The sequence below is a fragment of the Methylobacterium sp. TK31 genome (assembly GCF_055361545.1).
This window is the reverse complement of the sequence record NZ_CM143964.1, coordinates 515,128-742,855: the sequence shown is the minus strand read 5'-3', so window position 1 is coordinate 742,855 and position 227,728 is coordinate 515,128. Positions and strand designations below refer to the sequence as shown.

Below are 227,728 nucleotides of genomic sequence, written 5' to 3'. Positions count from 1 at the left end.
GTGCGCTACTGCGGGTTAGCGCTAGTAGGCTTCGAGGTTGCTTTCTATCCACAGAACAATGCCGAGGCTATAGCCGAAGAAATCGCAAAATCCGCACGAGAAGCTATTGTCGATTGACGTGATAAAATCAGTAAAAATCTGACAGCAAACAAATTAGAAAAATTAGAAATTCAGTTCTTCTGTATACCTCTGCCATCCGCACAGGGTTTCAGGGATGCGTTTCTTGAAGCGATGGGATTGAAGAGATGACTCTCAAAGATCTCCAGACATGGCTTGTCGCCGAAGGAGTGCACGATGACTTGAACAAAATTATACGACTAACGGTCCGGTCTGAACTCGACAATCTTACGCCGGAGGCCGAACCCGCGTTAGCAGACAGTATAGATTGGCAGCGCCTAGTGCTCGCGGGAAGCATCCTTGCTCGATCGGAAACAAGGGAAGATCAAGAATTTGCTTTTCGGATTGCGGTTGCCACGATCGTTTTCGGTGGCGACATTCTTATTAAAGACGCAGGGGCGATCCTGCTCGGAAAATTGTCTAACTTTCGAGCTGTTTCACTGGCGATCGATCGGGGACTCGTGGCAGATGATCTCGACGAAAGGTTGGGGATCGCGCTCCGCCTAGAAGCCCAGAGGCGCGAAATGGACCGCTCAGTCCTTATCGAGACCACTGGTGCATGGATAGAGGTCAACGACTTTCAGCAGCGTTTTTGGACGAATGCTTCGCGGACCCAATGGCTGTCGGCCTCGGCACCGACGGCTTCGGGGAAAACATATCTGGTCTTACAATGGCTTCAAGATCAAATCAGTTCTTCTAATGCAACAGTTGCCGGTTATCTCGCTCCAACTCGAGCATTAGTCTCGGAAATAGAGACAACATTTAGTAAAATTATTGACAGAAATAAAAATATTGAAGTATCTTCTTTGCCTTTACGCGGCAAATATGACTCTGCCCGCATCGGCGGTCGTCGACTATTATTGGTACTTACTCAAGAAAGAATACATCTTCTCGCGAACGTGTTGGGTGATTCCTTTCTGATTGACCTTCTTATTGTGGATGAGGCACATAAGATCGGCGACAATGGCAGGGGAATGATTTTGCAAGACGCTATTGAGAGAGCGTCACGCATAAATCCTAACCTTAAGATAGTATTCCTTAGCCCCGCAACTCAAAATCCAGAAAAGCTTCTGGCTGATGCTCCGTCCGGAGTAAAGACTGTTGCAGTGAATAGCGACGCCCCCATCGTTTTACAAAATCTTCTGCTCGCTCGGCAAGTTCCTGGAAAACCAAAGCGATGGTCATTAGAAATTAGACAAGCCGAAAAAAACATTCCGATTGGAACTTTGGAGCTTCCAAGTACTCCCGCGAGCTTCATCAAACGCTTGGCTTTTATTGCCGCTGCCGCAGGCGAACGTGGCGGCACACTCATTTATGCAAATGGTGCCGCCGATTCGGAGGACATTGCTGCTCTTATTTGTCAACTCCGGCCAAAATCCGATCCGAAATCTGTCGATCCTGAACTTGCGGCTTTGGCTGAACTTGCTCGCAAAGGAGTACACCCAAAGTTTCGCTTAGCTTCTATAGTCGAGCAAGGTGTAGCCTTTCATTTCGGCAATATGCCGTCGCTACTCCGTCTTGAGATCGAACGACTCTTCCGATCGGGGAAGATTAAATTTCTAGTCTGCACATCAACTCTGGTCGAGGGCGTCAACTTGTCGTGCCGGACGATCGTCGTACGTGGTCCGCGTAAGGGTAAGGGAAACCCGATGGAGCCACACGACTTTTGGAATTTGGCGGGCCGAGCCGGTCGATGGGGTGACGAGTTTCAGGGAAACATAATTTGTATTGATCCACACGATAGATCTGCGTGGCCCAACGGAGTTCCGGTTCGCTCAAAATATCCAATTAAGCGAGAAAGCGACGCGGTGCTTGAGCTTGGCGATGGGCTAATCGATTATTTGGCCAAACGTGGTAATCAATCACTCGCTGACTTAAAAGGTGGTGAGGAGTTTGAGCAGGTCGGCGCTTATTTGCTAACGTCCCATATGCGACTAGGATCAATTTCTCAAGCGAATCTTGCAAAACGTCACGACCCCGTCTTCATAGCTAAGCTCGATCATTTGCTTCGCACGCTTGCAGAAAAACTAGATATTACAGTCGACTTAGCTGCCCGGCATCCGGGCGTCAGCCCGGTTGGAATGCAGCACCTACTACAGGCGTTTCGGGCCTATGAGCGCGAGCCAGAGAATTTGATTCCGGCAGATGTTGCCAGTGACGATAGCTATGATCGCTTCGTAACTATAATGCACCGAATAAATTCAAATATTTATCCCGTATTCGAGCCTGAGACACGAATAAATCTATATGCCTTGATTGTCTTCCGGTGGCTCAAAGGACAATCTCTTGCCGAAATAATTCGTAGGAATATCGAGTGGCACGAGCAGGTAAAGCGATCTTTTGAGTTGCCGACGCTGATTCGGGAAACGATGGCGTTGATTGAGCAAATTGCGCGTTTCAAGGCACCGAAGTACCTATCCGCCTATATGGACGTTTTGCATCTGCATTTTAAAAATATTGGCCGAGAGGATTTGATTGAGTATGGACTGGATATAGGGACTCAGCTAGAGTTTGGCGTATCCTCTCGGACACTTATATCGCTGATGGAGCTCGGTTTATCTCGTATGAGTGCCGTCGCGTTATACGAAAAAATTTCCTATGACGATCTTAGTCAAGAAGAATGTGTTGATTGGATTAACGAGCGTATAGATCAGTTTGATGATATGGGTATTCCTAAAGTAATCATACGCGAACTGCGGAAGGTGTTGCTTTTAATTGAGGCTGCCGGACAGGCAGGCGGTAATTGATGATATCGAAGAGAGATTAAAAATGGGCGCAAAAATTCCCGTAACGCTAGGTCCTGAGCATTTTGAAAAAAAGGGAGATGCAATTGCATTTCTAAATGCAATGCTTAACCGCTATGACGTTGGGGACCGTGTTAGTGCATCCGATGCTGTTATTCTTGAGGCCGCTTTAGCCCGGCATCCAGAAGCGAAAGATAGGATTGGCAGCGGTATAAAAGATTTCAGTGTACGTAGTGCAGAATTTGGAACTAAGTGTTTTTGGGTTAATAGAACAGATGGAAGTACAGTAAAATTTTTACATAAGGCGATTTAGAACTGGCACGGCGATTAGTAAGTATGACTGAAATATCACTCATTGCTCTCCGGGCGATGTCCCGCTCTACTTAGTATATCGTTTAAACATTTTATTTTAAATCAAAAGTGCAATATATCTTTCACAAATTTCATTGTTGATGGCGATTTGTCTAGATCCGTTTCTTTCTATTTATGCCATCTAAACTGATGATATTTTCGCTGGTCATAACACAATGCGAACAAGCATGATTGCCGGGCACATGTCCGAAAACCGTTATAGGCATCGGGAACCCTAACCCGGTCGTCCGGTCTCGGCGAGGCGCTTCATCACCGCTTCGGGGCTGGCATAGGCTTCCTGCAGGGTCGCGCTCCAGTAGCGCAGGGCGTCGAGGGTGATCGCCTCGCCGGTGACGGCGCAGCGCACGAAGCTGCCGGGCTTGATCACCCGCATGGTGCCGTCGCCGTACTCCACCACCGCCTCGCCGGAGGCGCCGCGCTCGAACCGTCCCAACATCTGTCCGCCTTCCGGTTTCGGTGTCCCTTCGCCCCGTCTTAGGAGGCCGGCGGCGCGCTGTCGATGCGCGGGCCCCCGGCGGGGGCGCCGGTGCGGCCGGGCCCTCGACAGGTCCGCCACTTGGTGCCTAAGTCGCGGGATGCCGTGCCGTGTCCCGCCCCGATGACCCCGGACCTGTCCCGCCTGTTCGAGGCCGCCCTGGCGGCGCAGGGGCGCGCCTACGCCCCCTATTCGCGCTTCCCCGTCGGGGCGGCGCTCCGCGACGAATCGGGGGTCGTCCATGCCGGCTGCAACGTCGAGAACGCCGCCTATCCGGTGGGCACCTGCGCCGAGGCCGGCGCCATCGCCGCCATGGTGGCGGCCGGCGGGCGCCGGATCGCCGCGATGCTGGTGCTCGGCCCGGGGCCCGGCCTCGTGACCCCCTGCGGCGCCTGCCGCCAGCGCATCCGCGAATTCGCCGGACCGGAGGTCGCGGTCCACGTCGCCGATGCCGCCGCGATCCGCGGGGTCTTCACCGTCGCGGCCCTGCTGCCCGATTCCTTCGGACCGGACAATTTGGTCCCCGACCCGCCGGTGCCCCATGCGTGAACCGGAGCCGGGGGTCCAGGCCGCCGCCGGCCAGCTGCGCGCGCAGGGGTTCGGCGGACCCTTCGCCTGCGCCCTCGTCACCGGGACCGGACTGGGCGGAATCCTGCGCGACCTCGACGCGACCCTCTCGGTATCCTACGCGCAGATTCCGGGGTTTCCGGCCCCGCGCGTGAGCGGTCACGGCGGCCGCCTCCACGCCGGAACCCTGGCGGGGCGCCGGGTCCTGGTCTTCGAGGGCCGCGCCCACGCCTACGAGACCGGGAACGCCGCGGCGATGCGGGTGCCGCTCGGCGTCGCGCAAGTCCTTGGGGCGGAAGCGCTTCTCCTCACCAACGCCGCCGGCTCCCTGCGGCCCTCGGTCGGTCCCGGCAGCCTCGTGGCGCTCACCGACCACCTCAACCTCTCCGGCCTCAACCCCCTGATCGGCGAGGCGAGCGAGGCCCGCTTCGTGCCCATGGTCGGGGCCTACGACGCCGGCCTGCGCGCCCATCTCCTTGAGGCATCACGCGAATCCGGGATCCCCCTGCACCAGGGCATCTACGCCTGGTTCTCCGGGCCGAGCTTCGAGACCCCCGCCGAGATCCGCATGGCCGGCCATCTCGGCGCCGACCTCGTCGGCATGTCGACGGTCCCCGAGGTCATCCTCGCCCGCTTCTACGGCCTGCCCGTCGCCGCCCTGTCGGTGGTGACCAATCTCGGCGCCGGCATCGGCGACGGCGATCCCCATCACGACGAGACCAAGGCCGCCGCGGCCCGGGCCGGCGACGATCTCGCCCGCCTCGTCGCCGCCTTCGTCGCCCGCCTGCCCGCGAGTGCCCCCCGATGACCGACGACGCCTCCCTCGCCCGGCGGGCCCTGCCCCTGCTCGACCTCACCGACCTCGGCGATGCCTGCTCGGAGGGCGCCATCGACCAGCTCTGCCGCGACGCCCGGGCGAGCGCGGTCGCCGCGGTCTGCGTCTGGCCGCACTACGTGAGCCGCGCCGTCCGCCTTCTCGCCGGCTCGCCCGTCCGCGTCGCCACCGTCATCAATTTCCCCGCCGGGGGCGACGATATCGAGCGCGCGGTGGAGGATACGACCGAGGCGCTCGCCGACGGCGCCCACGAGATCGACCTCGTCCTGCCCTACCGCAGCTTCCTCGCCGGCGAGACCGGCACGGCGCGGGCCATGGTCGCCGCCGTCCGCGAGGTCTGCGACGGCGGCCGTCTTCTGAAGGTCATCCTGGAGACCGGCACGCTGGCGACCCCGGAGGCGATCACCGCCGCGAGCCGCCTCGCCCTCGAGGCCGGGGCGGATTTCCTCAAGACCTCCACGGGCAAGAGCCCGGTCTCCGCCACCCCGGAGGCCGCCGAGGCGATGCTCCGCGCCATACGGGAGCACGGCGCGGGGCATCCCGTCGGTCTGAAGGTCTCGGGCGGCCTGCGCAGCGTCGCCGATGCCGGAACCTACCTCGCCCTCGCGGACCGGATCATGGGCCCGGACTGGGTCTCGCCCCGGACCTTCCGCCTGGGAGCCAGCAGCCTGCACGCGGCCCTGGTCGCGGCGTCCGGCCCGGTCGCCCCATGAGGCTCCCGCAGGAACTCATCCGCACCAAGCGCGACGGTGGCGAAATCCCTCCGGACGCGATCGCAACGTTCGTCACCGGCCTCACCGATGGCCGGGTCACCGAGGGCCAAGCCGCCGCTTTCGCCATGGCGGTGTATTTCCGAGGCTTGTCCCGGTCGGAGCGCGTGGCACTGACGCGGGCGATGACCGAATCCGGCACCGTCCTGCACTGGGATCTGCCCGGACCCGTCCTCGACAAGCACTCGTCGGGCGGTGTGGGCGATGCGGTCAGCCTCGCCCTCGCACCCATGGTCGCGGCGTGTGGCGGCTACGTTCCGATGATCTCGGGGCGCGGTCTCGGGCATACCGGCGGAACCCTCGACAAGCTTGCGAGTATCCCAGGCTACGACGCGATGCCGGGTCTCGACCGGTTCCGGCGCGTCACCGCCGAGGTGGGCTGCGCCATCATCGGGCAGACCGCCGACCTGGCTCCGGCCGATCGGCGCCTCTACGCCATCCGCGACGTGACGGGGACCGTCGAGTCCCTCGACCTCATCACCGCCTCCATCCTGTCGAAGAAGCTCGCTGCCGGCCTCGACGGCCTCGTGATGGACGTGAAGACCGGCTCGGGCGCCTTCATGGCCGAACATGCGGAGGCTCGAGGTCTCGCGCACAGCATCGTCGAGGTGGCGGGCGGCGCGGGATTGCGCACGGTGGCGCTGATCACCGACATGGACTCGCCCCTCGCCTCGGCCGCCGGCAATGCCCTGGAGGTCGCCTACACCCTCGACTACCTGACCGGGCGTACCCGCGAGCCGGCTTTCCATGCGGTGACGCTGGCGCTCGCCGCCGAAATGTTGGTCGTCGGCGGCCTCAGTCCCGACGTCGCCGACGCCTCCGTCCGATTGGAGGCGGCACTGGAGTCGGGACGCGCGACCGAGATCTTCGCCCGCATGGTCGCCGGGCTCGGAGGGCCTGTCGATCTCGTGGAGCGGACGAGCCATTACCTGCCGGCGGCGCCGGTCGTCCGCACCGTTCCGTCCGAGGCGGACGGCTTTGTCGCTTCCGTTGCGACGCGGGACCTCGGGATCGCAGTGATCGGCCTCGGTGGCGGGCGGACCCGCCCCCAGGACGATATCGATCCGTGTGTCGGTCTTACCGGATTGCCACGCGTGGGCGCCAACCTCACGCGAGGGCAGCCGCTGGCGACGATCCATGCCCATGACACGGCTGCGGCCGACCGGGCCGAAGCCGCTGTGCGATCGGCCTACCGCATCGCCCCGACGCCGCCCGAGCCGAGACCCGCGATCCTCGAGCGGATCGCGGGATAGGCCGGCTCCGATTTCACGACGGGGCGACGAAGGCCGGGGACGAGCCAATCAGTAATCGTAGCGGCCGTGACCGCGGTGATGATGATGGTGGTGATGCCGCTCCCAGCCGCGGTGATGATCCCAGCCATGGCGGCGGTGCCCCCAGCCGTGATGGCGGCCATGGTGGCCATAGCCGCGGTCGTGATGGTGATGCCGGTGATGGCCCCAGTCGCCGTGACCTCCCCAGTACTGCGCGGTCGTGATCGTGCTCTGCGGATCACCATGAAGGGGTGCGGCCAAGGGGGCGGCTCCAGCGGTCGTCGCGGCCGCAGCAACGCCGCCGGCGATAGCCATCGCACCGAGCAGGGCTCGCAGTGCTCGCGCAGGGCTCGTGCGTGAAGTGGTCATCGATCAGATCTCCTGTCCCGGATGCCGTGGCGGGTCATGCCCGTTGCATCAGGGATAGGAGAGGGGCACTGAACGCGATCTGAGATCGCCCTTCAGGTCGCGTTCGGAAAGCGTCCCGACTTCAGGGCCGTCGGTAGACCCAGACCCGCGCCGGCGGCAGATTGAGCCAGACCCGGTTTGAACGACTGGCCGTGTAGGTGCCGGCATCACAGCGGGCCGGTATCGGCGGAACCACCGCATAGGTGAACTGTACGAACGGCGCGCTCGGATGCATCATCTCGTGAGCAGCGTTCAGCAGGTCGAGGCGTTGTTCCAGGGGCTTCGTGAACAGCGGCAGGCTCGAGACCATGGCGGCCGCCTTCTCGGTCAGGCGTGTGCCGAAGGTCTCACGGATATTATAGGCGTCACCCCGCAAGATAGTGGCGCGCGGAAAGCGCTTCTGCAGCAGCTTGCAGAAGTCGGGATTGTACTCGACCAGGATCAGCCGCTCCTGCTCTACCCCGCGTCGGATCAAGGCCTCGGTGACGGGGCCGGTGCCCGGGCCGAGTTCGATCACGGGGCCGCTCACGCGCGGATCGACGTAGGATGCCATCGTGCGAGCAAGCATCTTGCCCGAGGGCGTCACCGCTCCGGTGACGAGCGGTCGTTCGAACCACGAACGCAGGAATCGCGCCTCGTCCTCCAGCGGGTCCCGCCGGGTACGATCGGCACCGGAAGCGAGGTCGGCTTTTGCGCTGGAGCGGCGTAGCGGCGGCAAGACCCTATGTCCTCAGATCACGGGTTGGGAGGGAAAGGCTAGACGACGAAGCTCTCCGGCAGTCAAGCTTGCACCCTGCGAACTCCGCTTGGCGCGCACAATGATCTTCAAGGCGGTGCCAGCCCGCCACATGCGATAACCGTGGCCGACGGATTTTGATCCGGAGGGTATTGCAAGTCTAGGTCCTGGCGGCTCCGCCGAGCCCATCGAAGAAGTCCTTGACCTTCGAGAAGAAGCCCGCACTCTCCGGATGGTTCTCGTCGGAAGCCGACTGGTCGAACTCCTGAAGCAGTTCGCGCTGGCGCTTGGACAGGTTCTGCGGGGTCTCGACAAAAACCTGGATGTAGAGGTCGCCGACATCCCGTGAACGAAGCACCGGCATGCCCTTGCCTTTGATGCGGAACTGCTTCGCCGTCTGGGTCCCGGCGGGGATGCGGACCTGGGTCTGCGAGCCGTCGATGACCGGGACGGTGATCTCGCCGGAAAGCGCCGCGGTCACCATGGAGATCGGCACGCGGCAGAACAGATCGGCCCCATCGCGCTGGAAGAACTCGTGCGGCTTAATGGAGAGGAAGACGTAAAGGTCGCCCGCCGGGCCACCGCGCAGCCCCGTCTCGCCCTCACCTGCAAGGCGGATGCGCAGGCCATCGTCGACACCGGCCGGCACGTTGATCGAAAGGGTGCGCTCGCGCGTCACCCGGCCTGCGCCGCTGCAGGCGCTACAAGGATCGTCGATCACCTCACCGCGACCGTGACAGTTCGGGCAGGTGCGTTCGATGGCGAAGAAGCCTTGTGCCGCGCGCACACGGCCATAGCCGCCGCAGGTCTGGCAAGGACGCGGCTTCGAGCCGGTCTTGGCGCCGGACCCCGAGCAGACCTCGCAGGTGACCGATGTGGCCATCTTGATGGTCTCGGCCTTTCCGCTGAAGGCCTCCTCCAGCGAGATCTCGAGATTGTAGCGCAGATCGGCGCCGCGCTCGCGCGTCGGGCCCCCGCGTGCACCGCCGCGCCCGGCACCAGCGGCGCCGGCCCGGCCGTCTCCGAAGAAGTTGTCGAAGATATCCGACATGAAGTCGCCGAACTCGTTACCGAATCCGGGACCCCCGCTGCCACCTTGCTGAAAGGCGGCATGACCGAAGCGGTCATAGGCGGCACGCTTCTGTCCGTCGGAGAGGCACTGATAGGCCTCGTTGATTTCCTTGAACTTGAGCTCCGCCTCCGCATTTCCCGGATTACGGTCGGGATGATAGGTCATGGCGAGCTTGCGGAAGGCGACTTTCATCTCGCCGTCGGACGCGGTCTTGGAGACGCCCAGGATCTCGTAATAGTCCCGCTTCGACATTCCCGTCCTCAAAGTCCCCCGGCGCGTCGATCCAACGAGATCGCGCCGTCCTCGTCATACGCGGAGGTCTTGAAACCCACTCCGCGCCAGTCGTAGCGCCAGCCGGACATGGCACGGGGCCGGATCGCTCCGGCCCCGTCCTCAGATGCAGGCGTTATGCCCGCTTCTTCTGGTCCTTGTCATCGACTTCCTGGAAGTCGGCGTCGATGACATCGTCCTTCTTCGCTTCGCCGGCGCCGGCCTCGGCCCCTGCCTCACCGGCCTGATTGGCCGCGTACATCGCTTCGCCGAGTTTCATCGAGGCCTGCATCACGTCGGTGGTGCGCGCCTTGATGACCTCCACATCGTCCCCCTCGAGGGCGGTGCGAAGAGCGGTGATGGCGGTCTCGATGGCACCCTTGTCATCGGCCGAGACCTTGTCGCCATACTCCTTCACCGACTTCTCGGTGGCGTGGATCAGGCTCTCACCCTGGTTCTTCACCTCGACGAGTTCACGGCGCTTCTTGTCCGCCTCGGCATTCGCCTCGGCGTCCTTGACCATCCGCTCAATGTCGGCATCCGATAGGCCGCCGGAGGCCTGAATTCGGATCTGATGCTCTTTGTTCGTCGCCTTGTCCTTGGCCGTGACGTTTACGATGCCGTTCGCGTCGATGTCGAAGGTCACCTCGATCTGCGGCATGCCGCGCGGGGCCGGCGGAATGCCCATCAGGTCGAATTGGCCGAGCAGCTTGTTGTCGGCCGCCATCTCGCGCTCACCCTGGAAGACCCGGATGGTGACCGCGTTCTGATTGTCCTCTGCCGTCGAGAAGGTCTGGGACTTCTTCGTCGGGATCGTGGTGTTGCGGTCGATCAGGCGCGTGAATACGCCACCGAGCGTCTCGATGCCGAGCGACAGCGGGGTGACGTCGAGGAGCAGCACGTCCTTCACGTCGCCCTGGAGCACGCCGGCCTGGACCGCGGCGCCGATCGCCACGACCTCATCCGGGTTGACGCCCTTGTGGGGCTCCTTGCCGAAGAAGGACTTCACGACTTCCTGGATCTTCGGCATGCGGATCATGCCGCCGACCAGCACCACCTCGTCGATCTCGGAAGCCGAGACGCCGGCATCCTTGAGCGCCTTGCGGCAGGGCTCGATCGTGCGTTGGACGAGATCGTCGACGAGCGACTCGAACTTGGCGCGGCTGAGCTTCAGCGCGAGGTGCTTCGGGCCCGTGGCATCGGCCGTGATGTAGGGTAGGTTGATCTCGGTCTGCGTCGCCGAGGACAGCTCGATCTTGGCCTTCTCCGCGGCCTCCTTCAGGCGCTGCAGAGCAAGCTTGTCCTTCGTCAGGTCAATACCCTGCTCGCGCTTGAACTCGCTCGTCAGGTACTCGACCACGCGGTTGTCGAAGTCCTCACCGCCGAGGAAGGTGTCGCCATTGGTGGACTTCACCTCGAACACGCCATCGCCGATCTCGAGGATCGAGACGTCGAAGGTTCCGCCGCCAAGGTCGTAGACCGCGATGGTGCCGGCCTTCTTCTTATCGAGGCCGTAGGCGAGTGCTGCAGCAGTCGGCTCGTTGATGATACGCAGCACCTCGAGACCGGCGATCTTGCCGGCGTCCTTGGTTGCCTGACGCTGGGCGTCGTTGAAGTAGGCGGGCACCGTGATGACGGCCTGCGTCACCGGCTGGCCGAGATGCGCCTCCGCGGTCTCCTTCATCTTTTGCAGGGTGAATGCGGAGATCTGCGAGGGAGAGTACTTCTTGCCGTCCGCCTCGACCCAGGCGTCGCCGTTGTCGCCGCGAACGATCTTGTAGGGCACGAGGCCCTTGTCCTTCTGCGTCATCGGGTCGTCATAGGTGCGACCGACGAGACGCTTGATCGCGAAGAACGTGCGCTCGGGATTCGTCACCGCCTGGCGCTTGGCCGGCTGGCCGACGAGGCGCTCGCCCTCGTCGGTGAATGCGACGATGGACGGCGTGGTACGCGCGCCCTCCGAATTCTCGACGACCTTGGGCTGCGTGCCTTCCATGACGGCCACGCAGGAATTGGTGGTGCCGAGGTCGATACCGATTACCTTACCCATGGTGGGATCCCTCTGTTGTCGTTTGGTCAAGCAGACCGCCGAGCCCCGAAGCAGCTCGGCCCATGGCTGTGCAAAACTGATTGTGTGAGAACGGGTTTGGGCACCGGTTCGCACCCCGGAACGGTGCAGAGCCGGGTCTTAATCCCGCGTCTCGGCCGATATAAGAAGGGTGTCGCGACGCCGCAAGGCGAAGCACTCCGACGAGATGCATCGGAACCTCTCGGACCGCGTTATCCCCTTCATCGTCCTCGCGTTCGGGCGGTCGTCGGGCCCCTGGAGGCTGCGGCAGCCTTGAGTGGCCACCGAGACTTGATGGACGATAACCTCTGTCGCCGCTGTGGCGAGCTGGTTCGCGCATGGTAAGTGGTGTGTGAACGTGCTTGGCTGCGCATCTCGCCGCCTTCACGGAAATAGGCCTGAAAGTTTCGATGCGTCTGACCCGCGTACTCCTTCTCCTGCCGGTACTGGCATCGATCCCCCATCCGGCCTGTGCGCAGTCGTTCTTCGAAGAACTGTTCGGAATCGGGCGTGCGGCCAAGCCTCCCGTACCGCCGCGCGGCGTCCCGACGGCGCCGTCCGCACCGGTACCGGGCGCGCCGGGTGAGGCCGCCCCGCCATCGACCGTCGAGGCACCCAGAGCACCCCCTGTGCCGCGCCAACCCGTCGTCCTGAAAGCGCCGTCCGAGGACAATGTGATGGGGCAGGAATTGCAGCTGAACGGACTCAACGGCAGTCTGAAGCTGGAGCGTGCGGGCGCCGGCACCACCGCCCGTGTCGTACTGCCGGGCAACAAGATTTCCCAGCCGGTCGAAACCTGCAAGGTCCCGCTGAACGGCGGATCGCCGGTGGCCCTTTCGTCCGAGGGGCGCCCCGAGGGCGTCGGACGGTTCGAGGTCTCCGGGGGCGAATGTCCCCTGCGCTTCGACGTGTTGGACGGGGCCGTACTGGTCCAATCGCTCTCTGGCCCGGTCTGCACCTTCGCGGCAGCGGATTGCGCAACGACACCGACCGGCCTCTGGGGGCCGGCCGCTGCGACCCTCATCCCCAGGGCCGGAGAGTTCGAGGGCGCACGTGGTGGTGCCGACCGCGCGGTGCGCGAGAACTACAAGCTGATGAGCCAGCGCCTGCGTGGTCCTGAACTGCGCCCCGTCGTGACAGAGCAGGCGGCGTTCTCATCGGACCGTGAGCAGATGTGCCGAACCTATGCCCGCGAAGGTGCTCACGGATTCTGCAACCTGCGCTTCACCGAGGCGCGGGCCCTGGCCCTGGCCACTCGCCTCGGTGTGAATACCAGCACTGCGGCGCCGAGCGCTTCGGCGGCTCCGCCGCGCCCGCGTCGCAAGCCGCCGGTCGAGGGCATGAACCCGGATACGGGTGGCCCACCCTTCGCCGATCAGTAGCGGCGAATGCTCAGCCGTGGCCGGCGCTGACGGAGAGCATCGCCAGGTCGATGCCGTTGTTGCGCAGCGTGCGCTCGTATTTGGCATCGAGGGCCGTGTGGAAGATCATGTCCGGGTCGGCCGGACAGACCAGCCAGCCATTGGCCAGGATCTCGTTCTCGAGCTGCCCCGCTTGCCAGCCGGCGTAGCCCAGGGCCAGGACGGCGCTGGCTGGACCGTCGCCGGCCGCGATCGCCCGCAGAATGTCCACCGTCGCCGTGAGGCAGATCCCGTCATCAATCATCAGCGTGGACTGGTCGATGTGGAAATCGTCGGTGTGGAGCACGAAGCCGCGCTTGGCATCCACCGGTCCCCCCATCAGCACCGGCATGTGACCGACCCGTTCGCGCAGCCGGATCGCGTCGGTCTCGCTGGCGATATCGAGCTGGATCAACAGGTCCGGCATGTTCAGGTCGGAAACGGCCTTGTTGAGGATGATCCCCATCGCACCGTCGGCGGAGTGCGCGCAGAGGTAGATCACCGACCGGGCGAAGCGCGAATCCGTCAGGCCGGGCATCGCCACGAGGAACTGACCGTCGAGATAGGCGGGGTCGCCCGAGCGGGCCTGAGAAGTCTGCATCGCCGCATGCTACGCGGGCCGGCGACATTGTCCAGGGTACGGCGTGTCGTTCGAGGGATATCCAACTTGTGCGCGGAGGTTGGAAACTCGACAGGCAAACCCCTCCGAGCTAGACGGTTTTCCGCGGTCCGGGCTGGTTTGACGGCCGGGCGTGATCACGTGGCAGCGCCCAGGGGTCCGACGGTTCGGATGCCCCGGCGATCTTCAGGAGACGATGGATGACCATCCAGGTTGGCGACCACCTCCCCCAGGTCACGTTCCGTGTGAGCGGGGCGGACGGCCCGGAAGCCAAGACTACCGATGACCTCTTCAAGGGACGCCGCGTCGTTCTCGTTGGAGTTCCCGGCGCCTTCACCCCGAGCTGCCACCGCAATCACCTGCCCGGCTTCGTCGAGAAGCAGGCCGAGATCAAGGCGCATGGCGTCGATGCCATCGCGGTGACGTCGGTGAACGACGTGTTCGTGCTCGATGCCTGGCAGAAGGCGAGCGGCGCCGAGGGTATCGAGTTCCTTGCCGACGGCAATGCCGAGTTCGCAAAGGCTGTCGGCCTGGATATGGACGGAGCCGGCTTCGGCCTGGGCACCCGGTCGAAGCGCTATGCCATGCTCGTCGAGGACGGGGTCGTACGCGTTCTCAACGTGGAGGACTCGCCGGCCAAGACAGAGCTCTCCGGCGCGGAGGCGCTCCTCAAGGTCCTCTGACGGATGCCGCCGGCGGATGCGGCGCATCCGTCGGCTATCGGCAAGAGAGGACCCGGGACGCCCATCGTGTTTCGGGGCGAATGCCGGTGAAATCCGTGCTTAGGGAGAGCGTTCCGACGGAGCCCAGCCATAATCCCGCGCATCAGTCGCGGTGCGATGGAAGGTCAGCCGACGATCGTATTCGAGCGGGTCCTTCGGCTGGACCAGAGCGCCGGCCGGCACGTTGAGCCAGTCCACGAGGCGGGTCAGCATGAAGCGCAGGGCCGCACCCCGGCACAGGATCGGCAGCGCCGCGATCTCCGCCGGGATGAGCGGGCGCACCGCCTCGTAGCCAGCAATCAGAGCCGCGCCCATGTCGCGGTGGAAGGTGCCATCGGCCTCGAAGCACCAGGCGTTGATGCAGATCGCCAGATCGTAGGCGAAGGCGTCGGTGCAGGCGAAGTAGAAGTCGATCAGGCCCGACAACTCGTCGCCAATGAAGAACACGTTGTCGGTGAAGAGGTCGGCGTGGATCACGCCGGACGGCAGGCCCGATGGCCAGGAACGCTGCAAGACGGCGAGGTCGCCCAGAACGCGGCTGGAGAGGCCTGGTGAGACAGTGTCAGCCTGGGGCTCGGCGAGCCGGAAAAGCGGCTCCCAAGCCTCGACCGACAGATTATTGGCTCGTTGCATGCCGAAATCGGCGCCGGCGGCATGCAGTCCGGCGAGGGCACGGCCAAGGGCGCGACAGTGATCCAGGCCAGGCCGCTTCACCGAAACGCCGTCGAGGAAGGTGACGATCACCGCGGGCCGGCCACAGAGTTCCCCGAGCGCCACCCCCGCGCGGTCCCGGATCGGCTGCGGGCAGGCCAACCCCCGCGCAGCGAGATGTTCCATCAGGTTGAGGAAGAACGGGAGGTCGTCGGCCCTGACCCGCTTCTCGTAGAGGGTGAGAATGAAGGAACCGCCGGTGGTGTGCAGATAGAAGTTTGTGTTCTCCACGCCCTCGGCGATGCCCTTGTAGGAGAGCAGCGTGCCGATCTCGTAAGCGGAGAGAAAGGCGGTCAGCGCCGCGTCAGAGACCTCGGTGTAGACAGCCACGTCGCGTTCGCTTGAGTTCTCTGGGACGAAATGGAGAGGGGCGCCGAACGGCGCCCCTGCTGACGGCTGATATTCAGAGGTGGTGGAGGCCTATTCGGCGGCTTCGCTGCGGAGTTCCCGCGGCAGCGGGAAGGACATGTCCTCGACCACTGTCGAGACCGTATCCACCGTCACGGTGTAGCGGGCGGCGAAGGCGTCGATGATTTCCTCCACCAACACTTCCGGAGCGGATGCACCGGCCGTGAGGCCGAGCTTCCGGATACCCTCGAAGGCGGGCCAGTCGATCTCCTCGGCGCGGAGCACAAGGCGTGTGATCGGGCATCCGACGCGCTCGGCGACCTCGCGCAAGCGCTGCGAGTTCGAGGAGTTCGAGGAGCCGACCACGATGACCGCATCGACCAGCGGTGCCACCTGCTTCACCGCTTCCTGGCGGTTGGTGGTGGCATAGCAGATGTCGTCCTTGTGCGGACCGGTGATGGTCGGGAACTTCTTCTTCAGTGCCTCGACGATGTGGTGGGTGTCGTCCACCGACAGGGTCGTCTGCGTCACCCAGGCGAGGTTGTCCCGATTCTCAGGCTCGAGGGCGGCGATCTGCTCCAGATCTTCCACCAAAGTAATGGACCCCTTGGGCAACTGGCCCATAGTCCCGACAACTTCGGGATGACCGGAATGGCCGACGAGCAGCACGTGGCGGCCGCGCTTGTGATGGATCTCTGCCTCGCGGTGGACCTTCGTCACCAGTGGGCAGGTGGCGTCGATGGTGGTGAGGCCGCGGGAATCCGCGTTGTGCGGCACCGTCTTGGCAACACCGTGTGCCGAGAAGATCACCGGCGCGGAGCCGTCCGGAACTTCGTCGAGTTCGCGCACGAACACGGCGCCCTTCCGCTTCAGGCTCTCGACCACGTACTTATTGTGGACGATCTCGTGGCGGACGTAGACCGGGGGTCCGTAGATGGCGAGCGCCCGTTCCACTACGTCGATCGCCCGCACGACGCCGGCACAGAATCCGCGCGGTGCGCAGAGCAGAATTTCCAGGGGCGGCTTGGCCGCATCACCGGGGGCGGGGGATATCGTCAGATTCGCGTCGCTCATGATAGCCGGGATGTGGCGAGGCGGGGACGCCCCTGTCAACCTGTCATAGCGGAAAACTCCTGCCCGGGCACCTGTGGTCCCGCAAAACCGGGCTCACGTGGCATGCACACCCCGAAACGTGCGCAGACGAACGGTTTCAGGCCGCTTGAACGGGCCGCGCCGCTGCACAATCCTCCAGGACAGCCTGAAGCATGGGGATCATGCGCGGATCGGTGCATTGGGCGACGTTGAAGCGCAGGAAGCTGTTGCCGAGCGACGACTGACTGAAGGCGCCGCCCGGGGCGAGCACGAGCCCGCGTGCCAGGGCACGCCTCGCGACATCCGCCGAATCGAGGCTATCGGGCAAACGCATCCATAGTAAGAACCCGCCCGACGGTTCCAGCCATGCCGTCAGTCCACATCCCTCAAGCCGGCGCAGGGCCGGCGCCATGGCGCGTCCCAACTTCTCCCGGACGTCCGCGAGGTGCCGGCGGTAGGTCCCGTCGGTCAGGAGGCCGTGCATCAGGCTCGCCGACAGGTGGCTGTTGCCCAGGCTCATGGCGAGCTTGAGATCGACAAGCGGCTCCACCCAATCCTCACGCAACGCGATGAACCCGCAGCGGATCGCCGCCGAGAGCGTCTTCGAGAAGCTTCCGATCTGGATCACGCGCTCCAGCCCGTCGAACCCTGCGAGCCGCGGGGACGGATCACCCTCGAAATCCCCGAAGATGTCATCCTCGATGATGAGGGTGTCATGCGCCTCGGCGAGCTTCAGGATGCGGTGTGCGATCGTCGGCGCCAGTGTCGAGCCTGTCGGGTTCTGGAGCGCGGAATTGATGACGTAGAACCGGGGCCGATGCTCGGCGAGTTGCGTGGCAAGGGCGGTGAGGTCGGGTCCGGTCGGTGTCATCGGCACCCCGACGATCCGTGCCCGCTGCGCTCGAAGCAAGCCATGATAATTGAAGTAGCAGGGGTCATCCACCAGCACCGTGTCGCCCGGTTCGATGAGGAACCGGACGAGGAGGTCGAGGGCCTGCGTCGCGGAATCGACCAGTACGATCTGGTCGGCGCCGGCCTCGACACCCTTCTCCGCCAGGCGTCGGGCGATCTGCGCACGCAATGGCGGAAAGCCGAGAGGTTGGTCATGTGAGACGAGGTTCGCCTCCGAGCCGCGGGCGAGCTGGCGCAGGCCGCGCCGGATCGCCTCGTCCGGCATCCAGGACGGCGGCAGCCAGCCCGAGCCGGGCATCACGAGATCCGGGCCGGCCTGCATGGATTGCCGGGTGATCCAGAGGGGATCCACCGCCCGGTCGAGCTGCGGACCCACCGTCTTCAGGCAGAGCGGTCGCGTCTTGCCTGCCACGTAGAAGCCGGAGCCGCGCCGCGCAACGATGGCGCCTTCGGCCCCAAGCCGATCGTAGGCTTCCACCACGGTAGATTTCGACACGCCCATGGCTTCCGCGAAGGCCCGGACGGACGGCAGGCGCGCGCCCGGCATGAGCTGGCGGCTGGCGATGCGCTTCGTGATCGCCGCCGCCACGGTCTCGACCAGGGTGGGTGCGCACGACAAGGAGGGCTTCATCTGTACTGCTCTTCGTACCGGACAATTCAATTCAACCGTACTGGATTGTCTCTGTCGCGAACAGCTCTCGTCACCCATTCTTCCGGCATCGACACGCGCTTCGAGGAAGGATGCGCATCATGGACTGGAGCACCACTCCCACCGCCACACCCGCCGCCGGCAACGCCCGGGGCGCCATTGCGTCGGCGAAGGCGCGGCTGTCGGGGGTGCTCGCGGCCGCTGCCGCCGCCGTGTCGCGTGCCGCGATCAACCGCCGGGTCGTTCGCCGATTGTCGGTGATGTCGGACCGCGAGCTCCGGGATATCGGCCTCGTTCGCCAGGACGTGCTCGACTCCGAGATCCTGCTCCTGGACGGCGATGCGTCGAACTTCCTGATAGATCGCCGGAACGAGCGCCGGGCGGCCCGGCGCGTCCCGCGCGGGCGATGGCCGTCGCGGCGCGAGTGAGGCAGATCCCCGAAGGTTTGATCGGGTGCCGATGCGCACGACGGAGGGGCTCCCCGAGGCATTTGCGGGAGCTTCTCCCTCAGCCTGGACGTGACGGCCGGACTCCTGCTGGTTAAGACGGAGGCCTCTGGCACTCTATGGATCGCTCCACACGGGGTCGGCCATCGCCGTCTTGGATATTGATCCAACCTCGGATTCTCATGGCAAGCGCCGCGACCCACGTCAGCTTTCTGCCCCCCGTGCTGACGTTCCTGTCGGCGGCGGTGATCGGTGTGCCGATTTTTCGCCTCATCGGCCAGAGTGCGGTGCTTGGTTACCTCGTGGCCGGGGTGGTGATCGGGCCATTCGGTTTCTCCCTGATCGCAGAGCCCGAAACGGCGGCGAGCGTCGCCGAACTCGGCGTCGTGCTGCTGCTCTTCATCGTCGGCCTCGAGCTCCAGATTTCCCGCCTCGTTTCGATGCGGCGGGACATTTTCGGCCTCGGCACCGCGCAGCTGATCGTCTGCTCGGTGGCCCTGGCGGGTGTCGGCATCCTCATGGGCGCCAAGCCCTCGGCGAGCCTCGTCATCGGCATCGCGCTGGCGCTCTCGGCCACCGCCGTTGCCCTCCAGTTGCTGGAGGAGCGTGGCGACATGGGAACGCCCTATGGCGGGCGGGCCTTCGCCGTCCTCCTGTTTCAGGACATCTCCGTGGTCGCCATCCTGGCCCTGATGCCCCTGGCCGCCTCGTCCGGCACGGGCGGCGGCGACGGCTGGCTCCTCTCGGCCCTGCAATCCACCGGCACGGTGGGTGCCGCGATCCTCGCCGTCGTCCTGGTCGGGCGCTACGGACTCAATCCGTTCTTCGGCCTCCTGGCGGCCAGCGGTGCGCGCGAAGTCATGACCGCAGCCGCGCTCCTCGTGGTGCTCGGCACCGCGATGCTGATGGAGCATGTCGGGCTGTCGATGGCGATGGGCGCGTTCCTGGCGGGCGTTCTGCTGGCCGAATCCAACTTCCGTCACCAGCTCGAGGCCGATATCGAGCCATTCCGCGGCATGCTGCTCGGACTGTTCTTCATGAGCGTGGGGATGTCCATCGACGGCGGCCTGCTGAAGGCCGAGTGGCCGACCCTCCTCGGGGCGACGGCTGGCGCGATCCTGCTCAAAGTCGCCCTCGTCGCCGGCCTGTTCCGTCTGTTCGGCTCACCCTGGCTCGACGCCGTACGGGGCGGGGCCATCCTGGCACCGGCCGGCGAATTCGCCTTCGTGCTGTTGCCGGCGGGGGGCGAGCTCGGCCTGGTCGATTCCGCGAGCACCCGCTTTGCCGTGGCCCTCGCGGCCTTGACCATGCTGGTCGGCCCCGTGGCGGCCAAGGCCCTCGATGCCGTGCTCGCGAGGCGTCCCGAAGGACCCGAAGCGATGCCGGAGGCCATCGAAAGTACCGAGGCCCGTGTCCTCGTCATCGGCTTCGGCCGCTTCGGACAGATCCTCACCCAGGTGCTGCTCGCCGAGGGCATCAGCGTCACGGTGATCGACAAGGACGTGGAGCAGATCCGCAGCGCCGCACGCTTCGGTTTCCGAATTTACTACGGCGATGGCACTCGCCTCGACGTGCTGCGCGCCGCCGGGATCGGCCGGGCCGAACTCGTCTGCGTCTGCGTCGACGACAACGAGGCCGCACTGAAGATCGTCGACATCGTGCATGAGGAATTCGCGAGCGTGCGCACCTATGTGCGAGCCTATGATCGCATGCACGCCGTCGAGCTGATGAACCGGGACGTGGATTATCAGCTGCGCGAAACGGTGGAATCCGCCCTCGCCTTCGGTCGCGCGACCCTGGAGGGGCTCGGCCTCAGCGCCGAAGCGGCGGCGGCCACTGCCGAGGACGTGCGCAAGCGCGACGTCGCACGCCTCGTGTTGCAGCAGGCGGGCGCCCTGCCGGACGCGATGACATGGGCCCGCGGCCTGAACGAGATCAAGCCGGAACCCCTGACGGAGCCGAAGCGGCCTTCACGTGCCCTCAACGCCGAGACCCGCGATATCATCGGATCACAGAGGCGGGAGGCGGCGACCCGCACCCTGGAGACCCACGAGGCCCAGCCGGAGCAACCGCAGGATGCCCGTACGGATGCCTGAGGCGACATCCGGTTCGGCGCGGTTCGTCGAGGGGTCTATCCTGCGCCATGTGGTGACGATGAGTGCCACCGGCTCGATCGGGCTGATGGCGATCTTCGTCGTCGATTTTCTGTCGCTGCTCTACGTCTCCAAGCTCGGCGATCCGACGCTGACGGCGGCCGTGGGCTTTGCCACCATCATTCAGTTCTTCGCCATCGCCATCAATATCGGCTTGATGATCGCGGCCGGTGCTCTGGTCTCGCGGGCGATCGGGGCCGGCGACGCGGAAGGCGCGCGCCGCCTCGCAACCTCGGGCACGATTCAGGGCATCATCGTCTCCGGCCTCCTCGTTGTAGCAATGCTACCGTTCCTGCCGACCTTGCTCAGGTGGATCGGCGCGGATGCCGAGACGCTGCCGGTGGCGACCCGCTTCCTCTGGATCACCCTGCCGTCGAACCTGCTGATGGGCCCGGGCATGATGTTCTCGGGGCTGCTTCGCGCGGTCGGAGCCGCCCGCCAGGCCATGTACGTCACCCTCGGCGGCGCCATCGTCACAGCCGGCCTTGACCCTCTGCTGATCTTCGGCGCCGGCCTCGGCGTCGACGGGGCGGCCATCACCACCTGCTTCGCACGAGCCACCTTCGCCGTGATCGGTCTGTGGGGCGTTCGCCAGCACCGGTTGCTCACTCGTCCAAGACTTGCGGACGTCATCGCCGACGCGCCCATTGTCATGCGGATCGCCCTGCCGGCGGTGCTGACGAACCTCGCGCCTTCCATCGCGAGTGCATTCATCGCCCATGCCCTCGCGCAGTTCGGCGCCGTGGCGGTAGCCGGCAACGTGGTGGTCGACCGCCTCACCCCCGTGGCCTTCGGTGGTCTCTTCGCCATGTCGGGCTCGATCGGGCCGATCCTCGGCCAGAATTGGGGAGCGGCCCGCTTCGATCGGATGCGCGGCGTCCTGCGGGACGGGACACTCATCACCGCGGTCTATGTGCTCGTCGTCTGGGCAGCCCTGATCCTGGGCGCCGGTCCCCTCACCCGCCTCTTTGCGCTCGAAGGCGTCGCGGCGGACCTGTTCGGCTTCTTCTGCCTCGTCAGCGGCGGCGTCTGGTTCTTCACGGGGCTGCTGTTCCTGGCCAACGCCGCATTCAACAATCTCGGCTTCCCGTTCTACTCCACGGCCCTGAACTGGGGGCGCGCCACCCTCGGGACCGTGCCGCCGGCCCTGATCGGCGCGCAGGTCTACGGCCCGAAAGGCGTCATCGCCGGTGTCGGCCTTGGCTCCGTCCTGTTCGGCTTGGCCGGGATCGCCCTCGCTTTCCGGACCGTGGTCACCCTCGAGCGGCGTGCCGGCGTCGCCGCCCGGGAAGCGGATCCCGTCGAGGCACCCAATCCCGGCACGGATGCCACCCGTGCCGCTGCACCGGCACAATCCGGCGCTCTGATCTGAGAACTGCCCACGCGGGCACTCGTGGACCTTGCTTCAGGATCACGCCGAGTCCGTTCCCTGGATGGTGTCCGGGCGACACTTGCGAAGACGTCCTGCGTGAATCCACCGATCTCCAGCATCCGCCTCCACGGCGTTGCAAAGATGGTCGGTGATCGTCGAGACCATTGCCGCCGGCTCCGTGACCTCGTGCTTGGCGACCGGACCGATCTGCCGGTTGGGGTCCGCGGGGGGCTGTGGCCGCCGCCATACGGCTCCCGCTCATCAGACCAGAGGTCGAGGAAGAGATTGCCTCCATCGCGTACCGAGCTGCCGAGGTTCGCGTAGCCCTCGCTCTACCGCAGCGGCACCGGAAGCAGGCTGGTGCTGATCAGCATCCAAAAGTCGAATAAAACCATGCGCGGGACGACAGAGGTCCTACCGCCCGTGAGACAGGCGATAGCCTCAGCAATGCGGTTCGTAGGGCTCACGCGCTGCACATCCTGCGCTTGTCGTTACCGCGGCGCTTGGATGCTGCGTGCAAGGTCCGATGGAGACTTTGCAGTTGCGCTGGTCGATAGGTCGGACGTATCCGAGTGGTGCCGTACGGGGGCGGACGCCCGCGATACGGTTGACCTTGCATGGCGTTTCGGATGAGGCGGTGACAGCCGCGGCCGAACGGAGCCGTGGACGGAGCCCCTGCGTCGATGTCCTCTCCTCCCTGGGTCCTGTGCGACACCAGCGCCATTCCCGGTAGCCCCGCGCGTCTGAACCTCCTCAAGCAGGGGGACGCCTACTCGATCCAGGTCGGGAGCGCGGAACTGATGACGAATCTCGATCGTCGCTCGGAGCAGGCGCTGGCGACCATCGCCTGCGAACGCCTCGAGGGCCGCCTAGCGCCGCGTATCCTCATCGGCGGCTTGGGCATGGGCTTCACGCTGCGTGCCGCCCTTGGCGCACTCGGGCCGGACGCGAAGGTCGTCGTCGCCGAACTCATCCCGGCCGTGGTGGCGTGGGCGCGCGGCCCCCTCGCCCACCTCTTCGGCGACAGTCTGGACGACCCCCGGGTCGAGATCGCCGAGACGGACGTCAATCGGCTGATCCAGTCGGGACCCGAGCAGTTCGACGCTATCCTGCTCGACGTTGACAACGGCCCTTCGGGCATGACCCGGCGGGAAAACGACCGCCTCTACGATGCCTGGGGCCTCAAGCGCGCGCATTACGCACTGCGCAGCGGCGGCCTCCTCGCGGTCTGGTCCGGCAAGCCCGACCGACGTTTCAAGGCGCGCCTGCGCCTATACGGCTTTGCGGTCGAGGAGTTCCGCATCCATGCCAATGGCGGCTCCGACGGTCCGCGCCACGTCCTCTGGATGGCGACGCGACCCGCACGACCGCTGCGGTTCGCATCGCTGGAGCGCAAGGCCTGACGCAGGCGGCGACGACCTCGGGTCTTCGTTCAGTAGCTGTAATTGCGGCGCCCGGGACCCTGGACCTGACCGTACCCGGCGCCGCGCGGCTCGACGCGCGAGCCGTAGTCGATCTCGCGCTGCCGCTTGGCCTGACGGTTCGCCAGATAACGGCCGCCGAGGCAACCTGCGACCGCACCGACCACTCCCCGCTCGGCGAGGTAATGTCCCGCGATCCCGCCGATGATGGCGCCCTTGATGCACCCCTTGGCCTCGGCCGCACCGACGCTGCCGAAGGTGAGGAGGGCGAGGGCCGACGCTGTCGCAATGATTCGCATGTTCGATCTCCGGGCTGATGCGTCGAGGAAACCGTCCCGCCACCGACCCGTTCCGGCGGTGGGTGAAGGATCCGGCAATTTTCCGATGCGATTCACGCCGAGGCTCGCCTGGCCCGGAAACTGTGTTCTTAATCCATCGGCGTCGTCATTTTCCGGGTTTGTGTCTCATCCGCAGCAGGCAGGACAAGCGCGGCCGTGTCTAAGGTGAGGAACAGGGTCCGCCACTCATCGCGTCGAGGGCCGCAACGGGATTTCGCCTGATGCTTTCGGGGTGCGTGCGTCCGGTCGTGGCCATCATCGGTATCGTCGGGGCACTGTCCTCAACCATCGCCGACGCCGTCGAGAAGGACGATCCGGCCGCCGGCAAGCCGAGACTCCAGGCGTCGAGGGATGGACGATCCATCCCGGCGCGCGAGGGTGCTTCGGCGAAGAAGGATCAGGCGGGCGGCCGGGACTCCAGGACGGATAGGGCGTCGAAAGACGACAAGGCAGGCGGGGACGACGGCAAGTCCAAGGATGTCGACACCGAGCATCTCTTCGGCTTCACGGAAGGTGCGGATGCGGGCGAGAAGGGCGAGCAGGAAGCCGTCGTCGATACGATCTCGCGCCTCGGCAAGCGACTCTCCGGGCCGGGTAAGGGATATTACCGCGTCCTCGACACCAAGCTCGGCTATCAGTTCGATCCGATCGATCGCCTGAGCATCGAGTTCGGTGCGTTCGGCACCTTTCGTCAGGTCCGCAACATCGTCGATCTCGACGACAAGTCCTACGGCACGTTCGATGGGGTCTCCGTCGAGGTGAAGTACCAGTTCCTGAAGGGCGACAAGGATCAGCCGCTCGGGCTCGCCCTCGAACTCCGGCCGCGCTTCACCCGCGTGCTGCCGATCGAGGGGAATGGTGCCGACATCTTCGACATGGAGACCGTGCTCCAACTCGATCTGCAGCTCGTGCCGGACAAGCTCTGGTATGGCAGCAACGTCAGCTTCGAGCCGGCGGCCGGTCGCCAGCGCGGCCCGGACGCACCGGGTTACCGTTCATCGACCTTCCTCTGGTCGAACGCCCTGATCGCCCGGGTCGGGGAAAGCACCTATCTCGGGCCGGAGGTCCGCTACCTGCGGGGCTACGACGGTACGTTCCTCAACGCGCTGGAGAGCGAGGCCCTGTTCGTCGGCCCCGCCCTGCACCACCGCTTCACCGAGAAGATCTGGCTGACGGTGGCGTATGCGGGACAGGTCTGGGGCCGCGATGCCGACCCCACCCTGGCTGGCCGTGCCCTCGGCCTGAACCAGTTCGAGCGGCACAACGTGCGGGTCAAGTTCGGCATGGAGTTCTGAGCGCCGGCGCGGGGCGTCCGAGGCCTCAGTTCGGCAGGTGCATCTGTTTCCGCAGGCTCTTGTCGAAGAGGTGGGCGGGGGCGAAGCGCCGGAGCAGGCTGATCTGGCGCGCGACCTTGCCGGCGGTGTAGCGGCGGCGCGGGAGGGAGGCCTCGGCGGCGGCGAGCACGGTATCGGCCACGATCTCCGGAGCATCGGCGGTGGCCATGGCCTCGCGCATCGTCCGTTCGGCACCGGCCCTTGCCTCGCCGTAGAGGCTTAGCTGAGCATCGGGAGCCTGCAGGTTCTGGTCGAAGGCCGTGCGCGTATAGGCCGGCTCGACCAGGACGACGCGGATGCCGTGGCCGCGGACCTCATGGTCGAGCGATTCCGAATACCCTTCCACGGCATGCTTGCTGGCCGCATAGAGCGCCATGTAGGGCGCCGGAATCAGACCGAGCACGGAGCTGATATTGACGATGCGGCCGCTCTTCTGGGCGCGCATCGTCGGAAGCACTGCGCGGATGGCACGGATCAGGCCGTACAGGTTCACGTCGAACAGGTCCTGCGCCTGGGCGATGGTGGATTCCTCGGCCCCGCCGCTGATGCCGAAGCCGGCATTGTTGACGAGGAGGTCGATGCGGCCGGTCTCGTCGAGCACGGTCTTGACCATGGCGGCGACGGAGGCGTCGTCGGTGATATCGCAGGTCAGCAGGGTGCCGGCATCACCGAGGACATCGCTGCTGCGGCGGCTCGTCCCGAAGACGCGGTAGCCGGCCTTGTGAAGGGCCCGCACGGTGGCGAGACCGATGCCGGAGGAGGCACCGGTGACGATGGCGGTTTTGCGAATGGCTCGATTCATGACGGTCTCCCAGCGGGTCCGATCCGCCGGCCCCTCCCGTTTTAGATGACGTATATAATCTAAAACGACAAGCGGAAGCGGGTGCCGTGGCACACCCGCGCCGCCCCGATCAGAGCGGCAGGAACGGTTTTCCGTTTCGCAACGCGCGCGAGGGTCGTGTCGACGTCACGAGGGTTTCGTCGAGCACGCGCGCCACGTGACGCGCGTCGAGGCCGAGGCCGTCATGGATCTGATGGCGGCAGCTCGTCCCGTCCGCCACGACGAGATCGTCGGGGCCCGCCATGCGCAGGGCCGGGAACAGCGACAGCTCGGCCATGGCCAGGGACACGTCGATGGTCTCGGCGCCGTAGCCGAAGGCGCCGGCCATGCCGCAGCAGCTCGACTCGATCGGGCGGACGTCGAGGCCGGGCACCGCGCGCAGGACCGTCTCGACGGCGCCCATGGCCGCGAAGGCCTTCTGGTGGCAGTGGCCGTGGAGATGGGCGACCCGGCCGCCCTGGTTGGCGAACGGCAGGTCGATCCGCCCGGCCTTGAGGTCGGCCGCCAGCAACTCCTCGAACAGGACGCTCGCGCGCCCGAGTTCGATTGCCTCCGGCCCGGGCAGGAGCGAGGCGAACTCGTCCCGGAAGGTCAGGAGGCAGGAGGGCTCGAGGCCGACGACCCGGGCGCCGGCCCGGACGAAGGGCAGCAGCGCGGTCAGCGTCCGCCGGGCCTCGGCCCGGGCCCGGTCGGTCTGCCCGGAGGCGAGGTAGGTGCGCCCGCAGCAGAGGGGGCGGCGGCCGCGCAGGGGGAAGACCCGGTGCAGGCGGTAGCCGGCCGCGATGAGCACCCGCTCGGCCGCCTCCAGGTTCTCGCGCTCGAAGGCCCGGTTGAAGGTGTCGCCGAACAGGACGACGTCGCGAAAGTCGCCGGACACGTCGGCCGGATGGGCGGGCTCCCCGGATTCGCGCCAGGGCCGGCGCCATTTCGGCAGGGTCCGGCGGGCCGAGAGGCCGACCCAGCGCTCGGAGAGCCGGGCCAGGGCCGGCAGGCGGTCGCGCAGGTTGAGGAGGGGCGCCAGCCGCGCCGCCGTGGCGGCGTAGAGCGGGAGCGCCGCCACCAGCCGCTCCTTCAGGGGCAGGCCGTGCCGGGCGTGGTAATGGTGCAGGAATTCGATCTTCATCTTGGCCATGTCGACACCGGTGGGGCATTCCCGCCGGCAGGCCTTGCACGAGACGCAGAGGTCCAGGGTCCGCTTCATCTCGGGACTGGTGAAGGCGTCCGGCCCGAGCTGGCCCGAGATGGCGAGCCGCAGGGAATTGGCCCGGCCCCGGGTGAGATGCTGCTCGTCCTTGGTGACGCGGTAGGACGGGCACATGGCGCCGCCGGCGAGCTTCCGGCAGGTGCCGTTGCTGTTGCACATCTCGACGGCCGGGCCGAACCCGCCCCAGTCCGACCAGTCGAGGGCTGTGGTGCCGGGCTGCGTCACCGCGTAGCCCGGCTGGAAGCGCATCAGCGTGCGGTCGTCCATGCGCAGGGGGCGGACGATCTTGCCGGGGTTCAGGCGGTTGTCCGGGTCGAAGCCGTCCTTGACCGTCTCGAAGGCGCGGGTGAGCCGGGCCCCGAACATCGGCTCGATGTATTCGGACCGCGAGATGCCGTCGCCGTGCTCGCCCGAATAGGAGCCCTTGAAGCGGCGCACGGCGGCGCTGGCCTCCTCGGCGATGGCCCGCATCTTGGCGACGTCGCCGCCCTGCTTCATGTCGAGGATCGGGCGCACGTGCAGGCAGCCCACCGAGGCGTGGGCGTACCAGGTGCCCCGGGTCCCGTGCCGGGTGAAGACCTCGGTGACTGTGTCGGTGTAATCGGCCAGATGCTCCAGGGGCACCGCGCAATCCTCGATGAAGGAGACCGGCTTGGCGTCGCCCTTCATGGACATCATGATGTTGAGGCAGGCCTCGCGCACCTCCCAGACCGATTTCTGGCGGACGGGCTCGGGCACCTCCACCACGGCGTTCCGGAAGCCGTGGTCGCTCATGCAGGCGTCGAGGCGCCTGAGATCGGCGAGCAGCGCGTCCCGATCGTCGCCGGCGAATTCCACCAGCAGCAGGCAGTTCGGCGTGCCGCGGGTGATGTCGGCGAGCGTGGTGCGGAACAGCGGGATGTCGGCGCCGAGGACCAGGACGTTGTTGTCGACGAGTTCCACCGCCACCGGGTCGAGATCGACCAGCGCCTTCGTGGTCTCCATGGCCGAGCGGAAGGACGGGAAGTGGCAGACGCCCATAACCCGGTGGGCGGGCAGGCGCGACAGCTTCAGGGTGACGCCGGTGGTGGCCGCCAGGGTGCCCTCGGAGCCAACGAGGAGATGGGCGAGGTTCGGCCGGGGCTCGATCAGGGCGTCGAGGTTGTAGCCGCCGACCCGGCGCTGCACCTGCGGGTAGCGCGCCAGGATCTCGTCGCGCTCCGCCTCGGCCAGCGCCCGCATCGCCGCGGCGAGGCGCTCGGCCCGGTCGGAGCCGGTCACGCCGGTGCTGTCGTTGCCGGTCAGGCCGAAGCCGAAGGGGGTGCCGTCGGGAAACAGCGCCTCCATCGCCAGGACGTTGTCGCTCATCTTGCCGAAGCGCAGCGAGCGGGCGCCGCAGGAATTGTTGCCGGCCATGCCGCCGATGGTGCAGCGGGTGGCGGTGGAGGGCTCGACCGGGAAGAACCAGCCGTCCGCCTTCACCCGGGTGTTGAGGCGCTCCAGCACCATGCCGGGCTCGACCGTGACGGTGCCGCCCTCGGGGTCGTAGGCGGTGATGCCGTTGAAGTGGCGCGAGCAGTCGACCGCGAGCCCGTGCCCGATGGGCTGGCCGTTCTGCGAGGTGCCGCCGCCGCGCAGGATGACGGGCACGTCGTGCTCGGCCGCGATCTTCAGAGTCGCGGCGATGTCGGCGGCCGAGCGCGGCAGCACCACGCCGGCCGGCACGATCTGGTAGATCGAGGCGTCGGTGGCGTAGCGTCCGCGGGTGAAGGGATCGAAGCGGGCCTCGCCCTGCAGGGCCTCTGCGAGGCGGCGGGCGAGGCCGGCGTTCTGGCGGGTGGCCGCGCGGGGCGTGGGGGTGGCCTCGCGGGGCGTAGGGTTGGCCTCGCGGGGCGTGGTCGATGGCTCAGCCGTGGCGGTCATGCTTCATCGTCCTCGCGTGGCGGATGGCCATCCGGGCCGGAATGCCGGTGTGCGGCGGGCCGGATGGGGTGGCGGCCGGGGCCGCCGAAGCTAAGATACGGTGATATTTTGAATGCAAATGGGCTTGCAAGATGATCGACCTGTTCAGCGACACCCAGACGCAGCCCACGGCGGGGATGCGGGAGGCCATGGCGCGGGCCGAGGTGGGGGATGAGCAGTCGGATTCGGACCCGACGACCCTCGCGCTCTGCGCGCGGGTGGCCGACCTGCTCGGCCAGGAGGCCGGCGTGTTCATGCCCTCCGGCACGATGTGCAACCTGGTGGCGATCCTGGTCCAGACCCGGCCCGGGGACGAGATCATCGTCGACGACCAGTCCCACATCTACAACACCGAGGCCGCAGGCTCGGCCGCCATCGGCGGCATCTCCGTGGCGGCCCTGAGGACGCCGGCGGGGGTCTACACGCCGGAGGCCTTCGAGGCCGCGATCCGCCCGCCGGCCCGCACGGCGCCGCGCTCGGCCCTGGTCTCGATCGAGCAGACCACGAGCTTCTCCGGCGGATCGGTCTGGGCGCTCCCGGACATGCGGCGCATCCGCGACATCGCCCAGGCGCGCGGCCTGCGGGCGCATATCGACGGGGCCCGGCTCCTCAACGCGGTGGCGGCCACCGGCATCGCCGCGCGGGACTACGCCGAGGGCTTCGACAGCGCCTGGATCGACCTCAGCAAGGGGCTCGGCTGCCCGGTCGGCGCCGTCCTGTGCGGGCACCAGGACTTCATCACCGAGGCCTGGCGCTGGAAGTACCGCCTCGGCGGGGCCATGCGCCAGTCCGGCATCCTGGCGGCGGCCGGCCTCTACGCCCTCGATCACCACATCGACCAGCTCGCCCGCGACAACGCCCACGCGGCCCTGCTGCGCGACCGGATCGCGGGCGCGCCCGGCCTCGCCATCGAGGCCGGCGCCGCGCAGTCCAACATCCTGTGCTTCTCGGTGGAGCCCCTCGGGGTGACGGCCGCCGCCTTCGCCAAGGCCTGCCTCGCGCACGACGTCCGGGTCCGGGCGATCGGTGCGCATCAGATCCGCGCCACGACCCATCTCGAGGTGGACGAAGCCGGCATCCTGCGGGCGGCCGCGGTGATCCGCGCCGAGGCCGAGCGCCTGTCGGCGAGCGCCAGCTGATCCGCCTCGCGGCCGGTCCGCGCGGGAGCCAGCGCCGCCATCAGGCCTCGGCCGCCACGCTCTCCCGCACGGCGGCGGCCCGGCGCTTGTTGCGCAGGTGGCGGAACAGGATGTCGCTGAGCTCCGGGCCGGCCCGGCGGCGCAGGGCATCGAGGATCTCCTCGTGTTCGCGCATGGCCTCGCCCCAGCGGTCGCGGTCCTTGTCGAGGTTGGCCGCGTAGCGCACCCGGCGCAGGCGCCCGGCGAAGTTCGCGTAGGTCGTCCGCAGGGGCTCGTTGTCGGCGGCCTCCACGATGCGGTCGTGGATCGCCTGGTTGCCGGTGAAATAGCCGTGCAGGTCGCGCCGCAGGTAGGCGGCGTACATCGTGTGGTGCAGGCGCTCGATCTCGGCGAAGGCCGCCTCGGTGATCTTCTCGCAGGCGAGCCGGCCGGCCAGGGCCTCGAGCCCGCCCATCACGTCGAACAGCGCCACCATCTCGTCGGCGCCGAGCTGGCGGACCCGGGCGCCGCGGTTCGGCAGCAACTCGATCAGCCCCTCGGAGGCCAGCACCTTGAGCGCCTCGCGCAAGGGGGTGCGCGAGATCCCGAAGCGCTCGCAGAGCAGGCGCTCCGGCACGCGGGCGCCGGGGGCGAGGTTGCCCTCGACGACGTAGTCGCGCAGCTGCGCCAGCAGGGTCCCGTGCAGAGACGCGGCCGCCGCGCCCGAGACCCGGGGCTGGGACGCGACCTCCGGGTCGATCGCGGTATCCGGGGCGGGGTCGAGCATCATCGTTCCAGAATTATCAGCGGTTATGGCTGGGGTCGAGGGCGATCGCGAGCAAAATAATGCTTGTGTCACGCAAAAATGAATGCAAATTTTTGGTCGACCAAATCAGATGCGGACCGTATCGACCACAATCCGGTCCCGCTCGCGATCCGACGCCGCGGTGCCGCCCACGTTCCGCAACCCGTCAGCACCGTCTGGCGTACCCGAAAGCCTGCGAGGCCCCCGATGACCACACGGACCGGACGCCACTTCCTGCATATTCCGGGCCCGAGCCCAGTGCCCGAGCGCGTCCTGCGCGCCATGGACATGCCGGTGATCGACCATCGCGGCCCCGACTTCGCCAAGCTCGGGCGGGCGGTGCTGGAGGGCGCCCAGGCCGTGTTCCAGACCCGCGCGCCGGTGATCCTCTATCCCGGCTCGGGCACGGGGGCCTGGGAGGCCGCCATCGTCAACACGCTCTCGGCCGGCGATCGGGTGCTGATGTTCGAGACCGGCCACTTCGCCACCCTGTGGCGCCAGATGGCGGCGCGCTGGGGCATCGAGGTCGAGTTCGTGCCGGGCGACTGGCGCCGGGGCGTTGATCCGGCCAAGGTCGAGGCGATCCTGGCCGAGGACCGCTCCAAGTCGATCAAGGCCGTGATGGTGGTCCACAACGAGACCTCCACCGGTGCCACCAGCCGCATCGCCGAGATCCGCAAGGCCATCGACCGGGCCAACCACCCGGCCCTGTTCCTCGTGGACACCATCTCGGGCCTCGGCTCGGCCGAGTACGCCCACGATGCCTGGGGCGTCGACGTCTCGGTGAGCTGCTCGCAGAAGGGCCTGATGCTGCCCCCGGGCCTCGGCCTTGTCGCCCTCTCGGACAAGGCGCTCGCCGCCACCAGGACCGCCACCCTGCCGCGCTCCTACTGGGACTGGCAGGAGATGCTGAAGCCGAACGCGGCGGGCTACTTCCCCTACACGCCGGCCACCAACCTCCTCTACGGCCTGCGCGAGGCCATCGCCATCCTGATGGAGGAGGGCCTGCCCCAGGTCTTCGCCCGTCACCAGCGCCTCGCCGCCGCCACCCGCGCCGCCGTGGAGGCCTGGGGCCTGGAGGTGCTGTGCCAGGAGCCGTCGGAATACTCGCCGGTGCTCACCGCCGTGGTGATGCCGGAGGGCCACGATGCCGACGCCCTGCGCACCCTGATCCTGGAGAAGTACGACCTCTCCCTCGGCACCGGCCTCGCGAAGGTCGCCGGCAAGGTCTTCCGCATCGGTCACCTCGGCGAGACCAACGACCTCACCTTGATGGCCGCCCTGTCCGGCGTCGAGATGGGCCTGAAGGCCGGCGGCGTGCCCCACACCCGCGGCGGCGTGCTGGCCGCGATGGACGCGCTCCGCTCCGGGTTGGACGATTGAGCGAATTCCTCCGGCAGATCCGAGGGATCGGGGTCTGACAGGCCGTCATCCCGGGGCGCCGAAGGCGAGCCCGGGATCCAGATCCGCCGACGGTGCCGGACGCGATGAGACCTGCGGTTCGGGATCCCGGGCTCCGCTGCGCGGCCCCGGGATGACGGAGCGCCAAAGGCGAACACGTTGGAGAAGCGAAGACCCGACGCCCTCGTTACACCCACCCCCGCGTGACCCCCAGAACAACCGGCGCTCAGACCGGACGGGGTGGCGCGTTCAACCGGAGGAAACCCCGATGACGCCAGCCAAGAGACGCGTCTCCGCGTCGAACATGGTGCTGTTCCTGCTCTGCCTGATGTACTTCGTCACCTATCTCGACCGGGTGAACATCGCGACGGCGGGCGGCGAGATCATGAAGGATCTCGGCATGTCGAACACCCAGTTCGGCCTGATCCTGTCCGCCTTCGCCTATCCCTACGCCATCTTCCAGGTCATCGGCGGCTCGGTCGGCGACAAGTTCGGCGCCCGGCGCACGCTCCTGGTCTGCGGCCTGATCTGGGCCTCGGCCACCATCCTCACCGGCCTCGTCGGCGGGCTGGTCAGCCTGTTCCTCGCCCGCGTGCTGCTCGGCTTCGGCGAGGGGGCGACCTTCCCCACCGCCACCCGCGCCATGCAGAACTGGACGGCGCCGGGCAAGCGCGGCTTCGCGCAGGGCATCACCCACGCCTTCGCCCGGCTCGGCAACGCGGTGGCGCCGCCCATCGTGGCCTTCCTGATCTACCAGTTCGGCTGGCGCCTCGGCTTCGTCATCCTGGGCGTGGCGAGCTTCGCCTGGGTCATCGTCTGGTACCTGTATTTCCGCGACGACCCGAAGGACCATCCGGCGATCACCCCGGAGGAGCTCGCCGTCCTGCCGCAGGCGAGCAAGGTCGGGGGCAAGCAGTCCGTGCCCTGGGGCCGCCTCACCCGGCGCATGCTGCCGGTGACGCTGACCTATTTCTGCTACGGCTGGACCCTGTGGCTGTTCCTCGGCTGGCTGCCGAGCTTCTTCAAGCTGAATTACGGCCTCGACCTGAAGAACTCGGCCCTGTTCGCCTCGGGCGTGTTCTTCGCCGGCGTCGTCGGCGACACCCTCGGGGGCGTCTTCAGCGACCGCATCCTGAAGAAGACCGGCAACCTGAAGCTCGCGCGCCTGAGCGTCATCGTGGTCGGCTTCCTCGGGGCGGCGGCGAGCCTGACGGGCGTGTTCTTCACCCGCGACCTGACCCTGGTGGCGCTGCTGCTCAGCTCGGGCTTCTTCTTCGCCGAGCTGGTCATCGGCCCGATCTGGTCGGTGCCGATGGACATCGCGCCGAAATACTCGGGCACGGCCTCGGGCCTGATGAACACCGGCTCGGCGGTGGCGGCGATCATCTCGCCGATCGTCTTCGGCATGATCGTGGATGCCACGGGCAGCTGGACCCTGCCCTTCGTCGGCTCGATCGGCCTCTGCCTGCTCGGCGTCGGCCTCGCCTTCACCATGCACCCCGAGCGCCCCTTCGTGGAGGAGACCGAGGTGCCGCTCGGGCGGGCCGTGCCGGCGGAATAGCGCTGGTTCTCACCCTCCCCCCTTCGCGGGGGAGGGTGGTCGCGGAGCGACAGGGAGAGGGGGCGACCTTTCCGGACGGCGCGCTCCCCTCTCCCGACCCGCTTTCGCGGGCTACCCTCCCCCGCAGAGGGGGGAGGGAGAAGGCCTTTTACGTCAGACACACAGGACCTGAGCACGATGGACGAACCCGTGCACGACACCCCCCATCCCGGTTCCCGTCCCCTCCCCCTGGCGGGCCTGCGCGTCCTCGACGTGACGCAGGTGATGGCGGGGCCGGTCTGCAGCATGCTGCTGGCCGATCTCGGGGCGGACGTGATCAAGATCGAGCCGCCCGGCACCGGGGACCAGACCCGGGGCGCCATGGGGTTCAAGATGAAGGGGCCCGACAGCATGGGCTTCCTCAACATGAACCGGAACAAGCGCAGCCTCGCCCTCAACCTGAAGAGCCCGGCCGGGCGCGACCTCCTCCTCGACATGGCCGAGACCGCCGACATCGTGGTCGAGAACTACCGCCCCGGCGTGATGGCCCGGCTCGGCCTCGGCTACGAGGCGATGCGGGCGCGCAACCGCGGCCTGATCTACGCCAGCATCTCGGGCTTCGGCCAGACCGGCCCCTGGGCCAAGCGCCCGGGCTACGACCTGATGGCCCAGGCCATGTCCGGCGTGATGAGCGTCACCGGCCATCCCGGCGGGCCGCCGGTGAAGGCCGGCGTGCCCGTGGCCGATATCGGCTGCGCGCTCTTCGCCGTCTACGGCATCCTCAGCGCCTATATCGGCCGGCAGACCAGCGGCGAGGGCCAGTATGTCGACGCGTCGCTGTTCGATTCGGCCCTGGCCTTCTCGATCTGGGACACGAGCGAATACTGGGGCACGGGGCGGATTCCGGAGCCCCTGGGCACGGCCAACCGCATGAGCGCGCCCTACCAGGCCGTGCGGGCGGCGGACGGCTACTTCGTGATGGGGGCGACGAACCAGAAGCTCTGGCGCCTGCTCTGCGACGTGCTCGGCCGCGAGGATCTCCTGGCCGACGAGCGCTTCCGCGACATCGCCGGGCGGCTCGCCCATCGCGAGGCCCTGATCGCCGAGCTGGAGACCAGTTTCGCCACCAAGGACGCCGAGACCTGGGTCACGGATCTCCTCGCCGCCGGCATCCCGGCGGGGCGCATGAACACCTATCCGGAGGCCTTCGAGAGCGAGCACGGCCGCCACCGGGAGATGCGCATCGAGGTGCCCCATCCCATCGAGGGCAGCGTGCCGAACATCGGCTTCCCGGTGAAGCTCTCGGGCACGCCCGCCCGGGTGCGCCGGCACGCGCCGCTGCTCGGCGAGCACGCCGGCGAGATCCTGGAGGAGCTCGGCCTCTCGGAGGCGGCGGTGGAGCGCCTGCGTGCCGAGGGGGCCTTCGCCGCATGAGCGCCCCGATCGACGACGGCGCCGTGCGCTACCGCGTCGCGGACGGCGTCGCCCACCTGACCTTCGACCGCCCAGCCGCCCGCAACGCGCTCACCTTCGCGATGTACGATGCGCTGGCGGAGAGCCTGGCGCGGATCGAGGCCGACCCGTCCGTGCGCGTCGCTGTGCTGCGAGGCGCCGGCGGCAAGGCCTTCGTGGCTGGCACCGACATCGAGCAGTTCGTCGGCTTCACGGGCGCGGACGGCGTCGCCTACGAGGCCCGCATCGAGGGCTACGTCGCCGGGCTGGAGCGGTGCCGCGTGCCGACCGTGGCGGTGATCGAGGGCTGGGCGGTGGGCGGCGGCCTCGCCATCGCCAATGCCTGCGACATCCGGGTGGCGGAGGCCGGCGCCCGCTTCGGCGTGCCCATCGCCCGCACCCTGGGCAACTGCCTCTCGCCGGCCAACCTGCGCCGGCTGACCGCGACCCTGGGCCAGAGCCTCGTCGCCCGGATGCTGCTGCTCGCCGAGATGCCGAACGCCGAGACCCTGGCGCCGCTCGGCTACCTCGCCGCCGTGGTCGAGCCCGGCCGGCTCGACGCCGAGGTGGCGGCGATCTGCGAGCGGCTCCTCGGGCACGCGCCGGTGACCATGCGGGTCACCCGCGCGATGCTGCGCCGCCTGGAGCTGGACCCCCGGGCCGAGGCGACGGACCTCATCGCGGAATGCTATGGCAGCCGGGACTTCGCGGCCGGCGTCGAGGCCTTCCTGGCCAAGCAGCCCGCCGCCTGGACCGGTACCTGAGTCGAGACACCGCATGACCCTCTACGCCCTCGGCCCCGATCGGCCGCAGCTCGCCGATGCGGACAGCGTCTGGATCGCGCCCGGCGCGCATGTGATCGGACGAGTCCATCTCGGCCGCGACGTCTCGATCTGGTTCGGCGCCGTGCTGCGCGGCGACAACGACGAGATCCGGATCGGCGACCGCACCAACATCCAGGACGGGGCCGTGCTGCACGCCGATCCCGGCTTTCCGCTGCATCTCGGCGACGATGTCACCGTCGGGCACCGGGCCATCGTGCACGGCTGCACCATCGGGGCCGGAACCCTGGTGGGCATGGGCGCCACCATCCTCAACGGCGCCCGCATCGGCCGCAACTGCCTGATCGGCGCCAATGCCCTGGTCACCGAGGGCAAGGCGTTTCCCGACGGCAGCCTCATCGTCGGCGCCCCCGCCAAGGCCGTCCGCGCCCTCGACGCGGAGACGGCCGCGCGGCTCGCGCAGACCGCCGGCAACTACGTCGCCAACGGCCGCCGCTTCCGCCGGGACCTGCGCGCCCTCGATTGAGCCGTGCCTCCGGTCCAGCGGGCCGGGCGCCCGGCTCGGAACGCGTTCTCGAACCTTATCAGATGAGGCGCGCCGCGCGCCGGATGTCCCGGTGCCTCTGTCAATCGTGCGCATGCGGTCCGGCGCAAAGACAAGTATCCACGGCGATCATGGCATGTTGACCGCCCGCGAATATTGCTTAACGTGCCGTTCGACAGGCACTACGCCGGATCGGCATGCGAGGGATGTGTCGCGACCATGCTTGTCGGAATGCCATTCTTGCGGGTTTTCGACAGGATGGGCTACGGCGGGCTCGTGCTCTCGACGAGCGGCCACGTGCTGGCGATGAACGACAGCGCCCGGCGCATCTTCCAGACCATGTTCTGCCTCAGCCGCTCGGAGGTCGAGGTCGACGTCCTGAACGGTCTTGGGCGCGGCATCGTCAAGCGGCTGCTCGGGCAGGGCCAGGCCCGCTTCCAGCTCGACAGCGAGCACTGGATCCTGGTCGAGCGCACCGAGCAGCGCCCGCTGATCATGAATTCCGTCCCGTTCCCCGGCGACGGCGAGGACGGACCGCACTCGGTGCTGCTCTTGATCGACCTCGACGCGACGCCGGCCCTGAACTGCGGCGCCCTGGAGCAGGTCTTCGGACTGACGCCGACGGAGGCGAAGCTCGCCACGCTGATGGCGAAGGGCGCGACCCTGATGGAGGCGGCCGCGCTCCAGGGCGTCCGCGTCGCCACCGTGCGGGCCCAGCTCCGCGCCATCTTCACCAAGACGCACACCCACCGGCAGGCCGAACTGGTGATGCTGGTCTCCCGGCTCTCGACCCTGAGCTGAAGAAGCCCGAATCGGCCGGATGGATCCTCCGAGGCGGCTCTGCAATTCCCGGTCCTAGTGCTCGCTCCCCGTGCGATCTAAAATATTCGATTGCCCTGCAATTCCAGTATTTTGTATTCAGACTAAAATGTAGAAGCACACAAGAAATCAATAGAAGCCGGTAATCCTACGAATATTGATGGAACGTAATTCAAATGAGGGATGACGGCTCTCTGGATTGGACGATCATCGAGCCGTCGCAAGGACGACGGGAGGAAACGATGAAACATTCAGTTCCTGTACTCGTATTGGCCGGCCTGTCCCTGACCCTCATGGCCGCCGGCCCCGCTTCGGCCGCCTCGAAACACCAGCGTCCCCCGGCGAAGTACACCGCCCTGAACGCCGAGCAGACGACGCCCACCGTGCCGGTCGAGTCCACCGCCGCGCGCACGGATTTCGGGGGCGACGGCACCGAGATCGCGATCCGCCTGCAGGACGACCATCACGGCGACGGAAACCTCTGACATCGCACGGCCCGGTCGGGCCGAAACGCCGCCGTCACGGAGGCCTGCGCCCGGGCGATCGGGTGCGGGCCTCTGCGCGCGGCCGTTCCTGCGCGCCGGAGACGTCCCGCATCGTCCCCGCCGGCGGTTTACATCCGGGCAGGCTTCCGGGACCATGGCGGCGTGTTCGGTCACCGGGACCTTCGGGCCCGGCCCGGACGCGCGGGAGGCCCCTGCGCGGATGCGGGATCGACGCGCCGACGCACGCCTCCGCCCTCGAGTCCACGGAGGCGGTCGCTCGGCGGCCGGATCAGCCATGCGCCGCAACCGCCACGCCAAGATCGTCGCCACCGTCGGCCCGGCCTCGTCGACGCCGGAGATGCTGCACCGCCTGTTCCTGGCCGGTGTCGACACCTTCCGTCTCAACTTCAGCCACGGCACCCAGGACGATCACGCCCGGGTCCACGGGGCGATTCGCTCCCTGGAGCGCGAGACCGGTCGGCCGATCGGCATCCTGCAGGACCTGCAGGGGCCGAAGATCCGCCTCGGCACCCTGGCGGGCGGGCGGCTCGACGTCGCGCCCGGCGAGACGCTCCGCTTCGTTCTCGAGGGCGCCGAGGGCGACCGGAACGCCATCCCCCTGCCCCATCGCGAGATCTTCCTGGCGGTGGCCCCGGGGCAGGACCTGCTCATCGACGACGGACGGGTGCGCGTGCGGGTCACCGGTCTGACCGGCGACAGCCTGGAGGCCGAGGTGATCACCGGCGGGACGCTCTCGAACCGCAAGGGCGTGAACCTGCCCGGCACTCTCCTCGACCTCTCGCCGCTCACGGCGAAGGATCGGGCCGACCTCGCCTTCGGGCTCGAACTCGGGGTGGACTGGGTCGCGCTCTCCTTCGTGCAGAAGCCGGGCGACCTGATCGAGGCCCGGGCCCTGATCGGCGACCGGGCCGGGCTGATGACCAAGGTCGAGAAGCCCCAGGCCCTGGAGCGCATCGACGACATCATCCGGCTCTCCGACGCCGTGATGGTGGCGCGCGGCGACCTCGGGGTCGAGATCCCGCACGAGGACGTGCCCGGGCGCCAGAAGGAACTGATCCGTGCGTGCCGGCTGGCGGTCAAGCCGGTCATCGTGGCCACCCAGATGCTCGACTCGATGGTCTCGGCCCCGACCCCGACGCGGGCGGAGGCCTCGGACGTGGCGACCGCGATCTACGATGGGGCGGACGCGGTGATGCTGTCGGCGGAATCGGCCACGGGGCAGTACCCGGTCGAGGCGGTGGCGATGATGGCGCGCATCATCCACAGCACCGAGACGCACAAGCTCTATCGCTCGCTGATCACCGCCACCGATCCGGGCGAGGAGGAGACGCCGCCCCACGCGGTCGCCAGCGCCACCGCCGCCCTCGCCGACGCGGTGGAGGCGGCCGCCATCGTGGCCTACACCCTGAGCGGCACCACCGCGGCCCGGATCGCCCGGCGCCGGCCGCAGGTGCCGATCCTGGCGCTGACCCCGGATCTCGCGACCTCGCGCCGGCTGTGCCTGCTCTGGGGGGCGCACAGCCTGCGGGCCGACGAGGTCTCCTCCTACGAGGCGATGGTGGAGAACGCCCTCGCCCATGCGGTCGAGGAAGGCTTCGCCCTGCCCCATGCCCGCGTGGTGATCGCCGCCGGCATCCCCTTCGCCGTTGCCGGCACCACCAACAACATCCGGGTCGCGCAGGTCCCGGCGCGCTGAGTTCGGGCCGGCGAGGCGAGGGTGGGTGCGGCTGCGCAGCCGGGATGGTCGAGACGGCGACGCAACTGGTCGGACCAGGGTGACAACCTTGCCTTGTTCTTGACGGGTCCGATCACTAACCTGTGTTTTCTCGGTACAGTCCTGGGAATGTCTGGGGACGGGCTGGCTATTTAGCGATGCTTTAAGGTCGCGGCTTCTACGCCTTTCCGGGCGTGGACGGCGCCGTCGCGCCGTTCGCCCGGGGCGGAGGCCAACGCATCCCCGTCCGCCCGACATTCCCCCGACCCCTCCCACCTGGACGATGACCGTGACGATCAGAACCGCCGGCGCCTTCGCGGCCCTGTCCCTTGCTACGCTCGCGCCGGCCCTGGCCGCACCCCGGGAGGTCGGCGTCGTCGCCAGGGTCGACCGCCAGGCCGTGGCCCTGCAGGCCGGACAGTCCCGCGATATGGCTCCCCAGGGCCCGGTCTTCTTCAAGGACACGATCCGTACCGGCGCCGAGTCCCGGCTCGAGGCGAAGCTCGCGGACGACACCGTCCTGACCCTGGGTGAGAACGGCAAGCTCACGGTGGACGAGTTCGTCTACAAGCCCGGCGCCGAGGGCGGAAAGCTCGCGCTCTCGGTGGCGCGCGGCGCCTTCCTCTTCGTCGGCGGCAAGATCGAGGGCCCGACCGGCGGCAACGTCGCGATCAAGACCGCCGTCGGCACCCTCGGGGTGCGCGGGACGACGGTCTGGGGCGGCGCCATCGACGGCGGCTACGGCGTGCTCGTCCTCGACGGCGAGGTGGTGCTGCGGACGAAGCGCGGCAGCGTGCTAATGCGCAAGGGCCAGGGCACCATGGTGTATGGCGGCCGGGCGCCCGAGGCGGCCGCGCCCTGGCCGGAGGACCGGACCAAGCGGGCCGTGGCGACGATCACGATCAGCGAGCAGGCCCGCTTCGTCCCGACCCTGGGGCGTTGAGGCCCGGCGCCGCCCCGGCCGGACCGGTGGGCTTCCGGGCGCCGTTCCGGTAGCGTCCGGTTCCGCCCGGGCGGCCGTGAAGGTCCCGGTTCGCCCGATTTCTGGAGTTCGCCCCGGTGCAGGCCCTCGACACGCCCGTCCCCCTGGCGACGCTGGCCGCCCTGATGGTCGCGATGGCGGCCAAGCACTACCTGATCGACTTCGTCGCGCAGACCGACTGGATGGCCCGCGGCAAGGAGCGGGTCACCGGCTGGGCCGCACCGCTCGCCGTCCATGCCGGTACGCACGCCCTCGGCACCCTGGCGATCGCCCTGCTCTACCGGCCGGCCCTGTGGTGGCTCGCGCTCCTCGACTTCGCGGTCCACGGCCTGATCGACCGGGCCAAGACCCTGGTCGCCCACCGCACGCGCTTCCCGATGACCGATCCGCGCTTCTGGTGGCTGATGGGCTTCGACCAGTTCCTGCATCAGGTCACCAACATCGCCCTGGTGGTGCTGCTGGTCCTCGGCTGAACCCTCGGACCCGCTTCCCCGAGGGCCTTCAGGCCGCCATGCTGACCGAGCGCTCCCCGGCGCGGATGCGGCGGGCATGCAGCGCCAGGATCGGATCGTGCGGGTCGGCCTCGTGCAGCCGCAGCAGGGCTTCGGCGCCCCCCGCCTCCCCGCGCACCAGGCGGCCGAAGGCCTCGCGATAGGCGTCCGGCGCCTCGGCACCCGCCCTGACCGGCTCGAACACCTCGACGCCCACCGACTTGCCCTTCAGCATCAGGGTCCCGATCGGACGGAAGCCGACGCCGGCGACCTGGTCGCAGGTGGCGCGGGCGATGCAGATCCGGGTGCCCAGAGCCTTGTTGGCGGATTCGAGCCGGGCGGCCGTGTTGATGGCGTCGCCGTGGGCCGTGTAGTCGAAGCGCCGGGTGCCGCCGAAATTCCCGACCACGGCCCGCCCGGTATTGATGCCGATGCGGGTCGCGCCGAAGGGCACGCCCCCGGCGCGCTGATCCTGCCGGAACGCCTCCGCGAAGGCGTCGAGGGCGAGCGCGCAGGCGACCGCCCGCTCGGCATGGTCGGGTTGGTCGAGGGGCGCGTTGAACATCACGTGCACCGCGTCGCCGACGATCTTGTCGACGGTGCCGCCATGGGCCATCGCGATGGAGCACATTCCGTCGAGATAGGCGTTGAGCAGGGCGACCAGGGCCTCGGCGCCCGAGGCCTCGGTCATCGCCGTGAAGCCCTCGAGATCGGTGAACAGGAAGGTCATCTCGCGGCTCTCGCCGCCGAGCTTGAGCCGGCCGGGATCGCTCGCCAGCACCGCCACGAGGTCCGGCGAGAGGTAGTGCGTGAAGGCCGCGCGCAGGCGCTGGGCCGAGCGCTCCGACCCGGCGTAGCGGACGAGGCTGCCGCCCGCATGCGCCACGAGAAGGCCGAGGGTCGGCAGGGTCGGGTCGAGCAGCAGGCCGCCCCGGGCGAACAGCGCCACGGCGGCGAAGGCCGGCACGGGCGCCAGGAAAACGATGCCGAGACCGGCGCTGCGCAGGCGGGCGAAGCCGCAGGCCAGGGCGGCGGCGAGCCCCAGCAGCAGCGCCGCCACCACCTCGGCGCCGAGCGCCCAGGCCGGCCGGATCAGCGCGTGCCCGGCGAGCGCCTGGTCGAGGCCCATGGCGTGCAGGTTCACCCCGGGCTCGAACGCGGTCATGGGCGTCGGACGCAGGTCCGAGAGGCCGAGGGCGCTGGTGCCGACGAAGACCGCCCGGCCCTGGATCGCGCCGCGCAGGCCGGCGCGTCGCTCGGGGTCGAGCAACTCCCAGGCGGGGATCGTGGGCGTCGAGCGCGCGGTCGGAAAGTGCAGGGCGAGGGCGCCGGTGGCGTCGACGGCGAGGTCGACCGCGCCGACGCGGATCGTGTAGCCCGTGAGGGTCGCGCCGTCGCGCTCGGCCCGCACCTTGAAGGTCTCCTCGTCCTGCATCACCCGCAGGGCGTCGAGGGCCAGCGACGGCACCAGGCGGTCGCCGACCACGGCGAGGAGCTGCAGGCGCCGGTTGATCTCGTCGCTGCCCGCCGAGACGCTGAAGCCACCGTGGCCGGCGGCCGCCGCGTCGAGGATGGGCAAGTTGGGAACGGCGCCCGGGTAGTACGGGGCCGTGAGCCGGGGATCACCGTCGATCGTCGCGAATCCCGCGCTCCGCGGGAGGGGCGCCGCGCCGGGTTCGGCGGTGGGCACGAAGCCGGCCACGACCCGGCCGCGGGCGAAGACCGCCGCCAGGATGGCATCGTGATCCGGCAACGGCTCGCGGGACCCGGCCGCGCGAAAGCCGAAGCGCCGCTCCCAGTCGGGCACCAGCAGGGCCGGCGAGGTGCGGTCGGGCTCGGCGAAGACCATGTCGAGGGCGATCACGCCGGCGTCGAGATCCTGCAGCGCCGCGACGAGATCCGCCACCACGTGGCGCGGCCAGGGCCACTGGCCGTGCCGCCTCAGGCTCTCCTCGTCGATGTCGACGACCCGGACCACGTCGCCCTTTGGGGTCCGGGGGCTCAGCCGCTGGAAGCTGTCGAAGGTGGCCTGGCGCAGGCGTTCGAACGGCGCCGGGGCCTCGGCGCGCAGGCCGAGCAGCGCCAGCACCAGGGCAAGGCCCGCGCCCACCGGGACGAGGCGTCGTGACAGGGACATTCGGGGACCGGGCTCCGGACGGGGCGTCTTCCGGGACAGTCTCGCGCCGGCGTGCTGAGATCCCGTTAAGGATAGGATGCGGAGCGCGCGGGAACGCGTCCGCTGTTCGCCAGCCCTTAACCGATCGCGGCCACGGTCCGGCCCGGGCCAGCCCTGTGCCCAGCCTGGAACCTTCCGTGCCGAGTTCCCAAGCGCCGAGCCTCGACCATGTCCACCTGCCGGCGGGCGCACGCCTGTTCTCGGCCGGCGATCTGGGCGACGCCGCCTACCTGATCGTCAGCGGCCGGCTGGAGGTCGTCATCGAGCGCCCGGACGGCGACCTCATCCTGGCGCATCGCGGCCCCGGCGAGATCGTCGGCGAGATGGCGATCCTCGACCACCAGCCGCGCTCGGCCGCGGTCCGCGCCCTGGAGGACAGCGAACTCGTCGTCATCACCGAGGAGCAGCTCTCGCACCGGATCGCCCAGACCGACCCGATCCTGCGCATGTGCCTCGGCGTGGTGCTCGCCCGCTACCGCCAGACCGTGACGATCCTCGAGCAGATGAAGGGCGCCGCGCCCCATCCCGTCCTCGGCGCCGATGCGCCTCCCTCCGAGACCTTTGCGGCGGCCCTGGGCGCCCTGTCGCTGGAGCGCGAGATCCGCGCCGGCCTGCGCAACGGCGAGTTCGAGCTGTTCTTCCAGCCCATCGTGCGGCTGTCGTCGCGGCGGCTCGCCGGCTTCGAGGCCCTGATGCGCTGGCGCCACCCGACCCGCGGGCTGGTGCCCCCGATCGAGTTCATCCCGGCGGCCGAGGCGTCGGGGCTCATCGTCGAGCTCACGGCGCACGCCTTCGACGAGGTCGGGCGCGTCTTCCCGGACCTGCTGCTCGCCGCCCAGCAGAATGCCGGCGCGCTGGACGGCCCCCTGTTCATGACCGTGAACGTCTCGGGGCGCGACCTCGCCGGCGCCTCCTTCCCGGAGATGATCGCCGATTTCCTCGCCCGCACCGAGATCGCCCCCGCCAGCCTCAAGATCGAGGTGACGGAGAGCATGCTGATGGACGATCCCGAGCGCGCCGCCGCCGCCCTGACCCAGTGCCGCAATGCGGGCCTCGGGATCGCGATCGACGATTTCGGGACGGGCTATTCCTCGCTGAGCTACCTCAGCACCCTGCCGGTGACGACGCTGAAGATCGACCGCGCCTTCGTGCGGACGCTTCTCGCCGACCAGACCAGCCGAGGCATCGTGCAGACCATCCTGCGCCTGGCCGACGACCTCGCCGTCACCGTGGTGGCCGAGGGCATCGAGCAGGCGGCCGAGGCCGATCTCCTGGCCGGGATGGGCTGCGCCTTCGGCCAGGGCTTCCATTTCGGGCGCCCGGCGCCCCTGGCCGAGGCGCTCCGGGCCATCCGCGACTGGCCGGAGGCGGAGCCGCCGCCCGCCGGCCTCCGGCTGATCGCCTGACCGGCACCGCGTCCTGAACGCGGCCGCCGCCCGGCGCGTGATCAGCCGAAGAGGATCATCGCCTTCGACACGGTGCTCCAGATGCCCCAGGCGATGGGCAGGCCGACCGCGACCCAGGCCAGCACCGCGAGGGGCGTGACGCCGCCGCGGCCGATGCCGTGGTCGCCGGACCGCCCCGCCACCGCCCCGCCGCCGCCCTTGGCCGTGGCGGCGAGTTCGGCGTCGCTCATGAACCAGCGCGCCGCCAGCGGACGCACGAGGAGGTTGGCGACGAAGCCCGCCGCCAGGAAGCCCGCCAGGATGTACATCGTGCGGGTGTAGAGCGCCGCCCCCTGGATGCCGGCATCGACCTGGGCCTGGCGGATCGCCGTCACCACGAAGGGGCCGACCACGCCGGCCGTCGACCAGGCGGTGAGGAGCCGCCCGTGGATGGCGCCGACGAACTGCGTGCCGAAGATGTCGGCGAGGTAGGCCGGGATCGTGGCGAAGCCGCCGCCATACATTGACAGGATCACGCAGAAGAACGTCACGAACAGGGCCTTCGAGCCGATCGAGGCCGCCCAGGGCGCGCCCGCATAGAGCAGGCATCCCAGCGCGAAGAAGGTCGCGTAGGTGACCTTGCGGCCGATCTTGTCCGACATCGAGGCCCAGAAGAAGCGCCCGAGGATGTTGAACAGCGACAGGAGGCCGACGAACCCAGCCGCCACCGCCGCGATCTGGGTCTTCTGTCCGGCATCGAGCTGCCCGAAGCCGAGGCCCGGCTGGCCGATCAGCGCGCCGCCGAAGATCTCCTGCAGCATCGGCGAGGCCAGGGCGAGCACGCCGATGCCGGCCGAGACGTTGAGGCAGAGCACCGCCCAGAGCAGCCAGAACTGCGGGGTCCGGTGGGCCCGGTCGAGATGGACATGGCCCGAGGTGATCATCGCGCTCTTGGCCGCCGGCGCGGACCAGCCCTCCGGCTGCCAGCCGGAAGGCGGCACGCGGTAGCCGAAGCCGCCGCAAAGCATCGCCACGATGTAGAGCCCGCCCATCACCGCGAGGGTCTGCCAGACGCCGGCGGAATCGGGGGTCTTGAAGGTGTTGATCAGCAGGGTGGCGAGGGGCGACCCGATCATGGCGCCGCCGCCGAAGCCCATGATGGCCATGCCGGTGGCCATGCCGCGGCGATCGGGAAACCACTTCACCAGGGTCGAGACCGGCGAGATGTAGCCGAGGCCCAGGCCGATGCCGCCGATGAGGCCCATGCCGAGCCAGATCAGCCAGAGCTGGTGGACGTAGACGCCGAGCGCCCCGATCAGGAAGCCGCCGCCCCAGCACAGGGCCGCCGCGAGGCCGGCCTTGCGCGGCCCGGCCCGTTCAAGCCAGCCGCCGAACACCGCCGCCGAGAGGCCGAGCATCACGATGCCGATGGAGAAGACGATGACGAGGTCGCTGACCCGCCAATCGCAGGTCGTGGTGAACAGCGCCGTGGCGATGCTCATGTCCGGGCAGGCCGCCGGCGCCGGCTGGCCGACGCTCAGCGCCCGGGACAGGGGCAGCCAGAACACCGACAGACCGTAGGACATGCCGATGCAGAGGTGGATGGCGAGGGCCGCGGGCGGCACCAGCCACCTGTTGAAGCCCGGTTTGGCCACGATCGCTTCGCGGGAGAGCCACCCTGGCACGCGTGCGTCCAGCAAGGACACGTCGGATGCGCGAACGTTCATCTTAAGGCTCTGCTCCCCGGATACGCCGCCGCTCGGCTATTTTTTGGGGACTAAAGCATGCGCGAAAACGTGACGCCATGCTGTGCGAGCCTGTTCGTCGAACGAATTGCTTGCTCTGTCAGCGCGGCGCAGCGGGACCCGGCACGCTGACCGCGATCCCATCTTGCTGTGCAGGGCATTTCCGCGCTGCCTGCCGGGTCGCGGCTCGGCGATGGTTCGCGCTGCCGAGATCGGCCGACGCGAACGCGCGCGGTGCGATGGACGTCCATCCCTGCGCGGCCGCATTCATCCCTGCGCGGCCGCATTCAACGCTGCGCGGCCGCATGGCGACCTGTCGGCGCGGTCTGCGACGGCCGGCGGGTGGGGTGTCGCCTCAGCCGGCGGGTCTCGCCGGCGATGCCCCGCGTCCCAGTCTCGGAAGCAGCCGCACGTATACGAGTTCGCTGGCCAGCTCGATCAGCGTCTGCGTGACGATCACGGCCGGCAGCAGGGGGACGCCGCCCGGAACCGCGAAGGCCAGCGGCAGGACGACGAGCGAGTTCCGGGTCGCGGCGCTGAAGGCGAGGCTTCGGCCGGCGGCCGCATCGAGGCCGAACAGGCGTCCGGTTCCCCAGCCGAGGAGCGGCGCCGCGACGGCGTAGGCCGCGTAGACCGGGACGACCCGCAGGGCCGCGTCCAGGGCCGGGCCGAGCTGCGGCAGCACCGCCGCGATCACCACGGACAGGACCAGGGCCGTCGCCGGGACCGGCAGGAGGCCGAGCAGGGCCGCGGCGCGGCGACCGGCCGGCACCCGTCCGCCCCAGACCTGCACGAGACCGGCCGCCGCAAGCGGCAGGGCGATCAGCCAGACGAAGGCATCGACGAACGGCCCAACCTGCACGAACCGCGCCGCCTCCGCCCCGAGGAAGGCGGTCAGGTAGACCGGCAACAGCGCCATCTGCGCCAGGAGGAGCAGCGGGGTCGCAGCCAGCAGGATCCGGGCGTCGGCGCGGCCGAGATGCGCGAAGGTCACCACGTAGTCGATACAGGGCGTCAGCAGCACCATCAGCACGCCGAGGCGCAGCATGGGGTCGGCGGGGAGCCATGGGACGAGGCCGGCGACCAGCAGCGGGACCGCGAGAAAGTTGACGGCCATGAGCGCGGCCAGGAACCGGGCGCGGGTGAAGGCGCCCGCCAGGTCCCGCAGGGGCACCTGCAGGAAGGTGACGAACAGCATCAACGCCAGGGCCGGATTGATCGCCGCCTCCAGCGCGGCGGTACCCGGCACCGTGAGCGCCGCGACGACGGCGGCGCCGATGGCGGCGAAGTAGATCCCGATCTGGCGGCTCTCCAGCCGGTCCCTCAGGGGGCCGATGCGGTCGGTTCGGACACGGTCCTCGGGGCCGGCGGGCATCAGGCCCCGGCCGCTGCGGCCTCGCGCCGGAACACCAACGCGAGGTTGTTCGCCGGCAGGCTCAGGCGGGCGTCGAGGCGCAGGCCGTGCTGTGCCGCGGTCTCCACGACGGTCTCGAGGTCGCGCACGCCCCAGCGCGGGTCCCGCGCCCGCAGGTCCTGGTCGAAGGCGGCGTTGCTCTCCGCCGTATGCCGCCCGCCCTCGCGGAAGGCGCCGTAGAGGAACAGGATTCCGCCCGGCGGGAGCGTGCGGCCGGCACCGGCCATCAAGCCTTCGGTGGCGGACCACGGGGCGATGTGGACCATGTTGATGCATAGGATGGCCTCGGCGCCCGGGATCGGCCAGGGCGCCGTGGCGGCGTCGAGGGCGAGGGGCGGCCGCAGGTTGGCGAGGCCCGCGGCCTCGGCATGGGCCGCGATGCTGCGGCGATAGGCCGGCTCGGGATCGCTCGGCTGGAAGGTCAGGGCCGGAAACGCGGCGGCGAAATGCACGGCGTGCTCGCCCGTCCCGCTGGCAATCTCCAGGACCGTGCCGGTCTCGGGCAGCACGTCCCGCAGCACCGCGAGGATCGCCGCCCGGTTGCGCGCCGCCGCCGGCGCGACCAGCGCGTCCCGCCCTGCTTCCCAGTCCTTCATGGTCCGTCCGATCCTGTCGCGCCGCGGCGACCGTCATTCCAAATTCGCATCGCCGGCGCAAACGGGCGCGCACGGCTGTTGCATCTCGACGCCGGAGGCATCAAACACCACCCAGATTTTCGGGCCGTTCGGCTTGCCACCCTCCGGGTGCAGCGAGGCGAAGCGCCGGCATCCATCGCCGCCGTCCGTGATCATCACAGCTCTAAGGACAACGCTATGAAGACGCGCGCCGCGGTCGCGTGGGAGGCCAAGAAGCCTCTCACCATCGAGACCATCGACATCGAGGGACCCAAGGCCGGCGAGGTCCTCGTCGAGCTGATGGCCACCGGCATCTGCCACACCGACGCCTATACCCTGTCGGGCCTGGATTCCGAGGGCAAGTTTCCGGCGATCCTCGGCCACGAGGGCGCGGGCATCGTGCGCGAGGTCGGCGCCGGCGTGACCGCGCTGAAGCCCGGCGACCACGTCATCCCGCTCTACACCCCCGAATGCCGCAACTGTAAGTCCTGCCTGTCGCAGCGCACGAACCTCTGCACCGCCATCCGGGCGACGCAGGGCCAGGGCGTGATGCCGGACGGCACCTCGCGCTTCTCCTGCGTCTCCACCGGCGGCAGCCCGGGCGGGTCCAACACCCTGTTCCACTATATGGGCTGCTCGACCTTCTCGAACTTCACGGTGCTGCCGGCGATCGCGCTGGCCAAGATCCGGGAAGACGCCCCCTTCGACAAGATCTGCTACATCGGCTGCGGCGTCACCACCGGCATCGGCGCGGTGATCTACACCGCCAAGGTCTGGCCCGGCGCCAACGTCGTGGTGTTCGGCCTCGGCGGCATCGGACTCAACGTGCTCCAGGCCGCCCGGATGGTCGGTGCCGACAAGATCATCGGCGTCGACATCAACCCGGACAAGCAGGAGATGGCCCGCAAGTTCGGGATGACCCACTTCATCAATCCGAAGGAGGTCGGCAACGATCACGTCGTCCAGGCGATCCTCGACGTGACCGGCGGCGGCGCGGACTTCTCCTTCGACTGCACCGGCAACGTCAACGTGATGCGCCAGGCCCTCGAGTGCTGCCACCGCGGCTGGGGCGAGTCGATCGTCATCGGCGTGGCCGAGGCCGGCAAGGAGATCGCCACCCGTCCGTTCCAGCTCGTCACCGGCCGCGTCTGGAAGGGCTCGGCCTTCGGCGGGGCCCGCGGCCGCACCGACGTGCCCAAGATCGTCGACTGGTACATGGAGGGCAAGATCAACATCGACGACCTGATCACCCACACCATGCCGCTCGAAGAGATCAACCACGGCTTCGACCTCATGCACGAGGGCAAGTCGATCCGCTCGGTGGTGGTCTACTGATCCGATCGGGACAGATCGTGTCCGGTCCCTCCCCCCTTTGCGGGGGAGGGTACCTGCGGAGCAGGCGGGAGAGGGGGCGACCTCTCCGGAACCGGTGCTCCCCTCACCCGACCCGCTGACGCGGGCCACCCTCTCCCGCAGAGGAGAGAGGGAGGGGCGCGAACCGACCATTCTTTCAGTGGCCCGACATCGCACCCTTTCCCAGCCCCGGAACGGGACTTTGAGCCCCCAGCAGGAGAGCAGCTTCATGGAAACCATCTCGAAGGCCCGCGCCCATGGCGGCACGCAGGGCGTCTACAAGCACGATGCGCAGACCACGGGCTGCCCGATGACCTTCGCGGTGTTCGTGCCGCCGCAGGCCGAACACGGCCCGGTGCCGGTGCTGTGGTATCTCTCCGGCCTCACCTGCACCCATGCCAACGTCATGGACAAGGGCGAGTACCGCAAGGCGGCGGCCGAGCACGGCGTCATCATCGTGGCGCCCGATACCAGCCCGCGCGGCCCCGGCATCCCGGACGAGGAGGGCAACTGGCAGTTCGGCTCCGGCGCCGGGTTCTACCTCGACGCCACCCAGGCGCCCTACGCCACGAACTACCGGATGTGGAGCTACGTGACCGAGGAGCTGCCCGCCCTCGTCGCCAAGGAATTCCCCGCCGACATGTCCCGCCAGGGCATCTTCGGCCACTCGATGGGCGGCCACGGCGCGCTCACCATCGCCCTCACCTACCCCGAGCGCTTCAAGTCCTGCTCGGCCTTCGCGCCGATCGCCCAGCCCTCCACCGCCGGCTGGTCGAAGCCCGCCTTCGAGAAGTATCTCGGCCCGGATGCGAGCGCCTGGCGCGCCCACGACGCCACCGCGCTGATCGCGGACGGCCACCGCTTCTCCGAGTTCCTGGTCGATCAGGGCACTGCCGACAGCTTCCTCGACGACGGCCTGCGTCCGTGGCTCCTGGAAGAGGCCTGCAAGACCGCCGGCATTCCCCTGACCCTCAACATGCGCGAGGGCTACGACCACTCGTACTACTTCATCTCGACCTTCATGGCCGACCACATCGCCTGGGCGGCCGCGCGCCTGAAGTAGGCCCCCTCACCCGGCGGCGGCGACCAGACGGTCGAGCCGCATCCGGGTGATCTGGGCGATCTCGTCGAGGGCGGCCCGCTCCTCCTCGGCGGGGGTCCGCTGCAGGCGCTCTTCGAAGATCCTCAGGATCTCGGCCCGCGCCCGGCCGCGGACCGCGATGATGAAGGGAAAGCCGAAGCGCCGGCGATAGGCGGCGTTCAGGCGGTCGAAGGCCTCCGCGTCGGCGGGCGGCATGTGATCGAGCCCGGCGCTGCCCTGCTCGCTGGCCGAATCCGCCGTCATGCTGCGGGCCCGCGCCTCCGGGCCGGCGAGCTCCGGATGGCCGTTGAGGAAGGCGATGCGGGTCTCGGCCGGCGCCGCCCGCACGGCCCGCATCATGGCCGCGTGGAGGTCATCGACGCCGGCGAAGGGCCCGTGCGCATGGGCGCGCTCGGCGACCCAGGCGGCGTGTTCGAACACCCCCCCGAACCGCACGACGAAGGCCGCGGCGTCCAGCCGGTTGACGGCGGCGAGATCGACTTTTCCGGACTCGGCCATCGCCGTCAGCTGCCGCGATAGGTGGCGCAGGTGCCCGGCGCGCACAGCATCGGCACGTGGTAGTGCTGCGCGGCGTCGAAGACCGCGAAGCGCACCACCGGATTGTCGACGAAGATGTCGGCCTCGGTCACGCCGGGCTTGGCCTTCAGGTAGGCGTCGATGTGGAATTCCAGTTGGTATTGCCCGACCTTGGCCTCCGGCCCGGGCAGGATCGGCGCGTCGGTGCGTCCGTCCGCATTGGTGACGACGCTCTTCACGAGGCGCCAGGCGCCGCCCTCCATCACGGAGAAGTCGATGCGCACGCCCGGCGCCGGGCGCCCGCGATCCGCGTCGAGGACGTGTGTGGTGATGCCGGCCATGATGTGTCGGGCTCCGCGAAGTATCGTGTCTCGGGCAGGTCTGCGGGCGCGTCAGCTGCCGCGGTAGTAGGAATAGCCCCAGGGCGTGAACAGCACCGGCAGGTGGTAGCGCTGTCCGGCGTCCCGGATCACGAAGCGGACTGGCACCAGGCTGAGGAAGTTCGGCTGCGGCAGGGCCACGCCGAACGTCGCGAAATACGCCTCGAAATGCATCAGCAACTCGTATTGGCCGACCTTCAGGGCCTCGTCGACGAGGAGCGGCTCGGCCGGCCGGCCGTTGGCGGCGGTCGTCACGGTCTTGATCGGCCGGTAGGCGTCGCCCTCGCGGATCGCGAGGTCGCAGACCATGCCGGCGCCGGGGGTGCCGTGGAAGTTGTCGATGGCGTGCAGGGTCAGGCGCGGGCCGAGGCCGGCCTGGGATTTCGGCGCCGTCGCAAGGGCGCTCGGCGGGGTCGGGCCGGCCTGCGCCAGGGCGCCGGTGGCGGCGACGGCGCCGAGGCCGGCCCCGACGAGGCTGCGGCGCGTAAGGGCCGGTCGATCCATGGGGTGTCCTTCTCGAGCGGTGCGGGGTTCGGATTCAGGCGGGTTCGTGCGCGGCGCGCGCCGCGGCCCGGCGGCTCAGGGCCGCGGGTTCCGGCGGGACGAAGGCGAGGATGAGGAGAAGCGTCGCGACCTCGAAGCCGGCGACGATCCAGAGGCCGGTGGCGGCCGAGCCGGTCTGTTCGCGCAGGGCGCCCATCACCGCGGGCGCGCCGAAGCCGGCCAGATTTGCTACCGAGTTGATCAGCGCGATGCCGGCCGCGGCGGCCGATCCGGCCAGGAAGCGGCCGGGGATCTGCCAGAAGACCGGGATCGCGCTCATGGTGCCGACGATTGCCACCGTGAGGGCGACGACCGACAGCACCGGGCTGACCGGCACGAGCAGGCCGAGGAGCGCGATCGCCACGGCACCGACGAGGGCCGGCACGCCGCAATGGAGGCGCGCCTCGCCCGAGCGGTCGGAATGGCGGCCGTTGAGGATCATCCCGGCCGCGCCGCAGAGATAGGCGCCGGACATGATCCAGCCGATGGTGAGCGGATCGGTGTAGCCCGCCTCGCGGACCACGCTCGGCCCGAAGAAGGTCAGGGCCGAGTTCGCCGTGATGATGCAGAAGAAGATCGCGATGCACTGCCAGACCCGCACGTCGCGTAAGGAGGCCAGGATGCGGTGCTCGCGCGGGCCGAGCGCCGCCGCGTCGCGGGCGAGGTCCGCCACCACCAGGGCGCGCTGCTCCGGCGTCAGCCATGCGGCCTTCTCCGGCCGGTCGGTCAGGTAGACCAGCGTGACGATGCCGGCGAGGATCGACGGGATGCCTTCCAGGAGGAAGACCCATTGCCAGCCGGACCAGCCGTTCACGCCGTCGAGTCCGGTCATGATCGCGCCGGCGAGCGGGCCGCCGATCACCCCGGCGATGGCGGAGGCCGACATGAACAGGCCGAACACCTTGGCGCGCCGCTCGGTGGGGTACCAGTAGGTCAGGAACAGGATCACGCCCGGATAGAAACCGGCCTCGAACACGCCGAGCAGGAAGCGCAGGAGGTAGAACAGGCCGGCGGTGGTGACGAACATCATCGCCACGCAGCACAGGCCCCACAGCAGGGTGATGCGCGCGATGGTCTTGCGGGCGCCGATCCGTTCGAGGAGCAGGTTGCTCGGCACCTCGCAGAGAAAGTAGCCGATGAAGAAGATCCCGGCGCCGATGCCGTAGACGGTCTCGCTGAACTTCAGGTCGGCGAGCATCTGCAGCTTGGCGAAGCCGATGTTCACCCGGTCGATCCAGGACAGGATCCAGAGGAACATCAGGAACGGCAGCAGCCGCCAGGTGATCCGGCGATAGGTCTGGTCGAGGCCGGCCGGCGAGGGCTGTTCGGGCGCCATCAGGGGTTCCGCGCACCCGGCGATTCGCACCGGGGTCCTGCACTAAAATGATGCAAGTCGGAGGCCATGGCTACGCTCGCGGCATTCGCCGCCACGGGGATCCTGGGGGCGGGCCGATCCTCCGCGCCGGGGATGCGCCGGGGCGGGTACCATTCCGCAACCCGCTCCGGGTAGACGGGGGCGTCGCCCTCCCCCCAGGTCCCGCTCCATGCGCCACCCATCCGCCCCCGGTCCCGTGTTCCCCGGCTGCGCCGCGTGACCGCGACGGTGGTCCTCGCCCTCGTCCCGATCGCGCTGCTGATCGGCCTCGGCGTGGCGCTGCGCCACCGGGGGCTCGTCGACCGGGCGTTCTGGCCCCAGGCGGAGCGTCTCGGCTACTACGTGCTGCTGCCGGCCCTGTTCATCCACGGTCTCGCCACCGCCCGCCTCGACGGGGTGCCGGTCTTCGCGCTGGCGGGCGTCCTCGTGGCCTCGACCCTCGTGGTGGCCCTGACGCTGCTCGCGATCCGGCCGCGGCTCGGCCTCGACGGTGCGGCCTTCACCTCGGTCTTCCAGGGCGGCGTGCGCTTCAACAACTACGTCGGCGTCTCGGCGGCGGCCGGGCTGTTCGGCGCGCAGGGCATCGCCCTCGCGGCGGTCGCCAACGCGGCGATCGTCCCCACCGTCAACATCCTGTGCGTGCTCGTCTTCGCCCGCTTCGGATCGGGCGGCCGGCTCGCGCCGCGGGCGATCCTGCGCCAGCTCGTCCTGAACCCCCTCGTCGTCGCCTGTGCCCTCGGCATCGCCCTGCAGGCCACGGGCCTGGGCCTGCCGCCGGGCCTGGAACCGACACTGAAGGCGCTGGGACAGGCCTCCCTGCCCCTCGGGCTCCTCTGCGTCGGCGCCGCCCTCGATCCCGGCACCGTGCGGACCTGGCTGCGACCGGTCCTGGTCGCCTCGGCCGCGAAGTTCGTGCTGATGCCGGCGGTGACGATCCTGGCCTGCCGCGCCGCCGGCCTGCACGGGCCGGCCGCCGCCACCGCCCTGCTGTTCCAATCGCTGCCGACGGCCTCCTCGTCCTACATCATGGCCCGGCAGCTCGGGGGCGACGCGCCGCTGATGGCCGGCATCCTCGCCCTGCAGACCGTGCTCGCCGGCCTCGCCATCCCCCTGGTCATGCTGATCCTTGAGGGCTTCACCGCCTGAGCCCGTCAGGCGGCGTAGCGGGCCAGTGCCAGGTCGGAATGGTCGATGTCGGGGGCGCGGCCGGACATCAGGTCGGCCAGCATCCGCCCGGAGCCGCAGGCCATCGTCCAGCCCAGGGTGCCGTGACCCGTATTGGTGTAGAGGTTGGCGTAGCGGGTCGCACCCACGATCGGCGTGCCGTCCGGCGTCATCGGGCGCAGGCCCGTCCAGAACCTGGCCGCCGCGAGGTCGCCGCCCTCCGGAAAGAGGTCTCGGACGCAGCGTTCCAGGGTCGCCCGGCGCGGCGCGCGCAGGGCATCGCTGAAGCCCGCGAGTTCCGCGGTGCCGCCGACCCGGATCCGGTCGCCGAGTCGCGTGAGAGCCACCTTGAAGGTCTCGTCCATGACGGTGGAGACCGGCGCGGCGTCGGGGTTGGTCACCGGCAGGGTCAGCGAGTAGCCCTTCACCGGGTAGATCGGCAGGCGCAGCCCGAGCGGGTGGAGCAGGGCCGCCGTGTAGGACCCCATGGCGGCGACGTAGGCATCCGCTCGCAGCGTTTCGGAGCCGCAGACCACGCCCGTGACCGTTTCGCCGGTAGCCTCCAGCCCGTCGATCCGCGTGCCGTAGCGGAAGCGGACGCCCAGTCCCCCGCAAAGCTCCGCGAGGCGCTGCGTGAACAGGTGCGCGTCCCCGGTCTCGTCACCGGTCAGGCGAAGGCCGCCGACGATCTTGTCCCGCACGGCGGCCAGCGCCGGCTCGGTCGCGATGCACCCGGCCGGGTCCAGAACCGCGTAGGCGACCCCGTAGGTGTCGAGGACGCGGGTGTCGTCGCCGACATGGTCGAGCTGCTTCTGCGTGCGGAAGAGCTGCAGCGTGCCGCGGGTCCGGTGGTCGTAGGCGATGCCGGTCTCGGTACGCAGGTCGCGCAGGACGTCGCGGCTGTATTCGGCCAGGCGGACCATGCGGCCCTTGTTGCGGATGTAGGCCTCCTCCGTGCAGTTCGCGAGCATGCGTGCGAGCCAGCCGTAGAAGCGCGGCTCGACGGTCGGCCACAGCACCAGGGGCCGGTGGCGCATCATCAGCCATTTCATCGCCTTGATGGGGATGCCCGGTGCCGCCCAGGGCGCCGAGTAGCCGGGCGAGACCTGGCCCGCATTGGCGAAGCTGGTCTCCATGCCGGCGGCGGGCTGCCGATCGACCACCGTGACGGCGTGCCCGGCCTTGGCCAGGTAATAGGCCGTGGTGACACCGACCACGCCGCTTCCGAGAACCAGGACCCGCATCGCACGTCTCCCCCGAGGTCCGAGACCCCAAGCATGGGCGGGGCCAGGAGGCGCCGGCCTCCGATCGTCCCGCCCTCCCGAGCGCAGAGACACCGGATCCTGCGAGCGGTGCCGCGAAATCCTTGCAGATCCTGCGATGCGTATGCCATTCTGCGCACGATCCTGCGACGAATGACACGGTCGTTGCGCCGTGCGAGGGAGACCGTATCCTGCCGCCGGACGAGATCGATGCCGCCATCATCCGGGTCCTGCGCGAGGATGCGCGGATTCCCAATGCCGCCCTGGCCGAACGGGTCGGGCTCTCGGCGTCGGCCTGTCTGCGCCGGCTGCGGCTGCTCGAACGCAACGGCACCATCCGGGGCTACACCGTGCTCCTCGACGGGCCCGGCTCGGCCGGCCTCGTGGTGATGACCCGGATCTCCCTGGAGCGGCAGACCGAGGATTGCCTGAACCGGTTCGAGGCGGCCGTGCGGCGCTGCCCCGACATCCAGGACTGCTACCTGATGACGGGAGATTCGGACTACCTCCTGAAGATCCGCGTCGCCGACATGGCGGAATACGAGCGGTTGCACCGTTCGGTGCTCTCCAGGCTGCCCGGCGTCGCCCGCATCCAGTCGAGCTTCACCATCCGCAGCGTCGTCGGACGATGATTCCGTCCGGAAAGCGACGGCCCTGCACGGTCCGGCCCTCGCCGATCCCCGCCGGAACCCTAGTTGGCTAACGAAGCGGTACGAGGCCGGGGTCCGGAATGCTGGGTTGGTTCAAGGCGTTGATGCCGCGCGAGGATCGTTTCTTCGACCTCTTCGAGCGGCACTCGCGCACCCTGGTCGCCGGGGCCGAGGCGCTGCAGGGTGTTCTCCAGGGCGGCGACGCCGTCCCGCGCTACTGCCAGCAGGTGATGGAGCGCGAGCACGAGGCGGATGCGATCACCGCCGAGGTGCTGCTCGCCGTGCGCCGCAGCTTCATCACCCCGTTCGATCGCGGCGACATCAAGGACCTGATCCAGTCGATGGACGACGCCATCGACCAGATGAACAAGACGGTGAAGACCATCGCCCTGTACGAGGTCCGCAGCTTCGAACCCCTGATGCGGGAGATGGGCGGCACCGTGATCGAGGCGGCCCGGCTCACGGCCGAGACCATCCCGCTCCTCACCGCCATCGGCACCCATGCGGGGCGGATCAACGGGCTGACCGAGCAGATCACCCGGGTCGAGGGCCTCTCGGACGAGATGCAGGAGCGGGGCCTCAAGACGCTCTATCAGGCCCATCGCAAGGACGGCGGCGATGGCGACACGATGGCCTACCTCATCGGCGCCGAGATCTACGGCCATCTCGAGGACGTGGTCGACCGCTTCGAGGACGTCGCCAACGAGATCAGCGGCATCGTGATCGAGAACGTGTAGGCGCGCCGATGACCGAGGCCACCGCGCTCGCCCTGCCCGCCCTCGCCGGCCTGATCGCCGTCGCGCTGTTCTTCGATTTCCTCAACGGCCTGCACGACGCGGCCAATTCCATCGCCACCATCGTCTCGACGCGCGTGCTGCGGCCGCAATACGCCGTGCTGTGGGCGGCGTTCTTCAACTTCATCGCCTTCCTGTTCTTCGGCCTGCACGTGGCCGAGACCCTCGGCACCGGCATCGTCGATGCCGGCATCATCGACCCGCGGGTGATCTTCAGCGCGCTGATGGGGGCGATCGTCTGGAACATCGTGACCTGGATTTTCGGCATCCCGTCGAGCAGTTCGCACGCCCTCGTGGGCGGCCTGATCGGGGCGGGCGTCGCCAAGGCGGGCTTCAGCGCGGTGGTCTGGAGCGGGCTGACCAAGACCGCCGCCGCCATCGTGCTGTCGCCGCTGCTCGGCTTCCTCCTCGCCCTCCTCCTGGTGCTGATCGTCTCCTGGCTCTGCGTGCGCGCGACGCCCTTCGCGGTCGACCGGCGATTCCGCGTCCTGCAGTTCGTCTCGGCCTCGCTCTACTCCCTCGGGCACGGCGGCAACGACGCGCAGAAGACCATGGGGATCATCGCGGTGCTGCTCTACTCGCAGGGCCATCTCGGCGCCTCGTTCCACGTTCCGCTCTGGGTGGTGATCTCCTGCCAGTCGGCGATGGCGCTGGGCACGCTGCTCGGCGGCTGGCGGATCGTGCACACGATGGGGTCGAGGATCACGCGGCTGAACCCGATGCAGGGGTTCTGCGCCGAGACCGGCGGTGCGATCACGCTCTTCACCGCGACCTGGCTCGGCATCCCGGTCTCGACCACCCACACCATCACGGGCGCGATCATCGGCGTCGGCGCGGCGCGGCGGACCTCGGCGGTGCGCTGGGGCGTTGCCGGCAACATCGTGGTCGCCTGGATTCTGACCCTGCCCGCGGCCGCCCTGATCGCGGCCGCCTGCTACGCGCTGGCCGCGCTCCTCGGGTGAGGCCGTGGCGCGCCCCCTCGCCCGTCCCGGACCGGAGGTGACCGACGGATGCTGAGCAACATCGAGATCGTCTGGCGCCTGCTCCTGGCCGCGATCCTGAGTGGGTTGATCGGGGTCGAGCGCGAACGCCTGCTCTGGGCCGCCGGGATGCGGACGCACATGCTGGTGGGTGTCGGGGCCTGCCTGATCATGATCGTCTCGGCCTTCGGCTTCGCCGACGTGCTCGGCACGCACAACGTCACCCTCGATCCCTCGCGCATGGCCGCCCAGGTCGTCTCCGGCATCGGCTTTCTCGGGGCGGGAACGATCCTGCTGCGCGGCGAGGTGGTGAAGGGGCTCACCACCGCCGCCAGCCTCTGGGCGGTCGCCGCAATCGGCCTGGCGGTCGGCGGCGGCCTCTACGTGGCGGGCATCGCCACCACGGTGATCCTGCTCGTGATCCTCGCCGGCATGAAGCCGCTGCAGGAACGCTACCACGACCGGATGCATATCGGGCCGCTGCGGGTGGTGTCCGAGGCCGGCTGCCTCTCCATCGATATCCTGCAGGCGGTCTCCGGCGTGCGCGCGTCGCGCATCCGGCAATTCGTGACACGGCGGGCGGATGATCCGAAGTTGGATGAAACGTTGATCACCTTCGTGCGGCTGTCACGGCGCTCGGTGGAAGACGTCGCACAGAAACTTCGCGCTCATCCCGGAGTCATTCGCGTTGAAGATCTGCCGAATCGACGCTAGCTGTGCAGGATGGCGCGCGGGTGCCGACCGCCGGACCGGAATCTTGGGTCGATAAGACAGCCATTGTTGTCTCATGAGTGTGGGATCGGAACCGTGGTCGCCGGCTCCGGCCGGGCTTCGAGCCGGTGCAGCGACGCCGGACGCGGCTTTCGGCGCGGGGCGATCGGGGAGAGTGGGATCGTGAGAGGGACGCGCATGGGGGCCGACGAAGCCCAGACCGGTGAGGTCCAGCGGATGCCGGTCCGCCCTTGAGCCGTCGGAGCGCAGCCTCGACGCCCGCCCCGGAGGACAAGCGCAAGCGGGTAAAAAGCCACGTGTTCCTGGTGGCGGTGAAGCAGCGGCGCGAGGCCCTGCGGGTCTTCGCCGTGCTGTCCTCCTCCCAGGAGGAGGCCCTGGCGATCGTGAATGCCTCGAGCGCCGAGGGCGCCGCGGTGGAGGCGGCGGGCCGCCTCTCGAAGAAACTGGCACGGCCCCTGAAGCTGATGCCCGAGGTTCCGCACCCGATCTGAGGGCCCGGGGGCCTAGCGCGGCCCGCAGACGGCGCGGTCGGTGTAGAGCACGACGTCGCCCTGCTTCGGGTTGTTGACGGAGAACGGCTCGATGCTCTCGCGGGGCAGGAAGCCGCGCCCGAGCTCACGGTCGAAGAAGTCGTGGCCGATCTCGACGTAGCAGCGGTCGAGGATCGCGGTGTAGCGCAGGGAGGTCTGGACCGCGGCCGCGCCGCCCTGGGCACCGTAGGCCGAGCAGTAGCCCGACAGGTCGAGGCTGCCGGGGCCGGAAAGCCGGATCGCGCGCGAGGCGCCCGGGCGCACCAGGAAGGACGGGCCGCCCTGCTGCGAGCCGACCAGCGTCAGGGGGGAGCGGTTGTAGACGTGTCGAATGCAGTCGGCGCTCGCCGCGCCGACGCCCGCGACCAGCGCCGCGACGGGAAGCGCCACCCGGCCGAGCCACCGAAATCCGTTTCGCATCACGCACCTTTGCCCAGACGATTTTGCCGCGACGATCGTCTTCGAGGCGTCTTGCCCCGAGACCCATCAGATGAGCTAGGGCGGCCCCTCCTCCCGGCGAGGCCATCCGGGGTCTCGACCCACGGCGTCGGAGTGCGGAGACGGACCGTGACGCCGCCGATCTTCGACCGTGCCGCGGGTTGTTCGCCGCGTCCGCCCCTCGATTTGTCCGCTCTTCGCCAGATCTATCCGCGTCCTCCGAGCGTCGCCGGATCGGCGATCCCCGGCGGCGATGCGGCCCGCGAGGTGTCGGCGCGCACATGTCGACCGGTGCCGTCCGAGACTGGAAAAATTCCAGGGAGCACCGGAGCGGTTCCGGCGTTTCCGTCGAGCGCCCCTCGCAGGAGACCGGCGTACGTCCGGACGGAACCGACGCGGTTCCGTGTCGCGCCTCGGACCAAGTTCGCCCGCTCACGCGTTCTCCTGGCCTGCGACGCATCCGGGCGCCCGTCCGCCGGCAGCCGCCTTCCGCAACAGGTTCAGAGATCGCCATGCCAAGTTTCGGAGAGAACGAATTGAGTCGACGTGACGTCATGGCCGGTGCGACGGCCTGTGCGGCGCTCGCCGCAGTGCCGGCGCGGGCCGAAGGCCGGCCCGAAGCGACCGGCCCCGAGAAGCCCGTGCTGGCGAAGGTGTCGCTGACAGTGAACGGCCAGCGCCGCGAGCTCGAGCTCGACACCCGCACCAGCTTGCTCGATGCCGCCCGCGAGCACCTCCAGCTGACCGGCTCGAAGAAGGGCTGCGACCACGGCCAGTGTGGCGCCTGTACGATGATCGTCGACGGGCGGCGGATCAATTCCTGCCTGACCCTGGCGGTGATGCATCAGGGGTCGGAGATCACCACCATCGAGGGGCTCGGTCAGCCCGACGCGCTGCACCCGATGCAGGCCGCCTTCATCAAGCATGACGGCTACCAGTGCGGCTACTGCACGCCCGGTCAGATCTGCTCCGGCGTCGCCGTGCTCGCCGAGATCAAGGCCGGCATCCCAAGCCACGTCACCGCCGATCTGAACGCGCCGATGCAGGTCACGGACGCCGAGATCCGCGAGCGCATGAGCGGCAATATCTGCCGCTGCGGCGCCTATTCCAACATCGTCGAGGCAATGACCGAAGTCGCCGGGAGGCCCGCATGAAATCCTTCACCTACGAGCGCCCGACTTCGCCCGCCGAAGCCGCCGCCGCCGTTTCCCGCAATCCGAACGCCAAGTTCATTGCCGGCGGCACCAACCTCCTCGACCTGATGAAGCTTCAGATCGAGACGCCCACCCACCTCGTGGACGTCAACGGACTCGGGCTCGACACGATCGAAGCCACGCAGGAAGGCGGCCTGCGGGTCGGGGCCCTCGTGCGCAACACCGATCTCGCGGCCGATGCCCGGGTGCGCAAGGACTACGGCGTGCTCTCCCGCGCCCTGCTCGCGGGGGCGTCCGGTCAGCTGCGCAACAAGGCCACCACCGCCGGCAATCTTTTGCAGCGCACCCGTTGCCCGTACTTCTACGACACGGCCCAGGCCTGCAATAAGCGTCAGCCCGGCTCCGGCTGCTCGGCCCTCGACGGCGTCTCGCGCCAACTCGCCGTGATCGGGGCCAGCGAAGCCTGTATCGCCACCCATCCGGGCGACATGGCGGTGGCTATGCGCGTACTCGACGCCACCGTCGAGACCGTCGACGCCAAGGGGTCCAAGCGCAAGATCCCGATCGCCGACTTCCACCGCCTGCCGGGCGACCGGCCGGAGGTCGACACCACGCTCGCGCCGGGCGAGTTGATCACGGCGGTGACGCTGCCGAAGCCGCTGGGCGGCGCGCACATCTACCGCAAGGTCCGTGACCGGGCCTCCTACGCCTATGCCCTGGTCTCGGTGGCGGCGGTGGTGCAGCCGGACGGTAGCGGCCGGGCGGCCTTCGGCGGCGTGGCGCACAAGCCCTGGCGGGTCGAGGCGGCGGAGGGCGAGATGGCCCGGGGCGCCAAGGCGGTGACCGCCCAGGCCTTCGCCGGCGCCAAGCCGACCCACGACAACGCCTACAAGCTGACGCTGGCCGAGCGCACGCTCGGCGCTGCGCTGAACGAAGCGAGGGCCTGAGCCATGAAGTTCGACACCCCCGCGGGCCAAAACCCGATTGACCAGCTCAAGGTCGTCGGCAAGGCCACCGATCGGATTGACGGCAAGTTTAAGACCACGGGAACGGCGCCCTACGCCTACGAGCGCCACGACGTCGTGGCGAACCAGGCCTACGGCTACGTACTCGGCGCCGGCATCGCCAAGGGCCGCATCCGCGCCATCGACACGAAGGCCGCCAAGGCGTCGCCCGGCGTCGTCGCCATCGTCACCACCCTGGACATGCCGGCCTTGGGCCTCGGCCGGATGAACGCCGCGAACCTCTTCGGAGGCCCTCAGGTCCAGCACTACCATCAGGCCATCGCCGTCGTGGTAGCGGAAACCTTCGAGCAGGCCCGCGCCGCCGCGTTCCTGGTCAAGGTCGATTATGCCCGGGAGCCCGGCCAGTTCGACCTCGAGGCCGTCGCCTCGTCCGCCAAGCCGGTGCCCGGCGACAGCGGCGAGGGCAGCGGTGGCGGCGGCGAGGATCGAACCGGCGACTTCGAGGGCGCCTTCGCGTCGGCCCCCGTCAAGTTCGACGAGACCTACACGACCCCCGACGAGAGCCACGCGATGATGGAGCCGCACGCGACCATCGCCGCCTGGGAGGGCGACAAGCTCACCCTCTGGACCTCGAACCAGATGATCGCCTGGACCAAGGGCAGCATCGCCAAGATCCTCGACATTCCGGAGGCGTCGATCCGCGTCGACTCGCCCTATATCGGCGGCGGCTTCGGGGGAAAGCTGTTCGTGCGCTCGGACGCCGTGGTGGCGGCGCTGGCCGCCAAGGCCGCCGGCCGACCGGTCAAGGTCGCGCTGACCCGGCCGCTGGTCGCCAACAACACCACCCACCGGCCGGCCACGATCCAGCGCATCCGCATCGGCGCGACGGCAGACGGGACGATCACCGCCATCGCGCATGAGAGCACCTCCGGCAACCTGCCGAAGGGCAAGCCGGAGACGGCCGTCGACCAGACCAAGCTTCTCTACGCCGGAGCCAATCGCCTGACCGCGATGAAGCTCGCCCATCTCGACCTGCCCGAGGGCAATTCGATGCGGGCGCCGGGCGAGGCGCCGGGCCTGATGGCCCTCGAGATCGCCATGGACGAGATGGCCGAGAAGCTGGGCATGGACCCGGTGGCCTTCCGCGTCCGCAACGACACCCAGGTCGATCCCGGGCATCCCGAGCGTCCGTTCTCCCACCGCAATCTCGTGGGCTGCCTCAAGCTCGGCGCGGAGAAGTTCAACTGGTCGGCCCGCAACCCGAAGCCCGGCCAGGTCCGCGACGGACGTTGGCTCGTCGGCATCGGCATGGCGGCGGGCTTCCGCAACAACCTGCTGATGAAGTCGGGCGCCCGCGTCCGCCTCGGCCGCGACGGCATCGTCACGGTCGAGACCGACATGACCGATATCGGGACCGGCTCCTACACCATCATCGCGCAGACCGCCGCCGAGATGATGGGCGTGGGCCTCGACAAGGTGGTGGTGCGCCTCGGCGACTCGTCCTACCCGGTCTCGGCCGGCTCGGGCGGCCAGTTCGGAGCGAACAACTCCACCGCCGGTGTCTACGCGGCCTGTGTCCAGCTCCGCGAGGCGGTGGCGCAGCGGCTCGGGTTCAACTCGGCCGACGTGGTGTTCGAGGAGGGGCAGGTCCGCTCCGGTAACCGGACCGAGACCCTGGCGAAGGCGGCCGCCGACGGTGAACTCGTGGCAGAGGATTCGATCGAGTACGGCGACCTCGCCAAGAAGCAGCAGCAATCCACCTTCGCGGGCCATTTCGTCGAGGTCGGCGTCGATGTCGACACCGCCGAGATCCGGGTGCGGCGGATGCTGGCGGTCTGCGCGGCCGGGCGCATCCTCAACCCGAAATCGGCGCGCAGCCAGGTCATCGGCGGCATGACGATGGGCGTCGGCGGGGCCCTGATGGAAGAGCTCGCGGTCGATACCAAGCGCGGCTTCTTCGTGAACCACGACCTGGCCGGCTACGAGGTGCCGGTCCATGCCGATATCCCGCACCAGGAGGTGATCTTCCTCGACGAGGTCGATCCGCAATCCTCGCCGATGAAGGCGAAGGGCGTCGGCGAACTCGGGATCTGCGGCGTCGGCGCGGCGGTGGCGAACGCGGTCTACAACGCCACCGGCGTGCGGGTGCGGAGCTATCCGATCACCCTCGACAAGCTCCTCGGGCAGATGCCCGACGCGGCCTGAGCCGGGACGCAGGAAAGGCCGCGGCGGGATACCTGGCGCGGTCCCTGGTTCAGAATGCGACCCCCGGTGGCCGACGGCCCGCCGGGGGTCGCTTTCGTTCAGCTGTGAGCCAGCACCGCCAGGAGGAGCAGGGCGATGATGTTGGTGATCTTGATCGCCGGGTTCACCGCCGGGCCGGCGGTGTCCTTGTAGGGATCGCCGACGGTGTCGCCGGTCACGGCCGCCTTGTGGGCCTCCGAGCCCTTGCCGCCGTGGTGCCCGTCCTCGATGTATTTCTTGGCGTTGTCCCAGGCGCCGCCGCCCGAGGTCATCGAGACGGCGACGTAGAGTCCCGTGATGATCACCCCGAGGAGCATCGCCCCCACCGTAGCGAAGGCCTGGCTCTTGCCGGCGATGGCCTGGATCACGAAGAACAGCACGATCGGCGACAGCACCGGCAGCAGCGACGGGACGATCATCTCCTTGATCGCCGCCCTCGTCAGCATGTCGACGGCGCGGCCGTAATCCGGCCGGTCGGTCCCCTGCATGATGCCGGGCTTCTCGCGGAATTGCCGGCGGACCTCCTCCACCACGGCGCCGGCCGCGCGGCCCACCGCCGTCATCGCCATGCCGCCGAACAGGAACGGGATCAGGCCGCCCAGCAGCAGGCCGACCACGACGTAGGGGTTGGAGAGCGAGAAATCGACCGTGACGCCCTGGAAGAAGCGGTACTGGGTCGGGCTCGCGTTGGCGATGAAGTAGTTCAGGTCGGAGGTGTAGGCGGCGAACAGCACCAGGGCGCCGAGGCCGGCCGAGCCGATGGCATAGCCCTTGGTCACCGCCTTCGTCGTGTTTCCGACCGCGTCGAGGGCATCGGTGGACTTGCGCACGTCCGGCGGCAGGCCGGCCATCTCGGCGATGCCGCCGGCATTGTCGGTGACCGGCCCGAAGGCGTCGAGGGCCACGATGAAGCCGGCGAGCGCCAGCATGGCGGTGACCGCGATGGCAATGCCGAACAACCCGGCCAGCGAGTAGGTGCTGATGATGCCCGCGACGATGACCAGGGCGGGAAGCGCCGTGGATTCGAGCGAGATCGCCAGGCCCTGGATCACGTTGGTGCCGTGGCCTGTCACCGAGGCGTCGGCGATGGACTTCACGGGGCGGAAGTTGGTGCCGGTGTAGTACTCGGTGATCACGACGATCAGCGCCGTGATGACGAGGCCGATCACCGCGCAGCCGAGGAGGCCGCCGGAGGTGAAGGTGACGCCCGCATTGGTGGTGAAGGCCGTGCCGAAACCGCCGAACAGGGCGTAGTTCACCCCCGCGATGGCCACGATCGAGAGGGCGCCGGCGGTGATCAGGCCCTTGTAGAGTGCGCCCATGATCGACTGGTTGGCCCCGAGCCGGACCGCATAGGTACCGGCGATCGAGGTGAGGATGCAGGCTGAGCCGATGGCCAGCGGATAGAGCAGCATCGCCTCGAGGACGTTGCGCCCGCCGACCTCGGTCTGTCCGGAGAAGAAGATCGCGGCGAGCACCATGGTGGCGACGACCGTGACCGCGTAGGTCTCGAACAGGTCCGCCGCCATGCCGGCGCAGTCACCGACGTTGTCGCCGACATTGTCGGCGATGGTGGCGGGGTTACGCGGATCGTCCTCCGGGATTCCCGCCTCGACCTTGCCGACGAGGTCGCCGCCGACATCGGCGCCCTTGGTGAAGATGCCGCCGCCGAGGCGGGCGAAGATCGAGATCAGCGAGGCGCCGAAGCCCAGAGCCACCAGGGCGTCGATGACGTCGCGGCTGGCCGGCGACAGGCCGGCGACGCGGGTGAGATAGCCGTAGTAGAGCGCCACCCCGAGGAGCGCGAGGCCGGCCACGAACATGCCGGTGACGGCGCCCGACTTGAAGGCGACGTCGAGCCCGCCGCCGAGGGAGGTCGAGGCCGCCTGCGCGGTGCGGACGTTGGCCCGCACCGAGACGTTCATGCCGATGAAGCCGGCCGCACCCGACAGCACGGCGCCGATCAGGAAGCCGATGCCGACCCTTAGCCCGAGGAAGTAGGCGAGCGCCACGAACAGCACGAGCCCGACGATGGCGATGGTGGCGTATTGGCGCCGGAGATAGGCCTGCGCACCCTCGGCGATCGCCCCCGCGATCTCCTGCATGCGCTGGGTGCCGGCGTCGCGCTTCATCACGTCGTTGATCGTGAGGATGCCATAGGCGACGGCGCAAAGCCCGCCCAGGATGATAAGCAACAAAGCTGTCATTCGACCGTCCTTGATTGGCGATGCCCGTGCGGGTCTGTCGTGGCGTTGTCGGACTTCGTGGCCGTGCTTTCCGTGCGTTCGCAGATCATCGTTCGCGCAGGCGTCTTCGCCGCGCGCCGGTCTTCTGTTGGTTGTGCATCTCCTCCCAGGAATGCCCACTCTGAGTGCCAAACTTCACCGACGCTTGCAAATGCTGCTTAGCTTTTTCGTCAGCGAATAGTTGTGCGTCGCAGCATCGGCTGGAGTCGGTGCAAGTTTTCGCAAGGGTATGGGGGCGAAGCCGGTGCGCCGAAAACTGTACCGGCGGGTCCCCGTGCGCCCACCTGCGCGGGCGACGCCCGGGCTCAGAAGTGGCTGAAGGACCCGGGACCGAGGGGTCGCGGCGCCCCGTCCGCATCGCGGAAGACCGGCGGTGCGGGGCCGGTCGTGACCGTGCCGATGCAGGTCAGCGGCGTGCCGGCCGCGGCGGCCTCGGCGAGGCAGGCGTCGAGGTGGCCCGGGGGCACGGCGCAAAGGATTTCGTAGTCGTCGCCACCGGTGACGATCGGAGTCACGAGGGCGGGCTCCCGTGCCAGAGCCCGCGCGGCCGCGGGCGAGAGCGGGACACGGGCGAGATCGATCTCCGCGGAGTGTCCCTCCCTCCTCAGCATCTTGGTCAGATCGCCCGCGAGACCGTCCGAGACGTCCATCGCGGCCCGGGCGTACCGGCGCAGGATCGGCGCCAGAGCGATGCGCGGGCGCGGATGCCAGTAGCGGTCGACGAGCGCGTCCCGGTCCGCCGCCGCCAGCGTGCCGCACCAGCCCGGCGGCCGGGGACCGCGCAGGAGAAGGCCGAGGGCGGCGTCCCCGATGGTGCCGCTGACGCAGATCCGGTCGCCGACCCGCGCGGTTCCGCGCCGGACGATGCCGCCGGCGGGCACCTCGCCGATGGCGGTCACGCCGATCACCGCCGGCCCGGCGGCCCGCACGGTGTCGCCGCCGAGGAGGTCGAGGCCGAAAGCAACGAGGCCGTCGCGGAGCCCGGCCGCGAAGGCGGCGAGCCACGCTTCCGTCCAGTCGTCGGGCAGGGCGAGGGTCAGGAGGATCGCGCGTGGGCGCGCGCCCTTGGCGGCGAGGTCCGAGACGTTGACGCCGAGGGCCTTGCGGGCGATCGAGCCCGGCGGATCGTCGGGAAAGTAATGCACGCCGGCCACGATGGCGTCGGCGGTGAGGACGAGGTCGCAGCCCGGGCTCGGCGCCAGGGTGGCGGCGTCGTCGCGCAGGCCGTCCGCGCCGGGGCCGGCCAGGGGCGCGAAGTAGCGCGCGATCAGCCCGTCCTCGTCGAGCCGGGCCACGCGGGTCAGGCCCGGCCGGAAGCCGGCAGGCCGGCGAACTCGTTGCCGCGCACGTCGCGGGCGACCTTGTCGAGGACGCCGTTGACCATGCCGGGCTCGTCGCCGCCGTAGAAGCTGTGGGCGACGTCGACGTATTCGGAGATGACGACCCGGGCCGGCACGTCGCGGCGGGACATCAGCTCGTAGGCGCCCGCCCGCAAAATCGCGCGCAGCACCGCCTCGATGCGCTTCAGGGGCCAGCCCGAGGCCAAGGCTCCGTCGAGGACCGGGTCGATGGCGCGCTGCTCGTCGACGACCCCGCGCAGGAGGTCGCGGAAGAAGGCGATCTCGGCGGCCGGATGCGCGATGCCGTCGACCTCGCGTCCGATCCAGAACGTCTCGAATTCGGCCAGCGCCTCGATCACGCCCTTGCCCGAGATCTCCATGTCGTAGAGCGCCTGCACCACGGAGAGGCGGGCGCCGCTGCGCTCGGCGGTCTTCATTCCGGGCTCGTTGGCCATGATGCTCAATCCTCTCCGACCGACGCCGCCGACGCGTCGCGCTTCAGCGACAGCACCGCGAGCGCGGCCTCGGCGGCTCCGCCGCCCTTGTTCAGTTCGGCGACCCGGGCCCGGGCCTGGGCCTGGGCCTCCGTCTCCACCGTCAGGATTCCGTTGCCGAGCGGCAGGCGCAGGGTGACGGACAGGTCCATCAGCGCCCGCGCGCTCTCGCCCGCGACGATGTCGTAATGCCCGGTCTCGCCGCGGATGACGCAGCCGAGCGCCACCACGGCGTCGTAGGGCTGGCCGGCGCGGGCGGCGGCCTCGACCAGGATCGCGATCGCGGCCGGGATCTCGAGGGCACCCGGCACCGTGACCACCGTGGCGACGGCCTCGGCCGCCGCCAGGACGCCCTGCGCGCCGGCCAGGAGCTCGTCGGCGAGACCCTCGTAGTAGCGGGCCTCGACGACGAGGACGCGCGCGCCCTTGACGTTGGCGGGGGCGGTGCGGGAAGCGTAGGCGAGCGATACCATCGAGGGGCCTTCACGGGACACGGTCGGCGGGCGGCGCAGCGGCTGGGAACGGGCGCGCCCGCCGGGACCCTTCGGGGTCCGTCACCGCGCAACGCTCGTCCGGCCGGACGTGTCCTGCGCCCGCAGGCGCGAGCGATAGACCCTGGGCGGCGTGGCGACAAGCGCAGCGCCCGCTTATCCGCGTCCGAGGGCGCGTGGTCCGTCCGCTCAGGCCTGGGCGGGCACGCGGCCCTCCGACAGGCGCGCGGCGTAGCGGGCGATGAGATCGACCTCGAGGTTGAGCTGGTCCCCGGCCCGGCGCTCGCCCCAGGTGGTCACCGCCAGGGTGTGCGGGATGAGGAGCACCGAGAACAGGTCGTCCTCGACCGTGTTCACGGTCAGCGAGGTGCCGTCGAGGCAGACGGAGCCCTTCTCGGCGATGAAGCGCGCGAGCTGCGCGGGCGCCCGCAGGGTGAAGCGGTCCGAGGGCGCCCATTGCGGATCACCCGCGCCGCCCGTGACGGCGTCGCGGGCCACGAGCTCGGCGAGGCCGTCGACGTGGCCGGTGACGAGATGTCCGCCGAGTTCGTCGCCGATCTTCAGGGACCGCTCCAAATTCACGCGCCGCCCCTCGCCCCAGGTGCCTACATGGGTGCGGGCCAGCGTCTCGGCCGCGGCATCGACGGCGAAGATGCAGCCGCCCTCCACGGACTCGACCGACACCGCCGTCAGGCAGGGACCGGAGCAGGCGATGGAGGCCCCCAGGGCGATCGTGGCGGGATCGTAGTGCGAGCGGATGCGGATGTGGCGCAGGCGGTCGTCGCCCGCGACCGACACGACCTCTCCGACATCGGTGACGAGACCGGTGAACATCTCAGGCGCTCCGCTCGTAGGTGACGGCCCGGTCAGGGCCGAGAATTCGGGTCTCGATCATGCGGAGATGGCCTTCGGCGAGACGCTTTTGAAGCGCCGGACCGATCGCCGGCAGGCCGCCGGTCTCGCCGAGGCTGCCCGGGCCGGTGATCAGGGTGAAGACGTCGACGAGATCGGCGCCGGCCAGGGCGTCGGCGAGGCGGGGGCCGCCCTCGCAGCAGAGCCGCGTCACGCCCCGCTCGGCGAGCGCCCGGAGCGCGGCCTGCAGGTCGACCTGTCCGGCGCCGTCGGCCTCGACACCGATCACCTCGACGCCGAAGGACGCCAGCATGCGCTTGGCGTGGACCGGCGCCCGCCGGGTGGTGAGGATGAGGGTCGGGACGTCGCGCGCACTCCGCACGAGGGTGGTGGAGGGCAGAAGGCGAAGGCTCGAATCGAGCACGACGCGCATGGGCGAGCGGTCCGACAGGCCCGGCAGCCTGACGGTGAGCGAGGGATCGTCGGCCCGCGCGGTGCCGATGCCGACGAGGATCGCATCCGCATGCGCCCGCCAGAGATGCACGGAACCGTCGGCGATGGGCCCGGTGATCCGCAGCCGCTCGGCGGGGGCGCCGGCGAAGCCGTCGCGGGTCTGCGCGAGCTTGAGGTGCAGGCTCGGGCGCCCCCGCGTCACCCGGGTGACGTGGCCGCGATGGTCGCGGGCCGCCTCCTCCGAAAGCAGGCCCGTGCGCACCGCGATGCCGGCGGCCGCGAGAAGCCCGTGGCCGCGCCCGGCCACCCGCGGATCGGGGTCTTCCAGGGCGGTGACGACGCGGGCGATGCCGGCGGCGACGATGGCGTCGGTGCAGGGCGGGGTCCGGCCATGATGGGAGCAGGGCTCCAGGCTGACGTAGAGCGTGGCGCCCCGCGCCGCCTCGCCCGCCATGGCGAGGGCAATCGGTTCGGCATGGGGCCGGCCGCCGGGGGCGGTGATCCCCTGGCCGACGATCCGCTCCGCGCCGGGGGGACCTGCCACCACGACCGCGCCGACGGAGGGATTCGGCCAGGTCCGGCCGAGGTTGCGATGCCCCAGAGCGAGGGCCAGGCGCATGTAGCGGCGGTCGATCGCGTCCGTTTCCCCGCTCGTCATGCCGTCGCTCCTCACGCCCGCGATTTCGGCTGGCGCTTCGGCCGCAGCGGCGTGACCGTCGCGGTCCGTTCCGCGTCGGCCGGATCGTCGGTCTCGCCCGCAGCGGAGCCGGGCCCGGAGCCCGCATCCTCGGGAAGGTCCTCGGCGAGGGCGGCCGGATCGGAGAGGGTGCCGAGGAGCGCCTTGAAGTCGCTGGCCTCGCGGAAATTCTTGTAGACCGAGGCGAAGCGCACGTAGGCGACGTCGTCGAGCCCCTTCAGGCCCTCCATCACGAGTTCGCCGATGGCCTCGCTGCCGATCTCGGCCTCGCCGCTGCTCTCCAGCTGACGGGTGATGCCGCTGACGAGGCGCTCGATCCGTTCCGGGTCCACGGGCCGCTTGCGCAGGGCCACGCCGATGGAGCGCTGCAGCTTGTCGCGGTCGAAGGGCACGCGCTTGCCCGAGCGCTTGAGCACGGTGAGCTCGCGCAATTGCACCCGCTCGAAGGTGGTGAAGCGGCCGCCGCAATCCGGGCAGACCCGGCGCCGGCGGATCGCCGCCGCGTCGTCGCTCGGGCGCGAATCCTTCACCTGCGTGTCGGGACCGCCGCAATAGGGACACCGCATCGGACGGACACCTGGGCAAGGGGAACGCTGGAACAGCAACGGCCGCGGACCCGAGGGACCGCGGCCGTTGCATGGCATGCTGAGGGGCGCCGGTTCAAGCGCCCCTCGGGGACTCGCCGGCGGGCGTCGTGCCTCAGCCGTAGATCGGGAAGCGATCGGTGAGGGCGTGCACCCGCTCCTTCACGCTCGCCTCGACGGCGGCGTCGCCCCCCTCGCCCTTGGCCACGAGGCCGTCGAGCACCTCGACGATGAAGCCGCCGATCTGCTTGAACTCGGCGACGCCGAAGCCGCGCGAGGTGCCGGCCGGGGTGCCGAGGCGGATGCCCGAGGTGATGGTGGGCTTCTGCGTGTCGAACGGCACGCCGTTCTTGTTGCAGGTGATGTCGGCGCGGCTGAGGGCCGCTTCGGCTGCCTTGCCGGTCAGGCCCTTGCTGGTGAGGTCGACCAGCATGAGGTGGTTGTCGGTGCCGCCCGAGGTGATGTTGTAGCCGCTCGACATCAGGGTGTCGGCCAGCGCCTTGGCGTTCTCGATCACCTGCTTGGCGTAGATCTTGAACTCGGGCTTCAGGGCCTCGCCGAAGGCCACGGCCTTGCCGGCGATGACGTGCATCAGCGGGCCGCCCTGGATGCCGGGGAAGATCGCCGAGTTGAACTTCTTGGCCAGCGCCTCGTCGTTCGTCAGGATCATGCCGCCGCGCGGGCCGCGCAGGGTCTTGTGGGTCGTCGTGGTGACGACGTGGGCGTGCGGGAACGGCGAGGGATGCACGCCGGCCGCGATCAGGCCCGCGAAGTGAGCCGCGTCGACGAAGAAGTAGGCACCGACGGCGTCGGCGATCTCACGGAACTTCGCGAAGTCCCAGTGGCGCGGATAGCCCGAGCCGCCGGCGATGATCACCTTGGGCTTGTGCTCGTGCGCGAGGGCCTCGACCTGCTCCATGTCGATGCGCTGGTCGTCGCGACGCACGGTGTAGGAGACCGGCTTGAACCACTTGCCCGAGACGTTCGGGGGGGCGCCGTGGGTGAGGTGGCCGCCGGCCGCGAGATCGAGGCCGAGGAAGGTGTCGCCCGGCTGCATGAGGGCGAGGAACACGCCCTGGTTCGCCTGGCTGCCGGAATTCGGCTGCACGTTGGCAAAGCCGCAGTTGAAGAGGCGCTTGGCGCGATCGATGGCCAGGTTCTCGGCGATGTCGACGAACTGGCAGCCACCGTAGTAGCGGCGGCCCGGATAGCCCTCGGCGTACTTGTTGGTGAGGACCGAGCCCTGCGCTTCCAGGACGGCGCGCGAGACGATGTTCTCGGAGGCGATCAGCTCGATCTCGTGCTGCTGGCGGCCGAGTTCCTGGGCCACCGCCTGCGCGATCTCCGGATCCGCGTCCGCGAGGGGAGCAGCGAAGAAGGTGTTGGAGAAGTGCTTGTCGGCAGCAGTACCGGCGCTCATGGAAAGCCTCGATTGTTGAACGGGCGGACGCACCCGTAATCCGCTGGCGTAGGGCGGGCGGGCGTTCGAAGGCTGGATTACTACACGCGACGGGTTCCAAGGCCAAGCACAGGCATTTTTTTGCGTGTGATCAAAAAAATTCAGCACAGAGCGGAGCGCGAAGAGTCGAGACGCCAGCAACCCGTGTCGTGGCGTCGCATCCACCATGCGAAAGGCCCGCGCCTTGGAGCGCGGGCCTCGAATAGTGGACTGTTTGACCGTTGATGAACCGGATTAGTTCTCCTCGTCGCCCGGCTCGAAGCTCTGGACCGGCTCGGCGCTGGCCACGGGGGTCGGGGCCGAGAGAGTCGTGGGCACGTTCACGCCGTCGCGCTTGTAGATGTCGTCGCGGAACTGGACGAGTCCGTCCGGGGTCGACCAGGCGGTGATGTAGGTCCAGTAGACCGGCACCGGGCTGGACAGGGTGGCGTCGACGCGCTTGCCGCTCTCGATGGCCTGCTCGACCTGCTCGCGGCCCCAGCCGGGCGTGTCCTTGAGCAGCCAGGTGATGTACTCGCGCACGTTCTGCACGCGGACGCAGCCCGAGGAGATGAAGCGGAAGTCGTCGCCGAACACGCCCTTGGTGTTCGTGTCGTGCATGAACACGCCGTAGGGGTTCGGGATGTTGATGCGCACGATGCCCATCGAGTTGAAGTCGGCGCCCGAATCCTGGCGGTAGCGGTAGCGCGTGCCCTCGTCCGAGTTCCAGTTCACCGAAGCCGGCGAGATCTCGGTCTCACCCGAGAAGATGCGGATCTTGTTCTCGGTGAGGTAGGTCGGGTCCTTCTGCATCTTGGGGATGAGGTCCTTCTTCACGATGGAAGCCGGGACCGTCCAGAAGGGGTTGAAATTGATCTGCGTCGCCTTGGTGTTCATGATCGGCGACTGGCGGTCGATCTTGCCGACGCCGGCGGCGTGCAGGGTCACGACCTGGCCGTTCTCCACCGTCTGCACCAGGGCGGCGGGGATGTTGGTGATGACGAAGCGGTTGCCGAGGTTGCCGGCGTAGGAGCGCAGGCGCACCACGTTGATCTCGAGCTGGTGCAGGCGCACGTCGGCCGGCACGTTCATGGCCTGCTGCGTCGTGAGGCTCATGGCGCCGGTCTGGCTCAGGCCGTGGCGGGCCTGGAAGCGCTTCACGCCGGCCGAGACATAGGAATCGTAGACGCCCGAGGCGCCCGAAGCCGGGTCGAGGTCGCCCGTGATGATCAGGCGCTGGCGCAGGGCGGCGACCGCGGGCCCCTTGGCGCCGACGCGCAGGCGGTCGGCCCCCGAGACCGGCTTCCAGCCGCCGCGATTGACGATGTCCCGGTAGCGCTCGATCATCTGCTCGGTGGCCGCCACCGTCTGCGGCGACAGGATCGGGGTCGAGGAGCGCTGCACCTGCATGGTGGCGGGCGAGGCATAGTCCTGCGCCCACTCGGCCTGGGCGAAGCCGCCGGCCTCGCGCGCCGTCGCCGACTGGCCGATGACGGCCGCCGATGCGAGCAGTGCAAAGCCGAGGGCGCGGGTGTGGAAAGCCTGATTCAGCATCGGACGTGAACTCTGATCTGATTTACGAAGCGACATGCGGTGTCGTCGGCCTCGGCGACGGGCGCCGGGATCTGGGAACACCCCCTGTCACGACCGTGTCGGGGTAGGGTTAAGAACTCATGGGGACCCGGCCACATTGTGGCACGGGCGGGCTTATCCCCGTGATCCCCGGACACATCCTCTCGACTGCGGCCCGTGTGCCACAGCACCGTGCCGGACCGTGCGATCGGCAGGGCGAACCGGCCGCCGGCATGGCGAAACAACGGCCGATGGCGTAAGCGAAACGACGATGACGCTTCCGGCGAACCATGCTGGCCACGGAGGGTGGGCCCCGCTGCGCGCGATCACTGCGGTGATCGCGCTCTACGCGTTCGTCCTCCATGCCGTCCTGAGCGGCCTCGTGCCCCTGCCGGTCGCCTCGGCGCACGGCATCCTCTGCCTCGGGCAGACCGACGATGCCGGACCCGGGGCGCCCGATTCGACCCACGCCCACCACCAGCCCTGCTGCACCGTGGCCGGGCCGATGCTGCAGGCCGCCCTGCCCGAGGTCGCGCCCCGTGCGGTCGTGTGGCCGGACCGTGCGGCGAGCCGGGTCGCCTGGCATCGCGAATCCTTCGTCTCCGCCCGCGGTCCGCCGGGCACGATCCCCCATCCGCGAGGTCCGCCCGCCGTCTGATCCGATCGCCGATTCCCGATCCCATCAGACACGGACCTTCGCCATGAACCGTATTCCCCGGGCCGAGCTCTTCGCGGGCCTCCTCCTCACCCTGTCCGCCACCGCCGCCCTCGCGCACGCCACCCTGGAGCGCAAGGAGGCGAGCCCGAACGCCGGCTATCGCGGCGTCGTGCAGATCACCCATGGCTGCGACGGCCAGCCAACCAACCGCGTCAGCGTCACGATTCCGGAAGGCGTCATCGGCGCCAAGCCGATGCCGAAGCCCGGCTGGACCGTGACGACGGAGAAGGGCGCCTATGCCCGCGCCTATCCGTACTTCCACGGGGACATCCGCGAGGGCGTGAAGACCATCACCTGGACCGGCGGCAGCCTGCCCGACGATCAGGTCGACGAGTTCACCTTCCTGGCCCGCGTCAGCGACGCCTTCGCGCCCGGCAGCACGGTCTACTTCCCCATCGAGCAGGATTGCGCGACCGGGCAGTACCGCTGGAGCGAGATCCCGGCGGCCGGGCAGGATGCGCATGCGCTGAAATCTCCCGCTCCGGGCGTCCGGATCGTGGCCGCCGCCACCGGCCCGGCCCGGGCCGAGGCCTCGAGCGTCAAGGCCGGCGATCTCAGCATCGACACGCCCTGGATGCGCGCCACCCCCGGGGGCGCCAAGGTGGCGGGCGGCTACGTCCGCGTCACCAACACCGGCACCCAGGCCGACCGTCTCGTCGGCGCCTCGATCCCGCTGGCGGGACGCGCGTCGATCCACACCATGAGTATGGAAGGCGGGGTGATGAAGATGGCGCCGGTCGAAGGCGGCCTCGTCATCAAGCCCGGCGAGACGGTGGAGCTGAAGCCCGGCGGGCTGCACCTCATGTTCGAGGATCTCTCGCGCGGCCCGAAGGCCGGCGACACGGTCCAGGGGACGCTGCGCTTCGAACGGGCCGGCACCGTGCCGGTCAGCTTCGGCGTGGCCCCGATCGGTGCGACGAAGCCCGGTGCGCCCGCTGCCGCGCCGGCACCGGATCACCACGAGCACTGACGCCGCCGAGCGCCTCGATCCAGGCGCCGCCGAGCGCCTCGATCCAATGGCGACGAAGGCTGGTCCGCTCCCGCCGCTTCGTGCGGGAGCTGGGGATGCCGACGTGCCGCTTCGTGTCGTGCTTCCTGCCGCGCTTCTGACCGAGCGATCCGCCGCGCGATGACCCCGCGCGGCTCAACCCCCTCCCCGTTCCTCTCCCACCGGGACCATGTCCGGCCCCTTCGCGCCGTCGCGAAGCGCGGGCCCATGGTCCGGAGCCTGGTCCAATGTCCGCCCCCTCCCCCGAGTATGCCCTGTCCCCCAAGGCCGTGCTCCGGCCGTCCCGTCCTGGAGCCTTCGCGCTCGCCTTGCTGAGCGGCGCCTCGCTCCTGCCCCTCCTCGCCGCGACGCCGTCTTGGGCCGAGGAAACGGCCGCAGCGACGCTGTCCGAACTCAGCATCGAGGGCGCCTCGGCCGGGTCCTTGACGGTGCCGAGCGTCGCGGCCCAGCGCGCCGCGGTGAACGCCACCGTCGGCTCCGTCGCCTTCGTCGATGCTAGGACCTTCCAGGATCGCTACGCCAATACCCTGCGCGATACCCTCAAGGACGTGCCGGGCGTCTACGTGCAGGAGCGCTACGGCCAGGAGCTGCGCCTCTCGGTGCGCGGCTCGGGCATCTCGCGCGGCTTCCACCTGCGCGGGCTCGAACTGCTGCAGGACGGCATCCCGCTGAACCTCGCCGACGGCAGCGGCGACTTCTACCAGGTTGATCCCCTCGGGCTGCGCTCGATCGAGGTCTACAAGGGCGGGAACGCCCTCACCTTCGGGGCGACGACCCTCGGCGGCGCCATCAACGTCGTCACGCCCACGGCCCAGACCGCCTTAGCGCCCAACATCCTGCGCATCGACGGCGGCGCCTTCAACACTATCCGGGAGAACTTCCAGGCCTCGCGCATCTCCGGCCCGGTCGATCTTCTCGTCAACGGCACGATCACGAATTCCGACAGCTACCGGGACCACGAGACCCAGCGGACCCAGAACTTCAACGCCAATCTCGGCTACCAGCTGGCGCCGGGGGTCGAGACACGGTTCTACGCGGGCGTCTACCTCACCGACCAGAAGCTCCCCGGCACGCTCAGCCTGTTCAACGCGCTGAACAACCCGACCCTGGCCAACCCGTCCGCGATTTCCGGCAACCAGTCGCGCAAGGTCGAGACCGAGCGGATCGCCAACCGCACCTCGTTCCTGCTCGATGTCGGCAAGCTCGATATCGACACCTGGGCGATCCACAAATCGCTCTACCACCCGATCTTCCAGGTCATCGACCAGGACGGCTGGACCTACGGGATCGCCCCGCACTGGGCCGGGACCTTCGACGTCGCCGGCTACCGCAACGACCTGATCCTCGGCCTACGCGCCTTCGCGGGCCAGAACTCCGCGCTCCAGTTCGTCAACGTCGCCGGCCAGCGCGGCGCCCAGACGTTGCGCGCGCTCCAGAGCGCCTCGAACTACGAGGCCTATGGCGAGAACCGCTTCTGGTTCCTGCCGGACGTGGCGCTGATGGCGGGCGCAAAGGCGTTCTCCTCCAACCGGACCTACAGCAACAAGGGCGGCTTCTCGGGCGCCAACGCGTTCCCGTCCTCGGCCAACGAGACCTATGCGGGGATCAACCCGAAGGTCGGCCTGCTCTGGCAGCCGCTGCCCGAAATCCAGGTCTTCGGCGACATCACCGGATCGCGCGACGTGCCGGACTTCTCCGACCTCGTGCAAATGAATTCGCTCAACACCACCTTCGTGCCGCTTCGGTCGCAGCGTGCCGTGACCTACGAGGCCGGCACCCGCGGCCGCATCGACCGCCTGTCCTGGGACGTGACCCTCTACCGCTCCGAGATCCGCGACGAGCTGATCAACTTCTCGATCAATCCGGGCCTCAACATCCCGGCCGCGACCTTCAACGCGCCCCGCACCCGCCATCAGGGCGTCGAGGCCGCCGCCTCCCTCGATCTCGCCCGGGACCTGTTCGGCACCGGCGACGGCGTCGTGGTCTCGCAGATCTGGACCCACAACGATTTCCGCTTCCTCGCCGATCCGGTCTTCGGCGACAACCAGATCGCCGGCATTCCGCGCGACGTTCTGCGCACGGTCCTGACCTATCGCAACCGCGAGGGCTTCCACATCAGCCCCTCCGTCGACTTGGTGCCGCAGGGCGCCTTCGCCGACCACGCCAACACCCTGAAGGTGCCGGGCTACGCGCTCCTCAACATCGCCGCCGGATACGACTTCCAGAACGGCGTCTCGCTGTTCGTCGATGCCCGCAACCTGACCGACACCCGCTACGTCTCCGACATCTCCGTCGTCACCAACGCCCGCACGGTCGCGGGCGGACCGGTGGCGTTCTATCCAGGCGTCGGGCGCAGCATCTTCGGTGGCATCCGCGCCGGGTTCTGATCGGGAGGACCGGCCGACCGGATGAGGGTGCGCCTTTCCCGCGCGCCCGCTAGAAGCGCGCGATGACCGAGGGTTTCACCATCGCTCCGCCGTCCGGCGCTCGGGCACCGGACCACCATCCCGATGTTCATATCGGGCGCGACGGCTGGCTCTTCCTCACGGGGGGCACCAACGCCGTGCTCGCGCAGTACCGCGAGCCGGGGGTGGCGCGCGCCACCCTCTGGCGTTGGCGCCGCATCCTGGAGGCCCGGGTCCGGCGGTGCGCCGGCCTCGGCAGCCGCTACGCCCATGTGGTGGCGCCGGAGAAGCTGACGATCTACCCGCAGGCCTGCGATGGGCTGGCGTTCGATCCCGAGCGCGCCCCGGTGCTGCGGCTGGAGCGCTGGCTCAGCCTCTCGCCGGCCCGGCGCCACTGGATCGATCTGGTGCGGCCGTTCCGGTCCCGCGCCGCGGAAGCACCGCTCTACTGTCGGACCGACAGCCACTGGAGTTTCGCCGGATACCTCCTCGCCTATGGCGAGATCTGCCGCCATCTCGGCCTCGCCCCGCGCCAGGACATCGCCCGGCGCCGCATCGGCACGCCGGCCGCCTATGCGGGCGACCTCGGTCTGAAGTTCGACCCCATTCGCACCGAGATCGCGGAGCCCTGCCGGTTCGAGACGTCGGCGCGGCGCATCTACGCCAACAGCCTGGTCACGGCCTTCGAAGCGGAGGGGCGGGGCCAGGAAGCGCATATCGGCGCCCACGTCGTCTACCGGAACGAGTCGCCCGAGGCCGACCCGCGCCGGCTGGTGCTGTTCGCCGATTCCTATGGCCACCACGCGTCGACCCCGCATACGGGGAGCCTGACGCCGCTCCTGGCCGACACCTTCCGCGAGGTCCACGTGCTGTGGTCGACCAGCATCGATTGGAGTTACGTGGCGCGGGTGAAGCCCGATTTCGTGGTCGCGGAGATCGCCGAGCGCTTCATGATCGAACTGCCGCAGAGGGGCTTCGACATCGAGAAGCTTGCGGCCCTCGCCCTCGCCCGAAAATCGGCCTGAAACGACTCAGCGCCCCGGAGCGTGGCTCCGAGGCGCAGGATGGGTGGTCGGCGGAGCCTTAGTAGAGGCCGCCGGCCTGGGCGGCGCGGTCGGCATCCGCCGGCACGGCGGCCGGGGCGCCGGATTGCTGCGCCGGTGCGGCGACGTAGGCGTCGGGCGGGGCGGTGCCGGGCTTGAAGGCCTCGAGGATGGTGCCGCCGCCCTCACCCGAGCCGGCCCGCATGCCGGAGGAGGCCGAGACGCGGATCAGCTTGATGCCCGGGGGCACGCGGAACGGCGTCGGCGGCTTGTCCTTGAGCGCCTGCTTCAGGAAGTCGAGGGCGATGGGGGCGGCGAGGCCGCCGCCGGTCGCCCGGTCACCCAGGGAGCGCGGCTTGTCGAAGCCGAGATAGACGCCCACCGCCAAGTCCGGCGAGAAGCCGACGAACCACGCGTCCTTGGCGTCGTTCGTGGTCCCGGTCTTGCCGGCGAGGGGCTTGCCGATCTGCTTCAGGATGGTGGCGGTGCCGCGCTGGACCACGCCTTCCATGATCGAGACCATCTGGTAGGCGGTCAGCGGGTCGAGGACCTGCTCGGAATCGTCCACCAGCTTGGGCTCGTCCTGGCCCGACCACTTGTCCGCGTCGCAGCCGAGGCACTTGCGGTTGTCGTGCTTGTAGATGGTCTCGCCGACGCGGTCCTGGATGCGGTCGATGAGGGTCGGGCGGATGCGCCGGCCGCCATTGGCGAGCATCGAGTAGGCGGTGACCATGCGCATCACCGTGGTCTCGCCGGCGCCGAGCGACATCGGCAGCACGGGGAGCATGTCGTCGTAGACGCCGAAGCGGCGGGCATATTCGGCGATGAGCGGCATGCCGACATCCTTGGCGAGCCGCACCGTCATCAGGTTCTTGGAGTGCTCGATGCCGTAGCGCAGGGTGTGCGGGCCGCCCGACTTGCCGTCGTAGTTCGAGGGCGTCCAGGCCTCCTGGCCGGGGCCGGCCTCGATGGTGATCGGCGAATCCTGCACGATCGACGACGGGGTGTAGCCGTTGTCGAGGGCGGCGGAATAGACGATCGGCTTGAACGAGGAACCGGGCTGGCGCATCGCCTGGGTGGCGCGGTTGAACTGGCTCTCGTCATAGGAGAAGCCGCCGACCATCGCGTGGACGCGACCGGTATAGGGGTCCATCGCCACGATCGCGCCCGAGACCTCGGGCCGCTGGCGCAGGCGGTACTGGTTGCGGCTCGTATCCGTCGCCTCGACATAGACCACGTCGCCCGGGTTCAGCGCCGCGGCGGGCGAGCGCCCGGTCCAGCGGGTTCCCTCGGCCGTGATCGTACCGGTCTCGCGATCCTTCGAGACCTGACCCGAGGCTTCGCGGCGCGGCTGAAGGCCGATCTGCGCGGCGCCGCCATTGGTGTTCAGCACCACGGCGAGGCGCCAGGGCGCGACGTCGCCGAGGCCGGGTACTTCCGCGACGGCCAGGCCCCAGTCGCGGCCGACGAGGTCGACCTTGGCCTGCGCTCCGCGCCAGCCGTGGGACTGGTCGTAGCGGATCAGGCCGTCCACCAGGGCCTTGCGGGCCCAGGCCTGCATCTTCGGGTCCAGGGTAGCGCGCACCGAGAGGCCGCCCTCGTAGAGCTTCTTCTCGCCGTAGCGCTCGGCGATCTCGCGCCGGACCTCCTCGGTGAAGTAGTTGGCGTTGGCGGCGTTGGCGAAGGCGACGCGCGGGTTGACGCCGAGGGGCATCTTGCGGGCGGCCTCGGCCTCCTCCTTGGTGATGTACCCGTTCTGGGCCATCAGGCCGATGATCTCGTTGCGCCGGTCCAACGCCTTCTGGGTCTGGCGATAGGGATGGTAGTTGTTCGGCCCCTTCGGCAGGGCGGCGAGGTAGGCCGCCTCGTTGATCGTCAGCTCGTGGACCGACTTGCCGAAATAATCGAGCGCGGCCGCCGCGACGCCGTGCAGGTTGCGGCCGGGCACGATGGTGCCGAGAAAGATCTCGTTCAGGTAGAGTTCGAGGATCTTGTCCTTCGAATAGGCGGCCTCGATTCGGAAGGCGATCAGCGCTTCCTTGGCCTTGCGCTCGAAGGTCTGCTCCGGCGACAGCAGGAAGTTCTTGGCCACCTGCTGGGTGATGGTCGAGGCGCCCTGCTTTTTGCCGCTCTTGAAGTTGGTCAGCGCGGCGCGCACGAGACCTTCGGGGTCGACGCCGCCGTGCTTGTAGAAGTTCTTGTCCTCGGCTGAGAGGAAGGCCGCGACGACGATCTTCGGCATCGCCTGGATCGGCAGGTAGAGCCGGCGCTCGCTGGCATATTCGGCCAGCAGCGAACCGTCCGCCGCATGCACGCGGCTCATCACCGGCGGCTCGTAATTCGCGAGCGCGGCGTGGTCCGGCAGGTCCTGGCTGAACTTCCAGTAGAAGAACGCGGCCGCGGCGGCGGCGATCACGAACACCATCGCGCCGACGCTGAACAGGAAGCCGAAGAAACGAAGGATGAAGCGCATCCGGGTCCCGTCCGTCGATGATCCACCGCCGCCGGCCGGCCGCGAGGACACCCGCCACGATGGCGCGTGCCTTCTCGGACCGTGTCCCATCCCGAAATGCAAGAGTCCCGCCGCGCAAAAATGCGGTCGAGCCCACGATGTCGGCGGCGTTCGCTCAAGCGCGCCGCGATCAGTCCCGCCGAACGGATCGGCAGTGATGTGACCGGAGCGCTGTGAGCCCCGGTTTCACACGCATTCTATGGTGAAACTGGGGCGATTGCCGCCGAGCGCCGGGGCGGTTGCGGCCGAGTCAGGGAGGTCCGGCTGCCGAAGAACGCGTCGATCGCCTTGGCCATGCCGCCCGTCACTTCGGCGCGCCAGCCCTCCGACTGCAGCAGATCGAGATCGTGCTTGCTCGAGAGGTAGCCGAGTTCCACCAGCACGGAGGGCACATCCGGCGAGCGCAGCACCTGGAAGCCGGCCTCGCGGTGCGGCTTGGCGCTCATCTCCATCACGGGTCCCAGATGGGTCATCAGCCCCTTGGCGAAGCCCGACGAGAATGTGCGGGTCTCACGCAGGGTGAGTTCCTGCAGGATGTCGGCGACGTGGCCCGGGCCCTCGTTGGATTCGGTGCCCGCGGCGGCGTCGGCGCGGTTCTCGCGCTCGGCGAGCTTGGCCGATTCGGCGTCGGTCGCCTTCTCGGAGCCGGTATAGATCGTGGCGCCGCGCACCTGCGGCGCCGACGAGATCGAGTCGGCGTGGATCGAGACGAACAGGTCGGCCTTGGCCTCGCGGGCGAGGCGGACGCGCTCGGAGAGCGGGACGAACACGTCGCGGTCGCGGGTCATCCGGACCCGGTAGCGCCCGCCCGATTCGAGGCGGGTCACCAGGGCCTGGGCGAAGCCGAACACGATGTCCTTCTCGAAGACCCCGCTGGCCGCGATGGCGCCGGGATCGGTGCCGCCATGGCCGGCATCGACCATGATCAGCGGGCGGGCATCGGTCGGTTCCGGCGCGACCGCGGCCTTGCGCTGGGCCGGGGCCGGATCGCTCGCCACGGCGGCGCGGCGGAAACCCTCGCGGTCGCTGCGCTGGAACTCGATACTGAGCAGCACGGCGCCGTCGCGCGGGCGCGTCGCCGTCTCGATCCGCCCCACCGTGGCGGGCTGGGCGAGGTCGACGACGATGCGCGAGCGGCCCGGCGCGAACAGCCCGTAGCGGAACGACGAGACCACGCCGTCGCGCCTGCGCCCGGTCTCGGGCCCGAGCTGGAAGTTCACCTCGGCGAGATCGATCACCGCCCGGTCGGGCCGTTCCATCACGAAGGCCTTGGCGTCGATGGCCTTGGAGAGCGTCAGGGTCAGTTTGGTGGTGGCACCGCTGGTGGCGAGATCGGCCGCGATGGCGACCGCCGCCTGGGAGGAGGCGCCGCGCGTCTTGTCGGTGTCCTGGGCCAACGCGCCGGGACCCGCGGCCGGGACCGCCCCGGCACAGGCCAGGGCGAGGAGGACGGAGCGGAGAAGGCGGGCGCGTCTCGGCATCGTTCCGGCAATCATCCCCGTGAGGACGGGCGCACCCCGTCGGGGCGTGCTCGCGAGCGGGCTTGTGGCGTGAGCCTGCCTCTACGGGATACCGACGGGATGGTTAACCGTTCCTCAAAGGCCCCGTTCCACTTCCCGGCCGCTTGTGTCCCGGAGGCGACAGCCCGCGACTTGGCAGGGCGGAGCGGCGGCGGAACGGCCTCGCGACGCCCGCCGCAGATTAAGGACCTTGCCAAAACGTCGCGACGCTCTGTAATGATACGGTCCCCTTCCCGGTGCCGTGCGGTTTGCTCCGCGGCCCGCGGGCGCGGCCCGGCATCGCGCCGGATCGCCTTCGCAGTCGGTTCCCCGCGTCAGACATGGCGGCATAGCAAGGCCGGGTGGGAGTCGGTTCATTCGGTGGCTTTTTCAGCCGCCGCACCGTTCTTCACATGCCGGCCTGTCCTCGGACGGGCCCATACAGTCTTCGCGAGGTCAGGGAGAGAATGAGCGGACACACAGCATCGGTTGCCGTTGCTCGTGTTCAACGCCTGCGCGTTTCGCGTGGCGCCGCCTTCTCGTCGACCCTGGCCAGGATCAACCCCACGCGCGCCGAGATCCGGCGCCCAAAGGCGGTTGGCGGCAATCCCTTCCCCACAGCTTCCGCGACCCCCTTCCCCGGGTCGTCACGGGCACCGATCCTCCGAGCCGACGAGCCCGGACCGGACGGAGCCCCATCGGGACCGCGCGGTTCGAGGAGAACGACGTCGACCGCCATGTCGAAAGTTCGTCATGGCCAACAACAACAAGATGCTCATCGACGCGATGCACCCGGAGGAGACCCGGGTCGTCACGGTTCACGGTTCTAGGGTCGAGGAATTCGATTTCGAGGCGGCCAACCGGCGTCAGCTTCGCGGAAACATCTACCTCGCCAAGGTGACGCGCGTGGAGCCCTCGCTCCAGGCAGCCTTCATCGAGTACGGCGGCAACCGCCACGGCTTCCTGGCCTTCAGCGAGATCCATCCGGACTATTACCAGATCCCCCTGGCGGACCGTCAGGCCCTGCTCGAGGACGAGGCCCGCGAGGCCGAGGAGCACCGGGAGCGCGAGGAGCGCAAGCCCCGCCGCCGCTCGCGCGGACGCCGCGACGGCACCTCGGCCAAGAAGGCGCGCACCTCCGAGACGGTGACCTCCGAGGACGTCGCCGAACTGCCGGCCGGCGAGACCTTCGACATCCAGGGTGCTTCCGGCGAGACGGCCTCCGGCGAGACCGGGGCCAACGATCCGGCCATCGGCGTGGCCGATGCGCTGCTCGAGGGCGGCCTCGGCAACGCGCCGCAGGCGGTTCTGCCTGGCAGCGACGAATCCGCAGACCTTCCGCAATCCGCCCTGGACAGCGGCGAGACTTCCGAAGCCCCCGGTGCCTCCGCGCCGGACGCCCGCGCCTCCGACGATGCGGCGCCCGCCGGCGCCACCGCCGAGGCTCCGGTCGAGCCCGCCGCCGAACTGGCGCTGGAAGCCGCGCCCATGGGCGAGGCCGTCGGCTCCGACACCGCATCCGCCTCCAAGGATGAGTCCGACGAGGAGGATGCGGACGAGGGCGACGAGGATTCGGACGAGGACGAGTCGGACGACGAGTCCGAGGACGACGACGACGATTCCGATGAGGACGAAGACGAGGACGACGAGGAGAGCGAGGGCGAGGACGGCGAGCGTCCGCAGAAGATCGCCCAGGTCGGCGGCGACGCCCTGGCCGAGATTCCCGAGCGTCCGCGCACCTACCGTCGTCACTACAAGATCCAGGAGGTCATCAAGCGCCGCCAGATCATCCTAGTGCAGGTCGTCAAGGAAGAGCGCGGCACCAAGGGCGCGGCGCTGACCACCTACCTGTCCCTGGCCGGGCGCTACTCGGTGCTGATGCCGAACACCGGCCGTGGCGGCGGCATCTCCCGCAAGATCACCTCGGCGGCCGACCGCAAGCGCCTCAAGGAAGTCGCCCAGGACCTGGAGGTGCCGGAAGGGATGGGCGTCATCCTGCGCACGGCCGGCGCCTCCCGCACCAAGCCCGAGATCAAGCGCGACTTCGAGTACCTGATGCGCCTGTGGGAGAGCGTGCGCGAGCTGACGCTGTCCTCCTCGGCCCCGGCCCTGGTCTACGAGGAAGGCTCGCTGATCAAGCGCGCCATCCGCGACCTCTACAACAAGGATATCGACGATATCCTGGTGGCGGGCGACGAGGCCTACCGCGAGGCGCGCGACTTCATGCGCATGCTGATGCCCGGCCAGTCCAAGGTCGTGCAGCCCTACCGCGACCCGACGCCGATCTTCGCGCGCTACGGGGTCGAGCAGCAGCTCGACGCGATGTTCTCCACCCATGTCACCCTGAAGTCGGGCGGCTACCTCGTCATCAACCCGACGGAGGCCCTCGTCTCCATCGACGTGAACTCGGGTCGCTCGACCCGCGAGCACGACATCGAGGACACCGCCCTGCGCACCAACCTGGAGGCGGCCGAGGAGGTCGCCCGCCAGCTGCGCCTGCGCGATCTCGCCGGCCTCGTCGTGATCGACTTCATCGACATGGAGGAGAAGCGCAACAACCGCGCCGTCGAGAAGAAGCTCAACGACTGCCTGAAGAACGACCGCGCCCGCATCCAGGTCGGTCGGATCTCCCCCTTCGGCCTGCTCGAGATGAGCCGCCAGCGCATCCGCACCGGCATGCTGGAGAGCTCGTCGCTCCCCTGCGCCCATTGCGGCGGCTCGGGCTACGTCCGCGCGACCTCGTCGGTGGCGCTGCAGATTCTGCGCGCAATCGAGGAGTCGCTCCTCAAGAGCACAACCCACAACCTCATCCTGCGCACCCGCACCGAGGTGGCGCTCTACATCCTCAACCAGAAGCGCGCGCACCTGCGCGAGCTCGAGGTGCGCTTCGGCGTCTCACTGACCATCGCAGCGGATGAGCGTCTCGCCGCCACCTCCGCCTTCCAGCTCGAACGCGGCGAGCCCGCGATCCGCGCCGAGGGGCCGGTGACCGGTGTGCGCGCCGTGGCGATCAGCTCCGCCCTCGAGCCCGAGGAGGATTTCGATCCGGAGATCGAGGAGGAGGCCGTCGAGGCCGAGTGCGAGGAATCCGAGGCCGACGCTCCGATGCAGGAAGCCCGCGAGCGGGACGAGAGCCGCGAGAAGAACGCCGATGGCAGCGAGGGCCGCGGCGGCCGTCGCCGCCGTCGCCGCCGTCGCGGCGGTCGGAACGAGACCGGTGAGCAGTCCGGGACCGACGCGTCCTCCGAAGGGGACGAGGACGGCGAGGGCGAGGAGTCCGAGGAGATCGCTGCGCAGGCCGAGGGCGACGAGACGGTGGTGACCACCGAGAGCAGCCCGGCCGGCGGCGAGGACGATGGCAGCGGCCGGCGCCGTCGCCGGGGTCGCCGCGGCGGCCGGGGCCGCGACCGCGAGGCGCGCGGCCGTGACGGCGAAGCTGTGAATCCGGAAGCCGCTCATCAGGAGAGCGGTGAGCGGGATACCGATGATCGGTCCTTCGGCGAACGGCCGGTCGCATCGGTCGAGGGCGACGAAGGCGCGGCCGATGCGCCGTCCGCCTTCCTCGGCGGCGAAGAGCCGGTGAGCGCCGAGGCAGTGTCCGAGGCCATGTCGCCCGTCGCTCCGGAGACCGCCGCCCCGGTGGCGCTGGAACTCCCGGTGGCGGCCGAGCCGCAGGCCGAGGCGTCCCGGCCGGAGGCACCTCAGGCCGCGGAGGCGCCGCCTGAGCCGAAGCCCGAGCCGGTCGCGGTGGTGCTGACGCCGCCGTCCGATCCGGACCGCCCGAAGCGTGCCGGCTGGTGGTCGCGGACCAAGGCGGCCCTGACGGGTGAGTGACCGTTCCTGAAAGACAGTTCCTGAGGGATCGAGACGAGGCGGGGTGGGCGTGCAGCCCGCCCCGTTTCGCGTTTCAGCGCAGCCAGCCCTTCAGGCGCCGCACCGCATCGACGCAATCGGCGTTCGAGCCGGCGAACGAGAAGCGGACGTGGTGTCCGCCGTCCCGGCCGTCGAAGTCGAGCCCCGGCGTCGCCGCGACGCCGGCCTCGTCGAGCATGCGCCGGCAGAAGGCGACCGAGTCGTTGGTGAGGTTCGAGACGTCGGCGTAGAGGTAGAAGGCCCCGTCGGCCGGGTGCGTCCGCCCGAGGCCGAGGCCCGGGAAGGCGTCGAGGAGCAGGGCCCGGTTGGCGGCGTAGCCGTCGCGCACGGCCTCGACCTCCTCGACGGCGTCGAAGGCCGCCAGCGCCGCGACCTGCGAGAGGTAGGGCGCCGAGATGTAGAGGTTCTGCGCCAGCCGCTCGACGGGCCGGGCGAGCCAGTCCGGCACAACCATCCAGCCGATGCGCCAGCCGGTCATGCACCAGGTCTTCGAGAACGAGTTGATGATGATCGCGTCGTCGTCGTAACGCAGCGCCGTCTCGGTGGGCACGCCGTAGGCGAGCCCGTGATAGATCTCGTCAGAGATGAAGCGCAGGTTCAGGGCGCGCGCCGTGGCGCAGAGATCGGCGAGGCGCGCGGGCTCGACCACGGTGCCGGACGGGTTGGCCGGGCTCATCACCAGGATGCCGGACAGGCCCTCCCGTTCGTGCAGGGTCCGCAGGGCGGCCCCCGTCGGAGCGAAGCGGTCGGCGTCGTGCAGGACGAGCGGGGCCGGCACGAGGTCGAGCGCGTGGAGCAGGCTGCGATAGGCCGGATAGCCCGGCTGCGGAACCGCGACGCGGGCGCCGGCATCGAACAGCCCGAGGAAGGCCAGCACGAAGCCGGCCGAGGAGCCCGTGGTCACGACGATGCGGCTCGGCGACACCGTGACCCCGTAGGTCTCCGCATAATGGCGTGCGATGCGCTCGCGCAGGGCGGGCAGCCCGAGCGCCTGGGTGTAGGGCAAGGCCCCGGTCGCGAGCGCGGCCTGGGCCGCCGCGATCACCGCGCGCGGCGCCGGTGCCGAGGGCTGACCGACCTCCATGTGGACGACGCCGTCCCCGCGCGCCTCGCGGGCGGCGGCGGCGGACATCACGTCCATGGCGAGGAAGGGCGCGACCCGCGCCGCGCGCTCGGAGGGCAGGTTCGGGGAGAGGATCGGGGGCTGGCTCATCGGCTCCGTCATAGCCGCAGCGCCCTGCGGGCGCCAAACCCGCCATTCGGCGATTGACCGGCCGCCGCGAAAACGCCTAACCCGGCCTCTAACCGCATGTCGTACCGACGACACGACACCCGATGGCCGGCCGACGCCTGACCGGTCCCGCCCCGCGAGGACGTATGCCCCTCTTCCGTTCCCTGCTCTCCGCCACGATCCTGGCCGGCACCCTCGGCGCCGCCGTGGCCCAGACGACCCCGAGCCAGACCGCCCCCGCCGCCGCCTTCACGGATGCGCAGCGCCAAGCGATCGAGGGGATCATCAAGGACTACCTCGTCAAGAACCCCGAGGTTCTGCAGGAGGCGATCGCCGAGGGTGAGCGGCGCCAGCAGGAGACCCAGAAGCTGGCTCAGTCGGCGGCTCTCAAGGAGTCCCGCGAGGCGCTGGTCAGCTCGCCCCACGGCGTGGTCGCGGGCAACCCGGCGGGCGACGTCACCCTGGTCGAGTTCTTCGACTACAATTGCGGCTACTGCCGCAAGGCGCTCTCGGACATCCAGGCGCTGATCAAGGGCGACTCGAAGCTGCGCGTCGTGCTCAAGGACTTCCCCGTGCTCGGTGCCGAATCCCTGGAGGCCAGCAAGATCGCGCTCGCGGCCAAGCAGCAGCTGAAGAGCGACAAGATCTTCGAGTTCCACACCAAGCTCTTGGAATCCAAGGGCCGGGTGAACGGCGAGCGCGCCGTGGCCGTGGCGAAGGAGATGGGGCTCGACCTGACCCGCCTGATGAAGGACGCGCAGGGCCCGGAGGTGAAGGCCGCTCTGTCGGAGAATGTCGGGCTCGGCGACAAGCTCGGCCTGTCCGGCACCCCCGCCTTCATCATCGGGGACGAGATCATCGCGGGGGCCGTCGGCATCGAGCCGATCCGCAAGACGATCTCCGACATGCGCCAGTGCGGCCACGCCAGCTGCTGAGCCGCCTGCCTCCGTCGATTTCCGCCGACGCCGCCTTGCCTGTCGGGTGCGGCGTCGACATTTCCCCGCGACCGTAGCCGCACCCCGCGGCTGATCCGAAGACGACCGAGCCGATGCCCAAGGAGCCGATGTCCAAGAACGACCCCTTCGATCCGGAGCTCGTCCGCGAGCTTGCCAAGCTCATCAACGAGACCGATCTCAGCGAGATCGAGGTCGAGAAGGGGGATCTGCGCATCCGCGTCGCCCGCCGCATCGAGACGGTCCAGGTGCAGGTGGCGGCACCCGCCTCCGCGCCGGCGCCCGCGATGGCCGCCGTCGCCGCCCCCGTCCCGGTTCCCGGCCCCGGTGGCGGCCTCGACCGCAAGGCCGGTGCCGGCCATCCCGGTTCTGTGCCCTCCCCCATGGTCGGCACCGCCTATCGGCGGCCGTCGCCGGAGGCCAAGCTGTTCGTCGATGTCGGCTCGAAGGTCGAGGTGGGCGACAAGCTCCTGCTCATCGAGGCGATGAAGACCTTCAACGAGATCGTCGCCCCCCGCGCCGGCACCGTCACCGCCGTCTTCGTCGAGGACGGCCAGCCCGTCGAGTTCGGCGAACCCCTCCTCGTCATCGAGTGAGCAGCGCCGCACCCATGTTCGACAAGATCCTGATTGCCAACCGGGGCGAGATCGCCCTGCGCATCCTGCGTGCGGCCAAGGAACTCGGGATCGCCACCGTGGCGGTCCATTCCACCGCCGATGCCGATGCCATGCACGTGCGCCTCGCCGACGAGAGCGTCTGCATCGGCCCGCCGGCGGCCCGCGACAGCTACCTCAACATTCCGTCGATCATCGCGGCCTGCGAGATCACCGGGGCCGACGCGGTCCATCCGGGCTACGGCTTCCTTTCCGAGAATGCGCGCTTCGCCGAGGTTCTGGCCCACCACAATATCGGCTTTATCGGCCCTAAGGCGGAGCATATCCGCATCATGGGCGACAAGATCGAGGCCAAGCGGACCGCCAAGCGCCTGGGCATTCCCTGCGTGCCCGGTTCCGAGGGCGGCGTCGAGGATCCCGAGGAGGCCAAGCGCATCGCCGCCGAGATCGGCTATCCGGTCCTGGTCAAGGCGGCCTCCGGCGGCGGCGGTCGCGGCATGAAGGTCGCCCGCACCGAGGCGGACCTGGAAGAGGCGTTGGGCATGGCCCGCACCGAGGCCAAGGCGGCCTTCGGCGACGACGCGGTCTATCTGGAGAAGTATCTGGAGAAGCCGCGCCACATCGAGGTGCAGGTTCTCGGCGACGGACGCGGCAACGCGGTGCACCTCGCCGAGCGCGACTGCTCGCTCCAGCGCCGGCACCAGAAGGTCTGGGAGGAAGGCGGCTCGCCGGCCCTCAACGCCGACATGCGTGCCGAGATCGGCGGCATCTGTGCCCGTGCGATGCAGGAACTGCAATACCTCGGCGCCGGTACCGTGGAGTTCCTCTACGAGGACGGGAAGTTCTATTTCATCGAGATGAACACCCGGATTCAGGTCGAGCATCCGGTCACCGAGATGATCACCGGCATCGACCTGGTGAACGAGCAGATCCGCGTCGCCGCGGGTCTGCCGCTGTCGATGACGCAGGACGAGATCAAGGTCGAGGGTCACGCCATCGAGTGTCGGATCAACGCCGAGCACCCGGCCACCTTCCGCCCCTCCCCCGGCCTGATCACCTACTTCCATCCGCCCGGCGGCCTCGGCGTCCGGGTCGATTCGGCGGTGTTCCAGGGCTACCGCATCCCGCCGAACTACGATTCGCTGATCGGCAAGCTGATCGTGCACGGGCGCACCCGCAACGAGTGCCTGATGCGTCTGCGCCGGGCCCTCGACGAGTTCGTCGTCGACGGCGTCGACACCACGCTGCCGCTGTTCCGGACGCTGGTGCGCAACCCCGATGTGCAGAACGGCGATTACGACATCCACTGGCTCGAAAAATTTCTGGCCGATGGCGGCCTCGACGAGCCGTAAGATCGGGCGATGCGGGAACAGGGAGGACGTGTGCTCGTTTCCGAGCAGTCTCCCAGGCTTGGCCGCGGGTTCCGCGTCGCCGAGCCGCACCCGAAGGTCGATTCTCCCGTGCGTATGACGATCCCTCTCCTGGCCGGCCTCCTTCTCGCCGGCCCCGCCCTCGCGCAGTCCCCGTCCGGTAATGTTGGCCAGCCCGAGCGGGCCGTGCCGCAGGCCGGCGGCACCACCCGCGGGCCGATCGACAATCCGTCGACCCGTGACATTCCCCCGTCTCCGGGCGCCGTGACGGCACCGGTCGGCGAGCGCGGCATGAGCCCCGGTGCCGGTGCGGTCGACTCGGCCAAGGGCGGCAACGCCAACGACACCAACCGCGGCGTGCCGAACACCGGCACGACCTCGGGCGGCCCGGCCCGCTGATCAGGGTCGCCTCCGCGGAGATCTTCCCAGTCCTGGACGAACGAAGCCGGCCCCGAAAAGGGCCGGCTTTTTCGTGCCACGTCACATCTTTGTGCGGTGTCGTCTCCGGCGGAGTCGCAGAAGCACGGCAAAGTGTGTGATTGCGCACAACCGAATTGCCCGTAAATCATCTGCCGCTCGGCGTGACTGATCTGAATGGGAGCTTCTTCAAAAGCCGCTTGAGTTTGGATGGTCCCGAATCGAGCCTTTCGAGCACGAATTGTGTCCAATGGGAATGATCTCTGCGTCTTCCAGAGGGCTCGCCTGCGACCGATTGCCAGCAAAGAACCCTCCGGAACGCTTTGATCGGTCGGGACTTCTCCCACCAGATCGGCCAGGCGGAGACGGAAAGGGCCACGAGGCCCACCGGCGATCCTCTCCGCCAGCGACCGAATTTTCCTAACGATCGAACGTCCGAAAGACCCCCATGCGCACCTTCACGCTCACCTTCGTCGCCGCCTCGCTGATCGCCTCGGCCGCCCTCGCCCAATCCCCGTCCGGCAATGTCGGCCAGCCCGAGCGGGCGTTCCCGCAGGCCGGCAGCACCACCCGCGGCCCGATCGACAACCCGTCGGTCTATGGCGCCTACCGCAACGCCGATGGCCGGGTCGACATGGACGTGACCGGTTCGGTGGTCGAGGCGCCCTACGCCAACAACCGCGAGGCGATCATCGAGGATTCGGCAAAGGGCGGAAACGCCGAGCAGCCCAACCGGATCGTGCCGAACCTCGGCACCACCTCGGGTGGCCCGAACTTCTGATCAGCATCCCTTCAATGGATGCGAGGGCGGGGCCGCGAGGCTCCGCCCTTTTTCGTGTCTCCGACCGGCCGTGCGACCCGCCTGCCTCTGGCCTTCCGGGCGGCACCGATTCAAAATCACCTCATGTACGATGGCGACCGCGTCGAGATCACGCCCGAGATCCTGCTGAAGGCGTATGCGGCCGGGATCTTCCCGATGGCGGAGGATGCCGACGATCCGGCCATCTACTGGGTCGAGCCCCGCGCACGCGGTGTCCTGCCGCTCGATGCCTTCCACGTCGCCAAGCGCCTGGCCCGCACCGTGCGCTCGGACGTGTTCGAGGTCCGGACCGACCAGGATTTCGATGCGGTGATCGCCGGCTGCGCCGCGCCGCGGGCCGATGCCGAGCGCACCTGGATCAACGGCCGAATCCGCGACCTCTACGGCGCTCTGTTCGAGGCCGGGCACGCCCATACGGTGGAGGTGTTCCTCGACGGCCAGCGGGTCGGCGGCCTCTACGGCGTTTCGCTCGGCGCGGCCTTCTTCGGGGAAAGCATGTTCCACACGGTGCGCGACGCCTCGAAGGTCGCCCTGGTGCATCTCGTCGCTCGGCTGCGCGCGGGGGGCTACCGCCTCGCCGACACGCAGTTCGTGACGGACCACCTGATGCAGTTCGGGGCCGAGGAACTGCCGCGCCACATCTACAAGCGGCGTCTGGCCGAGGCGATCATCCTGCCGGCGGACTGGAACGTCTGGCCGGGCGACGGGTCCGTCCGCGGTCAGCAGGCCCTGGATGCCCTGACCGCACGCTGAGGCGTCCGTTCGCGCGAGGCTTACCGGAACAGCGCGTCGAACAGCGATTGCGGCTGCTGCGGCGGCGGAGCCGGGGCCGGTCCCTCGTTCGACGGGAAGAACTTCCGGGAGGGTTTCTGCTTGGGCTGGACCGGCACGCCGCGCGGCGCCTCCACGTCCACCTGCCCGTTCGGGTTGACCTGCTGGGCGGTGCGGGTCGCATCCTGGCCGCTCTTCGGGCGCCGGGTCTTCTCCGGCTTCGAGGCCATGGCGGGCATGTCCTCCTGCTCGCGGGCCTCGGCGATCACCTCGGAACCACCCTTACAATCCACGAGCCAGACGTCGTAGATCGGATGCTCGATCGCGTGCAGGCCCGGGCTAGAGGCGAACATCCAGCCGGTGAAGATGCGGCGGTACTTGTTGTCGAGGGTGACCTCGTCGACCTCGAGGAAGCCGGTGGTCTTGGGGCTCTCGGTCGGCGGTCGGCTGTAGCAGACCCGCGGCGTCAGCTGCAGGGCGCCGAACTGCACGGTCTCGTCGACCGCCACCTCGAAGGAGACGATGCGCCCCGTGATCTTGTCGAGGCCGGAGAACACCGCGGTCGGGTTCTTGATCTTGTCGGCGGTGGCCGGAAGGCTGCACAGGCCGATCGCGACCGACGCGAGGAGGAGGCGCTTGACCACGGAGCGAGACGATCCTGCTGTGCTGCGGCTCACGGGCGACCCTCCTCGCTGGCGCCCCGTACGGGCGCGACGACGCGAGATCGTCTTAAGCGCGCGAAGATTGGTGGAAAAAGGGCCGGTCCATCGATCCGTGGTCCGTCGCCCGATGGGGTCCGACTCTCAGTTGCCCGGGCTCCAGGGCACGTAATCGCCGGTTGCGGCCGGGCGCTGGCCGACATTGAGCTGCGAGCCGCGCGGGCGGTAGGCGCCGCTGGTGCCGGTCAGGTTCTCGACATGGGCCTTCTGCCAGGCCCGGGGCACGTAATCCTGCTCGCTCGGGGGCACGTCGCCGTTGTGGCAGAGCCAGGCGCGCCAGCCGGGGGGCACCTTCGAGGCATCGGCATAGCCGTTATAGACCACCCAGCGCCGTTCGGTACCGACCGAGCGGTCGATCAGCGGCCCCTGCGCCCGGTAATAGACGTTGCCGAGTTCGTCCGTGCCGACGCGCTGCCCGCTGCGCGCCGTGTAGAGCGCGAGCGACATCGTCTGCCCGTTCCACCAGGTGAAGATCCGCAGGAGCGTGTCCTTGAGAGCCATCGCGTTCGCCTGAATGGGGCTTGCGCGCCCCGTACCGAATGTCGGCGCGGACTATGGTGAGGCGCATCCCTGAAGTCCAGTCGCGACCCTCCGCCGGCGGCGCGACGGTCGTTTCCCGTTTGCGGCGAAAATCCCACACCCGACGCCATTAACCATGGCATCAGCGCCGAAGGCACCCGGATCGCCTGTGGGCGGAAAATTTTTCGCTCCCGAATCCTGCAAGCCGAAAGGGCACTTACGAAACGGGCCGCGATATCCACAGGATTAAGCGGCGACCCACTACATCTAGCCTGGAACACGCAGCCGGCACACTAGTTATTGACGTGAGACCCTCGGCTGGCATACCTTCGGATCATCGCCGAGGCTGTCGCGTCACCGGCGGATCACCGAATTTCGCCAATGCATTCCAGCGCTTCGCGGCGTTCGCGGGCGCTCGCCTTCATCATTCTTCGACACGGCGCCGCGCATCTTCGAGCGGCTCGGGAGACAGGTTCCATGCGGTTCGAGCGGCGCCATACCACGGCTGGGCAATCCCCCTACGCGACGATTCCCTTTCGCAAGACCTTGAGCGAGATCCGCAATCCGGACGGCTCGACGGTCTTCCGCCTCGACGGCATCGAGGTGCCCGAGAGCTGGTCCCAGGTGGCCAGCGACGTCCTCGCGCAGAAGTACTTCCGCAAGGCCGGCGTGCCGGCGGCCCTGAAGAAGGTCGAGGAGAACGACGTGCCGTCGTTCCTGTGGCGCTCCGAGGCGGATCTCGCCGCCCTGGCCGAGCTGCCCGAGGCCGAGCGCTACGTCTCCGAGATCTCATCCACCCAGGTGTTCGACCGGCTCGCCGGCTGCTGGACCTACTGGGGCTGGAAGGGCGGCTACTTCACCACCGAGGAGGACGCCTCCGCGTTCCTTGACGAGCTGCGCTTCATGCTCGCCCGCCAGATGGTGGCGCCGAACTCGCCGCAATGGTTCAATACCGGCCTGCACTGGGCCTACGGCATCGATGGCCCGGCCCAGGGTCACTACTACGTCGATTACCGCACCGGTGAACTGACGAAGTCCGCTTCGTCCTACGAGCACCCGCAGCCGCATGCCTGCTTCATTCAGGGCGTGCAGGACGACCTTGTCAACGACGGCGGCATCATGGACCTCTGGGTCCGCGAAGCGCGCCTCTTCAAGTACGGCTCGGGCACCGGCTCGAACTTCTCGATGCTGCGCGGCGAGAATGAGAAGCTCGGCGGCGGCGGCAAGTCCTCCGGCCTGATGTCCTTCCTCAAGATCGGCGACCGGGCGGCCGGCGCGATCAAGTCGGGCGGCACCACCCGGCGCGCGGCCAAGATGGTCATCGTCGACATCGACCATCCCGATATCGAGCAGTACATCGACTGGAAGGTGAAGGAGGAGCAGAAGGTCGCCGCCCTCGTCACCGGCTCGAAGATCGTCTCCAAGCACCTCACCGCCGTGATGAAGGCCTGCACCCAGTGCGAGGCCGAGGGCGACGCCTGCTTCGATCCCGAGCGCAACCCCGTCCTCAAGAAGGCCGTCAAGGCCGCCCGCAAGGACGCGGTGCCGGATTCCTACACCAAGCGCGTGATCCAGTTCGCCCGCCAGGGCTTCACCAAGATCGACTTCCCCGTCTACGACACCGACTGGGATTCCGAGGCCTACCTGACTGTCGCCGGCCAGAACTCGAACAACTCCGTCTCGCTGACCGACGATTTCCTGCGCGCGGTGGAGAACGACTCCCCCTGGGAGCTGAAGGCCCGCACCACGGGCAAGACCACCAAGACGCTGCCGGCGCGGGACCTGTGGGACAAGATCGGCGAGGCCGCCTGGGCCTCGGCCGATCCGGGCCTGCACTTCAACACCACGATGAACGACTGGCACACCTGCCCGGCGGGCGGGCGGATCCGGGCCTCGAACCCGTGCTCCGAGTACATGTTCCTCGACGACACCGCCTGCAACCTGGCCTCGGCCAACCTGCTGACGATGTACGACCGCGCCTCGAACCACTTCGATGTCGCCGCCTTCGAGCACCTCAATCGCCTCTGGACGGTGGTGCTCGAGATCTCGGTGATGATGGCGCAGTTCCCCTCGAAGGAGATCGCCGAGCTCTCGTACCGCTACCGCACCCTCGGCCTCGGCTACGCCAATATCGGCGGCCTGCTGATGAGCATGGGCCTGCCCTATGATTCCGAGAAGGGCCGTGCGCTCGCCGGCGCCCTGACGGCGATCATGACCGGCGTGGCCTACGCCACCTCGGCCGAGATGGCCGGCGAACTCGGGGCCTTCCCGGCCTACGAGGAGAACGCGGACGCCATGCTCAAGGTGATCCGCAACCACCGCCGCGCCGCCCACGGCGAGGCGGACGGCTACGAGTTCCTCTCGATCGCCCCGGTGCCCCTCGATCTCGCCAACGTCCCTCAGGCCGACATCGCCGAGCGGGCGAAGCACGCCTGGGACCGCGCCCTGCAGCTTGGCGAAGAGCACGGCTACCGCAACGCGCAGGCCACCGTGATCGCGCCGACCGGGACGATCGGCCTCGTGATGGATTGCGACACCACCGGCATCGAGCCGGACTTCGCCCTGGTGAAGTTCAAGAAGCTCGCTGGCGGCGGCTACTTCAAGATCATCAACCGCGCCGTGCCGGATGCCCTGCGCACACTCGGCTACCGCGAATCCGAGATCGCCGAGATCGAGGCCTACGCGGTCGGCCACGGATCGATGGGCCAGGCCCCGGCGATCAACCCCGGTTCGCTCCGCGCCAAGGGCTTCACCGACGACAAGCTCGCGGCGATCGAGGCCGGCCTGAAGCAGGCGTTCGACATCAAGTTCGTGTTCAACCGCTGGACGCTCGGCGACGACTTCCTCAAGGACGTCCTCAAGGTCCCGACCGAGAAGCTCGCCGACCCGACCTTCGAGATCCTGCCCTTCCTCGGCTTTTCGAAGAAGGACATCGAGGCGGCCAACACCCATATCTGCGGTGCGATGACCCTGGAGGGCGCCCCCTTCCTCAAGACCGAGCACTACGCGGTGTTCGACTGCGCCAACCCGTGCGGCCGCATCGGCAAGCGCTACCTCTCGGTGGAGAGCCACATCCGCATGATGGCGGCGGCCCAGCCCTTCATCTCGGGGGCGATCTCCAAGACCATCAACATGCCCAACGACGCCACGGTCGAGGACTGCAAGAACGCCTACAAGCTGTCCTGGACCCTGGCCCTGAAGGCCAACGCTCTCTACCGCGACGGCTCGAAGCTGTCGCAGCCCCTCAACTCGGCGCTGATCGCCGACGAGGACGACGATGCCGAGGAGATGGTCGAGGCCCTGATCGCGGCTCCGGCCGCCGCCAAGGCCGCGCAGGTCGCGGAGAAGATCGTCGAGCGGGTGATCGAGCGGGTCGAGCGCATCCGCTCCCGCGAGAAGATGCCCCATCGCCGCAAGGGCTACACCCAGAAGGCGGTCGTCGGCGGACACAAGGTCTACCTGCGCACCGGCGAGTACGATGACGGCCGCCTCGGCGAGATCTTCATCGACATGCACAAGGAGGGCGCCACCTTCCGCAGCCTGATGAACAACTTCGCCATCGCGATCTCGCTCGGCCTCCAGTACGGCGTGCCGTTGGAGGAGTATGTCGAGGCCTTCACCTTCACCCGCTTCGAGCCGGCGGGCTTCGTGCAGGGCAACGACGCGATCAAGAATGCGACCTCGCTCCTCGACTACGTCTTCCGCGAGCTGGCCGTGTCCTATCTCGGCCGAGCCGACCTCGCCCACGTCAACCCGTCGGAGATCGGCGGCACGGTGATCGGCGGCGGCGAGACAGACACGACCCGGGAGGCCGGAAAGCCCGAGACCACGGCGGCCAGCGTCGTCTCTCGCGGCCTCCTGCGCGGCTCGGCCGACCGCCTCACCCTGATCCAGGGCGGCCCGGCCGGCGGTACCGTCGGGGTGGGCGCGGCGGCCACCGGCCAGACCGCCCCGGCCGGGGGCGTGGTCCACGCCCTGCGCGGTGCGACGGCGCTGAAGGCTGAGCCGGTCCAGGCCGGCCAGGCCGAGGCCCTGGTCAACGCCCTCCCCTTCGCCAAGCCCGAGCGCTCGGTCTCCGACCGCCGCGCCGAGGCGAAGATGAAGGGCTACGTCGGCGAGGCCTGTCCGGAATGCGCGAACTTCACGCTGGTCCGCAACGGCACCTGCCTGAAGTGCGATACCTGCGGATCGACCACCGGCTGTTCGTAAGGGTCCCGCCCTCGGGCTGAAGATGTAGCGTGAGGCAAAAGATGATCACTTTTGCTTCTTAAAGGTCCGCAGCCGAAAGGCATAACTTGCCAAATTGGTTCGGCCGTCAGCTAGCTCGCTGCGGCTACAGGGCCCTGAACTACATCAGTCTGCGAGTATCACTTGCGGTCTTAACCGGGAAAACGACTGAGAGGCCGATCTAAAGAACATCGACATGGCGGCGGGCGTAGCCCGTCGCCGGATGTTTAAAAGAACAAAACGGGACCAAGCTTAGCTATAGCCCAGAAAGGGTGGAAGGACTCCAAGATGGATGATGTAAAGCAGCCCGCCGCTCCCCTACCCGAAACGGCGATGCGATCGTACCGCGTGCTAAGTCTCGACGGTGGCGGGATGCGAGGTGTCTACACGGCCGAGTTCCTGAACCGCTTGACCAGCTACTTTGCGCGTATCAGGGGCGAGGAAGCACTCGATCTCGGCAAGGGCTTCGACCTCATCACCGGTACGAGCACTGGTGCCATCGTCGCCTGCGCCTTGGCCATCGGAAAGCCGTTGGATGAGGTCGTCGAACTCTACAGGGAGAACGGGCGTCACATCTTTCCCCACCGCATCAAGGGCGTTCTGAGCGCGCTTTATCGCGCTCTCCTGCTCGGCGACACGGTAGTGCGAGCCGGCGACGGCGCCTTGCGGGAAGCCCTTGTCGGCGTGCTCGGCGAGCTTCGCGTAATCGATGTCTACGAGCGTCGGGGGATCTCGCTTTCGGTACCGACCGTGGCGATGAAGACCCATCGCTCCTGGGTTTTCAAGAAGACGCCAAAAAGCGGCCCGCGAGACGATCTCTACCCGTTGGTGGACGTCTGCATGGCGTCGAGCGCTGCACCCATCTACCGCTCTCTCGCGGCCATCGATGACCCCATGGCCAAGCACGGGCTCAAGCAGATCTTCGCCGACGGCGGCCTTTGGGCGAACAATCCGATCCTGGTTGGCATGATTGACGCCCTGGCGGTCGCGCCGCCGGAACAGCCCATCGAGGTGTTCTCGCTCGGCACCTGCTCCCGCCCCGAGGGCGAGCACCTCACGGAGCGCGAGGTGCACCGCTCGATGCTGAAGTGGAAGCTCGGGGCAGACGTGGCACCCCTCAGCATCACCGCGCAGGAGTTCGCCTTCGACAACATGGCGCGGTTCCTTGCCGGCATCCTGACGCAAGCGGGCAGGCCGGTGCGGACGCTGCGCTTTCCCAAAAAGGATGTGCCGGCAGAGATGATGCCATTCCTCGCCCTCGACGACGCGAGAAAGGCGGCCGTCGATCGCCTGATCCAGCAGGCGAACTCCGATGCCGACGTGACGAAGAGCGCCTGCGACGACCCGAACAACGCCGACGGTCGAATGGTGAGAGCCCTGATGATGGACCTGCCGGCTATGCCGGCGACGGGCGTGGATTGGAGTGCGCTGTGACGAGGGACACGAACGAACAGCTTCGCCGTTTCCACGGCGACCGCGTCTGGATGGACGCGACGGGCCGCCGCGACATTTTCGGTAAGGCCAAGTCGAACCGCAACCGTTTGCGCAACGGCTTAGCCCGCGACGAGAAGCCGACGCCGGTCGGTTCGGCGACGCAGGGCTCTTACGCCATGCGGACGATGATCCAGAACGACGACGGCGACTACGACATCGACGACGGGGTCTACTTCGCCCAGGAGGACCTCGTCGGATCGAACGGGGGCGCGATGTCTGCGCTCGCCGCGCGCCAGATGGTCTGCGACGCTCTTCAGGACGAGCGCTTCAGCGAGAAGCCGGAGGTCAGGAACAACTGCGTCCGCATCCAGTATGCGAAGCCCAACAGCTACCACGTTGACGTTCCAGTTTACCGTCGTACCCGAACAAAGCACCCGTACACGGGCGAAATCACGGACAAGTACGAGTTGGCAAGCGCCGATTGGAAGGAATCCGATGCGCTGAATGTGACTAAGTGGTTCAAGAAGCGCAACGAGGACACGAGCGGCGACTCATCTAAGGACGGCGACAAGGGACAGTTCGTGCGCGTCGTCCGTCTCGTGAAGGCCTTCGCGCGCAGCCGCCCCCACTGGAGTGGTAAGATCGCCGGGGGGTTCGCACTATCGCGGCTCGTCTCGGACCACTTCGTGGAGAGCGTGGACCGCGACGATGTCGCGCTCCGCAATGTGCTCCGTGCAATCCAGGGTCGCCTAGCGTGGAAGGATTGGGTGGCGCACCCAACCCTGAACGAGAACATTCTGCCGGTGGGCAGCGCGAAGGCGAAGTTCCTGCGCAAGAAGCTCGGCGACAAGCTCCCCCTGCTCGACGTGCTCGACGACGCGAACTGCACACACGAGCAGGCCATGAAGGCCTGGGACAAATTCTTCCTTTCCGACTGGTTCGCCAACCAGCCCGATCCCGACGACGAGGACGAGTTGGATAGGAAGACCACCCGCGGGCCCACCATCAAGGTCGGAGGCCAAGGCTACGCATGACTGCCCACGTCCACCCGCTCCCGGTGGATGCTGTAGCGCTCGCCGACACGTGGTTCGCCACGCTCGGCACCTCCTTCCGGGGACGTTTACCCCCGGGCGACCCGCTAGTGCCCGAGGGTGGCGCTGCATGGGTCGTCTCGACCCTCGGGCGGGAACTGGTGGTCGTCGTTGACGCTGCATTTCCCTACTCGGCGCCCAAGGTTCACCTACGCGGCGAACGGCGGGCAATGCCGCACGTCGAGGGGCGCGGACGACTGTGCCTGCGGAACCCCGCGGTGCCATCCGATCCGCAAGCCGCCGTGGCCGCGGCGCTCCGTGAGGCCCGCAGCCTACTGCGCGCCATAACCGCTGGCTCGGAGGACCGCGACTTTGAGGAGGATTTCGGCCTCTATTGGGGACACGCGGCGGACGGCGGCTACCGCGCGAGCCTGCTCCTACGCGACGTGGTCGCTTCGCGCCCTATCGCGTGGACTGCGGCGGGTCCCGCTGTCTACGGTTTCGACACCCCGGGCGCCCTGCGAAGGTGGTGGTCGCATCGCTTCGGCACGGACAGGACAAAGGTGCGGCAGGGTGCTCTCGTCATTCTCGACGAACTCCCCCACCCGGATCTTTACCCCGCCACGGGCTCCGAACTCTGGGACCTAATCGCCTCCCGCTCGACGGGTGGGACGAAGCTCCTTGAAGATCTTCTCGGGCAGACTCCTAAAGGGCTGTTGGTGGTCCTGGCTGGCACCGCGCCCTCGGGCCGTCGCCACGCAGTCGGCCTAATGCTCGCGCGTCCCCCGGACGCTGGGGGCCGCCCGGCGAACCGCCGGCTGATTGAACGGGGTTACGTACGCTGCAGCATGCCCGCCGAGGTGCACTGCACCCGCTTGCGGGTCATCCGCCTCGCCACGGACGCACTCGATGCCTCGACGTCGCGCCTGCCGTATGACGAGCGCGATCGGCTCGCGGCCGTACGGGTGGCGGTGGTAGGTTGCGGCGCACTCGGCTCGGGCGTGGCCCGGCTCCTCGCGAAGTCCGGAATCGGTCACATCGTGCTCGTGGACCCCGAAACGCTGGGCTGGGAGAATATCCGCCGACATCGGCTCGGGGCGGAGTACGTCGGCATGCCGAAGGCAACGTCGCTCGGACGGACACTCGCGCGCGAGAACCCGGATATCGGCTCCGTCCGGGAGCTCGATGTCGCGATCGAGGGGTTGCTGGCGCGGGATCCAGGTGCGCTGTCATGCGTGGACTTGGTGATCGCCTGCACGGCGGATTGGTCCGCGAATTGCGCCCTAGATGAATTCGTGACGCAGGCCGGCGGGATCCCGGTCCTCTACGCGTGGATGGAGGCGCACGCACTCGCCGCCCACGCGGTCTTGATCATGCCAGGCCACTCCTACAGGGCTGGCTTCGATGAGGCTGGGAACCCCGGGATCGCTGCCTCGATCAGCGACAAGCCGGTCCCTGCCGAATGCGGAGCGTCCGCCTCACCGTTCGGCGCCGTCGAGCTCGCCCACGCCGAGACGTTGTCGGCGCGCCTCGCGATCGACTTCCTAAGGGGCAAGTCGGGGGAAACGACTTGGTGGTCTTGGTTGACCGACGCGGCGGCTCTCGCCGACGCCGGCGGGCGCTGGACGGACGATTGGGTCGCCGCGCGAGGGATCCCAGGTCCCCTCGGACAGATGCAGGTCGGGCCGTGGGCGGAACCGTGAAGGGGACGCTCGTCTTCGAGGTGGAAGGGATCGAGGTGCAAGTCGAGGCTGGCCCGCTGTCAGTCTTCGCCGCTCACCGTCAAACCCGCCTCTTCCACCGGGAGGCCGGTGGCCAACTGTTCGGTCGTGCCGGACGAAAGCGGTGGAAGGTCACCCATGCCACGGGGCCGAACCGCCGCGACCGGAGGTGCCGCCTTCGCTTCGAGCCGGACAGGGGGCGTGAGCAGCTCGAGATCGCCGCTTTCCACGCTCGGGGGCTCGACTACCTTGGAGACTGGCACACGCACCCTGAGGATACGCCGTCGCCCTCCCCACGGGATCTCGCGAGCATCGAGGACATCGTCAGGCGGTCGGCGCACGAGATGCCGGGCTTTCTCCTATGTATCGTGGGTCGGGACGAACCACCCGACGGCCTCTGGCTCTCCCTGCACCGAGGGTGAAGCGCCCTCCCATCGTCTAGGTCAACAGCCAACTCGACGTTGCCCGACTCGGTGACCGGCACGTCGGCGGCGGAGGTGCCGCATCGTGGAGCGAGGACAGCACCGTGATCCCTTAAGGTCGAGCAAGCGCTCCCATCCGTCGATGCCCCCGCCGGAGGAACGACGGCAGCATCGACGGATGGGAGCATGTGCGGTCTCGCCGGTTGACCGAGGCGGACAAGTAGGTTCGCCTCAGATGCGATCAGGCCGCACGAACCGTCTGGAGGAACCCTGCTACCTGGGCCCTGAGGTGCTCAGACTGGCGTGACAGCTCGGAGGCTGCGCGGAGCACTTGTAAGGCCGCAGCGCCGGTCTCCTCGGCCGCACTGGCCACGCCCGCGACGTTCGCGGTCACCTCGCCGGTTCCCACCGCGCATTGGGCGACGTTGCGCGCGATCTCCTGGGTCGCGGCTCCCTGTTGTTCGACCGCCGCCGCCACGGAGGCTGCAACCCCGTTCATCTCCTTGATGCGCTCCGCGATCCAGTCGATGGCGAACACTGCCTCGCCCGTGGATGTACGGATGCGTTGGATGTGACCGGAGACCTCCTCCGTGGCCCGTGCGGTCTGCGCTGCAAGCGCCTTCACCTCCGTAGCGACGACCGCGAAGCCGCGGCCCGCATCCCCCGCGCGGGCCGCCTCGATGGTGGCGTTCAACGCGAGGTGGTTGGTCTGGCCGGCGATGTTCGAGATCAGCCCGACCACGTCGCCGATCCGAGTCACCGCGTCCGACAGGTCCGCCATAAGTCGTCCGGTCCTGCCGCCGTCGCGCGCTCACGAGAGCAGATCTGTTCGTTATCCGGCGCCCGGCCTCGCGGTCGGCGGCCGGAGCCGCCTTCACGTCGCCCGGGACCGGAACCCACGGACGGCCGGCTTTACGGCCTCGACCCGTCATTATGGGCGTGACGGCCTCGTCGGGCGCGTGACCCTGACCCAGCAAACTGGTCCGCGCTGAGCGCAAGTTTTTCGGGCATCCTGAACCCTGAAGGAGGGTGGATGCCATGCCTCGCAAACGCTTCACGAATGAACAGATCGCCTTCGCCCTGCGGCAGGCGGAGAACGGCGCCTCGGTGGACGAAGTTTGCCGGAAGATGGGCGTGTCCGAGCCGACCTTTTATCGCTGGAAGAAGCAGTTCGTCGGCATGGGCGTGCCGGAGATCCGACGGCTCAAGCAGCTGGAGGACGAGAATGGTAAGCTCAAGCGGCTGGTCGCTGACCTGACGCTGGACCGCTCGATGCTGCAGGACGTGCTCAAACGAAAGTGGTGAGGCCCGCCGTTCGCCGTGAGGTCGCCGGTCATTTGCAGGTGGCTTACGACATCAGTGAGCGTCGGGCCTGCCAGGCCACCGGCTTCGGCCGTTCGTCCCAGCGCTATACCAAACGCTCTGATCCGCAGGTCGCGCTGCGGATGCGGTTGAAGGAGTTGGCTGCCGCACGGGTCCGCTACGGCTACCGGCGGCTGCACATCCTGTTGCGACGGGAGGGCTGGAATGTGAACCACAAGCGCACTTACCGGATCTACCGCGACGAGGGCCTGTCGATCCGGTCCAAGCTGCCCAAGCGCAAGCGGGCGTGGCGCTACCGTCAGGGGCGACCGGCGATCGGCGGACCTAACGAGGTCTGGGCGATGGACTTCGTATCCGACCGCATCTTCGACGGGCGTCCGTTCCGGATCCTGACGGTCGTCGATTGCCACACGCGAGAGGCGCTCTCGCTCACGCCGAGAGCCAACTTCCGCGCCTACCAAGTGACCGAGGCGCTCGACGCCTTGGTCAATCTGAGGGGACGGCCCAAGAGCCTGCGGGTGGATAATGGACCGGAGTTCGCTGGGCGCATGCTCGACCAGTGGGCTTACCTGAACGGGGTCGAGATCGACTTCTCCCGACCGGGCAAGCCGACCGACAACGCTTACATCGAGTCGTTCAACGGCCGTCTACGAGCGGAATGCCTGAACGCCTCGTGGTTCCTGTCGCTGGCCGATGCCCGTGAGCGCATCGAGGACTGGAGGTGCCACTACAACGAAGATCGACCCCATATGGCTCTGGGCGGCTTGACGCCTCGAGCCTTCGCCAACCAAGCTGCCATAGCCCGAGAACTTGCATAAGCCGTGGACCACAAACAGGGTCAAGTCCAGGCCTACCGCGCACTAACTTTACCCTTGGGCCACCGCGTGGGGGCCGATCACCGTCAGGTTTATCCCGACAAGACTGCGGGCTTCTCTGACTGAACGGCTGCCTTCGACGACACAGATGGTCCTCCGAGCCGGAGAGGTGACCCCGGATCGAAACTTCGGACCAACCTCTCCTCCGTCACGCATGGCCCTCTCGGATCAGACCCATGAAACGCATCGCATTCGCCCTTGCGGCTGTATCGAGCCTCGTCCTGTTCGCCTCGTCGAGCGAAGCGCGTCCTTTCGGGCGCGGACACGGCTTCCACGGGCATCACGGTGGCTTCGGCGGGCATCACGGCTTCGGCGGCTTCCGGGGACACCACGGCTACCGCGGCATCGGTTTCCGGTCGCACCACCGCGGGTTCGGGGGCTATCGCGGGATCGGCTTCCGCCATGCCCGTTACGGCTACGGGCGCCACTACGGACGCTACGGCTACCGGCGCGGCTACCGCGGGTTCGGCCTCGCGGCGGGTCTCGGCCTCGGTCTCGCCGCCGCGGCCGTCCGACCGGCCTATTACGGCGCGGGCTACGGCCGTCCGTACGATTACGGCTATGGGTATGGCTACGCCCCGGTCCGCTACGGCTACGGCCGTCCCTACCTCGGCTGCGGCTACTGAGACGCGCGGGCGGGGGCTCCGAACCGGGGTCTCCGCCCCCTTCCTGGGGAGCCGGCGCTGCGCCCCCGCCACGGTCAAGCCCGTTCGGCTCCGTCGCTTGTCCGGATTGCCCTGACACGCGTCGGTAAGACCGGCAGGAACGGCCGTGAAAGCTTGTCGGTCGCCGCGATCCGGGCGCTACTCGGGTGTGCCGAGTACGCCTCGGAGCAGCGAAAGGGCGAGTACAGATGATCATGGAAGTCATCCGGCAGGGAGCCAGGGCCCGCACCACCGGTCGACCCAGGGATGCCTGTCCCTATCCCGCAGATTCCCGCGAGCGTCGGGCCTGGTTCGAGGGCTTCGACGGATCGGCCTGGGAGCCGGGCACGAGGGTGTCACACCCGGCCATCGCCTCGAAGGCCGCGGCGTTGGCACGCGACGTCGGCGGGACATTGGGTCTGGCAGCAACCTCCCCGTAGGGATCCCGGCACCGAACTCGGAGACCTGGAGGCAATGGGCTAGAGACCGCGGAACCGTACGCCCGGGAGCATCCGAGGCAAGGGAGCGGTTCGAGTGCCCGTCGCATGACCACCCGGAATGAAGCCTCCCCCGGCCCGACCAGCCAGCCCCGGCTGGACCGCGGCAACCGTCGGACCTTCGTCGCGCTCGCGGTGGCGGCGGCCATCCCAGTGCTGTTGCTGAGCGGCTGGGTCGCCACCCTCATGGCCCAGCAGCAGCGCGATCTCACCCGCGGCGCGGCCGTGGCCAGCGCGACGCGGGTCGCCGAACGCGTCGCCTCCGACATCGCTGCGCAGGTAGCCGTCCTCGAAGCCGAGGCCGCGTCCGCCACCCTCGACAAGCCGGACCTCGCCGCGTTCTACGCCGAGGCCGAGCGGCTCAAGCGAGGGCGTCCCCTCTGGGAGACCGTCGAGCTCGCCGGACCGGATGGGCGCCAGATCGTCAACCTGCTCCGCTCTCTCGACGACGAGCTCGGACCTACGGCCGACCGCGGGAGCTTCGACGCCGTCGTGCGCACCCGTCGTCCCGTGGTCGGCGGCATCGGTCCCGTCGGCGCGGTCTCGGGCAAGCGTCTCGTCGCCCTAAGGGTGCCGGTCACCAGGGACGGCGAACTTCGCTACATCCTCACGGTCGGTCTCGCCAACGACGCGGTCAGCTCGATCCTACGTGACGCCGGCGCTCCGGAGGGCTGGGTCGGGACCGTCGTCGATGCTGACGGCAACACCATTGCCCGCACCCAAGCCGAGGCCGAGGAACTCGGCCAACCGGCCGACGCCACTCTGCAGGCCGCCATCCGGCGCTCGCCGAACGGCTTCTACACCGGCTCCACCCTGGAGGGCTCGAACGTCGAGGTTGTCTACCGCACGCTGAAGGACACCGGGGGCTGGTCGGTGCATTTCGGGATGCCGGCCGCGACGCTGAACGCCCCGGTCCTGCGCTCATACCTCGTGCTGGCTGGCGGCAGCGTCCTCAGCATCGGCCTCGCCCTGGCGCTGGTCGGCCTAGTGGGCCGCGACATGGCCCAGCGGCGAGCGGGCGAGCGGGCCCGGTTCGCCCTGGCGCTTAGGTCGAGCGAGGAGCAGGGCGCCGTGGCAGCCGAGGCGGCGGAGCTCGGCACGTTGCGATGGGACACGATCCGGCAAACGGTGACCGGCTCGCCGCGCGCGGCCCATCTCCTGGGCTGGACGACCACCTTCGTGCAGGAGGGCGAGACCGAGGCGGCCGCCGGCGCTGTGACCGAGGCGATCCACCCGGACGACCGCGCCCGGCTCGCCGACGACCTGCGCTGGAGCCTGGCGAACGGGGCGACCCTCGACGTCGAATTCCGCATCGTTGGTTCGGACCCCGAGCCGCGCTGGGTGCGCCTTACCGGCCGGGCGCCCCGACTGCACGACGGCGCCGCCGGCCTGGTTTACGGCGTGGTCTCCGACATCGAGCCGCGCAAACGGGCCGAGGCCGAGCGCCTCGAACTTCTTCGACGCCTCGGCGAGGCGCAGGAGAACGAGCAGCGCCGGATCGCGCGCGAGCTGCACGACCAAGTCGGCCAGACCGTGACCGGCCTCTCGCTCGGCCTGAAGGGGCTGGAACGGCTCCTCGAAGCGCGGGGTATATCACCGGAGGCCGAGCGCCAGGTCCAGTGGCTGCAGGCGCTGGCCGGGGAGATCGGACGCGACATCCACCGCGCCGCCGTCGACCTCAGACCGACGGCCCTCGACGACCTCGGCCTGCGCGAGGCTCTCGCCACCCTGTTGCGCGAGTGGGGCCAGCGCCATGGCGTCCGCGCGGACCTGGAGTTCCTCGGCGAGCCAGGCCGGGTTCCCCCGGCCACCGAGAGCGCCGTCTACCGGATCGTGCAGGAGGCCCTCACCAACGTCTTGAAGCACGCGCGGGCCGCCACCGTCAGCGTATCGGTCGACCACCGCCCGGAGGAGATGCGGGTCATCGTCGAGGACGACGGGGTAGGCTTCGATCCCGAGGCTGTTTCTTGCCCCCCTGCGGACGGGTCGCCGGCCAAGCCGCGCCTTGGCCTGTCCGGCATCCGCGAACGCCTGTCCCTCCTCGGGGGGACGCTGACGCTGGAATCGTCACCGGGCGTCGGCACGACGTTGTTCATTTCGATACCCGTTCCGCAGGTTGCCTAACGCATGAATGACCTCCCGACGGACCTAATCCGCGTCGTCCTCGCCGACGACCATCCCGTCGTCCTCGCCGGCATCCGGGCGCTGCTGAACGCCGATCCCTGGGTGGAGGTGGTCGGCGAGGCCACGAACGGCGGGGAGGCGCTGCCGTTGATCCGCTCCGTGGCGCCTGACGTCGCCGTGATCGACGTCTCGATGCCCGGCCTCAACGGCCTCGAATTGACGGAGCGCCTCACGGGTGAGTGCCCCGGAACCAAGGTCCTCGTTCTCACGGTCCACGAGGACGCCGCCTACGTCCAGCCGCTGCTGAAGGCCGGCGCTCGGGGTTACCTCCTGAAGCGCTCGGCGGCCGAGGACCTCCTGCGGGCGGTCCATGCGGTCGCGACGGGCGGGGTCTACCTCGACCCGTCCGTCGCTGGTCATGCCCTGGGGGACGGCTCCGCGGCGGCGGCGGGGCCCAAGCCGGCCGAGACCGGCGAGACGCTTAGCCCGCGAGAGACGGAGACGCTGCGCCTGATCGCGCAGGGGCTCAGCAACAAGGAGATCGCGCGACGCTTCGAGGTCAGCGTGAAGTCGGTCGAGACCTATAAGGCCCGGGCCGCCGAGAAGCTCGGATTGCGGTCGCGTGCCGAGATCATCCGCTACGCCGCCTCCCACGGTTGGCTGGACGCGCTCACCCTCCGGTAGGAGGCACGCATCGGCGTCGTCATGCCGTCGTCGACTGCGTCAGAAGAGCAATTGGATGCGGTGGGCACCGCGTTCACGTCCTCGGTGGCGGAGGTTTCGCCCAGGAACCCGAAGCCGCCCTATGTCTTGTCGACGACAAGATAAAAACCTTTAGGAAACGCTTATGAGAACGATCGCCCTTGTCGCCGTGGCCACCCTCGCCCTGACCGTGCCGGCCCCCGCAGCCCCCTGCAACACAGGAGCAACGCGTTCCAAGGACCCAACGCCGGACCACGTGAACCCGAAGAGCTCGGACGTCGACAAGTCCAGCAAGAACCTGGCCGGCGGCCCCCAGCCGGCTTCGCCGGGTACGGTCGGCGCCATGAACAACGTCGGCACCAACCAAATGGTTGGCGAGAAGCCGGGCACCGAGGCGAAGAACGACCAGGGCAATGGCGTGGGCACGTCGAGCAAGAACCTCGCCGGCGGTCAACAGCCGGCCTCGCCGGGCACGGTCGGCGCCATGAACAACGCCGGCGCGAACCAGGGCCTTGGCAAGGACGACAACTGCTAAGGCACGCCGTCTGATCGAAACCACCCGACCGGGCCCGCCGAGCACTGCCGAGGCGGGCCCTTCCCATGCTTGCCTCTCGTCATCGAAGACCCTGGCGTCCAAGGACCCGAACCGCCAATGACTCATCATGACCTGTTGGCATCCCCGAGCCCCAGGGGCGGGCATGAAACTGGGCGTGCCGCGTTCGAAGTTGCAGGTCGTCCTGATCTAACGATGGTCCCACCGCCGCGTGTCCCAGCGCGAATCTGCCCGCCATGCATCTGATGAGCGCACGGACGCTTTCGGCCACCGGACTCCTTGTGGCCCTGGCCTTCGCCGTGACCCTCCCGGAAGACTTGGATTGGCCCGCGCGGGCGGCAATGCTGGCCTTCGGCGGGGCCGCCATCCTTTGGGTTCTGACCGGGCTTAGCGCGGCCTATGTTGCCGTCGCCGCGGCCGTGTCCCTGGTGGCGGTCCGGGCCGTCGAGCAGCGAGCGCTGATTGAGGGCCTCGGCTCGAAGGTGGTCTGGCTGGTCATCGGCACCTTCGTGCTCGGCGCGGCGGTTGAGAAGAGTGGACTCGCGGGCCGGCTCACCGCCCTGATCGCCGGGCGCAAGACCAGCGTCGGCGGGCTAATGTGGCGCCTGACCCTCGGCATCGTTCCGCTCGCCTTCCTGATCCCCTCCACCTCCGGGCGGGCCACGGTGCTTCTGCAGCTGTATCGCAGCCTTACCAAGGCTGACGACGACCCGCGCCTCGCCAAGGCCATCGGCTTGCTGATCCCCGCGCTCATCGTGCTTTCGACGATCTGCAGCCTTACCGGCGCCGGCTCCCACCTCGTCACCATCGACCTGCTTGAGCGGCTTTCAGACCAGAGCATCGGCTTCGGGCAATGGATGCTCTGGGGACTTCCCTTCGGCGTTGCCGCCTGCCTGATCACGACATTCCTGATCGGCCACCTCTTCCTCGATGCCGAGACCCGGGCCCGGCAGGTCGCGGAGATCGAGGCGTCGTCAGGCCCCTTGTCCGCCAAGGAGTGGCGGGCCGGGGCCGTGGTGCTCGCCATGCTGGGTCTGTGGCTGACGGAGGGCTATCATCCCTTCGGCATCGCCACCGTGGCGGTCGTCGGCGCGGTGATCCTGACGATGCCTGTTGTCGGTGTCCTCGACTGGGAGGACGGTGTGAAGGCCGTGAATTGGTCGCTCGTCCTGTTCATCGCGGCCTCCCTCGTCCTCGGCCGCGCCCTGATTTCGACGGGAGCCGCGAAATGGCTGATCGGCTCCGCGCTCTCAGCGAGCGGCCTTGGGCCCGACAGCCCGACCCTCCCGATCTTGCTCGGATTGACGGCGCTCGGCCTGACGGCGCACCTCTACATGGTGTCCCACACCGCGCGGGTGGTGGCGCTGCTGCCGCCCCTGCTACTTCTGGCGGACAAGCTCGGCCTCAGCCCGGTCGCGGTCGCCTTCATGGCGAATGCGGGCATGGATTACTGCCTCACCCTGCCGGTCTCATCGAAGGCGCTGCTGATCTTCCAGAGCGAGGAGCGGCCGGCCTGGACGTCGACGGACCTGCTCAAGCTGGGGGCACTGCTGGCACCCGCCTATGCCGCGCTGATGATCGCCGCCTACTACGTCTTCTGGTCGCATACCGGCTTGGCGCTCAGATAATCCGACGTTGTGCAGTCGACGCTGGGTCGAGACCGTGCCTGTTCCTAAACGGATCCCGGGGAGAACGGGGCCGCAACGGCGTGGAAGTGGCGGTGACGCGCTTCGAGGTCGGCGAGGTCGTTAGGATCCGCGACGTCTCGTCGAGCGGCGGCGACCACGAGGTTGGCGTGCCGGGCGAGTTCGGCGGTCCGGTTCGTCATACGCTCCACCTCGGCGACGCGGGCGAGCACGTCGAGCAGGCGGGCGAGCACGTGCACCGAACCGGCGGCGTTCTGGCGGATCATGTGGAACATGGCATCGCACAGGCCGTCGTAGTCGGTTACCGGCACGACCACAGCCACCCGGCCGCCCCGGATCACGGCACCGGTGGGCAGATGGCGCGACGCCACCCGGCACAGGGCGTCGCCGAGGTGGTCGACGACACTGCCGGCCGTGAAGGGGTCATTGATACCCGGCGACAGCGCCCGGACCGCGACCTCGACGAGTTGCCGGATGGAGTATTCCAGGTCCTGCAGGGCGGCCGGGCGGTGCCCGAAGGTCAGCGAACGCCTGAGGGCCGCCTCCGCATTCTCAATCCCGGCGGAGAGGAACGCGACGGGGAACCCGCTCGGCACATAATCACCAGGCCGCACCCTTACGGCGACGGTCGCACCGTGCTCCAGCGCCCAATCGGCCAGCCCGTCCTCGTCAACCGCCTGGAGGTAGCCGCTGGCATCGATGGAGACTTCGCAGCCGGTGGGCAGTCGGTCCGGGAGCGTCATGCCGGCTGCTTCGCAGGTCCGGGCCTCGACGGCGGCGCAGAGGTCACTGTGGACCGCGTCGACGACGGTCTCGACGTTGATGCTGGCTGCGATGTGGTGGACGAACCAGACCAAGGTTGCTAGCGAGAGCAGCGCCAGGAGCATCGCCCCCGTGATCGCGAGATGCGGGACGAAAGGGCTCTCCTGCACCGTGCGCACGGTGCGCAGGACCATGAGCGCGTAGGCAAAGGTGCCAAGGAAAATGCCCAGCACGATCTGGTTACGGGCGTCGCGGGTGAAGTTGCGCAGCAGTCTCGGGCCCATCTGCCCGGACGCCAGTGTCAAGGCCGCGATGGTGATGGAGAAGGTAGTTCCGGCGACCCCGATGGTCGAGGACGCGACCGCGCTCAGGAGCGCCCGGGCCCCCTCGGCGCCGCCGGAATAGCCCCAGTTTTGGTCCGGCGAGGAGGCGTCGTACCCGGCCACATGGGCCGTCTCCAGCCAGATCCCGAGCTGGGCGAGGCCGATGCAGCCGATCACGATCAGGGCGGGCCGAAGCCAGAACTGATCGGCGAGGGATTCGATCCAGGCTCGCATGCGTGCCCTCATGCCAGTTCATCCTTTCCTTCCGAACCTCGGCGTTCGGCGTCCCGACGTTGGACGTCGTCCCGGTCCTCGCGCAGCACCTCCCATCGCGCGCGCGGTGGGCTCTTGCCGGCGGGCCAGCCTTCGCGCTGGCGCGTGCGGTCGCCATCCGACGCCTCGGTCTGATCGTGCAGGAGCACCTGGCTCGTGGGGTAAGGCAGGTCAATCCCGGCCGCGGTAAGCGCGTCCTTGACGTTGGAGATGGCGTGATCGAGGGCGTCCACCGCGTCCCGCCGCCGGGGTGGGTCGATCCAGAAGCGCGCCGTCATGTCGACGCCAGCGGCCCCGAGCCCCGTGACCAGCGCCTCCGGGGCTGGGTCGGCCAGGACCCCCTCGGTCCCGCGCAGGGCTTCGACGATGACCAGGCGCGCTTCCTTCATGTCGTCCCCGTTGCCAATGGTGAGCGGGAAGGCGAGCCGGCGCTTGTCGTGCGCGGTGATGACGGTAATCTTGTCGACGAACAGCGTGGCGTTCGGGATCAGCACGCGTTGGTTGTCGTAGGTGCGCAGCACCGTCGCTCGCACCCAGACGTCCTCGACCGTGCCCTCGTGCGATCCGGCCCGGATCTGGTCGCCGATGACGAAGGGGCGGGTCAGCAGGATGAGGATGCCGGCCAGCAGATTCTGTAGCACGTCGCGGAAGGCGAAGCCGATGGCGACGCCACCGATGCCGAGGAGGTTGAACAGGTCGGCGGCGGAGACGGAGGGGAAGGCGACAGAGGCCGCCACCAGGAACGAGACAAGGATGGTCATGCCGCCCGCGATGCGCCCGAGCACCGAGGCGGACCCCGGCGAGGCCTCTCGCAATGTGGCGGCGCGGCGAACGGCGGCACGGACCCCTCGGGCGACGAGCAGGCCGAGGCCGAACAGCACCAGGGCGACGGCCAGCCCCGGCAGGAGGGCAGCGGCGGAGCGCCCCAGCCCTTCAAGGCGCCCAAGCGCTTCCGCGAAAATCATGAGAACCCTTGGGTCATGGGAAAGCCGCCGGTGGCGGGTGTGCCATCCGGCGGCGTCTCAGGGTGCTTTTGCGCAGCTAGCGAATACGCAGGCCCGTTTCAGTGATATCAGCGACGCGGTCCGCCGGACGTCCCGCCGTACTGCTGCCCGCCGAACTGACTGCGCGAGGGCATGCTGGCGTTGCCGCGGCTGGCCGACCCCTGCCGCATCCGATGGTTACGATGCATCATGCGATGGCGGCGCATTTCACGCCGAGACATGCGGACCTGAACGAGGTCACTGCCATCCGAGGCCGTGACGCCGGAGGCGTTCATGGGCAGGGCGGCCGAGGGCAGGCTGAAAGCGCAGAGGCCAAGGCCGGCCAGGAGCGCCGAGGCGAGAAGGGTGTGCTTCATGGTTGGGTCTCCTCTGTCTACGGGGATCACATCTTCTTCTTGGAATACTCGAACTTCGGCGCGTTTTTCAGGGTGTCCTTATCAGTGTCGGCGTGGACCATCCACTTACCGTCCTTGTTGCTGATGGCGAGCGAGGACGGGTCGAGCACGACGTAGCTTTCGCCGAGGCCCAGGAAGCCGCCGACGCTGACGACGACGCCGGTGAGGGTCTTGCCGTTCTCGATCACTAGATCCTCGACCTCGCCCACAGTCTCCTTCTTGTTGTTGTAGACGGTGGTGCCGACGAGCTTGGACGACATCACGTCGGCTGGCTTCACGGTCATGAACTTCAGCTTCACCGTCGCCGTGTCGGCCATCTTCATCCCCATGTCTGAGGACGCCGGCATCGCGGTGCCGGGAGTGGGCGCCGCCGGGGCCGGAGTGGTCTGGGCCATGGCAGGCAGCGACAGGCAGGTGAGCGCGAAGGCAGCGGCGAGGGCGCGATGTGTCAAGGGGATCTCCTGAAAAGGGCCTGAATGGGCGGGACTGCCCGCAAAGCCCGGACGGCGATTGACCGACGCTCGATCAACCAGTTCGCAGGTCCAACGCGCCCGTTCAGGAAACGTTCATCTCAATCGCCAGGCGTAAGGCATAGAATAAGCTAGGCCGCCGACCCTTCAAATGCGTCAACGGGACGAATGAGCCTGATATCAGGGGTGTCATCCACGTGCATTTTACGGAACCATCACCCTATCTGCCGGAGGTTACCTGTAGCCGCGCCTTGGAATTCATGAACTTATCGTGATCGGTGTTTTGAAACTTGCGGATAAGTCAGTGCGTAGGGGTGGCATGAGCCTCGCTTTCCGAAGCTTCATCTCACTTATAGGATTTCCCATGATGCGCTCGACCCTAAACGCCGTCTTCCTCGCCGTCGGCCTTACCGTGGCCGCTCCCGCCCTCGCCGAGACCTCCCCAATGGTCGGCGGCGCGCCGATGCTGGCCGACAAGACTATCGTCGAGAACGCATCCAAGGCCAGCAACCTCACGACCCTCGTCGCCGCCGTGAAGGCTGCGGGCCTCGCCGACACCCTGAGCGGCAAGGGTCCGTTCACGGTCTTCGCCCCAACCAACGACGCCTTCAAGAAGCTGCCGGCCGGAACCGTGGATTCCCTGCTGAAGCCCGAGATGAAGAAGACCCTGACGGGCGTGCTCACCTACCACGTCGTCCCGGGTAAGCTCGATGCGAAGGAGCTGATGGCCAAGGCGAAGATGGGCGGCGCCGATGCCAACCTGAAGACGGTCGAAGGTCAGGTTCTGACCGTGAAGATGGACGGCAACCGGCTGGCGCTGATCGACCAGAAGGGCGGCGGCGCCATCGTTGAACAGGCCGACGTGAACCAGTCGAACGGCGTCGTGCACGTCATCGACAGCGTGCTGATGCCGAAGTAACCCGAAAGAATGCCACCCTATCTCCGCCAACGGGGGTGGGGTGGCTCTGCAAGCGATCCGCCATCTTGGCGTGAACGCCTCGGGCAGGAACTTAAGTCGGCGGGCAACACTTCGGTTCGACAATCCCGACGCCCAGGCGTCCGACCGGAACCCCGCCGATGCACGCCTTGGACCTTTCCCACCCTGCCAAAGGCCGCTCCGCCTTGCGCCTCGCCGGCGCGGTTGCCGTCATCGTCGGGCTCGCCCTCGCCGGGCCAGCCTTTGCGCAGTCCGTAGGCAGCTCCATCGACCAACCCACGCCCGGTACGCTCCCATCGGGAACGTCGACTACGAAGGGATCAGGCGCCGCGCGCCACCAGGGCACCGGCGGGGTCGCGCCGCCGAGCGCGATCCAGTCCTCGACGGACGTCATGCAGTCCGAAGGCTCGGTCCAGGGCCAGGGCCAGGGCGGTCGAACCAACCCTATCCAGCACCTCCCGAAGGACATGCGCTGAGGCGCGCGCCAGCGGGCGGGATGACAAGCCCCGGCTCGATGGACCGATTGCCCGGACACCTGCCACCCATCGGCGGGTGTCGCGACAAGGACTTCCGCGATGTTCTTCGATAGCTGGTCCGGCCTGCTCAGGGTCGTGGTCGTCGCCCCCCTGGCGTACGTCGCCCTGATCCTGTTCCTTAGGATCTCGGGCAAGCGCACCCTAACGAAACTGAACGCCTTCGACCTCGTGGTCACGGTCGCACTCGGCTCGACGTTGTCCTCCATCGTCCTGACGAAGTCGGTCGCGCTGTTGGAGGGCGTCCTCGCCCTGGCGACCCTCATTGGCCTGCAATACGCGATTACGTGGTCGAGCGTCCGCTCTGCCCGGGTCCGGTCGCTGATCAAGGCCGAGCCGACCCTCCTCGCGCACAAGGGGCATCTGGTCGAGAGCGCGATGCGCCGGCAGCGCTTGACCCGCGACGACGTTCTATCGGCCCTGCGCTCGGAGGGGCTGGATGACCTCTCCCAAGTCGCGGCGGTGGTTCTGGAGACCGATGGCTCGATCAGCGTGCTCAAGTCGCTCTCCGGCCGCGAAGACGGCTTGGACGGGGTGCCGCCGCGCGAGAGTGACCAACCCGATCCTAGCCTCCCGTGAGATCTCTCGTCCGCTACGCGCTCTTCCTCCTCGCGCTGGTCCTCTCGGCCGCGAGCCTGATCCCACTGGTGCCCACCGAGTGGTGGTGGGTGCGCCTGCTCGACTTCCCGCGCCTACCCTTCGCCCTGGGATTGCTTGCGGTCGGCCTCGGCCTCCTGCTCTTTCTCCGGGAATCCGCGAGATCAACAACGTCGACGATGGCCCTCGTGGCGGCCGCCCTCACCGTCGATGCGTGGGTGCTTCGGCCCTACCTGCCGACCGCGGGCGTGAACATCGATGCCTGTTCCACCGAGGGCCGACTTTCCGTGATGGTTGCCAACGTTCAGCTTGGGAACAGAAAGGCCGCCGCCCTGGTCGAGGCCGTCGGGCGGGTCGAGCCGGACCTTTTCCTCGCAATGGAGACCGACGCCTGGTGGCACGAGGCCCTGAAGCCCGTTCTCGCGGCGATGCCCCATGCCCTTCAGCGGATCACGGGGTCGTATTATGGCATCCACCTGTACTCCCGGCTGCCGCTGGTAAACGGGAGCATCCGGCACCTCGCGGGTCAGGACACCCCGGCCATCGTCACCGGCGTCACCCTGCGCAGCGGCGAGACCGTCGATTTTGTCGGCATCCACCCGAAGCCCCCGCAAGCCTGGCAATCCGCACGCGGACGGGATGCCCAGCTCTACGCGGCGGCGGACGTGCTGCGGACGCAGGTCGAGCCTGGCATCCTCGCCGGTGACCTCAATGCCACGCCCTGGGAGATCGCGGTCGAGCGCATGGCGCGACTGTCCGGTTTGATCGATCCACGGCAGGGTTTCGGCTACGTCGCGACCTGGAACGCCGATGCGTGGTGGATGCGCTGGCCCCTCGACCACGTCTTTCACGGAGGCGGGTTCGCGACGGTGTCCGTCGAGCGCCTCGACGCGTTCGGATCGGACCACTTCCCCTACCTCGTCCGCCTCTGCCGTCAGGCCGTGGAAGGTGCGAAGGCTCCCCCCGAGCGGGATGCGGACGATGTCGCCACGGCCAACGCGGTGCTTGCTTCGGCGGGCGCGACAGAACGGCTGGGCTCGCGTTGACGACCATCACCCATCGACAGGTCCCGGCAGTCTCTCGCTGCGCGGGCGGGGAGCGCCCGTGATCTCCATCTTCGACCTCGCCGCGATGCTGCTGACCCTCTCGGCCCTATTTGGCTGGCTGAACCGGCGGTTCCTGAGGATGCCGCACACCATCGGCCTCCTCGTCATGGGCCTTGCCGCCTCGCTGGCCCTCGTCGGCCTCGACCTCGCCTTCCCGGCCCAGCACCTCTACGAGGACCTCACGAAGGTGCTGCGCCAGGTCGACTTCACCGATGTGGTGATGAACGGCATGCTGGCCTTTCTGCTGTTCGCCGGCGCCATGAGCCTCGACCTTCGAACGCTGCGCGACCGGGCCTGGGCCGTGGCGACGCTGGCGCTCCTCGGCACCCTGATCTCCACTGCCCTCGTCGGCGGCGCGTTCTGGCTGGCGGCCGACCTCATCGGCCGGCCCATCCCGCTCGCGTGGGCGCTCGTCTTCGGCGCGCTGATCAGCCCGACCGACCCAGTCGCGGTCCTTGCGACGCTGAAGAACGTCAAGGTCCCCGAGACGCTGGAGGTCGAGATGCAGGGCGAGGCCCTGTTCAACGACGGCGTCGGCATCGTGCTGTTCACTGTCCTCGTCGCCTTCGCGGCCGGCACGGGCGGCGAGGCCACCAGCGCCACCGGCATTTCCTGGCTCCTGCTCCAGGAGGCGGGCGGCGGCCTGCTCCTCGGGATCGTCACCGGCTACGTTGCCTACCGGGCCATGAGAACCATCGACGACTTCCCCGTCGAGGTGCTGATCACCCTGGCGCTCGTGGCTGGGACCTACGCACTTGCCCAGAAGATCCATGCGAGTGGGCCCCTCGCGGTGGTCGCCGCCGGGCTGCTAGTCGGGGATCGCGCTCCGCGCGACGCGATGAGCGAGCGGACCCAAGGCTACGTCTCCGCCCTTTGGACCCTCATCGACGAGGTGTTGAATTCGGTGCTGTTCCTACTGATCGGCCTAGAAGTGCTGGTTCTGCGCTTCCAGGCGAACGGCCTGCTCCTCGCCGCCTGTGCGGTGCCCATCGTCCTACTGGCCCGGCTGGTGGCGGTGTCGACGCCCCTCCTCGTCTTCCGCTGGGGTGGCCACCTCTCCCCCCGCAACGTGCCGTTCCTGACATGGGCAGGGGTGCGCGGGGGCATCTCGGTGGCGCTGGCACTCTCCATTCCCGAGAGCGACGCCAAGCCCGTAATCCTGGCGGCGACATACGCGGTCGTGCTCTTCACCATCATCGTCCAGGGCTCGACCCTCGGCATGGTGGCTCGGCGCACGCTGCGGGAAGGCTGAGAACGAGGTACGGATGTCTGATGGCCGAGACGAGACTTCGATGCCAATCCCTTCCGCACGCCTATCCGGCATGGCGATTTCGATGAGGCTTCCGCGCCGCATGGCTAAGGTCGCACGTAGCCCCTCGACGGCCTCCTGACGCCGCATGTCGCTGACCTACCGTATCCTCCTGCTTGTCCTGCTTGCGCTGGCGCCGGCTCTCGCCATCCAAGGATACAACGAGTATGCACTGCGCGCCTCGCGCGACGCGGTCATCCGCGCCGACACGATGGCCACCGCCCGTACCGTCGCCGAGGATGTCGAGCAGGTCGCCGAGAACGTGCGCCAAGCCCTCGACTACGTCGCCCAGGACCCCTCTGTGCGCAGCCTCGATTCCTCCGGCTGCACGGAGTACTTGCGCCGCGCGGCCGCGAACTCGGCACATCTCGCGCTCGTCGCGCTCACCCGGCCGGACGGAACCGTAGTCTGCAACAGCGTCGGCTCGGCACCGGGCGCCTACACGAATGCCGAACGCGCCTATCACAGGCGCGCCATCGCCCGGGACGGGTTCGCCATGGGCAACTACGTCAGGGGCACCGCGACGGGACGGCCGTCTCTGCACTTCGCCAAGCCCCTCAAGGACGCCGATGGGCGAACCGTCGGCGTGCTGGTCGCGGCCATCGACCTCGACTGGTTCTCGCGCCACCTGCAGCGAAACCTGCGCCTGCCGAGTACCTCCGTCACGGTGGCCGACGAGGATAGGACCATCATAGTCCGCTACCCGGACGGCGAGCCCTGGATCGGCAGACCCATACCCGAGGAACGTCAGCGTATCCTGATGGAACGTGGTGAGGGCGTCCGGGTCGGCCCGGGCATCGACGGGCGCAAGCGCGTGCTCGCCAGCGCGCATCCTAGGGGACCGGCCGCCGCGGCCTGGATCACGGTCGGGCGGGACCGCAAGACTGCCTATGCCGACATCGACGCGGCAACCCGCAGGGGAATCGTGCTGATCGCGCTCGGGGCCGTCCTCGCCATCGCCGCAGCGCTGGTGGCCGGCCGGATCTTCATCCGGCGGCCCGTCGACCGCCTGCTGCGGACTGCCGCCGCTTGGCAGTCCGGCGACCTATGCGCGAGGACCGGTCTCCGGGGATCGAACGAGTTCGGCCGGCTCGGGACGAAGCTGGATGGCATGGCGGCCAGCCTGCAGCGCAACGAGACGGAGCTCCGCGAGGAGGTCCGCAACGGCCGGGAAATGCAGGAGCGGCAGGTGACGATGCTCCACGAGTTGAACCATCGCGTGAAGAACACGCTCGCCACGGTTCAGGCGCTCGCCCGGCAATCGACGCTTGGCGGAGAAGCCCCTGGCGAACGGCTTGAGGCACGCATCCTGGCCCTGTCGAAGACCCACGACCTGCTGACGCGGGACGACTGGTCGGGCGCCCCGTTGCGGGCCGTGTTGGAGAACGAGCTCGGCCCCTATCGCGGCGGCGACAACGCCTTCGTGTTCGATGGTCCCGACGTCGACCTGCCGCCGCGGCATGTCCTCTCCCTCGGCATGACGCTGCACGAGCTCGTGACGAACGCGGTCAAGCACGGGGCGCTGTCGGTGGCGGGCGGCGGGATCCAGGTGCGCTGGTCGGTTGTGGCCGCTGCCGGGGGCGTGGGTCGCCTGAGGCTCGATTGGACCGAGACCGGCGGCCCGCCGACGTCGCCTCCTGCCCGGCGAGGGTTCGGCACGCGCCTCATCGCGGTGAGCGTGGAGCGCGAACTCGACGGCACGGTCTCCATGGACTTCGCAGCGACTGGCCTTCGCTTCTCCTTCGAAGTGCCGCTGGGACCGTTGGGGGCGGCGCATCTCAGCCCTCTCGTGATCGTCCATTGAAGTGTATACGGATGCTTTCGCGGGGCTACGCGCGATACCATCTGGCCGCTAATAAAGCCTTACGAAGACAATGGATGCTATGAGGGGCAAGATCGACGGTGGCGAGCAGGTCGAGGCGCGCAGGGACGTCGCACTGGCCGCTTACGATATCCTCGATACGCCCGGGGAGGCCGAGTTCGACGACATCGTGAGGGTGGCGTCCGAGACCTGCGGCATGCCCGTGTCCCTAATCTCGCTTCTTGATCGGGACCGCGACCGTCAGTGGTTCAAGGCAGAGACCGGCTTCGGGCAGAGCGAGACGCCCCTCTCCCAGTCGATTTGCGCCTACACCGTACGGCAGGACGACGTGTTCGAGATTGAGGACCTGACCCTCGACACCCGAACGGCGAACAACCCCCTAGTGACAGGCGGACCGCAGGTCCGCTTCTACGCCGGCGCCCCGCTCCGGACCGCGGACGGCGTCGCCCTCGGGGCGCTGTGCGTCCTCGACACGAAGCCGAACAAGCTGACGGCCTCGCAAGCGTTCGTTCTGCGTACGCTGGCACATCAGGTCATGACGACACTTGAACTGCGCCGCTCTCTTCGGATGCGTCGCGAGGGCGACCGGCGCAACAAGGCGATCCTGGAGAGTGCGGTCGACTACGCCATTGTTTCCCTGGACCTCGACGGCATGGTGACGAGCTGGTCCCCGGGTGCGGAGCAAATCCTCGGATGGGACGAGGCGGAGATGTGCGGCAAGCCCGCACACGTGTTCTTCACCGAGGAGGACGTTGCCGGTGGCGTACCCGAAAGAGAGATGGGGGCGGCGCTTCTGCACGGGCGTGGGGCCGACGAGCGCTGGCACGTGCGCAAGGACGGCAGCCGCTTCTGGGCCAACGGCGAGATGATGCCGCTGCGCGACGAGGACGGCCGGCACGAGGGCTTCATCAAGGTCCTGCGCGACCGCACGGCGCAACGTAACGCCGCCGCCAAGGAGCAGGCCGACGCCGCCTTCATGCGCGGGGTGCTGTCGTCCTCGGCCGATTGCATCAAAGTGCTCGACCCCGACGCCCGGCTGACCTTCATGAACGAGGGAGGCTTGGCCGTGATGGAGGCCGACGACTTTAATCAGGTGAAGGGCTGCGACTGGACCCGGTTCTGGCAGGGACAGGCCCAGGCGGACGCTAAGGCGGCGTTCTGGACGGCGCTGGCCGGCGGCACCGGGCACTTTCAGGGACCGGCGGAGACCCTGAAGGGTAAGGCGAAGTGGTGGGACGTACAGGTCACGCCCATCCGCGGACCGGACGGCCGGCCCGAGCGGCTGCTGGTGGTCTCGCGCGACGTGACGGCCCAGCGCGCCTCCGAGCAACGCATCGTCGAGAGCGAGCAGCGCTGGCGCGGCCTGTTCGAGGGCATGCAGGAGGGGTTCTTCAGCGGCGAGATCCTTCGGGATGCGGATGGACGGGTATTCGACTACCGGTTCGTCGAGATCAACCCGGCCTTCGCCGCGCAGTCGGGGCTGAAGGTGGAGACCGTGGGACGCACCGTGCGCGAGGTGATCCCGGGCATTCCAGGCTGGGTCATCGAGACCTACGCACGTGTGGTCGACTCCGGCGTCCCGGAGGTCTTCGAGATCACGGTGCCCGAACTAATGCGGACGTTCGAGGTCCGCGCCTATCGCGAATCCGAAAACCGCTTCGCCGCGATGTTCATCGACGTCTCCGAGCGGCGGCGCGCCGATGCGAGGCGAGCGGCCCTCGCGGAACTTGGTGACCGCCTGCGCAACACCGGCGACCGCACGGAGATCGCCCGGGTGGCGGCGGAGATCCTCGGCCGTACGCTTGGACTGTCGCATGCCGGATACGGCGACGTTGACCATGACCGTGAGACCATCGCCGTCGGGGAAGGTTGGTCCGCCCCAGGCATCCCGGGCATCGGAGGGCTGCATGGCTTCCGGGATTACGGCACCTACATCGACGGCCTTAAGAACGGCCACGCCGTGATCATCGACGACGTCACCGAGGATCCGCGCACGGCCAGGGACGCCGGAGCCCTAGCGGGCATCCACGTGCGCTCTCTGCTCAACCTGCCCCTGATGGAGCACGGGCGGTTCGTGGCGCTGCTGTTCGCGCTCAAGGCCGAGCCGTACGCCTGGAAGCCCGAGGAAGTCAGCTTCGCCAGCAACATCGCGGACCGGACCCGCGCCGCGCTGGCCCGGATCGAGGCGGAGGAACGCCAGCGCACACTCAATCTCGAACTTGGCCACCGTATGAAGAACATGCTGGCGATGGTGCAGGCCATCGCCACGCAGACCATGCGCAACGCCACGGACGTCAACACCGCCAAGGACGTCCTCGCTGGCCGCCTGATCGCCCTCGGCAACTCGCACGACCTGCTTCTCGGCGGCGAGGTCTGCGCGGCCCCGATCGGGTCCGTGATCCGGGGGGCGCTCAGGACCCACCAGGACAACCCCGGGCGCTTCGTCGTCGAAGGGCCGACCTTCACCGTCGGACCGAAGGCGGCGATGTCGCTGTCGCTGATCCTGCACGAGCTCGCGACGAACGCGGCCAAGTACGGCGCGCTCTCCACGGCCGAGGGGAAGATCTCCGTGGCCTGGGAGGTGCGGCAGGAGGCGGATGAGCCCTACTGCGCTCTGCGCTGGTCGGAGGAAGGCGGCCCGTCCGTCGAACCGCCGAAACGAACCGGGTTCGGCACGCGTCTCATCGGACGGGGTTTGGCCGGCAGCTTCGGGGGCGAGGTCGATCTGTCCTACCCTGTCACCGGCGTAGTCTGCACCATCAACGCTCCGCTGCGCGGCCTGCAGGCGGAGGACACGCCTCCGCCATAGCGTCAAGGCGCGGGGACCTAGCGTGACGATCCCACAAAGGCCTTATGGAGACGATGCAGCAGCTCTCCGAGCCTCCGGGACGGCGGTTGCGACGGCACGGCGTCGTACATCGCGCGCAAAGTCCTGCCGAGGTTCTTCTCGCTGGCGTTCGCCGGGGACGCGTAAACCCGGTTGATCTCTACGAAGGGCATGGATTTTTCGGTCTCGCCGTCCAACATGTGATGGCCCAGATCGCTTCCGTGGCGCGGTGCGCCTGCCCCTCCGGTCTCACACCGAGCCATACCGGCTCCGTCCAAGCGTGCAGGGAGCTTTTGGTTCCCTACGATAAGACTACTTTGGCCGCAGCATGCCGGCGCATGCGAAAGGGTCCAGTGTTTCGAATGCGTTTCCGATGGACAAACATGGCGCGGTCGCCGAGAGACGTTAACCGGTCCCGGGATCGGTCGATCCAATTCCGATACCCCCGATCCGACCCGTTCGCTCTGGCAGCGTCGCCTTCGCAACCTTCCCCATCCCCTCCCGGCCGGGACGAACCCGGCTCATGTTTTCCGAGGAAGCAGCCATGAGCGAGCCGATGGCATCTCCCACGGCCGCTCCGGACGCGGCCGACTTCATCAACCTGGCGGATACCCTGCCGCAGATGGCCTGGATCGCGGACGCGAACGGGGACATCTTCTGGTACAATCAGCGTTGGTACGAGTACACCGGAACAACCATCGATTCCATGAAGGGTTGGGGCTGGAAGGCCGTGCACCACCCCGACCATGTCGACCGGGTCGTTGAGCGGATCTCGCGCGCCTTCAAATCCGGCGAAGCCTGGAACGACACCTTCCCCTTGCGCGCCGCCACCGGCGAGTACCGCTGGTTCCTCTCGATGGCCAACCCCTTTCGCGACGCGGAGGGAGAGGTCATCCGCTGGTACGGGACCAACACGGACATTACCGACCGCAAGCGCATGGAGGCGCGGCTGGCCAGCAAGGCCCGCGACCTACGCCGCACTAACGAGGAACTAGAGCAGTTCGCCTACGTCGCCTCGCACGACCTGAAGGCGCCCCTTCGCGGCATCGAGAACCTCGTCGGCTGGATCGAGGAAGACCTCGAAGATTCGCTGACCGGCGACGTCCAGACCAACATGGAGCTCCTGAAGAGTCGGGTCCGGCGCCTGGAGAGCCTGCTCGACGACCTTCTGGCCTACTCAAGGGCCGGACGCGCGGACGTGGCCTTCACCCAAGTCAACACCAAGGCCCTCGTCGAGGAGCTCGCCGTCCTGGTGAGCCCGCAAGAGGGGTTCGAGATCGCAGCCGCGGATGACCTGCCGACGCTGAACGCGGCGAAGGCCCCGCTCACCCAGGCGCTCCAGAACCTGATCGGCAACGCGATCAAGCATCACGACCATCCGGGGGACGGTCGCGTCCGGGTCGATGCGCACTCCGTGGGCGATATGGTAGAGTTCGTTGTGACGGACGACGGTGCCGGCATCCCCGAGCAGTTCCGCGAACGCGTGTTCGGCATGTTTCAGACCCTGAGGCCACGCGACGAGGTCGAGGGGAGCGGCATGGGACTGGCCATCGTCAGGAAGCTCGTCGAGCGTCAGGGTGGCAAGGTCTGGCTGACCGAGGGCCGGGAGGGGCGTGGCCTCTCGGTCCATTTCACGTGGCCGAAGGACGGCGCGAAGGGGGGAACTGATGGGTTCGACGGTTAACCTGCTGCTGGTCGACGACGACGAGGTTGACGTCCAGGGGCTGAAGCGTGCCTTCAAGAAGAGCAAGATTGGCAACCCGATCACGGTCGCCCGAGACGGCATCGAGGCGCTGGAGTACCTGCGAGGCCAGAACGGCAAGGAAAAGCTACCGAAGCCTCACCTCATCCTGCTTGACCTCAACATGCCGCGCATGAACGGCATCGAGTTTCTGGAGGAGATCCGGGCCGACGAGGATTTGCGCACCGCCGTGGTGTTCATGATCACCACCTCGAAGGCGGACGAGGACCGCATGCGGGCCTACGGGCACAACGTCGCCGGCTACATCGTCAAGCGGGACCCGGCCAACACCTTCATGGAGGCGGTCTCCATGCTGGAGCACTTCTGGAAGGTGGTCGAGTTCCCGCAATAGGGTTCGGCACCCTCGTGGAATCCCCCACCCGCATCCTGCTGATCGACGACGATGCCGTCGACCGGACGTCCGTGCGCCGCGCCTTGAAGAAGTCGGGGCTGAAGCACGACCTGACCGAGGCGCCCGACGGCACGACCGGGCTGCGGCTGGCGCGGGAGGGCGCGTTCGATTGCATCCTACTCGACTACCGCCTGCCGGACGTCGACACCTTCGACCTCCTCGCCTCCCTCCTCGCCCTGCCGGGCGAGGGTCACGCCGTGCTGATGCTGACTGGCGAGGCAGACGAGGACCTGGCGTTCCGGCTCATGCGTGCCGGTGCCCTCGATTACCTCGCTAAGGCGGAGGCGACGCCGTCGAGCCTCGCACGCGCCATCCGGTACGCGGAGGCCCGCCGCGGCTTCCAGGCTAAACTCGACGAGGCCCGGCGCGAGGCCGAGGCGAAATCCTTGGAGCTTGACACACTGAACCGGCAGAAGACCCTGCTGTTCTCGATCATCGCGCATGATCTGCGTAATCCCTTCCAGGCGCTGCTCGGGCTGTCCGAGGTGCTCGGGAAGGCGGTAGCCTCACGAAATCACGCCTCCATCGAACGTCGGGCCAAAGGCATCAACGACGCCGCCAACCAGGCCTACTCCCTGCTTGAAAGCCTGTTCTCATGGGCTAGCCTGCAGATGGACACGATGGCTGTCACCATCACCGACGTCGATCTCGGCAAAGTCGCCAGCGAGGTGATACAGGGCGGCGCCGAGGCCGCAGCCGACAAGGGGCTGACCCTGTCGGTTGCCTGCGACGGGATCAAGGTCCGGGCACAGCGCGACATGCTCGCCACCGTCCTGCGCAACCTCGTCAGCAACGCGGTCAAGTTCACGCTTCCCAGCGGGACCATCACGGTCACCGGCCGGAACGATGGCGACGCCGTCGAGATTTCCGTCACGGACACTGGTGTCGGCATGCCTCCGGGCAAGGTCGACGATCTGTTCCGCCTGGACCGGCGCACGACCACAAACGGCACCGCGGGCGAGCGCGGAAGCGGCCTCGGGCTCCTGCTCTGCCGCGACCTGGTCGAACGCCAGGGAAGCGCGCTCACTGTCGAGAGCGCCGTGGACAAAGGAACGACCTTCCGGTTCCGCTTACCTGCCGTAGACCCAAGCCCAAGGTCCCTGGCGGTTGCCTGAGGCCCGCCCCGATGTGATGCGTATCCAGGCATACCATGCGTTGCCTTGATCATCCCAGTAATCGCCCTTGCCAACGGGCCCTGATCGCGCAGGGTCGGCGAGTAGCGGGTGTCGATGGCGTTCGGCAGATCCTCGATCTCGACTGGAGCGACGGTCTCCGGCACTGAACGTCCGGGACGGGTGGATTTTTGCCGGTCTGCTTTCGGCCGACTTCTGGTGAATGCGGACGCTCTGAGAGCAGGAAAGGCAGGCCTGTGAGCCGCGATTCCCGCTGCGCAAGATGTTGACCGTTGACAATATCGTTCACGCGTGAATGATTAAGGTCTGAACGGAGCAGCGGTCAGTGTTGACATCGACGAAGCAAACTGGCTTGCGGCTGGACGACCAGCTTTGCTTCGCCCTCTACGCTGCGACGAACTCGGTCGTGCGCGCCTACCGGCCGTTGCTGGGCGAGCTAGGGCTGACCTACCCGCAGTACCTCGTCATGCTGGCGCTCTGGCAGGATGGCGTGACGGCGGTGCATGACCTAGCCGACCGGCTGCAACTCACGTCCAGCGCGGTCACGCCCCTAGTCGACCGGCTGGAGGCGGCGGGCTTCGTCACCCGGACCCGCGCGGTGGACCGGCGTATCGTTCTCGTCGCCCTGACGGAGGCGGGCCGGTTGCTGGAGAACCAAGTCGCGACGGCGCAGCAGGCTGTGGTCTGCCGAACTGGCCTCGGCGACCGCGAACTCGCCGACCTGCGCCAGGAGTTGAAGGATCTCGCTGACCGAGTCGCCGCAGCGGGCATGGCCCAGAGCGACGAGCCGGGCTGAGGATGCACCGCGACGGCGCACGGACGCGGCTCTCCGCGGGGCCGAATTGAATCGCGAGGGGGTCGACGGCAGCCCGGGCGAAACCATCGAGGGCCATGCAGGATTGTAGGCGCCCTCCAAGATGTCGGCTCGCGTCGAGCCGAACGATGCCCGCACGCCATGCGGGTCATGACAACGAGGAGGAGACATGGACGCGCAAGCGACCGGGGATCCCGGGGGCGGCCAGCCCTGGGGACCCCACAACACGGTGACAGTGGTCGACCCGTCGCCGGTCAACTGGCTCTCCATCACCTGGAATACGATGGAGGAGGCCAACCGCGTTGATCACGACGGCATCGGTCAGCCGAGCCTCGCCGAAAGCTGGCGCTGGCTCGACGGGGAGACCCTCGAACTCAAGATGCGGGACGCGGTCTACCAGGACGGCGAACCCTTCAACGCGGCAATGTTCAAGCTCGGCTTCGACAAGGTCCAGGAATGGACCAACCCGCACCCGCCGGGCGCCTTCCTGAACTTCGCCCGGGACGTGACCTGCGAGGCGGTCGACGACCGCACCATCCGCATGCGCTTCCCCGGCGGTGATTCCGCGGCGTTGATGAAGCTGCGCGGCATGCACCTGCCCTCGACGCGGTTCTGGAACGAGTGGGGCTTCGTCGATCCGAAGACGGGGTCGGCCGAAGGTCATTGGTGAGTCATCGACGCGCCTGGTCCGTGGGGGACTGGCCCGTTTGTGCTCACCGAGGGCGTCTCGCTCATCGATAGCCGCTCCGACCGCGTGGTCATGGAGCCCAACCCGACGTACTGGAACCCGGCCCGTAGGCCGACGGTCCGGATCGTCTACGACAACGTCATTGGCAAGGCCGAGGGCATCAAGTCGGTCGCAGCCGGTGATGGCCGGGTCGACGTGGTGTTCGACCTCACCCCTGACGAAGCCAAGGGTTTCCCCGCCTCCGATAAGGGGAAGATCCAGACCAAGAAGGCCAAGACGATTCTGACGGGCGTCTTCAACGAGAACCGTCCGGACTCGCCTTGGCGCAACCCGGAGGCCCGCCGGGCGATCAACCTCGCCATCGACCAGGCCTTCGTGCTGGAGCACGGTGCGCACGGCTACGGCACGGTGATCCCGGCATTCATCCAGCCCGGCCGCTACGGCGCGGATCCGGACATGAAGCCGATGCCCTGCGACCCCGAGGGTGCCAGACGCACGCTCGACGGCCTGGGGCTCGGGGGACGGGAACTAGTCTTCGTCGCCTCGCCCGCCTGGAAGGGCGTAGTGGACGCCATCGGCAAGTGCCTGGGCAAAGTCGGCCTGGGCTGTCGCTTCCTCAGCGCCAAGGACGAAACGCCGGCGGAGTTCGACGTCAAGCTCGAATGGTACTTCGACTGGACGCCGCAATATCCGGTGGCGTGCGTACACCGGGAGTTCTTCGGGAAGGACGCGACCCTGCGCCAGGGTCCGGAGGATCCGAAGTTCGACGCCCTCTATGAGAAGCTCCTGCATACGCCGGAGACTGATACGGAGGGGGTGGTGCGCGAGGTGGAGCGCTACCTGCAGGACGAGGCCAAGGCCTTGTTCCTGTACTCGCCCTTCACCCTCTTCGCGGTGTCGGACCGGGTGAAGTTCACACCCTACGACACCTGCATGTCCGAACTCGCCGAGACCTGGATCAACGGTTGAGGCGGAAGGCGGCGCGGGGGTTTCCGCGCCGCCACCTCTCGTGGGCACTAAGGCCATATGATCGTCGCCACCGCAGGCCATATCGACCACGGCAAGACTTCGCTCGTGAAGGCGCTGACCGGCATCGACGCCGACCGGCTGCCTGAGGAGAAGGCGCGCGGCATCACGCTCGACCTCGGCTTCGCCTATCGCCATGGGGACGGCGCGGAAGGGACGACGCTCGGCTTCGTCGATGTGCCGGGCCACGAGCGGCTGGTGCGCACCATGGTGGCGGGCGCCACGGGCGTCGACGGCGCTCTCCTGGTCGTGGCGGCTGACGACGGCGTCATGCCCCAGACCCGCGAGCATCTGGCGATCCTCGACCTCCTCGGGATCGGGCGCGGCGTCGTCGCGATTACGAAGAGCGATCGCGTCGAGGAGGCCCGCCTCGCCGCAGTGACGGCGGAGGTTCGCGCCCTCGTCGCTGGCACCGCGCTGGCGGACAGCCCGATCCTACCCTGCTCGGCCCGCACCGGCGCCGGCGTCGCGGCGCTCGCCGCCGGTCTCGCCGAAGCGGTCGGGGCGAGCACCGGGGGCGCGCCGCAGCGGGGGTTCCGCCTTGCGGTGGACCGCCACTTCACCGTGCCGGGCGTCGGGCTCGTGGTCACCGGGGCGGTCCATACCGGGACGGTGGCGGTCGGCGACCGGCTCCTGCTCTCGCCCGGCGGGCGCGAGGTGCGGGTGCGCGGCATCCGCGCGCAGGACCGGGAGACGGCCCGCGGCGCGGCGGGCGAGCGCTGCGCCCTCAACATCGTCGGCCCCCGCTTGTCCCGCGAGGACGTGCACCGGGGCGACTGGCTCCTGGCTCCTGACCTGCACGCGCCCGCGACCCGCCTCGACGTGCGACTGCGCCTGCTGCCCTCCGAGGCCGGGCCGTTGCGCCACCGCACCTCCGTTCAGGTCCATCTCGGCGCGGCCGCGGTCTCGGGCCGGGTGCTGCTCCTCGACGGGCCGACCCTCGAACCGGGCCGGGAGGGGCTGGCCCAACTCACCCTAGACGCGCCGCTCGGCGCGCTCGGCGGCGATGCTTACGTGCTGCGCGACGTCTCCGCCCGGCGCACCCTCGGCGGGGGCCGCGTCCTCGACCCTTTCGGCCCCCGCCGCGGCCTACGGACCCCGGGCCGCCGGGCGCTGCTCGAAGCGCTCGGGGAACCGGACGACGCGCGCGCCCTGTCGCAGGCGTTTGAGGGTGCCGAGGACGGGCTCGACCTCGACCACTTCCGCCGTGTCCGCAACTTGGCTCCCGCCGCCGAGACCGCCCTGTTCGCGGCAGCCGACCTGCGCGTCGTGCCCAGACCGTCGGGCCGGCTCGGCTTCGCGGCTCACCGCCTTGATGCGCTGGCCGAGCGGCTGCGCGCGAGCCTCGACGCACTCCACCGAGACGAGCCGGACAACCCGGGCCTTACCTACGAGGAACTGCTAAGCTCAATCCCGTGGCCGCTGCATCCGGCGGTGCGCCCCGCCCTGCAGAGCGAACTCGATGCCGGCCGCGTCGTGCGGCGCGGCGCCCTGCACCACCGCCCCGGCCACGTCGTCCGCCTTGCCCCCGTCGATGTCGAGCTGTGGGAGAGGGTCCGCGCGGTCCAGCGCGCGGCGGGCCGCGACCAGCACCGGCTCAGCCGTCTCGCCGAACGGCTCGGCCACGAACCGGACGAGATCCGGCCGCTGCTCGACAAGCTTGGGCGGATCGGCTGGCTGCGGCGGGTCTCGAAGGCCTATTACATCCTGCCCGAGACGGCGGCCGACCTCGCGGGCGTGGCCGAGACCGTCGCGGCCGAGCATCCCGATGGGCTCCTCACCGTCGGCAACTTCCGCGCGGCGGCGGGGATCGACCGCCACATCACCATGCCGCTCCTCGAACATTTCGACGCCGCCGGCTTCACCACCCGCCTCGGCGAGGGCCGGCGCATCACCGGCGACCGCCGGGCGATCTTTTCACCCGGCGAAGACGTCGCCGTCCCGGAATCGACCCACCCATGAGCGAACCCGCGAAAAGCCCATCGGCCGACAAGGGCTCCGCGGCGCCCGCGCGCCCGCGACCGCCCTCGGTCGAGCGCCTGCTCACGCATGACGGGGCGGCGGCACCGCTCGCGGCCTACGGGCGCACGGCGTTGACCGGGGCGATTCGGACCGAACTCGACGCGATTCGGGCGGGCGACGTCGAGATGGCGCCGGAACCCGAGCTGCTGGCGCGTGCAGGCGCACGGCTTGCCGCCGAACAGCGCCCGTCGCTGCGCCCCGTCCTCAACTTGACCGGGACGGTGCTGCACACCAATCTCGGCCGCGCCTTGCTGCCGACCGAGGCCGCGCAGGCGGTCGCCGCCATGATGACCGGTGCGGCAAACCTCGAATTCGATCTGGGGCGCGGCGAGCGGGGCGAGCGCGACAGCCATGTCGAGGCACTGATCTGCCGTCTCACTGGAGCCGAGGCGGCGGTCGTAGTCAACAACAACGCAGCCGCCGTGCTGCTGGTGCTTAACTCGCTCGCCATGCGCCGGGAGGTGATCGTCTCGCGCGGCGAACTCGTGGAGATCGGCGGCTCGTTCCGGGTGCCCGACGTGATGGCGCGGGCCGGCTGCCGGCTTCACGAGGTCGGTACCACCAACCGCACCCACTTGGCCGACTACGCTGAGGCGATCGGCCCGAGGACCGGCCTCGTGATGAAGGTGCATCCGAGCAACTACGCGATCCATGGCTTCACCGCCGAGGCCGCCGAGGCCGATCTTGGGCGCCTGTGCGGCGAGCGCGGCGTGCCGTTCGCGGTCGATCTCGGTAGCGGCAACCTAATCGATTTTTCCGCCTACGGCCTGCCGCCCGAGCCGACCGTGCAGGCGGCGCTGGCCAATGCCGACCTTGTCACCTTCTCGGGCGACAAGCTGCTCGGTGCCGTGCAATGCGGCATCGTCGCGGGACGGCGCGACCTGATCGCGCGGGTGCGCAAGAACCCGCTGAAGCGGGCTCTGCGGGTTGACAAGATGACCTACGCGGCGTTGGAGGCCACCCTGCGACTCTACCTCCATCCCGAGACGCTGCGCGAGCGGTTGCCGACCCTGCGCTTGCTCACCCGCCCCGAGGCCGAGATCCGCGCGCAGGGCGATCGGCTGCTGCCCCTCGTGTCGGAGCGGCTCGGCGGGCAAGCCGCAGTCGCGCTCGAGCCTTGCGCGAGCCAAATCGGCTCCGGGGCTTTGCCGGTCGAGACGCTACCGAGCGCCTGCCTTGCCTTCCGCCCACCAGCCGGTGAGCGCAGGGCCGGCTTTTGGCTGAAGCGGCTGGCGGAGCGTCTGCGGGCACTGCCAGTTCCGGTGATCGGCCGCGTCGGCGATGGGGCGCTGCGCCTCGACCTGCGCACGCTTGAGGACGAGGCCAGCTTCCTCGTTCAGATCGATATTCTCAGCCGTGCGGCGCCCGCTTCACCCGAGGAAATGTGACTGTCCTCGCGCCCGCGGCGCTGTTAATCTGGATGTCGGAGGCGAACGGGGTCTGGTGGCCCTCCTGGTCTTCAAAACCAGTGGTACGCCAATAGCGTACGGTGGGTTCGATTCCCATCCGCTTCCGCCAACGCCAACGTCAAGCATTCTCTTCAGCCCGACAATGATCTCGGCAAGCTCGCCGCAGCGCTCCCTTTCCTCGCAACTGGCGCCGCGCTGGCCAAGGACGATTCGGTCGCCCGGGCCACCGCATTTCGGGTATTTCAGTTCCGCAATGCCCTCGACCTAGCCGCCACATGACAAGGCCGAGCTTTACTAGCATCTACGGAGCTTCCGCCACCAAGGTCGAAGGCTTCGAGTGCTAATCGAAGGCGCTGGCGGCAGCGTGATTCGACTGGCCGCCACAGCGGCTCGACGCATCGCTGGCGAACGCGTCCGCGCTCGTGCCGGGCAATCGGATGTCGTTCCCATCGTGGGCCTCCGTGTACCGCGCGAAGATTTGGCGAAGCGATTCGCGCTCACGCGCTGGGGAGAACAGTCGCGCACGCATTCCGCCGCAGTCATGCAAAGTTGGAAGGAACGCAGGCTCCTCCTCGGCGCGCAGAAGCATCGCAGCCAGGGCAGCGTCGTCGCCAGTTGGGAAGTAGCCCGGATAGTCCGGCCCAAGCAGACCGCGGGTTCCGGGGATGTCGGAGGCAATTACCGGTAGGCCGGCCACTACGGCCTCGGAGATCACGTTGGCGCCGCCCTCCTGCTGCGAGCTCAAGACCATGAGCCGGCCGCGGGTCAACCAGCGCCGGGTCAAGGAGCCGGGCTGGTCGCCAAGCCAGGTGTAGCGCGGATTGCCCGCCATCTCGGCCTCCGCCCGGCTCGCCCAGACCGCGTCATGCGCGCCGCCGAGATGGACGATGCGGATGCGGGACCGGGCGGGAAGGCGTCGGGCCGCCCGGGCGGCGCAGAACGGGTCTTTCTCGGCGCGCAGGTGTCCGACCACGAGTACCTCGAAAGCCTCCTCGGAGACGGGCCAGCGCTCTCGACGCGCCAGCGCGGACTGGAGAACGATGTCGACCTTATGGCGGTAACGCTCCGGCAGGGCGGCGGGAACGAGGTCGTGCAGGCCGATCAAGCGGTCGGCTAGGTTGAGGGAACGCAGGGTCGGCTCGGGGTCAGCGTCGAGATAGTGGTAGAGGTCCGTCCCCGTGAGCGCGACGATCAACGGCCGGTCGGCGTGCCGCGCCTTGAAGTGCGCGATGGACACGGCGCTACGCCAGGCATGCAGCGCCAGCATCAAGTCGGCGTCCGAACCCGCCTCGTACGTCGTCGCCACATCGACTCGGTACCCGAGATCGCCGAGAATGCGGGCCCAGCGCATCGCCGTCGTCCGGTTGCCGGCACGGGACGTCTTTGCTGCAGGCGTGATGAGGCTGATTTTCATGGATTTAACAGGGTTCCGGGACGGTTGATGAGCGCACAAGTTTCCGCCGCCGGTCTCCTGGCGATGCTGGAGGATGCCCGGACGCGAACGCTCGAACTCGTGGCCGGTCTCGACCGCGACCGTCTCATGGGGCCACGAGTCGATATCGTGAACCCCCTCCTGTGGGAAATCGGGCATCTCGCCTGGTTTCACGAACAGTTCATCCTGCGCGGCCTCGACGGCCATCCGCCGCTGAACGCGGAGGCAGATGCGCTCTACGATTCCGCGCGGGTGCCTCATGGGACGCGCTGGTCCATCCCGCTGCTGCCACTTCCCGAGACGCTCCAGTACATGGCGCAAGTCCAGGAAGCGCTGGTGCGCCGGCTCGACGGACGCGCGCCCACGGCGGAGGAGGCCGAGCTCTATCAACTCGTGACCTTCCACGAGGACATGCATGACGAGGCCTTCACTTATACGCGCCAGACCCTCGGTTACCCGGCGCCGGCGTTCGCCGTGTCGGCCTCGGCCAAACATACTGGATCCGGCCCCTGGCCCGGCGACGTCGCCGTCGGCGGAGGAACCTGGCGGCTCGGGTCCGAGCCCGGGGGCGGCTTCGTCTTCGACAACGAGAAATGGGCGCATCCGGTCGCCTTGGCGCCGTTTCGCATCGCCCGCGCTCCGGTGACGAACGCGGAATTCTCATCCTTCGTGGCGGATGGCGGCTACCATGAGGACGCCCATTGGGATGTAGAGGGCGTGCGCTGGCGCGACGCTAACGGAGCCGCGCATCCAGTCTACTGGACGCGGGACGGCGCCAGGGACTGGATGATCCGACGCTTCGACCGCGAGGAGCCCCTCGCTCCAGACGAGCCGGTCGTTCATGTCAACTGGCACGAGGCCAACGCCTATTGTCGCTGGGCGGAACGACGCCTGCCAACGGAGGCGGAGTGGGAAGCCGCCGCCGCCGGAGCACCGTCCAGCGACGGGACGCTCGGAGCGGGAAAGCGTGCCTACCCCTGGGGCGAGGCGGCGCCGGCACCGGACCTCGCCAATCTCGACGGCGTTCATCTCGGCTGCGTCGATGTAGCCGCCTATCCCGCGGGCGACAGCGCTTGGGGCTGCCGTCAGATGCTCGGCAACGTCTGGGAATGGACGGCGAGTGCGTTCCTGCCCTTCCCCGGCTTCGCGCCTGACGCCTATAAGGAGTATTCCGAGCCCGCCTTCGGCACCCGCAAGGTCCTGCGCGGCGGCGCCTGGGTTACGCGCTCGCGCATGGTCGACACCAGCTATCGCAACTTCTTCGGGCCGGAGCGTCGCGACGTGTTCGCCGGTTTTCGAACGGTGGCACTTTAGCGTGCGGCGAACCACGCGTCCGCCACGGCCGCGACGAGGCGGAGCGCCGCCGTCGCACCGTTGGCCTCGCCCTTCTCAAAATCGCCGACCTGACCCATCTGATTGGTGACGTGGGCGAAGCACACCACCGCTTTCCCGCGAGCCTGCGCGAAGGCATAGAGCGCCGCGGCCTCCATCTCGACGGCAAGAATGCCCCGCGCAAGGGCCGCTGCGATGGCCGTCTGCGTCTCCCGGTAGGGGGCATCGGTCGTCCAGGTCGTGCCGCGTTCGACCGGCTCGCCGACGTCCGTGAGGGCCGGCGCCAGGGCCGCGACGAGTTCGGCGGATGCCTGAGCGAACTCGGAGGCCGGGAGGTAATGGTAGCTCGTGCCCTCGTCACGCAGGGCCGCTTCGATGAGGATGAAGTAGGGCGGTGGCCGCAACGGCGTGATCTGGCCGGACGAGGTGATGCTGATCAGAAGTTCGCATCCCGCGGCGAACATCTGCTCGGCCACCAGCACCGCGTAGGGTGCCCCGACCGCACAGCCGATGATGCCGAATTCGCGCCCGCCAGCTACGAAGCGGTGCAACTCGCTGTGATAGCAGGCCCAGTCCGGGTCGCGCTCCGCACCTCCCGTGGCCTGTAGATGGCGGACGATGTCGCCGTCCGGGTCGAGCACGCAGAGCGCGGGCACCCGGCCTTCCCTGAGACCACGCTGACGCTTGGCCTCGCGCAGCAGGCTCTCGGGCGTGAACTCCGAGGCCGCCCCGTGCGTCTTGTCGCGCAGGATCGGGGCGGATTTCACGTCGCTCGGGGGTACCGCCACGCCTCAGGCCTCGACCCGGATACCGGCGGGCCCGGCTTCGAACCGTCCGACTATCGCGGCCTGCGCGAAGCCCGCGGCCCGGACCTGGGCGAGGATCGCCTCCGCCCGTGTGGGCGTGCAGGTCACGAGCAGACCGCCGGACGTCTGAGGGTCGGTCAGGATGTGACGGCGCCAGTCCGGCAGATCCTCGGGCAGGGCAACGTGGTCGCCGAAGCTCGCCCAGTTGCGATGCGAGGCGCCGGTGACGAACCCGTCCCGCGCCAGCGCTTCGGCCCGGGGCAGGAGCGGGATCGCGCCGCCCTCGATGACGAAGGTCAGGCTGGCACCACGCGCGAGTTCGAGCCCGTGGCCGAGGAGGCCGAAGCCGGTAATGTCGGTGATGGCGTGCACGTCCGCGTCCCCCGCCAGATCCGCCCCGACCTTGTTCAGCCGTGTCGTGGTGGCGACAAAGTCGGCGTAACCGGCACCGTCGAGGGCCTCGCGCTTGATCGCGGCGGAGTAAATGCCGACGCCGAGGGGCTTCGTCAGGATGGCGACGTCCCCGGCCTGCGCGTCGGCGTTGCGGCGGATACGGGCGCGGTCGGTCAGGCCGATCACCGCCAGACCGTAGATCGGCTCCGGCGTATCGATCGAGTGGCCGCCCGCGATGGGAATGCCCGCCTCTGCGCACGTCGCCGCCCCTCCCTTCAGGATTCGGGCAACGATCTCAGGCGCAATCTTGCCCACCGGCATGCCCAGGATCGCCAGCGCTAGGATCGGCCGTCCACCCATGGCGTAGACGTCGGAGATCGCATTGGTGGCGGCAATCCGGCCGAAATCATGCGGATCGTCCACCATCGGCGTGAAGAAGTCCGTGGTGGCTATGAGGCACGTCACATCATCGAGAGCCCAGACCGCCGCATCGTCGGCAGTCTCGTTGCCGACGAGCAGGCGCTCGAACGGGCCGGCCACCGGCTGGTCGGCGAGAAGCGTGCGCAGCACTTCGGGATCGAGCTTGCAGCCGCATCCTCCGCCGTGAGCGAGGCTGGTGAGGCGAACCGGAGGCATATCCATAGCTGAATCCTGTGGCGGCGCGGCTTTTGACGCTTGATGGTCTGGGGTGTCCTACCAGACAAGAGCGGACCTACCAGACAAGATAAGGCATCCGGTACAGGCGGCCCGAGTAGTCCGGCGGGCGGGCGTGTGCCTCAGCGCGGTCGATGTGAAGTGCGCTGAACCCGGCGTGCAGCGCCCCGATCACGTCTAGGGCCCAGGTGTCGCCGATGCCGAGTACCCGCTCGGGTGCGACCGGCCGCTTTCGAAGATCGGCTGCCCGCTCCAAAGCCTCTCGGTAGATCAGCGCGCCGGGCTTGCCCGTCTCGATGACGGTGCCGCCGAGGGTGCGGTAGCGCTCCGCCACGAGGCCGGCAAAGCGCAGATGCGTCCTATCCACCATCAGGCTCGTGTCCGGGTTGGTACAGAGCAGGAGATGACCGAGGCGGAGTGCGCGAGCCAGGACCACGTCGAGATCGTCGTCCCGGTCTGGATAGCCGGTACACACGATCAGATCGGCGGCCTCGACCCCGGTCAGGGTAACGCCGGTGCCGTCGAACAGGACGCGGTCGCGCGCCGCGCCGATGTGGTGGACCCGCTCCGATGCCTGCTCATTCAGGAGGATGCGGGCAATGTCGGCCGCGGTGACGAGCGCGTCGTATTCGGGAGCCACGCCGCGTGACCGGAGCGTCTCGGCAAGCCGGGGGCCCAGTTCGGAGGAATTAGAGACGAGCACCACGGTCCCGCCGCCCGCACGGAAAATCCGGAGCGCGGCGACAGCAGCGGGACGGACCTCGGTCGCATTGTGAAGCACGCCGAACACGTCACACAGCACGACCGCGTAGGAATTCGCGATCCGGCCCAGACCTGCGATGGCTTCGGCCGCGTCAGCCACGCGCTTGAACGATCGTGGTGCAGGCGCTCTCGAGTTTCGGGAGTTCGCGGGCCGGCGCCATGCTGATCGCAAGTGGCCGGGACTCGCCGCGCACGATCGGGCAATAAGGGTCGACCTGATCAAGGCGCTCCATCAGGCGGCGCCGCCCGGCGCAGCCGCCGTGGCAGGCATCCTCGTGCGCGCAGCCTCGACAGGGCTCGGGCAGAGCGCGGGCGGCCGCGAAGGGGGCCGTCTCGACGATGCCGCTGCCCGACTCGCGCAGAGTGTCGAGGCTCTGACCGGTGCCGCCCCAGTAGACGCAGGGCTGCACCGTGGCCCGCGGCGTCACCCGGACGGTACCGACGCCGCAGCCGCCCTTGCGCGCCGGCAGGCCGGCCATCGCCCGGACCAAGGGTTCGCCGATGGCGATCACGTCGGTCTCGGAGAACAGCCGCGCGAATCCGCTCCAGTATTCCTCGTAGGTGAGCGCGAAGGCATCGGTGCGCACCGCTTGGTAGACGTTGATGCGTAGGGGCGCGTCGAAGTCCCGTGCGATCGCGGCGATCTCGTGTAGGCGATCGAAGTTCGTGCGCATCATCACCGCGATGAAGGTGACGCCGACGCCGAGCGTCCGGCAACGCGCGGCCTGCGCCATTACCAGGTCCCAGTTGCCCGCGCCGCGCTGCGCGTCCTGCTCCTCGCGGGTTGGATAATCGATGGAGAACTCGACATCGGCGAAGGCCCGCACCGCGTCGTCGTCGATCACCGCGATCGAGTGCCCGTTTGAGGTGATCGTCAGCTTGATCGGCTCGGCCCGCAGCAGGTCGAGGAGCAGCCCGAACTGGGGATGCATCCCGTTCTCGCCGGTGCCGAGATTGACCGACCGGACCGGCAGACTGTCGATCACGGCGCGGACCTGATCGGGACCGAGCCGGTCCAGCCGGTCCGGGTCGCGGTAACAGAAACTGCAGGCGAGATTGCACTCGTTGGTCAGCCCGATCCCGAGGGAGAAGGACGGGGCCGGGCCGGCTTGGAGCGCCGCCGGGAGAACGGGTGTTTGGGACATCGGAGCCACAAAGATTCTCCTGTCTGATCCGGACCGGCGATCCGGAATGACCGGTGTCGTGCCGCGGGATGTTACGATACCTTTCGCACGGAGGGGCGTCCCGGTGACATCACGTCTTCAGCAAGATCAGCAGCCCGCGCGCTGGAGCCTGTTCGCCGAGGCCTATGAGGCCGCGTTCGAGCCCATCACCAACGAGTTCGCAGACGCCGCGCTTCAGTCCCTCGAGCTCGCGCCCGGCAGACTCTGCCTCGATGTCGGTGCCGGAACCGGCGGTGCCGCTCTGATGGCGGCGTCCCGTGGATCGCGAGTTATCGCCATCGACGCGGCCGAGGGCATGGCTGCGCGCATCCGGGCGCGGGCCCGGAATGGCGCACTGCCCGTTTGGGCGGCCGCTATGGATGCGCAGGCCCTTGCGCTGGCCGACAGCGCCTGCGACGCGGCCCTGTCGATCTTCGGAATCATCCTCTGCCCCGATCCGGTCTGCGCCCTCCGCGAAATGGGACGCGTGGTGCGCCCGGGTGGCCCGATCGCGGTGGTGACCTGGACCGAGCCGCAGAACTACGAACTGGTGAGCCGGCTGATCGCGGCGGTGACGTCGGTTCGCGGCACCCAGGCGCCGCCCGCGGAGGGCCCTGCCCAGTTGCGCTTCCGCGAGGAGGCAGCTCTTCGGGCCCTCTTCGATGCGGCGGAGGTGCCCCTCGATCGCATCGTTCGCATCGAGGCGGATCTGCGTGCCAAGTCCGCAGCGTGGCTCGCAGAGCACCTCGCCTTCGCCCCCGGCCTCGCCGCGATGCTCGATGCGCAGGGCCGCGACCGGGAAGCGGTACTGGCTCGCTTCGCGGAGGATCTTCGGCGGGACCAGGGCGATGGGCCGGTCGCCCTCGGGGCCGTGGCCTTCCTCGCACTCGGTCGGGCGACGAATGAGAACGAGACAACCAGTCTGTAACCCGGCGCCCACTCGGCGCGAAAAGCCTCATCGACAGGGTCCGCCGGGCTTCGTACCGTCGGGCTCGCAATAGCCGTCAATTGATTGGACATCGATGCCTGCTTGGCATCGTACAACGCCGCATAATAGTCGGGGGACGGTCGATGCTGAGACGGACGTTGAGCGGGTCGCTGCTGCTGGGTTTGGGATTCCTGCTCGTGTCCAACGCGGCAGGGGCGCAGGAGCGCGCCAAGCCGCCTTTTGTGTTCACGGGCATTCCCGATCAGGACGAGAGCCGCCTCGTCGAGCGCTTCGGCAAGGTCGCTACCTATCTTGAGAGTAAGCTCGGCGTGCCCGTGACCTATATCCCCGTGAAGAACTATCCGGCGGCGGTGACGGCCTTCACCAACGGTCAGGTCCAGCTCGCCTGGTTCGGCGGCTTCACCGGGGTGCAGGCGCGCAAGGCCTCGCCCGGGGCGCAAGCCATCGCGCAGGGCGCCGAGGACGCCGCCTTCAAGACCTACCTCCTCGCCAACACCAAGACCGGCCTGGCGAAGTCGGCGGATTTCCCGAAGGAGATCGCGGGCAAGACCTTCACCTTCGGTTCTCGGGCCTCGACCTCGGGCCGGCTGATGCCGGAATACTTCATCCGCGAAGCGTTCCCCGGCAAGACGCCCGAGGAGGTGTTCTCTCGCGTCGGCTTCTCCGGCGACCACAGCCGTACAATCCAGCTCGTCCAGTCCGGCGCCTTCGAGGTCGGCGCGGTGGATTACTCGGTCTGGGACCTCGACACGAAGGCCGGCAAGGTCGACCCGAAAGAGGTCGACGTCATCTGGGAGAGCCCACCCTTTCCCGACTACCAGTGGACCGTGCGTGGCGATGTCGATGCGATCTACGGCGCCGGCTTCACCGACAAGCTGAAGGCGGCCCTGATCGGCATCACCGATCCTGCCATCCTCGCTCCCTTCGCGCGCTCCAAGTTCATCCCCGTGACCAATGCCGCCTACGAGCCGGTGGAGCGCGTGGCGAAATCCACGGGCCTGCTGGACTGAAACGAGAGCGCGGCGCCGTGTCCCTCACCGAGCCCGAAGCGGAGATCGTGCTCTCGGGTGCCCGGGCGGCCTATGACGGTAAGCCGGTGCTCCACGGCGTGGACCTGACCATCCGCTCCGGCGAGCGGGTCGCCCTGATGGGGCGCTCCGGCGCCGGCAAGTCCACCCTCCTGGGGCTAATCCACGCCCAGGCGCGCGCCCGCGTCGCCCTGATCCCGCAGGCGGCGGCCCTGGTCCGAACGCTATCGGTCTTCCACAACGTCTACATGGGCCGGCTCGATCAGCGGTCGACCCTGCACAACCTGCGCACTCTGGCCTTCCCGGGCCGCGCCGACCTCGCCGAAATCCGCTCGGTGCTGGGCGAGGTCGGGCTCGCGGACGAGCTTCGAGCCAAAGCCGGCGCTTTGTCGGGCGGCCAGCAGCAGCGCGTCTCGGTGGCGCGCGCGCTCTACAACGGGCGCCCGATCCTGATCGGCGACGAACCCGTCTCGGCCCTCGACCGCCTGCAGGGCGGTCTCGTCTTGGAGCGGCTCGCCGCGCGTCACCGCACCCTGGTGCTGGCGCTGCACGACATCGCTCTGGCGCTTGCGTATACGGACCGGATCGTGGTCCTAGATGCCGGGCGCATCGTGCTCGACGCGCCCTCGCGGGACCTCGACGAATCGGCCCTCGTGCCGTTCTACGGGCAAGCCGCGTGAACGCCCTCCGGTCGATCCCCGGCTGGGGCTACGCGGCGGTGACCCGCTGGTTCGTCGGCGCCGCGCTGGCGGCGCTGCTCGTCGCCGATCTCGCCGTCACCAGCCTCCACCCCTGGGCCGATCTTCAGCGCCTGCTCGGCGGCCTGATCCATCCCGACCTCCTCTCTGTGGAAGTCTGGAGCGTCGTCCATACCGTCGCGTTCGCCATCCTGGGGGTGACGCTGGGGGCGAGCGCCGGCTTCGTCCTGGCGACTCCCTTCGCACGGTTCCGCAGCGTGCGCCTGGTCTGCGCGGGCCTGCGCTCGGTGCACGAACTGTTCTGGGCCCTGCTGTTGATGCAGGTGTTCGGCCTCTCGGCCACCACAGGCATCCTCGCCATCGCGCTGCCCTATGCGGGCATCTGCGCCAAGGTCTATTCCGAGATCATCGAGGAGGCGGACCTCTCGGCCCTGCGGGTGTTGCCCGAGGGGACTGGGGCGCTCTCGGCCTTCGCCTATGGCCGCCTGCCGGACGTTGCGGCGGCATTCCGGCACTACACGCTCTACCGCTTCGAATGCGCCATGCGCTCGACCCTGGTGCTCGGCTTCATCGGCCTGCCGACCATGGGCTTCTACCTCGAATCCGCCTTTCGCCAGGGCCGCTACGCAGAGGCCGGAGCGCTGCTCCTCGTGTTCTACGTCCTGATCGGCTCGCGCCGCATGTGGATGCGGTTCTCGACGCTTCCCGTTCTCCTCGTCGCCAGCGTCCTCGCCCTCCCGAAGACCATCGGCACGACGAACTGGCTCGCCAGCCTCGGACGGTTCGTGAGCCACGACATCGTCCCGAGCCCGCTTCGCTCCGGCGCCATCCTCGATCCCGAGACCTGGGCAAGGCTGGGAGTCTGGTTCCGGCCCATCCTCATGCAGCAGGTGCTACCCGGCGCGTTCCAGACCCTGGTCCTCGCGCAGGTCGCGCTGGTGGCCACGGCCTTCGGCGCGCTGCTCCTGTTCCCCTTAGTCTCGCGCCGGTTCTCCGGGCCGATCGGCCAGCCCTTCGGGCGCGTCCTCCTGGTCGTCGTACGCTCGACGCCGGAATACATGCTGGCCTACGTGCTGCTGCAGCTGCTCGGCCCCTCGATGCTGCCGGCGATCCTGGCGCTGACGATCCACAATGCGGGCATCGTCGGCTACCTGATGGGCCGCCACGCCGACGGTCTGCCCTACCGGGCCGACGCACCGTCCGGCCTGAATCTCTACGCCTACGAGACGGTGCCCCGGCTCTACGGGCAGTTCCTGGCCTACCTGCTCTACCGGTGGGAGCTCATCCTGCGCGAGAGCGCGATCTTCGGCATCCTCGGGGTGACGACGCTGGGCTTCTATGTCGACGCCGCGATCTCCGAACTGCGCCTCGACGTCGCCGTGATGCTGATCGTCGCCACCGCCCTGCTGACGACCCTGGTGGATGCCCTGTCCCGGGCGCTGCGCCGATCCTTGCGCCTCGCCGATCTGCCGACCCGCCTCTCGGAGCCCGTGAATGGTGCTCCGGCCGGACCTCTCCGGCCGGTCTGCTCCTGACGGACGTCCCCCCAACCCAGGATAAGGCTCATGCGAACCGACCCCTTCACCGACACGTGGGCCTTCTTCCTCGGACAGCAGAGCGACCAGCTCGGCCTCGGCCACGGGCGCTGGCTCGTGGTCGCCGGCTTCGCCCTGTTGGTCCTGGCGAGCCTCCTCATCGCTCTGCGCGAATGGATCGAGGATCCGGCGCAGCGCAACGGACGCGATCTCACGATGTGGGTGCTGCGCGCCCTGATTGGGGCCATGTGGTTCCAGGGCATGCTCTGGAAGCTGCCGTTCCTCTCCACCGAGAACGGACTGTATTTCTGGACCGGCGAGGAGGTGACGAACGCCGCCTTCCAGATCCATCGCGACCTCGTCAAGACCGTGCTGCTGCCGACGCCGAACTTCTACATCCTCGACATTTTCGTCTTCCTCACCGAACTGACTTTCGCGGCCTCGCTGCTCCTCGGTCTCGGGGTGCGGATCACCGGTGTCGTCGGGGTCCTGTTCGTGGCTCAACTCTGGCTCGGCCTCTACCTCCACCCGCAGGAATGGCCCTGGACCTACGTCTTCCTGGCCGGCCTCATGGGCCTGTTCAGCGTCTTCGGAGCTGGGCGCAGCCTCGGCCTCGATGCGGACTTGCGCCGTCGCTTCCCGCCGGGCCTGACCCATGGCTGGGCCGCGCGCTTCGTGCGCGTCGCCACCTGACCACACCCAGCCGGCAGAGCATTCCTCGCGCATAAGTCATTCGCGGGCGCCTCTCTCACGGGCGAGTCCGCGAGAGAGGCGCAGGAAAGTCGTGCCGATGATCCATGCGGCGCGCAGGCCCACCCGCCAGTCGCCGGAGACCTTGGAGGCGCCGCCCTGCCGGGGTCGCTGGCCGACCGCGATCTCCTCGCAGCGGAGGCCCGATGCGGCAGCCCGCATCAGCATCTCGAGGTTCCAGCCATAGGTCTCGTCGCGCATGCCGAGCTGCGCCAGGGCGTCGCGACGGATGGCGCGAAACGGCGACATGTCGGTGAAGCTGGTGCCGTAGGTGAGGCGCAGCAGCCACCCTGCGAGGTGTCCGGCCACGATTTGCTGCGGGCTCATGGCGCCCGGCTCGCGCGCGCCGCGGACCCGGGAGCCGTGTACGAAATCGGCGCGACCCGCGCGGATCGGGTCGAGCAGGTCGGGGACGCGGTCGAGCCGGTCGCTTCCGTCCCCGTCGACGAACAAGACGATGTCGGTCTCGGGCGTCACCGCGGCGATGCCCGCCTGGATCGCCCGGCCATATCCCCGGCGCAGCTCCACGATGACGCGTGCACCGGCGCTCCTGGCACGCGCGGCGGTCGCATCCCGCGAGCCCCCATCGACGACGATGACTGCGTCGGCCCCGTTCGCCAGCAGCCCGGCGACGACGTCGGGGATCGCCGTCTCCTCGTCGAGGCAGGGCACGATTGCGGTGACGAACGGGGTAGCGTTCACAGGCTCCAGCGCAGCCCGCAATTGCCGCAGGCATGCGGCGGCGTGTCGGAAAGCAACGCGGCACGAAAATCGGTGTAGGCGGCGCCGTTCCAGATCGCCCGCAGACTATCCTGAGTGGCGTCGCCGAGCGTGTAGTTCTCGTAGCCGCGCTGCGAGAATGGAGCGATGCAACAGGGAAGCGCCCGGCCGTTGGCTGTGAAGTACATTACGTTCCAGGGTCGACGACAGAGCGACCAGGGCGAGCCATCGTCGTCGCGCTTCAGGCTCATGCCGGGCTCGCTGGCGGCGCCGGAGGCCGAGAAGGTGAGCCCGAGTTCCGCTGCGACCGCCTCCGCTTCCGCGAGGTAGTGAGCCTCGTCCGCCTCCATGCGCTCGTAGAGGGCTTGGTCGGGACGCGCCATGCCGATGGCATCGTTCTCGAAATAGACGAGGCGCTGCAGGTAGACCTCCTTCACGCCGGTCTCGGCCGCCAAACGCACGAAGGCGGGAAGCTCGGGCAGCGTTTCCTTGAGGCCGGTAAGCCAGGCCGAGACCCGAGGCTTAGCGTGACCCTCGCGCTCCTGCATGGCCCGAAAGGCACGGACGTTCTTCAGGATACGCTCGAAGTAATCCTTGCCGCGCACGGTGATGTAGGACGCGCGCGTCGACGCATCGAGTGAGACACGCAACTCGTCGAGACCCGCCCCGATGAGGGCGCGGCCGTTCTTCTCCGACAGCACCGTGCCGTTAGTGTTAAACAGGACGTAGGTGCCGCGATCCTTGAGGTAGCGGACCATTCGGGGCAGGTCTTTGACCAGCATCGGCTCGCCGACTCCGTGCAGCACTGCCCGGCTGAGATCCGGTACCTGGTCCACGATGCGCGTGAAAAGCTCCCAGCTCATGTCGGCCGGCGGCTCGAGCTCGACATAGGTGCGCGGGCATGTGGTGCAGAGCAGGTTGCAGCGGTTCGTCACCTCTAGGTAGAGGCATACCGGCGGTCGCTCGACGAAGGCTCCTACCGACTTCGGCGCTGCCTCGTGGTAGCGGCGCGGGTCGACGGCCGGGGGGGCTGTGGCAGTGCCGCTGGTCATCGGAAGGCTCCCGGTCGTCGCGTGAATGTCACCTGCGCCAAAGCGGCGGCTACGACGAGGGCGGCGAGGATCGCCGAGCGGTCGTCGTAGGACAGCTGCAGATCGCCGGGAACGACATCGTAGAGCATGAAGCCTCCCACCGTTAGGACCCAGCCTGGAAGCGTCGCGGCGATGCTCAGGAACGGCACCGCCATCAACAGATACCAGGGGAATTCGGGCGAGAGCAGGAAGAGTAACATCACGATCGAAAAATTGATGTCGCGTAGGCTCCGCTCCGGGGTGCGGTCCCTTCGAAAACCGGTTCTCAGGGCTAGGGCCGCCAGGATCGCGAGGCAGAGCCCGAGATAGATCCCGGTGTCGTGCGGCCATTCACCGGCGGAAAAACGCCAGAGCCGCAGCAGGGTGAAGCCCCAGCCCGAGGCTAGGCCTTCCTCCTGAACGTAGCCTGTGGCGAGGAAGCCGAGCACGCCGCGTCCGACGGACAGGTAGGGCAGATAGGCCGCCGCGACGACGAGGGGCACGAGCGCGATCATGCGCCAGTCCCACGGCCGCCACAGGCCCGGCAGGGCGATGAGGGCGAAGGGCTTGACCAGGGCCGCCAACACGATGGCGCCCGCGCCCCCGTAGCGCCGTCCGACGATGAGGGCGAGCCACAGGCCGAGGATCATCAGGGCGATCATCAGCCCGTCGACATGGCCCTGGCCGGCGATCTCCCAGACCGGCAGCGGGTGCCAGGCATAGGCCGCGACCCGCGTCGACGGCTGCCCGGTGAGGCGCAGCAGGCCGATGAGCGCCAGCAGGGTCGCCCCCTCGCAGGCAACGAGTGCGAACTTGATCGCGAGCGGGCTGTCCGACAGGCGGGTCACCAGGAAGAAGAACGTCTGCGCCACCGGAGGATAGATGGTCACCGCATAATCGGCGCGATTAATGAACGGATAGACCGCCGCCGGGCGCAGGTCCGCAAGCGCTGGATCGGCCGGAACGTAGCGATAGGGGTTGATGCCGGCGCCCTGCACGATCCCATCCCAGACGTAGCGGAAGATGTCCGTGGACAGGATCGGCGGGGCGGGCAGCGCGAGCACCCGCATGGCGAGGCCGGTGCCGACGATGACGACGAGGGCCCGGCGCCCCTCGATGCCCTCGAGGCGTGCGCCCAGAGCCGCGATCACCCCGCCGGCAATGACGAGCAGGAGGAAGGCGTTGTCGCCGAGGCCCTGGAGCACCGGCATCCCGAGGCCGACCAGCACCGTCCCGACGATGCCAAGGAGGACGAGGCGTCGGGAGGGGCCAGGGGCTACGATCATACCTCCGGCCATTCCGCCAACATCGCGCTGGTCTCCGCCGCCGGTCCACCGACGAGGCCAGGCGCGGCGAAGGCCGGTGGGCTTCCGGCGATCTCCGCCCGCAAGATCCGAAGGGTCTCCAGGTCGTCGATGTCGTACCAGAGCGGCAGCATCTCGACCCCGAGGGCGATCATGGCGGCGCGCTCCAGGGTCAGGCGCAGCACCTCGCCCGTGCTCCAGGGGATGTCGACGAAGAGTTCGGGATGATCGCGCTTCAGGCCGATCAAGGTGTAGCCTCCGTCGATCGCGGGCCCGAGTACGACCCGGTCACCCGGTCTCCGCAGGGCTGTGATCGCAGTGGTGAGGAGCGTCACCGGCAAGGTCGGCGAATCGGAATTGATCAGCACGACGCAGTCATGGCCTGCCTCGCCCAGCAGCCGCTGCACTGCCGATCCGAGGACGCGTCCGAAATCATTGCCGTCCTGGAGTAGGAGCCGAAAGGAAAGCGGCAGGATCTCCGCAAGCTCGGCCTCGCTTCCGGCCGGCGCGTAGACGCCATAGCCCTGTGTTGCGAAGGCGTCCGGGACTGCGAGTACAGCCTGGGCGACATCCTTGAGGAAGCAGCCGGAGAGGAGGGCCGCGCGCTCCGCTCCGAGGAAGGCGGCGAGCCGTGTCTTGGTTCGGCCAGGATGCGGGGCCTTGCACATGATCCCGAGCGCTGCGCTCATGCGTCCTCGATCCCCACCCATCTCCGCACTTATATCATTCGAGCGCGTCAGATCTGGTACGCTGCGTGCCGGGCGAAAACAGACGGCATTCGGCGCAGGAAGCCAAATCACAAAGTCAGGTCCAACCGCTTTTATCTGTCGCAAGCCTGACGCGAGGTGACAGGACCGCGATCAATCGTCGAAATCTCGTGGTGGGTATCTGCTCGGCTGATCTTGGGCACGTTATGCCACGTTAATCGGCACGTTTGCGAAGCTCTGCGGCTCGCTTCTCACAGAGCAGCCGGCACGAGTTTCTATTCTCGACCCCCACCGTTTAGAACTGTCTACACTGAACCCTTTTTAAGAAGGATCGACAGCGACTGGTTCGGGGCGTCTCTCGTCCGTCCGTTCTACGACTGGGTCGGGTGGCAAGCAGCTTGGCTGCTTTCAGTCGCAAGACGTTCTAAAGCGGACCAAGGATGAATCGCCGTCTCCGGACAGCCGGTCCAACTCATCTCAGGGTCGGATTTCGTTAAAGCCGGATGCCGACTTCATCAGAGGCGATGCAACCGGCGCGAAAGTGCTCTGCCTCGGGAGACAGCGTGATTCACGATTGCAAAGCCCCGGTCACGAGACGTCTTGTGCTGGTCCGGCATGGCCAGAGTGTAGCCAACCGATCCGGCCTGTTCACGGGATTGCTGGACTCGCCCTTGACCGAGCAGGGCCGGATGGAAGCGGAGGCAGCCGGCCGGCGTTTGGCCGAGCGCCGCTGGCGCTTTTCTGTTGCCTTCACCTCGACGCTGACGCGGGCCGTCGTGAGCGGCCGGCTTATCCTCGATGCGCTCGGGCAACCCGGATTGATTCCCCAACGCTTCGCCGCGCTCGACGAGCGAGACTACGGCGACCTCAGCGGGCTCGACAAGACTACCGCCGATGCGCGCTGGGGGGCGGTGCGGATCGAGACCTGGCGCCGCTCCTACGCCGAGGCGCCGCCGAACGGCGAGAGCCTGCGCGATACCGTCGCCCGCATCGTGCCATGCTACCTCCGATCCATCCTACCGGCGGTCATGGACGGGGACGTGCTGGTCGTCGCCCACGGTAATTGCCTGCGGGCGCTTGTGATGGCGCTCGAAGACCTCAGCCCGGCGGAGGTCGAGGACCTCGAACTCGCAACGGGCTCCGTCAGGATCTATGAGTTTGCCGCGGACACGACGATCAAGGCCCGCTGGATCGACGCGTGAATCCACCTGTCGACCTCGCAGCATGGGGCTCCGCAAGCTGCGAAGGGGCCATCTTTTCATCTATTTCGTTGATGGAAAACATCTGATCATTCCGTTGGAGTGAATGAAAGGGACATGGGATTCTCTGGCATCACATCGGAGCCATCCATGTCCGTGCCCAGACTTTTCTCTCACCCTCGATCGATGGGCGCCTTGGCCGGCACGAGAGCCATCCTTCCGGGACTGGGCCTCTGCGTGGCGGTCACCGCCGCAGCGGTCGGCTTCGAGGCCGTCGAGGCGCATCTGTTGGGTCGCGCCTGGCTCGAAGTCCTGGTGCTGGCGATCCTGCTCGGGAGCGCGATCCGCACCGCCTGGACCCCGTCGCAGCGGTTCTTTCCGGGTATCGCCTTCGGGGCCAAGACCGTGCTGGAGATCGCGGTCGTTCTGCTCGGGGCCTCGCTCAGCCTCACGACGATTGTTGCCGCCGGTCCGGGTCTGCTCTTCGGCATCGCGGGCGTCGTCGTGGCCGCGATCGTGTCGAGCTACGGCATCGGCCGGGCGCTCGGGCTGCACCCGCGCATGGCGATCCTCGTCGCCTGCGGCAACTCGATCTGCGGGAACTCCGCCATCGCCGCCACGGCCCCGGTGATCGGTGCCGATGGCGAGGACGTCGCCGCCTCCATTGCCTTTACCGCGGTGCTCGGCGTGCTGGTGGTGCTCGGCCTGCCGCTGCTGGTGCCGCTGCTCGGCCTGTCGCCGATGCAATACGGGGTGCTCGCCGGCCTCACCGTCTACGCCGTGCCCCAGGTTCTCGCGGCGACCGCGCCGGTCGCGGCGCTCAGCGTCCAGGTCGGAACCCTGGTGAAGCTCGTCCGGGTGCTGATGCTCGGCCCGGTCGTCCTGGTGCTCTCCCTCGGCGCAAGCCGGCTGCGCGAGGAAACCGACGAGGCCTCCCCCGTCGTCACCGCCGGCGACCGCCCGGCCCGCGCCAGCCTCGCGATTCACCGCCTAGTGCCGTGGTTCATCCTCGCCTTTCTTGCGCTCGCGGGCCTTCGCTCGGCCGGGTTGGTTCCGCAGGTCGCGCTCGCGCCGATGTCGGAGACCGCCAATCTGCTCACCGTGGTCTCGATGGCGGCGCTCGGCCTCGGGGTCGACGTGCGCAGCGTCGCCAAGGCCGGGGCGCGGGTGACGCTGGCGGTGGTCGCCTCGCTCCTCGCGCTCGGCGCCGTCAGCCTCGGCCTGATCCATGTGCTCGGCCTCGTCTGATCCGCGTGAGGAATCAGCTCCACCACCGATCCAGGTTTTCATCCGGCGCGATGCCCCGAAGAATTCCGGACCAGGCGGGAGATTGAAAATTCTCAAATCATCGCACCGGGAGATCGTTCGCATCGCGAAAGACCGTTGGAGGGAATAAATCGCTTTCCGTAGCATCTCCCTTGTCGCGAGGAATCGCTACCGGTCCGATGCCCTCGAACGCATCGACGCCGACATTCTTTAGGGGAGAGATTATGCACGGACTGGACAGACCGATGAACCGCCGCCTCGCTTTGGGCGGACTCGGGCTCGGAAGCCTCGCCGCCGCGCTGCCAGCCTGGGCCGCGGGCTCGGTGAAGCTGCCGCTGCCGGGCGGCCCGGACGAGCGGGCGCTGACCACCGCCTTTCCGGGCAAGGGCGAGATGATTCTGCAGCGTACTCATCCTCCGCTGCTGGAGACGCCGTTTTCGGTGTTCGACGAGGGCGTGTTCACCCCCAACGACCGCTTCTACGTGCGCTGGCACTGGGCCTCGATCCCGACCGAGGTGGATGCCGGCACCTTCCGGCTCAAGGTCCACGGCCACGTGGAAAAGGAACTCTCGCTCTCCCTCGACGCCATCGCCGGCCTGCCGCGCTTCGAGATCGCTGCGGTCAACCAGTGCTCGGGCAATTCGCGCGGGCTGTTCGAGCCGCGAGTGCCCGGCGCGCAATGGGCTAACGGCTCGATGGGCAACGCCAAATGGACCGGCGTACGCCTCAAGGATGTGCTCGAACAGGCCGGGGTGAAGGCCGGTGCCGTGCAGGTGCGCTTCGACGGCCTCGACGCGCCGGTGGTCGACGACGCGCCCGACTTCAAGAAATCGCTCGATCTCGATCACGCAAGCAATGGCGAGGTGATGATCGCCTACGCGATGAATGGCGAGCAATTGCCGTTGCTCAACGGCTTCCCGCTCCGGCTCGTGGTGCCGGGCTGGTACTCGACTTATTGGGTCAAGATGCTGTCCGACATCGAGGTCCTGGACAAGCCCGACGAACAATATTGGATGAAGACCGCCTATCGCATCCCCGATGTGCCGGGCGCTAACATCAAGCCCGGCCAGACCGGCTTCAAGACAGTGCCTATCAACAGGATGGTGCCGCGCTCGTTCGTCACCAATCTGCAGGACGGCGCCAGGGTGGCGGCCGGAACGCCGGTGGCCATCCGCGGCATCGCCTTCGGCGGCGATTGTGGGGTGAAGACGGTCGAGGTCTCTGGAGACGGCGGAGCGACGTGGGTCCCGGCGCAACTCGGGGCGGACGAGGGCCCCTACAGCTTCCGCCGCTTCGACGGCAGCCTGCCGGCGCTGGCTGCCGGGACCCATACGGTCAGGGTCCGCTGCACAAACACCAAGGGCGTCGCGCAAGGCATGGACCGGGTCTGGAACGCCAACGGCTTCATGCAGAACGGCATCGAGACCGTGTCCTTCCAGGCCGCTTGAGGAGAACAGCCATGAACACGATCCGCCCTGCGGCCCTCATCACCGCGCTCATCCTGTCTCCCCTGGTGGCGCTCGCGGCGCCTGCTCCCGAGCCGATGCGCTTCAGCTCGCAATCGATCGAATTTCCGACGTCCGACCGGATCTTTCCGGGCGGGCCGGGAGCCGAGGCGGTCAATAACAATTGCCTCGCCTGCCACTCGGCCGGGATGGTGCTGACCCAGCCCAAGCTCACGAAAGCGCAGTGGACCGAGACCGTGAACAAGATGGTCCACGTCTACAAAGCGCCGGTCGATCAGGCCGATGTGCAGACCATCGTCGACTACCTCACGGCGTTGAAGCCCACGCCCTGAACCCTCGAATCCCGAGGCCGCCGTGCTTTTTTCGCCGGCCTCGGGGAATAGACCGCCCTCGCTGGCATCTCCCTAAGGCGATGCACGGCCTGACCGGTCCCGCACGACGCAATCCGATTTCGAACTCGCCCGCACGGCCGGCCCCAGGCCGCCGAACGAGGGCGCATGCCCGAGAGACACGCTTCATGACTGACGTCCGCACCAGCCTCCGTGCCCTCCTCGCCGGAGCTGCCTTGCTTCTCACCCAGAACCAAACTGGATTCGCCGCCGGCTTCGACGGCGCAATCAAGAACAACGCGCTCGCCTTGAACGCCGCCGGCACGGTCGCCGCGGTGTCGAACAGCGAGGAGAGCGCCGTCATCGTCTACGACGTCGCCAAGGGCACGGTGCTGCGCCGCCTCGACGGCTTCGTCACGCCGCGCAACATCGTGTTCGCGCCGGACGGCGCCCGCTTCTACGTCTCCGACAGCGGCACGGGCCGGATCACGGTCTACGAGACCGGCACCGGCAAGGAGGCCGGCGTTCTGGCCGCGGGCCCCGGTGCGTTCGGCACGGTGCTCTCGGCCGACGGGACAAAGCTCTACGTCAACAACGAGGCCGCGAGCACGCTGACCGTGTTCGACACCAAGACCCTGCTGGCAGACGCCGTGATCCCCGGCTTCGCTCAGCCGCGCCAGGGCGTGAAGCTGTCGCCGGACGGCAAGACCGTGTTCGTGACGAACTTCCTCGGCGACAAGATCACGTTGGTCGACACCGCCACCAACAAGATCACCGGCGAGATCGTCGGGTTCGAAAAGCTGCGCGCCATCTCGATCACCAAGGACGGCAAGACGCTGTTTGCCGCCAACAGCGGCCGCAACACCATCGGCGTGGTCGATGTCGCCGCCCGCAAGGTCACCTCTGAAGTCGCGGTGGGCAAGGACCCCTACGGGGCCGCGCTGACCCCGGACGGGCGCTTCGTCTATTCGGGCAACCTCAAGGACAACTCCTTGTCGGTGATCGACACCGGCAGCCTCAAGGTCGTCGCCACGGTGACCGGGCTGAACGAGCCGCGCCAGGCGATCGCGTTCTCGGCCGACAACGCCCACGCGTACGTCCTCAACCGCGACCTCAGCGTGGCCGTGGTCGACCGCGCGAAGAACGCGGTGGTTTCGACGATGAAGCCGTGAAGCTTCGCGCGCCGGGTGCCTTTCGGCGCCCGGCGCGTTCTCGATCTCGACACGTCGCGAACGCAGGACAAAGACCCCATGCTCGGCCTGTTCCAGCGCAAGGACCGCCTCATCGTCCACGGAAAGGCGCCCTACAACGCAGAGCCGCCGCTCGATCGCCTGCGGGCCGCCTTCCTGACTGATCAAGCCGACTTCTACGTCCGCAGCCACGGCGACATCCCGGACCTCGACGCCGACGGCTACCGCCTGACCGTCGACGGAATGGTCGCGACGCCCCTCGACCTCTCCCTCGCCGATCTCAAAGAACGCTTCGCGCCCGTCACCGTCACGGCGGTGATGCAATGCGCCGGCAACCGCCGGGCCGACATGCTGGCCGTGGCGCCGGTCTCCGGCGACCCGTGGGCGCCCGGTGCCATCGGTAATGCGGAATGGACCGGCGTGCGGCTTGCCGACGTGCTGCGCGCGGCCGGCATCGATGCGGATGATGAGCGCCACGTCGCCTTCGAGAGCCACGACCGGATCGCGGACACGGACACGCGCTTCGGTGCCTCGATCCCGCTCGCCAAGGCGCTGGCCCCCGAGACGCTGCTCGCTTTCGCGATGAACGGCGAGCCTCTCGCCCCCGAGCACGGCCATCCGTTGCGCGTGGTCGTTCCAGGATTTGCCGGTATCCGCAGCGCGAAGTGGCTCGCCCGCATCTCGGTTCAGGACCGGCCTTCCGACAACCCGATGCAGGCCGACGACTACAAGCTGTTTCCGCCCAACGTGACGGCCGAGACCGCCGACCCGGCCCACGGCATCACCATCGAGGCGATGCCGTTGAACAGCGCGATCTGCGAGCCCGCCCGCGGCGCGGCGTTGAAGGCCGGCCGGCACGCGATCCGCGGCTACGCCATCGCCAGCGACCGCGCGGTCGCCCGCGTCGACGTTTCGACGGATGGCGGCCGCAGCTGGGCGCAGGCCCGGATCGAGCGCGACGCCGACGCGCCCTACGCCTGGACGTTCTGGGAGATTGAACGCGAGCTGACCGCCGGCGAGCACGAGCTCGCGGTGCGGGCCTGGGATTCCGCCGGCCAGACCCAGCCGGCCGCCCCCGACGACACCTGGAACTACAAGGGCTACCTCAGCGCCGCCTGGCACCGGGTGCGAGTGACGGTGGCCTGACCCTCACGCCCAGAGCAGGGCGGTGGCCGCGAGGCCGGAGATCGCGATCAGCAGGGCCGCAATCCCGACGGTGAGGAGGCGCGGCATCATCGGGATCTCGGAATGGGCGAGCCGTGCCCGGATCGCCCGGTCACGCCACACGGCGCCGGCGAATGAGGCGAGTGCACAGGCGATCAGGGTCAGCGACAGCACCTTCAGCGGCCAAACCGCCAGAACCTCCCGCAGGAAGCGCTGCGCGGCGAGGCCGACGCCGAGGAACGCGAGCCCGGTGCGAAGCCACGCCACGAAGGTGCGTTCGGCCGCCAGAACCGTCCGATCCTCGGCGAGCCTCACCCGGGGATCGTCGGGGGGCACGGGTTTCGCGGGCTCGCTCATCCGGCATTCGCTGCCGCGATCAGGTCGAGAAGCGCGTCGGCGGCCCGGCTGCGGTAGCGCTCCTTGTGGCGCAGCACCCGGAATGGCCGGCTCGGTAAGTCGAACGCCGCCCGCACCAGGGTCCCGGCCCGAAGTGCTGCGGCGACCACGGTCTCGGACAGTACGGCGGCCCCGCCCCCGGCCTCGACGGCAGCGCGGACCGCCTCGTTCGAGGGCAGTTCGAGCGTGACCCGAAGCTGGGCGGCTGCGAGGCCGGCCGCACTCAGGGCCGCCTCGAAGGCCGAGCGGGTTCCCGATCCAGCCTCGCGCAGCACCCAATCGACCCCGGCGAGGTTTTCGGGTTCGAGGTCGGTCGCCCCGGCGAAGGCATGGCCAGGGGCGACCACGAGGACCAGTTGGTCCTGCGCGATGGTCGTACTCGCGAGCGTCGGGTCGTTCAGCGCCCCCTCGACAAAGCCGAGTTCGGCCTGCCCCGCGCGCACCGCGTCGGCGGCGTCGGTGGTGTTGCCCACCGCCAACCGGATGGCGATCTCAGGGTAGGCCCGGCGGAAGGCGACGAGGTGGCGCGGCAGCCAGTCGCTGGCGATGGTCTGGCTGGCATAGAGGGCCAGCGTCCCGCGTCGCATGCCACTGAGGTCGGCGAGCACCAGTTCGGCAGCCTCGGCCCGGGCGAGCACGGCGCGGGCCTCGACGAGGAACACGCGTCCCGCCTCGGTCAGCTCGATCCCGCGGCCGACCCGGTGAAACAGCTTGGTGGCGTGCCGCCCCTCGATGTTGGCGATCGCCGTGCTGACCGCCGACTGCACGAGGTTCAGCGCCTCGGCGGCTCGGGTCATGTGCTGCCGCTCCGCCACGGCCACGAAGATGCGGAGTTGGTCGAGAGTCATGGTTGCCGCGGCGGAACCGGCAATCCACGGACCTGCGCGTCTACCGCCTGCGCGACGGTCAACAGCCGCGCCTCGTCGGTGCGACCCGTGACGACGTAGGACATGCCGCCATCGACCCAGGAGAAGGCAGCGACATCGCCCTCGCGGGCGAAGCGGAACACCGTGCGGCCATTCGCATCGCCCACGCGGCTGTAGAGCGTCAGCCGCGTGCCGTGATCGTCATCGTACATCAGCATCGCGGCGGATTCAGAACCCGCCGGTAGCAGCCGGCCGCCCATCAGGCGGAAGCCGTAGGCCGTGAGGTCGGGGGTGGTCACCGCCCGGCCGAGGCGCTTCGAGAGCCACGTCACGAGGTGCGGCTTCTCGTCGGCGCGCACCTCCACCGGATGCACCGCCTCGACCACGTAGGTGCGGAAGGCCGCCACTGCATCGTCGGTCGCCGGCTCGGTTCGCGCGAGCGTGACCGTGGGTACCTGCCGCGCGGCATGGCCGAACCAGCCGGCGGCACCGCCGACCGCGAGGCAGAGCACGGCCGCAGCCGCGACCGGAAGCCAGCGCCCGGTTATTGGGCGATGTCGCGAGCGGATGTTGGCCACCCGGAGCCGCGCCGGGATCGCCTCCTCGGCGATCGGCGCGAGGCGGGCACGCAAGCGCTCACGCAGGGCGCGATCCGCCGAGATCTCGGCCGCCCGCGCGGGGTTTCCCCTGAGCCATGCCTCGACCAGCGCCTGCCGCTCCGGTTCGAGACGACCGTCGATCAGGCCGTGCAGGTCGTCCTCGCCGATCGGGCGCGGATCCCCGCTCATTTCACCCTCCTCAACAAGCCGGTTCGGCCCGTTTCCAGAAAACTTCGCATCCGCTCCCGGGCTCGGCTTAACCGCGACATCACCGTGCCGAGCGGTACTCCGAGCACCTGCGCCGCTTCCGCATAAGACAGATCCTCGACTGCGACGAGCAGCAGCACCGAACGCTGCTCCTCGGGCAGCGCGTCGAGCCCGGTGAGCACGTCGCGTGCCCCCATAGCGGTCTCGGGGTCGGCACCCGGATCAGGCACCTGCTCCAAAGCCTCAGCGCCGACATCGATGCCGCGCCGGCCCCGGCGTCGAACAGTGCCGAGGAACAGGTTGCGCTCGATCGTGAACAGCCAGGCTCGCAGGTCGCCATCGCGGCGACGTCCGGACCAGGCGGACAACGCCCGCTCCAAAGTGTCCTGGACGAGGTCGTCCGCCGCCTCGCGGTCCCGCAACAGCGCAACGGCGTAGCGCCGCAAGGCCGGGATCTGCGGTTCGATGAGGGCGGCGATCTCGTCCACGAGGCTTTACCGATTAGGGCTTGGCGATGTGCCATGCACCGTTGAGGAATCCGTCGCCGGTGATGTCGCCGGGCTTCGTATCCTTGGCGAAGGTGTAAAGCGGCTTGCCCTTATAGGCCCACTGCATCGTGCCGTCGTCCCGCGTCACCATCGTCCAGTCGCCACTAGCAGCCGAGCCGGAGGCCGCCATCAGTGCCGGCCAGTTGGCGGCGCAGGGGCCGTTGCACATCGACTTGCCGCCCATGTCCTTGTCGAAGGTGTAGAGGGTCATGCTCTTGGCATCGACGAGCGCCGGCCCCTTGGCAGTCTCGGCGGTCATTGCAGGCGCAGCGGCCTGGGCGGCGACGGCGGAGAAGGCGAAGGCCGCAAAGGCGGCGCGGATCAGCATGGTGCGCATGAGTGAGGTCTCCGGCGGTCGACCATGACCGCATTGGGAGAGATGCCGAACGGGCGCGTCTATTCCACTGACATTTGGAAAAGATCGATCACATCGGCAGGGCCGCGAATTCGTCCCCGGCCAGGGAATAAAATCGTTTCCCCGGCATCTCTCCCCTCGACAACGAACAGGGAGGACGGCTCATGCGCGGAGCATTGGGATTTGCGCTCACGGCCGCCGTGATCGCCGGCGGCCTCGTCGGCGGCCGGATGATGATGCCCCCGATGCTGGCCGCTGCCGAGCCGCCGGCCGTCGTCTCCGCGTCCTTCGACGCGATGATGGCGCAGTCGATGACGCGGATGCATGCCGACATGATGGTCCCGCCCTCGGGCGATCCGGACCGCGACTTCGCCGCGATGATGATCCCGCACCACGAGGGCGCGATCGCGATGGCCCAGGCGGAGCTGCTCTACGGCAAGGATCCGGTCCTGCGCCGCCTCGCGCAGGGGATCATCGTCGAACAGGGCCAGGAGATCGCGGTGATGCGCCGGGCGCTCGCCGATCTCCCTCCCGCGCCGGATTCGTCCGCCGCAGCCGCCCACCTTCACCACCATGGCACGGCCCCTGCCGCCGAGATGCCTTCGGAGATCTGCCGATGAAGACCGCCCTCACCCTCCTTGCGCTCGCGCTGCTCTCGGGCTCGGCTCTCGCCGGGCAGGCCCCGGGCGCAGCCTCCGCACCGGACGTGCCGGTCAGCGGCAGGGACCGGTTCTACACCTCGGACCAGTTCTCCAACACGGTCTCGGTGGTCGATCCCGCCGCCAACGTCCTGCTCGGCGTGATCCGGCTCGGCGACCCGACGCCGATGAACCTGAGCCCGCTCTATCGCGGCCAGCTCCTCGTCCACGGCATGGGCTTCTCGCCCGACCACAGGACGCTGCTCGCGGTCTCGATCGGTTCGAACTCCGTGAGCTTCATCGACACGGCGACCAACACGGTCCGCCACACGGCCTATGTCGGCCGCGCGCCGCACGAGGCCTTCTTCACGCCGGACGGCCGGGAGGCCTGGGTGAGCGTGCGCGGCGAGGACTACATCGCCGTACTCGATGCCGCGACCGCCAAGGAGACGCGCCGGATCACCGTGCCGAACGGGCCCGGCATGACGATCTTCTCGCCGGACGGCGCCTACGGCTATGTCTGCTCCAGCTTCAGCCCCGAGACGGTAGTGATCGACACGAAGACCCACACCATCGTCGGGCGCGTGAAGCAGGAGAGCCCGTTCTGCCCCGACATCGCCGCGACACCGGACGGCAAGCAGGTGTGGTTGACCCTCAAGGATGTCGGCCGGACCCAGGTGTTCTCTGCGACGCCGCCCTTCGCGCCGCTGAAGACCATCGAGACCGGGCCGATCACCAACCACGTCAACATCGTCTCGACCAAGGCCGGCCAGTTCGCCTACGTGACGATCGGCGGCCTGAACCAGGTCAAGGTGTTCCGCACCGACGACTTCACCCAGGTCGCCACCATCCCGACCGGCGCCCTGCCGCACGGGCTCTGGCCCTCGGGCGACGGCAGCCGCGTCTATGTCGGCCTAGAGAACGCCGACAAGGCGGCGGTGATCGACACCGCATCGAACACCGTGATCGCCGAGGTTCCGATCGGCCAGGGGCCGCAGGGCGTGGCCTACGTCCCGAACGCCGTGCCGGAGGGGGACGGAAAGCAGAACCTCCAGCCGCTGGGCGCAGCCGGCAAGACCAGCGCGCTGACGCTCGCAGGCACCGATGGCAAGCCGGCGACGCAGGTGACCCTGTTCGACCAGGGCGTGCTGCAGACCCTGCAGGCCGCGGTCACGGGACTGGCGCCGAAGACGCCGTTCGTCCTGGCGCTCGCCGCCGATCCGAAGGGGGCCGCCGGCCTGGAGCCGCTCGCCGCCTTCATGACCAACCCGGCCGGCGCGGCCATCGTCAACGCGATCGGCCCGATCCGCCAGATCACCCGCACGGATGCCGGCGCGAGCCGGCGCTACCTCGTGGTGGTCTCGGGCAAGCCCGGTGAACTCGGCGGCGTCGTCCAGATGCAGACTGTGGATTGAACGGGCGGCCTCACGAGCGCGGGAAGCGGGAATCCGAGAGCATGCGTTCGCAGCGCGCGTCCGGCTGCAACGTCTTGTGTGGATGGCTCCCACATTGCAAGGGGCGAATTGAGGTTCTGACGCGTTGGTCGGGTGCAGTCTTGTGTCCGGCCTATTGATGCAGTCGTTCATGTGACCGCTGGCCCTGATGGTATCCGCGAGCTGGGTCCCACTCTGCTTTGCGGGCTATGACGCCCTGGACGTTCGGCGGGGTGTCCCGGCTCCCGGTCTGACCGGTTCGCCATCAACTCTCATCGTCCTCGCAACCTGGAAAAATCTCCTTGCCGTGCTGTCAGGCGGCCGTGGCCGCTGGTGCGCGGTAGGTGCCGCCGCGGGTCATGATCGCCCAGGCGACCCGCGCCGTGCGATTGGCCGCCGCAACAGTCACTACGCGCACCGGCTTGCGCTGCAGCAGCGCCGGCAGCCGCGGGTCGACCGAAGTCGGCGTCGCCTTCGCGCGCCGGACCAGAGAGGTCATGCCGACCACGAGCAGGCGGCGCAGGTAGCGATCGCCCATGCGTGAGATACGGCCCAGGCGCTCCTTGCCGCCGCTGCAGTTCTGCAGCGGTGTCAGCCCCAACGAGGCGGCGAACTGTCGACCGTTGCGGAAGCGCTCGGGCTCGCTCACCGAAGCGGCCAGCGCGGTCGCCGAGACGATGCCGACACCCGGAATCGTCGCCAGGCGCTGCGACAGGTCGCTGTCCCGATGCCAAGCCAACAACTCCTTCTCCAGCCGGGTGAGCTGGATCTGCACGGCGCCGATCTGATCGGCCAGCCCGGTCACCACCCGCTGGGCCAGGGGTGGCACCTCGGCCGCGTCTCCGGCCGAGAGCCGGGCCGCCAGTTCGAGCGCATGGCGCAGGCCCCGCGCCATCTCGATCCCGAACTCGGCGAGCAGGCCGCGGATCATGTTCACCAACTGCGTGCGTTGCTTGACCAGCAGGTCGCGCGTCCGGTGCAGCGCCAGCGCCGCCTGCTGCTCGGTCGACTTCACCGGCACGAACCGCATGCTCGGGCGCGTCACCGCCTCGCAGATGGCGGCGGCATCGTTCGCATCGGTCTTACCGCGCTTCACATACGGCTTCACGTAAGCGGGCGGCATCAGCTGCACGTCATGGCCGAGCCTGATGAGTTCCCGGGCCCAGTGGTGGGACGTTCCGCACGCCTCCATGCCGACCAGACAGGGCGGCAGCTTGGCGAAGAACGGCACGACCTGCGCCCGCCTCAGCGCCTTGCGAACGACGACCTGCCCAGCTGCATCGACGGCGTGAACCTGGAAGATGCTCTTGGCCAGATCGATGCCGACGGTGATGATCTCCATGGGGATGGCTCCTACATCTGCGTCGCTGCTGCTTCGACAGCAACCACATCTTGGCACCGAGATGCCGTCAGTCGGAGCGGGAGCCATCCACCCCATCTGCTTTCGAGGCCGCCGTTAGATTGCTCCTATGACCTAGTTGGGTCGCGAGCGGAACGTCCGCTTCAGGGTGGAGGGTCCGTTTCCCAGCCTTCGCGGAGCGCCCGATCGGCACAGGGTGTCAGGCCTTCACGGCCTGACGCGGCTCTGCCTTTTGTCTGTCCAGTGCGAAGCTGAGGCTGGAGCGAGGTCGGGAGCCTGACTTCGGCATGTTGCCGCCCTCGGGGGCGGTCGTATATGAGCCAGAACAGGTCGATGTCCTCGGCTATTCCGTCCCTTAGCGAGACTGGAAGAAGACCGTCCCGCGAGGCCGACCTGCTATCCGAAGACTACAGCGCGCAGAGGAGATAAAGGGGGCGCGTAGCGCCGCTGGCGCTTGCCCCTTTGCCGGAAACGGTGTGTAGGCAATCGTCGAGGCTGCGCAGCTCTTCGGTCGCGCCGTGCACCAGATGGCGCTGCCCGGGCAGGCGGCGGTCCGGATGACGGAGGCAGCCGGCCGGAAGGCCTGGACGATCGCCGCCTTCTTGAAGAGCGTGGAGGCCAAACAGATCGTCGTCGGCCCGGAGGCGCTCGTCGAGGTCGGAAGCTCGATGCTCGATCTGCCGACTCTCTATCGGATCTTATGGGCGATGCCGGAGAACGGCCATTTTCTGTTGATCAGCGACCCGGGGCAACTTCCACCGATCGGGTCTGGGCTAACGCTCCATGCACTGAAACGAAACCCCGCGATCCCGAAGGTCGAGCTGCATCCGACTCGGTGACGAGCGACTGCCTCCAGAATTCCCGTCGTCGCCGCAGCCATCCGAGAAGGCGGGTTTCCCGAACTCCCTGCCTTCGATGGCGAGACAAGCGGCGTGTCCTTCTTGGAGTCCGGGTCTGATCGGGTCGCTGGCCAGATCATCGACGTCGTTGCCGAACTCGGCGGCATCGGAGCGGTAAGCATCCTCAGCCTAGGACCAGCAAGGCGTTGATCGAGAGACGTGCGAGGAGCTTCATCGCTTTGGCTCTGGGATGGAGTTCATCCGTAGACCATGGCCTGAAAGTTTTAAGGAATGACCCTATAGCAGCTATGGTGCTCAAAAATTATAGTATCGAAATATGGACAACAAGCATCCGTTCTGGGTGCTCGATGAGCAAGCTGAGCTTCACCGCAAAACTCTACGCAGGTTCGACCTTGGTCGGCTTCATCCCGTCGAAGTGGTCCGATCAGGCAGTGTACGCTTGCGCGCGTCGGTTTCGTAGCCCGAACTGAAGTCAACGATGCCGCCGACGTCCGCAGAGCCAGCCCTTACGGCATGCCGTTGGTACGGAGATCCCCGTCCCGGACGTGACGACTGGTAGGCTTGCGCGCCGGTTTGGCCGAACCCGGAAGAAGCAGCCTGAGAGCCGATGTTATTTATTCTGGCTGAGGATCGTACCACCAGCCGACATCGGACCGTAGTTCGTTTCGGTGCTTTCCAGCTTGGTCCGGCGAAGCTGACGTAGATCGGATCCCTTTTCCGGATCCTTCGGTACGTTGCCCCCGATGTTCATTCCGACTGTCATACAGGCAAATGCCGCCAGTTTTACGTCGAAGCGATGTTTCAGCTAGGCGAGGAATCAAGGTGTACCTGCGGAAACGGCGCAAGAATTCATCCGAGCGAGTTGTCCTTTTTTGGTGGATCGCGCTTCGACCTGCCTGCATAGGCGAAGCCAGGATGGCGTGCTCTCGGTGCTGCGCCGCTGATCGAGATGGATGAGAATGACAAACGGATCGAAGCGGCAGCAGCGGCGCGGCGATTGGATCGTCGGGGAAAAATTGGGTTCCGGTGGGAACGCTGACGTCTGGCAGGTGCAGCATCATGAGAGCGGATCCGTCGCGGCTATGAAGATCTTGCGAGATCTGGGAGTCGAGCCTTACGGACGATTCCGAAACGAGATCGCTGCGCTTGCTAGGTTGGGTGAGCTCGACGGCATCATCCCGATGATCGACAAGCATCTCCCGGTAGAACCTGGCGACAAGCCTTGGTATGTCATGCCATTGGCCGATAATGCCGAAACGCTTCTTCAGGGAAAAGACAGCAAGGCGATCGTCCAATATTTCGCCCAACTAGGCGACACACTGATCCAGCTACATGCCCGTGGGATGGCGCATAGGGATATCAAACCTCAAAATATTCTAGCCTATCAAAGTAGACTCTGCATCTCCGATTTCGGTTTGGTGAAGTATCCCGACCTCACCCCCATCACCCCGGCAAGGCGTGATGTCGGTGCCAAGTTCACGATGGCCCCGGAGATGCGGAGAGAAGCTGCGGCGGCCGACGGATTGGCAGCTGACGTCTTCTCGTTTGCTAAGACCCTATGGATCTTCCTCACCGGACAGGATCTTGGATTTGATGGAACCTACCTGCCTTCATCCAACATCGGGCTCAGGAACTACATAAATGAACAGTATACAACCGTGCTAGACGATGTGTTAACTAAGTGTACACAACACGATCCGGCATCTCGTCCGTCGATCGCGGATGCCGTTCGCGGACTACGGGAATGGGTCAATATCATCGACGATTTTCTATTGCGGAATGCGAAGGAATGGCAGGAGTTCGCGAGGCGCTTTTTCCCTATCAGGACACCATCCGAAGCAACCTGGACCGATATCGACGCGATCGTCGATGTCTTGGACATGGTCGCCAAAGTACCCAGCTTGAACCATATGTTCCTGCCTAGCGGCGGCGGCTTCACGGTCACGGGCGCACGTCGTGCTCCGGAAGCCGGTTTCATCGAGCTCGATGTGGATTCGGTCCTACTGTTGAAGCCTCGGAAAGTCACCTTCGTATCGTTCGCTCTGGATACGAAGTGGGACTACCTCCGGCTGGAAGCCGAAATCGTCGCTCCGACCGGCCACTACAAGATGGAGGAAGACGACCTGGTGGAATACCTATCGGAGCTGGGTCCGGCTCGCTACGCGCACCCCGACGTTTGGGAGTACCGTCACGAGAGCGAACGCAAGCTCCCGCCGGGCTCGAGGGGTGTTACCCGGTATCTGGGCGGCAGTTTCGTATTCTTCAGCACTGCATCTCCTTACAATCAGGACCCCTCGACGTACGATGCTTGACATCATAAGTTGTCCGAGCAGGATTTTAGGGCATACCTACATCGCAATGCTCTGCGCTCGACACATTGATCGAAGTCGCGCGCCGCGCCACGGAACGCAATCCAGCGTCCTGGGCCAACCAGCTGCCGCTTTGGATCCATTCGTTTTTATCACGGCACTTAAGCACGGACTCTTCCGGGCCTCATATCCACTGCTACCGGACCCGACCGGGTGAATCGAACTAGAAAATTGACCTCGCTGCCAACTGTCAGATCGTGCCAGTCGTCCGGCGTTGCATGATCCTGGCGGCCGTAGATATCCTTCGGGTAGGCGGCACACCGGATGAAGAGGTAGCCGATCTCCTGTTTGCGGACCGTCCCCCCGTAGCGTCCGAGCTTCTCGGATACCTGAGACGCACGCGAGGGGATCATCGATCGCCACCCGTCCGGGGCGCGTCTTTCGATGTCGGCGAACAGGTCAGACGCTTCCGCCGCATGCCCCTGGAGGAACAGGAACTGGCCATGGAGGTGTCGCGACTCGAAATTGTTGTCACCTTTGCCGTAGCTGCGGGACAGATGCCCGCCGACCAGGTTGTGATCACCCGCCGTGGCCAGCAACAGCTTGGCAGTCGCTAGGTGCAGCTGCTTGTCGTCCGGGGCTCGATCGAGTGCTTTGGCGAGGATCCCGGCTGCCTTCGCATTCTCCTCTCTCGCTGCGTAGGCGTTCGCTAGTCGTATGGCTACGCCGGCTCCCTTGGCGCCGAGGGCGAAAGCACGTTCGAGGGCACGGAGAGCTTTGGCAGGCCGCTCGAGAACCTCGTGCAGGCGGGATTCGATCTGCTGCAGTTCGGCGCTCTCCGGCGAGATCTGGCGCGACCGCGCAAGTTGATCCTCAGCCGCCTTCACCTGTCCGGCGAAATAGGCGACTGCGTGCTCCTCGCTGTCGTCGTCGATGTCCTCGCCCAGGTTCTGCACTTCATCGATCAGTAGCTTGCAACGGCTGGTCAGGGCGACCGGGTCCTTCGAGTTCATCTCGTCGAGGCGTTCGCGCGCCTGCCGCCGGAATTGCTCGCGAAGGACGATCGAGCCTTCGGCTGCGGCGCGGCGGCGGGCCACCTCCGCCTGCGTGTGGATGATGGACTGCGATTTCGGGGAGATCTCCCTCGCCTGCCGTACGAGATCCTCGGCTTCCGCGAGCGAACCGTGCCGATGATGCATCTCGAAGATGGCCCAGTGCTGCAGAATATGCGCATGGGCGGGGACGGCCGTCACGGCCGCCCGATATAGGGCGCGTCCGGCTTCGACGTCGGTGAGATCCTCGCTGAGCGTACGTCCCCTGACGATGTCCTGAAGAACCTGATTGTCCGTCGTGTAGCTCGGATCGAGCCCGGCTATGATGCGCGTCAGTTGCGCGACTTTCTCCTCGTCGGTTGCGCAGGCGCCTCTGAACACGAACTGGGCTACCCGGGAATGGCGGGCCCTGTACTGATAGTCCCCCGTATAAGGGTCCTGCAGCGTGGTGACGACGTTCTCCAGAGGAGCGAAGAAGTTTCGCTGATAGTCTTCGAAGCGGATCCCTGAGATGCGGGATATGGTGCCCGCCCGTACGGGTACCGCGAACTGATTCATCGTTGCGATGTCGAGGTAGAGGCGCTGCGCCAGCCCCGGCACGATGCGGCGGTACTCCTCGAGGACGATGTCTTCGAATTGCTTGCCCTGAGTGGCCTCGTGCAGGGCGACGAGCAGCTGACGCTCCGCACGCTGCTGAAACGCCTGCACCTGCTCTGGCCGGGTCAATCCCGCGAGAATTCCGAGAGACCCGTGCCGCGTAAGGAGGTCCAGCAACCGATCGATCTCGCCGGTCGAAAGGTTCGTAACCCGTAGTTCGACGGGGGCGAACGCCTTGAGTGGATCGCAGTACACGTTCCAATCGGTGTCGCGCTCGGCAGCGATCACGGTGAGAGGCACCTTCCGTCCCCTGGCCATCCGCAACACGGCAGCGACGCGTTCGGCGTGGAGCGCGACCCGATCGACGAAGAGGAAGACACGCTTCCCCGTCAGCTCATGCAGTTCGACAAGGCGCTCGCCGGTCAGTGCGCCTACTCTTTCGAACCAGAGTGCCAGTGCGTCGCATGCGGTCGCCGCATCCCACGCAGCTCGCTTGAGGGCGATGGTCTTTCCGGAGCCCCCTGGGCCACGCAGTACGAACAAGCGCACATGCGTGGAATCCCCCGGCTCCTCCATGACGGCCTTCAGAACGAGGTCGCCGGTCAGCCGCCGCTCGACATCGAGCCGTTGCACGATCGCACCCCAGCCCGTGTCGAGCCCCTCGTAGAACTTCCGAGGGTCCTGTCGAGGATGGGGCAGATCTGCGTAGAGGTAGGTAAAATCCCGCTCGAGGGACATCTTCAACTGAGGCGTCTCAAAGGCATTTACGCGGTACAGACGCCGGATCGGCAGTTCCTTGACGTCCGCAGCTACCGAGAGCGAGCGGAACAGGGGTTCCACCGCGCCGTCGAGTGCCCCAACGAATTCGCCGAAGCGGGCGTCGATCACGCCAACGTTCATACTGGCCCAATAGGCGACCTCGTGCTCGGTCATACCCGGCACCACGAGGTAGTAACGCGGGCGGTTGCCAAGTCCGACGAACCGATGGACGAGCTTTCGGATATGCGCGTCCGCCATCCGGTAGCCGCAGAACACGATCGGACTTTCGCGTGCCTTGTCCTCGAGGCGCCGGAACAGCCGTTCGCGACCCTCCAGGTAGCGGTCGTAGTGCTCGTGGGAAAGGATCGGGGGCAGCTTCGGATCGTGAAGCTGCTCGAGGCATCCATGCAGCTTGAGGAACTCGACCGGACGGGCGACCGCCTGCATCCGCTCTTCGACCGACTCGGTATCGCGGACGAACGTCACGAGATCCTGCAGACGGTTGGGTGTGCCCGCGTAGGCGCGCTCGACGAGGAAGTCGTAGTTCGTGGTTGCGATGCCCCGCCAGCGGAAGGTTGCGAGCTGCTTGTGGGCGTCCGACGGTTCGAAGCCAGCGAGGATCGTTCGAAGGTGCTCGAAGACGACACCGTTCCCATGAGCCTGGATCGCCATTTCGGCGACGGACATGAGGTCGTAGCCCTCCATGGTAGACGCGAAGAATCGGGTCGCCAGCCCGGCTCGCAGCTGTTCGCCCGAGGGAGCACCGGCCTCCATCGAAGCGCCGGCACCCAGGAAGAGGATCACACGTTGCTGTTGCATCGACGCGATCAAGGCGGCGGGAATATCGACCTTCTTGCGCGAGCCCTTTCTGGCCATGATTGCGTCCCTGGGACGCGGGCTTGCGTCGAAATCGAGGATCGCCCGCACCTTCCGCCCTGACAAGCTCCGTCCACCGTCATGGATCTTCGCCGAAGTGGAGGATCGGCGAAATTTTCGACGGCGCGGCGATGGGAACGGCCATGTCGGTGACCGATCTGCTCGCCTTCCCGTCAGGACGTGGCGCTGCCCTTCTTCTGTCGTCGCGTCGGATGGGTCATGGCCTCCAGTTCCAGGAGCCTGTCGAGTTCCGCTGCGGTGAGTAGCCCTTCCTCCAGCACGAGATCGGCAACGACGCGGTTCTCCTTCAACGCTCGCTGGGCCACCCGGGAGCTGGCCTCGTAGCCGAGCGTCGGCGCCAGCGCGGTCACCATGGCATCATGAGCGCGATCACTGCCCATTGAGCATATCGCGGCCTCGGTTCGTATGGAGGCGCCGTCCTCCTTCAGCCTTTCCGCAGACGTACGGCGCCGGATGCTGGACGATCGGTCCTTTCTCCGCCCGGAGGTGCTGGAACCCTGTTCCGCGGAGGTGGCAGGCACGGCGGGTCGTCGTACGCCTCACCGCAGGCAAGGTTCCGCTTCGCCAGGGCCGGCTCACTGACGCGCCCGGCGATCGCGTAGACGGCGTCGCCCGCCGGACCTTCGCCGCGGGATGTCTATGGATCCATATCCATCTGCCGCAAGGCTTCGAATTCGGCGCGCCGCCGCACGATCTCCGCAAGGCCGCGTATGACGGACTCGCGGTCGCCACCCACGACTTCACAAAGGTCGTCTATCGCCTCGTGAAGCGGTCGGAGGTCGCCGATTTCCGGCTCGTCGGGGGGAAGTGCGAACATCAGAGGCCCTTCCCTGAAACATCGGAGCTCCGTGGATTGGGAATTCCACCACGGAGGTCGATCCCGACCATGAGTGCGTCGATTTCGGTACCTGCCAGGTAGCCGGCGGCGTCCAGCGCGGACGCGATGATCTCGACCTGCGCCCATCGTTCCGTGAGAACTTTGCGAGCCCGCTCGGCGGCTGCGGACAGCCGGGCGGCGACCGGCTCAAGCAAACCTTTCACGAGAAGGAGGTCGCTGGTCGTTGCGGCGACGTGGATCGGTCCGAAACTGCCGAGTCCGAACCGCAGTTCGATGTCGCATGCGACCGCGGTCGCCTTGGCCAAATCGCAGGTCGGTCCGAATCCGACGCCGATGGAACCGTTGACGAAGGCGATCTCCTCCGCGACGCGACCAGCCAAGGCGAGCTCAATCACGGCCTCGAGCTGTAGAAGTGTCGCATCGCCGTCGATCGCGTGGTCCAAGACGAGCTCGCCGCCGTTGTCGTGGAGCGAGGCGTCGACGATGCATCCGAGACCGGTTGCGCGGCCGACGACCGCGTGACCGGCCTCGTGAATCGCAATCCGACGCCGAGCAGGCCCGGGCAGCGGCAAGCGGCCTTGCCGTATCTCAGCGAAGACATCCTCGAAGGTCATCTCGCGACCTGCACGTCGCGCGGCTCCCCGGGCGCGGCGTACGAAAGCTTCGACGTCGGCACCTGTCGAACCCCGGGCTGCGAGTGCCAATGGCATCGGCGACATCTCGGGAAGCGTGTCCGAACCAAGGTGATGACGGAAGATTCCGGCGAGCGTCGTTGCATCCGGTTTTTCGATCGCAATCTCCCGATCCAGGCGCCCTGCCCTTCTGACGGCAGGATCGATGCGGTCGGGATGATTCGTCGCCGCGACGACGACCACGCCGGGTCGATCCTCGATCCCTGCCAGATGCTCTAGGAGGCAGTTCACAACCTGCGTCCAGTACTGGACGTGCTCGCCTCGGATCGTCGCGCGGTCCGCGATCCCGTCGATCTCGTCGATGAAGAGGATGGAGGGTGCAAGGGCGCGGGCACGGGCGAACGCGTTGCGGATCGCCCTCAGGGTACCGCTCAAGTAGTCGGCGCTGTTCCAGTCCGCGACCGATGTCGACACCAGAGGTACGCGGGCGGTCTTCGCCAGGGCCCGGGCAAAGGAAGTCTTACCCACGCCAGGTGGCCCCGAGAGAAGCAGGCCCCGATTATCGATCTGGGCCCATGCCAAGCTTCCGCATCTGTACTCCTGCAGATCGGCAGCGAGCGCGACGCCCCAGTCCTTGGCCGCCCCATAGCCGTGCAGTTCCTCCAATCCGGGTCCGGCGTCGAGATAGTCGGCCTTTTCCGCCAGCACCTTGGCGATCGCGTCGATGCACGCGTCGGGCGAGGTCATGGTTCGCAGGGCGACCGGGAGATCCGCGATGTCGAGCGTACGCAGCAGATCCGGATCGATTCCGCGCGTGGGTCGACTGCCCACGACCGCCTCGATCACGAGGTCGAGTCCATGCTGATCCAAGGTCGGTAACGCGAGCCGATGATCTGCCGCTCGGAGAAGATCGCGCGGCAACTGTCGGTTCGGATCGGGTGCGATGCCGACCAGCGGACCCCGTGCGTGCAGAGCGCGACCAACGATATCATTGCCGATATCCACGCGATGATCCTTGCCGGCCCCATCGCGAACGAAAAGTCCGACATCCCGGTTTCGGAATACCGTCGACCTCGACTGAGCGAGGTCCTGCGCCCTCCTGTCGGGTCCGAAGGCGCATGCTTCCAGGATTGCTCGCGCCGGCTCGACGAACTCGGGAACGTGCGTCGCCAGGACGACGACGGGGGCCTCGCGGCGCAGACGCCGCAGCAGACCGGGTTCGGCCTCGATGGCTCGGGCGACGAGGACTGCGACAGCGGCTAAATCCGCCGGGATGGGGACGTGCGCGATTTGCCGGTCGACCTCGTCGAGCGCGATGAGCCGCTCGACCGGATCGTCCCCGTCGTACGGGACTGCGAACCCCGCCTCGGCGATCTCCCTCCCGTATGAGACATCCAATTTGAGACGCACGCGCTCTTCGTGCGCGAGTTGTTTCAGGAATGCGGCGGCGAGTTGATCGGATGGGGCCACGACGGGCTGAAGCCGATCAAGCTCGCCCGGGTGCGCACATGTATCGAGCATTGGGGATCTCCCGCGGCCATGGCTTCGCACGGCCGTCAGCATGAAGGCTGTTCTGGACGCTGCGACGCGGTTGGCCCGATGACATCGGAACACTCGACTGGCGTCGGCCTCAGGAGATCGCCTGCTTCATAGGCGATGACGGACGCTAGAACGAAAAGGGAACGAATGAAAGACGTCCATAGCTGTTCCGTCGGCTTGCCTGTGGATGGTGCCGACGACGTATCGATGGCACGTCACGCTCACCGGTGCCCCGGGAGGCGGAAGTCCAGTCAACTGGTAACCGTCTGCGACCCGTACAGAGAGCGTCGGAAGGGCCCCCGGGACGTGGCTACGTCACGATCCGGGGTTGCCCGCCGGGATCGAGATCTTGCCGTTCCAGCTATCGATCCGCAGATCGAAGCGACCCCCGTCCATCCATCGTACGCAAGGATCGCGATCGTAGAATGCTCCTCGGTCCGCCAGGGGCGCGGGTGCGTCTCGTATGATGTCGTCGATGGCGCGCACCGCCTCCCCTCTCCTCAGCATGGTCGCCGAAAGCGTCTCGCCTTCGGCGGGTCCTCCTCCGTGGACTTCGATTTTCGTTCGGTCTCCGGCTCGTGTCCTTCGATTGGCCGCATGGATGAACTCGGACAGCAGCACTCCGTCCGAGCCGGCGGCATCGAACCGAAGCAAGCCTACGATCCTCCGATCGAGATTCGTAAACGTCACGACGATGCAGCTACGCACCCCTAACGTTTCGATCTCGATCTGCCTCTCGTCGCGGGATGCGAAGGCATACCGACCCTTGTAGACCCTGATGCCGAAACCGACGAAGCCACGATCCGCCTGTGCGGATGCCTGCGCCGCGTCCGCTGACGCACTACCTGCCGCGTCGTCGATCTGGGCACGTCTGATCAAGCTGGTGTCCGACGGCAGGGAATCGGAGATCTCGAGCCGTCGAACCCGGAAGATATGGTATGGCCGCGGCTCGCGGACGATGGGGGATTTTTTCCCGAACCCCATGGATCGAAACACCCCAGACCGGTCGCTGCAAAAGCCTCGTCATTCCTTCGATAAGGAGTTGATGGTCTACAACGTGTTACACATCGCGATCCGGGATACGGTTCCTTCAGTGCGCAACAGGTCGGCCGACGACTCATGAACGGATCGGAGTTCAAGCACAGGCTGCGGATCCTGGGACGCACGCAGAGTGGTTTTGCTGCGGAGATTGGCGTTACCGAGAGAACGATTCACAACTGGACAAGTAAAGGTCCGCCCGCCGAGATCTGCTACCTAATTGATACGATGACGAGCCTGGAGATGCCGTTCGGCCCTGAGGTCAAAGGGGAGCGTGATCTCACCGGAGAGAAGGCGTTCACGCGTGCGGCCACCAAGGTCATGAACGAGCTGGCGGAGCGGGCAGACCGTATGGGAGCCGGACATGAATTCGTGGATGCGGTGCGACTTTGGATCGACCAGGCGATGAATGGTGCCCGGTCCGAGCCCGGCGACTGATGCGTCGGCTGCTCGCGTCGAGGTCGCCTCCGATGAAACGGCGTCGATCATCGAATCCTTAAACGTCGGTGTAAGTGCGCAACGGACGACCGCGCGTTCACCGATATCCTCCGCTCCCACGCCAAATGGCACAACCGGAAAATATTTCCTGTTTTGAAAGGCTTCCGTCGGTACGCTGGATCACCTGAGTTCCGGGCCGACGACGACGACCCACCGACACCAGGACGGAGTGACATGAGTATCCACTTTCGAAACGATCGCCTATGGCTGGGTCCAGGGCGACCGATCGAGCAGAGTGAAGGTCGATCGAAATGCAGGTCGAAACCATAGAAACCGACGTTCGACGCTATTTGAATCGAACGGTCCACCAGCCTGGATTCGTTTCGTTCAAGACGGCCCGCCCCATCCCGTATGCATCCAGATGGCATCGCGATCTGCTCATACAGGTCACGTTGGATCCGACCGTCGACGAGATCGACCATGAGGATCCTTCGTCGGAAGGCGACGATCTACTAAACCTTCGTCTGATGTCGGGCGGGACGGCAATCCACGTAACCGCGCTTCGTGATACGGAAGGCATGCCGCATCGTCCAGTTCCACACGGCAGGGTTCTCCTGCGGAGATCCGTCGTAATGGCCGAGCCCCGGGCATTAGATGCCCGCGCCGTATGGGCAACGCGTAGGTTGCCGGTTCAGATCGGCGACCGTCTGCGGATACTCCTGGCCGTCGGCGACGGACGGCAGCACAGCATCTCCGATCTGGTGCCGAACATCCGAGATCGCGGATACGATCCGTTCGAGGCCATCCTCTCCCTCGTCTGCAGAGGGGATCTCGCGATCGATCTGCGCGACGGTCTGCACCCGGACGCCCGCATCGCCGGATCGAAGCACCGAAGCCCTGCGCGACCACCGTCCCGGATGGCCTGATGCGGCGTTTAAGGGGGCTTGCGCGACGTTAACCAAAGCGGGAGGAGTCGCCAGACTCCATTTGCCAACGTCCGCCTCACCTGGCACAGGTGGTCAACGGCCGATTTCCTTCGGAGGCGCTCAGACCATGCGCCGCGGTCGACCCTGAGGTCCCAGCACACCTGAGCATTCTCCGAAGCTCAGGCGAGGCAAAAGCCGCATCGTCGGCCAGGACCACGTAGCCTGATGGCACCCCGATCATAGCAACCGACGCCCCATACCTGGGGCTGGGTCACTCGCGCCTGTCGAACGCGTAGCATCGCTGCGAATTCTTCCAGGGTGGTGAGGAACAGACTGTTGGATGTGCACGGCCCTGGCAGGCCGCGCACATCCAAGAGTACCCAGAGGATCTGCGGCCCGCCAGCTGACAACTGCGCCGAGAGATCCCGCCAGCGGGGCAACCGAGGGTCACGAACAGGCTTGCCGCCTGGGCGACCGCCGAGTCTTGTCCGCGTTGCGGACCATTTCGGTATCTCACCTTCGGACTCCCCTCGCAATACGCAATGCGGGCCCGCCGGGCTCGCGTCGAGGCTTTCGGCCGCGCTGGTTAACGCGCGCCAGGCATAGGAGCACGAACGTGAAGATCAGGCCTTCGGCCACGAAAGTCGAACCGACCTGGGAGCACCCCGCCGATCGAGAGCCCCGGAGGGCGAGTCGGCATGCGGAACTTGAAACCGCGCTCCTCGACCTGCCGCCATACCTCGGCGCCTTTGCGCCGGCGTACTGGGACGACCCCAAGGAAAGCCTCGCAACCCGTCATGTCGCGCCTCGGTCGAGGGGGTCGGCCCGCGCGACCCTCCCGATCACCTCCGGGGGCGACTACCGTATCATCAGCGTCGAAAGTGGCCTCGAATACAATTGGGCCATCGTAATCGATGGACTGCTTCGTCCGGACTACATGGTCGAACAGCCTGAAGCGATCACTTTCTTCGATGCAGACGGCATCGAGCGCAAGCATACGTTCGACTTTTATATCAGAACCACCACTTCAAGACGGATCTACATCCAGGTCAAACCCCTCGTGTTCGTTGAGCGTGGCTTATGGGAAGCGACGATGGACTTGATCGCGTCGCAGTTGCGCAACGATCAGGCGGACGAGGTCATGCTGCTGACCGAGTCGGACCTTCACCCGGACATGATCGCGAACGCGAAGCTTCTCCGTTACGTGCGCCGTTGTCCTCCGCTTGCCGCCGAAGACGTGGTCCTCGATCTTTTGGCAGGTCCCAGAGCAACGTGGACGATCGATGAACTCGTCGCCGCGAGCGGTCTCGGCGGCGTAGCCTTCGTCGCCACCCTACGCCTGATCGATCGTCGTTGCATCGTCGTCTTCGACGAGGGTCGTATCGGCTACGGCAGTCGCGTTTTCCTCGCCGCCGGCTCGTCCGAACATTCGCAGGGATTGAACTGATGGCCGCCCGCAATCCGCTCGCTGCGATTACCCCGATCGACGATGGTGCCCGTATCCACGCTTGGGGCGAGGTATGGCGGCTCGTCAAAACTACGGCGCAGGGCCACAAACTGAGGCAGGTCCACGACCCGCGCGTGACAAAGATATTCTCCCATACGGATTTCAACGCAGAAACTCTCAATTCTACGTATAGGTACGAAGCTGATTATTTTCGGCCTCGTAGTGTGGTGGAGCGCGCACGAAGGAACCAAATTTCCATCTCGGATTTGCCAGTTAAGGAACAGGACAATGTCGGTTTCAAAATACGTTGCATCACTGAATTTTATAGTTTGTATTATAGCAAAAAAGTCTCCCGTACTGCGAAAGGATACAATCAAGCTGCCGCGTTTATATCCACCAAGTTCGGCCTTCTGAAGCGGAAGCCTAACTGCGATGTCAACGATCCATCTCCGCCCGCGATCAAGCGGGGCTGCCGCAGCAACGTCGACGCGGCGTTGAACGGCAGTGTCCTGCAGCGCTGGATCGAGACACTGGAGGCGGCCGACTGGGATCTCGTCGAGCTTAGAGACGGTCGATACAGATCCGGAAATCGAAACCGTCGCTTCAGTACTGAAACGTACAAGCTTATGGAGGAATTCTCATATCGGTATTGTAGGCCGCATTGCCCGACAAGGGAGATAGTTTATGGCGAGTTCTCGGTTGCTTTCAAGGCTCTCAGCGAACGTTTTCGCGACGAAGGCCGACCTCTCGATCATCAGCCTTCCTTCTCCCGTTTCTGTCTGGAGATCGCAGAACTCGACAAATGGGTGGTCGATTGCGGGCGTCTCGGACAGAAAGCCGCCTATGAAAAACGCAAGTTGATCGGCTCAGGCTTAGGTGTCGTCTACGCCCTCGAGCGGGTGGAGATGGACTATTATCAGGTCGACATACATACTTTACTCGTAGATACCGCGGTTTGGGAAAGCCTATCCCCCAAGCTTCGTTCGCAGATCGAGAGAAGTCGCTGGTATCTCTGCGTCGCGATCGACGTTGCTTCTCGTTGCATCCTCGGAATGAAACTTGCGCAAACCGAGAGCTCGCAGGTCGCGCTCGAGACGCTCCGTATGGTCTTCTGCGACAAGACCAACATTGGTCGCGCGGCGGGCGCTCTCAGTCCCTGGGATCAGCGCGGTTCGCCGATGCTGGTTGCGACCGATCAGGGGTCGGCCTTCGTCAACTCATGGTTTCACTTCCGTACGACTTCGCTGCTCACCGACGTCTTCAACCCGCCGGCCGCCCAGCCGCAGCTAAGGGCGTTCATCGAGCGGTTCTTCAGGACCGTTTTGGAAGGTTTGTTGAAAAGGTTCGAAGGAAACACCCGCGGAAGCATCGAAGCACTCGGTGACTATCCCGCCCAACTCCGGGCAGTACTCACTATCCAACAGTTCTCACAGCTGCTGGTCCGCTGGTGCGTTGATATCTACCACAATAAAGAACACGACGGCCTGGGAGGTGAGACGCCGCGCGATGCTTGGATACGACTGACCAAGATGCTGCCGCCCATGCCGGTTCCGGATCCGTGCCGGATGCGGGTCAGCTTCGGGATCGATTTGACGCGGTCCACTCGGATGACGGGCATCAGCATCCTGGGTTTAGATTACAGTTCCGAGGAACTTCAGGCTTGGTGCCGTCACAACGGCGACACCGAGGCGGAGGTGAAGGTCGATCCGCACAATCTGGGTGCGATCTCGGTCCGCCTCGATCCGAACAGTGTGGGCTTCATCACGGTCCCGTGCAGGACGCGCTTTATGGAGGGGCGCAGACTGGACGACTGGATCCATGCCTCAGAAGAACTTTCCCGCAGGTACGACGACGTCGCACGGATGCGTCTACCGATCATCCTGAAGACGATCGAAGAGATCGAGAGAACTCATCGTAGCGCTGTGGAAATCGCAGATCTCAAAGGCGTCGCATACGACTCGGATTTGATAAGGTACCACGAGGGCAAACTCAGCATCGGTTTCTCAATCCCCGCATCCGAGGATTGTCCGGGGTTCGCTTCTGCGATGCCCAACGGTTCCCCGCCGCAGTCATCCCGGGCCGGAACACTGCCATCGACCATCGCGCTGGTGGGGAGCCGCAGCTTCGCGGTCGGACCTTCGCGCGTCGTCACCGGATCCTCGCCCCTCTCGTCGATGCGCTCGACGTCCGCGGCCGATGATCCGGCCTTCGACCAGTCGGTTGCGGCCCTACCTGTAGATCCCGGCGTACCGGAGCGTTCGGACGTACCAGAGGCCGAAAAAGTTCCGAGCGCGACCGGCCCCGATGCAACCGAGCCCAGCGGCTCTCGCCGTAGGCGTACTGCCGTGAAACTGGAGAAGTGACGTGGGTAGCGAAGTCGCCTTCCCCGCTGACGTGCTGACCGACAGGCCGATGTCTGCGGTCCCAATCGACAAGCTGTTGCGCGGCGTGCGGCGGATGTTCCTGCCGTCGCCCACGTACGACCTCCTCACCACCACGTTCGACCGTCTGCTCGACGTCGTGGGACTTGTGCCCGTTCCAAACATCGAGACATCTTCGTGGAATGTCGATGCTTGGAACGTCGAGTGCGATCAATTCACGGACGACTACGATGTGGACGAGGAGGCCGACAAACCCGAAGGGAGGATCCTGGTCCTGACCGGTGAGACTGGCGCCGGCAAGTCCCGTTCGCTCCAGCGTTTGTTCAGGCAGCGTCGCGAGAATGTGGAAGGTGTGCTCGTCTCGATCGTCGCGCCTTCGCCCTGCACTCTGATGCAGCTCGGGCGCAGGCTGCTCCCGGCACTGGGATACCCCATTCAGCGCGATAGGAAAGAGCATCTGATCTGGGAGGATGTCAGACGTCGGATCGACGTGCGGGGCGTGCGCATCGTCCATATCGACGAAATGCAACACGTCACTCAGACAGCGAACTCCGATCAGAAGACGCGCATCCTGAACACCATCAAAAGTCTGATCCAGGATCGCGACAGGCCGATGCTGCTCGTTCTGTCGGGAACTTGCGAGCTCGCGGATTTCCTGCGCACGGACGGTCAGGTGTACCGGCGCTGCAAGTTCGTAGAACTGCAGCGGCTGACGATCCCGGGCGACGTCGACTTGATAGCGGACACTCTGGAGGATCTTGTCGAAATCACTCCTCTCAAGCTCGAGCACGTGGTCGTCGAAGATCTGGCTGCGCGTTTGATCCACTCCTCGAACTACGCGCTAGGCATCGCGATGGAAATCGCATGCGACGCCGTCGAGGAAGCGCTCCGTGATGGGAAAAACAGGCTTTCCTCGAGCCATTTTGCCGAGGTCTACAGGTCTCGAAGCGGGTGCCCGAACTCCACAAACCCATTCCTCACGGCCGGGTGGCGGGAAACGGATCCGCGTCAGGTTCTGGACCGCCCGCGCACGGACATCGAGTCGACGACATCGAGAGCGTCGAAATCCGGACCACCGGCCGTACGCAAGCCGAAGAAGTCGAGCAAGACGAAATGAACCGCGTGCACCTGTATCCCACGCTACCGCATCAGGTGGGGGAGGCTGCGACTTCTTTCGCCTCCCGGTTGGCGCAACTGCACCTTCCCAGGAACGCTGGTGCGAGGTCTTTCTGCGCCGACATGGGTATCGAATTTAAAAAAGTCATTGACGGGCAGCCTGACGCTATCACTGCTCTTGCAGAACTAGCTGGCATTGATTCGGCCATCCTCGCCACAGAAGCGTTCCAGCGCGCAGCTGCAGGGCATCTCTTCCGGGGTGAGCGTTTTCCGAAGGGCAGTCTCTTCAGGACACTTCCGCGTTTCTGTCCCGCGTGTCTCCTCGAAGATTGCGCTGGAGCTTCCAAACCGGAAACGATGGCCTACGGACGGACGATCTGGTCGATTGCCGCGATCCGCACCTGCCCCAACCACGGCATGGAGATCATCACCGCCGGCCGGACCACCGACCCGTCGAAGAGCCACGATTTCGCACAACTTGTCGGACCTCTTCTGCCTAACCTCGGAGTGATGGCGGACCGCGCTATGCGTCGATCCCCCTCGGGTCTCGAAATGTACGTTCTAGGCCGGCTCGCAGGAAGGATCGGCAGGGCGCCATGGCTCGACGGACTGCCGCTCCATGTCGGCATTGCGGTTTGTGAGGCCATCGGGATGGTCGACTGCTTCGGTCGGGAAGTGCTCGCGAACAAGCTATCGGAGAGCGAGTTAGCGGAGGCAGGAGAAAGCGGATATAGCATCGCGAGTTGCGGCGAAGCCGGCGTCCGGGAGTTTATGAAGGAACTCATCAGGACTTATCCGTACTCACGTAGCGCCACCGAAGGCCCGCAAGCCGTCTTAGGTAGACTATTCAAGTTCCTAGCCTTTAACGCGCGGCATTCGGATTTCGATGTTGTCCGCGATCTCGTGTCGGACTTTATGATCGAGCGCATGCCCTTTGGCCCCGGCGATATCATTTTTGAGAAGCCGATCGAGAGGCGCGTCCTGCATTCGGTGCGCTCGGCGTCCTTGGAGATGAATGTCCACCCCAAACGTCTGCGTAAAGTTCTACATGCCGCCGGGGTCCTGTCGACGGAGCAGATGGAGCTTCCGTACGGCAACGCGACCTTCGACGCTGCGAATGCAACCCAGACGCTAACGGACGCCGTTGATGGTCTCTTCATGACCGAGATCGAGGCATACCTCGGTGCCGGGCGCATTCAGACAAAGATTCTGGTCGACTCCGGCATCATCAAGCCCATGTTTCCGAAGCGACCGGATCTTGACCACCTGTTCAGACCCCGTGACCTAGACGAGTTTCTCAAGCTCATATTCATCGACGCGGTTCCGATCGACGATCCCGACAAGGACATGGCCGACATCCAAAAGGCGATGAGGCGGGTCTGCTGCACCATGCTCGAGATCGTTCGCCTCGTGCTCGATCAGAAGCTCTCGTGGGTTGGTCGACACACAGGCGTCCATGGATTCGCAGCGCTTCTTGTGCGCGTGTCTGAGATCCGACCGATCATTCGCGGCTCCATGGAAGGATGGCTAACCGCAAAGACCATCGAGAAGACGATGCGCACGTCGACGAAAGTTGTACGAAAACTCATCGACCGCGGGTATCTGAGAGCCGAGGAAATAATCAGCCCGCTGAATCGCTGCCCCGTCCAAGTGGTCAGGCAAACAACGTTCGACGAGTTTCGACGGGAGTACGCAACCCTGTTTGAGGCAATGGAGACGACGGGAATGCATTTCCTCAAAATCCAGAAGCGTCTAGGATCGATTGGTATCGAACCGTGCATCAGACGCGAGGATGTGGGCGCTGCGTTCTACCGAAGATCGGATCTTCAACGGCTCTAAAACTCCTCACCGATAATTTATCCTAGCTCTCGCGGACCCGATCTGCGAGAGCTTTTTTACGTCTTCAGAAAATGTAGATAGGCGCATGTAGCCCGTCCAGTTTCAGCATCTTATGGAAGAGGAATCACCATCTTTCGTTATCTATTGCTGGCGACGCAATAAATAGCTAAGCAGGATCAATGTCTTGCGTTCTGCGTAGAATTCATTTTATGCCTCATCCTACAGAAGACCGCAACACGGCAGATCCGAGCAGCCCAGCGCTGCTCGGATTTTCTGTTAATCCAGGTCTGTTCGGCGCGCGTCCGGCGCTCTGCGATGGTCGTCGTGCCACTGCCCGCCTCCCCGCACAGCCGAGAGCTCGCCCCGGTTGATCACGACGGCATCGTTGCGCCGCGGCACGACGCAACCCGCCGCGGCGGAGGCCGGGCGGGTCGGTGTGGGGCGGGTGCCGGGGCTAACGGGCGGGGCTTACAGGTTGAGGAGGGCCTGGGCCGATCCGACGACGGTGTAGACGAGGCCGCCGGCAAAGGCGGCGACCATGGCGTAGGAGAAGCCTCTCAGAAGCATGGCGGGTTCTCTCTCCTGTTGTCTGTCTTGGGCTGTCTGTCTTGCCGGTTGTCTGTCTGGCCGGTTGTCTGTCCTGTCGCTTGTGGCGCGGATCAGCAGCGGTTTCCGCCCGAGGTCTGGCCGTATTGCTGGGTGGGGAAGTTCTGCTGGTTGGCGTTGCCCTCGGCGGCCGAGCTCATCGGGCAGTACTGGGGGTTGCGCAGGGGTGCGACGCTGCGCAGCTCGAGCGAGCCGGTCGTCTCGACGTCGTAGGGCGAGAAGCCGGTGTAGCGGGACGGCCTTTCGAAAGCCATGGCGGACGAGATCGGAGCAACGCCAAGGACGAGGGCGGTGGCGAGGGCGGCGATACGGGTCTTCATTGTGGCTAACGAGCTCCTTTACAGTACGAACCGGTGTGTTTGGTTCGTTTCATCTGCCTGAACCCAATATGGGGCCTCGTTCTCCGCCATGACGTGCGGTCAGGCACGTGAGAAACCGGATTAATCTTCCGGCTCCGGGACGACGCCTCGCGTATGTCTGGATGCATCATGAATAAATCTTGCGCATGGTCATCATCGGCTTCGCGAAAGTCTTTCCGGGGTCGCCGGGGACGAAGCGATACGGTCCTCCTCCGAGTGCCGCTTTCGGGATGCGAACCGGAAGGGCATCCGGGGCGAGAACGAGGCCGCCGCGGGCGTCCCCCCTCCCCGCACGCCCCGCGCCGACCGCGACGGCTTCTCCATCGACAGCGGCTTTCCGGCCTGCGGCCCGCCGCTCGCCCCGCCGGAGGGTGACGCCCTGCGGGCGCTTCGGCTAAGGGATTTCGCGGCACGCTGCAGGGGCGGGTGAGGATCGAATCGATGCCCGCGAGGCCGCCGAGCCTGCAGGATGCGCGTTGGCGGCTCGCCCTGTTCACGCTGCTCTACCTCTACCAGGGGATCGTCGCGGGCTTCGCCCTGACGGCTCTGGCCAATCACTTCGCCGCGGCGGGCGCCTCGACGGCGGAGGTCGGCCGTCACCTGGCGATCGTCGGCCTGCCCTGGGTGCTGCAGCCCCTGCTCTGGGGTCCGCTGATCGATCGTGCCACGCCCGACCGCATGGGGCCGCGCCGGCGCTGGCTTGTCGTCGCCCTGGCCGGCGCGCAGGCGAGCCTCGCCGGCCTGCTCCTCCTCGGCGCCCATCCGGGTCTGACGGCCGTCAGCGTCGTGCTCCTCCTGCACAGTCTGTGCGCTTCCCTCGCCGATACCGCCACCGACCGCCTGATCGCCGGCAGCGTGCCGGCGGGCGAACTGGGACGCACCAGCGCTGGCACGCGCGCGGGTTTCGTGATCGGAAGTGCTACCGGAACCGCGATCTTCGCCTGGGTTCTCGACGCCGGAGGTTTCCAGGCCGCGGCCGGAACGCTGCTCGCCCTGACCACCCCGCCCGCCCTGGCGGCCGTTCTGGTGCGCGAGACGCCGCAGGACCGCGTCCTCTCACTCTGGTGGCGCACCGCCGCGCCCGGGGCCGGACCGTCGCGGCTGGCGGAGGCGATCTCCTTCGCGCGTGGCCTCGCCGCCGCCTTCCGGAACCGCGACGCGGCGATCCTGCTGGCGATGTGCTTCGCCATCGATTTCGCCCTCGCGTTGTTCCAGGTGCCGTTCGCCGTCGCGCTCGTGCAGCTCCATGGCTGGGACGCGGGCGGCCTCTCGCGCCTGCAGGCCCTGCTGGCGCTCGTGGGCGGAACCCTCGGTGCGGTGGGCATCGGCGCCGCCGTCGACCGGATCGGCCCCGGAAAATCCCTGCGTGCCCTGCTGTTTGCCTGCGCCGTGGCGTTCGCCGGCGCCGGCGGACTGATCGCGGCCGGGCTCGAGGCCGCGACCGGCCCCTTCATCCTGGGGCTGGCCAACGTCGTGCCGGCGCTGCTCTACGTCGCCCTGCTGCCGGCCGTGCTCCTGGCCAGCCGCGCGGGCGGCGCCTCCGCCACCCAGTTCCAGATCTACATGGCGGCGATGAATCTCGGCGACGTCGCCGGCTCGGCCCTGGCCGGAGCCCTGGCCGCCGCGGTGGCCCCCACCCTCGTCGCCCTCGGCGTCGCGGTGCTGTTCCTGATCTACACCCGCGCCGCACGGACGTTCGGCGCGCGGTAACGCGGGAGTTGCGACCGGCCTCAAGACCGTTCAACCGGTGGCTCTGCCCAGCCGGCGGACCTGGGACGGTGTCAGGGCGAAGCGCTTGCGGAAGGTCCGGTTGAAGTAGGACAGGTCTCCGAACCCAACATCGAAGGCGATCGCGCTCACCGGGCGGGTGTCGTCCGCATCGGTGAGGCGCTGCATGGCGCGGTTGAGGCGTCGGTCGAGGACGAATCCCGAGAAGGTCTCGCCCTCCGCCTGGAACATCGCCTGGACCTGGCGGCTGGAGATGCGCTGGGCCTGTGCCACGGTCTCGAGACTGAGGTCCGGATTGCCGAGGCGCTGCTCGACCTCGGCCTTCAGCGCCTGGACCCGCATCGTGTGCCGGCTCGGCCCTGGGGCATCGGCCTCGCAGCCGGGCTCGAGCACGATGAAGGCGAGCAACTGAGCCAGGTGCTCGCGCACGAGGTCGGCGAGCCCCGGGGTCGCCACCGGAATCAGCCCGCGCAGCAGGCTCGCGCCGTACACGGTCAGGGTCTGCAGGCCCGGATGGTCCCGGCTGATCCGCTGGAGGGTGCCGGTCTCGAGCCCGGCCAACGGGCCCGTGAGCCCGGGACGTGCGATCGCCAGGACGTCGATGCGCTCGACGCCCATCGCATCGAACACGGCGCCCCGGCTCGTCGCCACGAGCAGCGCGTCCCGCGAGCAGCAGGCGAGCGTGCGCCCGTCCTGCGTGACCTGCAGGCGCCCCACCGCCGGACGCACCAGCAGGATGCGCTCGACCGGTCCGTCGTCGCGCCAGCTCTGGGACGGCCCCAGCACCGAGGCGATGCCGAGATCGGGGTCGAGGCGGATCACGGTCCGCCCCTGGAACGGGACGGCCATCGCCCCCTCGATTCGACGCGCGGACGCGCTGCCGACCGCGTCGCCGGCAGAGGCCCTCACCGTGCCGGTCCCGTGCCGGCTGCCGGGAGCGCGCACCTATCCGGGGTCCGTTCGATCGTCATCGCTCCATCCGCTCGAAAGCTCTGCGCGGCAGTCCGCACCGGAGCTCGCCTGAGTCCAAGCGAGGGTGTGGTGAGCATGCTAGAGCCACTGGGCAATGTCGAGAGTTTGCGCGCCTTTGACTTCCGAATCATGAGACTTTGACGTGCGGCACCTAGATTAGATGCGTTTTAAACTGCTTGTCCGGCGATCCTCTTGTGTCCTCTACACGGCGGTATCGGCCGGGCAGGTCCGATGCGTGCCGTCCCCCGGGACGGATAGAAGTGGGTTCGAACGATCATGCGGTACCTCCGTTTCGCCGTGGCTCTCGGGGCAGGGACGGCACTGGCCGGCCCGTCGGAAGCGCAGAATGCTGCCTCGGAGGTCGCCCTCGACGAGCTCTCGGTGACGGCCACCCGCGCGCCGCGGCGCATCGAGGAGGTCCCGCAGAGCGTCCAGGTCGTCGACCGCGAGCAGATCCGCCAGCAACTCGCCCTGACGTCGAGCCCCTCCGCCGTCCTGTCGAAGCTGATCCCGGGATTTTCCGCGCCCAACGGCACCATCTCGAGCGCCTCCGAGACCTTCCGCGGCCGCAACCTGCTGGTTCTGGTCGACGGCGTGCCGGTGAACACGCCGCTGCGCGACGTCTCGCGCATCCTCAATCTCGTCGATCTCAACGCCGTGGACCGGATCGAGGTGGTGGCGGGTGCCTCCAGCCTCTACAGCGCCGGCGCCACCGGCGGCACGGTCAACTTCATCACCCGCCGGCCCACCGACGGCGCTCCCATCGTCACCGTGAATACCGCGTTGCGGACCTTCACGGCCGATCCCGTCCACGGCGTCGCTCCCGAGACCTCGGTCAGCGTGACCGGCAAGGTCCCGCAGGGGATCGACTACGCCTTCACCGGCTCAGGGCGCTTCGCCGCGCGCACCTATGACGGCAAGGGGCGTGAAATGGCCTCGGACGGGCTGCTCGGCCAGGGCGGCAGCGACCGCTTCCAGCTCGGCAACGTCAATCTCCGGCTCGGCTACGACTTCGATCTCGCCAAGCGCGTCGAGTTCGGCTTCACCCAGATCCTGCTCAACCAGGACCCACGCTACCTCACGGATTACAGCGCGCCGTTCGCCCGGCCAAACTACGCGCGAGCCTATCCGGGCCTGCCGGTGACGGAGGACACGCGCTCGTTCTTTCTGCGCTATACCGACCGGGATACGGCCCTGGGCAGTCTATCGCTGCTGGGATTCTACAACGATATCAACAAGCGCTTCAATTATTCGGAGTTCTCCTACCCGGCGAACCCATTCGTTACGTACTCGTTCAACCCCAGCGCGCCGACGAGCCTCTCCAATCAGACGGCCCTCGCCACCGAACGGGGCGGCATCAACCTCACCTTCGACACGGATCTCGGCTCGCTGCTGCCCGGGCTGAAGCTGACCTGGGGCTCCGACGTGATCTCCGAAACGACGCGTCAGCGAGCGCGTGACGGCACGGACGTGTTCACGCCCCTGCAGCAGAACAGCTACGCGGGCTTCGCACTGCTGCAGCTGCCCGTCGGCGACCGCCTGACCCTGCGCGGCGGCATGCGCTACGAGCACTTCGATCTCGACGTGTCGGGATTCACTCGGCCGACGACCTTCGCGGCGACGGCGGCGCGCAACGCCCTCGGCTTCTCCACCTTCGTGCTGCCGGCGATCAACGTCACGGGCGGCACCTTCTCCTACTCGGCGCCGACCTTCAACGCGGGCGGCACCTTCCTCCTCGTTCCGGGCATCGACCTCTATGCGGGCTTCAGCCAGGGTTATGCACTGGCCGATATCGGCGCCTTCACGCGCCGTGCCGGCCTGTCGCTCGCCTATGCCTGCCCGTTGACGCGGCCGACCTGCCTGCCGGGCAACACCACCATCGCCTATTCGAGCATTGCGCCCCAGGCGCAGATCGTGAACTCCTACGATTTCGGCATCCGCGGCCGCAGCGGCATCTTCTCCGGCAGCCTTGGCGGCTTCATCTCGACCTCCGACGAGGGCACCACCTTCGACCCGCTGACCAACCGGCTGAGCCAGCAGAAGGAGGAGATCTACGGCGCCGAGTTCGTCGGAAACGCGCAGGTCACCGAGCGGCTGAACCTCGGCACCGTGCTGGGCTACCGCGAGGGCCGCTACGACACCAACCGGGACGGCCGCCTCGACAGCTACCTGCCGAACAACCGGATCGGCGCTCCGTTCCGGGCTACGGTCTCGGGCACCTACCTGTTCGAGAACGGCGTGAGCTTCAGGCTGGAGGGCGAGGGCTTCAGCGGCCGCGACGCCCGCATCGATCTCACCGGCACCCGCTACCGGCTCAAGGACGCCTTCACGGTGAATGCCGCCATCGGCGCGCCCCTGGCGGGCGGCGAACTCTACGCCTCCGTCGACAACCTCCTCGACGCCACCTACTGGAACCCGACCGCGACCTCGGTGCGCAACCTGACCGTCTACGGGCTCGGCCGGACCGTCACGGTCGGCTACCGCAAGACCTTCTGATCCGATGGTCGCCCTGGAGGAGACGGACGACCTCGTCGTCCTGCGCTATCTCGGACCGGCGGAGCCGGGCGACGAGAGGGCCTATCTCGCAGCGCTCGACCGGGTCGGGGCGCATGCCTCGCCCTTCGCGCTGATCCTGGTGCTCGGCGGCATCGGCAAGCTCTCCGCCGCCTCCGAGCGCGCGCAGGCGCTGTGGTTCAAGCGGACGAAGGCCGATCTCGACCGGCTCTGCCGCGGACTCGTCATCGTCCGGCCAAGCTTCACCGAGGCGGGCGCCGACGTATTCCGCCGGCTCTGGCGCTTTCCGATCGCGATCGCGCCGGACGAGACCGCCGCCCGGTTGGCGGCGCGGGATTACCTCCCGTGAGGGCCGCCCCGACCGCGCGCCGCGCGCGCCTCTCGCTCCTCGGCGTGCTCGCTGCCCTCTACATGGCGCAGGCGATCCCGTCCTACCTCATCGCCGCCGCGCTGCCGCCGATCCTGCGAGAGGCCGGTGTCTCGCGCGCGGCCATCGGCTACCTCAGCCTGCTGTTCCTGCCGCTGGTCCTGAAGTTCCTCTGGGCGCCGATGGTCGACCGCGTGCGCCCCTTCGCGCGCGCACACCGGGCCGGATGGATCGTGGCGACCCAGATCGGCGTCATCGGCTGCATCCTGGCGATGATCCCGCTCGGCCCTACCGAGGTGCCGGGCCTCGTCGCCGTGGGCTTCGTCGCCTCCCTGCTGATCGCAACCCAGGACATCGCCACCGACGGCTACGCCGTCACCCGCCTCCGGCCCGAGGACCGCGCCGTGGGCAACGCCATCCAGGGCGGCTCCGTCGCCCTCGGGGTCGTGGTCGGCGGCACCCTGAGCCTGGTGCTGTACCACCATGTCGGCTGGACCGGCATGCTGCTCTCGGCGGCTGCGTTCTCGCTGGTGCCCCTCGCCGCCGCCTTCGCCATGCGGGAGGGGGCCCCTGCGGCGACTACCACCCCGCGCCCGTCGATCCGCGCCTTTCTCGCCCGCCCGGAGGTGCGCACGATCCTGTGGGTCGCCCTCACCTACCGGGTCAGCGAAGGCCTCGTGAAGGCGATGGAGGGGCCCTACCTCGTCGATGCGGGCGTGCCGCTGACTCAGATCGGCTACCTCTCCGGCGCCTCGGCCATGACGGCGGGACTCGCGGGCTCGGGGATCGCCGCGCTGCTGGTCCGCCGTTACGGCACGGCCGCGACCCTCGGCCTCCTCGGCGGCCTGCGCACCCTCTGCTTCGCGCTGTTCACCGCCCATGCCCTCGGCGCGGTGGTGGGCCTGTGGCCGCTCTTCGGCGCGGCGGGGTTCCAGACGCTGATCCGATACATGGAGATCGTGGCCCTCTACAGCCTGTTCATGGCGGTCTCTTCCACCGACCAGCCCGGCACCGACTTCACGATCCTCGCCTGTGCCCAGCTGGTGGTCTACCTCGTCGGTTCGCTGATCTCGGGCAAGCTCGCGGACCTTCTCGGCTACGGCGCCCTGTTCGGGCTCGCCACGCTGCTCTCGGGCGTCGCGACGGTGGCCACAATGCGGTTGCTCGGCAAGGACGGCGTGGCCGGTCGCCCCGGGGCGGAATCATGACTGCCGCGTTGTCCGGGCAGGCGCATGGCGCCGAGGACCAGGAGGAGACTCAGCGCCGCGCCGGTCCAGAACGGCAGTGCCGGCGCGATCCGGAACGCCGCTCCGCCGCAGAGCGCCCCGACGCCCTGCCCGAGGACGTGCACGCTCGCGAGCCATCCCGCCGCGACGGCCTGAGTCGGTTCCGGTACCCGGCTGACGAGGGCGGCGGTATAGGTCGGCGTCGCCAGGGCGATCCCCGCGCCCGCCACGGCCGTGCCCAGCATCGCGATTTCGAGCGCGGGCGCGCCGGCGATCAGGGCGGCGCCGCCGGAAAAGCCCAGGAGCCCGAGGCACAGGTTGCGTCGCAGGTCGCGCCCGAGGCGCGGCACCACGAGGAGCTGCGTCAGGATCATCGTCACCGCGACGAGGGCGAAGGTCGCCCCGGCGAGGCCCGCGGCGGCCTCCGGCGCGAAGCCGAAACGCTGCTGCAGGAACAGGCCGAGCACGATCTGGATCTGCCCGAGGCCGAAGGTCAGAGCGAAGGCGATGGCGAGGAGCGGCAGGGCCCCGCGCAGGACGCCGCCGGGCCTCGCCGGCTGCGAGGTCGATGTCCGCCCCGGGGCGAGGTCCGGCGCAGCGAGCAGCAGGAGCGGGCTGGCAACGAGGATCGCCAGGGGGGCGAGCGCTCCGAACATCCCGGCGGACATCGCCAGCGAGCCGAGGATGCGGCCCATCGAGAGTCCCGCCCCGAGACGGCCGAGGGCGGTCGGCTGCGCATCCTCCGGCACGGCCTGCACCAGGGCGGCCTGCGCGTGCGGCATCACTCCGGCCGCGCCCGCCCCATAGGCGACCCGTGCCGCGGCGAGGAGGACGAGGGCCCCCGTTCCGGACAGGCCGGGAAGGATCAGCGCCAGGCCGAACAGCAAGTGCCCGAGCACCATCAGGGCGGCGAGGCTCCCGAACAGCCGGCGGAGGCGCCAGTCGCCTCCGAACGTCCCCCAGCCCGGTGCGCAGACCACGAAGACGACCGATCCGAGCAGGGCGACGCCGCCGATCGCGGCCGGATCCAGGCCGGTCCGCGCCGCGGTCACCGGCACCAGGGTGAGGATCGCGGACTGGCCGAAACCCACCGCCGCCGCAGCGAGCGCCAATCGCGTCACCGGGCCGTGCGCCGCAGTGCGCGCATCCACTGAAATCATGAAGGCCCTCGTCGTCGATGCGACATCTACCTATAAAATTGGAGCGAATTCAAGATCTGACTTATAGAAATAGAACAATTACATAGTTCATGGCGCGTCTTGCGATCTATAAAATCTTGGTTTATTGCCGAAGATAACTGAATGAAGGGGGGAGCATGGTCGCAATCGATGTCACGTTCTTCGATCTTGCTTGTCAGGTCTCGGCCCGCAGCTTCCTCAACAGTTTGATGCGGGAATGGACCGGCTGGTCCCTGCTCGCCGCGACCGGACCCGAGGCTGCCGGGGCGGTCTGCATGGTGCGTATCCCGCTCCCGAGCCGGGCATCCGCGGTCGAGATCGCGGTCGTCCATCTCTCCTGCGTCGGCCAGCACGTCTTCCGACTGCCGTTCCGCGAGCATCGCGTCGGCACCCCGCCCCGCGTCATGGCCTTCTCGGACGTCGCCGCGGCGATCGCCGCCGAGCCGTCCATCGTCGGGGCGCCGGCGCCGGAGGCCGCGCCCACCTTCCTGCGCCGCCTGTTCCAGAGCCTGGCTCAGGTCGAGGATGTCCTCGCCCGCGGACCCGTGCGCTGCCCTTTTCCGGATCGCGATCCGACCTTCCTCGAAGCCGAGCAGGCCCTGCGCTTCGGCCATTCGGTCCATCCGACGCCGCGCAGCCGGGACGAGTTCACACCGGACGATTCCCGCGCCTTCGCACCCGAATACGCGCGCGGCTTCCCTCTCCGCTGGTGGTCGGCCGAACCGGAGGCGGTGGTCGGGGGCTCGTCGCGCGAGGCCGCAGCCGCGACCCTCAGCGCGGGCCTCGCCGCGGAGGATCCGAGCCTCGACCGGCAGATCCTCGCCGCTGCCGAGGGCCGGGTCCTCCTGCCGATGCATCCCTGGCAAGCATCGCGGCTCGCCCTCGATCCCGAGATCGACGCCCTGTTCCGCTCCGGGCGCCTGCGCGATCACGGCGCTGCCGGAACCGATTGGTACGCGACCACCTCCCTGCGGAGCCTCTACGCGCCGCATGCCCGCTTCATGCTCAAGCACTCGCTGAGCCTGCGGCTCACCAATTCGTTCCGCCTCATCAAGGGGGTCGAATGCGAGCGCGGCCTCGTGGTCGATGGGCTCCTGCAGGGGCCGCTGGGGGCGGAGATCGCCGCGCGCTGGCCCCGGTTCCGCATCCTCGGCGAACCGGCCTACCTTGCCCTGCGCCGGGCCGACGGGGCGTTGCTGCCGCAGACCATCGTGGCGCTGCGGGACAATCCCTATCGGGGCGCCGCGCAGAGCCCGGCGGCGGTGCTCGCCGCCCTGTGCGAGGTCTATCCCGATGGACGGGGCAGCGCGCTCGCCGAGACGATCCTGCGGATCGCCGAGGCGGCGGGGCGCCGGGCCGAACCGGTGGCCCTATGCTGGTTCGAGCGCTTCCTCGACGTGGCGGTGGAGCCGATCCTCGAGATGCAGTGCGACCTCGGGCTCCTGTTCGGGGCGCACCAGCAGAACCTCGTCCTCGGCCTCGCGGACGGCTGGCCGACGGACGCCGCCTTCCGCGACTGTCAGGGTACGGGCTACGTGCGCGAATTCCTGCCCGCCCTCCGCGCGGCCGGTCCGGGGCTCGACCTCGAGGCCGGTCACCTCTTCGGCGCGACCGAGGCCGCGCGGATCTTGGCCTATTATCTCGTGGTCAACAGCGTCTTCGCGGTGATCGCCGCGATCTCCGTCGCGAGGCTCGCCGACGAAGCCACGCTCACGGGCCGCCTTCGGCACCGCGTCGAAGCGCTCGCGCGCAAGGACCTCCGGGACAAGACCTGCCTGCGCGTCCTCCTCGACGGCCCGACCCTCTGGAGCAAGGGCAACTTCATGATCTGCTTTCGCAACATCAACGAGAACACCGACGTGACCGACCCCCTGGCGCACTATGTCGACCTGACGAACCCCCTGGCCCCCGCGGTCTCGGCCACACGCGCGGCGGGAGTCCGCCCATGACCCTGCGGGCCCGCATCGACGGCTTCGCCGGTACTCCCCTCGACGGCTGGACCGGAACGAGCCGGCATTGGCCCGTCGCCGGCGAGCCGCTCGCGATCGAGAGCCTGCCGCGCGACGCGCATATGGCTCGGCTCCGGGCGGCACGGGGCGCCGAGGCGGTGGCGGAGGCGGATCTTTGCACGCTTGCCGGTTCCGATGAGGCGATCCTGACGCTGGTCCGTCCGGAGGGACGGCATCCCGCCGACGCGGCGCACGTCGCCTGCCTGATCGAGGCGGCGTTCCAGCGCTGCCCGTCGGCGCGGCAGCTGCGCGTCGCCGGCCTCGGCGGCGCTCCAGCCCTGCTCGCCCTCGCGTCCGAGATCCGGTCGGAACCGGGGGCCGCGGCGCCCGACGCCGTGGTCGCGCGCGCACACTTCCACCAACTGCCCCTGCTCTGGCTGGCACCGGGGATACGGGCCGCCTATCCGCTGCTCCGATCGCAGATCGGACCGGAGGATCGGCTGCCACCGCTGCGGCCGCCGCAGCCGAACGGGGTGCTATACCGGCGCTGGCTGTCGCACCTCGGCACGACCCTGTCCTTCCGGACCATCGACCGGCGGCGCGACCTCGCTGTGTTCCACAACTGGATGAATCAGCCGCGTGTCGCCTATTACTGGGAACTGGCGCAGAGCGAGGCGGACCTCGACCGCTACCTCGCCGACCAGGAGGCCGATCCGCACCTGTTCGGGGTGATCGGCTGCTTCGACGATGTGCCGGTGGGCTATTTCGAGTTCTACTGGACCAAGGAGGACCGCCTCGGCCCTTATTACGAGGCGGAGGATTTCGACCGCGGCTGGCATGGCCTCATCGGCAACGCCGACCATCTCGGCCGTCCCAAGACCCTGGCCTGGTTCAAGGCCGTTACGCACTACCTGTTTCTCGACGAGCCGCGCACGCGGCGGATCCTGGGGGAGCCCCGGGCCTCGCATCGCAAGATGTTGAGCTACTGCGCGGATGCGGCCTACGAGAAGGTGAAGGAGTTCGACTTCCCTCATAAGCGGGCGGCCCTGGTCTGCTGCGAGCGCGAGCGCTTCTTCCGCGAGGTCCCCCTGTGAGCGCGGCCCCTGCCGCCGTGAGCGCGGGGCCGCTGCCGGGTGGGACGCCGGTGACCGCGCCCCTCTGGCTCGCGCTGAACCGGGCGCTCATCGCCAAGACGATCGCCGAACTCGCCTTCGAGGAAGCGCTCGCGCCGGAGCCGACGGACCGCGAGGACACGCAGTGGCTGCTGCGCCTCGACGACGGCATTGCCTACAGGTTCGCTGCCGAGCGCAGGATCTGGGGCAACCTCGCGATCGATCCCGCCAGCCTGTTCCGCGTCGTCGGCGATCTTGCGAGCCCGGCCGGCGACGCCGCGGGATTCCTGGTCGATGCCAGCCGGGTTCTGGGAATCGAGCCTCCAACCTTGTGCACCTACATCGCGGAGGTGCTGAGCACGCTGGCAGCCGATGCCCGCATCGCTGCGATCGGCAGGACGATGTCGGCGCCGGCCCTCCTGACTCTGAGCGACAGCATCCTGCAGGCCTATCTCGACGGCCATCCGAAGGCGCCGGCGAGCAAGGGCCGAATTGGCTGGGGGCTGTCCGACTTCGAAGCCTACGCGCCGGAATTTCAGCCCCACATCCGGCTCTACTGGATCGCGGCCGACCGCGCCGCCTGCCGCCTGAGCCTGGAGCCCGGTCTCGGCGAAGGCGACCTGCTCGCCGATGCCCTCGATGCCGACCAGCGGGCGCGCCTCGCGGAAACCTGCCGCGCCCGCGGCGTCGATCCGACGACGCACCTGCTGATGCCGGTCCACCCATGGCAGTGGCAGAACCGGATCGCGTTCCACTTCGCCGGCGAGGTCGCGGCCCGGCGTATCGTTCCCCTCGGTGCGTTCGGCCGGGCCTATCGCCCCCAGCAATCCCTGCGCACCCTCGCCAGCGTGGAGGCGGACGGCCGTCTCGACGTGAAGCTCGCGCTCACCATCCTCAACACCTCCGCCTGGCGCGGGGTGCCGGGCAAATACATGGCCACCGGCCCGGCCTTCTCGGGCTGGCTGGCGCGGAAGGCCGCCTCGGATCCCACGCTCGCCGGCACCGTGATCCTGCGCGAGCGGGCCGGCGCCTTCTATCCGCACCCGGTCTACGAGCGCATCGCCGACGCCCCGTACCAATACCGCGAAATGCTGGGCGTGATCTGGCGCGACAGCGTCGAGGGACACCTCAAGCCAGGCACCTCCGCGATGATGATGGGTGCGCTCCACAAAGCCGATGCCGAGGGCCGCCCCGTGATCGGCGCGCTGATCGACCGCTCGGGCCTGCCTGCCGAGGCGTGGTTGGAGCGTCTCTTCGATCACGTTGCCGTGCCGCTCTACCACTTCCTCTGCCGCTACGGCGTCGGCTTCATCGCCCACGGCCAGAACGTGACCCTGATCCTGCGGGACGGCGCGCCATGCGGGATGGCCGTGAAGGATTTTCAGGGGGATGCGGACCTCGTCGACCAGAATTTCCCAGAAGCGGACGACCTGCCCAAGGGGGTGCGGGAGACGCTCCTGCGCCGCCCGCCGGCCCACCTGCTCCAGCACCTACAGACCGGCCACTTCGCCAGCCTGCTGCGCTTCGTTTCCGATGCGCTCCTGGGGTGGAACGGGGTACCCGAGATCGTCTTCTACGGTGCTCTGGCCCGGTCCCTGCGCCGCTACCAGGCGCGCCGTCCCGACCTCGACCAGCGCTTCCGCCTGTTCGACCTGTTCGCGCCGACGGTGCCACGGATCTGCATCAACCGCGTCCGCCTCGCCATCGGTTATGGCGATTCCGGTTCGCGGCCGGTCCCGGGCCTCGGCACCGACCTGATCAATCCCCTGCATCGCGCGGAGACGGCGGCGTTAGCCCGTCCCCGTGCCGTTCTCCAGGCAGCCCATCACGTAGGATCCCGCGCATCATGACGGAACAGCCGCTCGATCTCGCTGGCATCGGCATCGGCCCGTTCAACCTGAGCCTGGCGGCTCAACTCGACGCGGTCGATGACCTCGACGCACAGTTCTTCGACCGAGCCCCCGCCTTTGACTGGCACCCGGGCATGATGCTTCCCGACGTCGCGCTGCAGACCTCCTTCCTGAAGGATCTCGTCACCGCGGTGAACCCGACGAGCCCCTGGAGCTTCCTCGCCTACCTCGTGGCGCAGAAGCGCTTCTACGAATTCCTCAATGCGGAGTTCGAGGCCGTGCCGCGCCAGGAATTCGCGCAGTACCTCGCCTGGGTCGCCGCCCGCCTGGATTCCCTGCATTTCGGGACCACGATCGAGGCGGTCCGCTTCGAGGATCGCAGCTTCCGGCTCGAGGGCGCCCGCACGGACATCCACGCCCGGAACCTCGCCCTCGGCATCGGCCTGCAGCCCAACCTGCCCTTCTTCGCGCAGAAGCTCGACGCGCGCGACCACATCCACAGCGCCCAGGCGGCCCCGATCCTCGAGCGCACCGCCGGCCGGCGGGTAGCGGTGATCGGCGGGGGCCAGAGCGGGGCCGAGATCGTGCTCGCCCTGCTGAATCGCGGCACGGATGCCCCGGCTTCCATCGACTGGATCAGCCGGCGCCCGAATTTCCAGCCGATCGACGCGACACCCTTCACCAACGAGCTGTTCACGCCCGGCTACGTGGAGCGCTTCCACGAACTGCCGGACCCGCGCCGACGGTCCACGGTGGCGCGCCAGAAGCTCGCGGGCGACGGCATCTCGGCCTCGACCCTGCAGGCGATCTACCGTCGCCTCTACGTCCTGCGCCACCTCGCCGGCCAACCGATCGCGACCCGCCTGATGCCGCATCGCGAGGTGCTCGACGTCGAGCGCGCTAGCGGCGGTTACCGTCTCCTCATGCGCAACGGCTTCGACGGGCGCATCGAGGTGAGCCATGCCGAACTCGTCGTTCTGGCCACCGGCTATCGTTATGCCCTGCCTTCCTGCCTCGATCCGATCCGGGCGCGCCTCGTCCTGGACGCGGAGGGCCGCCCGGAGATCGGCGCCGACTTCTCGGTCGCCTGGGACGGACCGGCCGCCCACCGGATCTTCGTCCTGAATGCGGGTCTCCTCAGCCACGGGATCGCGGAGCCGCAGCTCAGTCTCATGGCTTGGCGCAGCGGCGTGATCGTCAACGCCCTAGCGGGCCGCATCGTCTATGAGACCGAGCCGTCATCCTCGCCTCTCACCTGGTCGACCCTTCCGCGCGAAGGCGGCATCCAGGCACGGAAAGGCTGCCGCTGACGGGAGCCAACGGACCCGTTCCCTCCCGGGGCGTCGGGAGCGTTTTCCCGTACTCCGGACCGGGGTCGTCGATGGGCGTTGTGGCCCGGCCTGGCTCGCGGCCCGGCGGCATCGACCCGCTCACCAAGGAGCAACGGCCCGGTGTCGCCCCGTCGCCACGCCACGGATCATTCCGTTCCTGCCAGGACCTCCGAAGTCGGACGAAGCGTGTCGCCCCAAGACGGATGGTGCTAGACCGGGCTTGGTCCTGTCGTCCGGGCGACCCGCCCTCCGCGCGCGGCCGGGAGCCACATCGTGCCGGAAATCGCTGGCGGTCCAGGCCTCTCCACCTTCGCGGATGCCGGGACGACCCGGCCGCAGAGGCGATTCGCGATCGCCGTGGCGGCCGCGTTCGGGTTGCTCACGCTCGCGCTGTTGCCGATCGTGACCGAGCCCATCGGGGCGATGCCGGGCTTCGTGCCGAGCTATCAGGCCGCGCTGATCACGGTCTATGCCGTCACCACCTACCTGTTCTTCGCGCAATACCGGCGCACCCGCTCGGTGCCGCTCCTGGTGCTGGCCGCGGGCAGCCTCTTCACCGCGCAGATCGTCACGGTCCAGCTCCTGAGCTTTCCCGGGGTGTTCGGTCCCGGGCGTCTCGTCGGCTCCGGTCCGGGCACCACCACCTGGCTCTGGACCCTGTGGCACGTCGGCCCGCCGCTCTTCGCCCTGCCCTACGCGATCATGGAAGGCGACCGGCGCCCGCGCCTCGTGCCGCGCTCCCGCGTCGGGACGACGGGCCTCCTCACCGCGCTGGCGGTGACCCTCGCCGTCGCCGCGCTGACCTGGATCGTCACGGACTACGTCGACTACCTGCCGCGCAGCGTCGAGGGCGACAATTACTGGCTGCTCACCACGTCGGGCATCGGCCCGACCGTGGTGCTCCTGACGGTGGCGGCCCTCGCCACCCTGTGCTGGCGCACGCGTCTGCGCAGCGTGCTGCAGCTCTGGCTCGCCGTCTCGCTGCTGCTCCTCGTCTTCGACAACCTGATCACCCTGCCGGGAGCCGCCCGCGGCACCGTCGGCTGGTTCGCCGGGCGGCTGGAGGCGCTGGCGGCCGGCATCGTCGTCCTGGCCGTCTACCTGCGCCAGGTCGACGGCCTCTACGCCGCCGCCGAGGCGGCCGCACTCCGGAGCGAGCACCAGCGGGCGGAACTGAAGATCGCCCGCGACAAGGTCGCGGTGGCCCTCGATGCGGCCGACATGGGCAACTGGACCCTCGACCTGACGACCGGCGAAGCGGTGCGCAACCTGCGCCACGACCGGATCTTCGGCTATGACAGCCTGCTGCCCCGCTGGGGCCTCGCCGACTTCCTCGCCCATGTCGTCGCGGAGGACCGGCCCGGCGCGGAGGGCGCGGTCGCCCGGGCGCAGATCGAGGACGTTCTGCGCTTCGAGTGCCGCATCGTGCGCTCGGGCGACGGCGCCGAGCGCTGGATCGACGTTCGCGGCCGGCTCTACCGAGACGCGGACGGTGCGCCCGCCCTCATGGCCGGCGTGGTGATCGACACCACAGACCGGCGCGAGGCCGAGCAGCGCCTGAGCCAGGCGCAGAAGATGGAGGCGATCGGCCAGCTCACCGGCGGCGTCGCCCACGACTTCAACAACCTCCTCACGGTCATCGTCGGCAATCTCGACATGATCGTGCGCCGGCCGGACAACGCTCAGCGGGTGGAACGGCTGGCGACCTCGGCGATGACGGCGGCCCGGCGCGGGGCCGAAGTCACCGAGAAGCTGCTCTCGTTCTCGCGTCGGCAAGTATTACGGCCGGAGACGGTGAATCCCAATCACCTGCTCAAGAATTTCCAGGGCCTGCTGCAACGGGCGGTCGGCGAGACCGTCGGCGTCGTCCTCGACCTCGACGCGGCCCTCGATCCCGTCCGCCTCGACCCCGGCCAGTTCGAGAGCGCCATCCTCAACCTCGCGGTCAATGCCCGCGACGCCATGCCGGGCGGCGGCACCCTGACGATCCGGACCGAGAACCTCGCCCTGACTCCGGAACGTCGCGCGGCCTGGCCCGACCTGACGCCCGGCGACTACGTGCGCGTCTCCGTCAGCGATACCGGCCTCGGCATGGATGCGGCCACCGCCGCCCGGGCGTTCGAGCCGTTCTTCACCACCAAGGACGTCGGCAAGGGCACCGGCCTCGGCCTGAGCCAGGTCTACGGCTTCGCCCGCCAGGGCGGCGGACAGGTCCGGGTCGCGAGCGGGCCGGGCCAGGGCACCACGATCACGATCGACCTGCCGCGCTCGGCCGAACCGCTGGTTCAGGCCTCGCGGGCGGACGCGCTCCTGCCCCTGCGCCGGGCCGCCGAGGGCGAGGTCGTCCTGGTGGTCGAGGACGAGGCGGCGGTCCTGGAGATGGCGGTCGAGAGCCTGTCGGAACTCGGCTACCGGACTCTCACCGCTACCCATGCGGCCGAGGCGCTGGAGCGCCTGAAGGGGCCCGAGCGCATCGACATCCTGTTCTCCGACGTGGTCATGCCCGGGGGCATGAACGGCGTCGAGCTCGCGACCCACGCGCGTGCCCTGCGCGCCGGTCTGCGGGTGCTCCTCGCGTCGGGCTATACCGGATCGGCCCTCGGCGAGCAGGGCGTGCCCGTCGACCTGCCGCTCTTGAGCAAGCCCTATCGGCGCGAGGATCTCGCCGACAAGCTGCGGGTCGTCATGGGCGGGCGCTGAGGGGCGCGCATCAGGGCTTCGGCAGCATCCGGTCGCTGATGATCCGGCGCTGGATCTCGCTCGTCCCCTCGAAGATCGTGGTCAGCCGCGCATCGCGCCAGTAGCGCTCGACCCGCCGCTCGGTGGTGTAGCCGTTGCCGCCATGGAGCTGCATCGCCTGGTTGGTGACCCGCACCGCCATCTCGGTGGCCACCAGCTTGACCATGGCCGACTCGCTCTCGGCCGGCTCGCCGGCATCGAGTAGGTGCGCCACCTGGTTCCAGAAGGCGCGGGCCTGGGCGACGTCGGCGGCCATGTCGGCGAGGGCGAAGCGCAGGGCCTGGAAGTCGCCGATCGGATGGCCGAACTGCTCGCGCTCCTGCAGGTAGGCCTGGCAATCCTCGAGGGCCGCCCGGGCGACCCCGACCGCCCGCGCCGCTGTGTGGACCCGGGCGATGTTGAGGCCGCGCTGGACCGAGGCGAAGCCGCCGGAATCCGCGTCCGCCCCCTGGTCGCCGTAGAGGCCGGTGAGGCGGTCGCTCTCCGGAACCCGCACGCCGTCGAGGTCGAGCTCGAAGGTCAGGAAGCCGTGATAGCCGATCTTATCGATCACCCGGCCGGTCATCCCGGGCGGGAAGGTGCCGGGCTGCTTGACCACGAGGAAGGGTTCGAGCCCGGCCGAGCGGGGCTCGCCCGGCTCCGGGTCGCGGGTGCGGGCCAGGACCTCGACGAAGTCGGCGGCCTTGGCGAAGCCCGCCCAGCGCTTGGTCCCGGTCAGCACCCAGGTGTCGCCCTCGCGCACCGCCCGGGTCTGGACGCCGGCGAGATCCGAGCCGGCGGTCGGCTCCGAGAGGGCGATGCCGCCGATCCACTGTCCCTTCGCCGACTTCTCCAGGAGGATTTTCCGGCGCTCCGGATCGAGGGTCTGGGTGCCGAGGCCCTGGCCCCGCGCCAGGATGCTGCCCACCGAGAGCCAGGCTCGGGCGAGTTCCTCGGAGACGAGGCAATATTCGAACACACCGAGGCCGAGGCCGCCCTGCTCGGCCGGGATGGTGATGCCGAACCAGCCCTTGGCGGCCATCTGGTCGATGAGGCTGCGCGGCATCTCGGCCTTCTGCGGGTCGAGCTCGTCCGCCAGGGGCATCACCACGTCCCGGGCGAAGGCGCGCGCCTCGGCCTGCAGCCGCGCCCGTGCATCGGTGCGCCAGGGGCTCAGGAGTTCCGGCGGGACGGATTGCCTGCGCTCGCGCTTCGCCATGACGTCCCCCCTGTCGTCGACCCGGCCCGATCGGACGGAGCCGCGTCTGCGGAAAGCTAGAGCGGACGCGCAGGAAGTCGACCGGAACGGGACATCGACCGGAATCTGCCGGTTCTGGCGATGGAGCGCGATGCTGGATTTCTCGCGAGCGCGTCGGCAACGTGGCGCTTCAGGTCGCGTTGCGCAGCCCGTTCGATCCGCGTAACCAACCGCGATATGATGCGCAGGGCGGGGACAATCAGGACGGGAGCGGGTGGTTTGGGATTGGGCATGCAGGGGTTGGACACGGGCTCGACGCCCGCCGAAGCGCTGACCGTCTGCGATCGGGAGCCGATCCATCGCCTCGGTACGCTCCAGCCGCACGGCTTCCTCCTCGGCCTCCGGGATTCGGACGGGCGGATCGTCCAGGCCAGCGCCAATGTCCCCGGGGGCGCCGAGGCCTGCCTCGGCCGGCGCTGCGACGCGGTGTTCCCGGAACTCGACGGCCTCCTGCCGGAGGGGCTGACGGAAACCGGCCGGGACGGGGCGCAGTACCTGCGCACCGTGACGCTGGCGACGCCGGAGGGGGCGCGCACCTACGACCTCGCGGTCCACCGTTCGGGCGCGCTCACCATCCTGGAATTCGAGGCGGTGGCGAGCGTCTTCGCCTCAGACCACAGCCTGGACGCGCTCTATCCGCGGCTCAGCCGCTTCGTCGAGGGCCTTAACGACGCCGCCTCCGTCGCCGAGCTCTGCCACCTCGTGGCCGTCGACATCCGCCACATCACCGGCTTCGACCGCGCCCTGGTCTACCGCTTCGACCGGGACTGGCACGGCACCGTCATCGCCGAGGACGGCAACGGCGCCCTGCCCTCCTATCTCGACCTGCGGTTTCCGGCGACCGACATCCCGGTCCAGGCCCGTGAGCTCTACCGGCGCAACCGCCTGCGCATCATCCCCGATGCCGGATACCGGCCGGTGCCGATCCTGCGCGAGGACGGCGAGGACGCTGAGCCCCTCGATCTCAGCCAGTCGATCCTCCGCAGCGTCTCGCCGGTGCATGTCGAGTACATGCGCAACATGGGCACGATGGCGTCGATGTCGGTGTCGATCCTGGTCGACGGCGCCCTCTGGGGACTGATCTCCTGCCACAATGCCGAGGCCCGGCGGGTGCCACTGCAGGCCCGCAACGCCTGCGACTTCCTCACCCGGATCTTCGCGCTTCAGCTCGCCGCCAAGGAGCGGGGTGCCGAGGCGGAACAGCGCCTGCGCCTCGGCGCAATCCAGGCTCGGCTCCTCGGCTTCATGGCGGAAGAGGAGAACTTCCTCGACGGCTTGCTGAACCATCCCGACGACGTCCTGGCCCTGGCCGGGGCCTCCGGCGCGGCGGTGATCACCTCCGACAGCTGCCGGCTCCTCGGCGCGACGCCGCGGGAAGCCGAGGTGCGGGGGATCTACCAGTGGCTCTCCAGCGGTCCTGGCGGCGCCGACCTCGTCGCCACCGATGCACTGAGCGAGGCCTATCCCCCCGCCCGCGCCTTCGCCGAACGGGCGAGCGGTCTCCTGGCGATCTCGATCTCGCAAAAATATGCCAGCTACGTGCTCTGGTTCCGGCCCGAGGTGGTGCGTACGGTGAAGTGGGGCGGCGATCCGACCAAGGCGGCGGTCCCCGATCCGGCCGGCGGCCCGGAGCGGCTGCATCCGCGGCAATCCTTCGCGATCTGGAAGGAGACGCTGCAGAACCGCGCCCTGCCCTGGTCGCGGGCGGAAACCGAGTCGGTGAAGGATCTGCGCGCTTCCGTGCTCGGCATCGTGCTCCGGCGCGCCGAGGAACTCGCCTCCCTGAGCGAGGAGCTGCAGCGTTCGAACAAGGAGCTCGAGGCGTTCTCCTACTCGGTCAGCCACGACCTCCGGGCGCCCTTCCGGCACATCGTCGGGTATTCCGAACTGCTGCGCTCACGCGAAGGCGACCGCCTCTCCGACAAGGGCCGGCACTACATCAACACGATCATCGAGGCGGCCTTCTCGGCGGGCACCCTCGTGGACAACCTGCTGCGCTTCTCGCAGATGGGCCGCAATGCCCTGAACCCCGTGGCGGGCGACCTCAACGCCATGGTCGAGGAGGTCCGCCGCTCGGTCCTGCGCGAGGTCCCGCCCGAGCGGGCGATCCGCTGGACGATCGGGGCCCTCGGCCGGGTGAAGGCCGACCCGATGATGCTGCGGCTGGTGATCGAGAACCTGCTCTCGAACGCCGTCAAGTATACCCGCGACCGGGCGGAGGCGGTCATCGAGATCGGCCGCCTGGACGGGCACGGGGCCGGCCGGGCTCAGGACGGCGAGGGCGCCGAGCAGGCCGTGTTCTTCGTGCGCGACAACGGCGTCGGCTTCGACATGGCCTACGTGGACAAGCTGTTCGGGGTGTTCCAGCGCCTGCACCGCGTCGAGGAGTTCGAGGGCACCGGCATCGGTCTCGCGAACGTCCGGCGCATCGTCGAGCGCCACGGCGGCCGCACCTGGGCCGAGGGCACGGTCGGCGCCGGGGCGACCTTCTACTTCACGCTGCCGACCCCGACGGCGGTCCCGAACCCGAATGCCGCGACCCGGGCCCGGTCGCCGCGGACTCCGAGGGAAGCGCGCTGACCCCATGCCGGACCTGAAGCCGATCCTCCTCGTCGAGGACAATCCGAACGACATCGAGCTCACTCTCGCCGCCCTGGAGAAGAGCCAGCTCGCCAACGAGATCGTAATCTGCCGCGACGGCGCCGAGGCCCTCGACTTTCTCTACCGGCGCGGCGGCTTCGCGATGCGGGACGCCCGCGATCCCGCGGTCGTGCTCCTCGACCTCAAGCTGCCCAAGGTCGACGGCCTCGAAGTGCTGGCCAAGGTGAAGGGCGACGTCCGCACCCGCTCGATCCCCGTGGTGATGCTGACCTCGTCCCGCGAGGAGACCGACCTCGTGCGCTCCTACGACCTCGGCGTGAACGCTTTCGTGGTCAAGCCCGTTGGGTTCACGGAATTCTTCGAGGCGATCCAGGATCTCGGCGTGTTCTGGGCGGTGCTGAACGAGCCACCGCCGCACCGGGGAGGAGGTTGGCCATCGAACACGTGACGCAGCCCGCATCCGATCGGGGGATGCAGGACGGATTCGGTCCGGGCCCCCTGAGGATCCTCCTCCTCGAAGACAGCGACCTCGACACGGAACTCCTCGGCGCGGTGCTCGACGATCTCGGGCACCCCTACGCGATCGACCGTGTGATGACCGAGCCGGACTTCACCGCCGCGGCCGCGTCCGTCACGCATCACCTGATCCTCGCCGATTACGTGTTGCCGACCTTCGACGGCCTCAGCGCCCTGGCGATCGCCCGCGCCCATTGCCCGGGCATCCCCTTCGTCTTCGTCTCGGGCACCCTCGGTGAGGACGTCGCGGTCGAGGCCCTGAAGCGGGGGGCGACCGACTATGTCACCAAGCAGCGGCTGGACCGCCTGCCCCGAACCATCATGCGGGCGCTCGCCGAGGCCCGCGCCCATGCCGAGCGCGAGCGCGCGCTCCAGGATCTGCGCGACCTCAACGCGACCCTCGAGGCGCGTGTCGAAACGCGCACGCGCGATCTCGCGGCCGCCAACGCCGAGCTCCACCGCCAGATCGCCGAGCGCGAGCGCGTGGAGGAGGCCCTGCGCCAGGCCCAGCGCCTGGAGGCCGTGGGCCAGCTTACCAGCGGCGTCGCCCATGATTTCAACAACCTGCTCACGGTGATCTCCGGTAATATCGAGTTCCTGGAGCGGGCGGTCTCGGACGAGCGCTCGAAGCGCCGTCTCCAGATGATGCGTGGAGCCGCCGACCGCGGCGCCCGCCTGACGGCACAGCTCCTCGCCTTCTCGAGGCGCCAGCGCCTGGAACCCACCCCGGTGGAGCTCAACCAGACCGTCGCCTCCATGCGCGACCTGCTCCAGAGCTCGATTGGCGGCGCGGTGCGCATCGAGATGACGCTGCAGCCCGACCTGTGGTCGGCCCTCGTCGACGCCACGCAGATCGAACTCGTGATCCTGAACCTCGCGATCAATGCCCGCGATGCCATGGCGGTGGGTGGCTGCCTCACGATCGAGACCGCCAATGTGGGCCTGACACAGGCGCCCGCCCGGCCCGAGGAGCCGGCACCGGGCGAGTACGTGATGTTGGCGGTCAGCGACACCGGCACCGGCATCGCGCCAGAGGTGCTGGCCCGGGTGTTCGAGCCGTTCTTCACCACCAAGCCCGTCGACAAAGGGTCCGGCCTCGGGCTCGCCCAGGTCTACGGCTTCGTGAAACAGTCCGGTGGCGGCGTCCGCATCGACACGAAGGTCGGCGAGGGCACCTCGGTGCGGATCTACCTGCCGCGCGCGGAGGCCACTTCCCTGCCCCAGGAAGCCTCACGCACCGGGATCGACTGCGCCGAGCAGCGTCGTACGGGCGATCGCCCGGTGGTGCTCGTGGTGGACGACGACAGCGCCGTGCGCGAAATCACCACGACGATCCTGTCCGAGACCGGCTATCGCATCCGCGAGGCGAGCTCCGGACTCGCCGCCCTCTCGTCCCTGGAAAGCGATGCCTGCGTCGACCTGATCGTGCTCGACTTCGCGATGCCGGGCATGAACGGCGCCGAGGTCGCCTGCGAGATCCGAAGGCGCTGGCCGCACCTGCCGGTGATGTTCGTCACCGGCTACGCCGACACCGCCGCGCTGATGCAGGCGGGCGAGGTCGGGGCCGATCATATCGTCCAGAAACCCTTCCAGGGCGGCGAGCTGGAGCGCAAGGCGGCGGCGATCCTGGCCAGTGCCCCTGCCGTACAGGGCGGCCTGCGCCTCGTGGTCGGCCAGCGAAATTCGGCCTGATCGTCGGAATACGGGACGCGCTCAGGCCGCGGCCGCGAGCACTGAGCGGGCATCGACCCACGGCATCGGGCCGTAGCGTTCGTTGTCGAGCGGCTCCAGCCTGCCGCGTCCGCTGGCCATGTCGCGCAGGTACTGCATGCCCTGCCAGGCCGGAAACACGGCATCGCTCGCGGGCGTGATCTTGCGGACGATCCGGATCAGCAATCCGAGCCGGCCGAGCCCACCCGCGCGCCACAGGCCGTAGGGCCGTCCCGTCAGCTCCGTCATGATGGTCGCGAGCGCTCGCGGCGTCACGGTATCTCCGGCGATGCGAAGAAGGCGCGGTGCGTCCGGGTCGAGGGCCGCCGCCGCGGTGTAGCGCGCGACATCGTCCTTGGCGGTGAAATCCAGGGGCTGGTCCGCATCGCCCCAATAGAGGATGCGCCGGGGCTTTCGCAGGACGATGGGCGCCTGGCCGGCGAGCAGGTCGGCGAAGGCGCCGTTGAGGATCGAGGTCGCCCGGATCGGCGTCCGGTCGACCCGGGCCATGAAACGGCGTCTCAGGTCCAGGTTGCGGTTTTCGCCCGGATGGGTGCGGGTGAAGTCGAGAGAAAAATCCGAGGGGATGAAGCGGGGCACCCCGGCCGCGACCGCCGCGTCGAGCATCCGTCCCTGGGCGTCGAGGATGACCGGTTCCAGGCCGTTCAGGGCCGAGACCACGCAGGCGGCGCCGTCACAGGCGGCGGCGAGGGAAGCCGGGTCGGCGTAATCGACGCTGATCGCCGTGACGCCGGGTGGTGCGTTCCGGTGGTCGGAGTCCGCCCGCACGAGGGCCCGGACCTCCGCACCGCGCGCGACGAGTGCCTTCGCCACGCGGCCGCCGAGATCACCCCCGATGCCGGCGAGGACGATCGTCTGCGTGGACGGATGGGGTGACGTCATGGGCGGTCGTGCTGCTCCGCGCGCCGTTTCCTGGCAGGGACTACCTGGAATGCCGCTGAGCCCTCAAGGTAGCGTCGGCGCCCGGATGTCCAGGTCTCGAGCCCAAGATCGGAGGCGTCTTCAGAAGCCGACCGTGAGGATCACGAGGGCGGCGAGGATGGCGCCGACCGCCGGTCCCGCGACCGGGATCAGGGCATAGCCCCAGTCCGAATTGCCCTTTCCGGCGATGGGCAGAACCGCGTGGGCGAGGCGGGGCCCGAGGTCGCGGGCCGGATTGATCGCGTAGCCCGTGGTCCCGCCGAGCGACAGGCCGATGCCCCAGACCACCATTCCGACGAGATAGGGCGCGAGTCCGGTGGGAATGGTGCCGGCCGCTCCTACGGTCCGCGACAGCAACGCGCTGATGATCAGGATCAGCAGGAACGTGCCGATGATCTCGCTCAGCCAGTTCGCGCCCGAATGCCGGATCGCCGGATCGGTGCAGAAGCAGGCCCGCTTCGCCCCCTGGTCCTCCGTGACCGCCCAGTGCGGCAGGTAGTGGAGCCAGACCACGGTCGCTCCCAGAAAGGCGCCGATCATCTGCGCCGGCACGTAGACGAAGAGCTTGGCCATGCTGCCGGAGGTGATCGCCGCTGCGATCGTCACCGCCGGGTTGATATGCGCATCCGGGCTGCCCGTGGCGGTCGCGACGAAGATCCCGCCCAACACGGCGAAGGCCCAGCCGGCGGTGATCGCGATCCAGCCCGCCCCCTTCGCCTTCGAGCCGTGCAGGAGGGCCCCGGCCACGACGCCGTTGCCGAGTATGATCAGCACCATCGTGCCGAGAAGCTCGCCCAGGAACGGCGACGTCATGGCATGTCCTCCCCCGTCTTCTCGCGTTTTCGGATCGATCGACGTCCGTGTGTGCGTCAGTCGTCCTGCATGTCCCAGTCGAAGGAGCGCTTCACCGCCCGGCCCCAGGCGGCGGTGATGCGCCGGCGCTGGGTCGCGTCCATGTTCGGCTCCCAGCGCCGGTCGATGCCCCAGTTGCCCCGAAGGTCGTCCGTGCTCTTCCAGTAGCCGGTCGCGAAGCCAGCGGCGTAGGCGGCCCCGAGGGCGGTGGTCTCGGTCACCTTCGGGCGCACGACCGGCACGTCGAGGATATCGGCCTGGAACTGCATCAGGGTGACGTTGGCGACCATGCCGCCGTCCGAGCGCAATTCGCGCACGGGAATTCCGGAATCCTTCTCCATCGCCTCCAGCACCTCGTGGGTCTGGAACGCGGTGGCCTCCAGGCAGGCCCGGGCGATGTGGCCCCGGTTGGCGTAGCGGGTCAGGCCGATGATCAGGCCGCGGGCCCCCTCGTTCCAGTGCGGCGCGTAGAGCCCCGAGAAGGCGGGTACGAAGTAGACGCCGCCATTGTCCTCGACGGTGGTGGCGAGGCGCTCCACCTCGGCGCTGTCCTGGATCATGTGCAGGTTGTCGCGCAGCCACTGGACCAGGGCGCCCGTGATGGCGATCGAACCTTCGAGGGCGTAGACGGCCGGCTTGCCGTCGAGCTTGTAGCCGAGCGTCGTCACCAGGCCGCAGGTCGAGGGCACGGGGGTCTCGCCGGTGTTCATCAGCGCGAAGCAGCCGGTGCCGTAGGTGTTCTTCGCCTCGCCGGGCTGGAAGCAGGTCTGGCCGAACAGGGCCGCCTGCTGGTCTCCCAGGATGCCGGCGATGGGAACGCCGGCGAAGGGCGTGCGGGTCTCGCCGTAGACCTGGGAGGACGAGACGATCTGGGGCAGCATGGCGCGCGGGATGCCGAACGTGGCGAGCATGCCGTCGTCCCAGGCCAGGGTCTCGAGGGACATCAGCTGCGTACGGCTGGCATTGGTGACGTCTGAGACGTGGAGGCCGCCGTCCGGACCGCCGGTCAGGTTCCAGACCAGCCAGGTGTCGATGTTGCCGAACAGCACGTCCCCGGCTTCCGCCTTCTCCCGCGCGCCCTCGACGTGGTCGAGGAGCCAGCGCAGCTTCAGGCCGGAGAAGTAGCTTGCGAGCGGAAGTCCGGTCAGCGCACGGAAGCGATCGCGTCCGCCGTCCCGGGCGAACTCGGTGACGAGGCGGTCGTTGCGGGTGTCCTGCCAGACCAGGGCGTTGTGGAGCGGTGTGCCGGTGCGACGGTCCCAGATCAGCGTCGTTTCGCGCTGGTTGGTGATCCCGATCGAGAGCAGGTCCTTCGGCGTCAGTCCGGCCCCATCAAGGGCCTCCTGCATGACGGCCTGGGTGTTGCGCCAGATCTCCGCCGGGTCATGCTCGACATGGCCTGGCCGCGGGTAGATCTGGGCATGCTCCCGCTGCTTGCAGGAGATGATCCGCCCTTCCCGGTCGAAGACGATGAAGCGGCTGCTGGTGGTGCCCTGGTCGATAGCGCCGACATAGTGGGTCATGTCTGTCTTCCTCCCTTGGAAGGTTCGAAGCCGTCCGGGCCGGTCTTCGCGCCGGCTCCGGCCTGTCTCAAAATCTCTCGCTCTCGGTCTCGTCGAACTCAGGCGGCCTCGGCCCTGCGGGCGACATAGGCCGCCAGGCGCGCGGCGCTCTCGGGGCCCGTGCGCAGGCCGAGCTTCGAGCGGCGCCACAGAATATCCTCGGCGGTGCGAACCCATTCGGCCCGGACCAGGTAGTCGACCTCGGCCGTCGTCAGGCCGCCGTCGAAGGCTTCGCCGAGATCCGCGAGGCTGCGTGCCCCCGCGACGATGGTCCGCGCCTCCGTGCCGTAGGCCCGGGCGAGGCGCCGGGCGGTCTCCGCCGGCAGGAAGGGAGCCTCCCGGGAGAATCGCGCCAGGAAGGTCTCGAAATCCGCATCCGGCATGGCGCCGCCGGGCAGCACCGCATCGCCGGTCCAGGCTTTTTTCAGACCGGGAAAGTGCGGCGCGATTTTCTCGATCGCGTGTTCGGCGAGGCGCCGGTAGGTCGTGATCTTGCCGCCGAAGACCGACAGCGCCGGAGCCTGGCCGCCGGCGTCGTCGAGATCGAGTACGTAGTCGCGGGTCACCGCCGAGGCGTTGGCGGCCGCGTCGTCGTAGAGCGGGCGCACGCCGGAATAGCTCCAGACCACGTCCTTCGGCCCGATCGAGCGTGCGAAGGAGCGGTTGATGCAATCGCAGAGGTAGCGCGTCTCTTCCTCGGAGATCGCCACCGGGCCGGGCTCGTTCTCGTAGGGCACGTCGGTGGTGCCGATCAGGGTGAAGTCGTGCTCGTACGGGATCGCGAAGATGATGCGCTTGTCCGGCTGCTGCAGGATATAGGCCTGGTCGCCCTCGTAGAGCTTCCGCACGACGATGTGGCTGCCCTTGATCAGGCGTACCGCCGTCCGGCTGTTGACGCCGAGCGTCGTCCCCAGGGTCTCGCTCACCCAGGGGCCGGCCGCGTTCACGACGGCCTTCGCCCGCACGGTCTCGCTCCGACCCGTGGCGCCGTCGCGGAGGGTCGCCGTCCAGGTTCCGTCGGTGCGGCGCGCGGTTTCGACGCCGGTGCGGGTGCGGATCTCGGCGCCGCGCGCCTGGGCGTCCATCGCGTTAAGCACGACGAGGCGGCTGTCCTCGACCCAGCAATCCGAGTAGACGAAGCCCTTGCTGAGCCGATCCTGCAGCGGTGCGCCGACGGGAGATGTTCGCAAACGAACCATCTCCGAGCCTGGCAGCGTGCGCAGGCGCGCCAGATGGTCGTACAGGAACAGACCGATCCGAAGCATCCAGGCCGGCCGCAGGCCCTCGTCGTGCGGCAGCACGAACCGAAGGGGCCAGATGATGTGAGGGGCCAGCCGCAGCAGGCGCTCCCGCTCGGCCAGCGCCTCGCGCACCAGGCGGAACTCGTAATATTCGAGGTAGCGCAGGCCGCCGTGGATCAGCTTCGTGCTGGACGACGAGGTGAATTCCGCCAGGTCGCCGCGCTCGCAGAGCAGGACCGACAGGCCGCGTCCGGCCGCGTCGCGCGCGATGCCAGTGCCGTTGATGCCGCCGCCGATGACGAGCAGATCGTAGGGGGCGTCCGCCGCCCGCAGGTTCGATACTGTCGTCATGGTTCACCTCCCGCTCCGGTCAGCTCCCGGTTCGGCAGGATACTGCCTCACAGCACGATTTTCGCAAGCGAAAATTTGACGTTCGTTATGGATCGTCCTGATCTGTCATCGCCAACGTCACGCCGTGGCGTTCCATCAGGGCGACGATCTCGGGCGGCGGCAGCCGGTCGGTGAAGAAGGTGTCGATCTGTTCGAGCCGGCCGACCTCGACCATCGGCCGGCGGGTGAACTTGGTGTGGTCGGCCACCAGGAAGGTCTGGCGTGCGTGCTGCAGGATGGTCTGGGTCGCCCGTACCTCCTCGTAGTCGTAGTCGAGGAGGGCGCCGTCGGCATCGATCCCGCTGATTCCGATGACCGCGACATCGACCCGGAACTGGCTGAGCGTGTCGCACGTGAGCTGCCCCAGGACAGCACCGTCGCGGTTGCGCATGGTGCCCCCCGCCACGACGATGCGGAAGGCGGTGGTCGCCGCCAGACCGATGGCGACGTTGAGGTTGTTGGTGATGATGCTCAGGTCGTCGTGGTGCACGAGTTCGCGCGCCACCGCCTCCGTGGTCGTGCCGATGTTGAGGAAGACCGAGCAATGCGACGGGATGCGGCTCGCGGCGAGCCGTCCGATCCGGGTCTTCTCGGAGAGGAGTGTGGCCCGGCGGTCGGCATAGTCGATGTTCTCGACGCTGGAAGGAAGGCCGCCGCCGCCGCGGTAGCGCTCCAGGCGGCCCTCGGCGCTGAGTTCGTTGAGGTCGCGCCGGATCGTCTGGACGGTGACGCCGAACTGGCCGGCCAGCGCCTCGATCGTCACGAAGCCGCGCTGGCGCACCGCCGCGACGATGGCGGCACGGCGCGTCTCGACCGCGGAGGCTTCAGCGCGCTCCGTGACCTTTCGTTCGAAGACGACTCGTTCGGGCAGACGCGTCATGCCAACTCCTGCCGAAACGCTGGCCGAGCGCTGCCCTGCATCGCCCAGATCGGGTTCGAACCTATAACGGTGTTTTCGAAAACGAAATGCCGCGTCCCTCGCCAGCGACACCTAATCCCCACGGGTCGCGCGCCTTTCCGGACGGATGCGGTCCGCGCGGTCCTGCCTACGGTTCGAGGAGCCACGCCCTGAGCGCGTCGGAGACCGCTTGCGGCTGCTCGATCGGCGTCATGTGGCCGGACCCCGGCACGATCACGAGGCGCGCATTCGGAGCGAGCGCGGCCATCTCGCGGTGAATATCCGGCGGGGTCACGGCATCGCTCGCGCCACACAGGACGAGGAGCGGGCAGGTCAGGCTCCGCAGGGTCCCGGTTCCGTCCTTGCGCTGGATGTTGTTCTGGCGAAGGAACACCTCGGGGCCGAGCCGCTCGGTCATGCCCCGGATCCGGCCCACGATCCCCGCGTCGGCCAGATGCGCCGGGTCGAGATAGGTGGCCAGCAGCCGATCGCCGAAGCCGTGGAAGCGGCCCGGAATGCGGGCGGCCTTGTCGAGGGCCTGGCGCGCTGCGGCCCGGTCCGGCGCATCGGCCCGGATCGACGTATCGAGGAGCGCGAGCCGCGCGACGCGCTCGGGCGCGCGCCGGACGATCTCCTGCGCCACGTATCCGCCCAGCGAAAACGCCGCCAGGGCGAAGGTCGCCGGTGCGTCGGCCAGAACGGCGTCCGCCAGGTCTTCGAGGGTCTCGCCGCGCGTCAGGTCGGCCACGGTGCAGGCCGCGATGTCGGCCAGGGCCGCGACCTGATCGCGAAACAGGTCCGCATCGTTGAGGAGGCCGGGCAGGAGCACGAGCGATATCATGGGGGAGCCTCGCGACGTTGCCCATTGGCCCTGGGGCCAGGCCGCGCAGCACGTCTGCGCGGCGCGACGCCTTGAGCGGGACGGTGATCCAGGCTCATAGAACGGGTCCCCGTCCGAAACCATCGAGGTCCGAGCCATGATCGGCGACAGCGCGTGACGCCTTCGGCCGTGCAGCCTGCCACCGGGCCGCGGGCGCCGACCCTCGCCGGCAATGCCGCGCTCGGGTTCACCCAGATCGTCCTGTGGGGCGGTTCGTTCTTCCTGATGGCGGTGCTGGCCGATCCGATCGTCCAGTCGACCGGCTGGCCGCAGGGCGTGGTGGTGGGAGCCCTGTCGCTGGCGATCCTGGTCTCGGGGCTGTGCTCGCCCTGGGTCGGGCGCAGGATCCGGAGTCATGGCGGCCGCTCCGTTCTGATCGCGGGCTCCCTGATCATCGCCCTGGGCCAGGTGGTGATGGCCTGGTCGCCAAGCCTTCCAGTCTTCCTGCTCGCCTGGGTGATCATCGGCCTGGGCATGGGCGGTGCCCTCTACGATCCGCTCTTCGCCGCCATCGGGCAGGCCTACGGTGCCTCGGCGCGGGGGGCGATGACCCAGATCGCGATCGCCTCCGGCTTCGCCATCACCCTGTGCTGGCCGGCATCGAGCTTTCTCGTGGGTCTCGTCGGCTGGCGCGGGACCTGCCTCGTCTACGCCGCCCTCGCGGTCCTCGTCGTGGTTCCGCTCTTCGCCTTCGCCCTGCCGGCCGGATGCCGGTCCCCGCCGCCGCCGCCGCCGGGGTCGGGGGCTGCGCCCCTGAACGGCCCGCCCAGTCGGGGCCCGCTGCCGGGCGAGCGCATCCTCGCCGTCACCTTCACCATTGCGGCCGTGCTGATGACCGCGGTCTCCGTGCAACTCCTGCTGCTGCTGCAGGCGAAGGGCGTGGCGGCGAGCACGGCGGTCGCTCTCAGCGCCCTGATCGGTCCGTCGCAGGTGGGCGCCCGCATTATCGAGTTGCTGTTCGGCCGCAAGGCGCATCCTGCCTGGGCGCTCCTCGCCTCGAGCGGAAGCGTCGGCCTGGGTCTGCTGCTGCTCGCGGCCGCTCCGAGCTTCGCCTGGCTGGCGATCGTGCTCTACGGGGCCGGGAACGGGATGCGCACCGTGGTACGCGGAACCCTGCCCCTCGCCCTCTACGGCCAGCACGACTACGCCGCCGCGATGGGCCGCCTCGCCCGCCTGCCCCTGCTCGGCCAAGCGGCAACCCCGCTGGTCTGCGGCTATGTGGGAGCCTTGTTCGGGCTCGATCAGCTGCTCGCGGTGATGCTGGTCATCGCGGCGCTGAACATCGCCCTCTCGATCACCGTCGCCCGCCGGGCGCTCCGGATCTCCGCCGCCTGAACGCCTACTCCGCGCCAAGGGTTTTCCGGGACAAAGGCTGTGGCGACCCCGGTTGGGCTCGAACCAACGACCTGCCGCTTAGAAGGCGGCTGCTCTATCCAGCTGAGCTACGGAGTCGGGGGTGCCGTCGCCCGTAAAAGGCATGGGTCCCGTCCGGGGTCAAGCCTCCCGGCTCCGGTCGACCGACCACCTTGGTCGGACGATCTCGACGACCGCAGCGTCTCCCGCCGATGCCGGATCGGTTCAGCCCGTGCGGGTCCGGGGCGGTGCACCGGCGCGTCCGACGGGATCGACCTCCGGAAGCCGCAGGCGCTTGAACGAATCACCCGGGCCGTGTCGGATACGGCGGCCCGCATGCGTCTTCTCGGCGCGACGTATCCAACGGCCCGAGACCTGACGCGGACGACGTGCAGCGGGCCAGACCGGGAGGGATCGGAATGAGCAGTACCCACCAACCCGAGGCCCCCGCCCCCGTGAAGGGCGGTCTGGTGCCCTACCTGACGGTGGCGGGCGCCATGAAGGCTGCGGATTTCTACGTCCGGGCCTTCGGGGCCGAGATCGCCACCGCGATGCCGGCCGACGACCAGGGACGGACGATGCACGTGCATCTCCACGTCAACGGCGCCTTCCTGATGCTGTCGGACGCCTTTCCCGAGCACGGCCATTCCCTTCAGCCCCCACAGGCCTTCACCCTGATGCTGATGGTCGACGACATCGACGCTCGCTATGGCCGGGCCGTCGAGGCGGGCGCCACCGCCGTGATGCCGCCGGCGGACATGTTCTGGGGCGACCGCTACGGCCAGCTGCGTGATCCCTTCGGGGTGCTCTGGGCGATGAACCAGCCGAAGCGCTGACGCCCCTCGCCGTTTGCCCGCACCAGCCGACCCGGACCGTCGCCATGACCGAGAGCACCGGACGCGAGCTCGTCCTCACACGTCTGATCCCGGCGACACCCGCCGCGCTCTACCGATGCTGGACCGAACCCGATCTGATCAAGCGCTGGTTCGCGCCCGAACCCTTCGTGGTCGCGGAAGCGGAGACCGACTTGAAGGTCGGCGGCGCTTCCCGCATCGTCATGCAGGCGCCGGACGGATCCGAATTCTCCAGCGCCGGCGTTTATCTCGAGTTGGTCGAGAACGCCCGGATCGTTTTCACGGACGCTTATGTCCGGGCCTGGGAGCCCTCCGCCAAACCGTTCTTCACCGGCATCATCACCTTCACGCCGGAGGGCGCCGCCACCCGGTACACCGCCCGGGCGCGGCACTGGTCGGCGGAGGACTGCGCTGCGCACGAGGCCATGGGCTTCCACGACGGCTGGGGTCGATGTGCCGACCAACTCGGCGAACTGGCCGCGCGCCTTTGATGCCGAAACTGCCGCGGGCGCCCCACGCGGCTTGCCCGAAAGAATTCGATCCATGTCGAAGGTCAGCACCTGCCTCTGGTTCGATCGCGGCGCGGAGGAGGCCGTCCGCCTCTACGTCTCCCTGATACCGGGTTCCCGCATCGATCATGTCCAGCGCGCACCGGGGCCATGGCCGGGCGGGCGGCCGGACGACGTGATCCTGATCGGCTTCACCCTGGGTGACCAGAGCTTCCAGGCGTTGAACGGCGGTGTCGCGGCGGATTACGGAACAGCCGCCTCGATCTCGGTCGCCTGCGCCGACCAGTCGGAGGTGGACCGTCTCTGGGCCGGCCTCGTCGAGGGCGGCGGATCGGAAATCATGTGCGGCTGGCTGCGCGACCGCTGGGGCGTGCCCTGGCAAATCGTTCCCAAGATCCTGCCGCAGCTCCTGGCGGACCCCGATCCTGCCGTCGCCGGCCGCGTTTTTTCCGCCATGCAGACCATGGTCAAGCTCGACATCGCGGCCCTGATGCGAGCCGCCAGGATGTCGGGAGACGCGGCGCTCTCATCCGACGTGCCGCAAAAATGACGGAATCATCACAGGCCGTGGAACCACTCTCCCATGCTTACGCTTGTATTGCAAAGGTTACGGCATAGGTAAGGGATCCAACATGAAGACCTTGGCGACCGCCCTCACAGGCATACTCGGTGTCTGCGTCCTCTCCACGAGCCCTGTTCTGGCTGCTCCCTATGATCCGTTCGGCACGAATGCCGGCGACGATTACTACTCGTCGGATCCGGCTTACGGCTACGGCCGTACGACCGATGATCCCTACGGCTATCCCGGCACGGCCGGACAGGGCTACCAGGCGGCTCCCCAGGCGCAGGTCGCTCCGATCCCGCGCGAGATCGTCGCGTTCGACGGCAACTACAAGCCGGGGACCATCGTGGTGTCCACGGCCGAGCGGCGCCTCTATTTCGTGATGCCGAACGGCGAGGCCATCCGCTACGGCGTCGGCGTCGGTCGCCCGGGCTTCACCTGGTCCGGCGTGAAGACGGTGACCGCCAAGAAGGAGTGGCCGTCGTGGACGCCTCCGGCCGCGATGATCGCCCGCCGCCCCGATCTGCCGCGCTACATGGCAGGCGGTGTCGAAAACCCGCTCGGCGCCCGCGCCATGTATATCGGCAATACCGAGTATCGCATCCACGGCTCCAACGAGCCGGACACGATCGGTCAGGCCGTGTCGTCCGGCTGCATCCGGATGACCAACGAGGACGTTACGGACCTCTACGAGCGCGTGAAGGTCGGCGCCAAGGTCGTCGTCCTCAACTGATTTCGCTGCACAGGCGCGAAAACGCGAAGGCCGCGCCATCCCCCCGGATGGCGCGGCCTTCGCAGTTTGAGCTCTCGGGTCTCGGATCGCTCAGGGCACCACGCGCCCGACGGCGGTCTGCGGAGCGCTGAAAGACGCGATCGGCATGTCGCAGAAACAGCGGGCGCCGAGGGGGCGCGGGCTCGGCAGCGGGCAGGAATAGGGCTGGTAGCCGGTCAGGCCCGACTGCACCGCATCGCAGTTCAGGCCGGCCTCCCGACGAGGCGGTAAGCGGCGCTCGTCATAGGCGCGGCGCGGCGGCGGCCGGTCGTAGCCGTCGTCGTAATATTGCGCGCTGGCACCCTGTGCCGCGAAGAGCCCGGCCAGGACCGTGAGGATCAGACTGCCTCGGGAGATACGTCGCATGGTCTTACGCCCTCGTTGACAGCGCCGGCCCGGGAAGCGGAGGGCCGCGCGGCGGTAAGGGTTAGGAGACCCGCCTGTCCCGGGCAAGTCTCACCCCATGCGCGGATAATGCTCGAATCAGTCTCGGCCCCAAAGCGGTCTCGGTGCGCCGGCCGGAGCCCTAACGCGAGCAGCCCGCTCCGCCGGGGGGGCGAAGCGGGCTGCGAAGGGAGCGCCCGTGCGGGCGCCGCCGGGATCGACTCAGGAGTTGGTTGCGTTCCGCATGGCCTGCTCGGCATCCGTGCCGGCCTTGCGCGCGGCCTCGGTGCCCTGCTCCATCGCCTTGCGGGCGTGCTCGGCGCTTTCCTGCATCGCGCCCTTGGCCTTCTCGGCGCTCTGCTGGATCGCCGACTGGGCAAGACCACCGAACTCCTTGGCCTGGGCCTGGATGGCGGCGAACTGGCTGCGCACGAACTCGGCCTGATGCTGCATCGCTTCTTGCAGGTCACGCGAGCGGACCAGCTTCTGGGCGAGGTCGAAGGCGGCTGTCACGTTCTGCTCGGCGAACTCGAAGCCGCGGGCGGACACGTCCTGCGCGTTGGTGCGCGCCATCTCGGCGGAACCCTGTACGGTGTCGGCGGTACGACGGGCGGCGCTGATAAAGGTGTCGAACGCCTTGCGGGCCTGATCGACGCTCTTCTCGGCGAAATCGCGCATTTCGGCCGGGACCTCGTAATTCGGAGTGCTGCTCATGATCCTCTCCTTGCTCTCGATTGTTGATGGCTCGTTGTGCACTGCACAATAGCACATTGCCGGCCCTATGCCACCCTGCTCGGACGCATTAAGGTTGACAACAGGTAAACGTGCGGCGTCCCCCCTCGTGGCTTAAGGAGAGGGGGTGACGCGGTAAAAAGGTCGTCACGTTCTGCGATTCGTCACGCGAAACAGGTGCGGATGTTCGAGAGTGGAGCCTCAGGGCCTGGTGAAACCGAAGATTTGGCCGTTTCGGCGCTCCTGCGCCGATGCGCCGATGATTCGCCTCTGACGACACGCCTCCGTGATCCCGGAAGTGTGATCCTGGTTTTGGACGGTGCCGGGACCCGGGTGCTGCAGGCGGCGCCCGGCGGGGAAGCCCTGCGGCGCGCGATCAGCGAATCGGATGGACGACTGTTTCCGGAGCTCCGGATCGGTGAGCAGATCGCGCGGGCGCGCCTGCGCCTCGACCATCCGCTGCTGCTGCGCCTCCAACTCGATGTACGGCGCCTCGCCTCGCCTGCGCTGGTCAGCCTGATGCGCGTCGCCGTCGATTCCACCCGCGAGGCCGTCGTGCTGGTGGCGAGCGCGCCGCTGCCGACCCTTCGGGCACGGGGGGGCACTCCGGCGCGGCCCGATCCCGAACCGGTTGCGAGCGAGCCGGCACCGTCCGCTCCTGAGCCCGTCACGGACCCGTCGGAGCCGATCACGGTCCGGCAGCGCTTCACCTGGGAAAGCGACGCCTCCGGGACCATCCTCAAGGTCTCGGGGGCGGTGGGGTCCGCCTTCCGCCGGAGGCTTCAGGGCCGGACTTGGCAGGCCCTCGTGGAGGCCGAGGTTCTCCGCGACGCCGGCGGCCTCCTCACCGCCCTCCGGAGCGGACGCACCTTCCGGGCCATCCCGATCACGATGGTCGATGTCGGAGGTCAGGCCTGCGAGTTGGACCTGTCCGGCGCGCCGCTCGGCCGGACTGGAACGGCGTTCCGCGGGTTCGGGCAGGTCCGCGCGATCCTCGAAGTGCCGCCCGCGCCGGCGGCGCAGCGACCCTCTCCGCCGCCGACCGTCGAGCCCCTCCCCGGCGCGTCCGAGCGCGCGGAGGCGGACCCCGCCCCGCAACCCGCTGACCCATATCTCTCGAGCCACGAGCACGCCGCGTTCCGCGAGATCGCGCGCGCCCTCGGCGCCCGCTTCGCCGGCGACGAGCGTCCGGACCCCGCGGCCGAACCGAGCCTGCCCTGTGCGGTGATGCCCTTTCCGCTCCAGCCCGGCCGGCCGGCGGAAGACGCCGCGCCGGATGCCGCGATGGTGGCGACCCTGGAGCGGATTCCCACCGGTGTGCTGGTCTATCGCGCAGACGCCGTGCTGTTCGCGAACCAGCCCCTGCTCGATCTCCTCGGCTACGCGGACCGCGAGGACCTCGCGGCGGCGGGCGGGATCGAACATCTGTTCGGCGGGCTCGAGCCGCAGGCGCGGCCGTCGGCCGAAACACCCCTGATCCTGGCGACCCGGGACGGCGGGCGCGCCAGCGTGCTCGTCGAGCATTCGGTCCTCGACTGGGCCGGACGGCCGGCGGAACTGCTGCTGGCCCGCGATGCCGAGCCGAGCGAAGAGGCCCGCGCCGCCACGGCGTCCGCGATCGCGCAAGATTTCGCCGCCCGCCACGGCACGGATGCCCGCGCACTCCTCGACGCCCTGGAGGACGGGGTCGTGCTCCTCGACCATCAGGCCCGAATCCTGTCCCTGAACCGAAGATCCGCCGAGCTCTTCGGACTCGATCCCCGTGAGGTGGTGGGGGCGAGCTTCCTCGGCTTGTTCGCCTCCGAGCACGCCGTCGACCTGCTGGCGCGCCTGCACGCGGAACCTGGGTCGGCTGTCGCCGAGGATACCCCGGTGGCGTCGCGCGGAACCCGGCGACGCCTGCGCGTGAAGATCCTGCCGCTCGCCGGGGATGCCGAGAGCCGCCTGTGCGCCGTGATCCGCGAGGAGGCGCAACGATCCGAGCGCCGGGAGGCGAAGCTGCCGGAGCGGACTGCATCCGAAGACCACGTCGTGCGCCGGGGCGAACTTCTGATGCTCGTCGGCGAAACGGTGCAGGGTCCGATTCGGGGCATGCTCGGGACGCTCGAAGGTCTGATCTCGGAATCCGTGGGTCCGTCCGGATCGGAGCCCCACCGCGCCGGTCTTCGCGAGGTCCACGCCTCCGGCGTGCACCTCCTCGGTCTGGTGAACGATCTCCTCGATCTCGCCCGTATCGAATCCGGCAAGATCGATCTCACCAGCGCGGACGTACCCCTGAACGAGGTGGTGGCGCGCTGCGTCGCCCTCCTCCAACCGGAGGCCTCCCGCAGGCGCATCGTCCTGCGCACCAGCTTCTCCGTCGATCTCCCGAACCTGGTGGCCGACGAGCGCTCGGTGCACCGGGCGACCGTCAACGTCATCGCGAACGCCATCGCGCTCACCGAGCCGGGCGGACAGGTCATCGTATCGACGACCCTGGCGGATCGCGGCGACGTCGCCCTGCGCATCCGCGACACCGGAATCGGCATGACGGCGGACGAGGTCGAGGGCGCTCTCCATCCCTTCGGCGATGGGACGCTCGGCAAGGATACGTTCGGTAAGGAGGCTCTCGGCAAGGGAGCGCAGGCCGAGCCGCGGCGGGGCACCGGCCTCGGCCTGCCTCTGACGAAGGCCCTGGTCGAGGCCAATCACGGTCGCTTCCGCATCTCCAGCCGGAAGGACGAGGGCACCCTGGTGGAGATGCTGTTTCCTGTGCGCGGCGCGACGATGCGGGCCTGAACCGGGCTGGCCGGCGCTGCAACCGGCCCGGCGAGCGCGCGTTGGATCGGCAGAAACGGAGAGCCCTCTCTCCCGCCATGGAGACGACGATGCGTGCGTTGACTGTGATCGCCCTGCTCGGGATCGGCCTGCCCGGTGCGGCGCTGGCCCAGCAATCCGGCACCGAGCCGAATCTCAACTCGGCCGGACAGTTCCGGAACATCACCTCGACCGGCGTGACCAAGCCGCCGGGGCGGGCCGAAGCCCCGTCCGAGGAGCGTGTCTCGGAGACTACCCGCAAGCAGCAGGCCATCGACAAGAAGGTCGGCACCGGCATCTGCATTGGGTGCAATTGAGCCGCGCACAAACAAATTAACAATCCTGTCCCGCACTCGCCCATCTGGGTGCTTGCGGGGAATATCTCGTTGAGCCTATGACGGTATTCGGAAGACCCGGCTGCGTGAACAGTCGCGATACGATCGGGCACCGATAGGGACAACGCGATGGACGAGAAGGTGGTCGAAGTGCGTTCGACGTGGAGCGAAGGCGCCCACGTCGACAACGCGAAGTACCAGGCCATGTATCAGGCCTCCGTCGCCGATCCAGAAGCCTTCTGGAGCGAGCACGGCAAGCGCATCGATTGGATGACGCCCTTCACGAAAGTGAAGAACACGAGCTTCGAGCCTGGCAACATTTCGATCAAGTGGTTTGAGGACGGACGCACGAACGTCGCCCACAATTGCATCGACCGCCACCTCGAGACGCGCGGCGATCAGGTCGCGATCATCTGGGAGGGCGACGACCCGAACGAGTCCAAGCACATCACCTACCGCCAGCTTCATTCCGAAGTCGGCAAGATGGCCAACGTGCTGCGCAACCGCGGCGTGTCGAAGGGCGACCGGGTCACGATCTACCTGCCGATGATCCCCGAGGCCGCCTACGCGATGCTCGCCTGCGCCCGGCTCGGCGCCATCCACTCCATCGTCTTCGGCGGGTTCTCGCCGGACTCGCTGGCCGGCCGCATCGAGGGCTGCGCCTCCAAGATGGTGATCACCGCCGACGAGGGCCTACGCGGCGGCCGCAAGGTGCCGCTGAAGGCGAATGTCGACGCCGCCATCGCCCGACTGCCGAAGGACAGCGTCGATCACGTCGTCGTGGTACGCCGCACCGGTTCGTCGATCGCGATGGAGCCGGGCCGCGACGTCTATTACGACGAGGCCGCCGCCCAGGTCACCGACGAGTGTCCGGCCGAGTCCGTCGAGGCCGAGCACCCTCTCTTCATCCTCTACACCTCCGGTTCAACCGGTCAGCCGAAGGGCGTCGTCCACACCACCGGCGGCTACCTGGTCTACGCCTCGATGACGCATCAGTACGTCTTCGATTACCGCGAGGGCGAGGTCTACTGGTGCACCGCCGATGTCGGTTGGGTCACGGGCCATTCCTACATCGTCTACGGGCCCCTCGCGAACGGCGCCACGACCCTGATGTTCGAGGGCATCCCGACCTATCCCTCGAACTCGCGCTTCTGGGACGTGGTCGACAAGCACAAGGTGAACATCTTCTACACCGCGCCCACCGCGATCCGCTCGCTGATGGGCGGCGGCGAGGGCCCGGTGAAGAAGACGTCCCGTGCCTCGCTGCGCGTCCTCGGCTCGGTCGGCGAGCCGATCAACCCGGAAGCCTGGGACTGGTACTACAAGGTCGTGGGCGAATCGCGCTGCCCCATTGTCGACACCTGGTGGCAGACGGAGACCGGCGGCATCCTCATCACGCCGCTTCCCGGCGCGACCAAGCTCAAGCCGGGCTCGGCGACGCGGCCGTTCTTCGGCGTCCAGCCGATCGTGGTCGATGCGGAAGGCAAGACCCTCGAGGGTCCGTGCGAAGGCAACCTCTGCATCAAGGATTCCTGGCCCGGTCAGATGCGGACGGTCTACGGCGACCACGAGCGCTTCGAGCAGACCTACTTCTCGACCTATCCGGGCAATTACTTCACCGGTGACGGCTGCCGCCGCGATGCGGACGGCTATTACTGGATCACCGGCCGGGTCGATGACGTCATCAACGTCTCGGGGCACCGGATGGGCACGGCGGAGGTCGAATCCTCCCTGGTCGCGCACCCGAAGGTCTCCGAGGCCGCCGTCGTCGGCTATCCGCACAGTCTCAAGGGCCAGGGCATCTACGCCTACGTGACCCTGATGGAGGGCGAGGAAGGCTCGGACGAACTGCGCAAGGAGCTCGTGACCTGGGTCCGCAAGGATATCGGGCCGATCGCCTCGCCGGACCTGATTCAGTTCGCACCGGGCCTACCCAAGACCCGCTCGGGCAAGATCATGCGCCGGATCCTGCGAAAGATCGCCGAGGACGAGTTCTCCTCGCTCGGCGACACCTCGACCCTGGCCGAGCCGGCCGTGGTCGACGACCTCATCGAGAATCGACAGAACCGGACGCACTGAACGACGTCCGACTTGCCGACCGCGCGGTCATCCTCCGGATGGCCGCGCGCCGTCACGCCTGAAATCCACGCGCATACTTTCAAGCTTCATCACAGCGGGATGCACGTCCGTGAAGAGACGGCACCCGGGGAGAAACGTGTCATGTCAGTTCCCGAGACTGCGCGCATCGCGCAGAATCCGCGCTTCAAGGAGCTCGTCCACGAGCGCACCCGCTTCGGCTGGACGCTGACCATCATCATGCTGCTGATCTATTTCGGCTTCATCGGGCTGATCGCCTTCGACAAGGCGCTGCTGGCCGTGAAGATCGGCGGCGGCACCGCCTCCCTCGGCCTCGTCCTCGGCGTCGCCGTGATCGTCCTCGCCTTCATCCTCACCGGCATCTACGTCCAGCGCGCCAACGGCCGCTTCGACGCGCTGACCGCTGCCCTCAAGCGGGACCTCGGACGATGATCCGCCTCAAGCATCCCCTCGTGCTGGGCACCACGCTGGCGGCGCTGGCCGCCACGGCCGCCTATGCTGCCGGCCCCGATCTCGGCGCGGTCAAGCAGTCGGCGACGAACTGGCCCGCCATCGGCATGTTCGCATTCTTCGTCCTGTTCACCCTCGGCATCACCTACAAGGCGGCCAAGGGCACCAAGTCGGCCTCCGACTTCTACGCCGCCGGCGGCGGCATCTCGGCCGGCACCAACTCGCTCGCCATCGCGGGCGACTACATGTCCGCCGCCTCGTTCCTCGGCATCTCGGGCCTCGTCTACACCTCCGGCTTCGACGGTCTGATCTACTCGACGGGCTTCCTCGTCGGCTGGCCGATCGTGCTGTTCCTGATCGCGGAGCGCCTGCGCAACCTCGGCAAGTTCACCTTCGCCGACGTCGCCTCGTTCCGCCTCGACCAGACCTCGATCCGCATCATCTCGGCCACCGGCACGCTGGTGGTGGTGGCTTTCTACCTGATCGCCCAGATGGTCGGCGCGGGCAAGCTGATCCAGCTCCTGTTCGGCCTGCCCTACCTCTACGCCGTCATCATCGTCGGCGTGCTGATGATCGTCTACGTCGCCTTCGGCGGCATGAAGGCGACCACCTGGGTGCAGGTGATCAAGGCCTGCCTGCTCCTCGGCGGCGCCACCTTCATGGCCGGCGCGGTGCTCTACCAGTACGGCTTCAATCCGGAGGCGCTGTTCGCCGCCGCCGTGGCGACCCACCCCAAGGGTGACGCGATCATGGCGCCGGGCGGCCTCGTCAACAATCCGATCGAGGCGATCTCGCTCGGCGTCGGCCTGATGTTCGGCACCGCCGGCCTGCCGCACATCCTGATGCGCTTCTTCACGGTGTCGGACGCCCAGGCGGCCCGCAAGTCGGTGTTCTACGCCACCGGTCTGATCGGCTACTTCTACATCCTCACCTTCATCATCGGCTTCGGCGGCATCGCCCTGCTGATGTCCGATCCGGCCTACTTCACCCTCGATGCGGCCGGCGCCTTCGACAAGCTGAAGGGCATGATCGGCGGCACCAACATGGTGGCGGTGAACCTCGCCAACGCGGTGGGCGGCCCGTACTTCCTGGGCTTCATCTCGGCGGTGGCCTTCGCGACCATCCTGGCGGTGGTGGCGGGCCTGACGCTCGCCGGCGCCTCCGCGGTGAGCCACGATCTCTACGCCCAGGTCATCGCCCGCGGGCGCACCAACGAGGCCGCCGAGGTCCGCCTCTCCAAGATCGCCGCCGTCGTCATCGGCATCGTGGCGATCTATCTCGGCTACGTCTTCGAGAACCAGAACGTCGCCTTCATGGTCGGCCTCGCCTTCTCGGTGGCGGCGAGCTGCAATTTCCCGGTCCTGACCATGTCGATCCTCTGGAAGGGCACCACCACCTGGGGCGCCCTCATCGGCGGCCTCGTGGGCCTGATCGCGGCGGTGGGCATGGTCGTTCTGTCGAAGGCCGTCTGGGTGACGACCTTCGGCAACCCGGTGGCGATCTTCCCCTACGACAACCCGGCCCTGTTCTCGATGCCCCTGGCCTTCCTGACGATCTTCCTCGTCTCGAAGCTCGACAACACCCGCCGGGCGAAAGCCGAACGCGCATTGTTCGATGCCCAGTTCGTGCGCTCGGAGACGGGTATCGGCGCCGACGGGGCACACGCTCACTGACCACCTTCGCAACGGCGAATGTGCGAAATCGGAAGGGCGCGGCGCAAGCCGCGCCCTTCTGCGTTGCGCGAGCGGATTTAATCCCGGCGGGACCCAAAAAATACTTCGACTTTGTTCAAAAAAATCCTGAATTCCGCAGTTTGCGCCTCCGTTTCGGACTTGGGCCAAAACAAGGCATCGCCTAGCATAGCGCCGCGGGTCTTGGGTGCGGGATCTGGTCAGCGTCGGCTCGACGGGTCGAGACGCGCGGGTAGACGGTGCATCGATCCCCGAAGGGTCCAACAAGCCACGGGCGGACTACGCCTGGGCGAGACAATACTTGGAGAAACGCCACATGGTTGCGTCGAGCGCAATTCCCGTCAGCGAATCGGCCACCCGGCCGATGAGCGCGGGCGAGAAGAAGGTCATTCTCGCCTCGTCCCTCGGTACCGTCTTCGAATGGTACGACTTCTACCTCTACGGATCGCTTGCGACGATCATCGGAGCGCAGTTCTTCTCGGCCTACCCGGAAGCGACGCGCAACATCTTCGCGCTGCTGGCCTTCGCCGCCGGCTTCCTGGTCCGGCCCTTCGGCGCCCTGGTCTTCGGCCGGCTTGGCGACATGGTCGGCCGCAAGCACACCTTCCTCATCACCATCCTGATCATGGGCATCTCGACCTTCTGCGTCGGCCTGCTGCCCTCCTACGACACCCTGAACGGCTACGGCATCGGCTGGGTCGCGCCGGTGACGCTGCTGGCGCTGCGCATGCTCCAGGGCCTGGCCCTCGGCGGCGAGTATGGCGGTGCGGCGGTCTACGTGGCCGAGCATGCGCCGCGTGGCCGCCGCGGGTTCTACACCGCCTTCATCCAGACGACGGCGACCCTCGGCCTGCTGCTTTCGCTGATCATCATCCTGTCGACCCAGGGCTACGTGAACGGCGCCTACGCGCCCACCGTGACCACCGCCGCGGACGGTACCCAGACCACCATCACGGCCTTCCAGGCCTGGGGCTGGCGCATCCCGTTCCTGGTCTCCTGCGTGCTGCTGCTGATCTCGGTCTGGATCCGCCTGCAGATGAACGAGAGCCCGGCGTTCAAGAAGATGAAGGAGGAGGGCACGCATTCGAAGGCACCGCTCTCCGAGGCCTTCGGCCAGTGGCGGAACGCCAAGTGGGCGCTCCTCGCCCTGCTCGGCCTCACCGCCGGCCAGGCCGTGGTCTGGTACGCCGGCCAGTTCTACGCGCTGTTCTTCCTGCAGAGCATCCTCAAGGTCGACCAGTTCACCGCCAACGTGCTGATCGCCTGGTCGCTGCTGCTCGCCACCGGCGGCTTCCTGTTCTTCGGCGCGCTCTCCGACAGGATCGGACGCAAGCCGGTGATCCTCGGCGGCTGCCTGATCGCGGCGCTGACCTACTTCCCGCTGTTCGAGCAGCTCACCGCCAACGCCAACCCGGCGCTCTACCAGGCGCAGTCCACGGTCCCGGTGGTGGTCAAGACCAACCCGGCCGAGTGCTCCTTCCAGTTCAATCCGGTTGGGACGGCCAAGTTCACCAAGGAGTGCGACGTCGCCAAGGCGCTGCTCGCCCGCTCGGCCGTGAACTACACCACCGAGCCGGTCGCCGCGGGCGCACCGACCATCGTGACCATCGCGGGCAAGGACTTCCCCGTCGCCGACCCGGCCTTCGCCAAGTCGGTGCCGGCGGCCCTGACCGCGGCGGGCTACCCGGCGCCGGCCGGCAACGCCACCATCGTCAAGGCCTCGAACCCGATCGACATCTTCACGGGCCAGAAGCTGATCGTGGTCGGGATCCTGACGATCCTCGTCCTCTACGTGACGATGGTCTACGGCCCGATCGCGGCGGCGCTGGTGGAGCTGTTCCCGACCCGCATCCGCTACACCTCGATGTCGCTGCCCTACCACATCGGCAACGGTTGGTTCGGCGGCCTGCTGCCGGCCACCTCCTTCGCCATCGTCGCCCAGACCGGCAACATCTATAACGGCCTGTGGTACCCGATCGCGATCGCGGCGATGACCTTCATCATCGGTCTCCTGTTCATTCCGGAGACCAAGGACCGCGATATCTTCACCTACGACGAGAACCCGGTCCGGTAAGGATTGCGGCCCCGGGGGCCCCGCCGCGAGGCGGGGCCCTTTTCGATTCAACGAGCCTCGGGCTCGGGCGTCGTCAGGAAGTCGGTGACCAGCAGGGCGTGGTCCGCGACGCTCTGGCGAGCATACGCCATCGCGAAGTCGGCGACCGCCTCGTCGAAGGCGGAGCCCTTGCCGAGATAGCCGGCGATCATCGCCGCGTCGCCCGAGCGGGCATGGGCGCGGGCCAGGGTCGTGCCGCAGAGCTGGGCGTAGGCCTTGGCGCCGCTCTCGGCCAGGATCTCGGCCACGGCCGACAGCTTCCGGTTCTTGAGTTGGCGCACGTAGAACGAGCGGCCGCTGGCTTCGGAGAACGCGGTGCCGAGGAAGAGGTCGCTCGCCGCCTGCATGATCCGCTGGCCGTCGATCACCCGCTGGCCCTCGGACACGACACTGAAGGGCTTGAGCGCGAGCTGGCCGATCACCGAGGGGCGAGCCTCCTTGACCTGCAGGAACAGCGGCGCTCCGTCCGCGTCCGTGTAGATCCCGACGGCGCTGACGAGCCCGACCGAACCGACGCCGACGACCTTGAAGGCGACGTCGCGCTGGGCGTAGCGCGAGAGCAGGGTCCAGCGATCGGCCGTGAGGCTGTGCGGATAGGCCAGGAGCGCCTGCGCGGCGTCCTGCACCGCCTCGGTCAGGCCGCCGGGACCCCGATGGAAGATCGTCGGTTCCTTGTCGGCGATGGTCCAATCCGCCGGGTCGGTCTGGTCCGGAGCCACCGCGAGGGTCGGGACGTCCCCGCGGGCGAGCCCGTCCGTGTTCTCGGTGGCGGCCTCGGAGAGGAGACGCCGGCACAGGTCATCGTCGCCGAGGCGCCCGACCTCGTGCTCGAGGTCGATGCGGCTGTGCCAGATCGCCAGGGGCGACAGCGCCGAGAGGTCGCGCATGTGCTCGCGATAGGCCCGGACCCCGGCCCGCGCCGCGCGGCGCGCCTTGTCCTCGCCGCGCGGAAGGGCGGCCACCGCGATGCTGGCGGCGAGACGCTTCACATCGACGGTGAAGTCGACGTTCCA

At 68.0% G+C, this 227,728-nt stretch carries 191 protein-coding genes, 2 tRNA genes and 3 pseudogenes (2 of these 196 running past the window's edge); 119 read left to right on the top strand and 77 right to left on the bottom strand.

Annotated elements, in window-relative coordinates; genetic code table 11:
* From ACXJY8_RS03330 to ACXJY8_RS03320, 3 genes are all read left to right on the top strand, one after another.
* A protein-coding gene (locus ACXJY8_RS03330; protein WP_463776081.1) for a HamA C-terminal domain-containing protein crosses the window boundary here: on the top strand, window positions 1-117 show its 3' end. Its footprint begins 702 nt before the window's first position; the window shows 117 of its 819 coding nt (coding positions 703-819); its start codon lies beyond the left edge, outside the window; it ends in the stop codon at window positions 115-117.
* A 128-nt stretch (window positions 118-245) separates the two neighbouring features.
* Window positions 246-2,864, top strand: a complete 2,619-nt coding sequence (locus ACXJY8_RS03325; RefSeq protein ID WP_463776080.1) for a DEAD/DEAH box helicase — start codon at window positions 246-248, stop codon at window positions 2,862-2,864.
* Window positions 2,833-3,174: a DCL family protein gene (locus ACXJY8_RS03320; protein WP_463776079.1), complete on the top strand. Its 342-nt coding sequence runs from the start codon at window positions 2,833-2,835 to the stop codon at window positions 3,172-3,174. The genes ACXJY8_RS03325 and ACXJY8_RS03320 overlap by 32 nt, the downstream gene beginning before the upstream one ends.
* A gap of 273 nt (window positions 3,175-3,447) precedes the next feature.
* Here ACXJY8_RS03320 and ACXJY8_RS03315 read toward each other — a convergent pair whose 3' ends face one another.
* Window positions 3,448-3,669 carry a DUF2093 domain-containing protein gene (locus tag ACXJY8_RS03315; RefSeq protein ID WP_463776078.1) on the bottom strand — a complete coding sequence of 74 codons (222 nt, stop codon included), beginning with the start codon at window positions 3,667-3,669 and terminating at the stop codon, window positions 3,448-3,450.
* A gap of 162 nt (window positions 3,670-3,831) precedes the next feature.
* On the opposite strand from ACXJY8_RS03315, the gene ACXJY8_RS03310 reads away from it, so the two are divergent.
* From ACXJY8_RS03310 to deoA, 4 genes are read left to right on the top strand one after another with little or no spacing between them, the layout of a single operon-like run.
* Window positions 3,832-4,257 (top strand): cytidine deaminase, encoded by a 426-nt coding sequence (locus ACXJY8_RS03310; RefSeq protein WP_463780326.1) that lies wholly within the window; start codon window positions 3,832-3,834, stop codon window positions 4,255-4,257.
* A complete protein-coding gene (locus ACXJY8_RS03305) occupies window positions 4,250-5,083 on the top strand; it encodes a purine-nucleoside phosphorylase (RefSeq protein WP_463776077.1) in 834 nt (277 codons plus the stop codon). The genes ACXJY8_RS03310 and ACXJY8_RS03305 overlap by 8 nt, the downstream gene beginning before the upstream one ends.
* Window positions 5,080-5,823, top strand: a complete 744-nt coding sequence (deoC, locus tag ACXJY8_RS03300; RefSeq protein WP_463776076.1) for a deoxyribose-phosphate aldolase — start codon at window positions 5,080-5,082, stop codon at window positions 5,821-5,823. The genes ACXJY8_RS03305 and deoC overlap by 4 nt, the downstream gene beginning before the upstream one ends.
* Window positions 5,820-7,133, top strand: a complete 1,314-nt coding sequence (gene deoA / locus ACXJY8_RS03295; protein WP_463776075.1) for a thymidine phosphorylase — start codon at window positions 5,820-5,822, stop codon at window positions 7,131-7,133. Before deoC ends, deoA begins: the two co-directional genes overlap by 4 nt.
* A gap of 48 nt (window positions 7,134-7,181) precedes the next feature.
* On the opposite strand, the gene ACXJY8_RS03290 is transcribed toward deoA, so the two are convergent.
* From ACXJY8_RS03290 to dnaK, 4 genes are all read right to left on the bottom strand, one after another.
* Window positions 7,182-7,520 carry a hypothetical protein gene (locus tag ACXJY8_RS03290; protein WP_463776074.1) on the bottom strand — a complete coding sequence of 113 codons (339 nt, stop codon included), beginning with the start codon at window positions 7,518-7,520 and terminating at the stop codon, window positions 7,182-7,184.
* 121 nt (window positions 7,521-7,641) lie between these two features.
* On the bottom strand, window positions 7,642-8,277 hold the full coding sequence (locus tag ACXJY8_RS03285) for a class I SAM-dependent methyltransferase (RefSeq protein WP_463776073.1): 636 nt from the start codon (window positions 8,275-8,277) through the stop codon (window positions 7,642-7,644).
* A gap of 178 nt (window positions 8,278-8,455) precedes the next feature.
* The gene (dnaJ, locus tag ACXJY8_RS03280; protein WP_463776072.1) at window positions 8,456-9,619 is read right to left on the bottom strand and encodes a molecular chaperone DnaJ; all 1,164 of its coding nucleotides are present in this window, start codon (window positions 9,617-9,619) and stop codon (window positions 8,456-8,458) included.
* A 154-nt stretch (window positions 9,620-9,773) separates the two neighbouring features.
* Entirely contained in the window at window positions 9,774-11,687 is a 1,914-nt protein-coding gene (gene dnaK, locus ACXJY8_RS03275) for a molecular chaperone DnaK (protein WP_463776071.1), read from the bottom strand.
* A 428-nt stretch (window positions 11,688-12,115) separates the two neighbouring features.
* Here dnaK and ACXJY8_RS03270 point away from each other — a divergent pair, with 428 nt between their 5' ends.
* Window positions 12,116-13,087: a hypothetical protein gene (locus tag ACXJY8_RS03270; protein WP_463780323.1), complete on the top strand. Its 972-nt coding sequence runs from the start codon at window positions 12,116-12,118 to the stop codon at window positions 13,085-13,087.
* 10 nt (window positions 13,088-13,097) lie between these two features.
* Here ACXJY8_RS03270 and ACXJY8_RS03265 read toward each other — a convergent pair whose 3' ends face one another.
* On the bottom strand, window positions 13,098-13,706 hold the full coding sequence (locus ACXJY8_RS03265) for a YqgE/AlgH family protein (protein ID WP_463776070.1): 609 nt from the start codon (window positions 13,704-13,706) through the stop codon (window positions 13,098-13,100).
* Window positions 13,707-13,924: 218 nt separating this feature from the next.
* On the opposite strand from ACXJY8_RS03265, the gene ACXJY8_RS03260 reads away from it, so the two are divergent.
* Window positions 13,925-14,407, top strand: coding sequence for a peroxiredoxin (locus tag ACXJY8_RS03260; RefSeq protein ID WP_463776069.1), 483 nt, complete (start codon window positions 13,925-13,927; stop codon window positions 14,405-14,407).
* Between the two features lie 99 nt (window positions 14,408-14,506).
* Here the strand turns inward: ACXJY8_RS03260 and thrB are convergent, their stop codons facing one another.
* From thrB to ACXJY8_RS03245, 3 genes are all read right to left on the bottom strand, one after another.
* On the bottom strand, window positions 14,507-15,487 hold the full coding sequence (gene thrB / locus ACXJY8_RS03255; RefSeq protein ID WP_463776068.1) for a homoserine kinase: 981 nt from the start codon (window positions 15,485-15,487) through the stop codon (window positions 14,507-14,509).
* Window positions 15,488-15,577: 90 nt separating this feature from the next.
* A complete protein-coding gene (gene ispH / locus ACXJY8_RS03250; RefSeq protein WP_463776067.1) occupies window positions 15,578-16,579 on the bottom strand; it encodes a 4-hydroxy-3-methylbut-2-enyl diphosphate reductase in 1,002 nt (333 codons plus the stop codon).
* 136 nt (window positions 16,580-16,715) lie between these two features.
* Entirely contained in the window at window positions 16,716-18,140 is a 1,425-nt protein-coding gene (locus tag ACXJY8_RS03245) for an aminotransferase-like domain-containing protein (protein WP_463776066.1), read from the bottom strand.
* A 119-nt stretch (window positions 18,141-18,259) separates the two neighbouring features.
* On the opposite strand from ACXJY8_RS03245, the gene ACXJY8_RS03240 reads away from it, so the two are divergent.
* The 4 genes from ACXJY8_RS03240 to ACXJY8_RS03225 all read left to right on the top strand — a co-directional run bounded on the left by ACXJY8_RS03240 (window position 18,260) and on the right by ACXJY8_RS03225 (window position 23,532).
* Complete coding sequence (locus ACXJY8_RS03240; protein ID WP_463776065.1) at window positions 18,260-18,586, top strand: YjiS-like domain-containing protein; 327 nt, start codon at window positions 18,260-18,262, stop codon at window positions 18,584-18,586.
* A 200-nt stretch (window positions 18,587-18,786) separates the two neighbouring features.
* Window positions 18,787-20,700: a monovalent cation:proton antiporter-2 (CPA2) family protein gene (locus ACXJY8_RS03235; RefSeq protein ID WP_463776064.1), complete on the top strand. Its 1,914-nt coding sequence runs from the start codon at window positions 18,787-18,789 to the stop codon at window positions 20,698-20,700.
* On the top strand, window positions 20,693-22,129 hold the full coding sequence (locus ACXJY8_RS03230) for an MATE family efflux transporter (protein WP_463776063.1): 1,437 nt from the start codon (window positions 20,693-20,695) through the stop codon (window positions 22,127-22,129). The genes ACXJY8_RS03235 and ACXJY8_RS03230 overlap by 8 nt, the downstream gene beginning before the upstream one ends.
* Window positions 22,130-22,812: 683 nt before the next feature.
* Window positions 22,813-23,532 carry a polyamine aminopropyltransferase gene (locus tag ACXJY8_RS03225; RefSeq protein ID WP_463776062.1) on the top strand — a complete coding sequence of 240 codons (720 nt, stop codon included), beginning with the start codon at window positions 22,813-22,815 and terminating at the stop codon, window positions 23,530-23,532.
* 29 nt (window positions 23,533-23,561) lie between these two features.
* Here ACXJY8_RS03225 and ACXJY8_RS03220 read toward each other — a convergent pair whose 3' ends face one another.
* A complete protein-coding gene (locus tag ACXJY8_RS03220) occupies window positions 23,562-23,849 on the bottom strand; it encodes a hypothetical protein (protein WP_463776061.1) in 288 nt (95 codons plus the stop codon).
* Between the two features lie 260 nt (window positions 23,850-24,109).
* Here ACXJY8_RS03220 and ACXJY8_RS03215 point away from each other — a divergent pair, with 260 nt between their 5' ends.
* Window positions 24,110-25,183, top strand: coding sequence for a DUF6662 family protein (locus ACXJY8_RS03215; protein WP_463776060.1), 1,074 nt, complete (start codon window positions 24,110-24,112; stop codon window positions 25,181-25,183).
* 25 nt (window positions 25,184-25,208) lie between these two features.
* Here ACXJY8_RS03215 and ACXJY8_RS03210 read toward each other — a convergent pair whose 3' ends face one another.
* Complete coding sequence (locus tag ACXJY8_RS03210) at window positions 25,209-26,024, bottom strand: oxidoreductase (RefSeq protein ID WP_463776059.1); 816 nt, start codon at window positions 26,022-26,024, stop codon at window positions 25,209-25,211.
* A 109-nt stretch (window positions 26,025-26,133) separates the two neighbouring features.
* Entirely contained in the window at window positions 26,134-29,169 is a 3,036-nt protein-coding gene (locus ACXJY8_RS03205; protein WP_463776058.1) for an FAD-binding and (Fe-S)-binding domain-containing protein, read from the bottom strand.
* 131 nt (window positions 29,170-29,300) lie between these two features.
* On the opposite strand from ACXJY8_RS03205, the gene ACXJY8_RS03200 reads away from it, so the two are divergent.
* Complete coding sequence (locus ACXJY8_RS03200; RefSeq protein WP_463776057.1) at window positions 29,301-30,347, top strand: threonine aldolase family protein; 1,047 nt, start codon at window positions 29,301-29,303, stop codon at window positions 30,345-30,347.
* Between the two features lie 40 nt (window positions 30,348-30,387).
* On the opposite strand, the gene ACXJY8_RS03195 is transcribed toward ACXJY8_RS03200, so the two are convergent.
* Complete coding sequence (locus ACXJY8_RS03195) at window positions 30,388-31,113, bottom strand: GntR family transcriptional regulator (RefSeq protein WP_463780321.1); 726 nt, start codon at window positions 31,111-31,113, stop codon at window positions 30,388-30,390.
* A gap of 225 nt (window positions 31,114-31,338) precedes the next feature.
* Between ACXJY8_RS03195 and ACXJY8_RS03190 the strand changes: the two genes are divergently transcribed.
* From ACXJY8_RS03190 to ACXJY8_RS03145, 10 genes are all read left to right on the top strand, one after another.
* Window positions 31,339-32,514, top strand: coding sequence for a pyridoxal-phosphate-dependent aminotransferase family protein (locus tag ACXJY8_RS03190; RefSeq protein WP_463776056.1), 1,176 nt, complete (start codon window positions 31,339-31,341; stop codon window positions 32,512-32,514).
* Window positions 32,515-32,800: 286 nt separating this feature from the next.
* The gene (locus ACXJY8_RS03185; protein WP_463776055.1) at window positions 32,801-34,093 is read left to right on the top strand and encodes an MFS transporter; all 1,293 of its coding nucleotides are present in this window, start codon (window positions 32,801-32,803) and stop codon (window positions 34,091-34,093) included.
* Between the two features lie 177 nt (window positions 34,094-34,270).
* Complete coding sequence (locus ACXJY8_RS03180) at window positions 34,271-35,506, top strand: CaiB/BaiF CoA transferase family protein (RefSeq protein WP_463776054.1); 1,236 nt, start codon at window positions 34,271-34,273, stop codon at window positions 35,504-35,506.
* Window positions 35,503-36,288, top strand: a complete 786-nt coding sequence (locus tag ACXJY8_RS03175) for an enoyl-CoA hydratase (RefSeq protein WP_463776053.1) — start codon at window positions 35,503-35,505, stop codon at window positions 36,286-36,288. Before ACXJY8_RS03180 ends, ACXJY8_RS03175 begins: the two co-directional genes overlap by 4 nt.
* A 13-nt stretch (window positions 36,289-36,301) precedes the next feature.
* Window positions 36,302-36,832: a gamma carbonic anhydrase family protein gene (locus ACXJY8_RS03170; RefSeq protein ID WP_463776052.1), complete on the top strand. Its 531-nt coding sequence runs from the start codon at window positions 36,302-36,304 to the stop codon at window positions 36,830-36,832.
* 249 nt (window positions 36,833-37,081) lie between these two features.
* Entirely contained in the window at window positions 37,082-37,651 is a 570-nt protein-coding gene (locus tag ACXJY8_RS03165) for a helix-turn-helix transcriptional regulator (RefSeq protein WP_463776051.1), read from the top strand.
* A gap of 260 nt (window positions 37,652-37,911) precedes the next feature.
* Window positions 37,912-38,154 carry a hypothetical protein gene (locus ACXJY8_RS03160; RefSeq protein ID WP_463776050.1) on the top strand — a complete coding sequence of 81 codons (243 nt, stop codon included), beginning with the start codon at window positions 37,912-37,914 and terminating at the stop codon, window positions 38,152-38,154.
* A gap of 295 nt (window positions 38,155-38,449) precedes the next feature.
* Window positions 38,450-39,871: a pyruvate kinase gene (pyk, locus tag ACXJY8_RS03155; RefSeq protein ID WP_463776049.1), complete on the top strand. Its 1,422-nt coding sequence runs from the start codon at window positions 38,450-38,452 to the stop codon at window positions 39,869-39,871.
* A gap of 307 nt (window positions 39,872-40,178) precedes the next feature.
* Complete coding sequence (locus ACXJY8_RS03150) at window positions 40,179-40,832, top strand: FecR family protein (protein WP_463776048.1); 654 nt, start codon at window positions 40,179-40,181, stop codon at window positions 40,830-40,832.
* A gap of 116 nt (window positions 40,833-40,948) precedes the next feature.
* On the top strand, window positions 40,949-41,344 hold the full coding sequence (locus tag ACXJY8_RS03145) for a DUF3307 domain-containing protein (RefSeq protein ID WP_463776047.1): 396 nt from the start codon (window positions 40,949-40,951) through the stop codon (window positions 41,342-41,344).
* Between the two features lie 28 nt (window positions 41,345-41,372).
* Here ACXJY8_RS03145 and ACXJY8_RS03140 read toward each other — a convergent pair whose 3' ends face one another.
* Complete coding sequence (locus ACXJY8_RS03140) at window positions 41,373-43,499, bottom strand: CHASE2 domain-containing protein (protein WP_463776046.1); 2,127 nt, start codon at window positions 43,497-43,499, stop codon at window positions 41,373-41,375.
* 176 nt (window positions 43,500-43,675) lie between these two features.
* Between ACXJY8_RS03140 and ACXJY8_RS03135 the strand changes: the two genes are divergently transcribed.
* On the top strand, window positions 43,676-44,944 hold the full coding sequence (locus tag ACXJY8_RS03135) for an EAL domain-containing protein (protein WP_463776045.1): 1,269 nt from the start codon (window positions 43,676-43,678) through the stop codon (window positions 44,942-44,944).
* A gap of 41 nt (window positions 44,945-44,985) precedes the next feature.
* Here ACXJY8_RS03135 and ACXJY8_RS03130 read toward each other — a convergent pair whose 3' ends face one another.
* From ACXJY8_RS03130 to ACXJY8_RS03115, 4 genes are all read right to left on the bottom strand, one after another.
* The gene (locus ACXJY8_RS03130; RefSeq protein ID WP_463776044.1) at window positions 44,986-46,650 is read right to left on the bottom strand and encodes an OFA family MFS transporter; all 1,665 of its coding nucleotides are present in this window, start codon (window positions 46,648-46,650) and stop codon (window positions 44,986-44,988) included.
* A gap of 373 nt (window positions 46,651-47,023) precedes the next feature.
* Window positions 47,024-48,043, bottom strand: a complete 1,020-nt coding sequence (locus ACXJY8_RS03125; RefSeq protein ID WP_463776043.1) for an arsenic resistance protein — start codon at window positions 48,041-48,043, stop codon at window positions 47,024-47,026.
* Window positions 48,043-48,678: a DUF938 domain-containing protein gene (locus ACXJY8_RS03120; protein ID WP_463776042.1), complete on the bottom strand. Its 636-nt coding sequence runs from the start codon at window positions 48,676-48,678 to the stop codon at window positions 48,043-48,045. The genes ACXJY8_RS03125 and ACXJY8_RS03120 overlap by 1 nt, the downstream gene beginning before the upstream one ends.
* Window positions 48,679-48,711: 33 nt before the next feature.
* Window positions 48,712-48,873, bottom strand: coding sequence for a hypothetical protein (locus ACXJY8_RS03115; protein ID WP_463776041.1), 162 nt, complete (start codon window positions 48,871-48,873; stop codon window positions 48,712-48,714).
* 21 nt (window positions 48,874-48,894) lie between these two features.
* Here ACXJY8_RS03115 and ACXJY8_RS03110 point away from each other — a divergent pair, with 21 nt between their 5' ends.
* Both ACXJY8_RS03110 and fghA read left to right on the top strand, forming a co-directional pair.
* Window positions 48,895-50,031: an S-(hydroxymethyl)glutathione dehydrogenase/class III alcohol dehydrogenase gene (locus ACXJY8_RS03110; RefSeq protein ID WP_463776040.1), complete on the top strand. Its 1,137-nt coding sequence runs from the start codon at window positions 48,895-48,897 to the stop codon at window positions 50,029-50,031.
* Between the two features lie 247 nt (window positions 50,032-50,278).
* Window positions 50,279-51,112 carry an S-formylglutathione hydrolase gene (gene fghA, locus ACXJY8_RS03105; RefSeq protein ID WP_463776039.1) on the top strand — a complete coding sequence of 278 codons (834 nt, stop codon included), beginning with the start codon at window positions 50,279-50,281 and terminating at the stop codon, window positions 51,110-51,112.
* 6 nt (window positions 51,113-51,118) lie between these two features.
* On the opposite strand, the gene uraD is transcribed toward fghA, so the two are convergent.
* From uraD to ACXJY8_RS03085, 4 genes are read right to left on the bottom strand one after another with little or no spacing between them, the layout of a single operon-like run.
* A complete protein-coding gene (gene uraD / locus ACXJY8_RS03100; RefSeq protein ID WP_463776038.1) occupies window positions 51,119-51,649 on the bottom strand; it encodes a 2-oxo-4-hydroxy-4-carboxy-5-ureidoimidazoline decarboxylase in 531 nt (176 codons plus the stop codon).
* 5 nt (window positions 51,650-51,654) lie between these two features.
* The gene (gene uraH / locus ACXJY8_RS03095) at window positions 51,655-52,008 is read right to left on the bottom strand and encodes a hydroxyisourate hydrolase (protein WP_463776037.1); all 354 of its coding nucleotides are present in this window, start codon (window positions 52,006-52,008) and stop codon (window positions 51,655-51,657) included.
* 51 nt (window positions 52,009-52,059) lie between these two features.
* Complete coding sequence (gene uraH, locus ACXJY8_RS03090) at window positions 52,060-52,551, bottom strand: hydroxyisourate hydrolase (RefSeq protein WP_463776036.1); 492 nt, start codon at window positions 52,549-52,551, stop codon at window positions 52,060-52,062.
* 34 nt (window positions 52,552-52,585) lie between these two features.
* Window positions 52,586-53,926 (bottom strand): MFS transporter, encoded by a 1,341-nt coding sequence (locus tag ACXJY8_RS03085; protein ID WP_463776035.1) that lies wholly within the window; start codon window positions 53,924-53,926, stop codon window positions 52,586-52,588.
* Window positions 53,927-54,181: 255 nt separating this feature from the next.
* On the opposite strand from ACXJY8_RS03085, the gene ACXJY8_RS03080 reads away from it, so the two are divergent.
* Window positions 54,182-55,111 (top strand): AEC family transporter, encoded by a 930-nt coding sequence (locus ACXJY8_RS03080; RefSeq protein ID WP_463776034.1) that lies wholly within the window; start codon window positions 54,182-54,184, stop codon window positions 55,109-55,111.
* A 5-nt stretch (window positions 55,112-55,116) separates the two neighbouring features.
* Here ACXJY8_RS03080 and ACXJY8_RS03075 read toward each other — a convergent pair whose 3' ends face one another.
* On the bottom strand, window positions 55,117-56,373 hold the full coding sequence (locus tag ACXJY8_RS03075; RefSeq protein ID WP_463776033.1) for a D-amino acid dehydrogenase: 1,257 nt from the start codon (window positions 56,371-56,373) through the stop codon (window positions 55,117-55,119).
* A gap of 209 nt (window positions 56,374-56,582) precedes the next feature.
* On the opposite strand from ACXJY8_RS03075, the gene ACXJY8_RS03070 reads away from it, so the two are divergent.
* The 5 genes from ACXJY8_RS03070 to ACXJY8_RS03050 all read left to right on the top strand — a co-directional run bounded on the left by ACXJY8_RS03070 (window position 56,583) and on the right by ACXJY8_RS03050 (window position 60,038).
* Complete coding sequence (locus tag ACXJY8_RS03070) at window positions 56,583-57,023, top strand: Lrp/AsnC family transcriptional regulator (RefSeq protein WP_463780319.1); 441 nt, start codon at window positions 56,583-56,585, stop codon at window positions 57,021-57,023.
* Between the two features lie 98 nt (window positions 57,024-57,121).
* The gene (locus tag ACXJY8_RS03065) at window positions 57,122-57,778 is read left to right on the top strand and encodes a DUF47 domain-containing protein (protein WP_463776032.1); all 657 of its coding nucleotides are present in this window, start codon (window positions 57,122-57,124) and stop codon (window positions 57,776-57,778) included.
* Window positions 57,779-57,786: 8 nt separating this feature from the next.
* Window positions 57,787-58,797: an inorganic phosphate transporter gene (locus ACXJY8_RS03060; protein WP_463776031.1), complete on the top strand. Its 1,011-nt coding sequence runs from the start codon at window positions 57,787-57,789 to the stop codon at window positions 58,795-58,797.
* 48 nt (window positions 58,798-58,845) lie between these two features.
* Window positions 58,846-59,529, top strand: coding sequence for an MgtC/SapB family protein (locus tag ACXJY8_RS03055; RefSeq protein ID WP_463776030.1), 684 nt, complete (start codon window positions 58,846-58,848; stop codon window positions 59,527-59,529).
* A 248-nt stretch (window positions 59,530-59,777) separates the two neighbouring features.
* Window positions 59,778-60,038, top strand: a complete 261-nt coding sequence (locus ACXJY8_RS03050; protein WP_463776029.1) for a hypothetical protein — start codon at window positions 59,778-59,780, stop codon at window positions 60,036-60,038.
* A gap of 12 nt (window positions 60,039-60,050) precedes the next feature.
* Here ACXJY8_RS03050 and ACXJY8_RS03045 read toward each other — a convergent pair whose 3' ends face one another.
* Entirely contained in the window at window positions 60,051-60,497 is a 447-nt protein-coding gene (locus tag ACXJY8_RS03045; RefSeq protein ID WP_463776028.1) for a hypothetical protein, read from the bottom strand.
* 572 nt (window positions 60,498-61,069) lie between these two features.
* Here ACXJY8_RS03045 and paoA point away from each other — a divergent pair.
* The 3 genes from paoA to paoC are packed head-to-tail and all read left to right on the top strand — an operon-like array spanning window position 61,070 to window position 64,839.
* Complete coding sequence (gene paoA / locus ACXJY8_RS03040) at window positions 61,070-61,669, top strand: aldehyde dehydrogenase iron-sulfur subunit PaoA (RefSeq protein WP_463780316.1); 600 nt, start codon at window positions 61,070-61,072, stop codon at window positions 61,667-61,669.
* Complete coding sequence (locus tag ACXJY8_RS03035; RefSeq protein WP_463776027.1) at window positions 61,666-62,616, top strand: FAD binding domain-containing protein; 951 nt, start codon at window positions 61,666-61,668, stop codon at window positions 62,614-62,616. The genes paoA and ACXJY8_RS03035 overlap by 4 nt, the downstream gene beginning before the upstream one ends.
* A gap of 3 nt (window positions 62,617-62,619) precedes the next feature.
* Entirely contained in the window at window positions 62,620-64,839 is a 2,220-nt protein-coding gene (paoC, locus tag ACXJY8_RS03030; RefSeq protein WP_463776026.1) for an aldehyde oxidoreductase molybdenum-binding subunit PaoC, read from the top strand.
* A gap of 98 nt (window positions 64,840-64,937) precedes the next feature.
* Here paoC and ACXJY8_RS03025 read toward each other — a convergent pair whose 3' ends face one another.
* From ACXJY8_RS03025 to ACXJY8_RS02985, 9 genes are all read right to left on the bottom strand, one after another.
* The gene (locus ACXJY8_RS03025; RefSeq protein WP_463776025.1) at window positions 64,938-67,085 is read right to left on the bottom strand and encodes a sodium-translocating pyrophosphatase; all 2,148 of its coding nucleotides are present in this window, start codon (window positions 67,083-67,085) and stop codon (window positions 64,938-64,940) included.
* Between the two features lie 344 nt (window positions 67,086-67,429).
* A complete protein-coding gene (gene thiL / locus ACXJY8_RS03020) occupies window positions 67,430-68,419 on the bottom strand; it encodes a thiamine-phosphate kinase (RefSeq protein ID WP_463776024.1) in 990 nt (329 codons plus the stop codon).
* Between the two features lie 5 nt (window positions 68,420-68,424).
* Window positions 68,425-68,901, bottom strand: coding sequence for a transcription antitermination factor NusB (gene nusB, locus ACXJY8_RS03015; RefSeq protein WP_463780314.1), 477 nt, complete (start codon window positions 68,899-68,901; stop codon window positions 68,425-68,427).
* Window positions 68,902-68,924: 23 nt separating this feature from the next.
* On the bottom strand, window positions 68,925-69,431 hold the full coding sequence (gene ribH / locus ACXJY8_RS03010) for a 6,7-dimethyl-8-ribityllumazine synthase (protein WP_463776023.1): 507 nt from the start codon (window positions 69,429-69,431) through the stop codon (window positions 68,925-68,927).
* A 207-nt stretch (window positions 69,432-69,638) separates the two neighbouring features.
* Complete coding sequence (locus tag ACXJY8_RS03005) at window positions 69,639-70,283, bottom strand: riboflavin synthase (RefSeq protein WP_463776022.1); 645 nt, start codon at window positions 70,281-70,283, stop codon at window positions 69,639-69,641.
* Between the two features lies 1 nt (window position 70,284).
* Window positions 70,285-71,412: a bifunctional diaminohydroxyphosphoribosylaminopyrimidine deaminase/5-amino-6-(5-phosphoribosylamino)uracil reductase RibD gene (gene ribD, locus ACXJY8_RS03000; RefSeq protein WP_463776021.1), complete on the bottom strand. Its 1,128-nt coding sequence runs from the start codon at window positions 71,410-71,412 to the stop codon at window positions 70,285-70,287.
* A gap of 11 nt (window positions 71,413-71,423) precedes the next feature.
* The gene (nrdR, locus tag ACXJY8_RS02995) at window positions 71,424-72,017 is read right to left on the bottom strand and encodes a transcriptional regulator NrdR (protein WP_463776020.1); all 594 of its coding nucleotides are present in this window, start codon (window positions 72,015-72,017) and stop codon (window positions 71,424-71,426) included.
* 133 nt (window positions 72,018-72,150) lie between these two features.
* Window positions 72,151-73,455: a serine hydroxymethyltransferase gene (glyA, locus tag ACXJY8_RS02990; RefSeq protein WP_463776019.1), complete on the bottom strand. Its 1,305-nt coding sequence runs from the start codon at window positions 73,453-73,455 to the stop codon at window positions 72,151-72,153.
* A gap of 273 nt (window positions 73,456-73,728) precedes the next feature.
* Window positions 73,729-75,027, bottom strand: coding sequence for a L,D-transpeptidase family protein (locus ACXJY8_RS02985; protein ID WP_463776018.1), 1,299 nt, complete (start codon window positions 75,025-75,027; stop codon window positions 73,729-73,731).
* Between the two features lie 289 nt (window positions 75,028-75,316).
* Here ACXJY8_RS02985 and ACXJY8_RS02980 point away from each other — a divergent pair, with 289 nt between their 5' ends.
* From ACXJY8_RS02980 to ACXJY8_RS02965, 4 genes are all read left to right on the top strand, one after another.
* Window positions 75,317-75,703: a hypothetical protein gene (locus ACXJY8_RS02980; protein WP_463776017.1), complete on the top strand. Its 387-nt coding sequence runs from the start codon at window positions 75,317-75,319 to the stop codon at window positions 75,701-75,703.
* Window positions 75,704-75,746: 43 nt separating this feature from the next.
* Window positions 75,747-76,733: a DUF1775 domain-containing protein gene (locus tag ACXJY8_RS02975; RefSeq protein ID WP_463776016.1), complete on the top strand. Its 987-nt coding sequence runs from the start codon at window positions 75,747-75,749 to the stop codon at window positions 76,731-76,733.
* Between the two features lie 266 nt (window positions 76,734-76,999).
* Window positions 77,000-79,159 (top strand): TonB-dependent receptor family protein, encoded by a 2,160-nt coding sequence (locus ACXJY8_RS02970; protein WP_463776015.1) that lies wholly within the window; start codon window positions 77,000-77,002, stop codon window positions 79,157-79,159.
* A 62-nt stretch (window positions 79,160-79,221) separates the two neighbouring features.
* The gene (locus ACXJY8_RS02965; RefSeq protein ID WP_463776014.1) at window positions 79,222-80,202 is read left to right on the top strand and encodes an alginate O-acetyltransferase AlgX-related protein; all 981 of its coding nucleotides are present in this window, start codon (window positions 79,222-79,224) and stop codon (window positions 80,200-80,202) included.
* Window positions 80,203-80,260: 58 nt separating this feature from the next.
* Here ACXJY8_RS02965 and ACXJY8_RS02960 read toward each other — a convergent pair whose 3' ends face one another.
* Together ACXJY8_RS02960 and ACXJY8_RS02955 are read right to left on the bottom strand one after the other, a co-directional pair.
* Window positions 80,261-82,693, bottom strand: a complete 2,433-nt coding sequence (locus ACXJY8_RS02960) for a penicillin-binding protein 1A (protein WP_463776013.1) — start codon at window positions 82,691-82,693, stop codon at window positions 80,261-80,263.
* Between the two features lie 236 nt (window positions 82,694-82,929).
* Window positions 82,930-84,213, bottom strand: coding sequence for an N-acetylmuramoyl-L-alanine amidase (locus tag ACXJY8_RS02955; protein WP_463776012.1), 1,284 nt, complete (start codon window positions 84,211-84,213; stop codon window positions 82,930-82,932).
* Between the two features lie 771 nt (window positions 84,214-84,984).
* Here ACXJY8_RS02955 and ACXJY8_RS02950 point away from each other — a divergent pair.
* A complete protein-coding gene (locus tag ACXJY8_RS02950) occupies window positions 84,985-88,065 on the top strand; it encodes an Rne/Rng family ribonuclease (RefSeq protein WP_463776011.1) in 3,081 nt (1,026 codons plus the stop codon).
* Window positions 88,066-88,138: 73 nt separating this feature from the next.
* Here ACXJY8_RS02950 and ACXJY8_RS02945 read toward each other — a convergent pair whose 3' ends face one another.
* The gene (locus ACXJY8_RS02945; protein ID WP_463776010.1) at window positions 88,139-89,317 is read right to left on the bottom strand and encodes a pyridoxal phosphate-dependent aminotransferase; all 1,179 of its coding nucleotides are present in this window, start codon (window positions 89,315-89,317) and stop codon (window positions 88,139-88,141) included.
* Window positions 89,318-89,481: 164 nt separating this feature from the next.
* Between ACXJY8_RS02945 and ACXJY8_RS02940 the strand changes: the two genes are divergently transcribed.
* The 6 genes from ACXJY8_RS02940 (at window position 89,482) to aat (ending at window position 94,262) form a co-directional block, all read left to right on the top strand.
* A complete protein-coding gene (locus ACXJY8_RS02940; protein WP_463776009.1) occupies window positions 89,482-90,270 on the top strand; it encodes a DsbA family protein in 789 nt (262 codons plus the stop codon).
* 128 nt (window positions 90,271-90,398) lie between these two features.
* Window positions 90,399-90,884, top strand: a complete 486-nt coding sequence (gene accB / locus ACXJY8_RS02935; protein ID WP_463776008.1) for an acetyl-CoA carboxylase biotin carboxyl carrier protein — start codon at window positions 90,399-90,401, stop codon at window positions 90,882-90,884.
* A 14-nt stretch (window positions 90,885-90,898) separates the two neighbouring features.
* On the top strand, window positions 90,899-92,254 hold the full coding sequence (gene accC / locus ACXJY8_RS02930) for an acetyl-CoA carboxylase biotin carboxylase subunit (protein WP_463776007.1): 1,356 nt from the start codon (window positions 90,899-90,901) through the stop codon (window positions 92,252-92,254).
* 114 nt (window positions 92,255-92,368) lie between these two features.
* A complete protein-coding gene (locus ACXJY8_RS02925; RefSeq protein ID WP_463776006.1) occupies window positions 92,369-92,671 on the top strand; it encodes a hypothetical protein in 303 nt (100 codons plus the stop codon).
* Window positions 92,672-93,137: 466 nt separating this feature from the next.
* On the top strand, window positions 93,138-93,470 hold the full coding sequence (locus tag ACXJY8_RS02920) for a hypothetical protein (protein ID WP_463776005.1): 333 nt from the start codon (window positions 93,138-93,140) through the stop codon (window positions 93,468-93,470).
* A 123-nt stretch (window positions 93,471-93,593) separates the two neighbouring features.
* Entirely contained in the window at window positions 93,594-94,262 is a 669-nt protein-coding gene (gene aat, locus ACXJY8_RS02915) for a leucyl/phenylalanyl-tRNA--protein transferase (protein ID WP_463776004.1), read from the top strand.
* A gap of 20 nt (window positions 94,263-94,282) precedes the next feature.
* Here the strand turns inward: aat and ACXJY8_RS02910 are convergent, their stop codons facing one another.
* Entirely contained in the window at window positions 94,283-94,924 is a 642-nt protein-coding gene (locus ACXJY8_RS02910; RefSeq protein WP_463776003.1) for a DUF2155 domain-containing protein, read from the bottom strand.
* Between the two features lie 159 nt (window positions 94,925-95,083).
* Complete coding sequence (locus ACXJY8_RS02905) at window positions 95,084-95,500, bottom strand: NADH:ubiquinone oxidoreductase subunit NDUFA12 (RefSeq protein WP_463776002.1); 417 nt, start codon at window positions 95,498-95,500, stop codon at window positions 95,084-95,086.
* A 495-nt stretch (window positions 95,501-95,995) separates the two neighbouring features.
* Between ACXJY8_RS02905 and ACXJY8_RS02900 the strand changes: the two genes are divergently transcribed.
* From ACXJY8_RS02900 to ACXJY8_RS02880, 5 genes are all read left to right on the top strand, one after another.
* A complete protein-coding gene (locus tag ACXJY8_RS02900; protein WP_463776001.1) occupies window positions 95,996-99,727 on the top strand; it encodes a vitamin B12-dependent ribonucleotide reductase in 3,732 nt (1,243 codons plus the stop codon).
* Between the two features lie 306 nt (window positions 99,728-100,033).
* Window positions 100,034-101,179, top strand: a complete 1,146-nt coding sequence (locus ACXJY8_RS02895) for a patatin-like phospholipase family protein (RefSeq protein WP_463776000.1) — start codon at window positions 100,034-100,036, stop codon at window positions 101,177-101,179.
* A complete protein-coding gene (locus ACXJY8_RS02890; RefSeq protein WP_463775999.1) occupies window positions 101,176-102,213 on the top strand; it encodes a cyclic GMP-AMP synthase DncV-like nucleotidyltransferase in 1,038 nt (345 codons plus the stop codon). Before ACXJY8_RS02895 ends, ACXJY8_RS02890 begins: the two co-directional genes overlap by 4 nt.
* Entirely contained in the window at window positions 102,210-103,913 is a 1,704-nt protein-coding gene (locus tag ACXJY8_RS02885) for a ThiF family adenylyltransferase (RefSeq protein ID WP_463775998.1), read from the top strand. The genes ACXJY8_RS02890 and ACXJY8_RS02885 overlap by 4 nt, the downstream gene beginning before the upstream one ends.
* Window positions 103,898-104,353 carry a Mov34/MPN/PAD-1 family protein gene (locus ACXJY8_RS02880; protein WP_463775997.1) on the top strand — a complete coding sequence of 152 codons (456 nt, stop codon included), beginning with the start codon at window positions 103,898-103,900 and terminating at the stop codon, window positions 104,351-104,353. The genes ACXJY8_RS02885 and ACXJY8_RS02880 overlap by 16 nt, the downstream gene beginning before the upstream one ends.
* A gap of 241 nt (window positions 104,354-104,594) precedes the next feature.
* Here the strand turns inward: ACXJY8_RS02880 and ACXJY8_RS02875 are convergent.
* A pseudogene (locus ACXJY8_RS02875) lies at window positions 104,595-105,146 on the bottom strand (methyl-accepting chemotaxis protein); the annotation flags it as partial.
* Window positions 105,147-105,391: 245 nt separating this feature from the next.
* Here ACXJY8_RS02875 and ACXJY8_RS02870 point away from each other — a divergent pair.
* The 7 genes from ACXJY8_RS02870 to ACXJY8_RS02840 all read left to right on the top strand — a co-directional run bounded on the left by ACXJY8_RS02870 (window position 105,392) and on the right by ACXJY8_RS02840 (window position 112,699).
* Window positions 105,392-106,494 (top strand): IS3 family transposase gene (locus ACXJY8_RS02870; RefSeq protein ID WP_463775996.1). Its coding sequence is split into 2 segments (ribosomal slippage): window positions 105,392-105,653 and window positions 105,653-106,494, totalling 1,104 coding nucleotides; the frame shifts between segments, so codons are not numbered across the junction.
* A 233-nt stretch (window positions 106,495-106,727) separates the two neighbouring features.
* Window positions 106,728-107,177, top strand: a complete 450-nt coding sequence (locus ACXJY8_RS02865) for a hypothetical protein (protein ID WP_463775995.1) — start codon at window positions 106,728-106,730, stop codon at window positions 107,175-107,177.
* A gap of 227 nt (window positions 107,178-107,404) precedes the next feature.
* A complete protein-coding gene (locus ACXJY8_RS02860) occupies window positions 107,405-107,635 on the top strand; it encodes a ribosome modulation factor (RefSeq protein ID WP_354465607.1) in 231 nt (76 codons plus the stop codon).
* A gap of 105 nt (window positions 107,636-107,740) precedes the next feature.
* Window positions 107,741-109,816, top strand: a complete 2,076-nt coding sequence (locus ACXJY8_RS02855) for a sensor histidine kinase (protein ID WP_463775994.1) — start codon at window positions 107,741-107,743, stop codon at window positions 109,814-109,816.
* Between the two features lie 3 nt (window positions 109,817-109,819).
* Window positions 109,820-110,500: a response regulator transcription factor gene (locus ACXJY8_RS02850; RefSeq protein ID WP_238281266.1), complete on the top strand. Its 681-nt coding sequence runs from the start codon at window positions 109,820-109,822 to the stop codon at window positions 110,498-110,500.
* A gap of 163 nt (window positions 110,501-110,663) precedes the next feature.
* On the top strand, window positions 110,664-111,053 hold the full coding sequence (locus tag ACXJY8_RS02845; RefSeq protein WP_463775993.1) for an exopolysaccharide production protein YjbE: 390 nt from the start codon (window positions 110,664-110,666) through the stop codon (window positions 111,051-111,053).
* Window positions 111,054-111,307: 254 nt separating this feature from the next.
* A complete protein-coding gene (locus ACXJY8_RS02840; protein ID WP_463775992.1) occupies window positions 111,308-112,699 on the top strand; it encodes an SLC13 family permease in 1,392 nt (463 codons plus the stop codon).
* A 44-nt stretch (window positions 112,700-112,743) separates the two neighbouring features.
* Here the strand turns inward: ACXJY8_RS02840 and ACXJY8_RS02835 are convergent, their stop codons facing one another.
* From ACXJY8_RS02835 to ACXJY8_RS02820, 4 genes are all read right to left on the bottom strand, one after another.
* Window positions 112,744-114,048: a DUF2254 domain-containing protein gene (locus ACXJY8_RS02835; protein WP_463775991.1), complete on the bottom strand. Its 1,305-nt coding sequence runs from the start codon at window positions 114,046-114,048 to the stop codon at window positions 112,744-112,746.
* Window positions 114,045-115,040, bottom strand: coding sequence for a mechanosensitive ion channel family protein (locus ACXJY8_RS02830; RefSeq protein WP_463775990.1), 996 nt, complete (start codon window positions 115,038-115,040; stop codon window positions 114,045-114,047). The genes ACXJY8_RS02835 and ACXJY8_RS02830 overlap by 4 nt, the downstream gene beginning before the upstream one ends.
* A gap of 107 nt (window positions 115,041-115,147) precedes the next feature.
* Window positions 115,148-115,435: a hypothetical protein gene (locus ACXJY8_RS02825; RefSeq protein ID WP_238281277.1), complete on the bottom strand. Its 288-nt coding sequence runs from the start codon at window positions 115,433-115,435 to the stop codon at window positions 115,148-115,150.
* Window positions 115,436-115,461: 26 nt separating this feature from the next.
* A complete protein-coding gene (locus tag ACXJY8_RS02820) occupies window positions 115,462-115,926 on the bottom strand; it encodes a PRC-barrel domain-containing protein (RefSeq protein WP_463775989.1) in 465 nt (154 codons plus the stop codon).
* A 385-nt stretch (window positions 115,927-116,311) separates the two neighbouring features.
* On the opposite strand from ACXJY8_RS02820, the gene ACXJY8_RS02815 reads away from it, so the two are divergent.
* From ACXJY8_RS02815 to ACXJY8_RS02750, 14 genes and pseudogenes are all read left to right on the top strand, one after another.
* Window positions 116,312-116,863, top strand: a complete 552-nt coding sequence (locus ACXJY8_RS02815) for a fasciclin domain-containing protein (protein WP_463780311.1) — start codon at window positions 116,312-116,314, stop codon at window positions 116,861-116,863.
* A gap of 593 nt (window positions 116,864-117,456) precedes the next feature.
* Window positions 117,457-117,993 carry a DUF421 domain-containing protein gene (locus tag ACXJY8_RS02810; RefSeq protein ID WP_238280870.1) on the top strand — a complete coding sequence of 179 codons (537 nt, stop codon included), beginning with the start codon at window positions 117,457-117,459 and terminating at the stop codon, window positions 117,991-117,993.
* Window positions 117,990-119,057, top strand: coding sequence for an endonuclease/exonuclease/phosphatase family protein (locus ACXJY8_RS02805; protein ID WP_463775988.1), 1,068 nt, complete (start codon window positions 117,990-117,992; stop codon window positions 119,055-119,057). Before ACXJY8_RS02810 ends, ACXJY8_RS02805 begins: the two co-directional genes overlap by 4 nt.
* A gap of 58 nt (window positions 119,058-119,115) precedes the next feature.
* Window positions 119,116-120,369: a cation:proton antiporter gene (locus ACXJY8_RS02800; protein WP_463775987.1), complete on the top strand. Its 1,254-nt coding sequence runs from the start codon at window positions 119,116-119,118 to the stop codon at window positions 120,367-120,369.
* A 145-nt stretch (window positions 120,370-120,514) separates the two neighbouring features.
* Window positions 120,515-122,230, top strand: coding sequence for a sensor histidine kinase (locus ACXJY8_RS02795; protein WP_463775986.1), 1,716 nt, complete (start codon window positions 120,515-120,517; stop codon window positions 122,228-122,230).
* A 79-nt stretch (window positions 122,231-122,309) separates the two neighbouring features.
* On the top strand, window positions 122,310-125,057 hold the full coding sequence (locus ACXJY8_RS02790; RefSeq protein WP_463775985.1) for a PAS domain-containing protein: 2,748 nt from the start codon (window positions 122,310-122,312) through the stop codon (window positions 125,055-125,057).
* A gap of 562 nt (window positions 125,058-125,619) precedes the next feature.
* Window positions 125,620-126,759 (top strand): PAS domain-containing sensor histidine kinase, encoded by a 1,140-nt coding sequence (locus ACXJY8_RS02785; protein ID WP_463775984.1) that lies wholly within the window; start codon window positions 125,620-125,622, stop codon window positions 126,757-126,759.
* Window positions 126,743-127,168 carry a response regulator gene (locus tag ACXJY8_RS02780; protein ID WP_018042937.1) on the top strand — a complete coding sequence of 142 codons (426 nt, stop codon included), beginning with the start codon at window positions 126,743-126,745 and terminating at the stop codon, window positions 127,166-127,168. The genes ACXJY8_RS02785 and ACXJY8_RS02780 overlap by 17 nt, the downstream gene beginning before the upstream one ends.
* Before the next feature lie 14 nt (window positions 127,169-127,182).
* Window positions 127,183-128,343: a sensor histidine kinase gene (locus ACXJY8_RS02775; protein WP_463775983.1), complete on the top strand. Its 1,161-nt coding sequence runs from the start codon at window positions 127,183-127,185 to the stop codon at window positions 128,341-128,343.
* Window positions 128,344-128,689: 346 nt separating this feature from the next.
* On the top strand, window positions 128,690-129,157 hold the full coding sequence (locus ACXJY8_RS02770) for a MarR family winged helix-turn-helix transcriptional regulator (RefSeq protein WP_463775982.1): 468 nt from the start codon (window positions 128,690-128,692) through the stop codon (window positions 129,155-129,157).
* 187 nt (window positions 129,158-129,344) lie between these two features.
* Window positions 129,345-130,832 (top strand): annotated as a pseudogene (locus ACXJY8_RS02765) (ABC transporter substrate-binding protein).
* 57 nt (window positions 130,833-130,889) lie between these two features.
* Window positions 130,890-132,851, top strand: a complete 1,962-nt coding sequence (gene selB, locus ACXJY8_RS02760; RefSeq protein ID WP_463775981.1) for a selenocysteine-specific translation elongation factor — start codon at window positions 130,890-130,892, stop codon at window positions 132,849-132,851.
* Window positions 132,848-134,299 (top strand): L-seryl-tRNA(Sec) selenium transferase, encoded by a 1,452-nt coding sequence (selA, locus tag ACXJY8_RS02755; protein WP_463775980.1) that lies wholly within the window; start codon window positions 132,848-132,850, stop codon window positions 134,297-134,299. The genes selB and selA overlap by 4 nt, the downstream gene beginning before the upstream one ends.
* Window positions 134,300-134,336: 37 nt before the next feature.
* Window positions 134,337-134,429: transfer RNA gene (locus ACXJY8_RS02750), tRNA-Sec, on the top strand.
* Between the two features lie 231 nt (window positions 134,430-134,660).
* Here ACXJY8_RS02750 and senB read toward each other — a convergent pair.
* Window positions 134,661-135,734 carry a selenoneine biosynthesis selenosugar synthase SenB gene (gene senB, locus ACXJY8_RS02745; protein ID WP_463775979.1) on the bottom strand — a complete coding sequence of 358 codons (1,074 nt, stop codon included), beginning with the start codon at window positions 135,732-135,734 and terminating at the stop codon, window positions 134,661-134,663.
* Between the two features lie 27 nt (window positions 135,735-135,761).
* On the opposite strand from senB, the gene senA reads away from it, so the two are divergent.
* A complete protein-coding gene (gene senA / locus ACXJY8_RS02740) occupies window positions 135,762-137,066 on the top strand; it encodes a selenoneine synthase SenA (RefSeq protein WP_463775978.1) in 1,305 nt (434 codons plus the stop codon).
* Here the strand turns inward: senA and ACXJY8_RS02735 are convergent.
* The 4 genes from ACXJY8_RS02735 to ACXJY8_RS02720 all read right to left on the bottom strand — a co-directional run bounded on the left by ACXJY8_RS02735 (window position 137,063) and on the right by ACXJY8_RS02720 (window position 140,844).
* Window positions 137,063-137,872, bottom strand: a complete 810-nt coding sequence (locus tag ACXJY8_RS02735) for a nucleoside phosphorylase (protein ID WP_463775977.1) — start codon at window positions 137,870-137,872, stop codon at window positions 137,063-137,065. The genes senA and ACXJY8_RS02735 overlap by 4 nt on opposite strands.
* A 3-nt stretch (window positions 137,873-137,875) precedes the next feature.
* Entirely contained in the window at window positions 137,876-138,925 is a 1,050-nt protein-coding gene (selD, locus tag ACXJY8_RS02730; protein ID WP_463775976.1) for a selenide, water dikinase SelD, read from the bottom strand.
* Between the two features lie 70 nt (window positions 138,926-138,995).
* The gene (locus tag ACXJY8_RS02725) at window positions 138,996-139,799 is read right to left on the bottom strand and encodes an HAD-IIA family hydrolase (RefSeq protein ID WP_463775975.1); all 804 of its coding nucleotides are present in this window, start codon (window positions 139,797-139,799) and stop codon (window positions 138,996-138,998) included.
* Window positions 139,792-140,844: a radical SAM protein gene (locus ACXJY8_RS02720; protein WP_463775974.1), complete on the bottom strand. Its 1,053-nt coding sequence runs from the start codon at window positions 140,842-140,844 to the stop codon at window positions 139,792-139,794. Before ACXJY8_RS02720 ends, ACXJY8_RS02725 begins: the two co-directional genes overlap by 8 nt.
* 46 nt (window positions 140,845-140,890) lie before the next feature.
* On the opposite strand from ACXJY8_RS02720, the gene ACXJY8_RS02715 reads away from it, so the two are divergent.
* From ACXJY8_RS02715 to ACXJY8_RS02695, 5 genes are all read left to right on the top strand, one after another.
* Window positions 140,891-141,790: a class I SAM-dependent methyltransferase gene (locus tag ACXJY8_RS02715; protein ID WP_463775973.1), complete on the top strand. Its 900-nt coding sequence runs from the start codon at window positions 140,891-140,893 to the stop codon at window positions 141,788-141,790.
* 143 nt (window positions 141,791-141,933) lie between these two features.
* A complete protein-coding gene (locus tag ACXJY8_RS02710; protein ID WP_463775972.1) occupies window positions 141,934-142,821 on the top strand; it encodes a putative selenate ABC transporter substrate-binding protein in 888 nt (295 codons plus the stop codon).
* A 17-nt stretch (window positions 142,822-142,838) separates the two neighbouring features.
* Entirely contained in the window at window positions 142,839-143,519 is a 681-nt protein-coding gene (locus tag ACXJY8_RS02705; RefSeq protein WP_463775971.1) for an ATP-binding cassette domain-containing protein, read from the top strand.
* Complete coding sequence (locus ACXJY8_RS02700; protein ID WP_463775970.1) at window positions 143,516-145,072, top strand: PhnE/PtxC family ABC transporter permease; 1,557 nt, start codon at window positions 143,516-143,518, stop codon at window positions 145,070-145,072. Before ACXJY8_RS02705 ends, ACXJY8_RS02700 begins: the two co-directional genes overlap by 4 nt.
* Window positions 145,073-145,102: 30 nt before the next feature.
* Window positions 145,103-145,765 (top strand): DoxX family protein, encoded by a 663-nt coding sequence (locus ACXJY8_RS02695; protein ID WP_463775969.1) that lies wholly within the window; start codon window positions 145,103-145,105, stop codon window positions 145,763-145,765.
* Between the two features lie 36 nt (window positions 145,766-145,801).
* Here the strand turns inward: ACXJY8_RS02695 and ACXJY8_RS02690 are convergent, their stop codons facing one another.
* The 4 genes from ACXJY8_RS02690 to ACXJY8_RS02675 are packed head-to-tail and all read right to left on the bottom strand — an operon-like array spanning window position 145,802 to window position 149,605.
* Window positions 145,802-146,524 carry a glycosyltransferase family 2 protein gene (locus tag ACXJY8_RS02690; RefSeq protein ID WP_463775968.1) on the bottom strand — a complete coding sequence of 241 codons (723 nt, stop codon included), beginning with the start codon at window positions 146,522-146,524 and terminating at the stop codon, window positions 145,802-145,804.
* Window positions 146,521-147,594: a radical SAM protein gene (locus ACXJY8_RS02685; protein ID WP_463775967.1), complete on the bottom strand. Its 1,074-nt coding sequence runs from the start codon at window positions 147,592-147,594 to the stop codon at window positions 146,521-146,523. The genes ACXJY8_RS02690 and ACXJY8_RS02685 overlap by 4 nt, the downstream gene beginning before the upstream one ends.
* On the bottom strand, window positions 147,591-148,898 hold the full coding sequence (locus tag ACXJY8_RS02680; protein ID WP_463775966.1) for an MptA/MptB family glycosyltransferase: 1,308 nt from the start codon (window positions 148,896-148,898) through the stop codon (window positions 147,591-147,593). The genes ACXJY8_RS02685 and ACXJY8_RS02680 overlap by 4 nt, the downstream gene beginning before the upstream one ends.
* Complete coding sequence (locus ACXJY8_RS02675; RefSeq protein ID WP_463775965.1) at window positions 148,895-149,605, bottom strand: TIGR04282 family arsenosugar biosynthesis glycosyltransferase; 711 nt, start codon at window positions 149,603-149,605, stop codon at window positions 148,895-148,897. Before ACXJY8_RS02675 ends, ACXJY8_RS02680 begins: the two co-directional genes overlap by 4 nt.
* 581 nt (window positions 149,606-150,186) lie before the next feature.
* Between ACXJY8_RS02675 and ACXJY8_RS02670 the strand changes: the two genes are divergently transcribed.
* The 6 genes from ACXJY8_RS02670 to ACXJY8_RS02645 all read left to right on the top strand — a co-directional run bounded on the left by ACXJY8_RS02670 (window position 150,187) and on the right by ACXJY8_RS02645 (window position 156,219).
* Window positions 150,187-150,825 carry a 2,3-bisphosphoglycerate-dependent phosphoglycerate mutase gene (locus ACXJY8_RS02670; protein ID WP_463775964.1) on the top strand — a complete coding sequence of 213 codons (639 nt, stop codon included), beginning with the start codon at window positions 150,187-150,189 and terminating at the stop codon, window positions 150,823-150,825.
* A gap of 183 nt (window positions 150,826-151,008) precedes the next feature.
* The gene (locus ACXJY8_RS02665) at window positions 151,009-152,070 is read left to right on the top strand and encodes a YeiH family protein (protein WP_463775963.1); all 1,062 of its coding nucleotides are present in this window, start codon (window positions 151,009-151,011) and stop codon (window positions 152,068-152,070) included.
* Between the two features lie 242 nt (window positions 152,071-152,312).
* A complete protein-coding gene (locus ACXJY8_RS02660; RefSeq protein WP_463775962.1) occupies window positions 152,313-153,536 on the top strand; it encodes a molybdopterin-dependent oxidoreductase in 1,224 nt (407 codons plus the stop codon).
* An 11-nt stretch (window positions 153,537-153,547) separates the two neighbouring features.
* On the top strand, window positions 153,548-153,886 hold the full coding sequence (locus tag ACXJY8_RS02655) for a c-type cytochrome (protein WP_463775961.1): 339 nt from the start codon (window positions 153,548-153,550) through the stop codon (window positions 153,884-153,886).
* Window positions 153,887-154,071: 185 nt separating this feature from the next.
* A complete protein-coding gene (locus ACXJY8_RS02650; protein WP_463775960.1) occupies window positions 154,072-155,055 on the top strand; it encodes a beta-propeller fold lactonase family protein in 984 nt (327 codons plus the stop codon).
* 78 nt (window positions 155,056-155,133) lie between these two features.
* Window positions 155,134-156,219 carry a molybdopterin-dependent oxidoreductase gene (locus ACXJY8_RS02645; RefSeq protein ID WP_463775959.1) on the top strand — a complete coding sequence of 362 codons (1,086 nt, stop codon included), beginning with the start codon at window positions 155,134-155,136 and terminating at the stop codon, window positions 156,217-156,219.
* A gap of 3 nt (window positions 156,220-156,222) precedes the next feature.
* Here the strand turns inward: ACXJY8_RS02645 and ACXJY8_RS02640 are convergent, their stop codons facing one another.
* From ACXJY8_RS02640 to ACXJY8_RS02620, 5 genes are read right to left on the bottom strand one after another with little or no spacing between them, the layout of a single operon-like run.
* Window positions 156,223-156,594 (bottom strand): YidH family protein, encoded by a 372-nt coding sequence (locus ACXJY8_RS02640; protein WP_238227849.1) that lies wholly within the window; start codon window positions 156,592-156,594, stop codon window positions 156,223-156,225.
* Window positions 156,591-157,481 (bottom strand): LysR family transcriptional regulator, encoded by an 891-nt coding sequence (locus ACXJY8_RS02635; RefSeq protein WP_463775958.1) that lies wholly within the window; start codon window positions 157,479-157,481, stop codon window positions 156,591-156,593. Before ACXJY8_RS02635 ends, ACXJY8_RS02640 begins: the two co-directional genes overlap by 4 nt.
* The gene (locus tag ACXJY8_RS02630; protein WP_463775957.1) at window positions 157,478-158,287 is read right to left on the bottom strand and encodes an anti-sigma factor family protein; all 810 of its coding nucleotides are present in this window, start codon (window positions 158,285-158,287) and stop codon (window positions 157,478-157,480) included. The genes ACXJY8_RS02635 and ACXJY8_RS02630 overlap by 4 nt, the downstream gene beginning before the upstream one ends.
* The gene (locus ACXJY8_RS02625; protein WP_463775956.1) at window positions 158,284-158,793 is read right to left on the bottom strand and encodes an RNA polymerase sigma factor; all 510 of its coding nucleotides are present in this window, start codon (window positions 158,791-158,793) and stop codon (window positions 158,284-158,286) included. Before ACXJY8_RS02625 ends, ACXJY8_RS02630 begins: the two co-directional genes overlap by 4 nt.
* Before the next feature lie 13 nt (window positions 158,794-158,806).
* Window positions 158,807-159,190 (bottom strand): COG4315 family predicted lipoprotein, encoded by a 384-nt coding sequence (locus ACXJY8_RS02620; RefSeq protein WP_292499047.1) that lies wholly within the window; start codon window positions 159,188-159,190, stop codon window positions 158,807-158,809.
* A 182-nt stretch (window positions 159,191-159,372) separates the two neighbouring features.
* Here ACXJY8_RS02620 and copM point away from each other — a divergent pair, with 182 nt between their 5' ends.
* Together copM and ACXJY8_RS02610 are read left to right on the top strand one after the other, a co-directional pair.
* Complete coding sequence (gene copM, locus ACXJY8_RS02615; RefSeq protein ID WP_463775955.1) at window positions 159,373-159,828, top strand: CopM family metallochaperone; 456 nt, start codon at window positions 159,373-159,375, stop codon at window positions 159,826-159,828.
* Window positions 159,825-161,261: a YncE family protein gene (locus ACXJY8_RS02610; RefSeq protein ID WP_055958914.1), complete on the top strand. Its 1,437-nt coding sequence runs from the start codon at window positions 159,825-159,827 to the stop codon at window positions 161,259-161,261. The genes copM and ACXJY8_RS02610 overlap by 4 nt, the downstream gene beginning before the upstream one ends.
* Window positions 161,262-161,592: 331 nt before the next feature.
* Here the strand turns inward: ACXJY8_RS02610 and ACXJY8_RS02605 are convergent, their stop codons facing one another.
* Complete coding sequence (locus tag ACXJY8_RS02605; protein ID WP_463775954.1) at window positions 161,593-162,621, bottom strand: IS110 family RNA-guided transposase; 1,029 nt, start codon at window positions 162,619-162,621, stop codon at window positions 161,593-161,595.
* A 503-nt stretch (window positions 162,622-163,124) separates the two neighbouring features.
* Between ACXJY8_RS02605 and ACXJY8_RS02600 the strand changes: the two genes are divergently transcribed.
* Window positions 163,125-163,478 (top strand): AAA family ATPase, encoded by a 354-nt coding sequence (locus ACXJY8_RS02600; protein ID WP_463780309.1) that lies wholly within the window; start codon window positions 163,125-163,127, stop codon window positions 163,476-163,478.
* A gap of 980 nt (window positions 163,479-164,458) precedes the next feature.
* The gene (locus ACXJY8_RS02595; protein WP_463775953.1) at window positions 164,459-165,811 is read left to right on the top strand and encodes a serine/threonine protein kinase; all 1,353 of its coding nucleotides are present in this window, start codon (window positions 164,459-164,461) and stop codon (window positions 165,809-165,811) included.
* A 158-nt stretch (window positions 165,812-165,969) separates the two neighbouring features.
* On the opposite strand, the gene ACXJY8_RS02590 is transcribed toward ACXJY8_RS02595, so the two are convergent.
* The 5 genes and pseudogenes from ACXJY8_RS02590 to ACXJY8_RS02570 all read right to left on the bottom strand — a co-directional run bounded on the left by ACXJY8_RS02590 (window position 165,970) and on the right by ACXJY8_RS02570 (window position 173,001).
* Window positions 165,970-169,092: a P-loop NTPase gene (locus ACXJY8_RS02590; RefSeq protein ID WP_463775952.1), complete on the bottom strand. Its 3,123-nt coding sequence runs from the start codon at window positions 169,090-169,092 to the stop codon at window positions 165,970-165,972.
* A 173-nt stretch (window positions 169,093-169,265) separates the two neighbouring features.
* Window positions 169,266-169,466, bottom strand: a pseudogene (locus ACXJY8_RS02585) (aspartate ammonia-lyase); the annotation flags it as partial.
* 284 nt (window positions 169,467-169,750) lie between these two features.
* Window positions 169,751-169,930 (bottom strand): hypothetical protein, encoded by a 180-nt coding sequence (locus ACXJY8_RS02580; protein WP_463775951.1) that lies wholly within the window; start codon window positions 169,928-169,930, stop codon window positions 169,751-169,753.
* Window positions 169,930-172,104, bottom strand: coding sequence for an AAA family ATPase (locus tag ACXJY8_RS02575; RefSeq protein ID WP_463775950.1), 2,175 nt, complete (start codon window positions 172,102-172,104; stop codon window positions 169,930-169,932). Before ACXJY8_RS02575 ends, ACXJY8_RS02580 begins: the two co-directional genes overlap by 1 nt.
* Before the next feature lie 333 nt (window positions 172,105-172,437).
* Window positions 172,438-173,001 (bottom strand): hypothetical protein, encoded by a 564-nt coding sequence (locus ACXJY8_RS02570; protein ID WP_463775949.1) that lies wholly within the window; start codon window positions 172,999-173,001, stop codon window positions 172,438-172,440.
* A gap of 240 nt (window positions 173,002-173,241) precedes the next feature.
* Between ACXJY8_RS02570 and ACXJY8_RS02565 the strand changes: the two genes are divergently transcribed.
* The 6 genes from ACXJY8_RS02565 (at window position 173,242) to ACXJY8_RS02540 (ending at window position 181,307) form a co-directional block, all read left to right on the top strand.
* Window positions 173,242-173,598, top strand: coding sequence for a helix-turn-helix domain-containing protein (locus ACXJY8_RS02565; RefSeq protein WP_463775948.1), 357 nt, complete (start codon window positions 173,242-173,244; stop codon window positions 173,596-173,598).
* Between the two features lie 311 nt (window positions 173,599-173,909).
* On the top strand, window positions 173,910-174,524 hold the full coding sequence (locus tag ACXJY8_RS02560; protein ID WP_463775947.1) for a hypothetical protein: 615 nt from the start codon (window positions 173,910-173,912) through the stop codon (window positions 174,522-174,524).
* A 616-nt stretch (window positions 174,525-175,140) separates the two neighbouring features.
* A complete protein-coding gene (locus ACXJY8_RS02555) occupies window positions 175,141-175,971 on the top strand; it encodes a hypothetical protein (RefSeq protein ID WP_463775946.1) in 831 nt (276 codons plus the stop codon).
* A complete protein-coding gene (locus ACXJY8_RS02550) occupies window positions 175,971-178,334 on the top strand; it encodes a TnsB C-terminal domain-containing protein (protein WP_463775945.1) in 2,364 nt (787 codons plus the stop codon). The genes ACXJY8_RS02555 and ACXJY8_RS02550 overlap by 1 nt, the downstream gene beginning before the upstream one ends.
* Before the next feature lies 1 nt (window position 178,335).
* Window positions 178,336-179,469 carry an ATP-binding protein gene (locus ACXJY8_RS02545; protein ID WP_463775944.1) on the top strand — a complete coding sequence of 378 codons (1,134 nt, stop codon included), beginning with the start codon at window positions 178,336-178,338 and terminating at the stop codon, window positions 179,467-179,469.
* Window positions 179,466-181,307: a TniQ family protein gene (locus tag ACXJY8_RS02540; RefSeq protein WP_463775943.1), complete on the top strand. Its 1,842-nt coding sequence runs from the start codon at window positions 179,466-179,468 to the stop codon at window positions 181,305-181,307. Before ACXJY8_RS02545 ends, ACXJY8_RS02540 begins: the two co-directional genes overlap by 4 nt.
* Window positions 181,308-181,966: 659 nt before the next feature.
* On the opposite strand, the gene ACXJY8_RS02535 is transcribed toward ACXJY8_RS02540, so the two are convergent.
* A complete protein-coding gene (locus tag ACXJY8_RS02535) occupies window positions 181,967-182,233 on the bottom strand; it encodes a hypothetical protein (RefSeq protein WP_463775942.1) in 267 nt (88 codons plus the stop codon).
* A gap of 480 nt (window positions 182,234-182,713) precedes the next feature.
* On the opposite strand from ACXJY8_RS02535, the gene ACXJY8_RS02530 reads away from it, so the two are divergent.
* Complete coding sequence (locus ACXJY8_RS02530) at window positions 182,714-183,982, top strand: MFS transporter (protein WP_463775941.1); 1,269 nt, start codon at window positions 182,714-182,716, stop codon at window positions 183,980-183,982.
* A gap of 30 nt (window positions 183,983-184,012) precedes the next feature.
* Here ACXJY8_RS02530 and ACXJY8_RS02525 read toward each other — a convergent pair whose 3' ends face one another.
* Window positions 184,013-184,849, bottom strand: coding sequence for a helix-turn-helix transcriptional regulator (locus ACXJY8_RS02525; protein ID WP_463775940.1), 837 nt, complete (start codon window positions 184,847-184,849; stop codon window positions 184,013-184,015).
* Window positions 184,850-185,248: 399 nt separating this feature from the next.
* Here ACXJY8_RS02525 and ACXJY8_RS02520 point away from each other — a divergent pair, with 399 nt between their 5' ends.
* The 3 genes from ACXJY8_RS02520 to ACXJY8_RS02510 are packed head-to-tail and all read left to right on the top strand — an operon-like array spanning window position 185,249 to window position 189,061.
* Entirely contained in the window at window positions 185,249-187,468 is a 2,220-nt protein-coding gene (locus ACXJY8_RS02520; RefSeq protein WP_463775939.1) for a TonB-dependent receptor, read from the top strand.
* Window positions 187,469-187,472: 4 nt separating this feature from the next.
* On the top strand, window positions 187,473-187,835 hold the full coding sequence (locus tag ACXJY8_RS02515; RefSeq protein ID WP_463775938.1) for a hypothetical protein: 363 nt from the start codon (window positions 187,473-187,475) through the stop codon (window positions 187,833-187,835).
* Window positions 187,832-189,061: an MFS transporter gene (locus ACXJY8_RS02510; RefSeq protein WP_463775937.1), complete on the top strand. Its 1,230-nt coding sequence runs from the start codon at window positions 187,832-187,834 to the stop codon at window positions 189,059-189,061. The genes ACXJY8_RS02515 and ACXJY8_RS02510 overlap by 4 nt, the downstream gene beginning before the upstream one ends.
* Here ACXJY8_RS02510 and ACXJY8_RS02505 read toward each other — a convergent pair.
* Window positions 188,950-190,239, bottom strand: a complete 1,290-nt coding sequence (locus tag ACXJY8_RS02505; protein ID WP_463775936.1) for an MFS transporter — start codon at window positions 190,237-190,239, stop codon at window positions 188,950-188,952. The genes ACXJY8_RS02510 and ACXJY8_RS02505 overlap by 112 nt on opposite strands.
* A gap of 155 nt (window positions 190,240-190,394) precedes the next feature.
* Between ACXJY8_RS02505 and ACXJY8_RS02500 the strand changes: the two genes are divergently transcribed.
* From ACXJY8_RS02500 to ACXJY8_RS02480, 5 genes are all read left to right on the top strand, one after another.
* Window positions 190,395-192,206, top strand: coding sequence for an IucA/IucC family protein (locus tag ACXJY8_RS02500; protein ID WP_463775935.1), 1,812 nt, complete (start codon window positions 190,395-190,397; stop codon window positions 192,204-192,206).
* The gene (locus tag ACXJY8_RS02495) at window positions 192,203-193,300 is read left to right on the top strand and encodes a GNAT family N-acetyltransferase (protein WP_463775934.1); all 1,098 of its coding nucleotides are present in this window, start codon (window positions 192,203-192,205) and stop codon (window positions 193,298-193,300) included. Before ACXJY8_RS02500 ends, ACXJY8_RS02495 begins: the two co-directional genes overlap by 4 nt.
* Window positions 193,297-195,168 carry an IucA/IucC family protein gene (locus ACXJY8_RS02490; RefSeq protein WP_463775933.1) on the top strand — a complete coding sequence of 624 codons (1,872 nt, stop codon included), beginning with the start codon at window positions 193,297-193,299 and terminating at the stop codon, window positions 195,166-195,168. The genes ACXJY8_RS02495 and ACXJY8_RS02490 overlap by 4 nt, the downstream gene beginning before the upstream one ends.
* Window positions 195,165-196,478, top strand: coding sequence for a lysine N(6)-hydroxylase/L-ornithine N(5)-oxygenase family protein (locus tag ACXJY8_RS02485; protein ID WP_463775932.1), 1,314 nt, complete (start codon window positions 195,165-195,167; stop codon window positions 196,476-196,478). The genes ACXJY8_RS02490 and ACXJY8_RS02485 overlap by 4 nt, the downstream gene beginning before the upstream one ends.
* A 294-nt stretch (window positions 196,479-196,772) precedes the next feature.
* Window positions 196,773-199,199, top strand: a complete 2,427-nt coding sequence (locus tag ACXJY8_RS02480) for an MASE4 domain-containing protein (protein WP_463775931.1) — start codon at window positions 196,773-196,775, stop codon at window positions 199,197-199,199.
* Between the two features lie 10 nt (window positions 199,200-199,209).
* On the opposite strand, the gene ACXJY8_RS02475 is transcribed toward ACXJY8_RS02480, so the two are convergent.
* On the bottom strand, window positions 199,210-200,436 hold the full coding sequence (locus ACXJY8_RS02475) for an acyl-CoA dehydrogenase family protein (protein ID WP_463775930.1): 1,227 nt from the start codon (window positions 200,434-200,436) through the stop codon (window positions 199,210-199,212).
* A gap of 270 nt (window positions 200,437-200,706) precedes the next feature.
* On the opposite strand from ACXJY8_RS02475, the gene ACXJY8_RS02470 reads away from it, so the two are divergent.
* The 3 genes from ACXJY8_RS02470 to ACXJY8_RS02460 are packed head-to-tail and all read left to right on the top strand — an operon-like array spanning window position 200,707 to window position 205,284.
* A complete protein-coding gene (locus ACXJY8_RS02470; RefSeq protein WP_463775929.1) occupies window positions 200,707-203,055 on the top strand; it encodes an ATP-binding protein in 2,349 nt (782 codons plus the stop codon).
* Window positions 203,056-203,059: 4 nt separating this feature from the next.
* Window positions 203,060-203,524: a response regulator gene (locus ACXJY8_RS02465; RefSeq protein WP_463775928.1), complete on the top strand. Its 465-nt coding sequence runs from the start codon at window positions 203,060-203,062 to the stop codon at window positions 203,522-203,524.
* A 23-nt stretch (window positions 203,525-203,547) separates the two neighbouring features.
* Window positions 203,548-205,284, top strand: coding sequence for a response regulator (locus ACXJY8_RS02460; RefSeq protein WP_463775927.1), 1,737 nt, complete (start codon window positions 203,548-203,550; stop codon window positions 205,282-205,284).
* Window positions 205,285-205,305: 21 nt separating this feature from the next.
* Here ACXJY8_RS02460 and ACXJY8_RS02455 read toward each other — a convergent pair whose 3' ends face one another.
* From ACXJY8_RS02455 to ACXJY8_RS02430, 6 genes are all read right to left on the bottom strand, one after another.
* Window positions 205,306-206,205 (bottom strand): NmrA family NAD(P)-binding protein, encoded by a 900-nt coding sequence (locus ACXJY8_RS02455; RefSeq protein WP_463775926.1) that lies wholly within the window; start codon window positions 206,203-206,205, stop codon window positions 205,306-205,308.
* Between the two features lie 120 nt (window positions 206,206-206,325).
* Window positions 206,326-207,057, bottom strand: coding sequence for an MIP/aquaporin family protein (locus ACXJY8_RS02450; RefSeq protein ID WP_463775925.1), 732 nt, complete (start codon window positions 207,055-207,057; stop codon window positions 206,326-206,328).
* A 56-nt stretch (window positions 207,058-207,113) separates the two neighbouring features.
* The gene (gene glpK, locus ACXJY8_RS02445; protein ID WP_463775924.1) at window positions 207,114-208,619 is read right to left on the bottom strand and encodes a glycerol kinase GlpK; all 1,506 of its coding nucleotides are present in this window, start codon (window positions 208,617-208,619) and stop codon (window positions 207,114-207,116) included.
* A gap of 98 nt (window positions 208,620-208,717) precedes the next feature.
* Window positions 208,718-210,250, bottom strand: coding sequence for a glycerol-3-phosphate dehydrogenase (glpD, locus tag ACXJY8_RS02440; protein ID WP_463775923.1), 1,533 nt, complete (start codon window positions 210,248-210,250; stop codon window positions 208,718-208,720).
* Window positions 210,251-210,335: 85 nt separating this feature from the next.
* Window positions 210,336-211,169, bottom strand: coding sequence for a DeoR/GlpR family DNA-binding transcription regulator (locus ACXJY8_RS02435; protein WP_463775922.1), 834 nt, complete (start codon window positions 211,167-211,169; stop codon window positions 210,336-210,338).
* A gap of 166 nt (window positions 211,170-211,335) precedes the next feature.
* Window positions 211,336-212,028, bottom strand: coding sequence for an alpha/beta fold hydrolase (locus ACXJY8_RS02430; RefSeq protein WP_463775921.1), 693 nt, complete (start codon window positions 212,026-212,028; stop codon window positions 211,336-211,338).
* A gap of 153 nt (window positions 212,029-212,181) precedes the next feature.
* Here ACXJY8_RS02430 and ACXJY8_RS02425 point away from each other — a divergent pair, with 153 nt between their 5' ends.
* A complete protein-coding gene (locus ACXJY8_RS02425; RefSeq protein ID WP_463775920.1) occupies window positions 212,182-213,402 on the top strand; it encodes an MFS transporter in 1,221 nt (406 codons plus the stop codon).
* A 40-nt stretch (window positions 213,403-213,442) separates the two neighbouring features.
* Here the strand turns inward: ACXJY8_RS02425 and ACXJY8_RS02420 are convergent.
* Window positions 213,443-213,519 (bottom strand) — tRNA-Arg (locus tag ACXJY8_RS02420).
* Between the two features lie 320 nt (window positions 213,520-213,839).
* Between ACXJY8_RS02420 and ACXJY8_RS02415 the strand changes: the two genes are divergently transcribed.
* The 4 genes from ACXJY8_RS02415 to ACXJY8_RS02400 all read left to right on the top strand — a co-directional run bounded on the left by ACXJY8_RS02415 (window position 213,840) and on the right by ACXJY8_RS02400 (window position 216,078).
* A complete protein-coding gene (locus ACXJY8_RS02415; protein WP_463775919.1) occupies window positions 213,840-214,256 on the top strand; it encodes a VOC family protein in 417 nt (138 codons plus the stop codon).
* Between the two features lie 44 nt (window positions 214,257-214,300).
* Window positions 214,301-214,765, top strand: coding sequence for an SRPBCC family protein (locus tag ACXJY8_RS02410; RefSeq protein ID WP_463775918.1), 465 nt, complete (start codon window positions 214,301-214,303; stop codon window positions 214,763-214,765).
* Window positions 214,766-214,817: 52 nt separating this feature from the next.
* Entirely contained in the window at window positions 214,818-215,333 is a 516-nt protein-coding gene (locus ACXJY8_RS02405) for a VOC family protein (RefSeq protein ID WP_463780306.1), read from the top strand.
* An 82-nt stretch (window positions 215,334-215,415) separates the two neighbouring features.
* Window positions 215,416-216,078, top strand: coding sequence for a L,D-transpeptidase (locus ACXJY8_RS02400; protein ID WP_463775917.1), 663 nt, complete (start codon window positions 215,416-215,418; stop codon window positions 216,076-216,078).
* A 90-nt stretch (window positions 216,079-216,168) separates the two neighbouring features.
* Here ACXJY8_RS02400 and ACXJY8_RS02395 read toward each other — a convergent pair whose 3' ends face one another.
* Together ACXJY8_RS02395 and ACXJY8_RS02390 are read right to left on the bottom strand one after the other, a co-directional pair.
* Entirely contained in the window at window positions 216,169-216,483 is a 315-nt protein-coding gene (locus ACXJY8_RS02395) for a hypothetical protein (RefSeq protein WP_463775916.1), read from the bottom strand.
* Between the two features lie 240 nt (window positions 216,484-216,723).
* Window positions 216,724-217,215: a phasin gene (locus ACXJY8_RS02390; RefSeq protein WP_056473597.1), complete on the bottom strand. Its 492-nt coding sequence runs from the start codon at window positions 217,213-217,215 to the stop codon at window positions 216,724-216,726.
* 318 nt (window positions 217,216-217,533) lie between these two features.
* Between ACXJY8_RS02390 and ACXJY8_RS02385 the strand changes: the two genes are divergently transcribed.
* From ACXJY8_RS02385 to ACXJY8_RS02360, 6 genes are all read left to right on the top strand, one after another.
* Window positions 217,534-220,011: an ATP-binding protein gene (locus ACXJY8_RS02385; protein WP_463775915.1), complete on the top strand. Its 2,478-nt coding sequence runs from the start codon at window positions 217,534-217,536 to the stop codon at window positions 220,009-220,011.
* An 89-nt stretch (window positions 220,012-220,100) separates the two neighbouring features.
* On the top strand, window positions 220,101-220,346 hold the full coding sequence (locus tag ACXJY8_RS02380) for a hypothetical protein (protein ID WP_463775914.1): 246 nt from the start codon (window positions 220,101-220,103) through the stop codon (window positions 220,344-220,346).
* A 147-nt stretch (window positions 220,347-220,493) separates the two neighbouring features.
* Complete coding sequence (gene acs, locus ACXJY8_RS02375; protein ID WP_463775912.1) at window positions 220,494-222,443, top strand: acetate--CoA ligase; 1,950 nt, start codon at window positions 220,494-220,496, stop codon at window positions 222,441-222,443.
* Between the two features lie 141 nt (window positions 222,444-222,584).
* Complete coding sequence (locus tag ACXJY8_RS02370; protein ID WP_463775911.1) at window positions 222,585-222,893, top strand: DUF485 domain-containing protein; 309 nt, start codon at window positions 222,585-222,587, stop codon at window positions 222,891-222,893.
* Window positions 222,890-224,584, top strand: a complete 1,695-nt coding sequence (locus tag ACXJY8_RS02365) for a cation acetate symporter (protein WP_463775910.1) — start codon at window positions 222,890-222,892, stop codon at window positions 224,582-224,584. The genes ACXJY8_RS02370 and ACXJY8_RS02365 overlap by 4 nt, the downstream gene beginning before the upstream one ends.
* A gap of 334 nt (window positions 224,585-224,918) precedes the next feature.
* The gene (locus tag ACXJY8_RS02360) at window positions 224,919-226,676 is read left to right on the top strand and encodes an MFS transporter (protein ID WP_463775909.1); all 1,758 of its coding nucleotides are present in this window, start codon (window positions 224,919-224,921) and stop codon (window positions 226,674-226,676) included.
* A 47-nt stretch (window positions 226,677-226,723) separates the two neighbouring features.
* On the opposite strand, the gene ACXJY8_RS02355 is transcribed toward ACXJY8_RS02360, so the two are convergent.
* Window positions 226,724-227,728, bottom strand: partial view of a DUF2252 domain-containing protein gene (locus tag ACXJY8_RS02355; RefSeq protein WP_463775908.1) — the 3' portion only. The gene runs 372 nt beyond the window's last position; the window shows 1,005 of its 1,377 coding nt (coding positions 373-1,377); its start codon lies beyond the right edge, outside the window — the gene reads right to left on this strand; its stop codon occupies window positions 226,724-226,726.

Excerpts from the sequence above, each read along its gene's own strand:
- ACXJY8_RS02620 (WP_292499047.1), bottom strand. The coding sequence starts at position 159,190 with ATGCGCACCATGCTGATCCGCGCCGCCTTTGCGGCCTTCGCCTTCTCC.
- ACXJY8_RS03045 (WP_463776028.1), bottom strand. The coding sequence starts at position 60,497 with ATGCGAAACGGATTTCGGTGGCTCGGCCGGGTGGCGCTTCCCGTCGCG.
- ACXJY8_RS02640 (WP_238227849.1), bottom strand. The coding sequence starts at position 156,594 with ATGAGCGAGCCCGCGAAACCCGTGCCCCCCGACGATCCCCGGGTGAGG.
- ACXJY8_RS03185 (WP_463776055.1), top strand. The coding sequence starts at position 32,801 with ATGACGCCAGCCAAGAGACGCGTCTCCGCGTCGAACATGGTGCTGTTC.
- ACXJY8_RS03325 (WP_463776080.1), top strand. The coding sequence starts at position 246 with ATGACTCTCAAAGATCTCCAGACATGGCTTGTCGCCGAAGGAGTGCAC.
- uraH (WP_463776036.1), bottom strand. The coding sequence starts at position 52,551 with ATGGATCGACCGGCCCTTACGCGCCGCAGCCTCGTCGGGGCCGGCCTC.
- ACXJY8_RS02860 (WP_354465607.1), top strand. The coding sequence starts at position 107,405 with ATGATCATGGAAGTCATCCGGCAGGGAGCCAGGGCCCGCACCACCGGT.
- paoC (WP_463776026.1), top strand. The coding sequence starts at position 62,620 with ATGAAGTTCGACACCCCCGCGGGCCAAAACCCGATTGACCAGCTCAAG.
- ACXJY8_RS02840 (WP_463775992.1), top strand. The coding sequence starts at position 111,308 with ATGCATCTGATGAGCGCACGGACGCTTTCGGCCACCGGACTCCTTGTG.
- ACXJY8_RS02985 (WP_463776018.1), bottom strand. The coding sequence starts at position 75,027 with ATGCTGAATCAGGCTTTCCACACCCGCGCCCTCGGCTTTGCACTGCTC.
- ACXJY8_RS02565 (WP_463775948.1), top strand. The coding sequence starts at position 173,242 with ATGAACGGATCGGAGTTCAAGCACAGGCTGCGGATCCTGGGACGCACG.
- uraD (WP_463776038.1), bottom strand. The coding sequence starts at position 51,649 with ATGGCCGAGTCCGGAAAAGTCGATCTCGCCGCCGTCAACCGGCTGGAC.
- ACXJY8_RS03165 (WP_463776051.1), top strand. The coding sequence starts at position 37,082 with ATGCCATTCTTGCGGGTTTTCGACAGGATGGGCTACGGCGGGCTCGTG.
- ACXJY8_RS02455 (WP_463775926.1), bottom strand. The coding sequence starts at position 206,205 with ATGACGTCACCCCATCCGTCCACGCAGACGATCGTCCTCGCCGGCATC.
- ACXJY8_RS02810 (WP_238280870.1), top strand. The coding sequence starts at position 117,457 with ATGTTCTTCGATAGCTGGTCCGGCCTGCTCAGGGTCGTGGTCGTCGCC.
- ACXJY8_RS02435 (WP_463775922.1), bottom strand. The coding sequence starts at position 211,169 with ATGACGCGTCTGCCCGAACGAGTCGTCTTCGAACGAAAGGTCACGGAG.
- ACXJY8_RS02715 (WP_463775973.1), top strand. The coding sequence starts at position 140,891 with ATGACCGGTGTCGTGCCGCGGGATGTTACGATACCTTTCGCACGGAGG.
- ACXJY8_RS02635 (WP_463775958.1), bottom strand. The coding sequence starts at position 157,481 with ATGACTCTCGACCAACTCCGCATCTTCGTGGCCGTGGCGGAGCGGCAG.
- ACXJY8_RS03270 (WP_463780323.1), top strand. The coding sequence starts at position 12,116 with ATGCGTCTGACCCGCGTACTCCTTCTCCTGCCGGTACTGGCATCGATC.
- ACXJY8_RS02960 (WP_463776013.1), bottom strand. The coding sequence starts at position 82,693 with ATGCGCTTCATCCTTCGTTTCTTCGGCTTCCTGTTCAGCGTCGGCGCG.
- ACXJY8_RS02590 (WP_463775952.1), bottom strand. The coding sequence starts at position 169,092 with ATGGCCAGAAAGGGCTCGCGCAAGAAGGTCGATATTCCCGCCGCCTTG.
- ACXJY8_RS02530 (WP_463775941.1), top strand. The coding sequence starts at position 182,714 with ATGCCCGCGAGGCCGCCGAGCCTGCAGGATGCGCGTTGGCGGCTCGCC.
- ACXJY8_RS02535 (WP_463775942.1), bottom strand. The coding sequence starts at position 182,233 with ATGAAGACCCGTATCGCCGCCCTCGCCACCGCCCTCGTCCTTGGCGTT.
- ACXJY8_RS03240 (WP_463776065.1), top strand. The coding sequence starts at position 18,260 with ATGGACTGGAGCACCACTCCCACCGCCACACCCGCCGCCGGCAACGCC.
- ACXJY8_RS02370 (WP_463775911.1), top strand. The coding sequence starts at position 222,585 with ATGTCAGTTCCCGAGACTGCGCGCATCGCGCAGAATCCGCGCTTCAAG.
- ACXJY8_RS03065 (WP_463776032.1), top strand. The coding sequence starts at position 57,122 with ATGCTGGGTTGGTTCAAGGCGTTGATGCCGCGCGAGGATCGTTTCTTC.
- ACXJY8_RS02595 (WP_463775953.1), top strand. The coding sequence starts at position 164,459 with ATGACAAACGGATCGAAGCGGCAGCAGCGGCGCGGCGATTGGATCGTC.
- ACXJY8_RS02835 (WP_463775991.1), bottom strand. The coding sequence starts at position 114,048 with ATGAGGGCACGCATGCGAGCCTGGATCGAATCCCTCGCCGATCAGTTC.
- ACXJY8_RS03230 (WP_463776063.1), top strand. The coding sequence starts at position 20,693 with ATGCCTGAGGCGACATCCGGTTCGGCGCGGTTCGTCGAGGGGTCTATC.
- selB (WP_463775981.1), top strand. The coding sequence starts at position 130,890 with ATGATCGTCGCCACCGCAGGCCATATCGACCACGGCAAGACTTCGCTC.
- deoC (WP_463776076.1), top strand. The coding sequence starts at position 5,080 with ATGACCGACGACGCCTCCCTCGCCCGGCGGGCCCTGCCCCTGCTCGAC.
- ACXJY8_RS02845 (WP_463775993.1), top strand. The coding sequence starts at position 110,664 with ATGAGAACGATCGCCCTTGTCGCCGTGGCCACCCTCGCCCTGACCGTG.
- ACXJY8_RS03175 (WP_463776053.1), top strand. The coding sequence starts at position 35,503 with ATGAGCGCCCCGATCGACGACGGCGCCGTGCGCTACCGCGTCGCGGAC.
- selD (WP_463775976.1), bottom strand. The coding sequence starts at position 138,925 with ATGGATATGCCTCCGGTTCGCCTCACCAGCCTCGCTCACGGCGGAGGA.
- ACXJY8_RS02660 (WP_463775962.1), top strand. The coding sequence starts at position 152,313 with ATGCACGGACTGGACAGACCGATGAACCGCCGCCTCGCTTTGGGCGGA.
- ribH (WP_463776023.1), bottom strand. The coding sequence starts at position 69,431 with ATGGTATCGCTCGCCTACGCTTCCCGCACCGCCCCCGCCAACGTCAAG.
- ACXJY8_RS02520 (WP_463775939.1), top strand. The coding sequence starts at position 185,249 with ATGCGGTACCTCCGTTTCGCCGTGGCTCTCGGGGCAGGGACGGCACTG.
- ACXJY8_RS02650 (WP_463775960.1), top strand. The coding sequence starts at position 154,072 with ATGACTGACGTCCGCACCAGCCTCCGTGCCCTCCTCGCCGGAGCTGCC.
- ACXJY8_RS02905 (WP_463776002.1), bottom strand. The coding sequence starts at position 95,500 with ATGGCTCTCAAGGACACGCTCCTGCGGATCTTCACCTGGTGGAACGGG.
- ACXJY8_RS03265 (WP_463776070.1), bottom strand. The coding sequence starts at position 13,706 with ATGCAGACTTCTCAGGCCCGCTCGGGCGACCCCGCCTATCTCGACGGT.
- ACXJY8_RS02865 (WP_463775995.1), top strand. The coding sequence starts at position 106,728 with ATGAAACGCATCGCATTCGCCCTTGCGGCTGTATCGAGCCTCGTCCTG.
- ACXJY8_RS02695 (WP_463775969.1), top strand. The coding sequence starts at position 145,103 with ATGCGAACCGACCCCTTCACCGACACGTGGGCCTTCTTCCTCGGACAG.
- ACXJY8_RS03075 (WP_463776033.1), bottom strand. The coding sequence starts at position 56,373 with ATGCGGGTCCTGGTTCTCGGAAGCGGCGTGGTCGGTGTCACCACGGCC.
- ACXJY8_RS02465 (WP_463775928.1), top strand. The coding sequence starts at position 203,060 with ATGCCGGACCTGAAGCCGATCCTCCTCGTCGAGGACAATCCGAACGAC.
- ACXJY8_RS02850 (WP_238281266.1), top strand. The coding sequence starts at position 109,820 with ATGAATGACCTCCCGACGGACCTAATCCGCGTCGTCCTCGCCGACGAC.
- ACXJY8_RS02950 (WP_463776011.1), top strand. The coding sequence starts at position 84,985 with ATGGCCAACAACAACAAGATGCTCATCGACGCGATGCACCCGGAGGAG.
- ACXJY8_RS02785 (WP_463775984.1), top strand. The coding sequence starts at position 125,620 with ATGAGCGAGCCGATGGCATCTCCCACGGCCGCTCCGGACGCGGCCGAC.
- ACXJY8_RS02515 (WP_463775938.1), top strand. The coding sequence starts at position 187,473 with ATGGTCGCCCTGGAGGAGACGGACGACCTCGTCGTCCTGCGCTATCTC.
- ACXJY8_RS02675 (WP_463775965.1), bottom strand. The coding sequence starts at position 149,605 with ATGAGCGCAGCGCTCGGGATCATGTGCAAGGCCCCGCATCCTGGCCGA.
- fghA (WP_463776039.1), top strand. The coding sequence starts at position 50,279 with ATGGAAACCATCTCGAAGGCCCGCGCCCATGGCGGCACGCAGGGCGTC.
- ACXJY8_RS03180 (WP_463776054.1), top strand. The coding sequence starts at position 34,271 with ATGGACGAACCCGTGCACGACACCCCCCATCCCGGTTCCCGTCCCCTC.
- ACXJY8_RS02610 (WP_055958914.1), top strand. The coding sequence starts at position 159,825 with ATGAAGACCGCCCTCACCCTCCTTGCGCTCGCGCTGCTCTCGGGCTCG.
- ACXJY8_RS02550 (WP_463775945.1), top strand. The coding sequence starts at position 175,971 with ATGGCCGCCCGCAATCCGCTCGCTGCGATTACCCCGATCGACGATGGT.
- ACXJY8_RS03125 (WP_463776043.1), bottom strand. The coding sequence starts at position 48,043 with ATGCCCGCCGGCCCCGAGGACCGTGTCCGAACCGACCGCATCGGCCCC.
- ACXJY8_RS02790 (WP_463775985.1), top strand. The coding sequence starts at position 122,310 with ATGAGGGGCAAGATCGACGGTGGCGAGCAGGTCGAGGCGCGCAGGGAC.
- ACXJY8_RS02645 (WP_463775959.1), top strand. The coding sequence starts at position 155,134 with ATGCTCGGCCTGTTCCAGCGCAAGGACCGCCTCATCGTCCACGGAAAG.
- ACXJY8_RS03225 (WP_463776062.1), top strand. The coding sequence starts at position 22,813 with ATGTCCTCTCCTCCCTGGGTCCTGTGCGACACCAGCGCCATTCCCGGT.
- nusB (WP_463780314.1), bottom strand. The coding sequence starts at position 68,901 with ATGAAGACCGCCGAGCGCAGCGGCGCCCGCCTCTCCGTGGTGCAGGCG.
- ACXJY8_RS03120 (WP_463776042.1), bottom strand. The coding sequence starts at position 48,678 with ATGAAGGACTGGGAAGCAGGGCGGGACGCGCTGGTCGCGCCGGCGGCG.
- ACXJY8_RS03115 (WP_463776041.1), bottom strand. The coding sequence starts at position 48,873 with ATGATCACGGACGGCGGCGATGGATGCCGGCGCTTCGCCTCGCTGCAC.
- ACXJY8_RS02780 (WP_018042937.1), top strand. The coding sequence starts at position 126,743 with ATGGGTTCGACGGTTAACCTGCTGCTGGTCGACGACGACGAGGTTGAC.
- ACXJY8_RS02430 (WP_463775921.1), bottom strand. The coding sequence starts at position 212,028 with ATGATATCGCTCGTGCTCCTGCCCGGCCTCCTCAACGATGCGGACCTG.
- ACXJY8_RS02360 (WP_463775909.1), top strand. The coding sequence starts at position 224,919 with ATGGTTGCGTCGAGCGCAATTCCCGTCAGCGAATCGGCCACCCGGCCG.
- ACXJY8_RS02380 (WP_463775914.1), top strand. The coding sequence starts at position 220,101 with ATGCGTGCGTTGACTGTGATCGCCCTGCTCGGGATCGGCCTGCCCGGT.
- ACXJY8_RS02970 (WP_463776015.1), top strand. The coding sequence starts at position 77,000 with ATGTCCGCCCCCTCCCCCGAGTATGCCCTGTCCCCCAAGGCCGTGCTC.
- deoA (WP_463776075.1), top strand. The coding sequence starts at position 5,820 with ATGAGGCTCCCGCAGGAACTCATCCGCACCAAGCGCGACGGTGGCGAA.
- accC (WP_463776007.1), top strand. The coding sequence starts at position 90,899 with ATGTTCGACAAGATCCTGATTGCCAACCGGGGCGAGATCGCCCTGCGC.
- ACXJY8_RS02925 (WP_463776006.1), top strand. The coding sequence starts at position 92,369 with ATGACGATCCCTCTCCTGGCCGGCCTCCTTCTCGCCGGCCCCGCCCTC.
- ACXJY8_RS03060 (WP_463776031.1), top strand. The coding sequence starts at position 57,787 with ATGACCGAGGCCACCGCGCTCGCCCTGCCCGCCCTCGCCGGCCTGATC.
- ACXJY8_RS03190 (WP_463776056.1), top strand. The coding sequence starts at position 31,339 with ATGACCACACGGACCGGACGCCACTTCCTGCATATTCCGGGCCCGAGC.
- ACXJY8_RS03130 (WP_463776044.1), bottom strand. The coding sequence starts at position 46,650 with ATGAACGTTCGCGCATCCGACGTGTCCTTGCTGGACGCACGCGTGCCA.
- ACXJY8_RS03210 (WP_463776059.1), bottom strand. The coding sequence starts at position 26,024 with ATGAATCGAGCCATTCGCAAAACCGCCATCGTCACCGGTGCCTCCTCC.
- uraH (WP_463776037.1), bottom strand. The coding sequence starts at position 52,008 with ATGGCCGGCATCACCACACACGTCCTCGACGCGGATCGCGGGCGCCCG.
- ACXJY8_RS03220 (WP_463776061.1), bottom strand. The coding sequence starts at position 23,849 with ATGCGAATCATTGCGACAGCGTCGGCCCTCGCCCTCCTCACCTTCGGC.
- selA (WP_463775980.1), top strand. The coding sequence starts at position 132,848 with ATGAGCGAACCCGCGAAAAGCCCATCGGCCGACAAGGGCTCCGCGGCG.
- ACXJY8_RS03205 (WP_463776058.1), bottom strand. The coding sequence starts at position 29,169 with ATGACCGCCACGGCTGAGCCATCGACCACGCCCCGCGAGGCCAACCCT.
- ACXJY8_RS02955 (WP_463776012.1), bottom strand. The coding sequence starts at position 84,213 with ATGCCGAGACGCGCCCGCCTTCTCCGCTCCGTCCTCCTCGCCCTGGCC.
- ACXJY8_RS02900 (WP_463776001.1), top strand. The coding sequence starts at position 95,996 with ATGCGGTTCGAGCGGCGCCATACCACGGCTGGGCAATCCCCCTACGCG.
- ACXJY8_RS02945 (WP_463776010.1), bottom strand. The coding sequence starts at position 89,317 with ATGAGCCAGCCCCCGATCCTCTCCCCGAACCTGCCCTCCGAGCGCGCG.
- ACXJY8_RS03160 (WP_463776050.1), top strand. The coding sequence starts at position 37,912 with ATGAAACATTCAGTTCCTGTACTCGTATTGGCCGGCCTGTCCCTGACC.
- ribD (WP_463776021.1), bottom strand. The coding sequence starts at position 71,412 with ATGACGAGCGGGGAAACGGACGCGATCGACCGCCGCTACATGCGCCTG.
- ACXJY8_RS02475 (WP_463775930.1), bottom strand. The coding sequence starts at position 200,436 with ATGGCGAAGCGCGAGCGCAGGCAATCCGTCCCGCCGGAACTCCTGAGC.
- ACXJY8_RS02795 (WP_463775986.1), top strand. The coding sequence starts at position 120,515 with ATGTCGCTGACCTACCGTATCCTCCTGCTTGTCCTGCTTGCGCTGGCG.
- aat (WP_463776004.1), top strand. The coding sequence starts at position 93,594 with ATGTACGATGGCGACCGCGTCGAGATCACGCCCGAGATCCTGCTGAAG.
- ACXJY8_RS02405 (WP_463780306.1), top strand. The coding sequence starts at position 214,818 with ATGTCGAAGGTCAGCACCTGCCTCTGGTTCGATCGCGGCGCGGAGGAG.
- ACXJY8_RS03235 (WP_463776064.1), top strand. The coding sequence starts at position 18,787 with ATGGCAAGCGCCGCGACCCACGTCAGCTTTCTGCCCCCCGTGCTGACG.
- ACXJY8_RS02410 (WP_463775918.1), top strand. The coding sequence starts at position 214,301 with ATGACCGAGAGCACCGGACGCGAGCTCGTCCTCACACGTCTGATCCCG.
- ACXJY8_RS03305 (WP_463776077.1), top strand. The coding sequence starts at position 4,250 with ATGCGTGAACCGGAGCCGGGGGTCCAGGCCGCCGCCGGCCAGCTGCGC.
- ACXJY8_RS03110 (WP_463776040.1), top strand. The coding sequence starts at position 48,895 with ATGAAGACGCGCGCCGCGGTCGCGTGGGAGGCCAAGAAGCCTCTCACC.
- ACXJY8_RS03195 (WP_463780321.1), bottom strand. The coding sequence starts at position 31,113 with ATGCTCGACCCCGCCCCGGATACCGCGATCGACCCGGAGGTCGCGTCC.
- ispH (WP_463776067.1), bottom strand. The coding sequence starts at position 16,579 with ATGAGCGACGCGAATCTGACGATATCCCCCGCCCCCGGTGATGCGGCC.
- accB (WP_463776008.1), top strand. The coding sequence starts at position 90,399 with ATGTCCAAGAACGACCCCTTCGATCCGGAGCTCGTCCGCGAGCTTGCC.
- ACXJY8_RS02460 (WP_463775927.1), top strand. The coding sequence starts at position 203,548 with ATGCAGGACGGATTCGGTCCGGGCCCCCTGAGGATCCTCCTCCTCGAA.
- ACXJY8_RS02400 (WP_463775917.1), top strand. The coding sequence starts at position 215,416 with ATGAAGACCTTGGCGACCGCCCTCACAGGCATACTCGGTGTCTGCGTC.
- dnaJ (WP_463776072.1), bottom strand. The coding sequence starts at position 9,619 with ATGTCGAAGCGGGACTATTACGAGATCCTGGGCGTCTCCAAGACCGCG.
- ACXJY8_RS03260 (WP_463776069.1), top strand. The coding sequence starts at position 13,925 with ATGACCATCCAGGTTGGCGACCACCTCCCCCAGGTCACGTTCCGTGTG.
- ACXJY8_RS02710 (WP_463775972.1), top strand. The coding sequence starts at position 141,934 with ATGCTGAGACGGACGTTGAGCGGGTCGCTGCTGCTGGGTTTGGGATTC.
- ACXJY8_RS02505 (WP_463775936.1), bottom strand. The coding sequence starts at position 190,239 with ATGATTTCAGTGGATGCGCGCACTGCGGCGCACGGCCCGGTGACGCGA.
- ACXJY8_RS02975 (WP_463776016.1), top strand. The coding sequence starts at position 75,747 with ATGAACCGTATTCCCCGGGCCGAGCTCTTCGCGGGCCTCCTCCTCACC.
- ACXJY8_RS02720 (WP_463775974.1), bottom strand. The coding sequence starts at position 140,844 with ATGTCCCAAACACCCGTTCTCCCGGCGGCGCTCCAAGCCGGCCCGGCC.
- ACXJY8_RS02415 (WP_463775919.1), top strand. The coding sequence starts at position 213,840 with ATGAGCAGTACCCACCAACCCGAGGCCCCCGCCCCCGTGAAGGGCGGT.
- ACXJY8_RS02575 (WP_463775950.1), bottom strand. The coding sequence starts at position 172,104 with ATGCTCGATACATGTGCGCACCCGGGCGAGCTTGATCGGCTTCAGCCC.
- ACXJY8_RS02560 (WP_463775947.1), top strand. The coding sequence starts at position 173,910 with ATGCAGGTCGAAACCATAGAAACCGACGTTCGACGCTATTTGAATCGA.
- ACXJY8_RS02825 (WP_238281277.1), bottom strand. The coding sequence starts at position 115,435 with ATGAAGCACACCCTTCTCGCCTCGGCGCTCCTGGCCGGCCTTGGCCTC.
- ACXJY8_RS02540 (WP_463775943.1), top strand. The coding sequence starts at position 179,466 with ATGAACCGCGTGCACCTGTATCCCACGCTACCGCATCAGGTGGGGGAG.
- ACXJY8_RS03005 (WP_463776022.1), bottom strand. The coding sequence starts at position 70,283 with ATGTTCACCGGTCTCGTCACCGATGTCGGAGAGGTCGTGTCGGTCGCG.
- ACXJY8_RS02500 (WP_463775935.1), top strand. The coding sequence starts at position 190,395 with ATGGTCGCAATCGATGTCACGTTCTTCGATCTTGCTTGTCAGGTCTCG.
- ACXJY8_RS03170 (WP_463776052.1), top strand. The coding sequence starts at position 36,302 with ATGACCCTCTACGCCCTCGGCCCCGATCGGCCGCAGCTCGCCGATGCG.
- ACXJY8_RS02365 (WP_463775910.1), top strand. The coding sequence starts at position 222,890 with ATGATCCGCCTCAAGCATCCCCTCGTGCTGGGCACCACGCTGGCGGCG.
- ACXJY8_RS02855 (WP_463775994.1), top strand. The coding sequence starts at position 107,741 with ATGACCACCCGGAATGAAGCCTCCCCCGGCCCGACCAGCCAGCCCCGG.
- ACXJY8_RS03025 (WP_463776025.1), bottom strand. The coding sequence starts at position 67,085 with ATGACAGCTTTGTTGCTTATCATCCTGGGCGGGCTTTGCGCCGTCGCC.
- ACXJY8_RS03315 (WP_463776078.1), bottom strand. The coding sequence starts at position 3,669 with ATGTTGGGACGGTTCGAGCGCGGCGCCTCCGGCGAGGCGGTGGTGGAG.
- glpD (WP_463775923.1), bottom strand. The coding sequence starts at position 210,250 with ATGACGACAGTATCGAACCTGCGGGCGGCGGACGCCCCCTACGATCTG.
- ACXJY8_RS02980 (WP_463776017.1), top strand. The coding sequence starts at position 75,317 with ATGACGCTTCCGGCGAACCATGCTGGCCACGGAGGGTGGGCCCCGCTG.
- ACXJY8_RS02815 (WP_463780311.1), top strand. The coding sequence starts at position 116,312 with ATGCGCTCGACCCTAAACGCCGTCTTCCTCGCCGTCGGCCTTACCGTG.
- dnaK (WP_463776071.1), bottom strand. The coding sequence starts at position 11,687 with ATGGGTAAGGTAATCGGTATCGACCTCGGCACCACCAATTCCTGCGTG.
- ACXJY8_RS02885 (WP_463775998.1), top strand. The coding sequence starts at position 102,210 with ATGACTGCCCACGTCCACCCGCTCCCGGTGGATGCTGTAGCGCTCGCC.
- ACXJY8_RS03290 (WP_463776074.1), bottom strand. The coding sequence starts at position 7,520 with ATGACCACTTCACGCACGAGCCCTGCGCGAGCACTGCGAGCCCTGCTC.
- ACXJY8_RS03245 (WP_463776066.1), bottom strand. The coding sequence starts at position 18,140 with ATGAAGCCCTCCTTGTCGTGCGCACCCACCCTGGTCGAGACCGTGGCG.
- ACXJY8_RS03200 (WP_463776057.1), top strand. The coding sequence starts at position 29,301 with ATGATCGACCTGTTCAGCGACACCCAGACGCAGCCCACGGCGGGGATG.
- ACXJY8_RS02940 (WP_463776009.1), top strand. The coding sequence starts at position 89,482 with ATGCCCCTCTTCCGTTCCCTGCTCTCCGCCACGATCCTGGCCGGCACC.
- ACXJY8_RS02485 (WP_463775932.1), top strand. The coding sequence starts at position 195,165 with ATGACGGAACAGCCGCTCGATCTCGCTGGCATCGGCATCGGCCCGTTC.
- ACXJY8_RS02450 (WP_463775925.1), bottom strand. The coding sequence starts at position 207,057 with ATGACGTCGCCGTTCCTGGGCGAGCTTCTCGGCACGATGGTGCTGATC.
- copM (WP_463775955.1), top strand. The coding sequence starts at position 159,373 with ATGCGCGGAGCATTGGGATTTGCGCTCACGGCCGCCGTGATCGCCGGC.
- ACXJY8_RS02495 (WP_463775934.1), top strand. The coding sequence starts at position 192,203 with ATGACCCTGCGGGCCCGCATCGACGGCTTCGCCGGTACTCCCCTCGAC.
- ACXJY8_RS02655 (WP_463775961.1), top strand. The coding sequence starts at position 153,548 with ATGAACACGATCCGCCCTGCGGCCCTCATCACCGCGCTCATCCTGTCT.
- ACXJY8_RS02470 (WP_463775929.1), top strand. The coding sequence starts at position 200,707 with ATGCAGGGGTTGGACACGGGCTCGACGCCCGCCGAAGCGCTGACCGTC.
- acs (WP_463775912.1), top strand. The coding sequence starts at position 220,494 with ATGGACGAGAAGGTGGTCGAAGTGCGTTCGACGTGGAGCGAAGGCGCC.
- ACXJY8_RS02895 (WP_463776000.1), top strand. The coding sequence starts at position 100,034 with ATGGATGATGTAAAGCAGCCCGCCGCTCCCCTACCCGAAACGGCGATG.
- ACXJY8_RS02680 (WP_463775966.1), bottom strand. The coding sequence starts at position 148,898 with ATGATCGTAGCCCCTGGCCCCTCCCGACGCCTCGTCCTCCTTGGCATC.
- ACXJY8_RS03035 (WP_463776027.1), top strand. The coding sequence starts at position 61,666 with ATGAAATCCTTCACCTACGAGCGCCCGACTTCGCCCGCCGAAGCCGCC.
- glyA (WP_463776019.1), bottom strand. The coding sequence starts at position 73,455 with ATGAGCGCCGGTACTGCTGCCGACAAGCACTTCTCCAACACCTTCTTC.
- ACXJY8_RS02390 (WP_056473597.1), bottom strand. The coding sequence starts at position 217,215 with ATGAGCAGCACTCCGAATTACGAGGTCCCGGCCGAAATGCGCGATTTC.
- ACXJY8_RS02630 (WP_463775957.1), bottom strand. The coding sequence starts at position 158,287 with ATGAGCGGGGATCCGCGCCCGATCGGCGAGGACGACCTGCACGGCCTG.
- ACXJY8_RS02605 (WP_463775954.1), bottom strand. The coding sequence starts at position 162,621 with ATGGAGATCATCACCGTCGGCATCGATCTGGCCAAGAGCATCTTCCAG.
- ACXJY8_RS03310 (WP_463780326.1), top strand. The coding sequence starts at position 3,832 with ATGACCCCGGACCTGTCCCGCCTGTTCGAGGCCGCCCTGGCGGCGCAG.
- ACXJY8_RS02965 (WP_463776014.1), top strand. The coding sequence starts at position 79,222 with ATGACCGAGGGTTTCACCATCGCTCCGCCGTCCGGCGCTCGGGCACCG.
- glpK (WP_463775924.1), bottom strand. The coding sequence starts at position 208,619 with ATGACCCACTATGTCGGCGCTATCGACCAGGGCACCACCAGCAGCCGC.
- ACXJY8_RS02685 (WP_463775967.1), bottom strand. The coding sequence starts at position 147,594 with ATGACCAGCGGCACTGCCACAGCCCCCCCGGCCGTCGACCCGCGCCGC.
- ACXJY8_RS03085 (WP_463776035.1), bottom strand. The coding sequence starts at position 53,926 with ATGGCGCCCGAACAGCCCTCGCCGGCCGGCCTCGACCAGACCTATCGC.
- ACXJY8_RS03140 (WP_463776046.1), bottom strand. The coding sequence starts at position 43,499 with ATGTCCCTGTCACGACGCCTCGTCCCGGTGGGCGCGGGCCTTGCCCTG.
- pyk (WP_463776049.1), top strand. The coding sequence starts at position 38,450 with ATGCGCCGCAACCGCCACGCCAAGATCGTCGCCACCGTCGGCCCGGCC.
- ACXJY8_RS02580 (WP_463775951.1), bottom strand. The coding sequence starts at position 169,930 with ATGTTCGCACTTCCCCCCGACGAGCCGGAAATCGGCGACCTCCGACCG.
- ACXJY8_RS03055 (WP_463776030.1), top strand. The coding sequence starts at position 58,846 with ATGCTGAGCAACATCGAGATCGTCTGGCGCCTGCTCCTGGCCGCGATC.
- ACXJY8_RS02395 (WP_463775916.1), bottom strand. The coding sequence starts at position 216,483 with ATGCGACGTATCTCCCGAGGCAGTCTGATCCTCACGGTCCTGGCCGGG.
- ACXJY8_RS02830 (WP_463775990.1), bottom strand. The coding sequence starts at position 115,040 with ATGATTTTCGCGGAAGCGCTTGGGCGCCTTGAAGGGCTGGGGCGCTCC.
- ACXJY8_RS03215 (WP_463776060.1), top strand. The coding sequence starts at position 24,110 with ATGCTTTCGGGGTGCGTGCGTCCGGTCGTGGCCATCATCGGTATCGTC.
- ACXJY8_RS02525 (WP_463775940.1), bottom strand. The coding sequence starts at position 184,849 with ATGGCCGTCCCGTTCCAGGGGCGGACCGTGATCCGCCTCGACCCCGAT.
- paoA (WP_463780316.1), top strand. The coding sequence starts at position 61,070 with ATGGCCGGTGCGACGGCCTGTGCGGCGCTCGCCGCAGTGCCGGCGCGG.
- senA (WP_463775978.1), top strand. The coding sequence starts at position 135,762 with ATGAGCGCACAAGTTTCCGCCGCCGGTCTCCTGGCGATGCTGGAGGAT.
- ACXJY8_RS02665 (WP_463775963.1), top strand. The coding sequence starts at position 151,009 with ATGGGCGCCTTGGCCGGCACGAGAGCCATCCTTCCGGGACTGGGCCTC.
- senB (WP_463775979.1), bottom strand. The coding sequence starts at position 135,734 with ATGAAAATCAGCCTCATCACGCCTGCAGCAAAGACGTCCCGTGCCGGC.
- nrdR (WP_463776020.1), bottom strand. The coding sequence starts at position 72,017 with ATGCGGTGTCCCTATTGCGGCGGTCCCGACACGCAGGTGAAGGATTCG.
- ACXJY8_RS02920 (WP_463776005.1), top strand. The coding sequence starts at position 93,138 with ATGCGCACCTTCACGCTCACCTTCGTCGCCGCCTCGCTGATCGCCTCG.